The following is a 165,259-nucleotide window of genomic DNA, read 5'->3' as shown; positions in this document are numbered from 1 at the left end:
GACCCCGAGGGCGACCGCTTCATGCTCTGCGGCTCGCCGCAGATGCTGGCCGACCTCAAGACGATCTTCGCCGAGCGCGGCCTTGAGGAAGGCAATCACGGCGAGGCCGGCGACTACGTCATCGAAAAGGCCTTCGTCGAGAAATAAGCCCCAGCCGGGCACCTCGAAGCGCCGCGCCGCGATCCGCGAGCGGGTATCGGCCATGCCGCATCTGCAAAGCGCGCGCCGCGCTTTTGCGCCAGTGTAGCCGCGTTCTGTTTCGATCGCGGTACCCAGTCATGAACATGCGCGTGTCCCAAGCCGCCCACTCCGCCACCCCGGTCGGAATCGGCCAGTCGCTGCCGCGCAACGAGGATGCGGTCCTCGTCCGGGGCGAGGGGCGCTACACCGACGACCTCTCTCTGGAGGGGCAGCTTCACGCCGCCTTCGTTCGCAGCCCGCATGCCCATGGCATCATCCGCGAGATCGACGTCTCGGCGGCGCGGGCCATGAAGGGCGTCGTCGCGGTCTACACGGCCGATGATCTCGAAGGCCAGGGCTACGGCACGCTGAAATGCCAGCTCGACATGACCAGCCGCGACGGAACGCCGTTGAGGAAGCCGGTGCGGAAGGCGCTGGCCATCGACAAGGTCCGCTATGTCGGCGACCCCGTGGCGATGGTCGTGGCCCGCACGCCCGCGCAGGCCCGCGACGCGGCCGAGACGGTGGCACTCGATATCGACATCCTCCCGGCCGTCACCTCGGCGGAGGAGGCGCTTGAGCCCGGCGCGCCGCAGCTCTTCGACGACGTCCCCGGTAACCTCGTCCTCGACTATCATTTCGGCGACGCCGCCAAGGTCGCCGCGGCCTTCGCCGAGGCCGCGCATGTCACGAAGTTGCGGATCGTCAACAACCGCATCGTGGTGAACCCGATCGAGCCCCGTGCCGCGATCGGCGCCTATGACCGCAAGACCGGCCGCTACACGCTCCATGCCCCGAGCCAGGGTGCCTTCGGCATGCGCAACAACCTCGCCGCGGCGATGGGTGTTCCCGCAGGGCGGATGCGGCTGGTCACCGGCCATGTCGGCGGCTCCTTCGGCATGAAGGCCTCGGTATTTCCCGAATATGTCGTGCTGCTGCACGCGGCGCGGCTGCTGAAGAAGCCGGTGAAATGGACCGACCAGCGCGCGGAGAGCTTCGTCTCCGACCATCACGGCCGGGACATGGCCTTCGAGGCCGAGCTCGCGCTCGATGCGCGCGGCCGCTTCCTGGCGACGCGCTTCACCGGCTTCGGCAATATGGGCGGCTATCTCTCCTCGGTCGGGCCGATGATGGCGACGCTCAACATCGGCAAGAACAGCGTCGGCATGTACCGCACGCCGCTGGTCGAGGTCGCGACCCGCTGCGCCGTCACCAATACCGTGCCGATCGCGGCCTATCGCGGCGCCGGGCGCCCCGAGGGCAATTACTTCATGGAGCGGCTGATCGATGCCGCCGCCCGCGAGATGAAGATCGACAAGGCCGTGCTCCGGCAGCGCAACCTGATCCCCACGGACAAGCTGCCCTGGACCACGCCGATCGGGACGCAATATGACAGCGGCGATTTCCCGGCGCTCTTCGCCCGGGCGCTGGAGGCGGCCGACTGGAAGGGCTACCGGGCCCGCGAACGCGCCAGCCGCAAGGCCGGGAAACTGCGCGGCCGCGGCATCGGCTGCTATCTCGAGGTCACCGCACCGCCGACGAACGAGATGGGCGGCATCCATTTCGAGCCGGACGGAACCGTCACCATCGTCACCGGCACGCTCGATTACGGCCAGGGCCACTGGACGCCCTTCGCTCAGGTGCTGACGAGCCAGCTCGGCGTGCCCTTCGACAAGATCCGCCTCGTACAGGGCGACAGCGACAGGCTGATCGCCGGCGGCGGCACCGGCGGCTCGAAATCGATCATGGCGAGCGGCTCGGCGATCATCGAGGCGAGCGAGAAGGTCGTCGAGAAGGGCAAGGTTCTCGCCGCCCATTTCCTGGAGGCCGGCCTCCCCGACATCGAATTCGCCGAGGGCCGCTTCGGCATCGCCGGAACCGACCGCTCGATCGGCATCATGGAGCTGGCCGCAAGGGTGAGGACGTCCGCCTCCCTGCCTGATGATCTCCCCGCGACGCTGGATGTCGACCATGTCTTCAAGGCCGCGCCTTCGGCCTATCCCAATGGCTGCCATATCGCCGAGGTCGAGATCGATCCGGACACCGGGCAGGTCGAGATCGCCGGCTATGTCATGGTCAACGATTTCGGCACGCTGGTGAACCCGATGATCGTCGAGGGGCAGTTGCATGGCGGGGTCGTGCAGGGCATCGGGCAGGCGATCTACGAGATGACCAGCTATGACGAGGCCGGCCAGCTCATGACCGGCTCCTTCATGGACTACGCCATGCCGCGCGCGGCGGATGTGCCGTTCTTCACCTTCATCAGCCAGGGCGTTCCCACCCGCACCAACCGGGTCGGCGCCAAGGGCTGCGGCGAGGCCGGCTGCGCCGGCTCGCTACCCTCGGTGATGAACGCGATCGTCGATGCGCTCTCGCCCTATGGCGTCGATCATGTCGACATGCCGGCGACGCCCCTCGCGATCTGGCGGATCATCCACGAGCGCGGCGGCCACGCTTGACCGGCGGGGCCGAAGGCCCCGTCGCACCGACAGGTCGCGTTGGCATCGACATGGCGACAGGCCGGGACGAACACAGGCGCGATTCGCTGCCGGCTTGCGGATCGCGACGACGGAGTTCGGTTCCGATCGATGGCCGGGTTTGGGGCCGGTGCCCCCCACGCGCACCGCAACAGGAGAATCGGCTTCAAAAGCCCGATCTTCACCACGCCACGCGGGCACGGTCTCGACAGCGGTGACGGGAGTTAGGCCTTGGTGGAGCTGAGGGGATTCGAACCCCTGACCTCTGCAGTGCGATTGCAGCGCTCTCCCATCTGAGCTACAGCCCCAAGGCGCTGGCCTTCTAGGCCGTGCGTCGCGTGAATGTCAATCGTCTCCCTTGCCTCTTTCGGCAGGTGTCGGCGATATTCTGCGGCAACCTCTCCGGACAGGCCTAAAAGGAAGACCGATGCGTGCCGTTCTCGACGTGGTTCTGCTCGCGCTGCAGATCTATGTGTGGATTCTGATCGCCTCGGCCGTTCTGAGCTGGCTGATCGCCTTCAACGTCATCAACACCCGCAACCAGTTCGTCGCCACCGTCTGGGACATGCTCTACCGCATGACCGAGCCTGCGCTGCGGCCGATCCGCCAGCGGCTGCCCAATCTCGGCGGCATCGACATCTCGCCGATCATCCTGCTGCTGATCATCTACTTCATCCAGAGCGTGATCATCCGCTACATCTACCCCAACGTCTTCTGACGCGAAGCGGCTCCACCCGGGAGCGCCCTGCGCAGGACGCGACCCGCGGGCGGGCAGGATGCATTCGACCTCCCGGGCCGGCCCATGCAACATGCGGCCGCCGTCAGCTTCCGGAGGCCGCCCGTGTTCACCCCCACCACCCCCTATCGCAGCCAGAACTGGCACCTGACGAAGCCCGCCGCACGCGGCCGGCACGGCATCGTCGTCTCGCAGAGCCGGGAGGCGGCCGAGGCCGGCACGGCGATCCTCGAACAGGGCGGCAACGCGGCCGATGCCGCCGTCGCGGCCTGTTTCGCGCTCGCCGCCGTCGAACCCTGGAACAGCGGGCTGGGCGGCATCGGCTTCGCCGTCGTGCTCAAGGCGGGCGAGACCCGCGCGCAGGTCGTCGATTTCGGGCCGGTCGCGCCGCGCCGGGCCGACCCCGCCGACTACCCCCTCACCGGCGCGATGAAGAAGGATCTCTTCACCTGGCCCGAGGTCGTCGGCGATCGGAACATCCACGGCCCGCTCTCCTTCGTCATCCCCTCCTCGATCGCGGGCTACGCGAAGCTGAAGGAGGCCTTCGGCTCGGCGCTGCCGCTGGCGGACCTGCTCGCCCCCGCCATCGCGCTCGCGAAGCGCGGCTTGCCGGCCGATTGGTACACGACGCTCAAGGTCGCCTCCTCGGCTTCGGTGCTTCGCCTCTATGAGGAGAGCGCACGGATCTACCTCCCCGGCGGCCTGCCGCCGGTGCCGCCCTATCAGGGCTCGCCGGGCTTCATGGTGCTGGGCGAATTGCCGGCGACGCTGGAGCGGCTGGCGCAAGCCGGGCTCGACGATTTCTACCGGGGCGACATCGCGCGGCGTATCGCGGCCGACATCGCGTCCGCTGGCGGCGTGGTCGACGCGCAGGATCTGGCGGATTGCAAGGCCGAGATTCGCGAGGCGCCGAGCATCGCCTGGCGCGGCAGCCATCTCATCCACACCGCCGGCGGGCTGACCGCCGCGCCGACGCTGGAACGGGTCATCGCCGGCATGGCCGACGCCCCGACCGATGGGAGCGGTCCGTCCGCGGCCTGGTTCGCGCAGCTCTCGCGCGTGATGCGGCAGGCCTATCGCGAGCGGCTGGACGGGCTCGGCGCCGCCACCGCGGCCAAGGAGCCCGGCGATACCTGCACCACCCATCTCACCGTGGTCGACCGCGACGGCAACCTCGTCACTGTCACCACGACGCTGCTCTCCTCGATGGGCAGCCGCGTCGTGCTGCCCTCGACCGGCGTGCTGATGAACAACGGCATGATGTGGTTCGATCCCCGCCCCGGCAGCGCCAACGCCATCGCGCCGGGCGCCCGGCCGCTCTGCAACATGTGCCCGGTCGTCGTCACGCCGAAGGACGGCGGCTGGCCGCGCCTCGCGGCCGGCTCCTCGGGCGGGCGGCGCATCCTCGCCAGCGTCTACCAGACGTTGGCCTGGCAGCTCGATTTCGGGATGGAGGCCGAGGCAAACGCCCATCAGCCGCGCATCGACGTCTCCGGCCCCGATTCGACCAGCGCCGATCCGCGCCTGCCGGCCGAGACCCTCGCCGCGCTGGAGGCAGCCGGACCGACCGCGCTCGCCGAGCACGCCGTGCTGCCGATCAACTTCGCCTGCCCGAACTTCATCCGCGTCGACCGGAACGGCGCCGAGGGGTCGAGCGACGCGGCTTCGCCCTGGTCGGCGGCTGTGGCGGCGCAGCGCTGATCGTCTTGCGGCGTGCCGTGTTTGTTCGAAAACACGCCGTCATCCCGCAAAGATCGAACTCCGGAATAAGAAAAGGCGGCCACCCGGCCGCCTTTTCCTGTTCTCGCAGTGATGACCGCGCTCAGCTGCGCTTCACGCCCCAGGGATAGGGCGCCGAGCCCGCCAGCATCCCGGTGATGTTCTTGCGATAGGCGGTGCGGCTCAAGAACTGGCCAAGCGGGACCGTCGCGACCTCCTCCAGCGCCAGCCGGCCCAGTTCCCCGGCGGTCTTGCGCTGCGCCGCCTCGTCGGCGGCATAGAGCCAGGCCTCGGCGAGTTCCTCGGCCTTGTCGCTCTTCCACCAGCCGAACCAGCCCTTCTCACCCTGGCCACGGACGATCGTGGACTGGGCCGGGTCGCCCCAGCTGATCGCCGAGCCGGTGGTGTGGAAGATGCTCCAGCCGCCCTTCTCGACCGCCTCGCGGCTGCCGCGGCGCTGGACCACGGTGCCCCAGTCGCTCGCCGCCATCTCGACATTCATGCCGAGCTTCTTCAGCAATTCGAAGGTCACCTCGCCCAGCGGCCCGATATCCGGGAAGTCGGTCGGATTGATGATGACGACCTTCTCGCCGTTGTAGCCGGATTCCTTCAGCGCCGCCTTCGCCTTGTCGAGGCTCTGCGGCATCAGGTCTTCCTGCTCGCCGGCATAATAGGGCGTACCGCGCCACCACAGGCTGCGGCAGGTCTGCCAGAGCGTGGTGTCGTCGCCCTGGGTCGCGCGCATATAGTCTTCCTGCTTCACCGCCATGCGCACGGCCGCCCGGATCTTCGGATTGTTGAAGGGCGCCTGAAGATGGTTGAGGCGCATGATCGCGCCGCGGCCGGCCTTGTCGATCACCTCCTGCTTGATGTCGGCATTGCCAGACAGCATCGGCTGCAAATCGGCGAGCGGCCGCTCCCACCAGTCGACCTCGCCTCGGGTCAGTGCCGCCGCCGCCGTCGCGGGGTCCGGCAGGATGTTCCATTCGATGCGCTTGAAATAGGCGACCTTGCCGCCGGCATTGCGGCTCGCGGGCTCGCTGCGCGGCTTGTAGGCCTCGAACTTCTCATAGGCGACGCGGCTGCCCGAGACATAATCCGCTGGGACGAACTTGTAGGGACCGGAGCCGACCATCTCGGTCACCTGCGTGTTCGCATCGGTCTTCGCCAGGCGCTCGGGCATGATCACCGGCGGCTGGTCGGATTTGCCCAGGCATTCCAGCATCCGCGGGAAGGGCCGCTTGAGCTTGATCTCGATCGTGCGCTCGTCAGGCGCGCCCCATTCCTCGACAGCCCGGCCCAGCAGCTGGCCGTAAGGGTCCCGCTGGGTCCAGCGCTTGACGCTGGCGGCGCAGTCGGCGGCCTTGACCGGCGTTCCGTCATGGAAGGTCAGCCCTTCCCGCAGCTTGATGCGCCAGGTTTTGCCGTCGGCGGAAACCTCGTGCCCCTCCGCCATCTGCGGCTGGGGCTTCAGGTTCTCGTCGGCCCCGTAGAGCATGTCGAAGACGTAATAGGCATGGTTGTTGGTCACGGTCGCGGTCGTCCAGATCGGATCGAGCGCCGAGAGGTTGGCCTGCGGCACGAACTTCATCAGTGTCGCCGATGCCTGCGCGCTGGCTTGCTCCGGCAGCAGCGGGCCGGCAAGCCCGAGCGCTGCCGTACCCATCAAAAATTCACGACGTCTCATCTGCGTTCTCCCCTTTTATGGTTGATCTTTGCTGGTGCGTGGGCGGTCATTGCCGGCCGTGGCCGATCTTGGCCCATCCATCAGTCGAAGCCCATGAAATTCGGGCTCTCGCTGATCGGGCGGGCCTTGGCGAGCCTGGCGAGGTCGGGCACGGGCCGGGCCGTCAGCGGATCGCCGGCGAGCTGCGCCTCCAGCGCCGCTGCGACCGCCAGAACCTTGGCGTCGCCGCCGCGCGGGCCGACGATCTGCAGGCCGAAGGGCATGCCGTTGCGGTCGAGCCCGACCGGCAGCGAGATGGCGGGATGGCCGACGACCGTGACCGCATAGGCCATGGCGAGCCAGTGGAAATAGGTCCGCGTCGGCTTGCCGTCGATCTCGGCCGGATAGAGCTCGCTCCAGGGTCGCGGGCTCAGCGTCATCGCCGGCGACAGGATGACGTCGTAATCGGCGAAGAAATGCTGCCAGCGCTGATAGATCGCCGTCTGCTGCTTCATCGCCCGGGTCACGTCGAGCGCGGAATAGCCCAACCCCTCCTCGACATTGGCGCGGACATTCGGCCCGACCAGATCCGGCGTGTCGCGCACCTTGTCGTGATGTCCGGCGAGGAAGGCGACCGCCCGCAGGATCTCGAAGACCTCGTCGGTGCCTTCGCAATCCGGCGTCGCCGCCTCGGCCGCACGGAAGAGGTGGCTGAAGGCGCCGGTCTTTTCGGCGAAGGTTTCGCGAATCAGGCGCTCGGTCGGCGCGAAGCCGAAATCCGGTGTCAGCGCGACCTTGAGCGAGGCGAGGTCGATGGCGTCCGGCCGGGCGAAATCCTCCGGCCGCCGCACCGTCCTGCCATGGATCGTCGTCGCCAGCGGATCGGCCGCGTCATCGGAGACCATGGTCGAGAGCAGCAGGCACAGATCCGGCACGTTGCGGGCCATCGGCCCGAGCACGGAAAGAGGGGTCCAGCCGAGCGCGCGCTTCTCGCTGGGCACCAACCCCGGCGACGGCCGGAAGCCGACGATGCCGTTGAAAGCCGCCGGGTTGCGCAGCGAGCCGCCCGTGTCGGAGCCGGTGGCGAGCGGCACCATATTGGTCGCCAGCACGACGCCCGAGCCGCCCGACGAGCCGGCCGCGCTCTTCGTCGGATCGAAGGGGTTGCCGGTCACGCCATAGACGGCATTGCGGGTATTGGCGCCCGCCCCCCATTCCGGCGTGTTGGTCTTGCCCGCGATGATCGCGCCGGCCTTGCGCACGGAGGCGACGATGAGCTGGTCCTGCTTCGGCACGAAATCGCGATAGAGCGGGCTGCCATAGGTCGTGCGCAGGCCCGCGACATTCTCCAGATCCTTGATGCCGACCGGCAGGCCGTGCAGCGCGCCGAGCGCCTCTCCACGCACCGTCGCCTCGTCGGCCGCCGCCGCGGCCTTGCGGGCGGCCTCGTCGTCGCGCGCCACCATGGCGTTCACGGCCGGGTCGATCGCATCCATGCGGCGGATGCAGCTTTCGAGCAGTTCGCGGGCGGAGAGCTTCTTGGCGCCGATCAGGGCGCGCGCGGTGACGGCGGTGAGGTCGCAGGGTTCAGTCAAGGCATGGTCTCCATTGTGCCTGCCCCTCAGCAAGCGTTATGCCGGGCGCCGAGCGTCCGGTGTGACAGCGTAGGAAAAACGAAAGCGGAATGTCCATGACCGAAGCGCGCATGGCTGACCTTCGGACAAGGGCGAGCCGGTGAGCAAGGCGGCGAGCCCGTTCTGGCGGGAGACGCCCAGCGGCGTGCAAGTCTCGGTGCGGCTCACGCCACGCGGCGGGCGCGACGCGCTCGACGGCGTCGAGACGCTCGCCGATGGCCGCGCCGTGCTGAAGGCGCGCGTCCGCGCCGCCCCGAGCGAGGGCGAGGCCAACGCCGCCCTGGTCGCGCTGGTCGCGAAGGAATTCGGGCTGCCGCGCTCTCAGGTCACGATCGCGGCCGGCGCCACCGCCCGGCTGAAAACCGTCGCCCTGCAAGGCGATCCGGCCGTGCTGGCGGCGCGGTTGCGGGCACGATTCGCCGCCGCCTGATCCTCGCTTCCATTGCCGCAGCGCAGCATCCGCTTGACGGACGCCTCGCTTTCCTGTTCGACAGGGCCATGGACAAGCCCGCGGCCCCCTTTCCCCAGCGGCTCACGGAAGGTTATCGCACCTTCCTCGACGATCGTTTCATCCGCGAGAAGGACCGATACGAGGAACTCGGCGAGAACGGCCAGACGCCGAAGATCATGCTGATCGGCTGCTGCGATTCGCGCGTCTCGCCGGAGGTCATCTTCGATGCGCGGCCGGGCGAGATGTTCGTTGCCCGCAATATCGCCAATCTCGTGCCGCCCTTCGCGCCGGACGACCAGCTTCACGGCACCTCGGCCGCGCTCGAATATGCGATCCAGGCGCTCAAGGTCGAGCATATCGTCGTGCTCGGCCATGGCCGCTGCGGCGGCATCCGCGCCTTCGCCGACGACAGCCAGGAGGCGCTCTCGCCCGGCGACTTCATCGGCAAATGGATCACCCTGATCGGGCCGGCCGCCGAACGCACCGGCGGGCGCGGCCGCAACGAAAGCTTCGACGACTACCTGCACCGGCTGGAACTCGCCTCGATCCAGCAATCGCTCGCCAATCTGCGTACCTTCCCCTGCGTGCAGATCCTCGAAAGCAAGGGCCGGCTGCATCTGCACGGCGCCTATTTCGCAGTGGCGACCGGCGTGCTGATGATCCTCGACCCCGCGACCGGGCAGTTCATCCCCGCCGTCGGCGAGATGCCCAAGCGGGTCCAGCAGATCCGCTGCATCGAGGGTTAGGCCGCCGAGCTGGCGGAGCATCGCGCGTCATGCCCGGGCTTGCCCCCGAGCATCTCACGACACGGAGGCGCAGGCGCCCCTTCTGTAAGAGTTTCTCGGGTCTACGCTTCGCTCCGCCCGAGAATGACGCCTGTACGCCCGTATCAATCCCCATCCGCCAGCGGATGGAGATCGCGCACCAGGCTCTTCAAGCGCTCGTCGAGCACATGGGTGTAGATCTGGGTGGTGGCGATGTCGGCATGGCCGAGCAGTTCCTGCACCACGCGGAGATCGGCGCCGTTCTGCAGCAAGTGACTGGCGAAGGCATGGCGCAGGACATGCGGGCTCAAGGATGCGCCCGGCAGCCCGGCCGCGCCACCCAGCGCCTTGAGCTCGCGCCCGAAGGCCTGGCGGGTCAGATGCCCGCTTTCGCCGTCTGACGGAAAAAGCCAGCGGCCATCCACCTGCCCGGCTTCGCGCAGCGCGTCGAGCCAGGCGCGGGCGGCGGCACGCGCCGCCTCGTTCAGCGGCACCAGCCGCTCCTTGTCGCCCTTGCCGCGCACGATCAGGAAGCGCTCGCGCGTCGTCGCGGCCGAGAGCGGCAGCGCGATCAGCTCCGAGACGCGCAAGCCCGTCGCATAGAGCATCTCGACGAGGCAGCGCATCCTGAGCGCCCTCAGCCGGGCGGCCTGCGTCAGCCCCTCGCGCTCGCAGGCCTCGCGCGCCGCGCCGAGCAAACGGTCGACATCGCCGACGGACACGACCTTGGGCAGCGGCCGGCCCTGACGCGGCCCCGCGATCGCGGCCGTGGGGTCGCTGCCGGAGAGCCCCTCCGTATAGAGGAAGCGGTGGAACTGCCTGACGGCCGAGAGCCTTCGCGCCGCCGAGGACGCCTTCAGCCCCCGCCCCGCCAGATCGGCGAGCCAGCCGCGAATATCGTCCGAGGTCGCGCTCTCCAGTGGCTTGCCGGCGAGGAAGACGAGGTAATCCGAGACATCGCGCTCATAGGCATCGAGCGTGTTGCGCGCCGCCCCGCGCTCGGCCGCCAGCATGTCGAGGAAGGTGTTGAGGCGCTGGCGCGGGATCCGGCTCATTTCGGCTGCAGCCTCGCCGGCGGCACGATCTCGACCATCTCGCGCTGCACCGGCTGGACGAAGGTGACGAGCGCGATCATGCCCGCGAAGACCAGCCCGGCGATGACGGCGACGAAGAACAGGAACCGGAACAGGGTCGGCACGTCTGGCGAACTTTCGCTCTTGCTTTACGGCACCGGCCTTGTCCGAAAACCGCATGCCGCGTCGAGGGCCGATGCGCGCGCAGTTGTCGGCGCACCACTGTTATCCGCGATGCCGCCCGGCCGGCGCAAGGGCAAGCACGCCACAGCGATGCGTAAAACTCTTCGAAATCGGGCCGGACGAGGCGTGACAGAGGCATGACGCAGGCCGTCGCTGCGTGCTACATCCCCGCCCGAGGAAACGAGCCAGCATGACCGTCGAAACCATCCCAGCTCCGGAAACCGTCGATTTACGTGGCGCGCTCGGCCGCCGTGCCGTCGTGCTGATCGGCATGATGGGCTCGGGCAAGAGCTCGATCGGCCGGCGGCTCGCCAGCCGTCTCGGCATGGGCTTCGTCGACGCCGATATCGAGATCGAGACCGCAGCCGGCATGTCGATCCCCGAAATCTTCGCGCAGCGCGGCGAGGCCGAGTTCCGCGACGGCGAGCGGCGCGTGATCAGCCGCATCCTGACGACGCAGGCGCCCCTGGTGCTCGCGACCGGCGGCGGCGCCTTCATGAATGCCGAGACCCGCGTCCGGGTGAAGGAGCTCGGCGTCTCGGTCTGGCTGAAGGCCGAGCCGGACGTGCTGATGCGCCGCGTGCGCAAGCGCTCGAACCGCCCGCTCCTGCAGACGGCCGATCCGGAGGCGACGCTGCGCGCCATGCTGGCCCAGCGCGAGCCGGTCTATGCGCTGGCCGATCTCACCATCCAGTCGCGCGACGAGCCCCATGAGGTCATCGTCGGTGAAATTGTCGCCGCATTGGAACGCTACCTTGGCGTCGCGGCTGGCGGAGTCGCTGAATCATGAACGCCACCATGTCCCGCGAAACCGGGGCCCGCATCGTCGTCCCCGTCGCGCTCGAGGGCCGCGGCTACGACATCCATATCGGGCGCCACCAGCTCTGCGAGGCGGCGGCGCTGATCGCCGCCTTCGCGCCCGGCGCCCGCGCCGCCCTCGTCACCGACGAGAGCGTCGCTGCGCTCCATGGCGCGGCCTTCGAGACCTGCCTGCAGCAGGAAGGCATCGCGGCGACCCGGATCACCATCCCGCCGGGCGAAGCCTCCAAATCCTATGCCCAGTTCGTCGCGCTCTGCGACGCCCTGCTGGCGGCGAAGATCGAGCGCAACGACCTCGTCATCGCGTTCGGCGGCGGCGTCGTCGGCGACCTCACCGGCTTCGCCGCGGCGGTGCTGCGCCGCGGCGTGCGCCTGATCCAGGTTCCGACGACCCTGCTCTCGCAGGTCGATTCCTCCGTCGGCGGCAAGACCGGCATCAACTCGCCGCACGGCAAGAACCTGATCGGCGCCTTTCACCAGCCGGCCCTCGTCATCGCCGACACCGCCTTGCTCGACACGCTGAGCGAGCGCGAGTTCAAGGCCGGCTATGCCGAGGTGGTGAAATACGGGCTGATCGACGACCCCGCCTTCTTCGACTGGTGCGAGGCCAACTGGGGCCGCGTCATCGCCGGCGGCCCGGAACGCGACCACGCCGTCGCCGTCTCCTGCCGCGCCAAGGCGGCGATCGTCGCCCGCGACGAGCGCGAGGAGGGCGACCGCGCCCTCCTCAATCTCGGCCATACCTTCGCCCACGCGCTGGAACGGCTGACGGGCTACGATTCCCGCCGCCTCGTCCATGGCGAGGCTGTCGCCATCGGGCTCGCGCTCGCCTTCCGCTTCTCGCAGCGGCTGGAGCTCTGCTCCGGCCAGGATGCGGGACGCGTCGCCCGCCATCTCGACCATGTCGGCCTGCCGAGCCGGTTGCAGCAGGTTCCGGGCGGGGCCGGCAGCGCCGAGGAAATCCTCGCCGCCATGGCGCAGGACAAGAAGGTCAAGCGCGGCGCGCTGACCTTCATCCTCGCCCGCGGCATCGGCAAGAGCTTCATCGCGCCCGGCGTCGCGGCCGAGGAGGTCAAGGGGTTCCTCGAAGCCGAGCTCGCCGCCAACGGCGCGGCGCACTGATCGCGTTGCCGGATCGGCCTACGGGCTGAACACCAGCACGATGAAGACGAAGAACACCGCCAGATGCACCGCGCCTTCCAGCATGGTCGTGCGCGTGCCGGTGAAGGTCAGCGTCGAGAGCAGCAGGGTCATCGCGGCGATCACCATATTGGTCGCCGACAGGCCGAGCACCACCGGCTGGCCGGTGAAGACGCCGATCAGCAGCACGGCCGGCACGGTCATGCCGAGCGTCGAGGCGGCGGCACCCAGGCACAGATTGATGGCGCGCTGGAGCTGATTGCCGGTGATCGCCTTGAGCGCGGCGATGCATTCCGGCGTGAACACCACCATCGCGATCAGGATGCCGCCCAAAGCCGTCGGCGCGCCGAGCTTGACGATGCCGAAATCCAGCACCGCGGCGAGGCTCTTCGACAGGATCACGATGGGCAGGATATTCGCCAGCAGCAGCCCGATGCGCGGCAGGATTTCCCGCGCCGTGGAGGACGAGGCTTCGCCCCCTTCTGCGACGGCCGCGGCAGCGGACACCTCGCCTTCCGGCGCCGGCTCGTGGAAGAACGCGCTGTGGCGGCCGGTCTGCAGGATGAGGAAGGCGCCGTAGAGCGCCAGGGTGAAGATCGAGAAGGCGACCGCCTGGAAGGAGGTCAGCGTCCCGTCCGTGGTCGAGGTCGTGAAATTCGGCAGGAAGAGCGGGATCACCGTCAGCGGGATGATGACCGCGAGATAGGCGGAGGCGCCTTTCAGGTTGTAGCGCTGCGAGAAATGCCTGAGGCCGCCGATCAGGAGCCCGATGCCGACCACCCCGTTGAGCACGATCATCAGCACCGCGAACATGGTGTCGCGGCCGAGCGTCGGCGCGCCCTTGGCGCCCAGCATCACGGCGCCGACGAGCGCGACCTCGATGATGACGATCGACAGCGTCAGGATCAGCGTGCCGTAAGGCTCGCCCAGCCGCTCCGCCAGCTCCTCCGCCTCATGCACCACCCCGAACGCGGACCAGATGATCACGGCGAGCAGCCAGAGAAAGACCAGCAGCGACGGCAGCGGCGCGCCAAGCTGGCCGAGCAGGCTGTCGCCGAACAGCTGGAAAGCGACAACGGAAGCCCAGGCACAGGCGAGGCGAAACAACATCATGCTGAAATGGCTCTGATTTTCGACGGCAAGGCGGTGATTGTCGCATAATCGCTCGACGCTGTCTCGACGGTCGCCCTGAGCTGCGACGATCCTTCTGCCATCCGTCGCTATTTCCTATCGTATTGATCGAGCAGGGTGGCCCCGTCGGCTCCAGTGCTGCGGCGCCAGCTCTCGATGGCACCACGCCCGGCCTTGGCCAGGGTTTGCGCGACATCCGCCGGCACATCGGCACGAATCGAGACCTTGTTGGCCCGCATGCGAGCATAGTTCTCGTCGAGCCGCGTGCGGATCGCGGCCCATTGCCGCGCTTCCGTATCCTTCGCAGCCGCGTCGACGACCTGCCTGAGATCGGCCGGCAGTGCCTCATAGGCTGCGAGATTGACCGTCGCGAGCGAGATCGGCATCGCGTAGTTCACTTCGGTGAAGTGAGGCAGAAAGTCCCAGAGATTGCGCCCCGCGCCACCATCTCCGGAGGAGAGCACGGCCGTGACCGAGCCGTCCTTCACTTTGGGCATCGCATCGGCGAAGGAGAGATTGGCCGCCTTGGCGCCTGCCGCGTCCATCACCGCGGTCGAGGTCGCGTCATAGGTCCGGATCGACAGGCCTGTGAGGTCAGCCGCCGAATCGAGCGGCGCCTTCGACCAGATGCCCGAGGCCGGCCAGGGCGTGGTGTAGAGGATCTTCTGGCCGAAACCGGCGAGCTTCTTCTCATAGACCGGCCGCGCCAGATCGGTCAGGCGGCGGGCATCGGCGATCGAGGTCGCCAGGAAGGGTAGCGAGGACAGGCCGAACAGCGGATCGACCGCGCCGAGAGCTCCGGCGAAGGCGTCACCCGCGGCGACCTCGCCCTTCTGCACGGCGGCGATCATCTGCGCCGACTTGATGCCGCGCTTGGCATCGTAGCTGGGGCGGATCGTCAGGCGCCCGCCGGATCGTTCATTGACCAGCCTGGCGAAGGTCGCGACGCCTTCGCCAGGGATCGCCGTTTCCGGATATTCCGTCGGCATGTCCCAGGTCGTCTGCGCCAGGGCAGCGCCCGCACCGAGAAGGAGGCCGGAGACGAGAAAACCAGCCGCGAGCCAACGCATGAGAAACCCTCTTTTTGCTGTGCCGGAGCATTCCAGCAAGAGGGGCGTCCCTCCGTCAATCCGCCCGCAATTTCTGCGCCAGCGGGCTCGGAGTCTCCGCCACCAGCTCGGCGGCCGGCTTGTCGGCGACCAGATACTGCGCCCGCGCCAGCGCCGCAAAGCGCCCGCCCTTGGCGACCAGCTCGTCGAAGGTGCCCATCTCCTCGACCTCGCCCTGCTCGAAGACGAGGATGCGGTCGGCGTTGCGGATCGTCGCGAGCCGATGCGCGATGACGAAGGTGGTGCGCCCCTTCATCACCTCCTCCAGCGCCTTCTGCAGCTTGACCTCGGTCGCGGCATCGAGCGCCGAGGTCGCCTCGTCGAGGATCAGGATCGGCGGGTTCTTGAGCAACGCGCGGGCGATTGAGAGGCGCTGGCGCTCGCCGCCGGACAAGGTGCGGCCGCGCTCGCCGACGAGCGTGTCGAGCCCGTCCGGCTGGCGCGCCATCACCTCGGCGGCCTGGGCGCGGTCGAGCGCCTCCATCATCTCGGCATCGGTGGCATCGGGCTTGCCGACCTGCAGATTCTCGCGGATCGAACGGGCGAACAGCATCGGCTCCTGAAAGACGACGCCGATATTGCGCCTGAGCGAGAACAGCGAGATCTCGCGGATGTCCAGGCCGTCGATGGCGATGCGGCCCGATTGCGGGTCGAAGGCACGGTGCAGCAGCCCGAGCGTGGTCGACTTGCCCGAGCCGGTCGAGCCCACCACCGCGATCGTCTCGCCCGGCTTCACCGCGAAGGAGACGTCGCGCACCGCGGTGCGCTTGCCGTCATAGGAGAAGGACACGTCCTCGAAGGCGACCGCGCCCACGAGCCGGCCGGGATCGGGCGCGTTCGGCAGGTCTCGCACCGTCGGCGCCGTGTCGAGCACCTCGAAGAACTCGCGCATCTTCGGCGCCTGCATGAAGATGAAGTTCACGAAGGCGACGATCTGCTCGAGACGCCCGACCAGCATGGTGGCGAAGCCCATGAAGGTGACGATCTCGCCCACCGTCGTCTGGCCGTGCATCAGCAGCCAGGTGCCGACGATGAAGATCGCCAGCACCGTCAGCGTCGCCGAGGCCCGGGTCGCGACATTCGCCACCGCCCACCAGGACAGCACCGGCAATTGCGCGTTGAGCAGGCTCGTGATGGTCGAGCGCAGGCCGCGCACCTCCGCCTCGATGCGGGTGAAGCTCTGGATCACCGGCACGTTGCCGAGCGCATCCGAGGCTTTTTCGGCCAGGCTCGAATGATAGGATTCGACATTGCGCTGGAGCTGGTCGGTCCGGCGCAGCACGAAGCCGGTGAGCGCGCCGAACAGCACGACGAGGCCGATCAGCAGCAGGCCGAGCTGCCAGTTCTTCCAGAGCGTGAAGGGCAGCAGCACGAACAGCGCGACGATCGAGGCGCATTGCTCGCGAAAGAAGGAGAGCCACAGCCCCCACATCGCGCTGGCGCCGTCGAGCATCACCTTGAGGACGCGGCCGGAATGCGTCTGCGTGTGATAGGCGAGCGGCAGGGTCAGCGCATGCTCGAAATACTGCGCCATCACCGCGAGCCGGCGCCGATGCGCGAGCCGGTCGGCATGGAGCGCGACGAAGACCCCGAGCCCGATATTGGCGAGGCCGAAGCCGACCCAGGCCAGGATCAGGATGTCGATGCTGTCCCAGGTCAGCTTGCCGCCGGAGGACTGGATCGTCGTCAGCCGGTCGATCAGCGCGCCGAACAGCATCGGCTCGGCGAAGGCCACGGCCGCCAGCAGGATGTTGGCGAGCGCCAGCACGACGCCCAGCCGCCTTTCCGGGCCGAGTTCGCCGAGGACGCGGGCATAGAGGGCAAGCAGCGACATCGGCCGACTCTTAACGGAGCGTTTCGCCGGGGCAAGCACCCAAACCTTAACGCTTCGTTCAAACCACACCTCTTATGGTCTCGCACTGCGGAAAGCCCCGGCCCGCGACCCCGGAGCAGCGCGTGCATCAGGGTGCTCTTATGGATCTCGCCACCGGCGCAGGTATTCTGGGGGGTATCGCGACGATCGTCGCGCTGATCCTGATCGATGGCGGCAATTTCGCCGCCTATTGGGACAAGCACGCCGCGATCATCATCTTCGGCGGTGCCAGCGCGGCCACCATGCTGCGCTTTCCGTTTTCGGTGATCGCGCACGGCCTGCCGATGGGCGTCCGCTTCGCCTTCACCATGCGTTCCGTCAATCCCCGCGAGCTGATCGACGAGATCACGCGCGTCGCCGAGATCGCCCGCAAGAGCGGCCCGGTCGCGCTCGAGAATGTCGAGGTCTCCGACCCGTTCCTCGCCCAGGGGCTGCGCTACATCGCCGACGGCTACGACAAGGACTTCATCCGCGACACGATGGAGCGGGACCGCGACAACTTCCTGCAGCGGCTCGACGAAGGCTCCAAGGTCTACCGCGCCATCGGCGACTGCGCCCCCGCCTGGGGCATGATCGGCACGATTCTCGGCATGGTGACGATGTTCGCCAACATGTCCGACCCCTCCAGGCTCGGCCCGGCCATGGCGACGGCGCTGCTGGCGACGCTCTACGGCGCCATGGTCGCCAACATGTTCACGCTGCCGATCGCCGACAAGCTGCACATCAAGCTCGAGGAAGAGGAGATCTCGCGCACGCTGATCATCGACGGCGTGCTGCAGATGCGCGACGCCAAGAGCCCGACGCTGGTGCGCGAGATGCTGCTGGCCTACCTGCCCGACCACCATCGCGCAGAGATGGCGGCAGCGGCATGACCGGGCTCTAGGCCATGGCGAAGAAAAAACGGGGCGGTCACGGCGGCCATGGCTGGTTCGTGACCTTTGCCGATCTGATGGCGCTGCTCATGGCGTTCTTCGTCATGGTCGCCGCCTATTCGAGCCAGGACAAGCAGAAGATGCAGATCGTCGCCGGCTCGATGCGCGACGCCTTCGGCACGCAAAGCGACGTGCGGCTCGCCGGCATCGTCGAGCTCGACGGCATCCCGACCAAGACGCATATCAAGAACGCCTATATCCGCCCGCTGCAGGACGCCTCCGACAACACCGCGCCCAACCACAACAACCAGAAGGAAGACGGGCTGATCTCCGCGACCTACGATCGCGGCTTCGCGCTCGCTGCCGCCTCGCTGAGGCAAGCGCTGCGCGACATGCCGGAGATTGCCGAGGTCTCGCGCAACATCCTCGTCGAGGTCTCCGAGGCGGGCATCGACATCCAGCTCGTCGATCAGGAGGGCCGCGCGATGTTCGCGGAAGGCTCGGCCCAGCCCAACGAGCGCATGCGCAAGGTGCTCGCCGCCATCGCCCCGACATTGCGGCGCATGTCCAACAAGATCGCCATTTCCGGCCACAGCGCGACGCCCCGCCCCGGCCAGCCGCCCGAAGGCGATATCTGGGGCCTCTCCGTCGCCCGCGCCAACGCCGTGCGCGCGCTTCTCGCCGGTGCCGGCGTGCCCAATGAGCGCTTCCTCTCCGTCACCGGCAAGGGCGATATCGAGCCCCTGATCAAGGACAACCCCTATCTGCCCTATAACCGGCGGGTCGGGATCGTGCTGAAGGCGGATGCGCCGGTGCTGCCGCAAGGGCTGAAGCCCTGAGAATAGCGATCAAGTACCGCGGTCAAGCCCCAGTATGACGGAGCGCCTCCGCCAGCGCCGCATCCGTCACCTCGGCCATCGCCATCTGCAGCTTGTAGGCCTGCGTCTTCGCGCCGGGCTGCATCACCAGGATCACCGTCTCGGTGCCCGGACAGCTCGGATCGGCGCAGAGGATCTCGTTGACGGCAATCACCGTCGTCTCGGGCAGGCCGAGCAACTCGCGAACCTGCCTCTTCAGGCTTTCGGCCACGGCCTTCGCCTCGGCTTTCGCGCCGTCATCCTTGCGGGCCTCGCCCTTGCCGAAGAGCCCGAAGCGCATCGTGCCTAAGCCGGCAGCGTCAGCACGCCGGCGGCACCGTCCTCGGCACCGAAGGCGAGGCGCTTGCCGGCCTTGTCCCAGGCGAAGGCGCTGATGCCGCTGCCGCGCTCGGCCGGCCGTACCAGCAATTCGGAGCCGTCGGTCAGGCGCACCAGCAGGATGCAGCCATCGTCATAGCCGATAGCCAGAACCAGCGCGCCGGGATGGAAGGCGACGCGGGTGACGCGGGCATGGCGCACGCCGCACTCGCGCGGCGCCTTGCCCTGCGGCCCGTCGCCCTGGAAGGGCCAGACGATCGCGCCGTCCGCTCCGCTGGACGCGAGCCAGAGCCCGTCATGCGACCAGGACAGCGAGCGCGGCTTGGCCGGATAGCCGGTCATCCGCATATGGCCCGGCCTGTCGCCGAGCTTCCAGCCATGCAGCGCGTTTTCCTGCATGGAGGTGACGACGAAGCGCCCGTCCGGCGACCAGGCCGCGTCGAGATGCGAGCCCTTCCAGTCGAGGAATTCCGGCTTCGCCTCGGTGTTCGGATACCAGAGCGAGACGCCGTTCATCTGCGCGACGGCGAGGCGATAACCCTTCGGCGCGAAGACCAGGCCCTGCGGCGTGCTCGCGGCCTCCAGCGTGCGGACGCGGCCCTTCTCGTCGCGAGCATGGACCGTCTTGCCGCTGTTCCAGGCGAGATGGCCCGAAGGCGACAACGTGATCGCGTCGACCCAGCGCCGCTTCGGATCCTTCGCCAGCTCTTCCGGCTCGCCCTCGAACCGCGTTGCGACGACGCGCCCGTCATCGCCGCCCGAGATCAGCCGCTCATTGTCGCCGGTCGCGCAGAGGATGCCGCCGGCATGGGCCTCGACGCTGTCGGTCGCGCCGTCGCGCCAGCGCAGCACGCGCCCGTCGGCCAGCGCGAAGACCAGCCCCTGCTTCAGCCAGCGGGTGGCGACGACATGGTCTCCCGCCGCGATGGGGACGACATGCTCGCGCAGCGAGGTGGGTTGGGTCAAAGTAGCCATGACGCGGCTTTAACTCACGCCGCGCAGGCTTCAAACCCCTTGCGCAACTCGTTCTCGTTGAGTCCGCGCCCGATGAACACCAGCCGGCTCTCGCGCTTCTCGCCGGCCTTCCAGTCGCGCTGCAGGTCGCCGTCGAGGATCATGTGCACGCCCTGGAAGACGAAACGGCGCGGCTCGTCCTTGAAGGCGAGGATGCCCTTGGAACGCAGGATGCTGGGGCCCTGGATCTGGGCGATCTCGTTGATCCAGGGCATGAATTTCTCCGGATCGACGTCGCCGGGGATCGTCAGCGAGATCGAGCGCACATCCTCGGCATGGTGATGGTGATGGCCGGCCTCGAGGAAATCCGGCTCGATGTCGAGGATGCGGTCGAGGTCGAAGGCCTTGCGGTCGAGCAGCGATGCGATCTCGACATTGCAGCGCTCGGCCTTCTCGAGCCGGGCATAGGGGTTGATCGCGCGGATCTGCGCCTCGACCTCGGCCAGCTCATCGGCCGAGACGAGGTCGGTCTTGTTGAGGATGATGACATCGGCGAAGGCGATCTGGTTCTTCGCCTCGGGCGCGTCCTTCAGCCGGTCCTTCAGCCATTTGGCGTCGGTCACGGTGACGACCGCATCGAGGCGGGTGGCGTCGCCGACATCCTGGTCGACGAAGAAGGTCTGCGCGACCGGCGCGGGATCGGCGAGACCGGTGGTCTCGACGATGATCGCGTCGAACTTGCCTTTGCGCTTCATCAGCCCGTCGAGGATGCGGATCAGGTCGCCGCGCACGGTGCAGCAGATGCAACCGTTGTTCATCTCGAAGATTTCCTCATCGGCACCGACGATGAGGTCTCCGTCGATCCCCGCCTCGCCGAACTCGTTGACGATGACGGCGAATTTCTTGCCGTGCTCCTCGGTGAGGATGCGGTTCAGCAGCGTGGTCTTGCCGGCGCCCAGATAGCCGGTGAGCACCGTGACGGGGATCTTTTCGGACATGATTGCAACCTGATGGCTGGTGGCCTCGGGAGCGGCTGGCCGTCAGGCCGGGCCGGCGGCGAGCGCCTTCTCGATCTCGCTTATATTGTGCTTCATCATGTCGATGTAAGTCCCCGCCGGGCCCGAGGCGTCGGAAAGCGCGTCGGAGTAGAGCGTGCCGCCGATCCGGGCGCCGGATTCCCTGGCGATCTGCTCGATCAGGCGGGGATTGGTGACGTTTTCGAGGAAGACGGCCGGCACCTTCTGCGCCTTGATCTGGCGGATGATGCGGGCGACGTCCTTGGCCGAGGCCTCGGATTCCGTCGAGACGCCCTGCGGCGCGATGAATTCGATGCCATAGGCCTTGACGAAATAGCCGAAGGCATCGTGCGTGGTGATCGCCTTGCGCCGGTCGGCCGGGATGCGCGCGACCACCGCCTTCACCTCGCCCTCGACGACATCGAGTTTGGCCAGATAGGCCGTGGCATTGGCATCGTAGACCGCCTTGCCGGCCGGATCGGCCGCGCCGAGCGCATCGCGGATATCGGCGACGTAGATGCGGGCATTGGCGATGTCCTGCCAGGCATGCGGATCGTCATGGCCATGATCGTGGCCGTGCCCGCCCTTCGCGTCATGCTCTTCCTCGGCCGCCTCGATCGGCTTGATGCCCTTGGTCGCGGTGACGACCGTCGCCTTCGTGCCGGAGGATTTGATCAGGCGGGGCAGCCAGCCTTCGAGATGCAGGCCGTTGATGACGACGAGCTTCGCCGCCGCCATCGCCTTGGCGTCGGCCGGCGTCGGCGAATAGACATGGGCGTCGCCATTCGGCCCGACCAGCGAGGTCACGCTGACCCGGTCGCCGCCGACCTGCTTCACGAAATCGGCCAGCACCGAGAAGCTCGCCACCACCGGCAGCTTCTCCTGCGCGAAAGCGACGGACGGCAGTGCCGCGAGGGAGAGCCCCGCGACCAGATAGGCGACAAGGCTACGACGGTTAGGCATGAAACTCTCCGCTCGAAATGAAACGATATAACGTTTCTATCTTTCAAGATGGGGCCGAATCAAGGCGCGCCGCGCAAGCCCGCCCTGCGAGCCGAGCAGAAGCGAGATAATGTAGAGGCAACCGGCCGCGAGAATGATCGCCGGGCCGGCCGGCAGGCTCGAGCCCGCCGCATAGGAAACGACGAGGCCGGCATAGCCGGCGACCATGCCGAAGCCGGTCGCCAGCATCAGCAGCCGCGTGATGTCCGCCGTCCAGAACCGCGCCGCCGCCGCCGGCAGCATCATCATGCCGACGGCGAGCAAGGTGCCGAGCGCGTTGAAACCGGCGACGAGATTGAGCACCACGAGCGCGAGGAACGTCAGGTGGACGAAGCCGCCGGAGCGGCTGACCGAGCGCAGGAAGCCGGGATCGACGCATTCCAGCACCAGCGGCCGGTAGAGCGCCGCCAGCGCCGTGAGCGAAACCGTCGCGACGCCCGCGAGCAGGATCAGCACGTCGTTATCGAGCGCCAGCACATTGCCGAAGAGGACATGCAGCAGATCGATCGCCGAGCCGCGCAGCGAGACGATGGTGACGCCGAGCGCCAGCGAGATCAGGTAGAAGGCGGCGAGCGAGGCGTCTTCCTTCAGCACCGTCGCGCGCGCCACCGCACCGGCGAGCAGAGCCACGGCAAAGCCGGCGGCCAGCCCGCCGATCGTCATCGCCGGCAGCGAGAAGCCGGCGACGAGATAGCCCAAGGCCGCGCCCGGGAGGATGGCATGGGCCATCGCATCGCCGGTCAGGCTCATGCGCCTGAGCATCAGGAAGACGCCGATCGGCGCGCCGGAGACCGACAGCGCCGTCACGCCGACGAGCGCACGGCGCATGAAGTCGAATTCGGCGAAGGGGCCGATGAAGAGATCGTAGAGCATCGGCCTGACCGGAAAAGCGTTACGCCGCGTCGCGCTGGCAGGGAGCGGCGTGGCTGTCGAAGGCTTCGACCATGCGGCGCGCCTTGAGCAGATTCTCGGGGGTCAGCACATCGGCGGTCGCCCCCCAGGCGACGGCCTCGCGCGCCAGCAGCAGCGTCTGCGGAAAGGCCCGGCGCACCGTCTCGATGTCGTGCAGGACCGCGACGACGGTGCGGCTCTCGCCATGCCAGCGCTGGACCAGCGCCAGCAGATCGGCGGTGGTGCGCGCGTCGATGGCAGTGAAAGGCTCGTCGAGCAGGATGATTTCGGCGTCCTGCAGCAGGAGCCGCGCGAACAGCGCACGCTGCATCTGCCCGCCGGAGAGCGTGCCGATCGGCCGACGCTCGAAGCCGGTCAGCCCCACCGCCGCGATGGCGTGCTCGACCTTGTGGGCGACGCCCGCCCCGATCCGCCCGAAGATGCCGGCGCGGCTCCACAAGCCCATCGCGACAAGATCATAGACATGGATCGGGAAGGAGCGGTCGAGCTCGGCCGATTGCGGCAGATAGGCGAGCCGCTTGCCCTTGGCGAGCGAGATGCCGCCGGCGAGCGGAAGCAAGGTGCCGGTGATGCCCTTGAGCAGCGTCGACTTGCCGGCACCGTTGGGCCCGACGATCGCGGTCAGGCTCCCCGTGGCGACCTCGCCGGAGAGATGGTGGATCGCCGGGTGACGGTCATAGCCCAAGGTCAGGTCGGTGAGGCGGATGGCGGACAACGCGAACTTCCTTCAGGCGATCACGGCCAGCGTCGCGGCCCAGAGCAGGACGACGACGACAGCGGCCAGCCCGACGCGATTCCAGGCCGACAGGCGCAACAGCGACCAGCCCGGATCATCCGAGACGGCCTGCGAGGCGGCGTGACTGTGGCCATGGTCGTGCGCGTGAGCCATGTGAGACGATATAATATTACATCGACGACGGCACAAGCGATCTTCGCGGCTTGTGCACGCCTCGCGAAGCTCCAGCCTGCCGGGATGAGATACGCGGGTCGAGCCCTGGCCGGATGCGAGCTTCGGCAAGAATCACCCTCGGTAATTGGGCTAAAGGCGCAAGCGAAAGCCATGTCTTGCGCTTTTCCTCGGCCGGCATCCTGCTTACAACTCAAGGCAAGCCCACCGTTCGAGCCGGGCAGATTCAGGGAGCTTCCATGAAAACGCTGTTCCGCGGCCGGCGCCTCGCCGGCCTTGCCGCTGCCGTTCTGCTGGCCGCCGCGCCGGCGGGTGCCCGTGCCCAGGAATTCATCAACATCCTCACCGGCGGCACCTCCGGCGTCTATTATCCGATGGGCGTCGCGCTCTCGAAGATCTATGGCGAGAAGATCCCGAACGTCCGCCCGACCGTGCAGGCGACCAAGGCCTCGGTCGAGAACCTCGTGCTGCTGCAGCAGGGCCGCGGCGAGATCGCCTTCACGCTCGGCGACTCGCTCGACGCCGCCTGGAAGGGCGACGAGGAGGCCGGCTTCAAGACGCCGCTGAAGAAGCTGCGCGGCATCACCGCGATCTATCCGAACTATGTCCAGATCGTCGCCTCGAAGGAGAGCGGCATCAAGACGCTGGCCGATCTCAAGGGCAAGCGCCTCTCGGTCGGCGCGCCGAAATCCGGCACGGAGCTCAATGCGCGCGCCATCCTCGCCGCGGCCGGCCTCGGCTACAAGGATCTCGGCAAGGTCGAATACCTGCCCTTCGCCGAGTCCGTGGAACTGATGAAGAACCGCCAGCTCGATGCTACCTTGCAATCGGCCGGCCTCGGCGTCGCCTCGCTGCGCGACCTCGCCACCTCGATCGAGATCAACGTCGTCGAGGTTCCGAAGGCGGTCATCGACAAGGCGGGCCCGCCCTTCATCAGCACCCCGATCCCGGCCAATACCTATACCGGCCAGACCGCGGCGGTGAACACGGCGGCCGTGGTGAACTACCTCGTCACCCATGAGGGCGTGAAGGACGAGCTGGTCTACCAAATGACCAAGAACATCTTCGAGAACCTGGGCGATCTCGCCGCCTCGCACGCCGCCGGCAAGGACATCAAGCTCGAGCGCGCGCTCGACGGCATGCCGATCCCGCTGCATCCGGGCGCGGCGCGCTACCTCAAGGAAAAGGGGCTGAAGGTCGGTTCGTAAGCGGTCTTTCGCCTTTCCGACGCCTTCGCGGTCATCCCGCCGATCCGGGATCCATGCCTGAACCGTTCCGGCATGGATCCCGGGTTTCTCTCCGGTCGCCCGGGATGACGGCACATTCTTTGACGGCCTGACGCGGAGCCGAGCAGGACCATGACCCACGAGACCGACCAGTTGGAAGCCCTCTCCGGCGCAAGACCGGGCGAGGTCGAGCATGCCGATCTCGACAATTTCGAGCATGGCTTCCCGCCCGGTTTCGGTCCCGGCCGCTGGGGGCTTTTGGCCTATGGGCTGGCGCTCGCCTTCGCCGCCTTCCAGATCGCGATCTCCGCCTGGAATTTCCTGCCGAGCCAGGCGGCGCGCGGCGTTCATGTCGGCTTCCTGCTGCTGCTGAGCTTCGGGCTCATCGCCAATTTCCGGGCGAAGGACACACCCGGGCGGCTGCTCGGCTGGGCGCTGGGCCTGCTCGGCTTCGCGGTCGGCCTCTATCAATGGATCTTCTACGCCGACCTGATCCTGCGCGACGGCGATCCCTCGACGCTGGACCTCGTCGTCGGCACGCTGTTGATCGTGCTGATCTTCGAGGCCGCGCGCCGATTGATGGGCAATGCCCTGCCGATCATGTGCGGCGTCTGCCTGCTCTACTGGTTCTTCGGCCAGTATCTGCCCGCGCCCTTCAACCATCGCGGCTATGGCTACGACCAGATCATCGGCCATCTCTCCTTCGGCACCGAGGGCTTCTACGGCACGCCGATCTACGTCTCCGCGACCTATATCTTCCTGTTCATCGTCTTCGGCTCCTTCCTCGAGAAGGCCGGGATGATCCATCTCTTCAACGACGTCTCGCTCGGCATCTTCGGCGGCACGCGCGGCGGCCCGGCCAAGGTCGCGGTGTTCTCGTCTGGCCTGATGGGGATGATCTCCGGCTCCGGCGTCGCCAATGTCGTCACCGTCGGCCAGTTCACCATTCCGCTGATGATCAAATTCGGCTACCGGCGCGCCTTCGCCGCCGGCGTCGAGGCGACCGCCTCGATGGGCGGCCAGATCATGCCGCCGGTGATGGGCGCGGTCGCCTTCATCATGGCCGAGACCCTGGGCGTGCCCTATGCCGAGATCGTCAAGGCGGCCGCCATCCCTGCGATCCTCTACTTCGCCTCGGCCTTCTGGATGGTGCATCTGGAAGCCGGGAAATACGGGCTGAAGGGCGTCGAGCGCGCCTTGCTGCCGAGTCCGCTCAAGGCGCTGCGCGAGCGCTGGTATCTCGCCTTGCCGCTCGCCGTGCTCGTCTTCATGCTGTTCCACGGCTTCACCCCGCTCTTCGCCGGCACGATGGGCCTGGCGCTGACCGTCGGGCTGCTGCTCGGCGCGGGCTTTGCCGCCGGCCTGAGCAGGCAGAGCCTGCGCGTCATCTTCTGGATCGGGCTCGGGCTCATCGCCGCCGCGCTCTTTCAGGAGGGGCTCGATGTCCGCTATGTCGCCGGCCTGATCGCGCTTCTCGTGCTCGCCAACGCCTTCACCCTGGGCGGCCGCACCACGCTGGCGATCAGCCGCGACGCGCTCGCCGACAGCGCCAAGACGGCGCTGCCGGTCGGCATCGCCTGCGCCATCGTCGGCACGATCATCGGCCTGATGACGCAGACCGGCATCGGCACCACCTTCGGCGCCTGGATCATCGGGCTCGGCCAGTCCAGCCTGTTCCTGGCGCTGGTCCTGACGATGATCCTCTCGATCCTGCTCGGCACCGGCATCCCAACGATCCCGACCTACATCATCGTCGCGGCCCTGGCGGCACCGGCGCTGGAAAAGCTCGGCGTGCCGCTGATCGTCAGCCACATGTTCGCCTTCTACTACGGCATCATGGCCGACCTCTCGCCGCCGGTGGCGCTCGCGGCGCTGGCCGCTGCGCCGATCGCCAAGGAGAACCCCGACAAGATCGGCTGGGAGGCGATGCGCGTCGCGCTTGCCGGCTACGTCATCCCCTTCATCGCGGTCTATTCGCCGGCGCTGATGCTCCAGGCCGGAGATCCGATGGCCAACGTCATCGGCTTCTGGCCGGCGGTGATCTACGCCACCTTCAAGGCCTCGGTCGCGATCGGCCTCTTCGGGATGGTGGCGATCGGCTGGCTCTTCGGCCGGCTGACCGTCGTGGAGCGGGTGCTCTGCTTCGTCGCGGCGGTGCTGCTCTTCGGCGAGTTCGCCTATAGCGACCCGCTCGGCTATGTGCTGACGGCGGCGATCATCGCGCGACACTGGTTTGCCGCGCGCCATGCGGAACCGGCGGCGGCATGAGCCTGTGCCTTGCGGCCGGCGCGCTCCTCGTCTCGCTTGGCCATGGCGAGATCACGCTGGGCTGGCGGCATTCGGTGCAGAAGACGCTGTGGGAGGAAGTCTGGCGCGAGACCCCGGCGGGGCTTGTCCTCGTCGAGGCCCGCATCGAGGGCTCCGGCGCCGGCATGGACCCGCCGGACGGCGCCAGGCTGATCGACGGCTTCTGGCGCTGGCGCCCCGATTTGCCGGCACTGCCCGAGGTGGTGCTGCGCCGTTCCGGCGCCACCGCCGACTGGCGCCTCTGCATGGACGGCGCCTGCAAGCCGATGAGCGATTATCTACCGGCCGAGGCCGACCCGGTCACGCTGAAGGTTTGTGGGTAAAATCCGCGAGGTTCGCCGTCATTCTCGGGCGGAGCGAAGCGCAGACCGAGCTCAGGCCGAAGGAGCCTCCGGCGCCCGCTTGTCACGAGATCCTCGGGTCAAGCCCGAGCATGACGCCCTACCTCAATCGACCGTGGTGAGATGCTCGACCTTCAGCACGCGCCGCATCAGATTGACGAAGCCATAGGCCGCGAAGACCGAGAACACGGCCATCATGATGTACTCGAACATCGTGCCGAGATCGAACATGCCGGCGATGGCCCAGCCGGCCGCGAGCGCGACGCCGAAGAGCTCGACCGCGATCAAGATTCCCAGCGAAACCACGATGGTCAGGCTGCGCCAGTTGGTGTGCCGTCCGGCCATGCTGTCCTTCCTTCGAATGCCCGCCTTCGCGGACACATTGTCGAGCACTGGCGCCTTCACGCCGCCATGCGCCCAACGCACCTAGCGGACACAGCCGCGCCATGCAACAAAATCGCGCCCCGAAGGCGCCCTTGCGCCAGATGGGGACGCATGGGGAGATTGAAAAGTCCTGATGGTCGATACGCCTGTCTTCGGTTCGGCCGCAGTCGCCGCGCCCCATCATCTTGCCTCGGAAGCCGGCCGCGCCGTCCTCGCGGAAGGCGGCAATGCGATCGAGGCCATGGTCGCGATGGCGGCCACCATCGCCGTGGTCTATCCGCATATGAACGGCATCGGCGGCGACGGCTTCTGGCTGATCCACGAGCCCGGCGGCAAGATGCATGGCATCGAGGCCTGCGGCCCGGCCGGGACGCTCGCGACGATCGAGCGCTATCGCGCCAAGGATTACGACAGCATCCCGGCGCGCGGCCCGGAAGCGGCGCTGACCGTCGCCGGAGCCGTCGAGGGCTGGCGTCTCGCGCTCGACCTCTCCAGATCCCGCGGCGGCCGCCTGCCGTTGCGCGAATTGCTCGCCGATGCGCTCCGCCACGCCCGCGAGGGCTATGCGGTGTCCCCTTCCGAATGCGGCAACCGGCCCAACGAGCTGGAAGCGCTGAAGGCCGCGCCAGGCTTCCTCAAGACCTTCTGGCCCGACGACGCGCCACCCAAGCCCGGCAGCCATCGCAAGATGGAGGCGCTGGCCGAGACGCTGCAGCAGCTCGCCGGTGCCGGGCTCGACGATTTCTACCGCGGCGATGTCGGCCGCGAGATCGCCGCCGATCTCGAACGCATCGGCGCGCCGGTGACGCGCGCCGATCTCGAACGCTACCACGCCCGCACCGTCGCCCCGCTTACGCTCGCCTTGCCCGGCCTCACGGTCTGGAACATGCCGCCGCCGACGCAAGGCCTGGCCGCACTCGTCATCCTCGGCCTGTTCGAGCGGCTCGGCCGGGTCGAGCTCGACTCTTTCGCGCATCATCACGGGCTGATCGAGGCGACGAAGCGCGCGCTCGCCATCCGCGACCGCCATGTCACCGACCCCGCTTATGCGACCGGCGATCCCGCCCGTTTTCTGGGTGAGGCGATGCTGGCCCGCGAGGCCGCCGAGATCGATGCCAGGCGCGCCGCGCCCTGGCCGGTGAAGCCTGGCCATGGCGACACGATCTGGATGGGCGCCATCGACGGCAAGGGCCTCGCCGTCTCCTACATCCAGTCGATCTATTGGGAATACGGCTCCGGCTGCGTGCTGCCCGCGACCGGCATCCACTGGCAGAACCGTGGCATCTCCTTCTCGCTCGACAAGGCCGCCGCGAATCCGCTCATGCCCGGCCGAAAGCCCTTCCACACGCTGAACCCGGCCTTCGCCCGCTTCGACGACGGCCGCATCCTCGCCTATGGCGCGATGGGCGGCGACGGCCAGCCGCAATTCCAGGCGCAGATCCTGACGCGCTACCGCCTCGGCCAGAATCTCGCGACCGCGATCGATGCGCCGCGTTGGCTCTTCGGCCGCACCTGGGGCTCGGCCTCCACCGGGCTGAAGGTCGAAAGCCGCTTCGATTCCGCCCTGCTGGAGCGGCTCGACGCCGCCGGCCATCCGGTCGAGGAGAGCGGACTGGCCTATTCCGAGGGCTTCGGCCATGCCGGCATGCTGGTGAAGCATGCGAATGGCCGCGTCGAGGCCGCGCACGATCCGCGTTCCGATGGCGATGCGAAGGGGATCTGATTCACATGACCTATGACGACCCGTTCCGCTGCTTCGTGCCCTATCCCGACGCGACGGTGAAACACAGCCCGACCGGTCCGCTCGCCGGGCTGACGCTGGCGGTGAAGGACCTCTTCGACGTCAAGGGCTACCCGACGGGCGCGGGATCCCCGATCGTGCTGGCGCAATCCGGCATCAAGACCAAGACCGCGCCGATCGTGAAGGATCTGCTGCAGGCCGGCGCGCGCTTCGTCGGCAAGACGCATACCGACGAGCTCGCCTTCTCGCTCAACGGCAAGAACGCGCATTTCGGCTCGCCCATCAACCCGGCCGCGCCGGACCGGATCACCGGCGGCTCCTCCTGCGGCTCCATGGCAGCTGTTGCGGGGCGTCTCGCCGACATCGCACTTGGATCCGATACCGGCGGCTCGGTCCGGGCGCCGGCGAGCTATGGCGGGCTCTTCGGCATTCGTCCCACCCATGGCCGGCTCTCGCTGAAGCGGGTCTGGCCGCTGGCGGAAAGCCTCGACACGCCCGGCTGGTTCACCCGCGACGGCGAGGTTTTTGCCCGCGTCGGCAACGCCCTGCTCGGCAAGGACCGCACTGAACTGCCGGAGGTGCCGCGCCTGCTGCTGGCCGACGACATGTTCGCCCAGGCCGTGCCGGAGGCCGAAACGATCCTGCGCAATGTCGTGCAGCGGGCGCTGCCCAGCGTCGGCCAGCCGGAGAGCGTCAAGCTCGTGCGCGACGTCGACGCGCTCTACTGGGCCTTCCGCTGGATCCAGGGCCGCGAGGCCTGGGCCTCCGACGGGGCCATGATCGAGCGCTTCGCCCCGCCGCTGGGGCCGGGCGTGAAGGAGCGCTTCGCCTTCTCGAAAACCGTGACGGATGCCGAATACGCCAAGGGCGAGGCGACGCGAAAGACCTTCCGGGCGCGGCTCGCCCGCCTGCTCGGCCAGGACGGCGTGCTGATCCTGCCGACCGTGCCGGACATCGCGCCGCTGGTCAGCGCCGAGGAGCCCGAGCTGGAGGATTTCCGCAACCGGGCGCTGAGGCTGCTTTGCCTGTCCGGCCTGTCGGGCTTCCCGCAAGTGACGATTCCGGTGGCGCAGCGCGAAGGCGCGCCGCTCGGCCTGTCGCTGATCGGGCCGAAGGGCTCGGACAAGTCGCTCATCGCCTTCGCCGTCGCCTATGAGCGCGCCACGCGCGTCAGGATCGCCTGAGAGGAGGCCCGGATGAGCGGACACCATCACGACCACGACCACGATCACGACAACCACTTCACCGCCATCGAGGCGCGGGTGAAGGCGCTGGAGACACTGATGGTCGAGAAGGGCTATGTCGATCCGGCCGCACTCGACGCCATCGTCGATACCTACGAAACCAGGGTCGGCCCGCGCAACGGCGCCCAAGTCGTCGCCAAGGCCTGGACCGACCCGGCCTATGCCGAGCGGCTCAAGGTCGACGGCACCGCAGCGGTGGCCGAGCTCGGCTATGGCGGGCGCGGCGGCGAGCATATCGTCGCCTGTTTCAACACGCCGGAGGAGCACAACCTCGTCGTCTGCACGCTCTGCTCCTGCTACCCCTGGCCGGTGCTGGGCCTGCCGCCAGTCTGGTACAAATCCCCGCCCTACCGCGCCAAGGCGGTGATCGATCCGCGCGGCACCCTCGCCGATTTCGGCGTGACGCTGCCGGAGGGCCAGCGCATCCGCGTCTGGGATTCCACCGCCGAAACCCGCTTCATCGTCATCCCGATGCGTCCGGCCGGCACCGAAGGCTGGAGCGAGGAGAAGCTGGCGAGCATCGTCAGCCGCGATTCGATGATCGGCACCGGCCTGCCAGATGTGGAGGACGCGGCATGAACAGCGCCCACGACCTCGGCGGCCAGATGGGTTTCGGCCCGGTCGTGCCGGAGCCGGACGAGCCGGTCTTCCACGGCGATTGGGAAAAGCGCGTGCTCGCGATCAATGTCGCGGCCGGTGCGATGGGCGCCTGGAGCATCGACGAGATCCGTCATCATCGCGAGAGCCTGCCGCCGGCTCAATATCTCTCGGCGAGCTATTACGAGATCTGGCTCGCCGCGCTCGACAAGGCGCTGGTCAAGCACGGCTTCCTGACCTCGGCCGAGCTCCTCTCCGGCAAACCCGCGCCCGGGCGCCGTGAGCCGAAGCGCGTGCTCAAGGGCGAGGAGGTGCCGGCGGTGCTCAGGCGCGGCTTCCCCTATGAGCGCGAAGCCAAGGCCCCTGCCCGCTTTGCCGTTGGCGACACCGTGCGCACCATCGTCATGCATCCGCAGCACCATACGCGGCTGCCGCGCTATGCCCGCGGCAAGCAGGGCGTGATCGAGCGCGTCACCGGCTGCCATGTCTTCCCGGATACCGGCTCGCAGGGCCTGCCGGAGACGGCCCAATGGCTTTACACCGTCGTCTTCGCCGGCCCCGAGCTCTGGGGCCGCGACGGCGATCCGAACTCCACCGTCAGCATCGAGGCCTGGGAGAGCTATCTTGAGCCGGCCTGAGACCGATCTAGCGGCGGCGCTGGCCGCGGACACGCCGATCCCGCGCGATGCCGAGGGGCCGGTCTTCGCCGAGCCCTGGCAGGCGCAGGCCTTCGCGCTGGTCGTCGCCCTCCAGAACCGGGGCGTCTTCACGGCGGATGAATGGGCGCAGGCGCTTGGTGCCGAGATCCGCGAGGCCTTGGCTGCGGGCGGGTGCCGCGACGGCTCGGATTATTACGAGCGCTGGTGCGAGGCGCTGGAACATCTGCTGATCGAAAAGGGCCTCGCCTCGCATGCTGGCGTCGACGCGCTCGCTGCCTCCTGGGCGCGGGCCGCCGAGGCGACGCCGCATGGCAAGCCGATCCTGCTGGAGAACGATCCGTTGCGGAGCTGAGCCTCAGCTCCCCATCCCGCCGATCCACAGGCCGAGCGAGAGCGCGGCGCCGAGCACGACGATGAAGGCGGCCGCCACCAATTCGAGCCCGGCGAGCAGTCGCACCGCCCGCAAGCTGCCCCCGCTGGCGAATTTCAGCGCCGCGAATTTGAAGAAGACGGCGAGCGCCGCCAGCGCCCCTGTCGTGATCGCGGTACCCAGCGCCATGGCGAAGGCGGCGGCAATGCCCGCCCAGTAGAGCCCCTGCGAGGCGGCGAAGACGAGGATGATCAGCGCCCCCGCGCAGGGCCTCAGGCCCGCGGCGAGGACGACGCCGGCCATGTCGCGCCAGTCCCGGAGCCCGGCGACCTGCTGCGCATCCGGCATATGCACGTGGTCGCAGGACGCATCATGCGCGGCGGCCCCCTGCCCGAGCGCCAGGAAACTGCCCGCCTTGCGCCAGAGCACGAGCAGGCCGACCAGCGCGACGAGCAGGAAGCTGCCCTGCTCGATGGCACTGGTCGCCATGTTCATTTTGACGGCGGTGGTGCGGAAGATCAGCGTCGCGACCGAGACGATGGCGATGGCGACGAGCGCCTGCAGGATCGCCGCGGCGAAGCTGAGCGAGAGCCCGCGCTTCAGGCTGCGGTTGTCGGCGACGATATAGCCGGAGATCACCGCCTTGCCGTGGCCGGGCCCGGCCGCATGGAAGACGCCGTAGCCGAAGGACAGGCCGAGCAACCCCCAGACCGCTGTCGGCGTCTGGGCGATCGCCTTCAGCGTCGCGGTCAGCTCGCGATAAAAGCTCGACTGCCAGGCGATCAGCACGGCGCCGAAGCCCGTCGTCGAAGGCAGCGCCTCGCGCGGCAGCGCGGTCCCGAACGGATTGCGCGGCGGCGGCGGGGCCGGCAGGCTCCAGAGCGAGATGCCCCAGGCCAACAGGCCGAGTGCGGCGGCGACCAATGCCAATGCCAGCGCGGCGACGACGATGCGCGACAACAGCGACGTCGCCCTTTGCGAGCCCTCGGCCTGAGGAGCGCCGGAAGCGCGCGGCTCTTCGGGGTGAGGACTGAGGGGGGTCGTCAGGGACATGCCACCAGCGCCCGCGTCGTGACCTCGTAGCCGCTCATGTCCGGCGTCGCGGTGATGTCCTCCTGCGCCAGCTTCTGCGCGACGTCGTCGGCAAGCTTGGGCGGGCGATTGACCCTGACGATGCAGCCGGCCGGGGCATCGCGCGTCACCACGGCGTCCGGCTCATCGACGATCTCGAAGGCGACGAAATAGGTGGGGTCGCCGACCTCGATGCCGAAGGAGCGGCTCTTCGGCGGCGGATGCTTGAGCGGCAGCGTGTAGTTCAATGTCAGGATCTTGTTCTCGAAGACGAGCCCGGCATCGGTCGGCGTGCCGAATTCCTGCTTGCGGCCATTGACCTTGGCGATGGTGAAGAACTCGACCTCGGGCAGCGAATCCATGTTCACCTTGGCGAGGTCCGCCAGCTCGTCCGGCGTCAGCTTGCCGTCGCCGTTCTTGTCGAGGCCCTGGGTGATATAGGCCGAATAGGCCTCGTCGAAGCTCCAGTGCTGCCGGATCGCCTTCACCGTCCCATCCGGCGCGAACAGGATCTCGGCCTTGGCCTTCACCCAGACATGCGGATGCGCCTGCGCCGGCCCCGCCAGGCAGGCGGCGAGCAGGGTGACGGCCGGCAAGGCCGTAAGAAGCGCACGTCCCGTCAAGAACGGTATCCTCCACAGATCCGGAGCCGAGGGCGATAAGGCCGGCCCGCAACGATTTTGCGACCGGGCCGTCGCAGCCTTCGCCGCGAATCGGGGCCAAATCGCGGCGCAGGCATTTCGCGCAAGGCTGCCCGTGCCGGCAAGACTGGAACGCATCTCTGGACCTCCTCGCAAAAACTGGAACAATGCCAATGTGATTGACCGCCTTCGGGCGATATGTCAGCGTTGCTGACATATCTTGCATCGAGACAGGTCGAGAGGCCGGATCAACCGGCCCGCGGGAACGACGATCGGGAGGCCGGCATGACTGAGCCAATGCGCGATTCCAGCGTCGATGCGGGCACGCTTCGCTCCGTCACGCTCGACGACAAATACGACCTCGGCAAGCGGGACATCTTCCTGACCGGCACGCAGGCCGTCGCCCGCATGCTCTTGATGCAGCGCGAGCGCGACCGGCGGGCAGGGCTGAACACTGCCGGCTTCGTCTCGGGCTATCGCGGCTCGCCACTCGGCGGGCTCGACCAGCAGCTCATGCGCGCCGGCAAGGCCCTGACCGCGGCCAACATCGTCTTCCAGCCCGGGCTGAATGAAGACCTCGCCGCGACCGCCGTTTGGGGCACCCAGCAGGCCGAACTGCAGGGCGAGGGCAAGTATGACGGCGTCTTCGCGCTCTGGTACGGCAAGGGCCCGGGCGTCGACCGCTCGGGCGACGTCTTCCGCCACGGCAACATGGCCGGCACCTCGCCCCATGGCGGCGTGATCTGCCTGATGGGCGACGACCACACCGCGGAATCCTCGACCAACGCCCACCAGACCGAATTCGTCCTGGTCGACCGGATGATGCCGATCCTGAACCCCGCCGGGGTGCAGGAGATCATCGATTACGGCCTGCACGGCATTGCGCTCTCGCGCTTCGCTTCGGTCTGGGTCGGCATCAAATGCGTCAAGGACAACATCGAATCGACCGCCTCGATCGACGGCGCGCTGGACCGCGTCTCGATCGTGACGCCGAGCGACTATGTCCCGCCGCCCGGCGGGCTTGCCATCCGCCGCGAACTGGATTTCGTCGAGCAGGAGCGACGCCTGCATCTCTACAAGCGCGACGCGATGCTGGCCTATCTGCGCGCCAACCGCCTCAATCGCATCGTCACCCATGGCGGCCGGGAGCCGCGTATCGGCATCGCCACCGTCGGCAAATCCTATCTCGACGTGCGCCAGGCGCTGGAGGACCTCGGCATCGACGAGGTCCGCGCCAATGATCTCGGCATCCGCCTGTTCAAGCTCGCCTGTCCCTGGCCGATCGACCCGGCCGAGCTGAAATCCTTCGCGGAGGGCCTCGACCTGATCATGGTCGTCGAGGAGAAGCGCTCCCTGATCGAGGTCCAGGTCCGCGAGGAGCTTTACGGCGCGGCGCATCAGCCGATGGTGATCGGCAAGAAGGACGAGAACGGCGATTGGCTCTTCCCCGTCCATGGCGCGCTCGACCCCAACGACATTGCAATCGCGCTGGGTGGCCGCCTGCTGCAATACCGCGACGATCCCGCCCTACGTGCCCGGCTGGAAGAGATCGCCAAGGCGCAAGGCAGGCTCGCCGAGGCGCAGGAGATCGCGAAGCGCACGCCCTATTTCTGCTCGGGCTGCCCGCACAACTCCTCGACCGTCGTGCCCGAGGGCTCGCGCGCCTATGCCGGCATCGGCTGCCACTACATGGTGCAGTGGATGGACCGCGACACCGCCGGCTTTACCCAGATGGGCGGCGAAGGCGCGAACTGGATCGGCGAGGCGCCGTTCTCGACGCGCGGCCATGTCTTCCAGAATCTCGGCGACGGCACCTATACCCATTCCGGTTCGCTCGCGATCCGCTGGGCGGTCGCGAGCGGCGTCACCATCACCTACAAGCTGCTCTACAACGACGCCGTCGCCATGACCGGCGGCCAGCAGGCGGAAGGCCATCTCTCGCCCGACCAGATGGCAAGGCAGGTCGCGGCCGAAGGCGTGAAGCGCATCGCCGTGGTCAGCGACGACCCCGGCAAATATCCGCCCGGCACGCAATGGCCGGCCGGCACGACGCTGCACCATCGCGAGGAGCTCGACGCCGTCCAGCGCGAGCTCGCCGGAACCTCCGGTGTCTCGCTGCTGCTCTACGACCAGACCTGCGCCACCGAGAAGCGCCGCCGCCGCAAGCGCGGAGCCTATCCTGACCCCGACAAGCGCGTCGTCATCAACGAGCTGGTCTGCGAGGGCTGCGGCGATTGCGGCGTGCAGTCGAACTGCGTCTCGGTGCAGCCGCTCGAGACCGAGTTCGGCCGCAAGCGCCAGATCGACCAGTCGAACTGCAACAAGGATTTCTCCTGCGTGAAGGGCTTCTGCCCGTCCTTCGTCACGGTCCACGGCGCCCGCCCGAAGAAGGCGGAGCCGATGCGTCTCGATGCGCAGGCGCTGGGCGAGGCCGATATCCCCGAGCCCGCTGTGCCGGCGCTCGACCGCAGCTTCGCCGTGATCGTCACCGGCGTCGGCGGCACCGGCGTCGTCACCATCGGCGCGATCCTCGGCATGGCCGCCCATCTCGAGGATAAGGGCTGCGGCATGATCGACATGGCCGGCCTCGCCCAGAAGGGCGGCGCCGTTTTCAGCCACGTCAAGCTCGCGCCGAGACCCGAGGACATCCACGCCATCCGCGTCACGGCCGGACAAGCCGATCTCGTGCTGGGCTGCGACCTGACCGTCACCGGCTCGAAGAAGGTGCTCGGCGCGATCCGGCGCGAAGGCGGCATGGTCATCGTCAACACCGCCGAGAGCCTGCCGGGCGACTTCACCCGCAATGCCGACTTCTCGCTCCCGACCGAACGGCTGAAGCGCGCGATCCTCTCGGCGGCGGGCCGCGACAACACCCGCTTCCTCGACGCGACCGCGACGGCCGTCGCCTTTCTCGGCAATGCCATCGCGGCCAATATGCTGATGCTCGGCCATGCCTGGCAGCTCGGCGCCGTGCCCTTGTCCCGCGCGGCGCTGCGCCGGGCGATCACGCTCAATGGCGAGGCCGTGGCGATGAATCTCGAAGCCTTCGAGCTCGGCCGCCGCGCCGCGCATGATCCGGCCGCGCTCGACGCCCTGCTGACCCAGGCCAAGGCGCCGACAGCCGCCCGCCATCTCTCAGAGACGCTCGACGAGATCATCGCCCGCCGCGTCGCCTATCTCACCGCCTATCAGAACACCGCCTATGGCGCCCGCTACCGCCATCTCGTCGCGCGCGTGCAGACGAAGGAAGCGGCCGTCTCGCCCGGCCAGAGCGCGCTCAGCGAGGCCGTCGCGCGCAATCTCTTCAAGCTGATGGCCTATAAGGACGAATACGAGGTCGCGCGCCTCTACAGCGACGGCGCCTTCCGCCAGCAGCTCGCCGCGACCTTCGAGGCCGACGGCAAGGATGGCAAAGCGCTGCGCTACGAATTCCACCTCGCCCCGCCGCTGTTGGCCAGGCGCGATCCGAACACCGGCCTGCCGCGCAAGATGAGCTTCGGGCCGTGGATGATGGGGGCCTTCTCGCTGCTGGCGAAATTCAAGGGCCTGCGCGGCACCGCCTTCGACCTCTTCGGCTACACGCAGGAACGCCGCACCGAGCGCCGGCTGATCGCCGATTACGAGGCGCTGCTGAACGAACTGCTGACCAAGCTCACGCCGGAGAACCATGCGCTCTGCGCGGCGCTGGCCGCGATCCCGGAGAAGATCCGCGGCTTCGGCCATGTGAAAGAGCGGCACCTGAAGGCGGCGAAGGCCGAGGAGGCGATGTTGCTGGGGCAGTTGCACGATGGACCGCCTTCGGCCGCTCTGCCGCAGGCGGCGGAATAGGGTACAGCTTTGCGCCACGTCATGCTCGGGCTTGACCCGAGCATCTCCTGCAAGAGATTCTCGGGTCAAGCCCGAGAATGACGCCACGCTGCCCGAAGTCTGCCCCCGCCAACCCGGATAACCGCCACCTTGATCGCCCCCGAAGAGCTGCGCGCCATCGCCTCCTGGTCTCGTGATCTGTCGGAAGCGGAATTCGAGGAGGCGCGGCGCGGCATCAGTTTCAGGAGCTACGGCAAGAATGCCTCGATCTGCCATGTCGGCGACCGGCTGGAATCCTGGACCGGCGTGGCCGAGGGTCTGGTCAAGATGGCGACCACCTCCAAATCCGGCAAGACCGCGACGCTCGCGGGCCTGCGCGCCGGCGCCTGGTTCGGCGAGGGCACGGTGATCAAGGCCGAGCCGCGACGCTATGAGCTGGTGGCGCTGCGCGATTCCAGGATCGCCCTGATGCGCCGCTCGACCTTCCTCTGGCTGTTCGAGCATTCGGCCGCGTTCAACCGTTTCCTCGTTCACCAGTTCAACGAGCGCCTCGCCCAGTTCATCTCGCTGGCCGAGACCGAACGCACGCTCGATTCCACCGGGCGGCTGGCTCGCAACCTCGCCTGGCTGTTCAACCCGATCCTCTATCCCGACCTCGACCGCACGCTCACAGTCTCACAGGAGGAGCTCGGCATGCTCGCCGGCATCTCGCGGCAGATGGCCAATCAGGGGCTGGCGAAGCTGGCCGCGCTCGGCCTGATCGAGCTCGGCCATGGCAGCGTCACCATCATCGATCTCGAGCGGCTGGCGCGCTACGAGGCGTAGCCGGATCATCGGCCAGCGCCGCGCCTGCCAAGCTGGCGGCACAAAATCTCGCTTCGCGCGTTGCTCTTCCCGAGGCGCCCTCCGGCGCGACGGGATTGAGACAATGTTCTGGTTCTTCGAAGCCTTCGCAAAACGCATCAACGAGCAGGCCGCGGAATACGCCGCGGCGCAGACACAGGTTCTGAAACGCGGCTTCGGCCTGTGGCCGGATTTGACCGCCCAGCCCGTCAGAATCGAAAGCTCTTCGGCAAGGGACAGGCGGCTTCACCGCCTCGCAATGGCGAAAAGCGCCTCCCGCCCTCGCTGAACGCCAGCAGAACACACCGTTCAGGCGGGGTTCCAACCCGGGCTGTTCAAATCCTCTCAGTCGATGCAAAAGAAGGACATATTCGATGCGCAAGCTTCTGATTGCCGCCAGCCTGGCCCTGGCTGCCTTCGCCGCGGCCCCTGCCGGCGCCGCCGCACCGCAGAGCCTCCCGCAGGCTGAACAGCTCGACAAGCTGCCGGCCGAGTTCACCCGCCACAACCGCGAGCACCGCCACTGGGAAATCCAGCGGAACATGGAGCGGCGGCACTTCCGCCATGGCCGTGGCTATGACCGCGGCTACGGCTATCGCCGCCATGGCGGCCCGCCGCCCTGGGCGCCCGCGCATGGCTATCGCCGCCACCACGGCTATCGCTACTGAGCATCCAGCCTGAGAGGCCCGTCCCCTGACCGGGGGGCGGGCCTTTTTCTTGCGCGGGGCATGGCGAAGACGGTTTCGGCGGCGTGCCGATCAGGCCGGCGCATTGAAGACGGCTTCGATGGCGTAGCCGTCCGGATCCACCACAAAGGCCGCGTAATAATGTGGCCCGTAATGCGGGCGCAGGCCAGGCGCGCCATTGTCGCGCCCGCCGAGCCGAAGCGCGGCCTCGTGAAAGCGAGCGACGGCCGCGCGATCGGGCGCCGCGAAAGCGAGATGGAACCCCGGCCCCGGCGGCCTTTGCCCGTCCGGACGCAGCTTCAGGGCCAGCCTGTCGCCGCCGCCGGGAGCGCCGTAGCCGACCGCCTGCCCTGTCTCGCCCGGGCGCAGATCCTGCCAGACCCTGACATAGCCGAGCGGCGCCAGCACAGCATCGTAGAAGGCGCAGGCACGCTCGATATCGGCAACGCCGAAAGACAGATGATGAAGCATGAGTCGGTCCGCCACCGTCGCAGGCACGGTTCCGCCCGCCGATTCAATCTGCCGAATTCGTGAGGAAAATCAGGGCCGAAGCAGAGAATCTACGAAACACATCTGCGTGAAAAGCAAACTTCGGCGGGACAATAGTCACCAAAAGGCGAATTGTCTGTCAAGCGGGTCCTTGCAAGGATGATGGCCGCCTGCAAGTCTGGCATGAGAACGAGGCCGGAAACCGGCCCGCGGAAGTCGCCACGACGCATGGCGGCTCGACAGGGAGAACGCAATCGTGGCGAGCGGCACCGCTGTTGAGGCGGACACCTTTCCGAAATTGCTGTTGCGCAATGCCAGGGAGCGCGCCGCGCGCGTCGCCTTCCGGCACAAGGACCTCGGCATCTGGCAGTCCTGGAACTGGGCCGAGGTGGCGGAGCATGTCCGCAGCTTCGCCAAGGGCTTGCAGGATCTCGGCCTGAAGCGCGGCGAGAAGGTCGCCATCATCGGCTACAACCGGCCCAGGCTCTATTGGTCGATGTGCGCGGCGCAATGGCTCGGCGCCGTCCCCGTGCCTGTTTATGCCGACAGCGTCGCCGAGGAGATGGCCTATGTCCTCGACCATGCCGAGGCGGTCTTCGCCGTGGTGCAGGACCAGGAGCAGGTCGACAAGATCCTCTCGATCGCCGAACGCCTGCCCCATCTCCGGCACATGCTCTATGACGAGCCGCGCGGCTTGCGCGACTACGACCACAGCAAGCTCCACGCCATCGAGGCGGTGATGCAGGCGGGCGCCAAGGCGCTGAAGGACCCGCAGCAAGCCGCCGCCCTGCAAAGCGAGATGGAAGCCGGCAAGGGCTCCGATCTCGGCATCATCCTCTACACCTCCGGCACGACCGGACGGCCCAAGGGCGTGATGCTCTCGCATTACAACATCCTGATCGCGGCCGAGATCGGCTGCAGCTTCGACGGGCTGAACGAGAGCGACGAGGTCATCGCCTATTTGCCGATCGCCTGGGTCGGCGACCACGTCTTCTCCTATGCGCAGGCGATGCTGGCCGGCTTCTGCGTCAACTGCCCGGAAAGCCCCGAGACCGTCATCGACGACCGCCGCGAGGTCGGCACGACCTACGCTTTTGCGCCGCCGCGCGTCTTCGAGACCATGCTGACCATCACCATGGTGCGCATGGAGGATGCCGGCGCCCTCAAGCGGAGGATGTTCCACTACTTCCTCGGCGTCGCGAAACGCTATGGCGAGCAGATCCTCAATGGCGAGAGCGTGCCGCTGAAGGGCCGGCTGCTCTACAGGCTCGGCGACATCCTGGTCTACGGCCCCCTGCGCAACCGCTTCGGCCTGACCAACATCAAGGTCGGCTACACCGCCGGCGAGGCGATCGGCCCCGAGCTCTTCCGCTTCTACCGCTCGATCGGCGTCAATCTGAAGCAGCTCTACGGCCAGACCGAGGCCGGGGTCTACATCACCATGCAGCCCAATGGCGAGATCAAGGCCGACACCGTCGGCAAGCCCGCGCCGATGGTCGAGATCCGCATCGACGACAATGGCGAGGTGCTCTACCGCTCGCCCTCGATCTTCGGCGGCTACTACAAGGACCCGGACAAGACCGCCGAGACGATGACCGCGGACGGCTATGTCCGCTCGGGCGATGCCGGCTTCTTCGACGAGGGCGGCCATCTCAAGATCATCGACCGCGCCAAGGATGTCGGCAAGCTCAACAACGGCGATCTCTTCCCGCCGAAATACATCGAGAACAAGCTGAAGTTCTATCCGAACATCAAGGAGGTCGTCGCCTTCGGCCAGGGCCGCGACTACGCCACGGTCGCGCTCAACATCGATCTCACCGCCGTCGGCAACTGGGCCGAGCGCCACAACGTCGTCTACGCTTCCTATCAGGAGCTCGCCGGCCACGATCTCGTCTACGACATGATCGCCAAGCACGTCGACGAGGTGAACCGCTCGCTCGCCTCCGAGCCGATGATGGGCGGTGCGCAGATCAAGCGCTTCCTCATCCTGCACAAGGAACTCGACGCCGACGACGGCGAACTGACCCGCACCCAGAAGGTCCGGCGCGGCTTCATCGCCGAGCGCTACGCCCCGCTGGTGACGGCGCTCTATGACGGCTCGGAGGCGGCGGACATCTCGACCGAAGTGACCTTCGAGGACGGGCGCAAGGGCGTGATCTCGGCCCGCGTCAAGGTCAAGGACGCCAAGACCTACCCCGTGACAGCCGAGGGAGCGCCGGCGACGGCGAAGGCGGCATGAACGCGGAACCGATGAACGTGACCGGCACCCCCCTCCGCGACAAGGGCGAAGTCCTGCTCTCGGTCGAGAACATCTCGCTGCGCTTCGGCGGCGTGAAGGCGATCACCGATGTCTCCTTCGACATCCGCAAGGGCGAGATTCGCGCCATCATCGGCCCCAACGGCGCCGGCAAGACCTCGATGCTGAACTGCATCAACGGCTTCTATCAGCCGCAGGAAGGCCGCGTCGTCTTCAAGGGCGAGCGCCGCGCCAAGATGCGCCCGCACCGCGCCGCCGCCGGCGGCATCGCCCGCACCTTCCAGAACGTCGCACTGTTCAAGGGCATGTCGACGCTCGACAACATCATGACCGGCCGCACCCTCAAGATGAAGCGGGGCTTCTTCTGGCAGGCGCTGCGCCACGGCCCGGCGCTGCGCGAGGAGATCGAGCATCGCCGCGTCGTCGAGGACATCATCGACTTCCTCCAGATCGAGCACATCCGCAAATTGCCGGTCGGCAAATTGCCCTACGGCCTGCAGAAGCGTGTTGAACTGGGCCGCGCGCTCGCCATGGAGCCCGAGTTGCTGCTGCTCGACGAGCCGATGGCCGGCATGAACCTCGAGGAGAAGGAGGACATGTGCCGCTTCATCCTCGACGTGAACAACCAGTTCGGCACGACCATCGCCCTGATCGAGCACGATATGGGGGTGGTCATGGACCTCTCCGACCGCGTCGTGGTGCTCGAATACGGCCGCAAGATCGCCGACGGCACGCCCGACGAGGTGAAGCGCGACCAGAAGGTCATCGACGCGTATCTCGGCGTGGCGCATTGAGGAGCGAGGAGACATGAGCGACATCGCCACCCGCCCCGCTCCGAACCTGCTCGCCAGCCCGCTGGTCAAGTTCGGCCTGCTCCTGGCCGCCATCGTGGTGGCGCTCGCCGCCGGCATTTGGCTCGATTCCTCCAACACGCTCTACGCGATCTTCGTCGACCCATTCCGGCAGATGGCCCAGGCGCCCGACCTGTTGGTGCAGACGATCTGGGAAGGGCTCGTCTCCGGCGTGCTCTATGCGCTGATCGCGCTCGGCTTCGTGCTGATCTTCAAGGCTTCGGGCGTGTTCAACTTCGCCCAGGGCATCATGGTGGTGTTCGCGGCGCTGACGCTGGTCGGCCTCTACGAGAAGGGCGTGCCGGCCTTCCTCGCCGTCATCATCACGCTCGGCGTGATGTTCGCGCTGGCCGTGGCCATCGAACGCGTGGTGCTCAGGCCCCTGGTCAACCAGCCCGACATCATCCTGTTCATGGCGACCTTCGGCATCACCTATTTCCTGATCGGCTTCGGCGAGGCGCTTTTCGGCGGCAATCCCAAGCAGATGATCGCCGACCAGCTCTATCTGCCCAAGGGCGCGATCGACCTGCAAATCCTCGGCGGGCTGGTCTCGCTGCAGAAGATCGACATCGCGGCCGCCGTCATCGCCTCGCTGATGATCGCCGCGCTCGCCGCCTTCTTCCAGTACACCCGCATCGGCCGGGCGCTCAGGGCCGTCGCCGACAGCCACAAGGCTGCCCTCTCGGTCGGCATCTCGCTCAACCAGATCTGGGTGATCGTCTGGTTCACCGCCGGCATCGTCGCGCTGATCACCGGCATCATGTGGGGGGCGCGCTCGGACGTGTCCTTCGCGCTCGAGATCGTGGCGCTGAAGGCGCTGCCGGTGCTGATCCTCGGCGGCTTCACCTCGATCCCCGGCGCCATCGTCGGCGGCCTGATCATCGGCATCGGCGAGAAGCTCGGCGAGTTCTACTGGGGCCCGCTGGTCGGCGGCGGCATCGAGAGCTGGCTCGCCTATTTCATCGCCCTGGGTTTCCTGCTGTTCCGGCCGCAGGGCCTGTTCGGCGACAAGATCATCGAACGCATCTGAGGAGCCGGAACCATGCTCTACCGTGAGGCCGGCCAGTACAAATCCACCTACGCCGCCGATATGGGTGTCTTCCCGCTCCGGGAGGACCGGATCGGCATCGCCGTCATTCTGGCGATCGCCCTCGTCGTCATTCCCTTCTTCGGCAGCGACTTCTTCATCGCCTCGGTGATGATCCCCTTCCTCGTCTTCTCGCTGGCGGCGATCGGGCTCAACATCCTCACCGGCTATACCGGGCTGATCTCGCTTGGCACTGCCGCCTTCATGGGGGTCGGCGCCTATAGCTGCTACAAGCTGACGACGCTGTTCCCGGGCGTGAACATCATCGTCCTGATCCTGCTCTCGGGGCTGTTCTCGGCCGGCATCGGCGTGCTCTTCGGCCTGCCCTCGCTGCGCATCAAGGGCTTCTACCTCGCGGTCGCGACGCTCGCCGCGCAGTTCTTCCTGCAATGGGCCTTCGTGCGCGTGCCCTGGCTGTTCAACTACAACGCCTCGGGCGCGATCGAGGTGCCGCAGCGCACCCTCTTCGATATCCCGCTCACGGGCGCATCCGCCACCCCGGAGACGCGCTATTTCGTCTGCCTCGGCCTGGTCGTGGTGCTGACCTGGTTCGCCTCGAACCTGGTCCATGGCAAGCTCGGCCGCTCCTGGATGGCGGTGCGCGACATGGACATCGCCGCGGAGCTCATGGGCATCAAGCTGCTCAACGCCAAGCTGATGGCCTTCGCCGTCTCCTCCTATTTCGCCGGGGTCGCCGGCGCGATGATGATCTTCCTCTGGTACGGCGGCGGCGAGGCGGCGGACGTGTTTTCGATCCGGCTGTCCTTCAGCATCCTGTTCATGGTCATCATCGGCGGATTGGGCTCGCTGATCGGCTCCTTCTTCGGGGCGGCCTTCCTCTCGGTGCTGCCGACGGCGCTGAAATTCGGCCTGCCGGCGCTGGGCGTCCCGATCGGCGGCGCCGCGGCCGAGCACGTCACCTTCATGCTGGTCGGCGCGCTGATCATCACCTTCCTGATCGTCGAGCCGCACGGCCTCGCAAGGCTCTGGCAGATCGGCAAGCAGAAATTGCGGACATGGCCCTTCCCGTACTGAGGCGGGAGAGAGTCCAACAAACGACCGGCACGCCAGAAGCGCCGGCGAAAAGCAAGACGGGACCGGCTGGAACCGGCCCCGGAGGAAACGAACGGAGGAAGTCCATGAAGACGAGCAAGTTGATGAAAGCTGCCGGACTCGGGGCCCTTTTGGCCGCCACCGCCATCGTCGCGCCGGGTTATGCGCAGGACAGCGTCTATTTCGCCAACAACGCCTATCGGACCGGCCCGTTCTCGGGCTCGGGGATTCCGATCGGCGACGGCATGCGCGACTACATCACGATGATCAACGAGCGCGACGGCGGCGTGAACGGCGTCAAGGTCATCTACGAGGAATGCGAGACCGGCTACGACACCAAGAAGTCGATCGAGTGCTACGAGCAGGCCAAGGCGAAGAACACCATCGTCTACTCGCCCTGGTCGACCGGCGCGACGCTCGCCGCGATCCCGCGCGCCCATGTCGACAAGATTCCGATCCTGTCGATGGCCTATGGCCTCTCCGCTTCGGCCGACGGCACGAACTTCCCTTGGGTCTTCATCCCGCCCTTCACCTATTGGGACGGCGCCTCCGTCATGGTGAAGCACATGGCGGCCGAGCTCGGCGGCCTCGACAAGCTCAAGGGCAAGAAGCTCGGCCTGATCCATCTCGACGCACCCTTCGGCAAGGAGCCGATCCCGGTTCTGGAGAACCTCGCCAAGAAATACGGCTTCGAGCTGAAGCTCTATCCGGTGGCGGCGGCCGACATGCAGAACCAGGGCTCGCTCTGGCTCTCGATCCGGCGTGACCGGCCCGACTTCCTCTACAACCAGGGCTGGGGGGCGATGAACCCGACCGCGGTCAAGGAAGCCGCCAAGAACAACTTCCCGATGAACAAGTTCGTCGGCGTCTGGTGGGCCGGCGGCGATGACGATGCCCGTGCCGGCGGCGAGCAGGCCAAGGGCTACTCTTCGCTGAGCTGGACGCTGAGCGGCACTGAGGCGCCCGCGATGCAGGACATCCTGAAATTCGTGGTCGACAAGGGCAAGAGCACGACGCCGAAGGAGAAGGTCGGCGAGGCGCTCTACAACCGCGGCGTCTACAACGCGATGCTCGTCGTCGAGGGCGTCCGCAACGCGCAGAAGCTCACCGGCAAGAAGGTGATCGACGCGCAGGACATGCGTCGGGGCCTGGAATCGCTCAACCTGACCGAGGCGCGCCTGAAGGAGATCGGGCTCGGCGGCTTCGTCACGCCGACGACGATCTCCTGCACCGACCATTCCGGCCACAGCAAGATGTTCGTCTCCGAGTGGGACGGCACCAAATGGACCAAGAAGGCCGACTGGGTCGAGCCGATGAAGGACGAGGTCCGTCCGCTCATCGAATCCAACGCCAAGGACTATGTCGAGAAGGCCGGCAACTGGCCGAAGCGCTCGGAGTCCTGCGAGAAGTCGTCCTGACGACAAAGGGGGCGGTTCGCGCCGCCCCCGCCTTCCTTCTCCCCTCGGGGAGAAGGTGTCTGCGAAGCAGACGGATGAGGGCAGACTTGCTCCGTTCTCATCCGTCATGTCCCTCATCCGACCCGGCTCCGCCGGGCCACCTTCTCCCCCGAGGGGAGAAGGAAGGAGTGTGAGATGTCGACCGCCACCCTCGAAAAACCGGCCGCAGCGACCGCGCGCGACACCATCCTGTCGCTCAACAATATCGAGGTCATCTACGACCATGTCGTGCTGGTGCTGAAGGGCGTCTCGCTCACCGTGCCGCGCCAGGGCATCGTCGCGATCCTCGGCGCCAACGGCGCCGGCAAGACCACGACGCTGAAGGCGATCTCCAACCTGCTCAAGGCCGAGCGCGGCGAGGTCACCAAGGGCTCGATCGTCTTCGACGGCGAGCGCGTCGACAAGCTCTCGCCGAACGAGCTCGTCCGGCGCGGCTGCATCCAGGTCATGGAAGGCCGCCACTGCTTCGGCCATCTCTCGATCGAGGAGAACCTGCTGACCGGCGCCTTCACCCGCCGCGACGGCAATGCCGCAATCAAACGCGACCTCGAGAAGATCTACACGCTGTTCCCGCGGCTGAAGCAGCGGCGGACCTCGCAGGCCGGCTACACCTCCGGCGGCGAACAGCAGATGTGCGCCATCGGCCGGGCGATGATGTCGAACCCCAAGATGATCCTGCTCGACGAGCCCTCGATGGGGCTCGCCCCGCAGATCGTCGAGGAGATCTTCGAGATCGTGCGCCAGCTCAACGCCGATGAAGGGGTATCCTTCCTCGTTGCCGAGCAGAACACCAATATGGCGCTGCGCTATGCCACCTATGGCTATATCATGGAGACCGGCCGCGTCGTCATGGATGGCGACGCGAAGATGCTGCGCGAGAACGAGGACGTGAAGGAATTCTATCTCGGCGTGGCGGAAGGCGACAAGAAGTCCTTCCGCGAGGTGAAGAGCTACAAGCGCCGCAAGCGCTGGCTCTCCTGAGACGGGACGGGTTCGACGGTCGATCACCATGCTCTACGCCGTGGCAGCCCTGCTGGTTCTCCTGCTGATCTTCGGGCCACAGGCCTGGGTCCGCAGCCAGATGAGCCGCCATGCCGTGGCCCGGCCGGACCTGCCGGGGACCGGCGGCGAGCTGGCGCGGCATCTGCTCGACCGCTTCCAGCTCGGCGCCGTCGCGGTGGAGACCACCGAGGGCGGCGATCACTACGATCCGGAGGCGCGCGTCGTGCGCCTCTCGCGCGACAACCATGACGGCCGTTCGATCACGGCCGTCGCTGTCGCCGCCCATGAGGTCGGCCACGCCATCCAGCACGCGGAAGGCAGCACGCTGCTCGCGGCGCGCAGCTTGCTCGCCCGCACGATGGGGATCGTCGACAAGGTCGCCATGGCGATCCTGATCACCGCCCCGCTGGTCGCGGCGGTGACGCATCTGCCGGCCTTGGGTCTGATGCAGTTCGGCCTTGCCGTGGCGCTGCTCGGCATCGGGCTCATCGTGCATCTGGTGACGCTGCCGCTCGAATTCGACGCCAGCTTCGGCAAGGCGCTGCCGATCCTCGCCGGGGACGGCTATCTCGACCGGCGCGACTTGCCTGCCGCCCGCGGCGTGCTGCGGGCTGCGGCGCTCACCTATGTCGCAGGCGCGCTGATCGGCCTGCTCAATTTCCTGCGCCTGCTGCGCGTCATCCGCTGACGCCGCCGCCCCGAACGAGATCACGACCTGGGACCCGACAGATGAACGCGCATCACGACGATCTGGAGACCCGTCCCCCCGAGATTCGCGAGGCCGATCTCTTCGCGCGCCTGCCGGGGCTGCTCACCGCCGCGATGCGCGCCCCGGCCTATGCCGAGCGTCTCGGCGGCATCGATCCGGCCGGGATCACCGACCGCAAGGCGCTGGCCCGCCTGCCGGTCCTGCGCAAGGCCGATCTTCCGGCCCTGCAGAAGGCCGCCCTGCCCTTTGGCGGCCTAGTCCCCTCCGCTCCCGGCTCATTCGGCCGGCTGTTCACCTCGCCCGGCCCGATCTTCGAGCCGGAAGGCACGGCGAGCGACGCCTGGGGCGCCGCGCGCGGCCTTGTCGCCGCCGGCTTCCGGCCGGGCGACATCGTGTTGAACACGCTGAGCTATCATCTGACGCCGGGCGGCTTCATCATGGACTCGGCCGCGCGTGCCGCCGGCTGCGCCGTCATTCCGGCAGGTCCCGGCAATACCGAGCAGCAGATGGAGGTGATCGCGGCCTACCGCCCGAGCGCTTATGCCGGCACGCCCGACTTCCTCAAGATCCTGATCGAGGCCGCCGATGCCCGCGGCGTCGACATCGCCTCGATCAAGCGCGCCGTCGTCTCTGGCGCGGCCTTCCCGCCCTCGCTCCAGGCCTGGGTCAGGGAGCGCGGCATCGACGCCTACCAGCTCTATGCCACCGCCGATATCGGCGTCATCGCCTATGAGACCTCGGCCCGCGAGGGCATGGTTCTCAACGAGAACCTGATCGTCGAGATCGTCCGCCCCGGCACCGGCGACCCGGTCCCCGAGGGCGAGGTCGGCGAGGTCGTCGTCACCAATCTCGACCCGCATCACCCGCAGATCCGGCTGGCCGTCGGTGACCTCACCGCCGTCCTGCCCGGCATCAGCGCTTGCGGACGCACCAACACCCGCATCAGGGGCTGGATGGGCCGCGCCGACCAGACGGCGAAGATCAAGGGCATGTTCGTGCGCCCCGAGCAGGTCGCCGAGATCGCCAGGCGCCATGCCGAGATCGCCAAGCTCCGCCTCGTTGTCGGCCGCGCCGACGAGGTCGACACCATGACCCTCAAGGCCGAGATTTATGCCGAGCCGGCCGGGCTGGTCGACGCGATGTCCTCGACGCTGCAGCAGGTGACCAAGCTCAAGGGCGCAGTCGAGATCCTGCCGCTGGGCGCCCTGCCGAACGACGGCAAGGTCATCGCGGACGAGCGACCGGTGGGGTAAGTCCGCGCCGTCATTCTCGGGTCGAAGCGGTGCTTCGCCCGAGAATCTCTTCCAGGATAAGGCGCTTTTCCGTCACGAGATGCTCGGGTCAAGCCCGAGCATGACGGCGGTACGCTTCACCAGTCGATCGCCTTTTCCCCCTGCTCCTCCAGCCAGGCATTCGCCCGGCTGAACGGCTTCGACCCGAAAAACCCCCGCCTTGCCGACAACGGCGACGGATGGGCGCTGGCGATGACCAGATGCCGGCTTTCGTCGATCAGCGGCCGCTTCGTCTGCGCTGGCGCGCCCCAGAGCAGGAAGACGACATGCGGCCGCATCCGCGCGACGGCGGCGATGATCTCGTCGGTGACCTTGCCCCAGCCCAATTGAAGATGCGAACCCGCCTTGCTCGCTCCCTCGCGCACGGTCAGCGCCGTGTTGAGCAGCAGCACGCCCTGCTGCGCCCAGCGCGTCAGGTCACCATCGCCCGGCGCCGGTAGCCCGAGATCCTCCGCGCGCTCCTTGTAGATATTGACGAGCGAGCGCGGCAGCGGCGGCGGCCCCACATAGGAGAAGGCGAGCCCGTTGGCATGGCCGGGCGTCGGATAGGGGTCCTGTCCGAGGATGACGGCGCGAACCGCATCGAGCGGTGTCAGGCTGAGCGCCGCGAACACCCGTTCCGGCGCCGGCGCCACGACATGCCCCGCAACCCGCTCGGCATCCACGGCGGCGCAGGCGCGTGCAGCCTCCGCACCGGGAGCAAAGACCGGCAGGTCGCGCCAGCCCCGGGAATTCCCGCTCGCCAGGAAAGCCGCGAGCGCCTTGCTGCAGCTCACTTCAGGACCGCCCGCCCCTCGACCTTGGCGTCGATCGTCCCGAGCCGGCGCAGATAGACCATCACCTCATTGGCCATCAGCTTGCCGTCAGTCAGGCCGATCAGCGTCTTGCCGCGGCCGAGCGCGGTATAGCCGTCGCCGCCTTCGAGCATGAAGTTGTTGGAGGCGACGGTGTATTTGCCGGCCGGGTCGATCGGCGTGCCGTCGGTCAGGGTGAGCGCAGTGACGCGCGAGCCGACCGGCTGCTTGATATCCGCCTCGAACTTCAGCCCCGCCACGACCGGAAACTTGCCCGAGCCCTGCGGCGCGGGCGAAAGCCCGTTCTCGATCGCGTCCTTCACGTCCTTGCCGGTGATCTCGACCATGACGGTGGCATTGCCGAAGGGCAGTTCGCTCAGCACGTCGCGCCGCGTCAGCGTCGTGCCGGCCGCATATTGCTTGTTGGCGCGGATGCCGCCGGCATTGGTGATGGCGAGCTGCGCGCCGGTGGCGGCCCGGATCGCATCGGCGATCAGGTTACCGATCGCCGCCTCCTGCGTGCGGATGACGCCCGTGCGCGAGTCGAGCGGCACGTTGAGCTTGGCGACATCGACGTCGAGCTCCTTCGAGAGTTCCCCTTCGTAGCCCTTGACGATGGCCGCGACCTCCGGGTCCGGCGTCGCCGAGCGGGAATCGTTGACCCGGAAGGTCGGGCTCCACGTCACCTGCCGCGCCGCGCCCTCGCCCTTGATGCTGACCGCGATGTCGATGGCCGTGACGTAATTGCCCTCCTCGTTCGACTCCACCATCACCACCTTGCCGTCATAGGCGATGGCGAGGTCGTGGTCGTGGCCGGTGAGCAGGACGTCGACGACGCGCGAGCGCACGATCTCGTTGTCCATCGCCCGGTCGGCATGGACGACGGCGACGAGGATATCAGCGCCCTGCCCCTTCAGCGCCTTGGCCTCGCGCTTGAGCGCCTCCATGGTCGAGGAGAATTTCAGGTCGCCGGGATTGGAGATCTGCGGCGTCGGGTCATAGGCCGTGCCGATGACGCCGACCTTGATGCCGCCGAGCTCGAAGATCTGGCTGTCCTTGTGGCCGGGCAGCGGGTTGCCGGCGGCATCGCGCAGATTGGCGGCGAAGGTCGGATAGGTCTGCGCGGCGACGAGCTTGAGATAGTTCTCCTTGCCGAAATCGAACTCGTGATTGCCCGGCACGAAGACGTCGAGGCCCATCTTGTTCTGCATCGCGACGATATGGGCGCCCTGGTCGAAGCCTGACATCAGCGAGGGCGAGTAGCAGTCGCCGGCATGGCAGAACAGCACCGGCACGCCCTTGGCACGCTCCGCCTTGGCGATGCCGGCGGCGCGCGCGAAGCCGCCGCGGCCCTTGTCGTCGCTCATCTTGTAGATGTCGTTGACCAGCAGCAGCGTGAAGCTCGGCGCCGGCTGCTGCGCCATCGCGGCGGGCGCCGTCGCGGCAAGGGCCGCAGGGGCGGCGAGAACGCCAAGGGCTTTGCGACGTGTCAGCTTTGTCATGGCGGGCGCCCTCTTGAGAAGGTGTCCAGACTAGCAAGAGACGCGCCGCGCTGACCAGATGCCTTTCGGCGCCCAGGGCCGCCTGTCGGCGATGTCGCACCCGGCCCGTCCCCTCTCTTCAAGGCTGGACGAAAGCGCGAACTCGTCTAAATCACGAGCGCAAGGAGAGCCTGCGCTCATGACTGCTGACATCGCCACGGCCCCGGCCCGCGAAGCCGTTCCGCTCCCGCCGGATCACCCGCAAGCCCGATACGGCCGCATCGGCGTGCTGCTGATGAATCTCGGCACGCCGGAAGGCACCGGCTACTGGCCGATGCGCGCCTATCTCAAGGAGTTTCTCTCGGACCGCCGCGTCATCGAGGAACCCCGCTGGAAATGGTGGCCGATCCTCAACCTGATCATCCTGTCGACGCGGCCGGGCCGCAAAGGCAAGGACTACGCCTCGATCTGGAACAACGAGCGCAATGAGGGGCCGCTCAAGACCATCACGCGCTCGCAGACCGAGCAGCTCGCCGAGCGCCTCAAGCCGCTGGCCGGCGAGCGCGTCGTCTTCGACTGGGCGATGCGCTACGGCCTGCCCGATGTGAAGAGCCGTTTGAAGGCCCTGCTCGACCAGGGCTGCGACCGCATCCTGCTGGTGCCGCTTTATCCGCAATATGCCGCGCCGACCTCGGCTACCGCCTGCGACCAGGCCTTCCGCGCGCTGATGCAGATGCGCTGGCAGCCGGCGGTGCGCGTCTCGCCGCCCTATCACGACGACCCCGCCTATATCGGCGCGCTCGCCCGCTCGATGCGCGCCTCTCTGGCCAAGCTCGATTTCGAGCCGGCGGTCATCCTCTGCTCCTTCCACGGCATGCCGAAGGATTACCTGCTCAAAGGCGACCCCTATTACTGCCAATGCGTGAAGACCTGGCGGCTGCTGCGCGCCGAGCTCGGCCTCTCCGAGGAGCGTTTCCCGCTGACCTTCCAGTCGCGCTTCGGGCCGGATGAATGGTTGCAGCCCTATACCGACGAGACGGTGAAGGCGCTGGCGCTGGCCGGGAAGAAGTCGATGGCGATCGTGGCGCCGGGCTTCTCGGCCGATTGCCTGGAGACGCTTGAGGAGCTCGACGGCGAGAACCGCGAGATCTTCCTGCACAATGGCGGCGAAAAATTCGCCTATCTGCCCTGCCTCAACGATTCCGCCGAGGGTATCGACGTCATCGCCGAAGTCGTGCAGCGCGAATTGATGGGCTGGCTCTGAGGCAAGCTAGAGCATTTTCGAGCGAAGTGGACACCGGCTCGCGTGAAGAAAATGCGTTAAAACAAAGAGATAGGGCATTTCTGCGATTCGGAGAAACGCGGAAATACTCTAACGCTCTTCGCTACCGACGAAGCGCGTGACGCTCTCGATCACCGGCTTCGCCTGCAGGATGCGGCGATGGCCGAAGCCGCTCGTCTCCTCCAGGTCGACGAAGGAGCCTGCCGCCGCCAGCGCCTCGGCATGGCGGAAATCGAGCTCGCGATCCTGCCGGTCATGGACGACCAGGGTCGGCACGCCGATCGCGGCGAGCTGCGCCGGCCCCTCGAAAGCCTCGACCGGATTGCCGGCGACGACATGGATGCGCCGTTCGAGCGCCGCCTGGCCGCGCCGGCCGAGCCCGATGCCGGCGCCGAACCGCCGCGTGATCTGCTTGATCGAGGAGGGCGCGGCGATCATCGCGAGGCGCCCGGCACTCACCGGCGGCTGGCTGGGAACCGAGCCCGCCAGCGCCGCGAGCGCGATCGCCCCGCCGAAGGAATGGGTCACGATCGCATGCAGCGGCCCGAAGGCCCGCGCCACCGCCGCCAGGCTGGCCACCCCGAGCGGCAGGTTCAGCACCCGCCCCGTCGAGGCGCCATGCGCCGGCAGGTCGAAGGCGACCACGCGGAAGCCGGCTTCGCGCAGCGGCGCTGCAAAGGCGGCCATGAAAGCCGCTTCGCTGTTCCAGCCATGCACCAGCAGCACGGTGCCGCGCTGGCTGGCCCCCTCCGGCGCGAAGACATAGGCCGTGACGCTCCCGCAGGGGAACGGAACCGCCATCGCCTCCGCTTCCGCCAGGCGGCCCGCGGCGCTCCGCGCACCGGAGGACGCGTTTTCGTTTCGCGCCAGGCGGCGCGGCGGGGTACAGAACAGACGGAAGGCGAGTCTGCCGGTTGCCGCGGGCGCCACGAAGCTGGCGACCCGGGTCAGAGGACGCAGGAGACGGAGAGCGGTGTCGGCCATGGCATGGAGCCCAATCTGTTCAACGCTGAACTATTATGTTCAGCCATGAACAAAAAGCAAGCCTCTTCCCAGACCTCTTCGACGGCGGGTTCCGGGCCGGAGCCGGCGCGCCAGCTCCTGCCCTGGGATCTGCCGCGTTTCCGCAACTGGATTTCGGTCGCCCGCGTCCACACGCTCTGGGAAAAGGCCTTCGGCGAGGCGCTGGCGCCGCTCGACATCCAGGTCGCCCATTATGACGTGCTCGCCAACATCTTCCACGTGCCCGGCCTGACGCAGCAGGCCTTGGCCGGGAAGCTGCTGGTCGGGCGCAGCGCCATGAGCATGCTGCTGCCGGTGCTGGAGCGGCGCGGGCTGATCGAGCGGCGCGGCGACGAGGCGGACCGGCGCGTGCGCAGGCTCTGGCTCACGCCGGAGGGCGAGGCTCTGACCCGCAAGGCGATGGCGATCCATGTCGCGGAGATCGAGGCGATGATGACGGTGCTGAGCGAGGACGAATGCAACGCGATCGGCGAGATGATGCGCCGCGTCGCCAAGGCGCTGGAAAGCTGACGCAAAAGGGCCGCCCGAACGGGCGGCCCTTCGCGATGGACAAGGAGAGCCCGGCTTACTGCTGTGCGAAGATGCCGAGGCTGCTGGCTGTGATGTCGAAGGAGAGCGTGCCGACCACGGCGGCGCCGCACCATTTCGAGCGGCCGCTGCCCGAATAGATCCCGCTCTGATCGGCGGTCAGCGCGAAGCACTCGGTCTTCGACAACGTCGTGTCGTGGTAGCGCAGATCCGCCGTGACGTTCTTCCAGGTGTAGGAGACGCCGGCGTTCCAGTAGGTGTAGTCGGGCAGGTTGGTCGGCGGATTGGTCGACCAGATCGCCAGATTGGTCCTGCCGAGCCAGTAATGGCCGAGCTCGCCCGAGACCGACAGGCCTTCGAGGAAGGGCAGGGCGTATTTCGCCGTGACCGAGGCATAGGTGCCGTCGGCGCCGGTGCCGAGCCAATCCCAAGCGTAGAAGACGTTCGCGCCGAGTGTGAGGCTCTCGGCGAAGGTGTAGGACACCTTGCCATAAACCTCGGTGTAATCGGTGTTCTTCGGCGTCCAGTAGGTGCCGGCGAAGTCGATCAGCTGCTTTTCGCGCGGATAGTAGTACTGCATCACGCCGAAATCGAAGGCGAGATCGCCGAACTTCGGACGGATGCCGCCGTAGAAGTCGACTTCCGCGCTCGGCTTGGTCGCCAGATCGACGCTGGACCCGTAGATGCCGGCATAGAACAGATTGTTGTAGACCTGCAGCTCGGCGCCGGCGCCGAAGCCCGGCCTGCGGTCGGTCTGCGAGATACCGCGGAAATTATAGTCGGTCTGGCCCTTCACATTGACCGCGATGTCGAACCAGGTGATCGCCGGCACGACCGGAGCGGGCGGCGCCCCTTTCTTGCTGGGCAGGTCCGAAGCGAGCGCACCGGCCGCCAAGACGGTCGAAATGCCAAACCCCAACACCGAAGACCGAAAAAGATCCAGAACCATCGCCCAGCACCCCTCACCGCGCCTTGGTCGCGCTTTCGCCACAATCAAGCAGGGCACGGGGGATTTTCGGCAAGACGAGCTTTTCGGCAGCCTGCCCGCCAAATAAGCAAAAGCCCCCGAAACGGGGGCCTTCGCGCCTGCAAAACAGGCTCAAATCATTTGATCGGGAACTGTTGCAGTTCCGTCACATACCCAAAACGCCGGAAACGACCGCGATCAGCGCGTGACCGGCTGGCTGGCATAGGCAGCCGGCGACTGGTCCAGGCTGCTGGTACGCAGATTCGTCGCCCGGCGCGGCGGCAGCGGGGCGCGGATATTGGTCGGATTTGCCGGCACGGTGACCTCAACCGGCACCTCGACGGCAGCCGTGCTCTGCCCGCTCGTGCTGGAGGAGCCGCCGAATGTCGGCATGAAGCTCAGCGCGCGCTGCAGGAAGGGCTTGCTCTCCTCGGCCGGCGCAGCCACCGGCACCGAGGTGGTGCTGGCCAGCACCGGCGCCTGCTCGGCCTTGCCGGGCTGGATCCGCGCGAGCTGGGTCGTCGCCGGGGCGGTGAACGGCTTGGTCTCGGCCTTTGCCGGTTCGGGCTTGCTGGGCTCGGGCTTGGCAACCTCGGCCGGTGCGGCGGCGGCGACCGCAGCCATCACCGCGCCGTCATCCGCCGAAGCGGCCCGCGCCGTGCCTTTCGCCCTGCCCTTGTCGTCGAGCACGACCACGCTCGGCCCCGAGGCCAGCGCATCCTCGCGGCTGATGCCGACATCCCGCGACGCCCAGGACGCCCTGCGGTTGAGCGCATCGGCGCCGCCGGCCATCAGCGCCTGCTTGAACGAATTATGCTGGTCGCCGTCGTCATAGACGAGCCGGATCGCCGGCGTGCCCTTGGCGACGAGGGCAGCGACCTCGACCGCGTCCTGGCGTTCCTTCGCGGCGACCTCGGCCGGCTCCGAGCCGCCATTGAAGACATAGCGGCCGCCGGCGACGGACACCGCCGGCTCGTCCTTCACGACCTCGAAATAGTCCGAGCCTTCCTTCAGGTTCTTCCAGAAGGCGATGTTCGGATCGAGCCGGTGCTGGGCGAGGTTCTTCGCCGTCATGCGGAAGGGGAAGGCCTGCATCTGCACGGCCTTCTGGCCGGCGTTCTGCGCCTCGCGCACCAGCGCGTAGATCTCGCCGATCTGATCGTCCGTCATCGAGTAGCAGCCGGCCGAGGAGCAGGCGCCATGCACCATCAGATGCGCGCCGGTGCGGCCATGGGCCCGGTCATAGGCGTTGGGATAGCCCATGTTGAACGACACGTAATAGGACGAGTTCGGGTTCATCTGCTGCGGCGCGATGGCGTAGAAGCCCTCCGGCGCCATGCGGTCGCCCTCGCGCACCTTCGGGCCGAGCTGGCCCGACCAGCGGCACATGGGAAAAGTCTTGAGCAGGGCGTAGCGGCCGTCGGCCTTGCGCTTCCAGACCTCGAGCTCCGACTCCTTCTTGTAGGAGCGGATCAGGATCGGCTGGTCCTTGCTCATGCCCTTCTCGGACATCAGCGCATAGGTCGCCGACGGAATCGGGATGTTGTGGCGACCGGCGCCGCGATAACGCTCTTCCTCGCAAGCCGCCAGGGTCAATGCAACAAAAGCCACGAGCGCGAGTTGCTTCAGTGCCACGTCGTCAATCCCATCGAACGGCAGGCCGGGGCGCGACCTGTGACTTCGCAAGACGGCTAAATTGTGCCGTCGTCCTGTTTTAGAAGCGTTAGCCTTGAGGGTTCCTTACCATAGGCTCCCTGAGTCTGGCCACATGGTCAATGCCCGGTAAAGACACCGCCGTTTCGCAGGCGCGAAATCAACGCTTTCAGAGATGGCGCCCGATACCGAGGAATTTTTCCGCCCGCTTGTCGACGATCGCGGCCCCGTCGAGGCCGGCGAAATCGGCGAGCGCCGCCGCGATGGCGTCCCCCGCCCGCGTCATCGCCGCCTGCTTGTCGCGGTGGGCGCCGCCGGTCGGCTCGGAGACGATTCCGTCGATGACGCCGAACCTGAGCAGATCCTGCGCCGTGATCTTCATGCCGGTGGCGGCGTCCTGCGCGCGCGCCGTGTCGCGCCAGAGGATCGAGGCCGCGCCTTCCGGCGAAATCACCGAATAGATCGCATGCTCGAGCATCAGCACGCGGCTCGCCGCAGCGATCGCGATCGCCCCGCCCGAACCGCCCTCGCCGATCACCAGCGCGACGCTGGCGGTGGGCAGGCCGAGCCAGGCCTCCGTCGAGCGGGCGATGGCCTCGGCCTGGCCGCGCTCCTCGGCATCGATGCCCGGATAGGCGCCGGCGGTGTCGACGAAGCTCAGCACCGGCAGGCCGAAGCGGCCGGCCATCTCGACGAGCCGCACCGCCTTGCGATAGCCCTCGGGCTTCGGCATGCCGAAATTGTGCCGGATGCGGGTCTCGGTCGAATCGCCCTTCTCCTGGCCGATGACGCAGACCGCCTCGCCGCGGAAGCGGCCGAAGCCGCCAACGATCGCCTCGTCTTCCCCAAAGGCGCGATCACCTGCGAGCGGCGTGAACTCCTCGATCAGCGCGGCGCAGTAATCCTTGAAATGCGGCCGCTGCGGATGGCGCGCCACCAGCGTCTTCTGCCAGGGCGTCAGCGCCGCATAGATTTCCTTGAGCGCCTGGTTCGCCTTGGCGTCGAGCTTGCCGATCTCTTCCGACAACGAGATGCCGTCGCCACGCGCCTCGAGAGCCCGCAACTCGTCCGACTTCGCCTCGAGCTCGGCGACCGGTTTCTCGAAATCCAGATAGCTACGCATCGTGATCCAGTTCAGCTTCCGCGCCGGGTTCGGCACGGATCGGCGGTTTCGCATGAAACCGGGGCTCGAAAGGCGGCGGACCATGTCCGCGACCCGGCGAAATTGTCAACCCGCATGGGGTTTTCGAGGTGACGGGAATTCCAGTCCCGCGCTGCCGGAAGGCTTCGCGGCGCGCGGCGTCGGCGCGGGCTGCGGCAGCAGGATGGGCCTGAGCGCGAAGCTGCGCCGCGTCGCGCGCAACGGCGCGCGCCGGTAGAACTGCTTGGTCGCGTCGATGACATGGACCCCGGCGAAGGGCAGTGACAGCCCGAGCCCGATCTGCTCCCAGGCATAGGCCGAACGCATCAGGATCCGCCGCTGCAGCGGCGGGACATAGAGCACCTCGGCCCAGTGCTCGGGCGAGAATTCGGCGGCGCGCATCAGCGCCGAGAGCTGGCGGCGGCTGAACGGACGGCCCTGCCCGAAGGGCGTGCCGTCCATGCGCGCCCAGAGGCCGCGCCGGTTGGGCACCACCAGGATCATCCGCCCGCCGGGATTGAGCACGCGCGAGACCTCTTCCAGCAGGTCGTCGGGGCTTTCGGTCTCCTCCAGCGCATGGACGAGCACGACGCGGTCGATCGAGGCGGTCGGCAGCGGCAGCAGGGTCGGCTCGACCAGCGCCGAGGCGGAAAGCCCCGGCGAGGGCCAGTTCACCACGCCTTGCGCCGCCGGCATGAATGCGATGGTGCGTTCGGCCTCGATGCCGAGCACGGAGAGATAGGGCGTGGAGAAACCCAGCCCCAGCAGCCGCTGGCGGTCGCAATCCGGCCAGAAGCGCAGCATGGCCCGGCCGATGAAGCGTCGCGCCACATGCCCGAGCGGGCTGGCGTAGAAGGCGCGCAGGTCGACGACGTCGAGAGGCATGGCGCCTGAGATGGAACGCCCCGCGCGCGAACGCAAGGGCGGCTTCCGCAGCAACTGCACGACGACACTGCGCGCCCGGTGGCTTGATCGGCAAGCGGCCTTGGCCCATGCAGGGCGTCCGTTCGCACTCGCAGGAGTCCGCCATGCCGCTCGACCTCCATGTCTTCCGCACGCTCAGCGACAATGCGGGCGCCCTGCTCCACGACCCCGCGACGGGCGCCTGCGCGGCGGTGGACGTGCCCGATGCCGGCGAGACGCTCGCCGCCGCCAGGGCCAAGGGCTGGACGATCAGCGACATCTTCATCACCCATGCCCATCACGACCACACGCAAGGCGTCGCCGAGGTGAAGCAGGCGACGGGCGCGACCGTCGTCGGCCCGGCCGATGCCCGCACATCCGCCCCGCTCGACCGCGTGATCGGCGAAGGCGACAGCGTGGCGCTGGCGGGCGAGCGCTTCGAGATCTGGCATACGCCCGGCCATTCCGACGGCCATCTCAGCTATATCGGCCTGGGCAGCAAGATCGCGCTGGTCGGCGACGTCGTCTTCGTCATGGGCTGCGGCCGGGTCCAGCCCGGCCAGATGGAGCGGATGTGGACCTCGCTCTCGCGCATCATGGCGCTGCCCGGCGACATCCGGCTCATCACCGGCCATGACTACACGCTCGCCAATGCCCGCTTCGCCCGCTCGGTCGATCCGACGAACGCGGCGCTCGCCGCGCGTTTCGCCGAGGCCGGGACAGCCAAGGCCGAAGGCCGCTTCTGGGCGCTGACCACCATCGCCGAGGAACAGGCGACGAACCCCTTCTTCCGCGCCGGCGAGCCCGCGCTGGCGGCCGCCGTCCATCTCGCCGGAAAGCCGGCCCCCCAGGTCTTCGCGGCGCTCCGCGAAGCCAAGAACAAGTTCTGACCATGCCGCATCGCCTCGAAGGGCTGACGGCGGCGGAGGTGATCCGCCTGCTCGACCTCAAGCCCCATCCCGAAGGCGGGCATTACCGCGAGACCTTCCGCGATGCGGAAGGCCCGGAAGGGCGCGGCCATTCGACCGCGATCTACTATCTGCTCGACACCGGCGAAACCTCGGAATGGCACCGCGTCGATGCCGCCGAGATCTGGCACCATTATGCCGGCGCGCCGCTGGTCATCACCGTCTCGCCCAATGGCCACGACGCCTCGGCCCATCATCTCGGCACCGATCTCGCCGCCGGCCAGCGCCCGCAATTCGTGGTGCCGGCCGGCTGGTGGCAGAGCGCGACCTCGCTCGGCGCCTGGACGCTGGTGGGCTGCACGGTCGCGCCGGGCTTCGCGTTTTCGGGATTCGAGATGGCGCCGCCGGGCTGGCGGCCAACGCCCCGCAAGCCGGCTGGAGGAGCATGATGCTGACGACGAACGAGGACAGCCAGCTCGCGCTGGAATGCGAGCGGCGGATCATCAATGCCTGGCCGGCCTTGTCGACGCTCGTCCTCGGCGACTGGGTGCTGCGCTTCGCCAATGGCTATTCCGGCCGCGCCAACTCGGCGACGCCGCTCGCCTATGGCGCCGAGCTCGACGATGCCATGCTCGACATGCTCGAGGAGCTCTACCGCGCCGACGGTCTGCCACCCACGATCCGGCTGACCCCGCTCGTCGCCGAGGCGACCCGCGCGGCCGTGCTGGCACGCGGCTACAGGGTCAAGGACGCCTCTTTCGGCATGATCGCGCCGCTCGCCGGGCTCCCGGTCTCCGAAGAGGCGGAGCTCCAGATCGAGGCCCGGCCCGAGCTGGAATGGATCGCCGGCGTCGCCGCGCGCCAGAGCGGCGTGAAGACGCATGCGGGCAATCTGGCGGCCATCGTCGAGAAGGTCCGCCTACCCGCCGCCTTCGCCTCCTGGCTGGTCGAGGGCGAGCCTGTCGCCTTCGGCATGGCGGTGGCGGAGCGCGGCATGGCCGAGATCGGGCTGATCTGCGTCGATCCCGCCCATCGCGGCAAGGGGCTGGGCCGCCGGATCGTCGCCGGGTTGATGGGCTGGGCCGGCGCCATGGATTGCCACAGCGCCTATCTGCAGGTCGAGCAGAGCAACGCCATCGCAATCAGCCTCTATCGCAGCCTCGGCTACCGCCAGCTCTATGCCTACGAGACGCGAATCCTGGACTAGCGTCCGTCATTCTCGGGCTTGACCCGAGAATGACGGCGCAATGCCTCAACGGATCAGCAGCGCCGTGCCGTAGAGGCCGATGGCGAAGACCGTATGCCCGACGATGTTGAGCAGGCGGATCTGGTTGGCGTTCGGGCGCTTCGAGGCGGCGATGCCCATGCCCATGCCCGGCTGCAGGATGAACCAGCCGCAGCCCACCGTCGCGAGCCCGACGATCAGCGCCGGCAGAAAGGTCGGGTTGCGCGCCCAGCCCATGCCCCAGACCACCAGCACGATGCCGGCGAAGAGGATGCCGACGAGGTAGTGGAAGAGCCAGCCCAGCGCGACCTCGTTGGCGACCGGCTCGGCCTTGCCGATATCCTCATGCACGACGCGCCCGCGCAGCAGATGCGCGAACCACCGCCCCGGCGGACCCCAGTTCGGCTTCGGCATGCCGAAGAGCCGCAGGAGCTGCGCCCAGAGATCGAACAGGATGGTCGCGCCGATGCCGATGACGACCGCGCGATAGATCAGATCCGCCAAATCTCGTCCCCCCAAAACTCTCGCCCCCAAAAACCGGCGATCTTCGCTGCCCTCCTCGTTGGAGCGGCGATCGCCGCCGCGGTCAACCGGCCGGAGGCGCCCCCGACGCAGCCGCGGCCTGCGGAAGACGCATCCGGCCCGCACCGGAACCTCGCGGCGGGCGCGGTGTTGCCTCCGGAGAGATCGCAAGAGGAGAACACATGGCTGGGGCAACGGCAGAGAAGACGCGCAGTGCCGGCGCGACGGGTCCGCACGGGGCGGCGGAGCTGCCTTCCGTCATCGTCACCAGCTACAATCTCGAAATCCGCGACGAGGACGGCTTCGTCGGCGACAAGGCGAGCCGCAGCGCCTTCGTCGAGCATCTCGATGCGCTGCGGCAGCATCTGAAGAAGAACGGCGACGACCCGCTCAAGGGCAAGACCGCCGAGATCAGCAAGAAGGAGCTCGATGCGCTGCTGAAGGAGGGCGACGCCACCGAGGCCGCCCTCGTCCTCGGCGCGGTCGAGGGTTTCGCCCAGTCGCTCGCCTTCGTCATCCGCCGCTTCACCCGGCTGAAGAACTGGGCCGAGGTCGAGCGCATCGTCGTGGGCGGCGGCTTTCGCGAGAGCCGCATCGGCGAACTCGCCATCGCGCGCGCCGCCATCATCCTGCGCACGGAGGGCCGCGACATCGACCTCGTCCCGATCCGTCACCACCCGGACGAGGCCGGGCTCGTCGGCAGCGCGCATCTCGCGCCGAAATGGATCTTCGAGGCTTTCGACAGCCTCGTCGCCGTCGATATCGGCGGCTCCAACATCCGCGCCGGCATCGTCGAGCTCCGGCAGAAGAAGGCGCCCGATCTGGGCAAGGCCCGCGTCTGGAAATCCGAGCTCTGGCGCCATGCCGACGAAGAGACGAGCCGCGACGAGGCGATCAAACGTCTGGGCCGGATGCTCAAGGAACAGATCGAGCAGGCCGAGAAGGAAGGCTTGCGGGTCGCGCCCTTCATCGGCATCGGCTGCCCCGGCCTGATCGAGCCCGACGGGAGCATCGACCGCGGCGCCCAGAACCTGCCGGGCAACTGGGAGAGCAGCCGCTTCAACCTCGTCGCCAGCGTGCGCGAGCTGGTGCCCCGGATCGGCGAGCACGACACCGAGATCGTCATGCACAACGACGCCGTCATCCAGGGGCTGAGCGAGATGCCGGCGATGCAGGACGTGGAGAATTGGGCCGTGCTCACGATCGGCACAGGGCTGGGCAATGCGAGCTATCGCAACCGCGACAAGGTGAAGAAGAAGGGCTGACGATCCGGTTCGGCAAGACGGGCCCTCGTCCTGAGAGCCGCGCAGCGGAGAAAAAGCGCAGCCCTGCCATCTTCAGGTCGCCTTTGCCGGTGAAGACGCGGCATGGCGTCCGGTTCGGGCGCGATCCAGCAAAGGAATTGCGGGAGTCTTGCCTTGCCGGCAGTCGAAAAGCGGCCTTCGTCTTGCCTTGAGCCCGTGGCTGTGCCGAGGCTCGGGAGCGATACGAATCACCCTCAGGAGCGGGGCCGCCCGACCATGACCACTGAGCTGGCGCCGCGCTTTCGGCACGCTATGCGTGCTCTGCTCGCCCTCTGCGTGCTGACGCTGGCGCTCGCCGCCGGGCAGCCGGGCGCGCAGGCCCAGCAACCCGCGCCGGCGCCGACCGGCGCTCCGGTCGATCCCAACAGCCCGCGCGGGCGCCTCGATGCGGTCCGGCTCGAACTCTCGCAGATCGAGACGACCCTGACGCGCCCGGACCTCAGCGATGCCGAATTGCAGCGGCAGCGCGTCCGTTTGCAGCCCTCGCTCGACCAGCTTCGCCTCGTCATCGAGCAGCAGGGCCCGCTGGTCGACCAGGCCAAGCTCAAGCTCGACCAGCTCGGCCCGAAGCCGGACGACAAGGCCCCGCCCGAATCCGCCGAGATCGCCCGCGAGCGCGAGGCCCGGACCAAGGCCTATGCCGATGCCGACGAGACGCTGAAGATCGCCCGCGCCGCGCTGCTCCAGGCGGAGCAGTTGCAGAGCACCATCGGCGACAAGCGCCGCGAGATCTTCGCCACGACCCTCTTCGCCGCCGGCCCCTCCGTGCTCAGCCCCGATGTCTGGGGCAACGCGGTGGCAACGGCGCCCGAGGACCTGCGCGCCTCGGGCTATGTCTTCGGCGGCTGGCTCTCCGGCGTCTCGGATGCGCTTTCGGGCACGCGCGGCGGCATTCTCGCGCTCGCGCTGATCGGCGCCATCCTGCTCTACTGGGCCCGCGCCCGCTATCTGCCGCGCTTCAAAGCCCGCTACGCCAACACCCAGGACACCGGCAGCCTGCATTGCCTCTACGTGGCGCTGGCGCATATCGTCGCCGGCGCCGCGCCGCCGGCTCTGGCGAGCTGGCTGCTCTACAAGGCGCTCAGCACCACCGGCCTGCTGCCGGAGCGCATCCAGCCGGTGATCTGGGCGGTGGTGATGGGGCTGGCCTTCGTCGCCTTCGTGCAGGCCCTCGCCGATGCGGTGTTCGCACCCTCGAGCCCGCAGCGGCGCCTGATCCGCGTGCTCGACGACACCGCCCGCAGCGTCGTCTGGATCGCGAGCGCGCTGGCGCTGGTGACGGCGGTCGGAAAGGTCTTCGAGGCCTGGCTGCAGGCCATCGCCGCCGGCCTCGCCATCTCGATCATCGTCAAGGCGCTCTTCGCGATCCTCTTCGCGCTGGCGCTGATCGCGGGGCTCTACCGGATCCGGGACGACGAGGATGTCGAGCAGGAAGCCTGCCTCGGCCCCTATGTCCCGGTCGATGGCGCGAGCCTCGGCCCGCTTCGCATCCTCGGCTGGATCATCGGCCTCGCCATCATCGCGGCCGCGCTCAGCGGCTATATCGTCTTCGCCTCCTTCCTGGCCCAGCAGGCGCTCTGGCTCGGCATCGTCGCCTGCCTCTATCTGCTGACGCATCAATTCGTCGATCTCGGCATCCCGCGTCTCTTGACCGGCAACGGGCGGCTGGCGCTGACGCTGCGCGCCGGCGTCGGCCTGCGCGCGGCCACGCTCGACAAGATCGCGGTGCTCGGCGCCGGGGTGCTGAAGCTGCTTCTGCTCTTCGTGACGCTGCTGCTGGTGCTGGCGCCCTGGGGGCTGGAATCCTCGGATTTCCTGGGTTCGCTGCGCGCCGCCTTCTTCGGCTTCCAGGTCGGCGGCGTCACCGTCTCGGTCTCGACCATCGTCGTCGGCGCCGTCGTCTTCGCCTTGGGCATCGCCGCGACCCGGACCTTGCAGCGCTGGCTCGACAACAAATTCCTGCCGACGACGCATCTCGACCCCGGCCTGCGCAACTCGATCACCACCGCCGCCGGCTATTTCGGCTACATCGCCGCCGTCGCCATCGCCGTCTCGGCGGTGGGCCTGAGCCTGGAACGGCTGACGCTGGTCGCCTCGGCGCTCTCGGTCGGTATCGGTTTCGGCCTGCAGTCGGTGGTGTCGAACTTCGTCTCGGGCCTGATCCTGCTCTGGGAGCGGCCGATCCGGGTCGGCGACCAGGTCGTGGTCGGCGACGTCGAGGGCATCGTCAAACGCATCAATGTGCGCTCGACCGAGATCGCGACCTTCGACCGCTCCTCGGTCATCGTCCCGAACTCGAACCTCATCTCCGGCGTGGTGCGCAACCGCGTTCGCAGCGACCGCACCGGCCGGGTGCTGATCGCGCTCACCGTGCCGCGCACGCTCGATGCCGGCCAGGTCCGCGCCATGCTCTCGGAGGTCGCGAGCAATCATGGCGACGTGCTACAGAAGCCGCCGCCGGCCGTGATGTTCAAGAAAATCGGCACCACGACCATGGATTTCGAGCTGATCTGCGTCGTCGCCGACGTCGAGATCACCGGCCGGGTCAACAGCGACCTCAACTTCGCCATCCAGAAGCGCCTCACCGAGCTCGAGCCGCCGGCCGATACGCCGCAATTGCTGGTGAAGGGGCTCGACGGCGTCGAGCACTCGCTGGGCGAGATCGCCGCTGCCGTCGGCCGCGGTCGTGAGGCGCAGCGCAAGGCCGCCGCGGGCGCCGGCAAGCCGGCGGCAAACGGCAAGACCGCCGTGGTGCAACCGCGACGGGCCCGGGCCGCCACGCCCGACGCGGACGAAACGCAGGACGAGGACAAGCCGGATACGAAGCCGCTTCCCCTCCCCGATCTCGCCAATGCCAAGGACAGCGACAAGGAATGACCGGATGCCCAAAGCATTTGCGAGCGAAGTGGACACTGGTTTGCGTCGAGACCATGCGCCGGAACAAGGAACTGAGGCCATTCCGCACTTCGGGGGATCGCGGAATGGCCGCAGCCTCCTGCGCCGCCTCGCGGGCCAGCGCGCCATGACCTGCCCCGCCGCCATCGCCGGCGCGCTCGCCCTGCTCGGCGTCGCCGGCTGCACGGAGCCGCAGCGCCAGGCCCAGCCCGCCTTCTATCGCGACCTCGGCTCGACCTCGGCCAAGGTCGATGCCGAGCAGGCCCGCGCCATGATCTCGGCCTACCGCATGAACGCCGGCCTCGGCACGCTGGCGCTCGACCCCTCCCTCGACGAGGCGGCCCAGCGCGAGGCCGAGGCGATGGCCCGCTCCGACAAGCCGGCGCAGGCCGATGCGGTGAAGGCACGGCTCGCCAAGGAGGGCGTGCCCGGCGCCGAGGCCAATCTCTCGGCCGGCTACCGGCGTCTGGCGGAGGCCTTCTCCGGCTGGCGCGACTCGCCCCAGCACGACCGCGTCATGAAGGACGCGAAGGCGAAGCGCATGGGCATCGCCACGGCCTATGCGCCGGGCTCCAAGTACCAGGTCTACTGGGCCCTGATCGTCGCGCCCTGAGGCCCGGCGTCGCGGCTGCTCGAGGATCCGCCATGCGGCTCCCGCCAGCCGCTGTCAGCGGAGAAGCCCGCGCCCTCTTACGAAGCGCCGGCGCGGTGGCTAGCTTGCATCCATGCCGCCTCGCCCCCGCAAGCCGCTCGCCCTCTCCGCCGAACAGGCCCGCCGTATCTGGCTCGCGGCCCAGCGGCTCGACCGGCGCGCACCCTTCGGCTCGGGCCCCGAAGCGACGCGGGCCGCCGTCGAGCATCTCGGCTATGTCCAGATCGACACGATCAACGTGATCGAGCGCTGCCACCATCATATCCTCTACGCCCGCATCCCCGCTTATCGCCGCAGCGACCTCGCCCAGGCGCAATCGGTCGAGAAGAGCGTCTTCGAATACTGGACGCATGCGCTCTCCTATGTCCCCACCCGCGACATCCGCTATGTCCTGCCGGAGATGAAGGCGCATCGCGAGGAGCCGAAGCGCTGGTCGGCCGTCGGCTCCCGCGAGGAAACCCGCAAGCTGCTGCGCCGCATCCGCCGGGACGGCGCCCTCTCCATCCGCGACATCGAGGAGGAGCTGATCGAGAAGGCCCATCTCTGGGCCAGCAAGAAGCCCTCGAAGGGCCTGCTGGAGCGCGCCTTCTACGATGGCGAGCTGGTGATCTCCGCCCGCACCGGCATGGTGAAGACCTATGAATTGTTCGACCGGCATTTCCAGTGGGAGAAGCGGCCGACGCCGGCGAGCGAGCGGCAGGTTGCCGCCTACAAGCTCGACCGGGCGCTGAGGGCGCAGGGGCTCGTCAGCCTCGATTCCGCCTGCCATCTCGACGCGCCCAGCAAGAAGGCGGTGGCCGCGCAGATCGCCGGCCGGGTCAGGCGCAAGGAGCTCGTGCCCGTCGCGATCGAGGGCGCCGGCAAGCAGGTCCACTGGGCGGCGCCGGAAGCGCTGGAGACGGTGCCGGAGCCGCCGGAGCCCGACCTGATCCATATTCTCTCGCCCTTCGACCCCCTGGTGATCCAGCGCAAGCGCGCGAAGCTGTTCTTCGACTACGCCCATGTCTTCGAGGCCTATCTGCGCCCCGAGAACCGCGTCTACGGCTATTTCGGCCTGCCGGTGCTGGCAGGGGACCGGATCGTCGCCGTGCTCGACCTCAAGACCGATCGCGCCGCCGGCAAGCTCCTGATACAACGCTGGACCTGGCTCGATGGCTTCGAGGCGCCCGCCCTCAAGACCGCCATCGAGGAGGAGTTGCAGCGTTTTGAGCGCTTTCAGCTCGGCCGCGACGAGGCGGAACCCGTTCCGGCCGAGGTCGACACAAAAATGCCGGCTTGATCGCGGCTGTTCCCCGGCGAAGGGCGAGGCGCGAAACCGGATGATGGCGATATTCCGACCGGGCGATTCTGTTCGCGGCACATCTGCCCGCGGCAAGGCCCTGCCCTGAACCATGCCATCGGCGCCTCGGTCACGAGCTGCGACGCTGGCGCCGGGACTGCCGGCTGCCGCGATCCTGCATGCCGCGCTGATCGCCTGGCTCGCTTCAGTCGCGATCCAGCAATTCGACATCGCCCCCATCGCCGAGCAGAGCGTCGAGGTCGAGTTGCAGACATCCGAGCAATTCGAGGCGCTGACCCGGCCGCAACCGCCGGCACCGCCCGCCCCGACCGCGCCTGTCCCGGACATCGCGCCGCCGCTCGCCGCCCCGCCTGCTCCCGCAACCCCTGCCGCGCCGGCACCGAGCCCTCCCGCCCCGGTCGCGGCGGACGGGATGGTCCACCCGCCGCGCATGCTCTCGCAGCGTGTGCTGGCCGATCCGCGCAGCCGCGACGCCCTCGCCATGCTGCCGCGCCTCGCCCCCGACGAGCGGGTCGAGCAGCTCTGCGGTTTGGAAGCGATGGGGCAGATCCATGACTGGCAGCGCAGTTTCGAGCCCGACCGCGTCACTGCCTATGCCCTGGCGGGCACCAAGCTTTCAGGCCAGGTCCTGACCGCCGAGGGGGCCGCCTTCCGCAGCGGGCAGCGCTGGTATGGGCTGCGCTTCGCCTGCACGCTCTCTCCCGATCTGAAGCGCGTCACCGCCTTCGCCTTCCATGTCGGCGATCCCATCCCGCGAGATCGCTGGGAGGCGCTCGGCCTGCCGGCCGTGCATTGAGCGGGGCTTACGCTCCGAGCAGGTCGACCAGCGGCGGAATCAGCGGTTCGTCGGCCGGCGGCATGGCGAGATCGCGCAGCTTGCCGGGGCGAACCCATTTCAGCGCCTGCGCCTCCCGCGAGGCGGGCGAGCCCTCCCAGCGTCGGCAGACATAGAGCGGCATCAGCAGATGGAATTCGGGATAGGCATAGCTGGCGAAGGTCAGCGGCGCGAGGCACTCCTCCTTCACGGTGATGCCGAGCTCCTCGTGCAGCTCGCGGATCAGCGCCGGCTCCGGCCGCTCGCCCGGCTCCAACTTGCCGCCGGGGAACTCCCAGAGCCCGGCGAGCGCCTTGCCCTCCGGTCGCTGGGTGACGAGGATGCGGTTGTCGGCATCGATCAGCGCGCAGGCGACGACGAGAAGCAGTTTCACGGGGACAGGACTCAGTTGCCGGAGAGGATGACCTGGACGGGCTCGGTTTCCTTGCCCGTCAGCGTGACGCTGTCATAGACCGAGCCGCCCTCGCGCGAGAAGGCGTCCTCGTCGCCCCAGATCACCTGAGTGCTGACGAAATAGCTGCCGGGCGCCACCTTGTCGAAGCTGAAGCGGCCATTGGCCTCCGCCTTGGTGGTGCGGGTGTATTCGCTATAGGCGGGATCGACCGCGTCATCGGCCGGGTAGGCGCGGTGCGGAACATATTTGCCCTTGCCGTAGAAATTGGCGAAGCGCTCGCGGGCGAAGGCCGTCGCCGGGATCAGGCGCACCACCTGCCCGGCAGCGTTGACCACCGTGCCGCTCGGCCTGGTGCGGAAGGCGTGGCCGACGATGACCCCGTTGCCGCTCTGCTTGATGAAGGCGGCCTCCTCGGTCGAGAAGGCCGCCGTCGCCGGCTTGCGTTCGACGCAACCGGCCATGATGGCTGCGGCCAGCGCCGCCGCCGCGAATAGCCCGATCCTCATGCAGCCCCCAGCTTGCGCGGCGCCGTCGTGACCAGGAAGACGCCGGCCAGGATGATGCAGCCACCGAGAACCTGCCGCAACTCCAAAGCCTCGCGCAGGACGACGACGCCGAGGATCACCGCCACCGTCGGCACAAGATAGCCGGTCATCGCCGCCCGGGTCGGCCCCGCCGCCCGGATCAACCGCATGAACACCGTGACCGGGATCGCCGTGGCGAAGATGCCGAGCGCCAGCATCACCGGCAGATGCGAGCCGAGCGGCAGGAAGGCCGAGGGGCCCAGGATGGCGAGCGTCAGCCCCGTCGCGATCACGCCGGAGAACATCTGCTGACCGAGCGCCAGCCGGGCCGGATCCCCGATCGCGGCCGGGACCGTCCGGACATAGAGGTTCGCGACGGCGTAGCTCAATGTCGCGCCGATCATCGCGACGACGCTGAGCGCCGTGCCGCCGCCCTCGAACAGGCGCGGGCCGATCAGCAGCGCGACCCCGGCCATGCCGAGCAGGATGCCGCCGAGCCTGCGCCGGCTCAGCCTCTCCTCGGCGAAGACGAGATGCGCGACGAGCGCGGTGACGAGCGGGCCCGCCGCCTGGATCATCGCCGCCGGGCCGCTGGCGAGCTGGATCAGCGCATAGCCGACGAGCACGTTCGGCAGCCAGCCATTGGTGGTGCCGAGCATGATCCAGGGCAGAATCTCGGCCCGGCGCGGCAGCGGGCTGCGCCCGCGGCCCAGGCTCCACAACGACAGCACGGCGGCGCCGAGCAAGCCCCGGCTGGCGGCGATCGCCAGCGCCGAAACCTCCCCGCTCATCAACTTGATGAACAGGTAGCTCGATCCCCAGAGCAGGGAGCAGATCAGCAGGTTGACGGCGATGAAGCTGCGGCTTGGATCGGCCGGAAGCGGCCGCTCAGGAGCGGTAATCGCCATTGATCTCGACATAGGCCTTGGTCAGGTCGCAGGTCCAGACCGTGGCCTTGCCGCGCCCGATGCCGAGATCGGCGGTGATGACGATCGTATCGCCCTTCATGTAGTTCGACACGGCCTGCTCGTCATAGGACGGGGCGCGGGCGCCCTGCTTCGCCACGACGATGTCGCCGAAGCCGATGTCGAGCCTGTCGCGATCGGCCGGCTCGCCGGCCTTGCCGACCGCCATGACGACGCGGCCCCAATTGGCGTCCTCGCCGGCGATCGCGGTCTTGACCAGCGGGGAGTTGGCGATCGAGAGCGCGACGCGCTTGGCCGAGCGGGCCGAGGCCGCGCCGCTGACGCGCACCTCGACGAATTTCCGCGCGCCCTCGCCGTCCTTGCAGACGAGATGGGCGAGCTCGAGCAGGATGGAGTTCAGCGCCCGCTTGAAGCCCGAGAGCCGGGCATCATTGACCTCGGTGATCTCCGGCACGCCGCGCGCCGCCGCCTTGCCGGTGGCGAAGAGCATCAGCGTGTCCGAGGTCGAGGTGTCGCTGTCGACGGTGACGGCGTTGAACGAGCCCTTCACGCCCTTCGACAGCAGCGCCTGCAGCACGGGGGCGGCGATCGGCGCATCGGTGAAGACGAAGGAGAGCATCGTCGCCATGTCCGGCGCGATCATGCCGGCGCCCTTGGCGATGCCGGCGATCACGACCTCCTTGCCGTCGATCTTGGCCTTGCGGGTCAGAGCCTTCGGGAAGGTGTCGGTGGTCATGATCGCCTTGGCGGCGTCGATCCAGGGGCCGTCCGCGGCGCGCTTGGCGCAATCGTCGAGCACGCCCTTGAACTTGGTCGCGTCGAGCGGCTCGCCGATCACGCCGGTCGAGGCGATGAAGACCTCCTGCGGCTGGCAGCCGGCGGCCTTGGCGGCGATCTCGGCCGTCAGCTTGACCGAGTCACGCCCCTTCAGGCCGGTGAAGGCGTTGGCGTTGCCGGAATTGACGACGATGGCGCGGGCGGAGCCCTGCTTCAGGTTCTCGCGACACCAGTCGACCGGGGCGGACGGGCATTTCGAGCGGGTGAAGACGCCGGCGACCTGCGTGCCCTGATCGAGCAGCGCGAACCAGACATCCTGGCGGCCCTTGTAGCGGATGCCGGCCTCGGCGGTCGCGAAGCGCACGCCCGGAACCGGCGGAACCTTGGGCTGGCGCTTCGGCGCGAGCGGGGAAACGGGGACATCCTTGCCGGCCATCGGGCTTCCTCCTGCGGGACACTGCTCGAAGACCGGCGAATCGTCCGCTCGCCGGGCAGTGCGTCTCGTTCGAGAGTCCCTCTGCCGCAGGCCGATGACGAAAACAAGAAGGGCGGCCGCAAGGGCCGCCCTCCAAAATCGCGTAGTCGGGCGCGAAACGCTCAGTTCTTCTTCGGCTCGGCCGGCTTGGCAGCGTCCGGAGCCGGGGCAGCCGGCGGAGCCGGCTTGTCGAGGCGCTCGACCTTGGCCTTCTCGCGCAGCGCCAGCACGGTGTCCTGCTGGGCCTTGCGCTCGAGATACTGGTCGATCTGCGGCTTCACCGCGGCGAAGTCCGGCAGCGGCTTCGAGCGCTTGTCCTCGAGCTTGATGACGTGCCAGCCGAACTGGCTCTTCACCGGCACTGAGACCTCGCCCTTGTTGAGCTTGAAGGCGGCCTCGGCGAATTCCGGCACCATGCGGTCCTTGGTGAACCAGCCGAGATCGCCGCCCTCCTTGCCCGAGCCCGGATCCTTCGAGACGTCGGCGGCGACCTTGGCGAAATCCTCGCCCTTCTTCAGCCGCTCCTCGACCGCCTTGGCCTGGTCCTCGGTCTCGACGAGGATGTGGCGGGCATGCGCCTCCTCCTCGGGGGCCATCGCCTTGGTGGTGTCGTCATAGAGCTTCTTGGCGGCTTCCGGGGTCACGGCCTTCTTGCCGACGCCGGAGAGATACTGATCGAGCATCACCTTCTCGCGGTAATAGCCGAGGCGCGCGGCGAATTCCGGCGTATCGGCGACCTTGGCCTCGGCCGCGGCCTTGGCGCCGAGCTTGAGGTCGACGAGATAGTTGATGACCTCGTCGCGCTTGCGGTCTTCGGGGAGCTGGGCGAGGCGCTCGCCGAGATCCTCCGTCGCGAGCTGGACCTCCTGCTCCGTGATCGGGATGCCGTCGACCTTGGCGACGACCTTGTCGGCCTGGGCAAAAGCCGGTCCCGCCAGCAGCGCGAAGCCGAGAGCGGCGATGAGACGGGTGGATTTCATGAAAACGGCCTTTCCCATAGAGAGCCGAAGACGCGACCTGGCGCTGCACTGCCAGTTGAACGCGGCAAAGGCAAGGCGGTTCAGGGGGTTCCCGGCGCGGATCGCGCATCATCCGGAGGCAAGCGGCGCCGCGCCGCTCGCGGCCATGCCTTCCGCGCGGCCGACGCCCTTGGAAGCGGCCGGGCAAAACCCCACATGGTCGGGAAATCTCTTGCCGTTTTGCCCGCTCTTGGACGAAACGCATGCTGGACCATGCCCGCGCACGCGTCTAAACACGCGGTCGCAATTCGAGAATACCGCGGCCTGCCGGCCCGGGCGCGAAACCCGAGGGGCCGCGCCGGCCGGTGGACCGAGACATCACCTGAAAGGCCCAACATGCTTGGCGCGCTCGCAAAGAAGATCTTCGGCTCGTCGAATGACCGCCGCGTCAAGGGCTACCAGCCCCGCGTCGCGGCGATCAACGCCCTGGAGAACGACATCGCCGCGCTGAGCGACGAGGCGCTCAAGGCCCGTACCGACGAATTCCGGCAGCAGCTCGCCAATGGCGCCAAGCTCGACGACCTGCTGGTGCCGGCCTTCGCCACGGTGCGCGAGGCGGCCAAGCGCGTGCTCGGCCAGCGCCCCTACGACGTCCAGCTCGTCGGCGGCATGGTGCTGCACGAGGGCGCCATCGCCGAGATGAAGACCGGCGAGGGCAAGACGCTGGTCGCGACGCTCCCGACCTATCTCAACGCCCTCGAAGGCAAGGGCGTCCATGTCGTCACCGTCAACGACTACCTCGCCCGGCGCGACGCCGAGTGGATGGCGAAGCTCTACAACTTCCTCGGCCTGACCGTCGGCACCATCGTCCACGGCCTCGACGACGAGGAGCGCCAGCGCGCCTATGCCTGCGACATCACCTACGGCACCAACAACGAATTCGGCTTCGACTACCTCCGCGACAACATGAAGTACGATGTCGCGCAGATGAGCCAGCGCGGCCACCACTTCGCCATCGTCGACGAGGTCGACTCGATCCTGGTCGACGAAGCCCGTACGCCGCTGATCATCTCCGGCCCGCTCGACGACAAGTCGGACCTTTATGTTTCGATCGACAAGGTGCTGCCCGGCCTCGTCCCGACCGATTACGAGGTCGACGAGAAGCAGCGCACGGTAGCGCTGACCGAAGCCGGCAACGAGCATATCGAGGAGTTGCTGCGGCAGGCCGGCATCCTGACCGAGGGCGACCTCTACGACGCCCACAACATCACCATCGTCCACCACGTCAACCAGGCGCTGAGGGCCCACGCCCTCTTCACCCGCGACAAGGACTACATCGTCCGCAACGACGAGGTCGTGATCATCGACGAGTTCACCGGCCGCATGATGCCGGGCCGGCGCTATTCGGAAGGGCTCCATCAGGCGCTCGAGGCCAAGGAGCACGTCACCGTCCAGCCCGAGAACGCGACGCTCGCCTCGATCACCTTCCAGAACTATTTCCGCCTCTACAGGAAGCTCGCCGGCATGACCGGCACGGCCGCGACCGAAGCGGACGAGTTCTTCCAGATCTACAAGCTCGAGGTCGTCGAGATCCCGACCAACCTCCCGATCTCCCGCAAGGACGAGGACGACGAGGTCTATCGCACCTTCGAGGAGAAGGTCCGCGGCGTCATCCGCGAGATCAAGCAGGCGCAGGAGAACGGCCAGCCGGTGCTCGTCGGCACCACCTCGATCGAGCGCTCGGAACTTATCGCCGAGATGCTGGAGAAGGCGGGCTACAAGCTCATCGACTTCACCGATCCCACCGCGCTGGAGCCGGTCTACGCCGCCGCCCGCAAGGGCGAGACCGTCAAGGCCTTCGCCGTGCTGAACGCCCGCTTCCACGAGCAGGAAGCCTATATCGTCGCCCAGGCCGGCGTGCCCGGCGCCATCACCATCGCCACCAACATGGCCGGCCGCGGCACCGACATCCAGCTCGGCGGCAATGCCGAGATGCGCATCGCCCACGACCTCGCCGGTATCGAGCCGGGTCCGGAGCGTGACGCGAAGGCCGCCGCCATCCGCGCCGAGGTCGCCGATTTCAAGCAGCGCGTGCTGAAATCGGGCGGGCTCTACATCGTCGGCACCGAGCGCCACGAGAGCCGCCGCATCGACAACCAGCTGCGCGGCCGCGCCGGCCGCCAGGGCGATCCCGGCCGCTCGAAATTCTTCCTGTCGCTGCAGGACGACCTGATGCGCATCTTCGGCTCCGACCGGATGGACGGCATGCTGCAGAAGCTCGGCCTCAAGGAGGACGAGGCGATCGTCCACCCCTGGATCAACAAGGCGGTCGAGAAGGCGCAGGGCAAGGTCGAGGCGCGCAACTTCGACATCCGCAAGAACATCCTGAAATACGACGACGTCATGAACGACCAGCGCAAGGTCGTCTTCGAGCAGCGCCGCGACTTCATGAAGCAGCCGAGCGTGCGCGAAACCATCGACGACATGCGCCAGGGCGTCGCCGAGGACCTCGTCGCCCGCCACATCCCCGAGGAGGCCTATCCCGAGCAGTGGGACACCGCCGGCCTCAAGCAGGAGGTGGTGCAGTACCTCAACCTCGATCTGCCGATCGAGGACTGGGCCAAGGAGGAGGGCATCGCCGACACCGAATTGCGCGAGCGCATCCGCAAGCTCTCCGACGAGGACTATGCCGCCCGCATCGCGCGCAACACCGAAGAGGTCATGACCTATGTCGAGAAGCAGGTGCTCCTGCAGACGCTCGACCATCTCTGGCGCGAGCATCTCGTCACCCTCGACCATCTCAGGCAGGTCATCGGCTGGCGCGGCTATGCCCAGCGCGACCCGCTGCAGGAATACAAGCAGGAGGCCTTCGAGCTCTTCGACGGGCTGATCGGGCAGCTCCGCCAGCAGGTCACCGGCCATCTCTCGCGCGTCGAGGTCCGCTTCGATCAGCCCGAGGAGCAGGCCCCGCTGCAGGTGCAGGATGCGGGCTCGGTGGGCGGTTTCGGCGGCGACTATGGCGGCAGCGGCGGCGTGCAGTTCGCGGCGCTCGGTGCCGACGACACGGCGGTGCTCGACCGCAACCCCGACGATCCCTCGACCTGGGGCAAGGTCGGCCGCAACGAGGCCTGCCCCTGCGGCTCGGGCAAGAAATACAAGCACTGCCACGGCCAGTACGTCTGAAGCAGAATGCTTCCGGTTTCACTTTCGTCATGCCCGGCTCCGGCCGGGCATTGTCGTTTTGGTTCAGCGAACGGGCGGCTCGCGCCGGGGCCTGCGCCTGATGGACGCACGGATTCGTGAGGTCATGTTTACGCCTCGGTAAGGCTCTTCTTTCCAAGTTGCGCGCTGCGAAAGGAGATGAACGGATGATCAAGACAACGCTTTCGGCAATCTGCCTGGCTTTGCTGACGAGCACGGGTGCTGAAGCGGCTTCCGCCAAATCGCTCGGACAGTTCAACGCCTGGAGTGCGGCAGCCTACGACAAGGACAATTCGACCCGTTGCTTCATCATGAGCAGCCCCACGGCCGAGAATCCGTCGGGCTTGCGTCACGGCGAGGTCTTCTTCTTCGTCCAGACGGGAAATAACGGCACCAATACGGAATCGAGTTTCCAGACGGGCTACAGCTTCGCCACGAACTCGACCGTCACCGTCACCATCGGCGACGAGGAGTTCCGCATGCTGACCGAGGGCAACAACGCCTGGCTCGAGAAGGTCGAGCGTGAGCCCGCCCTTCTCGCGGCGATGCGCGCGGGCAGCGACATGGTGCTCGAAGCCCGCTCGGCCCGCGGCAACGCCACGAGCTACACCTTCTCGCTCGCCGGCGTCACCGCCGCCTCACGCCTGCTCCAGCGCTGCGACACGGCAGCGGCACAGAGCTAGGACATCGGTGGCGTTCGCGGCTCCGATGCAAGGCGCGGGGAACCCCTCTCCCGGATGGGAGAGGGGCAGGGGTGAGGGACCGCCGCTTCTCGCCAAGGCACGACGCGGCCGCCGCGCCTTCTGCGGAAAGCACACACCCTCATCCGGCGCTCCGCGCCACCTTCTCCCACCCGGGAGAAGGAAGGGGCCGTCGCACTTTCCCTGCAAACTTATCCCCGCCCTTGCAAGCCGCGCCTATCCTCGGACCACCTCATCCCCGAGGGGCAGCCATCCGGAGGTGTGCCGTTGGTGGGGATGAGGTCGGCGCCTGCGGGTGGAGTCACGATCCACTCCCGGGAGGCTTCGGGGCACCGCCCTGGGGACATTACGATCCCTGTGCGAGGAGCTCGCTGGGAACGGCCGATGGCATCACGCCTTCGTCCCATGCCCGAGTAGGCGCGACAAGGCGCTGAGCCGAACTGGCGTCGAAAGGGCTCGCGGCGAAGGATGGCCGCAGGCCCGATAAGCGCGGCCCGGAGACTGAAGAACGCCGATAAGCGGAGCGCCACGGGGCGTGCGGAAGGTGGCTCAATCCTTCCGCGCCGCATCCTGGCTCAACGGAAGCGGCCTGATACCCAACCGCGCCTCGCGGCGCTCCGCTGCCCCTCACCACCACCGAACGCGGCGACGCGGGCGGGCGAAGACGTTTGCGCCCGCGCTTGCATCCGCCCGCCACAACCGCCAGTTTGGGCCGCTGCCGGCAAAGACGGGCAGGCCTAACGCGGCGGGGGAAACGGAATGGATCTGTCGGGCTTCAATATTGCGGTCATCGTCGTGGTGGCGCTGGTGATCCTGACGATCGCGCGCGGCGTCCGCACCGTCCCGCAGGGCTTCAACTACACCGTCGAGCGCTTCGGCCGCTATTCGCGCACGCTGAGCGCCGGCCTCGGGCTGATCGTCCCCTATATCGATCGCATCGGCCACAAGGTGAATGTCATGGAGCAGGTGCTCGACATTCCCTCGCAGGAGGCGATCACCAAGGACAATGCCGGCGTGCGCATCGACGCCGCCGCCTTCTACCAGGTGCTCGACGCGGCCAAGGCCTGCTACGAGGTGTCCTCGCTCAACGATGCGCTGATGGTCCTGACCATGACCAATATCCGCACCGTCGTCGGCTCGATGGACCTCGACCAGCTCCTCTCCCATCGCGACGAGATCAACGAGCGGCTGCTGCGCGTGATGGACGCCGCCGCCTCGCCCTGGGGCGTCAAGGTCACGCGCATCGAGATCCGCGACATTCTGCCGCCGGCCGACATCGCCGGCGCGATGAACCGGCAGATGAAGGCCGAGCGCGAGAAGCGCGCGGCGATCCTGGAAGCGGAAGGCCTGCGCCAGGCCGAGATCCTCAAGGCCGAGGGCCAGAAGCAGTCGCAGATCCTCGCCGCCGAGGGCCGCAAGGAATCGGCGCTGCGCGACGCCGAGGCGCGCGAGCGGCTGGCGCAGGCGGAAGCAGCGGCGACCGCCATGGTTTCGGAGGCGATCGGCAAGGGCGACATCCAGGCCGCCAACTTCCTGATCGCCGAGCGCTATACCGATGCGCTGAAGGCCATCGCGACCGGCCCCAACAGCAAGGTGGTGATCGTGCCGATCGAGGCGGCCTCGCTCGCCGGCACGGTCGGCGGCATCGCCCAGCTCACCAAGGCCGTCTTCGGCGAGGACGCCGTCGCGGCGCGGCGCAATTCGGGCTCGGTTCCGCCGGCCGGGCGCGCGAATAGCTGAGGTCGCCATGCCTGACTGGCTCCTCACCCATAATGGCTGGCTCTGGGCCATTCTCGGCCTCGTCCTCATCGGCGGCGAGATCCTGGCGCCGGGCGTCTTCCTAATCTGGCTCGGCCTCGCCGCGCTCGTCACTGGCGCGGTCGTCGGCATCTTCGGCCTCGGCTGGCAGGCGGCCTCGATCGTCTTCGCGATCCTCGCCATCGCCAGCGTCGCCGCCGGGCGGCTATTGACCCGCCGCCGCGGCGAGGAGCCCGATGCGGCGACCGGGCTCAACGACCGCGGCCGCCAGCTCATCGGCAAGGTCTTCCGGCTGGAAGCAACGATGACCGGCGGCGAAGGGCGCGTCCGCGTCGGCGATTCCTCCTGGCGGATCATCGGCCCCGAGCTGCTGGCGGGCACGGAGGTCAAGGTCGTACGCGTCGAAGGCTCGACGCTGGTGATCGAGAAGGCATGAGGTTTTTGCATCGCTTGTGGCGTTTCGCGCGTCAGCGTTGCATCCAGAGGCTGTTATGAGCCATGGGGTCGATTTGATGAGGTCAAAACGGCAGAGATGGGAGGAGCATCGCGCCGCCGATACGTCGGTATCGGCAAGCGGTGCGACGCTGCAGCTCCGCCGTTTTCACCTCACCCGCAGGGCGCGGCGATTTTGCGCGACTGCCGTGTCGTTCTTCGTAGCAAGCCGGAAGGCTTGCGTCCTCGAACTTCGTGCATTCGCGCAAAATCGCCTGCGTCAAATCAATCCCATGGCTCATAACAGCCTCTAAGGCGTTGGCCTCGCGCCCGGCGAGGACTATAGCAACCGCTCCTTCACGAGCGCGAATTCCATGACCCCTGCCAGCGAACGCCTCTCCCTTCCCAAGGACCGCATCAAGGTCCTGCTGCTGGAAGGCATCAACGATTCCGCCGTCGCGCTGCTGACGCAGGCCGGCTACTCCAATCTGGAGCGGCTGCCCAAGGCGCTCGACAAGGCGGCGCTGATCGAGAAGATCCGGGGCGTGCATGTCCTCGGCATCCGCTCGCGCACCCAGCTCACGCCGGAGATCTTCGCCGCCGCCGACCGGCTCTTCGCCGTCGGCTGCTTCTCGGTCGGCACCAACCAGGTCGATCTGGAAGCCGCGCGCCAGCAGGGCGTGCCGGTCTTCAACGCGCCCTTCTCCAACACCCGCAGCGTCGCCGAATTGACCATCGGCGAGATCGTCATGCTGCTGCGCCGGATTCCCGATCGTTCGCGCTCGGCCCATGAAGGCGGCTGGGACAAGTCGGCCGAGGGTTCCTTCGAGGTGCGCGGCAAGACGCTCGGCATCGTCGGCTACGGCAATATCGGCAGCCAGCTCTCGACGCTGGCCGAGGCGATGGGCATGCGCGTGATCTATTACGATCACACCGACCGCCTGCGCCACGGCAACACCGAGCCGGTCGGCAGCCTGGCGGAACTGCTCGGCTCGGCCGACATCGTCTCGCTGCACGTTCCCGAGACGCCGCAGACCCACGGCATGATCGGCGCCGAGCAGCTCGCCCAGATGAATCGCGGCAGCTACCTGATCAACAATTCACGCGGCACGGTCGTCGATCTCGACGCGCTGGCGGCCGCGCTGAAGAGCGGCCATCTCGCCGGCGCGGCGGTCGACGTCTTCCCGGTCGAGCCCGCCTCCAACGCCGAACGCTTCGTCTCGCCGCTGCAAGGCTGCGCCAACGTCATCCTGACGCCCCATATCGGCGGCTCGACCGAGGAGGCGCAGGAGCGCATCGGCGCCGAGGTGGCGCGCAAGCTCGTCGATTATTCCGATGTCGGCGCGACGGTGGGCGCGGTCAACTTCCCGCAGGTGCAGATCCCGGCCCGGGCCGTCGGCACGCGCTTCATCCATGTCCAGCGCAATGTTCCGGGCATGCTCAGGCGCCTCAACGACGTCTTCGCCAATCGCCAGGTCAACATCGCCGCGCAGAACTATCACACCGACGGCGAGGTCGGTTACGCGGTCATCGAGGCCGACGGCGTCACCAGCAGCGAAGCGAGCGACATCCTGCGCGAGATCCGCGCGCTCGACGGCACGATCCGCGCCCGCCTGCTCTACCAGCGCGGTTGATCCGCCGCGTCAGCGCTTTCCCCGGCCGCCGGGCTTGGTCGGCGTCTGGGTCGCGACGGGATCGCTGGCCGGGAAGGTATCCTTCAGCGCCCGGTTGAGTTCGGCGTCCTTGCCGTGCTCGCGCTCGGCCTTGCGCTGTTCCTTCTGCTCCTTGCGCAAGCTCTCCTTGGCCGGATTGGCAGTCGTGGTCATGGGTTGCCCCCCTTTCGATGGCGCCGCGCGGAAACGCGGCCGTCATCTGGGCAACGCGTCAGCTTTGCGCCCGTTCCGCCAGAACGCCAGCGCAGGCGCGCCATGACGAAGCGCGGGCGCCTCTGGACCGCGGCGCCTATCCTTCCCATCTGGTGAAGCCACGCCATCGTCGCCGGCTCGCTCCGGCACCAGCCAGCAGGGCCCGCCATGGTCGCGATCTCCGTCCTCGATCTCGTTCCCGTCGTCGAAGGGGAAGGCCCGCGCGAGGCGCTGCTGAAGTCGATCGACCTCGCCCGCCATGCCGAGGCGCTGGGCTTCACCCGCTACTGGGTGGCCGAGCACCACAACATGGTCGGCATCGCCAGCGCCGCGACCTCGGTGGTGATCGGCCAGCTCGCCGCCGCCACGAAGACGATGCGGATCGGTGCCGGCGGCATCATGCTGCCGAATCATGCTCCCCTCGTCATCGCCGAGCAGTTCGGCACGCTGGAGGCGCTCTTTCCCGGCCGCATCGATCTCGGCCTCGGCCGCGCCCCCGGCACCGATCAGCTCACGCTCAGGGCGCTGCGCCGCAGCCCGATGTCCTCCGACAGCTTCCCGCAGGATGTGCTGGAATTGCAGGCGCTCTTCGCCCCGGCCGGCCCCAACCAGGCGATCCGCGCGGTGCCCGGTGAAGGGCTGAACGTGCCGCTCTGGATTCTCGGCTCCAGCCTGTTCGGCGCGCAGCTCGCCGCCGAGCTCGGCCTGCCTTATTCCTTCGCCTCGCATTTCGCCCCGGACGCGCTGATGCAGGCGCTCGCCGTCTATCGCGAGCGCTTCAAGCCGTCGGAGCAGTTGCAATCCTCCTACGCCATGCCCGGCATCAACGTCGTCGCGGCCGAGACCGACGAGGAGGCGCGCCATCTCGCGACCTCCCTGCAGCAGCGTTTCGTCGGCATGGTCCGCGGTGCGCGCGGCAAGCTCCAGCCGCCGATCGACGACATCGAGCAGTATTGGAGCCCGGCCGAGAAGGCGCATGTCTCGCAGATGCTGCGCTATGCCTTCATCGGCTCGCCCGAGACGTTGCGGCGCGAGCTCGGCGCCTTCGTCGCCAATACCGGCGCCGACGAGATCATGGTCACGGCCCCGATCTTCGACCACGAGAAGCGCAAGCGCTCCTTCGAGATCGTCGCCGAACTGGCCCCCGAGCTCGCGAAGGCGCGCGGCGCCGCGTGACGCGCAGGGCCGGATTTGCGGCCGGACAACGCGCTCATGATCCAGATAGGAATGACACGCATTCGCGATTTTAATGCGAATGCTTATGACTTCCAAAAAGGCAGCTTTTGCAAATAGCCGCACTCATTGCTATGGGCTGAGCATGAGTGAAACCGACCGGCGCGTTGCCGTTTTCGAAAGCCAGTTGAAGGGGGCGGGCCTGCGCATGACGCAGCAGCGCCGCCTGATCCTGCGCGTGCTGGCCGAGGCTGACGATCATCCCGACGCGAAGGGCATCTTCACGCGCGCCTTCGCGCAGGATCCGACGCTCTCGCTCTCGACCGTCTACCGCACCATGAAGGTGCTGGAATCGCAGGGCGCGATCGAGCGGCACGCCTTCGAGGACGGCATCTCGCGCTATGAGCACGCCGACCAGCAGCACCACGACCATCTCATCGACGTTGATACCGGCGACGTGATCGAGTTCTCCTCGGATGCGATCGAAGAGCTGCAGCGGCGCATCGCGGCCGAACTCGGCTACGAGCTCGTCCGCCACCGGCTCGAACTCTACGGCCGCAAGAAGCAACCCGCGCGCAAGGGCCGCAAGGAGCCGGGCCCCAGGGAACGCTGAGCCCGCTCAGCCGTCGACGATGTCGTCGTATTCCGGATGCTTCGCGACCCAGGCCTTGAGGAACGGGCAGCGCACCACCGCCTTGCGCCCGCTCGCCCGGATCAGCTCGAACACGCCCTTGGCCAGCCGCGAGCCGACGCCCTGGCCGGCGAACTGCTCGGGCACCTCGGTATGGATCAGGACGAGCCGGTTGCCGTCCATCCGATAGGCGACAACCGCAGTGCCGCCCTCGAGAGCGAGCTCGAAGCGGTTCTCTTCCGGTTTCTCGACGACGTCCATCGCGTCTCTCCTTGGCGGCCCGTGCTATTGGCCCGGCTTCTGCTGGGCCGGCGCTGACGGCGGGGCCGGCTGCGGTTGCGCCGGGGGCGGCTGGTCGGACTGCGCTTGCGGCGAAGGCTGGGCCGGCTGCTGCGGGGCCGGCTTCTCGCTGGCCTCCGCGCGCCACGGATAGCTCCAGGTTTCCGTCAGCGTCTTGGGGCCGCTCTTCAGGAAGGCGCGCATCTCGGCGAGCTGCCCCGGCTCGCCGGTGATGTCGACGAAGGCGCGGAAACCGTTGATCTTCGGGTTCGGCACCAGGAAGGCGCGATCGATCTTGCCGCGGGTGATCGACGGCACGATCTCCACCTTGTCCGGCTGCTTGAGATGGTAGTCGAGATCGCCGCCGGCGAAATCGACGATGAAGCGGCGCGCGCCGTCCGCCACCGGCTCGACCGAGCCGAGCGCCTTCGGCGCAGCCTGGAAGGTGTTGACCACGCGCCCGCCCGGATGGAGATCACTGGAATCCAGCATCGCCGTCAGCCGGTAGCCGAAGGCGAATTCCTTGCCCGGCTCCAGCGGTGTCTTCGGCGTCCACTGCACGACGACATTGTCGTTGCTTTCATCCGTCGTCGGCATCTCGATCAGCTCGATCACGCCCTCGCCCCAGTCGCCCTGCGGCTCGACCCAGTAGGACGGCCGGCGCTCATAGGCGAGGTCGAGATCCTGATAGTGCTCGAAATTGCGGTCGCGCTGCATCAGGCCGAAGCCGCGTGGACTGCGCTCGACGAAGGCGGAGACCGCCTGCTGCTTCGGGTTGCGCAGCGGCCGCCACAGCCACTCGCCCGAGCCCGAATGGATCATCAGCCCGTCGGAATCGTGCAGCTCCGGGCGGTAATCCTCGAAGAAGCGGCGGTCGTTCTCGCCGGTGAAGAACATCGAGGTCAGCGGCGCGAGCCCGAGCCTCTCGATCGGCTTGCGCGGGATGAGCGTCGCCGCGACCTCGACCAGCGTGTCGACATCCGGATAGACCGTGAAGCGATAGGCGCCGGTCAGCGAAGGCGAATCGAGCAGCGCGTTGACGATGATCCGCTCCGCATTCGCGGCCGGCTGCTCGACCCAGAACTCGCGGAAGACCGGGAATTCCTCGCTGTTCGTGCCCGCTCCGATGGCGAGCCCGCGCGCCGACAGCCCGTAGCGCTGTTCGCGGCCGAGCACGCGGAAATAGCTCGCCCCGATGAAGGCGATCAATTCGTCGAGGACGCGCGGATCGTTGAGCGGGTAGTGCAGCCGGAAGCCGGCGAAGCCGAGATTGACCGGCAGCGGCTTGTCGAACTTGACCTTGCCGTAGTCGAACAGATTGGCCGAATAGGGCACTGGCGTCGGCACGCCGTCGCGCACCACATTGACCGTGACCGGCCGGGTGAACAGGAAGCCCGGATGGAACATCTGCATCCGGAAGGGCGAGCCGTTCTGCGCGAGCAGGGCCCGGTCCGGGCGGAAGCGGATGTCGCGCCAGGAATCGTAGTCGAGCCGCGCAAGCGGCTCGGGCAGGGCCGCCGGCGGCTCATAGGCGACGGCGGCGACCTCGCGCGCCCGGCGCTGCACGTCCTCGAAGCCGAAGCGCGGCTGTGGCGGCGTCTGCGGCGGCGGCACCGGGTTCGGATTCTGCGGTTGCTGCGCGAGCAGGGCGGACGGAGCCGCCGAAAGGCACAGCATGGCGGAAATCCCGCCAAGGACGCGGCGGCGGTCAAACTTCGTCATCTCTCGTCCGTCTACTGGGTACCGGTTGTCGCGGAGGCGCCTGCGCCAGCGACTTAACGCCATGAAATGGGGCCGGTCTAGGGCAGCGCGATTGACAAGACATGAAGAGATGGCAACCTTTGCCCCGGCCGGATGCGGCCAGCCGCTCGCGCCCCTTGGGCATGGTGAACGCATCCCTTGAGACGACGCTGTCCTGATCCCGCTCTCCTCGCGGACGGATATCGGCAAGGCGAGCCCCGATCGTTTCCGTCCCGAACGAGAAGGATCACGACGATGCGCGATTTCCGCGACGCGAAGCTGATGGCGAAAAGCCTGCGCGAGGCCATGGCCGCCAGGCAGGTTCAGCTGACCCATTCCGAGACCCTCGAGATCGTGGCGCGCCAGTTCGGCCATGACGACTGGAACGTGCTGGCGGCCAGGATCGGCGAGGCCGGGCCGGCCATGCCGGCCGAAAAGCCCGCCGAAGCCGTGCGCCTGCGGATGGGCATCCCGATCCTGCGCATCTTCGACGAAGCCAAGGCAAAGGAGTTCTATCTCGACTTCCTCGGCTTCCGCATGGACTGGGACCATCGCTTCGGGCCGGACACGCCGCTCTATATGCAGGTCTCGCGCTCCGGGCTCGAGCTCCATCTCTCCGAGCATCACGGCGACGCCAGCCCCGGCTCGACCGTCTTCGTCTGGATGGACGGCATCGACGCCCTCCATGCGGAGCTGATCGCAAAGCGCTATACCTATTCGCGGCCGGGCATCGAGGAGGATGCGCCGGGCGGGCGCACCCTGCAGGTGCCGGACCCGTTCGGCAATCGAATCCGCTTCTGCGAGAAGCGCGGCTAACCCATAGCCGGCACAGCGCTTTCCGCCGTTAACCCGTTCCCGGAAGCGCGCAGATCGGCTCTGCAAAAAAATGCGGCTTCGGGTTCACAAAACACTTGTGGTCCGGGGTCGCTATCCGTATATCGCGTTCACCCAATTCGCACGTGCCTGTGGCCGCGTGCTGGTCGGTGGGCATCCGGACAAGAGGCCGGACAGCCGCCAGGGGTTGGAGGACGGATGGAGGGGATGGACATCCCTCAAATCACGCCTCCCAGTCTCCGCAAGGAGATTGTTCCCCGACACAGACCAGCAGCCGGAGGCAAAACCGGCGAACCCCGAATCTCCACGGGGGACGCAGCTTAAAGCAACGACGGAGCGGGCTTTTTTGGTCTCGTTGGTCCTCCAAAGGCCAACACCGAAGAGGCTTGTCCTTCATTGCCGGCCGTGCGGGGTCTTCCCCAATCGAACGGTGTTTCGGGTCCGGACGTTTCGTCCGCTGTCGCCGGCGTCTCCACAGCGCCTCGCGACGGCAGCGATTCATTCGGCGATACATCGCATCGGCGCCGCTTGCGCCGGGGGAGTCGCGCGTCATGACCGACCGCATCCGTGAGTTTCTTCGTACCCGCCGCGAGGACGGGCCCTGCGTCGTCATCGATACCGATGTCGTGCGCGAGAACTATCACGCCTTCGCCCGTGCGCTGCCCGACACCCGCGTCTTCTACGCGGTGAAGGCCAACCCGGCGCCGGAGGTGCTTGCCCTGCTCGCCAAGCTCGGCTCCTGCTTCGACTGCGCCTCGGTCGTCGAGATCGAGCTCGCGCTCGCCGCCGGCGCCACCGCCGACCGCATCTCCTTCGGCAACACCATCAAGAAGGAGCGCGACGTCGTGCGCGCCATGGAGCTCGGCGTGCGCCTCTTCGCCGTCGACTGCACGGCCGAGGTCGAGAAGGTCGCCCGTTCGGCGGACAAGACCGGCACGAAGGACGCGCGCATCTTCTGCCGCATCCTCTGCGACGGTGCCGGCGCCGACTGGCCGCTCTCGCGCAAGTTCGGCTGCGTGCCCGAGATGGCGGCGGATGTGCTCGAGCACGGCCATCGCCTGGGCCTGACCGCCTATGGCATCTCGTTCCATGTCGGTTCGCAGCAGGCCAATGTGAACGCCTGGGATTCCGCCCTGGCCTCGGCCTCGGCGGTCTTCAAGGAGTGCGCCACCCGTGGCATCTCGCTGTCGATGGTCAACCTCGGCGGCGGCTTCCCGGCGCGCTACCTGAAGCCGATTCCGGGCGTGCCCTCCTATGGCGACGCGATCTTCCGGGCGCTGTCGAAGCATTTCGGCAACCAGCTGCCCGAGACGATCATCGAGCCGGGCCGCGGCATGGTCGGCGAAGCCGGCCTGATCGAGGCCGAGGTCGTGCTGATCTCGAAGAAGGCCGAGGACGACAAGGTCCGCTGGGTCTATCTCGACATCGGCAAGTTCAACGGCCTGGCCGAGACGATGGACGAGGCGATCCGCTATCCCATCCGCACGGAGCGCGATGGCGATGCGACGGTTCCCTGCGTGCTCGCCGGCCCGACCTGCGACTCGGTCGACGTCATGTACGAGAAGACTCCGTACATGCTGCCCTTCTCGCTGGAGATCGGCGACAAGGTGCTGATCGAGGGCACGGGCGCCTATACGACGACCTATTCGGCCGTCGCCTTCAACGGCTTCCCGCCGCTGAGGCAGTACGTCATCTGACGTGGGAGGGCTGACCGGCCCTCCCTCACCAATCGGGTCCGGCGAAGCGCCCTGTCCGAAACGGCAGGCTGCCCGGCGAAATCCGGGCGGAGCGACCGCGTCTCCAGAATGGAGCGCGGGCGTGGCTCCCGCCGGACCCCTCTTCCCACATCCTGTTCTGCTTGTGGCCGCGTTCGCGCGGCGCCGGGAAGGTCCGCCAGGAAGCGGGCGCTCCGGCCGGAGGTGCGTCATGATCCGGATCCGCGACGAAATCGCTGCCGATGTTCCCGCCCGCGAGACGCTGCTCGACCGTTGCCTCGGCGAGCGCCGCACCGCCAAGTCGAGCGAGCGCCTGCGCGAAGGCCGCTTGCCGGCGGAAGGGCTCGCCCTGACCGCCGAGCTGGACGGCGAGATCGTCGGCACGGTCCGCCTCTGGCATGTCGAAGCCAACGGCGTGCCGGCGCTCATGCTCGGTCCGCTCGCGGTGAAGCCCGAGCTTCAGGGCGAGGGCCTCGGCAAGATGCTGATGCGCGAGGCGCTCTGGCGCGCGGCCTGCCGTGGCCATGGCGCGGTCATCCTCGTCGGCGACGCATCCTATTACGCCCGCTTCGGCTTCGATCCGGCGCTGACCCGCGACCTCGCCATGCCCGGCCCGGTCGAGCGCGAACGCTTCCTCGCCATCGAATTGCGCGACGGCGCACTCGATGGCGCGCATGGCGTGCTCATCGCGGCCGGCGAAACGGCCGAAGGTGTTGTGCCGCTGCGCAAGGCAGCCTGAAATATAGACAGCGCACTCCGCGACATGCGGGGTTCGTCACCGAGTTGTCATCCCACCGTGACGGCTCCGTCACCGACCCCGGCCATGACCGCGCCCCAAGACGGGACGCATCATGGCCGACACCATCATCGCAAGCCGGCCGGCACCAGCATGGCGCCTGGCGATCAGGCATCCACGCCGGAAGACGCTCGTCGCCTTCGGCCTGCTCGCGCCTTCGCTCGTGCTGCTGGCGCTGTTCACCTACTGGCCGATCATCCAGTTGACCTGGCAGTCGCTGCACGGCCAGCAACGTGTCGGCGGGCCGCAGGTCTATACCGGCCTGAAGAACTTCGCCGATCTCCTCACCGACCCCGCCTTCCGCAAGGCCCTCGTCAACAACCTGATCTATGCCTTCGGCACGGTGCTGCCGAGCCTCGTGCTGGCGCTGGGCTTCGCGCTGGCGCTGGCGCGCTCGAACCGCATCAACACCGTGCTGCGCTCGCTGTTCTTCCTGCCGGTGCTGCTGCCGCTCGTCGCCGCCGCCTCGATCTTCCTGTTCCTGTTCCTGCCCAATGTCGGGCTTCTCGACTACTACCTCGCCAAGCTCGCCCTCTCCGGCCCGAACTGGCTCGGCGACCCCGATGTCGCGCTCTGGTCGATCATGGCGCTGACGATCTGGAAGAACGCCGGCTACTACATGCTGTTCTTCCTTGCCGGGCTGCAGGCGATTCCCGCCGACGCCAACGAGGCGGCGATCCTCGAAGGCGCCAATCCCTGGCAGCGCCTGCGCTATGTCACCCTGCCCTATCTCAAGCCCACCATCGGCTTCGTCCTCGTCATCGGCCTGACCAATGTCGTGACGCAGGTCGACCACGTCTTCGTGCTGACCAAGGGCGGCCCGGCCGACGCCACCAACCTGCTGCTGTTCTACGTCTACCAGCAGGCGGTCGAGAATTATGAGCCCGGCCGGGCGGCCGCCGGCTCGCTGGCGATGCTCGGGCTCCTGCTGGCGCTGACGGCGGCTTCGCTGCGCACTCTCGAGCGCTCCTTCGGAGAGCCGGAATCATGAGCGTCGCCAATCGCGAGATCTCGCCGAAGCTCGGCTATGGCGCGACATTGCTGGTCGCCGCGCTCTGGGCCGTGCCGTTTCTCTGGATGCTGGTCGCGGCCTTCAACCCGGAGAGCACCGGCGCCGGCATGGCCGCGCTGATCCCGGACTATGTGCCGAGCCTCGCCAATTTCGCCGAGGCCTGGGGGCTCGCCGATTTCCCGCGCTACGGCCTCAACACCGCGATCATCAGCTTCGGCATCCTGGCGGTGCAGTTCGTCACGATCACGCTGGCGGGCTATGCCTTCGCGCGGATAGACTTCCCCGGCCGCAGCGTCTGCTTCTATCTGTTCCTGACGCAGCTCATGCTGGCGCCGGTCGCGCTGATCGTGCCCAATCTGGTGACGATCGCCTCGCTCGGCCTCTATGACAGCCTGCTCGGCGTGATGGCGCCCTATTTCGCCTCCGCCTTCGGCACCTTCCTGATGCGGCAGGCCTTCCGCGCGATCCCGCGCGAGCTGGAGGAAGCCGCGCTGATCGACGGCGCTTCCATCGGGCAGCGCATCCGCCTGATCTACCTTCCGCTGGCCAAGCCCTCGCTGATCGCCTTCGCGATCGTCTCGGTCACCAGCCACTGGAACGAGTTCCTCTGGCCGCTGATGGTGATCAATTCGCCCGATCTGCGCCCGCTCACCGTCGGGCTCGCCACCTTCACCCGTGGCGCCGAGGGCGCGCAGGCCTGGGGCGTCATCGCGGCAGGCACGCTCATCGTCAGCGCGCCGCTGATCCTCGCCTTCGTCCTGTTCCAGCGCGCCTTCGTCAACTCCTTCGTCTCCTCCGGCATCAAATAGAGGATTGCCTCATGACGACCACCCGCCGTTCCCTTCTCGCCGGCGCCGCGCTTGCCGCCACCTTCGCAATGACGCCGGCCTTCGGACAGTCCCCGACCGAGATCGAGCTGTTCTTCCCGGTTCCCGTCGACGGGCAGCTCGCCCGCGACATGGCCACCCTGATCAAGGAGTTCAACGAGGGCCATCCGGCGATCAAGGTGACGCCGGTCTATACCGGCTCCTATGACGAGACCCTGATCAAGACCCGCGCCGCGATGAAGGCCGGCAAGCCGCCGGCGGTCTCGATCATGTCCGCGAACTTCCTGCGCGACCTCCAGATCGAGGGCGAGATTCAGCCGCTCGACACGCTGATCAAGGCCGACGGCAAGAGCAACGACCAGTTCATGGGCCAGTTCTTCCCGGCGCTCTCCGGCAATGCCGTGCTCGACCGCTCGGTCTATGGCGTGCCCTTCCACAACTCGACGCCGATCCTCTACATCAACGCCGAGCACTTCAAGGAAGCCGGGCTCGACCCCGAGAACCCGCCGAAGAACTGGGCCGAGCTCGCCGCCGCCGCCGCGAAGCTGACCAAGCGCGAGGGCGACCGCGTCACGCGCTGGGGTATCGCGATCCCCTCGCAATACGACACCGGCGGCTGGCTGCTGCAGGCGCTGACCTATTCGAATGGCGGGCGCTGGTTCAACGTCGATTATGCCGGCGAGGTCTATTACGACGAGCCCTCGACGCTGGGCGCGCTGACCTTCTGGAGCGACCTCGTCAAGAACAAGGTCCTGCAGCCCGGCGTGCAGCAGAACGGTGCGGTCTCGACCGCCTTCCTCTCCGGCCAGGCCTCGATGATGCTGCATTCGACCGGCTCGCTCACCTTCGTGCGCAGCAATGCCAAGTTCCCGCTCAAGGTCGCCTTCGTGCCGAAGAACCTGCAGAATCAGGTTCCGATCGGCGGCGCCTCGCTGGTGGTTCCGACAGGCGTCGAGGGCGAGCGCCGCAAGGCCGCCTGGACGCTGATCAACTGGATGACCAGCCCTGAGAAATCGGGCTGGTGGAGCCGCGCCACCGGCTATTTCGCGCCGAACATGCAGGCCTATGAACTGCCCGAGATGAAGGCCTTCCTCGACAAGAACCCCGATGCCAAGGTTGCCGTCGACCAGCTCGCCTATGCCAGGCCGTGGTTCGCCACCTACAAGACCGTGCCGGTCCGCAAGGCGGTCGAGGACGAGCTCGCCAATGTCCTCTCCGGCAAGAAGTCGCCGAAGGAGGCGCTTGTCGCCGCCCAGAAGGCCGCCGACGAGATCATGAAGCCTTATGTCGAGCAGACCGCGCTGAAGCTGCCCGGCAGCAACTGATCGCGCATAGCGCCATGCCCGGGCCTGTCCCGGGCATCCTTCTTTTGACCTTCCGCCTGAAATGGCCGGGCCCGGGCCCGGCCATGACGGCATTCCGGACACCGCCCATGCTCATCGCCCATCTCACCGACCTGCATATCCGCCCGCGCGGCAAGCCGGCCTATCGCGTCTCCGAGACCAATGCGCTGACCGAGCGCGCCATCGACGCGATCGCGGCGCTGCGTCCGCGCCCCGATCTCGTGGTGATCACCGGCGACCTGACCGATTGCGGCCTGCCGGAGGAATATGCGCTGCTGGAAGCCATGCTGCGCCGATTGCCGATGCCGGTGCTGCTGGTGCCCGGCAATCACGACCGCCGCGAGACGCTGCTCGCCGGCCTGAGCTTCGACCCGCGCAGCCTGCGCGAGGACGGCTTCGTCCAGTTCTGCGCCGATCTCGGCCCGATGCGCTTGATCGGCCTCGACACGCTGCTGCCGGGCCAGAGCGCCGGCGCGCTCTGCGGGACGCGGCTCGCCTTCCTCGACAAGGCGCTGACCGAGGCGCAGGGGCGTCCGGTCGCGATCTTCATGCACCACCCGCCCTTTGACTGTGGCATCCGCCACATGGACGCCATCCGCCTGCTCGAGGGCGCCGAGGAATTCGCGGCCATCGTCGCGCGCCATCCCAATGTCGAGCGCATCCTGTGCGGCCATCACCACCGCCCGATCGTGACGCGTTTCGCCGGCACCATTGCCCAGATCGCCCCCTCGGTCACTCATCAGGTCACGCTCGACCTGACCGAGGAGGGCGCCGCGACCTTCCATATGGAGCCGCCGGCCTATCTCCTGCACAGCTACGACCCGGTCGCCGGCTTCGTCAGCCACACGGCCTATGTCGAACGCTATCCCGGCCCCTACCCCTTCGTGCTCGACGCCGATTATCCGGGCGCGCATGCCTGAATCCGGCGCGGGCGGACCTGGCGCATCGGTCCGATGCTGCCGCGGCTGTTGACGCCGGGGCCGCCCGCCCATACCAGCCTTCGCTTCGATGTTTCCCGAACCCAGGAGTTCAAAAGAATGACGGATTGGCCCGTATACGGCGAGATCACCGGCCCGATCGTGATGATCGGCTTCGGCTCGATCGGCCGCGGGACGCTGCCGATGATCGAACGGCATTTCAAATACGACAAGAGCCGCTTCGTGGTGATCGCGCCGGACGACGAGAACCGGGCGCTCCTCGATGAGCGTGGCATCCGCTTCATCCAGGAAGCGCTGACGCCCGAGAACTACAAGGCGCTGCTCGAACCGCTGCTGACGGCCGGCGGCGGACAGGGTTTCTGCGTGAACCTGTCCTGCGACACCGGCTCGCGCGACCTCATGGAATTCTGCTCCAGCTTAGGGGCGCTTTATATCGACACCGTCAACGAGCCCTGGCTCGGCTTCTATTTCGACGAGAGCAAGGGGCCGGGCGAGCGTTCGAACTATGCCCTGCGCGAGATGACGCTGGCCGCCAAGCGCGCCCGTCAGCCTGGTTCGACGACGGCCATTTCCTGCTGTGGCGCCAATCCCGGCATGGCCTCCTGGCTCGCCAAGAAGGCCCTGCTGAACATCGCCGCCGACATGCGCCTCAACGTGCCGCAGCCGAAGACCCGCGAGGAATGGGCTGCGCTGATGAAGCAGGTCGGCGTCAAGGGCATCCATATCGCCGAGCGCGACACGCAGCGTTCGAAGAACCCCAAGCCGCCGGGCGTCTTCGTCAACACCTGGTCGGTCGAGGGCTTCATCTCCGAGGGCGTGCAGCCGGCCGAGCTCGGCTGGGGCACCCATGAGAAATGGATGCCGGAGAATGCCCGCACCCACGAGACCGGCTCCCAGGCCGCGATCTACCTGATGCAGCCCGGCGCCGAGACCAAGGTGCGCAGCTGGTGCCCGACGCCGGGCCCGCAATACGGCTTCCTGGTGACGCATAACGAGTCGATCTCGATCGCCGACTATTTCACCGTGCGCGACGAGAGCGGCAAGGCGATCTACCGGCCGACCTGCCACTACGCCTATCACCCTGCGAACGATGCGGTGCTCTCGCTCCACGAGATGTTCGGCAATGCCGGCCGTCCGCAGGAGAAGCACCACATCCTCGAGGAGAACGAGGTCGTCGACGGCATCGACGAGCTCGGCGTGCTGCTCTACGGCCACGACAAGGGCGCCTATTGGTTCGGCTCGCAGCTCTCCACCGAGGAAGCCCGCAAGCTCGCTCCGTACCAGACCGCGACCGGCCTGCAGGTCACCTCGGCCGTGCTCGCCGGCATGGTCTGGGCGCTCGAGAATCCCAATGCCGGCATCGTCGAGGTCGAGGAGATGGATCTCGACCGCTGCCTGGGAATCCAGATGCCCTATCTCGGTCCGGTGAAGGGCTATTACACCGACTGGACCCCGCTCGACGGCCGCCCGGGCCTGTTCCCGGAGGACATCGATACCAGCGATCCCTGGCAGTTCAGGAACATCCTGGTTCGGTAAGGCTGGATGTCATTCTCGGGCGCCGCTGAGCGGCGACCCGAGACTCTCATGACGAGAGACAGCTGGTTTCAAAGATGCTCGGGTCAGGCCCGAGCATGACGGCAGTGACAGACGGGCGCTACGGCGCCCGTTTCACTGTGACGCCCGCCAAAAGCGCCCCGCCCGCCAGGAAGAACACGATCAGCACCGCCAGGCCCGCGCGCTGGCTGGCGAAGACGCTCGTCGCCAGCGCGACCAGCGTCGGGCCCATGAAGGACGTCACCTTCCCCGACAGGGCGAAGAGCCCGAAGAACTCGCCGATCCGCCCCTCCGGCGCGAGCCGCGCCAGCAGGCTGCGCGAAGCCGCCTGCATGGGACCGGCGACGAGGCCGATCAGCAGGCCCAGGCCGAGATAGACCCGTTCCGGCACCGAGGCGTAAAGCCCATCCCCCGGCACCGCCGGGGCGGCCGGGATCACAAACAGGATATGGTCGGCGCTCAGCGAGAGAATGCCGAGGCAGGCGAAGAGCAGGCAGGCGATCGAGCCCAGGATCACCGGCTTGCCGCCGATGGCGTCGTCGAGCTTGCCCCCGAGCCAGGCGCCGAGCGTGCCGGTGACGGTGAGCAGGATGCCGAAGACGCCGAGCTCGATGGTCTGCCAGCCGAAGACGCCGGCCGCATAGATGCCGCCGAAGGCGAAGAGCGCGACCAGCGCATCCTGGTAGATCATGTTCGCGAGCAGGAAGCGCCCGAGCGCAGGCAGCTTGGGCAATTCCGCGATCGTCGCCTTGAGCCGTCCGACGCCGCCTTGCGCCGCTTCCTTGAGCCGCATCCCGGTTCGCGGCGAATCGGGAGTGAGCAGGAACATCGGCGCGACGAAAACGATGAACCACAGCGCCGTCAGCGGCCCTGAGAAGCGGTCGCCCTCGCGGCTGGCGGCATCGAGCCCGAAGATCGGCGACAGCCCGGCCAGCGTCTTGCCGGTATGCGGATCGGCCGCCAGCAGGCCAAGCGTCACCGCCAGCGAGAGAAGGCCGCCGAGATAGCCGACCGCCCAGCCCGTGCCGGAGAGCCAGCCCAGCCGCTCCGCCGGCACCAGCCGCGTCATCATCGCATTGTTGAAGGTCGTCGCGAATTCGGCGCCGACCGTCGCGATCACGAAACCGGCGAGCGCGATCGTCACCGCCCATGGCGAGCCGGGCACCGCGAACCAGAGCATGGCCGAACCGATCACCAGCAGCGCCCCGAAGGCCGCGATCCAGGGCTTGCGCGGCCCCGTCCGGTCGGCGACGCCGCCGAGCAGCGGCGAGAGCAGCGCGATGCAGAAGCCGGCGAAGCCCGTGGCATAGCCCCACAGCGCCTGCCCCTCCGCCGCATCGCTTGCCAGGGCCGAGGCGAAGAACGGTGCGAAGACGAAGGTGGTGATCAGCGTGAAGAAAGGCTGCGCCGACCAGTCGAAGAAGATCCACGCCACGACCGCGCGCCGCGGCGGCCAGGTCGACGGCGGCGCGACGGCAACCGGCTCGGACGAGGAAATGGCGGAGCTCACTGCAGCGTCGTGTCCGGATCGCCGCCGCCGCGCGCCAGCTCGATCTCGGTGATCGCCACCAGCACTTCGGCGCGCTCCTTGAGGCTCCGCGCCTCCAGCAGCGCCTGCTTCTCGCGCGGGCCGAAGGGGCACATCATCGCCAACGCGTTGACCAGCGCCTCGTTGGGCGCCTCGTGGACGCCCTTCCAGTCGATCTTGAGGTCGTTCGCCTTGGCGAAGTCGCGCAACGCCTTGAGCAGCCCGTCGCGATCGACCGCCTCCTCGCCCGAGCGGGCGATGAAATCGACCGCGAAGGGCTCGTAGTCCACCCGCCCCTGCCGGTAGGGCGTCACCACGGACAATTCCTCCACGACGCGGAAACGGCTGATGCCGGTCAGGCTGATGATGTAGCGATCGTCGCCGGTCTCGGCGAACTGGGTGATGCGGCCGAGACAGCCGACCCTGACCAGCGGCGGAATCTCGACGCGGCGACCGTCATCCGGCTCGGGCTGGATCATCCCGATGACGCGGTCGCCCCGGATCGCGTCATCGATCATCGCCAGATAGCGCGGCTCGAAGATATTGAGCGGCATCTGTCCGCGCGGGAGCAAGAGCGCGCCGGTCAAAGGGAAGAGCGGGATCACCTGCGGGCAATCCCCGGCCCCCTTGTAGACGGCGTTCATGCCCATCCGCGCATCCTCGCTTCAGGAAAACAGCAGGGTCGACAGCTTCCGGCGTCCGCCCACGCTCGCCTCGTCCATCGGCCCCCAGGCCTCGAAGAACTGGAGGAGCTGCTTGCGCGCGCCATCGTCGTTCCACTTCCTGTCGGCCTTGATGATGGCGATCAGATGGTCAACGGCCTCCTCGCGCTTGTCGCGCGCGTTGAGCGCCAGCGCGAGATCGAAGCGCGCCTGATAGTCCTTCGGATCAGCGGCGACCTTCGCCTCGAGCTCGGCCGTGTCGCCGAGCGAGGCGGCCTGCTCGGCAAGCTCGATCGCGGCCCGCACGGCGGCGATCGCCTGGTCGTTCGCCTTCTCCTGCGGCGCCATGGCGAGGATGCCCTTGGCGCCCTCGATGTCGCCGGTGTCGAGATGCAGCCGCGAGAGCCCGGCGATGGCGCCGAGGTTCTCCGGCTCCAGCTGCAGGGCATGCCCGTAGAGCTCGCTCGCCCCGGCGGCATCGCCGGCCGCGAGCGCTTCCTGAGCGGCCGCGAGCAGTTCCTCCGCCTCGCCCGGCCCGACCGGCCCGACCAGGCGCTCGATGAAGGCTTTCACCTGGCTTTCCGGCTGCGCGCCCATGAAACCGTCGATCGGCTGGCCCTGCTTGAAGGCGATGACGGCGGGAATCGACTGGATGCCGAGCTGGCCGGAGATCTGCGGGTGCTCGTCGATGTTCATCTTGACGAGCTTGACCTTGCCGCCGGCGGCCTTGACCGCCTTCTCGATGACGGGCGTCAGCTGCTTGCACGGCCCGCACCACGGCGCCCAGAAATCGACCAGCACCGGCTGCTGCATCGATTCGGCGATGACATCCTGGCGGAAGCCCTGGGTGGTGGTGTCCTTGATCAGGCCGGGTTGCTCGGCCGCCTCGCCATTGACCAGCATGGGTCGCCCTTCGTGATACCGTTGTTCCGACGTTCGGATTCGCGTGTTTTCAGCAATTGGCGGCCGCGTCGCGGCCGCCTCTTAAATGGGGAGCTTTAGCCGTTCTGTCCATCGGGCGGCACCGGCAAATCGACGATCAGCGGCTCATGGCCGGTCTCGCGCAGGAAGGCGACGAGATCGTCCCGGCCGATGCGCAGGGTCGCGGTGTTGACCAGGGGATGGAAGTTGACCTCCTCGCCGGTCGTCAGATTGGCGTCGAGCACCATGGTCACCGCCCCTTCGCGATCGTTGACGACGGCAAAGGCCGTGACCGAGCCCGGCGTGACGCCTAGCTTCTCCAGCAGCAATTCGGCCGAACCGAAGGACAGCCGGCCGCTGGCGCCCAGCGTCTCGTGCAAGCGCTTCAGGTCGATGCGTGCGTCGGATTTGGCCGAGACCAGGAAGAGCCGGCCCTTCTTGTCCTTCAGGAACAGGTTCTTGGTCTGCAATCCGATCATCATGTCGCGATGCGGCGCGGTCTCCGCCACCGTGAACACGGCCGGATGGTCGGTGCGGTGGAACGCGATGCCGCTCGCCGCGAGGCGCGCGCACAGCTCCGCATCGGTCAGAGGGATGATCTGGGACGTGGGAATCATGGCGGGGCGGGAAACCGTTTCAATCCGATCCGATCCGGCTCTAGACCATTTGAGGCGGCAGCGGAATCCGCATTTCCGGCAAGGACGGGCCGCGCCGCGCGCCGAGCCGTCTCCGGCCCGGAATCGACGGACCCCGCCCTCCGGCATTCCGAGGCGCGAAGCCGGTCCGCTGCGGGATTTATCGACAGGCGGCAAAAAAACTTTGCCGAAACGCTTGCACTCCGCAGCGCTTTGGGGCAATAACCCGGCCGCGCCGCCACGGCGTGACTGTCTCGGATGCGGGTGTAGCTCAGGGGTAGAGCACAACCTTGCCAAGGTTGGGGTCGAGGGTTCGAATCCCTTCGCCCGCTCCAGACAATCTCAAGGCTTGAGAAGCATGCAAGCGTCGGATTTTCCGGCGCTTTTTGCTTTTTCAGGCGCCCGAAGGCCGATGGCGTCGAGACCTTCGGCCTCGCCACGGCGTTCCACCCCGCAATCGGCCCGAACAGCACCCACGCGGGCAGCCGGGATCGGGGAAAGGCGCATGCGTCGGCGGCTCAGGCGATCCGCTCGCGCCGCTCGACCTCGACCGCATCGCCGGCGATACGCGCCACCGCCTCGCCGAAGCTGCGCGCGATGAAATCGGCCTCGGGGACATGGCCGACCGCCTCAGGGGGTGCGGGCTCGTCAGGGTCCTGCCAGATCACGAGACCGATGCGGACACCCGGCCATTGGCGCTTCAGCCGCCGGACCAGGAAACGCCCGCTGCGGAGCGAGCCGGCATTCAACAGGCATACGGCAACCGTATCGATATCGGAAACACCGTCCGGCCGCGCCGTCCCCAGCGCGGCGCGGGCGACCGCCAGCGCGCGATCCCCTTCCACGGTGAGAACCTGGGCGAGCATCGTCGCGCTGACATCGTCCAGCACGCTTCGCCCGCCGACGCAGAGCACGGATCGCGTCGGCGCGCGTGCGGTGGCGGCGCCGGCTTCCGCATCCTCCAGTTTCTCGGGCTCGCTGTCGGCCGGAGCCGCCGCCTCGGCCAGATTGGCAATGACGGCCTGGGCGGCGGATGACACCGTCTTGAGCTGGCCATCGGCCATGACGCCGCGCTGGCGGTCGCGATCGGCCAGGATCAGGGCGGGAATGGCGACCTCGCCGTAGATCTCCGACAACGGCCTCTCCTCCAGCAGTTCCTCGAGCTGGTCGGTGGCCTCGTTCGGGTCGTTGGCGAGCAGCCTCTGGTAAAGCCGCATCTCGGGGTCGAGAACCGGCTCGTTGCCGAGGAGCACCTCGAAGAACTGGAACTGGGGCACATGCTTGCCGAGCACGACGAGGCACACGGTGAGCGGCGTCGACATCACCAGCCCGACCGGCCCCCACAGCCAGGTCCAGAAGATCGCCGAAACGATGATGGCGAGCGGCGACAGCCCCGTCCGGGATCCGTAGAGCCAGGGCTCCACGACGTTGTTGATGACGAGCTCGATGACGATGAAAAGCGCCCCGACCCATAACAGCAGCGTCCAGCCGGGCGAGACCGCGACGGCGAGGAACAGTGGCAGGACCATCGAGACGGCCGGGCCGATATAGGGCACGAAACGCATGACGATGCCCAGCGCCCCCCACAGCGCCGCATTGGGGATGCCGATCCACCACAGGCCAAGGGCGACCGGCACGCCATAGAACAGGTTGACCATGAGCTGCGTGAGCAAATAACGGCCGACGCGGCTGCCCGCCTCCTGCAGGGCTTCGGTCGTCCGGTGCAAATCGCCGTAGCCGGCGAGCCGGATGAAGCGGTCGCGCAGATCCTCGCGCTCCAGCAGCATGAAGATGACCACCACGACGACCAGACCCGCCGTCGCCAGCGGGCCGATCAGCGGGGCGATCACGCTCGTCAGGATCTGGATCGGCTGCTCGGGCGAATAGATCTGCACGAGCATCGGGCCGCTGCTGTCGCCATCCGGCCGCCCGGCGGGAGTGTCGCCACGGCTGATTTCGCGCCCGACCCGTTCCACCGCCTCGGTGATCTGGGAGATGATGCCGTTCTCGGCGCCCGCATGCTTCAGGTTGCGGATCTTCTCCAGGATGTTGGACTGGTAGGTCGGCAACTGGCCGGAGAGCTCGGAAACCTGGCTCGCCACCAGGAAGCTGAAAGCCGCGATGCCGATGAAGGCCGCCGTGACCACGATGATGACGGCCGGCGTGCGCCAGATGCCGGCGCGGCGGATGGCGGAAACCACCGGGGCCAATGCGAAGGTGAGCAGGACCGCGATCGCCAGCGGAACGAAGACATCCCGCGCGACATAAAGCACGGCGACAACGCCGAGCAGCGCAACGGCCTGCATCCAGCTCGCCGGCAGGCCGGGGCGGCTGGTTGCTCCCTCCGGTTCCGGTGTGACCGGACGCATTGCATCATCTGGATTCAAGGGTCACCCGCCTTTGCGCGATGCATAACGCGCTTCCGGCCGGTTTGATCCGCCCCACGGGCCGCGCGGATCAGTTTGGGCCCGGGAACCTGGAAAGCGTCAGCGGATCGGCCTCTCCGTCGAAGAAGCGGCGCAACACCGCTCGGCAGAGATTATCGGCACGGCCATCGGCCCGGTCGAACAGCGTCATCGACGAGCGCAGCTTCATCTCATCGGGCGAGCCGAGGATCGCATGCACCGTCAGCCCCTCATGCGCGAGCAGGGCGCGCATGCAGGCCTCCAGCCGGGGGCCAAGAACGGGATGCGCCAGATAGGCCCGCGCCTCGTCGAGCGATTCCAGCCCGTAGAACAGGGAGGTCGGCGACAGGCCGAGCCCGCGCAGTTGCGGAAAGACGAACCACATCCAATGCGTCCGCTTCCGTCCGGCCTTCAGCTCGGCCAGCGCGGTCTCATAGACGGGCTCCTGGGCCACGAGGAAGCGCGCGAGATCGAAACCTGCGGGTTCCATGCTCCGTTTCCCTCCTGTCCAATCCGATGCTGGGGATCCTTGTTCTTGCGCCGGCTTTCCCCGAAAACCCTATCCCGCTTTTCGGGCCGATGCGCTAAGCCCGCCTGACTGTCGTCCGGATCGGAAATCATGACCCAGCGCGCCCGCGATTTCGGCCTCATCTGCGGCATCATGGAGCCGGGACCGCTCAACGCGATCACCGATGTCCCGGGCGTGAAGCTCGGCCATCATACCTTGCGGGATGGCGACATCCTGACGGGCTTCACCGCGCTGCTGCCGCATGACGGCAATCTGTTTCGGCGGAAGATGCGGGCGGCGGTCGACATCATCAACGGCTTCGGCAAGAGCGCCGGGCTGATGCAACTCGCCGAGCTCGGCCAGATCGAGACGCCGCTGCTGCTGACCAACACGCTGGCCGTCGGCACCGGCTTCGACGCGCTGGTGACGCGCGCGCTTGCCGCCAATCCCGACATCGGGCGTGGCACCGGCACGGTCAATCCCGCCGTGCTCGAATGCAATGACGGCTATCTTTCCGATATTCGCGCCCGCGCGCTGACGCAGGACCATGCCTTCGCCGCGCTCGACGTCGCCGCCACCGGACCGGTGGCGGAGGGGGCGGTCGGTGCGGGAGCGGGCATGAGCGCCTTCGGCTTCAAGGGCGGCATCGGCACCGCGTCGCGGCGCTTCGCGCTCGATGGCAGCGATTTCAGGCTCGGCGTGCTGGCGCTGGCCAATTTCGGCAATGCCGGCGATCTCGTCCTGCCGGACGGACGACGCCCCGTCCCGCCCGAAACCCGACCACAAGCCGAACGCGGCTCCGTCATCCTCGTCATCGCGACCGACGCCCCGCTGGAGTCACGCCAGCTTCACCGCGTCGCGCGGCGTGGCGGCGCCGGGCTCGCCCGGCTCGGCGCCTTCTGGGGCAATGGCAGCGGCGACATCGCGCTCGCCTTCACCACGGCCGGTTCCGTCGACCATGACGAGCCGAAGGACATCGTGTCGCTGCGCGCGCTCAACGAAAACCGCATCGACACACTCTTCCGCGCCGCCACCGAGGCGACGCAGGAAGCCGTGCTCAACGCGATGATCGCAGCCCCCGCCACGACCGGGCGGGACGGGCATCATCGCCCCTCCCTCGGGGATTGGCTCAGGGCGAACGCGGGCTGATCAGAAACAAGACCCCCGTCATTCTCGGGCGAAGCGAAGCGCAGACCCGAGAATCTCCTGCCAGAAGGGGCACCTTCTGGTCCTGAGATGCTCGGGTCAAGCCCGAGCATGACGCCCCTGCCGGCTCAGGCCCACTCGCCCTTGCGGAACACCGGCACGCGCCGCCCGTCGGCGTGGACGCCGTCGATATCGACCTCGCCCGAGCCGATCATCCAGTCGATATGGATCAGGCTCTTGTTGCCGCCCTGCGCCGCGATCTGCTCGGGCGTGAGCGTGGCGCCGTCGACGAAGCACTTCGAATAGCACTGGCCGAGCGCGATGTGGCAGGAGGCGTTCTCGTCGAAGAGCGTGTTGTAGAACAGGACGCCGCTCTTCGAGATCGGCGAGGAATGCGGCACCAGCGCGACTTCGCCGAGCCGGCGCGCGCCCTCATCGGTGTCGAGCACCTTGTTCAGCACCGCCTCGCCGCGCGAAGCCTTGGCCTCGACGATCCGCCCGCCCTCGAAGCGAACCTGGATGCCGTCGATCAGCGAGCCCTGATAGGAGAGCGGCTTGGTGCTCGACACATGCCCCTCCACCCGGCGCGCATGCGGGGTGGTGAAGACCTCCTCGGTCGGGATGTTCGGGTTGCAGACGATGCCGTTGCGAGCCGGCGAGGCGCCGCCCTGCCAGTCATGGCCATCGGCGAGCCCGACAGTGAGATCGGTACCCGGTCCGGTGAAATGCAGCGCGGCGAAGCGCTGGCCGTTCAGCCAGTCGCGGCGGCTGCGCAACGCCGCGTTATGCGCCTTCCAGGCTGCCACCGGATCGGTCTCGTTGATGCGCGACGCCGCGAAGATCGCCTCCGCCAGCCTGCCGACCGCGACCTCCTCGGCATCCTCCGGGAAAACCTGCTTCGCCCAGGCCACGCTCGGAAAGGCGATGATGTTCCAGTTGATGTCGAAGCCGGCGATCTTCTCCAATGCCGGCTGGTAGGCCAGCGCATTCGCCTTGCTGGCACGGCCGACCTTGGCAGGGTCCTCGTTGGCGAGCAGCATCGGGTTGTCGCCGACGATGGCCAGCCGGGCCGTATTCTGCGTGAAGGCCTTGGCGACGCCCTCATAAAGCCAGCCCGGCGCCTTGTCGAAGCTCGCATCCGGCGCGGAGCGATAGCGCGCCAGGGTGACCTCCTCGTCGGAGAGCAGCGGCGTCACGATGCCGGCGCCGGCCTTGTAGGCATGCTCGGCGATCCGCCTGACAAGCGGCAGCGCGGCGACAGGCGCCGTCAGGAACAGATCCTGACCGGGTTGCAGGTTCAAGCCCACGCGGATGGCGACCTCGGCCAGCTTGTCGAGCTTGGCGGGGTCGATGGCGGCGGGGCGTTGATGAACGGTCATGGCAGTCAACCTGTCGGAGTTCGCAAACCGCCATTGCTCGCGCAAATCGCCGCCGGGTCAAGACTGTCCCTGCGTCGGGGCGGTCATTCGGAGATCGGAGGAAGGGCCGTCAATCGGCCGATCTCGGGCCAAGCCGGAGCTTGCTCGCCCGCAGCAGATGGCTGCGCATCAGGGCCGAGGCGACCTCGTTCTCACCGGCCTCCAGATGGTCGAGCATGGCGAGATGCTCGGTGCAATTCACCTGCACGCGCTCGAAGCCAAGGCCCCAATCGTAGTTCGAGAGGCGTCTGAGCTGGTTCTGGCGCCGCACGGCCGAATGGAAATAGCGATTGCCCGTCGCCGCGGCCAAGTCTTCATGGAAAGCGGCATTCATTTCGTAGAAGGCGATGCTGGACGATTCGCGCCACGGGCTTCGCAGGTATTCGAGATGGCGCGCCCGCATCTCCGCGATCCAGCCTGCTTCGAGCCGGAAGTCCGGTTCGAGCATGCACATCGGCTCGATCACCATCCGGAAGCGATAGCTCTCGTCGCGCAGGCGCCGATCGCGCGGCTCATGCAGGAAGCGCCAGCCATAGCCCGGCTTGCGCTCGACCATGTCGAGATCGGCGAGGCGGGCGAGCAGCTTCTGCGCCTCCGGCCGGCCGAGCTCGTAGCGCCGCATCACCTCCAGTTCCGAAACCTCGTCCGGCAGGAGCCCGTTCTCGCGCTCATGCGCCAGCCGGACCATGGCGAGGTCGATCAGCTCAGGCGGCAGAACGCTCGCCGTCGCATCCGGCAGCGCGACGACCTCGATCCCCTTGTTGGCGAGCCGCCGCACCACGCCCTGACGCGCGAGATGGTCGAGCGCGGCCCGGACCGGGGTGCGCGAGACGCCGAGCCGCTGCGCCGTGCCGTTCTCGTTCAGCCGGGCGCCGGCGCCGAGGCCGTCATCCCGCATCATCTGCAGGATGCGCTCGGCGATCTCCTGCTGCAGCCGCGTCGGCGTCGTCATCGAAGGCCTTGATTGTTTTAGTTCGTGATGAAATACAATACAGCATAACCCCAGGCCAGCATATCCGAAAGGCCCCACGCCATGGTCCAGCCCTGCCCCTTCGTCGATGTCTCCGGCTCGCCCTATGAGCGCGGCCGCCAGCATGGCGCGGCCGTGCCGAGCCGCGTGAAGCGCTCGATCGAGCTCTATGGCGGCCAGCTCGGCGATCTCGGCTACGACGCCAAGGCCAAATCGGCCCTGATCGGCGAGTTCGCCCGCGAGATCGAGGCTTTCGGCGCGCATTACATCGAGGAGATGCGCGGCATCGCCGACGGCGCCGGCGTCGCGCTGGAAGACATCATCATGGTCAATGCCCGCACCGAGGTGATCGCCAAGGCGCGGATGGTCAAGAACAAGCCAGTCGAGGCCACGGAAGAGCTCGACGATGGCTGCACCGGCGCGATCATCCTGCCCGAGCGCAGCGCCAACGGCGAAGTCATCCACGGCCAGAACTGGGACTGGCGCGCCGAATGCGCGGAGACCGCGATCGTGCTGCGCGTGCGCCGCGACGACGGCCCGGACTTCCTCACCTTCGTCGAGGCCGGCGGCCTCGCCCGCTGCGGCATGAACGCGGCCGGCGTCTCGATCACCGCCAACTATCTCGAATGCGACCGCGACTTCAGCCAGACCGGCGTGCCGCTCGCCCTGATCCGCCGCAAGGTGCTGGAGCAGGAGCATCTCGCCTTCGCGATCAAGGCCGTGGCGGCGACGCCGAAGGCCTGCTCCAACAACATGATGCTCTCGACCGTCAAGGGCTTCGGCATCGATTTCGAATGCGCCCCGGACGAAGCCTTCCCGATCTACCCGGAAGACGGCATGATCGTGCATGCCAATCACTGGGTCGGCCAGATCGCGCTGACCAAGGTCAAGAACACCAGCATCCCGCGCGTGCCGGAGAGCTTCTACCGCGACTGGCGGGTCAAGAAGCTGCTGAATGAGGCCGGCCGCAAGCTGACGGTCGACGATCTCAAGCAGGCCCTCTTCGACGATTTCCTGACGCCCTATTCGGTCTGCCGTCCGGCCCGCCCGAACGAGCAGGGCAACCTCTCGGCCACCGTCGCGATGGTGATCATGCAGCCGGCCAAGGGGATCATGGAGGTCGCGCCGCTGCCCGCCCAGAACCGCGTCTTCACCCGCTACAGCCTGACCGAGGATCCGGTCCTGCTCGCCGAAGCGGCCGAATAGCCCGGCCACGCAGCGTTTTCGAGCGAAGCGGACGCCGCTTCACGTGCCGACAATGCGTCAGGAAAGACGGAGCGCTCCCCGCTCGGGAGAGGCGAGGGAGCGCTCCGATACCGCGTCACAACCGCATAAAAACAGGGGAACATGATGCGCCGAACCGCCACCGCCACTGCCCTTGCTGCCGCGCTCCTGTGCGGCGGCGTGCAGATCGCCGAGGCCAGCACGCTCAGGATCCAGCTTCGCGCCGACATCCGCTCGATCAATCCCGGCGTCAACCGCGATGCCAACACCGACGGCGTCGTGCTGCAGATGGTCGAGGGCCTCGTCGCCTATGGCGAGGATGCGCTGCCCAAGCCGCTGCTGGCCGAGAAGGTCGAGATCTCGCCGGACGGCAGGAGCTACACCTTCACGCTGCGCCAGGGCGTGAAGTTCCATAACGGCGCGCCGCTCACCGCAGCCGACGTGCTGTGGAGCTGGAACCGCTACATGGATCCGAAGACCGACTGGCGCTGCCTCTCGGAATTCGACGGCCGCGGCCTGGTCAAGGTCGAGACGGTCACGGCGCCCGACGACAAGACCGTGGTGTTCCAGCTCGACAAGCCGAGCGCGCTTTTCCTCTCCTCGCTCGCCCGCACCGACTGCGCCATGACCGGCATCCTCCACAAGGATTCGCTCAAGGCCGATGGCTCCTTCGACAAGCCGATCGGCACCGGCCCGTTCAAATTCGCGGAGTGGAAGCGCGGCGAATACATCAAGCTCGATCGCTTCGCCGATTACGCCTCGCTGCCCGGCACGATCGACGGGATGACCGGCGCCAAGAAGCCGCTGGTCGACGAGGTCCGCTTCGTCGTCATCCCCGACAACGCCACCGCCAAGGCTGCCCTGCTGCGCGGCGACATCGACGTTGTCCCCGACATCGCCAACTCCGACATCGCGGAGTTGAAGAAGAACGACAAGGTCAAGACCTCCGTCATCACCAGCATGAGCCTCGTCGGGCTGATCATCCAGACGCGCGACCCGCTGTTGCAGAACGTCAAGCTGCGCCAGGCCATTGCCGCCGCGATCGACGTCAAGGAACTGGTCGCGACCATCACCGACGGCCTCGGCACGCCGAACAATTCGATCATCCCGATGCTCTCCGCCTATTACGGCGCCGCGCAGAAGGAGGGCTGGGCATACGATCCGGCCGCCGCCAGGAAGCTTCTCGCCGAGGCCGGCTACAAGGGCGAGAAGATCGTGATGCTCGCCAACAAGCGCTACCCCGAAAGCTTCGACGCCGCCGTGGTCGCGCAGCAGATGCTGAAGGCGGTCGGCCTCAATGTCGAGATCGAGGTGCTGGAATGGGCGACGCAGCTCGACCGCTACACCAAGGGCAACTACCAGATGCAGGCCTTCCCCTATTCGGGCCGCATGGACCCGGCGCTGAGCTATGAATCGATGACCGGGCCGAAGGACAAGCAGCCGCGCAAGCTCTGGGACAATCCCGAGGTGCAGGCCCTGCTCGACAAGTCGATGGTCGTGAACGACCGCGCCGGGCGCCAGGCGATCTTCGACACGCTGCACCGGCGCTTCCTCGCGGAGGTGCCGATGGTGATGCTCTATAACGGCATCGTCGGCGGCGCGATGAGCGCCAAGACCCAGGGCTATGTCTCGACGGTGAGCTCGCTGCCCCGCGCCTGGGAAGTCACGGTCGGCGAATAACGGACCCTCCGCCTCCGGGCTTTCGCGCAAAGGCATGCCCGTTCAGGGCCTGCCGGACGACACGACAACAAGGGGAACGGGAATGATCCGCATTTCGGCTTCGGCATTGGCGCTCGCGCTGATTGGCGGCGCGGCACAGGCGCAGACCGTCAATGTCGCGCTCAATGCCGACATCCGCTCGACCAATCCGGGCGTCAACCGCGACGACAACACCGACGCCGTCGTGCTGCATATGGTCGAGGGCCTCGTCGGCTATCGCGAGAACGGCGCGGTTGCGCCGCTGCTGGCCGAGACCATCGACGTCTCCCAGGACGGCCTGACCTACACCTTCCACCTCCGCAAGGGCGTGAAGTTCCACAACGGCGCGGAGATGACCTCCGCCGACGTGCTGTGGAGCTGGAACCGCTACATGGACCCGAAGACCGACTGGCGCTGCAAGCCGGAATTCGACGGCAGGATCGGGCTCAAGGTCACGGAAGCGACCGCTCCTGATGCCGCGACCTTCGTGATGAAGCTGGAAAAGCCGAGCGCGCTCTTCCTCGACACCATGGCCCGCACCGATTGCGCGATGGTCGCGATCCTGCACAAGGATTCCGTGAAGCCCGACGGAAGCTGGGACAAGCCGATCGGCACCGGCCCGTTCCAGCTTGCCGACTGGCGCCGCGGCGAGTTCGTCCTGCTGAAGCGCTTCGACGATTATGTCTCGCCACCCGGCGACAAGCGCGACGGCTATGTCGGCTCCAAGCGGCCGCTCGTGCCGGAGGTGAAGTTCCTCGCCATCGCCGATGGCGCGACCGTCAAGGCCGGCATGATCTCGGGCGCGCTCGATGTCGCCGACGTTCCGGACCAGGATGTGCCGGAGATGCAGAAGACCGGCCTGCAGGTCCTGACCGCGCCGAGCGCCACCAAGCACACGATCCTGCTCCAGACCCGCGACCCGCTGCTGTCGAATGTGAAGATGCGCCAGGCGATCGCCTCCGCGCTCGATCTCGACGAGATCGTCGGCGCCGTCTCGAACGGGCTGGGCAAGACCAACAACTCGGCCGTCTACATCACCTCGCCCTATTACGACGAGGTCCAGAAGAAGCGTTACGCGCACGACCCCGCCCGGACGAAGAAGCTGCTCACGGAAGCCAGCTACAAGGGCGAGACGATCAAGCTGATCGCCAACAAGCGCGCGACCGTGCCGAGCTACCCCGTCGCGATCATGACGCAGGCGATGCTGGAAGCGGCCGGCATCAAGGCCGAAATCGAGATCCTGGAATGGGCGACGCAGCTCGACCGCTTCTCGAAGGGCAACTACCAGATGATGTCCTTCAGCTACTCGGCCCGGATCGATCCCGCCCAGAGCTACAACCAGTTCTCCGGCCCCAAGGACAACCTGCCCTCGAAGGTCTGGGACAGCCGCGAGGCCGATGCGCTGATCGAGAAGGCGACGCTGATCAATGACCAGGCCGAGCGGAAGAAGATCTTCGACCAGCTCCACACAATGATGCTGGCCGATGCGCCGCTGATCTTTCTCTACAATCAGGTCGACACCGCCGTGGTCTCGAAGCGCCTGCAGGGTTTCGCACCCTGGGTCGCCTCCAAGCCCCGGCTCTGGGAGGTCAGCCTCGCCAGGTGAGGTGGGGGCTTCCCGGCGCGGAAACGCTGCGGCTCACACCGGCACAGCCAGTGGCGGCACCAGCGTAGCCCCCTTGGCGACATGCGTCGCGACCAGGGCGGCAAGGCGGCCGGCGTCGCGCGCCTTCAGGGCCTCCATCATCGCATAGTGCTCGCGGTCGCTGCGCAGCAGAGATTCATGCGAGCTCCACACCGTGATCCGTGAGCCGCGCCCGCGATCGCGCAAGGCCCAGATCGTCTCCTGCAACACGGCATTTCCGCAGAAGGAGTACATCAGTTGATGGAAGGCGTGGTTGATCTCGCTCTGCTCGGTGCGGCTGCCGGTCAATACGGCCGCCGAGAACTGCGCCGCCAGTTCGTCGAGCCGCGCGATCCCGGCTTCGTCGATGCGCGCGACCGCTCTTTCCGCCGCCGCCGTCTCGAGCATGACCCGGATCGCGACGATCTCCTGATAGGTCTTCATGTCGATCTCGGCGACGCGGTAGCCCCGGTTCGGGACATGCTCGATCGTCTTGCGCACGGCGAGCTCGTCGAGGGCGCCGCGCACGTCGAAGCGCGTCGCCTCGAAACGTTCCTCCAAATCGATCTGGCGCAGCCATTCGCCCGGTCGATACATCCGCAGGCGGATGGCCTCCGCGATCGCATTGGCGAGGTCGGCCCGTCGGGTGCCGGTGTTTTTGCGTTTCCGCTCGGACGTCATGGCAGGCTCTCTAAAGCATTCTCGAGCGAAATCGACACCGGTTGGCGTAAACAAAATGGGGCAAATCAATGCTCTAGCAGGAATTGTCCGGCGCGGCAGAAGTTGGTTGCGGAACGGACCATAACATGCAACATAATTGGCGCCAATAATTTCACCAGAGGAGCAGGCCCGTGAGCGCCGTGGCAGAACAGACCGGCAAGCCGGAAGACGAGGCAGCCGCGCGCGGCAAGGCGCTCTACGAATACGGGCCGACCTCGATCTATTCGGCGAAGCACGATCCGCGCTTCCCCTACTGCCTCTATGTGCCGCCGAATCTCGGAAAGACCGGCGAGAAGCCGGAGCTGATCGTCGCGATGCACGGCACCGGCCGCGGCTTCACCGGCTATCGCGACGCCTTCTCGGCCTTCGCCCGCTGGAACAACTGCATCATCCTGGCACCGCTCTTCCCGATCGGCGTGATGGGCGACGGCTATCGCGACGGCTTCAAATACATGCGCGAAGGCAATCTCCGTTACGACCACGTCCTGCTCGCCATCGTCGACGAGGTCTGCGAGCGCTATCGTCTCGCCTTCGAGCGCTTCGGCCTGTTCGGCTATTCCGGCGGCGGCCATTTCGCCCATCGCTTCCTGATGCTCCAGCCGCACAGGCTCTGGGGCGTCTCGATCGGCGCGCCCGGCTCGGTGACCCTGCTCGATCCCAGCCGCGACTGGTGGGTCGGCACGCGCAACTTCGCCGAACTCTTCGGCCAGGAGCTCGACATCCCCGCCATGCGGAAGGTCGCGGTTCAGATGATCGTCGGCGCCGCCGATCTCGAGACCTGGGAGATCACCCACAAGCCCGGCGGCCGCAACTGGATGCCGGACGCCAACCATGCCGGCGCGACGCGGCCCGAGCGGCTGGCAAGCTTGCGCGACAACTTCGCGGAAAACGGCATCGCTGCCCGCTTCGACCTCGTGCCGAACACGCCGCATGACGGCCAGAAGGTCGTGCCGACCGTCGAGGATTTCTTCGCCGGCGAGCTCAAGAAGCTCCGCAGCGCCCGCAAGGCCGCCTGACGGCTAAACCGATAAGCATGTCGATCACGACAGCAACGACAACAGGGGAATGACCATGAACCGTCTGTTCGCTTCCGCCTTTGCGCTCGCCCTGTCGGCGGGCGCGCTCAACGCGCAAACGCTCACCGCCGTGCTCAATGCCGACATCCGCTCGACCAATCCCGGCGTGAACCGGGACGGCAACACCGACGCCGTCGAGATGCACATGGTCGAGGGCCTCGTCGGCTATGCCGAGGACGGCTCGGTCGGCCCGCTGCTGGCGGAAAAGGTCGAGATCTCGCCCGACGGCAAGACCTATACCTTCCGCCTGCGCAAGGGCGTGAAGTTCCATAACGGCGCGACCATGACCTCGGCCGACGTGCTGTGGAGCTGGAACCGCTACATGGACCCGAAGACCGACTGGCGCTGCCTCTCCGATCTCGACGGGCGCAGCGGCCTCAAGGTCGTCTCGGCCACGGCCCCGGATGCCGACACCTTCGTCATGGAGATCGACAAGCCGAACGGGCTCTTCCTCGACACGCTCGCCCGCCAGGATTGCGGCGGCACGGCCGTGATCCACAAGGATTCCGTCAAGGCCGACGGGAGCTGGGACAAGCCGGTCGGCACCGGCCCCTTCATGCTCGGCGAATGGAAGCGCGGTCAGTCGGTCCAGCTCCTCGCCTTCGACCAGTACGTCTCGCCGAAGGGCGACAAGCGCGATGGCTATATCGGCTCCAAGCGCCCGCTGGTGAAGGAAGCGCGCTTCCTGGTCATCCCTGATGCGGCGACGGTGAAAGCCGGCCTGCTCGCAGGCTCGCTCGACATGGCGCTGATGCCGGAATCGGACGTGCCCGACCTGAAGAACGCCCCCAATGTTACGCTGGCGATCGCCCCCAACCCGGTCCGCCACAGCCTGATCATCCAGACGCGCGACCCGCTGATGAAGAACCAGGCCCTGCGCCAGGCGATCGCCGCCGCGATCGACTTCCCCGAGCTCGTCGCCAATGTCAGCAACGGCCTCGGCAAGCCCAACAACTCGCCGGTCTACATGACCTCGAAATACTATGGCGAGGCCGAGAAGCAGGGCTTCAAATACGATCCCGCCGCGGCCAAGGCCCTGCTCCAGAAGGCCGGCTACAAGGGCGAGAAGATCACCATCCTCGCCAACAAGCGCTCCTCGGTGCCGAGCTTCAACACCGCGGTCATCGCCCAGGCGATGATGCAGGCGGTCGGCATCAACGCCGAGATCGAGGTCCTTGAGTGGGCGACGCAGCTCGACCGCTACAACAAGGGCAACTACCAGATGCAGGCCTTCTCCTATTCGAGCCGCTTCGACCCCGCGCTCGGCTTCGAGCAGATCTCCGGCCCGAAGGACAAGCAGCCGCGCAAAGTCTGGGAGGATCCCGAAGCGCTCGCCCTGATCGACAAGTCGATGGTGGTGACCGATCCGGCCGAGCGCCAGAAGCTCTTCGACGAATTGCACAAGCGCTTCATCGAGCAGGTGCCGACGATCTTCACCCATAACGATCTCGACATCATCGCCCATTCCAAGCGCGTGACCGGCGTGACGCCCTGGGCGTCGCAGCTGCGGCTCTGGGAAGTCAGCGTCGCCAAGTAGGCGGCTTCCGGGATCGTCGAGCTTGGGAGGCTTGCATGTTTCGCTTTGCGCTGACGCGGATAGGGATGGCGTTGCCGACGCTGCTGATCGTGGCGGTGTCGGTCTTCGTCCTGATCCGGCTGATTCCGGGTGATCCGGCCCAGTTGATGCTGGGCGATCTGGCGACGCCGGCGAGCCTCGCCGATCTGCGCGGCCGGCTCGGCCTCGACCAGAGCCTGCCGGTGCAGTTCGGCATCTGGTTCGGCCATGTCCTGCACGGCGATTTCGGCCAGTCGATCTCGTCGCAGCAGGCGGTGCTGCCGCTGATCCTGCAGCGTTTCGCGGTCAGCGCGCAGATCGTGCTCGTTGCCGTGCTGCTGGCGAGCCTGTTTGCCGTTCCGGCCGGCGTGATCGCCGCCTGGAAGCAGGATTCGTCCCTCGATATCGGCCTCGTCAGCGCCGCCACGCTGCTGCTCTCGATCCCGACCTTCTGGCTCGGCCTGCTGCTCCTGCTCTTCTTCGGCCTCAAGCTCGGCTGGCTGCCGGTCGTCGGCTATGTCTCGATCGCCGAGAACGCCAAGGCCGGCCTGCTCTACCTGATCATGCCGATCCTGACGCTGTTCCTGCACGAGATGGGCGTCATCCTGCGCATGGCGCGCGCCTCGACGCTGGAGGTGCTCCGGCTCGACTACATCACCCATGCCCGCGCCAAGGGCCTGAGCGAGAGCGCCGTGCTCTGGCGCCACGCCTTCAAGAACGCCTTCGGCCCGACCTGGACGCTGATCGGCCTCGTGCTCGGCAACCTGCTCGGCGGCATCGCGGTCGTCGAGACCGTCTTCACCATCCCCGGATTGGGCCGCCTGCTCGTCGATGCGATCTTCGCGCGCGACTACCCGGTCATCCAGGGCTGCATGCTCTTCGTCGCCTTCACCTATGTGCTGGTGAACCTCGTCATCGACCTCTGCTACCCGGTCTTCGATCCAAGGGTGACTGCGCAATGAGCGGCGACGGCACAATGACCCGCAGCAGCACGATGAGCGGCGAGCGCCGCCTGAAGCTCCCCGCCCCCAATGCGCTCGTCGGCGGCACGCTGATCGCGATCCTGCTCGCCGCCGCCGGCACCGGCGCGCTCTGGACGCCCTACGACCCGCTCAAGCTCTCCTTCCGCGAGAAGCTCGTGGCGCCCAATGCGCTGCACTGGCTCGGCACCGACGAGTTCGGCCGCGACGTGCTCTCGCGCCTGATGGCGGGTGCTGCGACGAGCGTGTGGATCAGCATCCTGACCGTGACGCTCGCCGTCGTGATGGGCACCACGATCGGCCTGTTCTCCGGCTATATGCGCGGCTGGACCGACCGCGTCATCATGGCCTTCAACGACGCACTGCTCGCCTTCCCCGGCATCCTGCTGGCGCTCGGCTTGCTTGCCGTGCTCGGCGCCAACAAATACGGCATCATCGTCGCGCTGGGCATCGCCTATACGCCCTCGGTGGCGCGCGTCGTACGCGGCACGGTGCTCTCGCTGCGCGAGCGCGAATTCATCGCAGCCTCCCGCGTCATGGGCAATGGCGAGGGCTTCACCATGCTCCGCCACATCCTGCCGAACTGCATCGCGCCGCTGACCGTGCTGGCGACCTCGATGTTCGGCTATGTGCTGCTGGCTGAGAGCGCGCTCTCCTTCCTCGGTCTCGGCGTGCCGCCGCCGGCCCCGACCTGGGGCAACATGCTCGCCGGTTCCCGGCCCTATATCGACCAGGCCGCCTGGCTCGGCATCTTCCCGGGCCTGTGCATCTCGCTGACCCTGCTCGGCATCAACCTGCTCGGCGACGCGCTGCGCGACAAGCTCGACCCACGGATGAGGGGCTCGCGATGACCACCAAAGCGTTTTCAAGCGAAGTGGGCGCCGGTTCGCGTGAAGAAAACGCGTCGAACAAGGCCGCTGCACCTCTTCTCGACGTAGCTGGCCTGACGCTGAAGATCGGCGCCAGCGGCCGCAGCGTCGTCAACGACGTCTCCTTCCAGGTCTTCCCGGGCGAGATCGTCGGCATCGTCGGCGAATCCGGCTCGGGCAAGACGCTCGCGGCCCGCGCCGTGATGGGCTTCATCCCGCCGGCCGTGCGCCTGACCGGCGGCGCCATCCGCTTCGAGGGCCAGGATGTGATGGCGATGTCGGGCAAGGATCTGCGCGCCATGCGCGGCTCCCGCGTCGGCATGGTCTTTCAGGAGCCGATGACCTCGCTCAACCCCTCCATGCTGATCGGCCGCCAGCTCGACGAGGGGCTTGAGCTGCATCGCAAGCTCGATGCCGCCGGGCGCAAGGCGCTGATCCTCGACATGCTCCGGCGCGTCGGCCTGCGCGATCCGGAAGGGGCGCTCGACTCCTACCCGCATCAGTTCTCGGGCGGCATGCGCCAGCGCATCATGCTGGCCTCCGTGATGCTGCTCAAGCCGGCTCTGCTCCTCGCCGATGAGCCGACCACCGCGCTCGACGCCGTGGTCCAGCGCGACGTGATGGAGCTGATGGTCGACCTGACCCAGGCCAACGACACCGCCGTGCTGCTGATCTCGCATGATCTCGGCATGGTCGCGCGCTATTGCAGCCGCATCGTCGTGATGTGCCAGGGCGACGTCGTCGAGCAGGGCTCGGCCGAGGACATCCTCGCCCGGCCGCAGCACCCCTACACCCGCAAGCTGCTGGCGGCGATGCCGCAGCGCCTGCCGGCCCGCTTCCTGCCGCAGGATCAGACCCCGATCGTCGCCGTGCGCGACCTCATCGTCGACTATCCCGGCCGGCAGGGCTTCTTCCGCAAGAGCGCGCCCAAGCGCGCCCTGCACGGCATCAGCATCGACGTGCAGCCGGGCGAGGTCGTCGCGGTGGTTGGCGGCTCCGGCTCGGGCAAGACGACGCTCGGCCAGTCGATCGCCGGGTTGGTCAAGCCCTCGGGCGGCGAGATCCTGTTCAACGGCAAGCCGATCGCGAAGAGCGACACCGCCTATTGGGACTACCGGCTCAACTGTCAGATGGTCTTCCAGGACCCCTATTCGTCGCTCGACCCGCGCATGACCATCGGCCAGCTCGTCGGCGAACCGCTACGGCTGGTCGAGGCGATGAGCGGCACGCAGAAGAAGGCCCGCGTCGCCGAGGTGCTGGCCGAGGTCGGGTTGAAGGACGGCTTCGCCGATCGCTATCCGCACGAGCTTTCCGGCGGCCAACGCCAGCGCGTCGCCATCGCCCGTGCCATCGTGCGGCGGCCGAGCTTCGTCATCGCCGACGAGCCGGTCTCGGCGCTCGACGTGACCGTGCGCGCGCAGGTGCTGGAACTCTTCGACGACCTGCAGAAGAAGCACGGCTTCTCCTGCCTGTTCATCAGCCACGATCTCGGCGTGGTCGAGCAGGTCGCCGACCGTGTCATCGTCATGCATGAGGGCCGCATCGTCGAGGAAGGTCCCCGCGACGACATCTTCGACAACCCGCAGCACGACTATACCAAGAAGCTGCTCTCGGCCGTGCCCGGCCTCGAAGGCACCGGCGACGGCGGCGTCAGGCTGTTCTGGCGATTGGGCGAGGGCGAGGCTCCCGCCTCGGCTTGAAAGCAGGCCGTCATGCTCGGGCTTGCCCCGAGCGTCTCGTGCCGGAGGAGGCTCCCCCACCTTCTTGTCCGGAGATTCTCGGGTCGGCGCTGACGCGACGCCCGAGAATGACGTGCAGGGAAGAACTCAGCCCTTGCGCTGCTTGGCGCCGACGAGTTCGTCCCATTTGCGGAAGGCGACGACCATCTTGTCGGGCTTCAGCGGCAGCTCGATCGGATTGTTGGCGATGAGCTCGGCATATTCCGGCCGGCCGAATTCCGCGATGACCTCCTGGCTGCGCTTCGGCGCCAGCGAGAGCGGCACGTTCTTCACCGCCGGGCCCGGATAGAGATAGCCCTCGTCATAGGAATAGGCCTGCATCTTCGGCTGCAGCACATGCGCCATGATGTCGAGCACGACGGCGAGGCGATCGTTCGGCACCCCCTTCGGCACGCACATGAAGAAGGCGTCCGAGACCCAATGGAAGCCCTTCAGCGTCTGGATCTTGGCTTCCTTCGGCACGATGCCGAGCGCGCGCGGGTTGATGTCCCAGCCCGTCGTCGAGATGATGATGTCACGCGAGCCGTCGCCGAACTCCTTCATCGTCGCGCCGGTGCCGGCCGGGTAATACTCGATGTGCTGGCCGAGTTCCTGCAGATAGGCCCAGGTCTTGTCCCAGCCGCCGACCGGATCCTGCGGGTCCTTGTCCCCCAGCAGATAGGGCAGGCCCATCATGAAGGTGCGGCCGGGTCCCGAATTGGTCGGGCGCGCATACATGAACTTGTTGGGATGGGCCTTGGCCCAGGCCAGCAGCTCCTCCGCCGTGGTCGGCACCTGTTTGACGCGGTCGGGCATGTATTCGAGCAGCGGGCCGGACGGGTAATAGTTCATCACCACGCCGAAGCCCGCACCTTGCGCCTTGTGCAGGTTGAGCGCCGCCGGCTCGTAGTTCTCCTCGAGACCGGGGAACTTGTCGGCGAAATCCGGGAAGATCTTGAGCCAGAGATTCTGCTCGAGCCCGGCCGCGAGGCCGTCCGAACCGGTCAGCACGAGGTCGAGATCGGAGCGGCCGGCATCCTGCTGCGCCTTGATCTTGCTCGCAAGCTCCGGCGCCGGCGCCTTCACATAGGTGATGCGCGAGACCAGCTTGGGGTTGGCGCTGCGATAATCGTCGAAAGCCTGCTGCATCAGCGCCAGCGCCCCGCCGACATCGATGATGTTGATCGCGACCGGCGCGGAAGGCAGCGGCGGCGAAGCGGCGAAGGCGCCGCTCGCTCCGGTCGCCAGCGCCCCGAGCCCTCCGAGGACGGCGCGGCGATCGATACCCTTCGAGAATTCCGTCATGGTTCTCCCCTTTTGTTTGATGGTGACGTCTTCAGGCCGCTGCGGGTGCAGCAAATTCGCGCGTGATGTCGCCGACCCGGACGCTGCGCACCCGCAATTCCGGCGACCATGCGATCTCGCTCTCCGGCAAGGCGATGCCGGCCTTCTCCAAGGCTCCCGCGATCGCGGCGAGCGCATGGGTCGAGGCCATCGCCACCGCCTCCTCCGGCGTCGCGATGCCCCAGGCGACGACGTTGCGCACGGCGTCGTCGAGCTTGAGCGCCGAACCTGCGAGCGAAACGCCGCCGGGCTGGCGCACCGAGCCGTCAGCCGCCAGATCGACCGGCATGCCGGCGAAGCTGTAGCGCCCCGGCTCGGCGCCGGCCGCCACGACCGCGTCGGTGACCAGGATCGAGCGTTCGAGCCCCTTGGCCCGGATCAGGCTCTTCAGCGCCTTCGGATGGATATGGATGCCGTCGGCGATGAAGCCCGCCATCAGCCGGTCCTCCGCGAGCTGCGCGAAGAGCGGGTTGACCAGCTTGTGCATCTGCTGCGGCAGGCCGTTGCCGAGATGGGTCGAGAGCGTCGCGCCGGCATCGGCCGCCGCCGCCACGATCTCGAAATCCACCGCCGCATGGCCGATGGCGACGACCTTGCCCATGCCAGCCAACGCAGCCACGAGCGCGATTCCGCCCGCGACCTCGGGAGCCAGCGTCACCATCAGGATCGGCCGCGCGAGGCCTTGCTCCAGCTTCGCGATCAGGCCGGCATCCGCCGCCGTCATCGCCTCAGGCGGATGGCAGCCGGCATAGCCGCCGGTCGGATTGAGGAACGGCCCCTCCAGATGATAGCCGGGGCACATCAGCGGCCCGAGGCGGCTCTCAGCGACCGCCTTGTCGAGCGCCGCGAAGCGCGCTTCCAGCTCGTGGGGATGCGCGGTGATGATCGTTGGCAGGCAAGTGGTGACGCCGGTCGCCAGCATCGCCTCCAGCGCCCGGTCGAGCTCGGCGGCCGTGATCGTCCCGGAATTGAAGTCGACCCCGGCGAAGCCGTTGACCTGGAGATCGACAAGGCCGGGCGTGCGCATCCCTCAGCCCTTCCGGGTCAGCAGCGCGGCGGCGGCCGGATCGATGAAGAGCACGGTGCGCGGATGCGTCTGCAGGATCGAGGCGGGGCTGAGATTGCTGACCGGCCCTTCCAGCGCCGCCTTCGTGGCCTCGGCCTTGCGGGTGTCGGAAACCGAGAGCACGATCAATTCGCTCTTCAGGATCTGGCGGATGCTCATCGAGATCGCCTGCTGCGGCACCGCCTCGAAGCTCGGGAACCAGCCCTCGCCGAATTGCTGGCGCCGGCAGGCCTCGTCCAGCTCCACAACGATATAGGGCTCTTCCGTCTCGAAATCGGCCGGCGGATCGTTGAAGGCGAGGTGGCAGTTCTCGCCAATGCCGGCGAAGCAGACGCAGATGCGCCGGCCGGCGATCAGGCCGCTCAGCGCCTTCGCATTCGCCTGCGGATCCCCCTCGCCATCGACGGGAACGAAGCGCGGCGCATCGTTCAGCGGCGCCATGAAGCGCAGGCGCAGATAGCGCCGGAAGCTCGCCGGATGCGTCTCGGGCAGGCCGACATATTCGTCGAGATGGAAGGCGGTGACCTTCGACCAGTCGATGCCCTCGGCCTTGACCAGATGCGACAGCATCTCGAACTGGCTCGCGCCGGTCGCGACGACGATCGAGGCTTCCCCGTCACGTGCGATCGTCTCGCGGATCGCTTGTGCGCCCAGCGCCGCCGCCTGCCGGCCGAGAAGATCCTTGTCGGAGGCGACATGCATCTCGATCATCGATTTTTGAACCTTTTGCGAGCTAAAATTTCCGATATTCTGGCACTGAGCTTCACCAAGGCCGCTCCGGAACGCAATGATTAATTTTGAACGCAACCGTTCTGAAATACGGCGCTCGTTCCCGAAGCTGCCATGAGTCTGATCGCGCTCGACGAAACACGCTTCGGACTGGCGCATCAGCGCGACTGCGCTCGTGCCTATGGCTTGATCCTCGCCGGCCAGGCCCATTCGCGCGGCGACCTCAGCCGCCTGCTCGACCTGCGCTCGACCAGCACCTCGCGCGTGGTCGGGGATCTGGTGGCGCGCCGCCTCGTCATCGAAACGACCGGCGAAGCCACGGGCCGCGGCCGCCCCTCCGCCATCCTGCTGGCCCATAATCGACGGATCGGCGCCTCCGTCATCCATGTCTCCAGCCAATCCCTGTTCGGCGCGCTGGTCGATCTCAGCGGGCATCTGGTCACCGAGCGCCCCATGCCGATCGAGGCGGAGGCCAGCAACGAGACCATCGCCGAAGCCATGGCCGCGCTGGCGCGGACCCTGCTGGAGGCGATGCCGCCCGGCATGAGCCATGCCGGCACGGCGGTCTCACTCTCCGGCCTGATCGACCTGCGCCGCGGCCAATGGCTTTTGGCCTCGCGCTGGCCGCGGATGCGCGGGCTCGATGTCGAAGCGGTCCTTGCGCCCATCGCCGGGCCGGTCGAGATCTGCCGCAATCTCGATGCCGAGCTGCGCGCCCGTGCCGCCCGCGATCCCGAGCAGTTCGCCGGCGGCACGCTCCTGCTGCATTGGGGCTGGGGCATCGGCCTCGCCTATGCCGAAGACGGCAGGCCCTTCGCCCCGGCCGGCTCCTTCGGCGAGCTCGGCCATTGGCGGCTGGCCGCGCTGGGGGACCGGCCCTGCGGCTGCGGCAATACCGGCTGCCTCGAGACCGGCGCCGCGCTCTGGGCACTGCTCCCGGCCTTGCGCCGGCATTGGCCGGCGCTCGACGAGGACGAGAAGCGCCTGTCCCGCCAGTTCGCCCGGCTCGACCTCCTCGCCTTGCCGGAGATCGACACGGCCTGCCGGACCTTGGCGCGGGCGCTGGCCAATGCCTGCCGATTATTGTTTCCGGCCCGCATCGCGGTCAGCGGTCCCTTCGCCAGCAATCCGCAACTTTGGGCGCATTTCAATGCGCTGTTCCGGGCCGAGGGGACCATGGACGGCTTCGCCGTGCCGGACCTCGTCAGCGTCGATGCCAGCCAGCTCTATGAGATCCACGGCGCTGCTGCCCCGCTTCTGAGCCGGGCCGCCGAAGCGCTGCTGCTGAATTCGTCCTGAAGCACGCTCCGGTTTCGACAAATGGATGCCGGCCATGCGCAGGAATGCGCTTGTTGGCACCGAAAGTAGTGCACTAGTATCCCAGCGTAAGGGCTCCGCGGCGTCGCTCATGACGTCAGAAGAGAGCCGCGAAGCCAGGGAGAGAACATGACACATCCGACACGACGCACCGTCATGGCCGGCGCGGCCGGCCTCGCCGCGCTCAAGGCTGGAGGCGCCTTCGCGCAAGCCGCATCCGGCCCCGTCGCGCTCAACATCATCGATGTCGCCGGCAATCTCCAGCTGACCCAGGCGGCCATCGAACGCTTCGGCAAGGAAAATCCGAAGCTGATCTCGCGGCTGAACTTCTCGCGCGCGCCCTCGCCGGAGCTGCCGGGTAAGCTCAAGGCGCAGCAGGCGGCCAACCGCGTCGATATCGACCTCGTGCTGACCGGCCCCGGCGCCATGTCGGACGGCATCCAGCAGGGGCTCTGGGTCGATGTCTGGAAATCGCATGCCGCGAGCCTGCCCAAGGCCGAGGAGATCTATCACGAGCAGGCGCTGATGATGCAGCGCAACTTCGGCCAGAACGAGGGCGTCGCCGTGGTCTACTCGCCCTCCGGCCCGCTCTTCGAATATGCGCCGGACCGGCTCAAGACCGTGCCGAAGACGGCCGAGGACCTCCTCGCCTATGTGAAGCAGAACCCGAAGCGCTTCACCTATGCCCGCCCCGTCAATTCCGGCCCCGGCTGGACCTGGCTGCAGGGCCTGCCCTACATCCTCGGCGATTCCGACCCGAGCGACCCGATGAAGGGCTGGGACAAGAGCTGGGCCTATCTCAAGGAGCTCGGCACCGGCATCGACTATTACCCCGGCGGCACCGCCGCGACGATGAAGGAGCTCGGCGAAGGCACCCGCGACGTCATCGTCTCGACGCTGGGCTGGGACATCAACCCGCGCGCGCTCGGCATCGTGCCGAAGGAGGCCAAGGTCTTCGTTCTCGACAAGACCCATTGGATTCCCGACACGCAGTTCATGTGCATCCCGAAGGGCACTGCGGCCGAGAAGATGCCGGCCCTGCTCGCGCTGATGTCCTACATGCTGAAGCCGGAGGCGCAGGCCTTCACCTTCGACAAGGGCTATTTCTATCCCGGCCCGGCGGTGAAGGGCGTCACCCTGGCGCAGGCGCCGCAGGAGAGCCGCGACGTGCTCGCCGAATTCGGCCGCCCCGAATACGACAAGCTGATCGAGACCCTGCCGACCCGGCCGCCGCTGACGCCGGAGCGCCTCGTCGCCGCCTTCCGCCGCTGGGACCAGGAGGTCGGCGTCGGCCACGGGGCGCCGCAATAGGAGCTATCCGGCATGCGCTTCGCCGCCATCGGCCTCGACCACCGCCATATCTACCATATGGTCGGTGGTCTCCTCGCAGCCGGCGCGACCTGCGTCGGCTTCGATCCCGCGACCAGTGACGAGCGGGTGCTCGACGGTTTCCGCGAGCGCTTCCCGACCCTGCCAGAGGTGAGCGCGGACCGGCTGATCGACGATCCCGCGATCGATCTCATCCTCTGCGCCGCCATCCCTGCTGAGCGCGCCGCCATCGCCATCCGCGCGATGCGGGCGGGCAAGGACGTCATGGTCGACAAGCCCGGCGTCACCGATTTCGACCAGCTCGCCGCGGTCGAGCAGGCGGCAGCGGAGACCGGGCGCATCTTCTCGGTCTGCTTCTCCGAGCGCTTCATCGTTCCCGCAACGATTATAGCCGGCAAACTGATTGCCGACGGCGCGATCGGCCGCGTCGTCCAGACGCTCGGCCTCGGGCCGCATCGCTTCAACCGGGCGATCCGGCCGGGCTGGTTCTTCGACAAGCGCCATTATGGCGGCATCCTGACCGATATCGCCTCGCATCAGATCGACCAGTTCCTGCACTTCACCGGCTCGGACGATGCGGCAATCGTCGCCTCCGGCATCGGCCATTTCGGTGGGCCGGACGTCCCCGATTTCGAGGATTTCGGCGAGATCCTGCTGCGCAGCGACAAGGCCGGCGGCTATATCCGCGTCGACTGGTTCACCGCTGACGGCCTGCCCACTTGGGGCGACGGGCGCCTCACCATCCTCGGCACCGAGGGCACCATCGAATTGCGCAAATATGTCGACATCGCCGGCCGGCCGGGCACCGACCATGTCTTCCTCGTCGACAAGGCCGGCACCCGCCATATCGATGCCTCGCGCGAGCCGCTGACCTATTTTCGCGACCTGATCGTGGATATCGGCGCCCGCAGCGAGACGGCCGTGAGCCAGCGCCACACCTTCACCGTCTGCCGCCTCGCCCTGGAGGCGCAGGCGAAGGCGGCCCGGCTGCCGGTGCGGCCTGAAGCGCGATCCTGAGGAAACGCCATGACACGCAAGCTCGGCATCGCCGTGATCGGGCTCGGGCCCGCCTCCCTGCCGCACTCGAAGAGCCTCGTCGATCTGGCCGGCCGTGCCGAAGTGCGCTGGGCGGTCAGCCGCACGCCGGACCGTGCCAAGGCCTATGCGCAACAATTTCCGTTTCCGACCACGACCGATCTCGATGCCGTGCTGGCGGACCCCACCGTCGACGCCGCCATCGTGCTCACGCCGCCCTCGAGCCATCTCGACGTCTCCGCCCTCTGCCTTGAAGCCGGCAAACATGTTCTGGTCGAAAAGCCTCTGGAGCTGACCAGCGAGCGCGGCCAGCGCCTCGTCGACACCGCCCGCCGCACCGGGAAAACCTTCGGCGTCACGCTGCAGCATCGCTTCCGGCCGGCGAGCCTGCGCCTCAAGGCTGCGCTCGATTCCGGCGAACTCGGCAGCATCGAGGCCGCGTTCCTGACCGTGCCCTGGTGGCGTCCGCAGAGCTATTACGACGAGCCGGGCCGCGGCACGCTGGCCCGCGACGGCGGCGGCGTGCTGCTGACCCAGGCGATCCATTCGCTCGATCTGTTCCGCTCCCTCGTCGGCGTCTCCAAGGTCGTGGCGGCGCAGGCGCGCACCACCGCCATCCATCGCATGGAAACGGAAGACTACGTCTCCGCTCTGCTCGAAACCGGCAACGGCGCCCCCGCGACCCTCGTCACCACCACCGCCGCCTATCCAGGCTATCCTGAGCGCATCGAGATCACCGGCACGAAGGGCTTCGCCTCTCTGATCGGCGGACGGCTTCGCCTCGCCTTCCTCGACGGGCGCGAGGAGGTGGTCGAGGCCGAGGGCTCGACCGGCAGCGGCGCCAACATCATGGATTTCCCGCACGACGCCCACCGCGCCGTCATCGCCGACTTCCTCGACGCGATCGAACAAGGCCGCGATCCCGCCGTCTCCGGCGAGGAGGCCTTGGCCTCGCAGCGGCTCGTCGACGAAATCTTGCAGGCGGCGCGCCGCACCGCTTGACTTGTATCTGATTTGTATCTTCCTATACGGCATCCCGCCGGGAATGCCGCATGATCCGTTATCAGGAGATCGCCCATAGTCTCGAACTCGGCCTTGCGGCCGGGGGCGACGTTTCTCGGGCAATCCCCTCCGAGCACGAGCTTTGCGAACGCTACGGCGCGAGCCGCACCACGATCCGTGCCGCACTGAAGCAGTTGCAGGACCAGGGGCTGATCGAACGCCGGCAGGGCAAGGGCACCTTCTACCGGCCGCGCCACATCACAAAACATCTCGGCAGCATCGTCGACTTCCATAGCGAGGCCCGGATGGCCGGCCGCGTGCCGAAGACGCGGGTGCTCGCTCTCGCCACCCGCGCGGCGACGCCGGCCGAGTTCACCTTGTTCGGCGCCGACATCGCCCGCGACGGTATCGTCGACCTGCTGCGCCTGCGTAGCCTCGACGACCAGCCGGCCGTGCTGCAACGCTCGCGCCTCGGCGCCGGCGTGCTCGGCTCGGTGAGACCGGATGAGTTGATGGATGCCTCGCTCTACCGCTACCTCGCCGAATGCCGCGGCATCCATGTCGCGACCGTCGAGGAGACGCTGGAACCGCTCGCGGCCGAGTCCGAAGACGCCGGCCATCTCGGCATCCCCTCGGGCACCGCGATCTTCCGCTCGCAGCGCATCGCCCGCGACGCGGTCGGCGGCGTGATCGAGGTCAGCGACAACCTGATCCGCGGCGACATCTACCGCTTCACCATCCGCCGGCAGGTCGGGAGCGTCACTCCATGAGCGTGGTCCTCGCCTGCGATCTCGGCGGCACCAGCTTCCGCGCCGCGCTTGTCGACGCGCAAGGGCGCACACGCGCCGAAAGCGTCATCATCGGCCCGACGCTGATCGACCGCATGGGCTGGTCTGAAGTCGATGCCGAAGCCTGGTGGACGATTCTTTGTGAAGCGGCCGCCAAGCTCGCGGAGGCCGAGCCCGAACTGTTCGGCGCGATCGAAGGCATCGCCATCTGCGGCGTCACCCGCACGCAGGTCTTTCTCGGCCGCGACGGGCGCCAGCTCAGGCCGGCGATCACCTGGAAGGACACCCGTTCGGAAGCGGCCGCCGCCCGCCTGCGCGACCGGCTTGGCGCCCATCCCGAAGCCGAACGCATCAATGCCTTCCATCCGCTGGCGCGCCTCGCCTGGCTGGCCGAGGAGGAGGAAGCGAGCTTCCGGGCGCTGGCCAGCGTGCTGGAGCCGAAGGACTGGCTGAATTTCCGCCTCACCGGCCGGCAGGCGGGCGACCCCGTCTCGATGGCGCGGCTGATGGCCTGCACCGAGGTGGCGGGAGATGGCGACGCGCTCTCGGCCCTCGGCCTGAAGCCTTCGATCATTCCACCGGCACTGGAACCTTGCGAGGTGCTTGGGCCGGTCCAGCCGGGTCTGCCCGGCGCGCTCGGGCGATTGGCGGGTGTGCCGGTCTTCTGCTCGTCCAGCGATACCTGGGTCGCCGTGACCGGGCTGGGCGCGATGCGGCCCGGCTTCGCCTACAACATCTCCGGCACCACCGAAGTCCTCGGCGTCGTCGGCGAGCAGGCCGCTGCCACTGAGGGCCTGCTGACGGTCGACTGGCGCGGACTCTGGCAGCTCGGCGGTCCCAGCCAGAACGGCGCCGACACCGCCGCCTGGCTAGTGTCCCTGCTCGGCGGCACGGAGCGCGGCTTCGCGGATGTCGGCGACGGCATCGGCAAGCTGCTCGCCGGGCGGCGCCATCCGCAGCCATTGGTCTTCCTGCCCTATCTCCAGGGCGAGCGCGTGCCTTATTGGAACCCGGCCTTGCGCGGCGCCTTCCTCGGACTTGGCCGCCAGCATGGCGCGACAGATCTCGCTTTTGCCGTTCTGGAAGGTGTCGCCTGCCTCAACCGCATCGTGCTGGAACGGGCCGAGGCCGCGCTCGGCGCCCCGGTCGGCGAGATCCGATTCGGCGGCGGTGCCGCTTCCAACCCGGTCTGGGCGCAGATCAAGGCCGATCTCTGCAATCGCCCGGTCGTGGTCGGTGCCGCGAAGGAACCCGGCCTGCTCGGCGCCGCCATCATCGCCTGGACGGGGCTCGGCCGCTTCCCCTCGCTCGCGGCGGCGCAGGAGGCGCTCGTCACCCCCGCCCGGCGCTACGAACCTGATCCGGCTCGTCGCGAAGCCTATGACGCCCTGTTTGCCGTCTTCCGCCGGGCCGAGGTCGCGCTCGCGCCGATCTCGGCCGATCTCGCCGGGCTCTCGCGCAGCGCCGGCAGCCTGCCCGGCATCCATGCCACGCCATCGTCTCCGTAAGGACCCGACGCCATGAAGACCCTCGTCCAGACCGAATATGGCCGCGACCATCTGCTGGTCGGCTGCGTCCATACGCTCGCCCTGCCCGGCACGCCGCTCTACGACCGCAGCGGCGGCATGCGGAAGATCGTCAAGCAGGCGAAGGAAGAGGCCCGGATCCTGGAGGAGGCCGGCTTCCACGCTTTGCTCTACACCAATGAATCCGACATGCCCTATGAGGCCAACATGCCGGTCGAGGTCGTCGCGGCGATGACCGAGGTGATCGCCGAATGCCAGGCGCAGACGAAGCTGCCGCACGGCGTCAACATGCTGATCGACCCGCCCGCCTCCATCGCCGTCGCCCATGCCACGGGCGGGCGCTTCGTGCGCGCCTTCCTGACCGGGCTGCTCGCCGGCGATATCGGCATGATGACGCCGGACGGCGCCCGCGCCTTGCGCCTGCGCGCCAATCTCGGCGCGGAGAACATCCGCATCATCTGCAACGTCACGCCCGGCTTCTCGATCAATCTCGACACGCGCCCCGTCGAGCAGCATGCCTCGGGCGCGGTCTTCATCGGGCTCGCGGATGTCGTCTGCGTCGGCGGCCCGGCCGCCGGCAAGGAGGCGGACATCTCGGTGATCGAGCGGGTTGCGAAGCAGGTCCCGGATACCCCCGTCGCGGTCGGTACCGGCGTCGCCGAGGAGAATATCGCCCGGCTCTCGGAGGTCGCCGACATCTTCATCATCGGCACCTCGATCAAGAAAGACCGCCAGACCCTGAATCCGGTCGACCCGAAGCGCGCCCACGCCCTGGTGCGCGCCTATGAAGCCCGCAAGGCGGCCTGAGATGACCAGGCCCACCACGACCAAGCCCGTCACGCTCATCACCGGCGCCTCCGGCGGCATCGGCTCGGTCCTCGCCACGACGCTCGCGGCTGCCGGCCACCGCCTCCTGCTCTGCGGGCTCGATCAGGCCGGGCTCGATGTGCTCTCCGCCGACATCACGGCCGCAGGCGGCGAAGCGCAAACGCTGGCCGGCGATGTCCGCGAGCGCGACTTCGCGCAGGCGGCGATCGATCTCGCCGCCACGCGCTTCGGCCGGCTCGACCATCTCGTGACCGGCGCCGGCGCCTCGCGCCCCGTGCCGCTGGTCGAGATGGAGGATGACGAGTGGGACAGGCTCGTCGACATCAACCTTTCGGCCGTCTTCCGCATCTCGAAAGCCGCCGCCCGCCAGATGATCGATCAGGGCGAGGGCGGTTCGATCGTCCACATCTCCTCGATCGCCCACAGCAATGGCGGCGCCAATCTCGCCTATGGCTCGGCCAAGGGCGGCGTCGCGACCCTCACCTACGGCATGGCCCAGCAGCTCGGGCCGCATGGAATCCGCGTGAATGCGGTTGCGCCGGGCATCATCGATACGCCAATGGTGCGCAACGGATTCGCTCAGCAGTTCAACGCGCTGGTCGAGGGCGCGGCGCAGCGGACGCCGCTGGGAAGACTGGGACGGCCCGAGGATGTCGCCAACGTGATCGCTTTCCTGCTTTCGGACGGCGCCGCCTTCGTCACCGGCGCGCTCATCCCGATCACCGGCGGCATCGAGATCCTGTCGCCGATCTCGACCATCGCGAAGGGAGCCTGAACCGGATGGGCGGCGTCCACCTGCGCGAATTGATCGGCCGCTACGGCACGGCGCTCGCCGGGCTGGCGCTGATCCTGTTCTTCCTGATCTTCGCGCCGAATTTCGCTACGGCGACCAATATCATCAACGTGCTGAAGGATACGAGCTTCCTCGCCATCCTGGCGCTGGGTTTCACGCTTGCCTTCATCGTGGCTGAGCTCGATCTCTCCGTCGCCGAGGTCGCGAGCCTTGCCGCGGTGGTCTGCGGCTGGCTGATCAAGCTCCAGTATCCTCCGGCCGCAGCGGTGGCGACGGCGCTGGCAGTCGGCGTGGTCTTCGGCACGCTCAATGGCTTCGGGGTGACGCGGCTGCGCATCCCCTCCCTGATCATGACGCTGAGCACCGGCGCCATCGCGCGGGGCTGCGCCTTCATGATCACGCAGGGCGTCGCCTTCACCGGCCGCTGGCCGATCCAGTTCACTGGGCTGGCGCGCGGCACCAGCTTCGGCATTCCCAATCTCGTGCTCTGGCTGGCGGGCGCCACGCTCTTCGCCTGGGGGCTGGTCAAATGGACCCGCACCGGCGCCCATATGGTCGCGACCGGCGAGGCGGACGAGGCAGCGCGGCTCGCCGGCATCGCGACCGCGCGGATGAAGCGCATCGGCCTCCTGCTCGCCGGCGTCTTCGCCGGCATCATGGCGGTGCTGCTCGCCGCCAACCTGTCCTCGGCCGCGCCGAACATGGCGGGCGACTACCTGCTCTATGCCATCGCCGCCGTGCTGCTCGGCATGACCATGTTCGAGCCCGGCAAGCCCAACGTGCCGGGCACGGTCTTCGCGGCGCTCGTGCTCAAGGTGCTCGGCAATGGCTTGGTGCTGCTCGGCGCCGCCTATTACGTTCAGGACATCATGCTCGGCGCGATCATGATCGGCTCCGTCGCCTTCTCGGCCAGCGCGATCCGGAAGGTGGCGTTCAAGGTCTGACATTCAGAATCTGCGCTCAAAGAAACAGAAAGAGGGGAGTTCACATGTTCGGTTTGCGCAAAATGCTGGTCGCGGCGGCCGCGCTCCTGGCGCTCGGCCAATCCGCTGGCGCCTTCGAGCTCGGCGTCATCGGCTTCCAGTTCTCGTCGGAGACGCATGCCCGCGTCGCCAACGCGGCGGCTGCAGCCGCCAAGGCCAAGGGCTGGAACGTCACGCTGCTGAATTCGGAGGGCGCGCTGCCCAAGCACGCCGAGCAGTTCGACGCGCTGATCGCCAAGAAGGTCGACGCCATCATCATCGCCATGGGCAAGCCGGTCGAGGCCGACGCCCAGTTCAAGGCGGCCAAGGATGCCGGCATCCCGGTCATCACCGTGCAATCGGGGTCGAGCCCGCATGCGCTCTTCGACATCCAGTCGAACGAGTACAAGATCGGCGCCGATGCCGCGCTCTACCTGCTCGGCCAGCTCGGTTATCAGGGCAACATCCTGACCTCGCGCTTCGACCTCAACGTTGCCTCGCGCATCCGCGGCAAGATCCTCGACGCCGTGCTCTCCGAGAACCAGGCGGTGAAGGAGCTCGGCAAATTCTCGATGGGCCGCACCCAGAGCTGGCGCGACGATGTCCGCTCCGGCATGCAGGCGCTGCTCCTGCAGAACCAGGGCAAGGTCAACGGCATCTGGGCCTCCTTCGACGGGCAGGCCTACATCATCGACGACCTGCTGCAGGCCCAGGGGATCAAGAAGGGCCAGATCCCGCTCGTCTCGGTCGATGGCGGCCAGGAGAGCTATGAGCGCATCGCCGACCCCAGCTCGACCTTCATGGCGACCGTCGCCGTGCCTTTCGAGGAGATGGGCAAGAAGGCGGTCGACGCAATCCAGACCATCGTCGTCGAGAAGAGGCCGAAGGAGACCGTCGCCAGCGGCCCCTATCTCTTCATGGACGCCGTGCTCGTCGACAAGAACAACGTCCAGCAGTTCCTGAAGAAGTGATGCTCTATTCCTTCTCCCCCTGCGGGAGAAAGTGGCTCGGCGAAGCCGAGACGGATGAGGGGGCGCACCGCATTAAGTCGCTAGCGAGCAGCGTCGCGCGACCCCTCACCCCAACCCTCTCCCGCAAGGGGAGAGGGGGCAGGCCGCACCCGGCCGCTGGTGCATAGCAAGCTGGTTAAACGCCATGACCGAACCCACCCCCCTCCTCTCCCTGCGCGGCATCGGCAAGAGCTACGGCGCCGTCGTTGCCGTGCGCGAGGTCGATCTCGACATCTTCCCCGGCGAGGTCGTGGCGCTCTGCGGCGACAACGGCGCCGGCAAGTCGAGCCTGATCAAGGTGATCTCCGGCGCCGAGGAGGCGAGCAGCGGCACCATCAGCATGCGTGGAAAGCCTGTCGTCTTCGGCTCGCCGCACGACGCGCTTAGCCATGGCGTCGCAACGATCTACCAGGATCTCGCGCTGGCCCCGCGCCTCTCCATCGCCCAGAACGTCTTCATGGGCTCGGAGCTGACGAAGCCCGTGCTGCTGCCCTTCCTGCGCGTGCTCGACAAGAAGAGGATGATCGCGGAATCGCGCCGCTATCTGTCGCAGCTCTCGGCCGCCGTCACCGACATGACGAGGCCCGTGGAGCGTCTCTCCGGCGGCCAGCGCCAGGCGGTGGCGATCTCGCGCGCGCTGCGCTGGAACGCCGAGATCATCATCATGGACGAGCCGACGGCGGCGCTCGGCGTCAAGGAAAGCGCCCTCGTCCTCGACCTCATCCGCAAGCTCAAGGCCGACGGGCGCACCGTCATCCTGATCAGCCACAACATGCGCGACGTGGTGGCGCTGGCCGACCGCGTCGTCATCATGGGCGCAGGCCGCAAATATGTGGACCGGCCGCTCGGCGACCTCACCGCCGACGATATCGCCCATATGATCATGTCCGGCAACGCCAAGGCGGCCTGACAAAATGCCCGAAGCGATCATCATCGACACCGATCCGGGGCAGGACGACGCCGTTGCCCTGCTGCTCGCTTTCGCCAGCCCGGGCGAAATCGACCTCAAGGCGATCACCACCGTCGCCGGCAATGTCCCGGTGGCGCAGACCACCACGAACGCGCTGCGCATCCGCGACCTCGGCCAGCGCGGCGACATCCCGGTCTATCGCGGCGCCGAGGGACCGCTCGTCTTCCCGCTCGAAACCGCCGAATTCGTCTGCGGCCCGGACGGCTTGGCGGGAGCAGACCTTCCCGCCCCTGCCAGCGAGGCCGCGCCGGGCCATGCCGTCCAGGCGATCATCGATCTCTGCCGCGCGGCTCCCGAAGATGGCGTCACGCTTTGCCCGCTCGGGCCGCTGACCAATCTGGCGCTGGCCTTTCGGCTCGCGCCGGACATCCTGCCCAAGGTCAGGCGCATCGTGCTGATGGGCGGCGCGATCGGCCTCGGCAACATCACGCCTGCCGCCGAATTCAACGTTCATGTCGATCCGCATGCGGCGGCAATCGTCTTCGGTTGCGGCCGGCCGATCGTGATGTTCGGCCTCGGCGTCACCTTGCAGGCCATCGCCAGCCACGACCAGATCGCCCGCATCGGCGCGTGCGGCAACGCCGCCGGCAAAGCCGTCTCGGGCATGCTGACCCGCCCGCGCCCCGGCGGACTCGGCAGCGACGGCCACCCGATGCACGACCCCTGCGTCATCGCCTTCCTGCTCTGGTCGGAACTCTTCGAAGGTCGCGACTGTTTCGTCGCGGTCGAGACCGGCGACGGCCCCTTGCGCGGCCGCACCACCATCGACTGGAACGGCCGGCTCAAGCGCGCGCCCAACGCCCATGTCGTCTCGGCCGTGAAGGCCCATGAGCTGTTCGAGCGGATGATCGAACGCCTCGCCACCCTGCCCTGAAGGATCGCTCCATGCCGCATTTCGTCGAAGCGTTGCAGCAGGAGGCGGCGGACGCCATCGCGCGGATGCAGGAAACCGCGCTCCGGGCGCGCCATGCCCATGCCCGCGCCGAACTGATGCGCCACATGCTGACCACCGCCCGCAAGGTGAAGCACAAACCGAAAGCGGAAGCCGTCGAAACCGTGGTGCGCGAGTGGATGGACGCCTGGAACCTCGCTCGCAGCGACTGGCCGCACATCGCCCGAGAGATGGAAGCCTTCACCGAGGCCTTCCACGATTACGCCAACGACCCGAGCGACGCCCATGACGAGCGGCTGCGCGAGACCTGCGCCGCGCTCGACATCGTGCTGGAGAAGGAGGGTACCTCGATCTCCGACCAGATGGCCTTCCGCTCGCAATGCGCCCATGGCTGGTGGGAGCTGGTGAAGCCTCTCCCCGACGACCTGCCCGGCCGCAAGCCGCGGCCCTCGATCCCGCCGCTTGAATCCGGCAAAGCATTCTGGGAAGCCGGCTGCGCCGATTTCTGCCGGTAGGGCAGCATTGTCACGGACAAACGCCGTCATCCCGGGCTTGACCCACGATGACCCCGTGGTTCCGCGTATCATCAGCAGGTTTTAGCCTTAGCCCTCGACGAACTGCATCCGGTGCAGCCGGGCATAGGCGCCGTCGCGCGCCAGCAAAGCGTCATGGCTGCCGGTCTCGACGATCCTGCCCTCGTCCATCACCACGATCAGGTCGGCCTCGCGGATGGTCGAGAGCCGATGCGCGATGACCAGGGTCGTGCGCCCCTTCATCAGCCGCGCCAGCGCCTGCTGGACGAGGCGCTCCGATTCGGTGTCGAGCGCGCTCGTCGCCTCGTCGAGCAGGAGGATCGGCGCGTCCTTCAGGATCGCGCGGGCAATCGCGATGCGCTGGCGCTCGCCACCGGAAAGCTTGTGGCCGCGCTCGCCGACGGAGGCGTCGTAGCCGCCCGGCATCGCCGTGATGAAGTCATGCGCCGCCGCAGCCTGCGCCGCCGCGACGATCTCGGCCTCGCTCGCGCCCGGCCGTCCGAAGGCGATATTGGCCCGCACCGTATCGTCGAAGAGCACGACATCCTGGCTGACGACGCCGATCTGGTGGCGCAGGCTCTTCAAGCTCACATCGCGCAGATCCTGCCCGTCGATCTCGATACGCCCCCCGGTCGGATCGTAGAGGCGCGGCACCAGCGCGAGCAGCGTCGACTTGCCGGAGCCCGAACGCCCGACCAGCGCCGTGGTCTTGCCGCCCTGCGCCACGAGGTCGATTCCTTCCAGCGCGCGCTGATCCTCGCGATAGCGAAAGCGCAGATGCCGGAAGGCGATGCCGCCGGAGGAGACCGCCAGCGGCTTCGCGCCCGGCCGGTCGAGGATCTGGGGTTTCTCGTCGAGCAGCGCGTAATAGCGCTTCAGCGAGGCGCCGGCCTCCTGCACGATGGCGTTGAGATTGCCGAGCGAGCGCATCGGCTGGGCCGCAAGCAGCAGCGCCGAGACATAACCGGTGAAATCGCCCACGGTGGACGAGCCCGAGGTGATGCGCACGCCGATCGCGGCGAGCACGCCCGCGACCGCCATGCCGCCCCCGACCTCCAGCAGCGGATCGAGCCGGCCGCGCGCATTGGCGGCCTTCATCTTGAGCGCCCGGATCGTCTCGAAGGCGCTGGCCGCCCGCTGCTTCAGATAGGGCTCGAGCGAATCGGTCTTGGCGACGCGCGCGCCCTGCAGGCTTTCGGTGACGAGGCTCGCCATGATGCCCGTCTGCTCCTGCTGGGAATTGGCCATGCGCCGGAGCTTCTTGCCGATCCGGCCGATCGGATGGGCGATCACGGGCGCGATCAGCAGCACGACCAGCGTCATCTGCCAGTCGATCCAGAACAGCGCGCCGATCAGCGCGATCGCCGTCACCACATCGCGGATGGCGATGTTGACGATGCGCGTCAGCGCTTCCTTGACGAAGGTGAAATCGGTGGTGAAGCGCTGCGTCAGCGAGGCCGGGTTCTCCTTCTGAAGCTGCGCGAGATCGGCATCGATCAGATGGCCGTAAAGCTCCGTCTGCATGTCGGCCTCGATCCGGCTGACCACGGTATTCGTCATCACCGTCTGAGCGAGCAGCGAGAAGCCCTTGATGGCGGTCACGATGACCACCACGGTCGCGACGGCGTTGATCACGCCGATATCGTAGTTGATCGACTTGGAGACCAGTCGCTCCATGCGCCGCACGAACCCGGTCGATTCGGCGGCCAGCGGATCGGCGAAGGCATCGAAGGCCGCCTTGATCAGCAGCGGATAGAAGCTCGTCGTCGCCGCGATGACCACGACCAGCGCCAGGATCATCGCCATCTGCGGCAGGTAGCGGCTGATCTGCTCGCGCCAGACGCGGGCGAAGAGCGCGAGGGTGTCGTCGGTGACGCGGCCGATCTTCATGGGCCGCGCCCTACCATGCCGGGCCGGCAAGCGCCACTGGCGTGGATGGGACGGGCAATGTGGCAATCGGGTCTTGCTCCGGACACGAAGCTGTCATCCCATGGCCCGAACGATTCAGGAGACTCCATGCCTTCGACCCCGCCGGCGCAGCCGGGCCAGAGCTTTGCCGAGATCGATACGCCTGCGCTGCTGCTCGACCTCGATGCCTTCGAGCGCAATCTCGTCGCCATGGCCGCCTTCAGCGAGGCTCACGGCATTCGTCTGCGGCCTCACGCCAAGACCCATAAGAGCCCGGAGATCGCGCTGCGCCAGATCGCCCATGGCGCCGTGGGGCAATGCTGCCAGAAGGTTTCGGAGGCGGAAATCCTCGTCGCCGGCGGCGTCGGTGACGTGCTGGTGACCAACGAGATCGCGAGCCCCGCCAAGCTGGACCGCCTCGCCATCCTCGCGCGCAGCGCCAAGATCGGCCTTTGCGTCGATCACGCCGACGGTGTGCGCGAGGCGGCTGCGGCTGCCGCGCGCCATGACGTAGTGCTCGACGTCATGGTCGAGATCGATGTCGGCGGGCGCCGCTGCGGCGTCGCGCCGGGAGAAGGCGCCGTCCGGCTGGCCGAGGCCATCGCGCGCTCGAACACGCTGCGCTTCGCCGGCTTGCAGGCCTATCACGGCGCCGCCCAGCACATGCGCTCCATCGACGAGCGCAGCGAGGCCATCGAGCGCGCCGGGCTCGCGGCGCGCAACACCGCCGAGCGTCTCGCCCAGGCCGGTTTGGAGTGCCCGGTCATCAGCGGCGCCGGCACCGGCACCTATGAGCTCGAGGCGCAGTCGGGCATCTGGAACGAATTGCAATGCGGCTCCTACATCTTCATGGACGCCGATTATGCCCGCAACCGCCAGGCCGACGGCTCGCCCTTCCGTAGCTTCGAGCACGCGCTCTTCATCCTCGCCGGCGTGATGAGCAAGCCGGTGCCGGACCGCGCCATCGTCGATGCCGGGCACAAGACCGCCTCGGTCGATTCCGGCATGCCGGTGCCGTTCCAGCGCGAGGGCGCGATCTACACCAAGCCTTCCGACGAGCATGGCGTCCTGACCGGCGATCCCGTCGCGTTGCCGCATCGCGGCGACCGCGTCCTGCTGATTCCCGGCCATTGCGACCCGACCGTGAACCTGCACGACTGGTATGTCTGCGTGCGCGGCCTGCACGGGCCCGATGCCCATGTCGAGGCGGTCTGGCCGGTTGCGGCGCGCGGCGCCCTGACCTGATCTTCCGGGACTGCTGGCTGAGCGCGGCCGCCCGGGTCACATCCTCAGCCGGTTCGAGCTGATGCGAGGCTGTGCCGCCGCCCGATGAAAGCTGGGCTGGGCCGGTCGGGCCCTTCGGCGAGGCCGCGCGCGACCATCAAGCGTTCGGGAGACGGCCTCGGAAACGCACCGTCGTCCCAGGCTTGCCCCGGGATCCATCATCAAGCGCAGCGCCTTTCGATGGATCCCGTATCGGCGTCGCTGGCGCGGCTTGTCCGGGATGACGGAGAGGTTCCGAACGGAACCTGGCAGCGTCAGGGCCGCCAGCCGGTCTCTTCCACCGGAGCGCTCTCGCGCTCTTCCTCGCGGCGCGCCTCCTCGATCACCGCGAAAAGCGCCCGCAGGGCCGCGTCGACACCTTCGCCCGAGGCCGAGGACAGGATGATCGGCATGCGCTTGGCCGCCCGCTTCAAGCGCGCCACCTGTTCCTTCAGCAGCTCCGGCGACAGCGCGTCGACCTTGGAGAGGGCGACGATCTCGGGCTTGTCCGCCAGCCCCTCGCCATAGGCCTCCAGCTCCTCGCGCACGACCTTGTAGGCCTTGCCGGCGTGCTCGCTCGTGCCCTCGACCAGATGCAGCAGCACGCGGCAGCGCTCGATATGGCCGAGGAAGCGGTCGCCGAGACCATGGCCCTCATGCGCGCCCTCGATCAGGCCGGGAATATCGGCCAGCACCATCTCCTGGTCATGGACGCGCACGACGCCGAGGCCGGGATGCAGCGTGGTGAAGGGATAATCCGCGATCTTGGGCTTGGCCGCCGTCACCGCGGCGAGGAAGGTCGATTTGCCGGCATTCGGCAGGCCGACCAGGCCCGCATCGGCGATCAGCTTCAGCCTCAACCAGATCCAGCGCTCCTCGCCCGGCAGGCCAGGATTGGCATGGCGTGGCGCCTGGTTGCTCGAGGTCTTGAAATAGGCGTTGCCGAAGCCGCCATTGCCGCCCTTGCACAGCACGAAGCGCTGGCCCGGCTCGGTCAGATCGGCGATCGGCGTCTCGCCATCCTCCTCGAGGATTTCCGTACCCGGCGGCACCTTCAGCACGATCGCCGGCGAATTGGCGCCGTGGCGGTCCTTACCCATGCCGTGCTCGCCGGTCCTGGCCTTGAAATGCTGCCGGTAGCGGTAGTCGATCAGCGTGTTCAGCCCCTGCACGCATTCGACGACGATATCGCCGCCGCGCCCGCCATCGCCGCCATTGGGCCCGCCGAACTCGATGAATTTTTCGCGACGGAAGGAGACGCAGCCGGCGCCGCCGTCACCCGCCTTCACATAGATCTTGGCCTGGTCGAGGAATTTCATGGCTTCTCAGTAGTGATCCGGGGGCGCTAGGGCAATGCGTCGCATCACGCCGCGAGCCTGAAAGCGCTCATTTCCTCGCGCAGCGCATCGGCGAAGCGCTGGGCCGCCAGCCCGGGATGCGGCGCCATGATCAGCCCGACAGTGAGCTCGAACAGCGGCGGCAGGTCCTCGGCAGGCCCCAGACGGCGCAGCGAGGGCGGCACCGCGCTTTCCGTCATCGCCGTGACGCAGAAACCGCCTTCGACCGCCGACAGCACGCCCGAGGTATGCGAGCAGGAGAAGACCAGCCGATACGCCCGCCCCGCGCTGTTCAGGGCCGCGAGGATGCGCGGTCGCGCCCGGCAGCCTTCCGAGAACAGGGCGAGCGGCAGCGTCTCCTGCAATTCGGGCCGATGGCCGCGCGCCGCGACCCAGATCAGCGGCTCGCGCCTGAGCATCTCGCCGAGCGGCCGCTGCGGATCCTGCGTCACCACGGCGAGATCGAGTTCACCGGCCTTGAGCGCCGGCTCGATCCGCTTCGAGATATCGCAGCGGACCTCGAGCTCGACCTTGGGATGCTCCACCGCGAAGCGCGCGATCAGCGGCCTCAGATAGGCGTCCATGTAGTCGTCGGGAACGCCGATGCGCAGCCGCCCTGTCGGCGTCTCCCCGCCCAGATCGGCCAGCGCCTCGCGCTCGACCGCCAGCAGGCGCCTTGCATGGGCGATCAGCCGCTCGCCCGCATCGGTCGGCGTGACGCCGCGGCGCGAGCGCTCCAGCAGCTTGTGGCCGAGCTGGCTCTCCAGATCCTGGATGCGCACCGAGATCGCCGATTGCGTGCGCCCGAGCCGCGCGCTGGCAGCGGTGAAGCCGCCGGTTTCCGCGACGGCGACCAGCATGCCGAGCGCGGCGAGGTCGAAATGGCCGTTCATCATGTGCCTCCGTGAGACGCCGATCATCCATCGATTTTAAGAATGGTTAAATCAGTATAATCCGTTTTTCCGATGCGAAAAAGCATCCTATAGCAGCGCAGAACCGGTGGACCGGCCGATGCGGGAAGGCGAAGGAAGCCTTCCGGGCCAGGCCGCCGGCACAGAAGCAGTTTCGATGTCCGCCCCCGCGATTTCCGTCCGCCCCGCCTCCCCCGCGCTCGCCATGTTCGCCGCCCTGCTCGCGGGCGCGACCTTCATCGGCTTTTCCGGCATTTTCGTCCGCCTCAGCGATGTCGGCCCGGCCGCTGCCGGCTTCTGGCGGATGATCTTCGCCATGCCCGTGCTGATGGCCTGGACCGCCTTCGAGCGGCGCCGGCCTGCGGGCGGATCCTCGCTCGGTCGCGGCGCTTTCGTGCCGATCGCGCTGGCCGGCCTGACCTTCGGCGTCGATGTCGTGCTCTACAATGCCTCGCTCGGCTTCACGACTATCGCCAACGCCTCGCTGCTCGGCAATCTCGCGCCGGTTGGCGTCGTGCTCGGCGGCTGGCTGATCCTCGGCGACAAGCCGTCGCGCCGCATCCTCGGCGCGCTGATGCTGGCGATCGCCGGCGCGCTGCTGCTCGTGCTGCCGAAATTCACCGGCAACCCCGCCGCCACCGGCAATCTCCTCGGCGATTCGCTGGCCGTCGGTGCGGCGATGTCCTACGCCGCCTATATCCTCGCCATCGGCCGTGCGCGCGGCCGCGCCGATGCCGGGCTGGTCAGCCTGATCTCCAGCCTCGTCTGCGCCGGCTTCTGCTTCGTGGCGGCGCTGGTCTTGCACGAGCAGATCATCCCGATGAGCCTGCAGGGCTGGCTCGCGGTGATCGGGCTCGGCCTCGTCTCGCATGCGCTCGGCCAGGGGCTGATCACGCTCTCGCTCGGCAGCTATGGCGCCAGCGCGGCCTCGCTCGTCATGGTCTGGCCGGCGCTGGTCGCGGTGCTCGCCGCCTGGGCGATCTTCGGCGAGCAGCCGACCCCGGTGCAGGCCTTCGGCGGCGTCGCCATTCTCGCCGCCGTGCTGATGGTGCGGCGCGGTTGAACTCCGCGCTCAGACCGCCGGCTTGACGCCATAGTGCAGGATCACGGTGCCGTTCTTGAGCGGACGGGCCGCGATCAGCGCATAATGGCGCTTTTCCGCGTTCGGCTTGAACAAGGGCGTGCCCTGCCCGATCGTGACCGGCGCGACCGCGATCATGATCTCGTCGACGAGCCCTGCCGCCAGCAGCGCCTCCGTCAGTACGGCGCTGCCGAAGACATAGACATCCTTGCCGGCTTCCGCTTTTCGGCGCGTGATCTCCCCGACGATATCGGCCGTGACCGTGGTGTTGTTCCAGTCGGAGCCGGTCAGGCTGCGTGAGGCGACGAGCTTCGGCAGGGCGTTCATGAAACCCTTGGTCTCGCCCTCCTCCTCGGCCGAAGTCCAATAGGCCTTCATGCCCTCATAGGTGACGCGGCCGAAGACGAGCAGCCCCGCCTTGCGCCCGAATTCGCTGCTGAGCGCGGAGAGCTCCTCGCCCCAGGCGTCACCATGGAAGCCGAGATCCCACTTCTCCTTGCCTTCGAAGAACCCCTCCAGCGTCACCAGATTCCAGACGATCACCTTGGCCATGGCATCCTCCCGATAGGTTCGGTCAAAACCAGTTTCAATTTGCAATCAGTTGCTGTGTAGCGAAACCGCTCCTATATTGCAACTGGTTTTGGAGACGAGCATGCGCGAGACCGGCCGTTCGGGCTGTCCGATCAATCTGACGCTGGAAATCCTGGGCGATCGCTGGAGCCTGATCGTCCTGCGCGACATCATGTTCGGCAACCGCCGGCATTTTCGCGAGATGCTGGCGAAATCGGACGAAGGCATCGCCTCGAACATCCTCGCCGACCGGCTGAAGCGGCTGGTCGAGCGCGGGCTGCTCTCGCGCCGCGACGACGCCACGCACAAGCAGAAGGCGATCTACAGCCTGACCGAGATGGGCATCGCGCTCGTCCCGGTCTTCGCCGCGATGGGCGAATGGGGCCGGCGCTTCCTGCCGGTCACCGAGGAATTGTCGATCCGTGCGGAGCTGCTCAGCGAAGGCGGCCCGGCGCTGTGGGAGCGCTTCATGCAGGAGCTCCGGCACCTGCATCTCGACGCTCCCAAGCCCGAGCAATCCGTGCTCGCCGAGCTGACGCAGGCCTATCGGGACGCGCTGGCGCGGCGGCAAGCTCTGACAGGGTGATGCCCGCTAATTCTTCAGCGCTGTTGACAACAGCGCTGAAACACACTCGACCCTCGACACCCTCCCTCCCTCCTGTTGCAGGGAGGATCGAATCGTGCTGTAGAGAAGAACAGATAGGGGGCGCCGATTCTATGGATGCTTGGAAAGCGGCTCTGGATGATCAGTTAACGGGATGGAGGCTGCGAGCGCGTACGCTGACAGCAGAAATTGCGCGGCTTCAGTCTGAGCGCGATGATCTCGAGCAGAAACTAAAGGCTGCGGAGATCCTCCTCGGTCGCCCACACATCCCGGAGATGCATGAAGAAGACCGTGCCTTAACTGTTCGCGAGGCCATCGCGTCGCTCATGCAGGACGGCAAGTCGCGAAATCCAAACGAGATTCGTGCGGCGCTGATCGCAGCGGGGTATGATGCGAGCAAAGTCGGAACCACTAGCGGAGCGTTTTACAACGCTCTAACGCGCCTCATAGAGAAAAGCGTTTTGGTAAAGTCTGAGCGCGGTGTCTACCGCCTCACATCCTCTCCAGAGGAGGACAAAGGAATAGTTGGGTAAGAAAAGGGCCCAGCCAAATTCGGCTGAGCCCTTTCAAGATCGCCGCTGACGGGTGTCCTGCCAGACCTTTGCCCGTCGGCTCATGAAAGCCTACCGCAACAGCGGCCGCAGCCGTGTTAGGAGTACCCCATGTGGCAAGCCGTCAGGAGAGAGTGATGAGGGCTGAAGCTCTGATCACATCAACTTTGGCTCGATCGGCCGAGGCGGCGTGAGCTGCCTCGGCGATTTCGTTTACTTAGCAGAATCGGCTGAATCCGTCTACCGACCATCGCAGTTCGCGCCTGTGACAGTCCCGGATCCCAGGTCACTTAGCGAATAATCTACGCACTTATTCAAGCCAGCCGCAGCCCTGACGCCTCACTCCGCCGCCATGCGTGGCGGGGCCGGCTTCGACATCGCTTCCGCCGTCGCCTCGCCCGGCGTCGCATGCTCGTCGTGGATCGGCTCCCAGGCGCTTTCGTCCTCCGCCTTGCTGAAGAAGCGGCCGAACAGGCGCCCGGTCAGATGCGAGAGATCGTCCATCACCGCGTAGAAGGACGGCACGAAGATCAGCGAGAGCACCGTCGAGACGATCAGGCCGCCGATCACCGCGATCGCCATCGGCGCGCGGAACTCGCCGCCATCGCCGACGCCATAGGCCGAGGGCAGCATGCCCGCCGCCATGGCGATGGTGGTCATCAGGATCGGGCGGGCCCGCTTGCGGCCGGCTTCGAGCAGCGCCGTCATCCGGTCCTTGCCCCGGCCAACCTCCTCCACCGCGAAATCGACCAGCATGATCGCGTTCTTGGTGACGATGCCCATCAGCATGAGCAGGCCGATATAGACCGGCATCGAGACGGCATTGCCCGTCGCCAGCAGCGCGATCACCACGCCACCGAAGGAGAGCGGCAGCGAGAGCAGGATCGTGATCGGCTGGAAGACCGAGCCGAAGAGCAGAATCAGCACCGCCAGAACCAGCATCAGGCCGGTCGTCATCGCGGTGATGAAGCCCTGCACGACCTCACCCTGGATCTCGGCATCGCCGGTCGCGGCGATCCAGACGCCGGGCGGCAGGCCGACCTCCTCGACGATGTCGTGGAACCGGTCCTGCGCGGTGCCGAGCTCGAAGCCGCGCTTGAGGTCGGCGCCGATCTGTGCCCGGCGCACGCGGTCATAGCGGTCGATCGAGCTCGGCCCCTCGCCGAAGCCGACATCGGCGACGGCCGTGAGCGGGATCGAGACGCCGTTGGTATTGGTCACGCGCAAGGCCGCGATGTTGCGGATGTCGGTGCGTGCGGCTTCGTCGAGCTGGACGCGGATCGGGATCTGCCGGTCGCCGGCGTTGAACTTGGCGAGATTGGCGCCGACATCGCCGATGGTCGCGACGCGCACGGCCTCCGAGATCGCTTCCGCCGTGACACCGAGATTGGCGGCCTCCTCCAGCTTCGGCGTGACGCGCAGCTCCGGCCGGCTCAGCGAGCCCGCGGTCGCGACGTTGAGATAGCCCGGCACCTGGCGCATCCGCGCCTCGATCTTGGCCACCGCCGCGTCGAGCGCGTCGCCATCCTTCGACAGGATCGAGAAGGCCATCTCGCGCTCGCCGCGCTCGTTGACATACCAGGCGCGCACATCCGGCACGCTGGCGAGCTTCTCGGCGATGGTGACCTTGAGCTCCTTCTGCTTGATGTCGCGCTCGGCCTTCGGCTTGAGCAGGACGAAGACGGCGGCACGGCGCACCTCGCGCTGGCCGGTCGGCGACGCCCCGCCGAGCACGAAGACGTCACGCACCTCGGGAATGGTCTTCAGCGCATCGACGAGCTTGTCGGTGGTGACGCGGGTGTCCTCCAGCGTCGCGCCGGGCGGCAATTCGACGCTAGCCACGACGCGCGAGGTGTCCTCGTCCGGGATGAAGCCGGTCGGCAGGAGCTGCGTCGCCTGGATCGAGCCGAACAGGAAGAGGAAGCCGACCAGCAGCGTCGCATAGGCGGTGTTGAACGGCAGGGTCCGCCACCTGCCCGAGCCGTCGAGGCGCGGGAAGAACGGGATGCGCCGCTTCTTCAGCGTGGTTTTCAGCAGCCCGACATAGCCGCCCATGATCCAGCCATCCTTCGGATCGGCATGTTTCACCGGCCGCATCAGATAGGCGGCCATCATCGGCGTGATCAGGCGCGCGACCAGAAGCGAGAACAGCACCGCGACGGCGACGGTGAGGCCGAACTGGCGGAAATACTGCCCGGCGACGCCCCCCATGAAGGAGACCGGCGCGAAGATCGCGACGATGGTCAGCGTGATCGCGATGACGGCGAGCCCGATCTCGTCGGCCGCCTCCATCGCGGCGCGATAGGGCGATTTGCCCATCTTCATGTGCCGGACGATGTTCTCGATCTCGACGATGGCGTCGTCGACGAGGATGCCGGTGACCAGCGTGATGCCGAGCAGGCTGACGAGGTTGAGCGAGAAGCCCATCATCTCCATCGCCCAGAAGGTCGGGATGGCCGAAAGCGGCAGGGCGATGGCCGTGATCAGCGTCGCCCGCCAGTTGCGCAGGAACAGGAAGACGACGATGACGGCGAGCGCCGCGCCCTCCAGCAGCGTCTCCATCGCCGCCTTGTAGTTGCCGTGGGTATAGGCGACGGCATCGTCGATCGGCGAGATCTGGATGTTCGGATAGCGCTTGTTGAGGGCCTCGATGCGCTGCTGCACGACGTCCTTCACCGACAATTCGCTCGAGCCTTTCGAGCGGAACACCGCGAAGGTGACGACGGGGTTCTTGTTGAGCCGGCCGAAGGCGCGCGGCTCCGAATTCGAATCCTCGACGCGGCCGAGATCCTTCAGCCGGACCTCGCGGCCCCCGGTCAGCATGATCTTGGTCTCGGCCAGATCGGAGACGGTCCTAGCGCCGGCGAGTGTACGGATCGCCTGCTCCTGACCGCCGACCTCGCCGCGCCCGCCGGCCAGGTCGACATTGGTCGCCCGCACCTGACGGTTGACCTCGCCGGCGGTGATGCCGAGCGCCAGCAAACGGTCGGGATCGAGCGAGATCCGGATCTCGCGATCGACGCCGCCATAGCGCTCGACCCGGCCGACGCCTTTCAGCCCTTGCAGTTCGCGCGCGACGACATCGTCGACATGCCAGGAGAGCTGCTCCAGCGTCATGCCGGCGGAGGCCGCGCCATAGGTCAGGATAGACTGGCCCTCGACATCGATGCGCTGGATGATCGGCTCGTCGATGGTGCGCGGCAGGTCGGCCCGGATCTTGGCGATGGCGTCCTTGACGTCGTTGACGGCGCGGTCGGTGTTGGTCTCGAGCCGGAACTCGATCAGCGTCAGCGACTGGCCGTCGGTCAGCGTCGAGGTGACGTGCTTGACCCCGGTGATGTTGGCGACGGAATCCTCGACGCGCTTGCTGACCTGGCTTTCGAGCTCGGCCGGCGCGGCGCCCGACTGCGTCACGGTCACCGAGACGAGCGGCACGTCGATGTTCGGGAAGCGCGTCACCGGCAGCTTCGAGAAGGAGAGCAGCCCGAGCACGCAGAGCACGACGAAGAGCAGGATCGCCGGGACGGGCTTCCGGATCGACCAGGCGGAGAAATTGACGTTCATCGCCCGCCCCGTCAGTTGGTCGCGACGGGCGTGATGAGATCGCCGTCCCGCACGAAGGTGCCGGCGCGCGCCACCACGGTCTCGCCCGCGGCGAGCCCGGTCGCGATCTCGGCGCGCCCGTCCCCGGAGAGGCCGAGCGTCACCTTCCTGGTCACGATCTTGCCCTCCTTCACCGTCTGCACCGTCGGGCCGCTGCGCGTATAGGTGATCGCCGAAAGCGGCAGCGTGACCGCCTGCTTGCGGCCGGTCTCGATGACCCCACGCGCAAAGGAGCCGATCGCGACCGGCGGGTTGCCGTCGAGCGCGACGCGCACACGGCCGAGCCGCGAGGTCTTGTCGACCTCCGGAGAGATCAGGCGGATCGTGCCCTTGAGCGCTTCCTTGGCGCCGGCCGGCGTGACCGCGACCGGCTGGCCCAGCGTCAGCGCCGGGATATCGACCTCGGCGACCTGCGCCTCCAGCTCGACGGCGCCGTTCGCGATGATCCGGAACAGCGGTTCCGAACTCGGCAGCATGCTCGCCGTCGCGCCGAGCTTGGCGGTGCGGCGGCTGATCATGCCGGCCTGCGGCGCCTTGATCTCGGTCCGCGCCAGACGGACGGCGATGTCGTTGCCCTGCGCCCGCGCCAAAGCGCGATCGGCGGTGGCGATGGCGAGCGCCTCGCGAGCGGAACTGGCCCGAGCCTGAGCCGAGCGCGCCGCGGCGGAGCGCTGGTCGAAGGTCTCGGCGCTGGCATTGCCGCTGTCGCGCAGCGCCTTGGTGCGATCGAAGGCGTTGTTGGCCTGCACCAGATTGGCGTCGGCCTCGGCGATCTGGGCGTTGGCCTGGGCGATCGCAGCTTCGGCGCGGGCGATCTGCGCGTCGTTCTGCGTCTTCTGCACATCGAGCATCGTGCGGTCCAGCCGCGCCAGCACCTGCCCCTTGACGACCTTGTCGCCTTCCTCGGCGAGAATGGCGATGATCGACAGCCCGTCGACCTCAGGCGAGACCAGAACCTCGTCGCGCGCGATCATCGACCCCGAGACGAGGACGCTCTGGACGATCTCGGTGGTCTTGGCATGGGTGACGGTGACGGATGGACCGGTTGCCGGCGCCTGAGGATGGGCCGCCGACGCCTGGGAGCTGGCCGCGGGCGCCTGTGCGCGTGCCGGCACGGCGGCAGTCGCCGCAAGCAGCATCGCCGGAAGCATCAGGCGCAGTGCGGGGGAGAGAAGGCTCATCGGGAACGACCCTGTTGCGGCGGCGCGGCGGAGGCGCGGCAAGTGCGGATGGGAGAGCGCGCGTCGCATCACGGCTGCGTCTCGATTTCGGGGAGGAGCATGGTGCGGGCGAGCGTGCGCATGCTTCTGAACAGAACGTCGGCGCCGGCCTCGGCATCGAAATGGGGCTCGATACCGCGGCGACAGAAAAAGCCGTCTGCCATCATCGAGATCGCCAGCAGGAAGCTCTGCTCGTCGAGGGTCGCCGGCAATTCGCCGTTGCGCTTCGCCTCGGAGATCGCGGCGATGAGCCCCTCCATCAGGGATCCCTCGATGTCAGCGCACATGCTGGCCATCTGCTCGTTACGCGCGGCCTCGGCCCAGATCTGAAGCGCGATCACCGCCTTTTCGCGCGGCTGGCGGACGAGATGCTTGCGCCCGATCTCCTCGAGCTGGTCGAGCAGCGACCCCTTGCTCGGGCAAAGCCCGGCGAAATCCGCGGCGATCGTGCTGCGGTCGCGCTCGGCCATGCCGGCGATGATCGCGTCCTTGGAATTGAAGTAGCGGTAGAGATTGCCCGGGCTCATGCCGGCTTCCGCCGCCACGTCCTGCATCGTGGCCACATGGAATCCGCTGCGCGCGAAGACCCCTTCGGCGGCGTCGAGGATGCGGATATGGCGCTCCGAAAGCGGGCTTTCGGGCAAGGCTGTGGCGAGATGCTGCGACATGGACCGCGCGATAATGAGAATGAACGTTCATTCCCATCGCAGCCAATTGTGGCCGCGTCAAGGAGAGCCTCCCCGCCACAGGCGAGCCGGCTTTCCCTGCAAAGCGTGGCGTGCGTCCGGAATCGGCACGCAACATGCGGCTCAAAATTTGCTTGCTTCGTTCCGTCTGGAACTTCATCCTGCGGTGATCCGTCATGGTTTCACGCGTCCCTCTCAATCCCGGCCGCGCGCCAGCGAGCCTGAAGTCGGTGATGAACGACCACGCCTTTCCTCCTCGTCTGGCCGGACGCACCCGCCCGCCTGCCGCGACCCGGCGCCCGCCCTCGGCTCCCAGGCCGGTGCTGATCGTGCTGCATCAGGAGCATTCCACGCCCGGCCGCGTCGGCCGGCTGCTGCAGGCGCGTGGCCATGCGCTCGACATCCGCAAGCCGCGCTTCGGCGATTCGCTGCCCGCGACCATGCGCGACCATGCCGGGGCAGTGATCTTCGGCGGCCCGATGGGGGCCAATGATCCCGAGGATTTCGTCAAGGCGGAGATCGACTGGATCGGCACCTGCCTGAAGGAGGACGCACCTTTCCTCGGCATCTGCCTCGGCGCGCAGATGCTGGCCAAGCAGATGGGTGCTGAGGTCTACACCCATGGTGAAGGTCGCGCCGAGGTCGGCTATTACCCGCTCTCCATCACCGAGGCTGGAAAGGCCCATGCCGAGACGGCCGGCTTCGTCTGGCCCGGCACCGTCTATCAATGGCACCGCGACGGCTTCGACTGCCCGCGCGGCGCCGAATGCCTCGCCACCGGCGGCGATTTCCCGACCCAGGCGATCCGCGCCGCCTCGCGCGTCTACGGCATCCAGTTCCACCCCGAGGTCACGCCCGCGATGATGTATCGCTGGTCGGTGCGCGGCTATGAGCGCACCCTGATGCCGGGCGCGCAGCTCGGCCACACCCATGTGCCTGGCTGGTTCCAGCACGACCCGGCGATCCGCCTCTGGCTCGACGCCTTCCTCGACCATTGGCTGAAGGAGCCGGCGGAAGCCGGAACGGCAACCGCGTGACTCGTACAGCTCTCGTCCTCGGCGCCGGCATGGTCGGCGTCTCCTGCGCGCTCGCCTTGCAGAAGCGCGGCTTCACCGTGACACTCATCGATCGCAAGGAGCCGGGACGCGAAACCTCCTATGGCAACGCCGGGGTGCTCGCCCGCTCCTCGATCGCACCACTCAACAACCCCTCGCTCTACGGCAAGCTGGCCAGCTATCTCGGTAACGGCCACCCGGCGCTCAATCTGAGCTGGCGCCGCGCCCTGACGCGGCCGGGCTGGCTGCTGCGCTTCCTCTGGGAAGGCCGCCCCTCCCAGGCGGCCGCCCGCATCGCCGCGCTCGATTCCATCACCGCCAGCACGGTCGAGCGCCACCGCGCCCTGATGACCGAGGCCGGCGTGGCGCATCGCCTGCGCGAGAACGGCACGCTCAAGCTCTGGCGCAGCGAAGCCGGCCATGCCGCCGCGCAGGCCGAGCATCATTTCCTCAAGCGCCACGGCATCGCCTCGCGGCTCCTCGACCGGCAGGGCATCTCCGCCGTCGAGCCGCATCTGAACCCGATCTTTCGAGCCGGCCTGCTCATCCCCTCCAACGCCTCGGTCGATTCCCCCGGCGCCGTCACCGCCGCCTATGCCGCGCTCTTCGCCGGCCGCGGCGGGCAGATCGTGCAGGCCGAGGTGAAGGCGCTCACCCGTCAAGACGCCGGCTGGCGCGCCGCAACCGACAAGGGCACCTTCGAGGCCGGGATCGCCGTAGTGGCGCTCGGCCCCTGGAGCGGCGATCTGCTGAAACCGCTCGGCCTCGACCCCAGGCTCGATGTCGAGCGCGGCTATCACCGCCACCTGAAGCCCGAAGCCCGCGCGACCTTGTCGCGGCCGATCTACGATGTCGACGCCGCTTATTTCATGGCGCCGATGGAGCAGGGCTATCGCGTGACCAGCGGCGTCGACCTGTCCTTCCGCGACGCGCCCGACGCGCATCGCCAGATCGACAGCGTGACGGAGGCTGCGCGCGAGGCCTTTCCGCTCGGCGCCGTTGCCGGCGAAACCTGGCGCGGGGCGCGGCCGACCTTGCCGGATTCACTGCCGATGATTGGCGAGGCGCCTGGTAATCCCGGCCTCTGGCTCGCCTTCGGCAACCAGCATATCGGCTTCTCGACTGGCCCGATTACCGGCGAGATGATCGCGGCGATGGTCTGCGGCGAGGCGCCGCCGGCCGATCCTAAGCCGTTCCGGCCGGGACGGTATATCGGCTGAGGTCGGCTTTAGAGACCCATCGAAATGGGCGCTGGGAACCCCTCTCCCGGATGAGAGAAGGGTACCCCGCGCTTTCCACTAGCGACACGCGGACAACACCAACGAAAAACGCCAGCCCAGAGGCTGGCGTTGATCGAAGCACCGGAAGCGCAGCCGATCGCGCCGGCTCAGACCTGGCGCGCCACCATCATCTTCTTGACCTCGGCGATCGCCTTGGCCGGGTTCAGGCCCTTCGGGCAGGCATTCGCGCAGTTCATGATGGTGTGGCAGCGATAGAGCCGGAAGGGATCTTCCAGATTGTCGAGCCGTTCGCCGGTCGCCTCGTCGCGCGAGTCGATCAGCCAGCGATAGGCCTGCAGCAGCGCGGCCGGGCCGAGATAGCGGTCGCCGTTCCACCAATAGCTCGGGCACGAGGTCGAGCAGCAGGCGCACAGGATGCACTCGTAGAGCCCGTCGAGCTTCTCGCGGTCGTCCTTGGCCTGGCGCCACTCCTTCTCGGGAGCCGGCGTCGTCGTCTTCAGCCAGGGCTCGATCGAGGCGTGCTGAGCGTAGAAGCGCGTCAGGTCGGGCACGAGGTCCTTGACCACCGGCATATGCGGCAGCGGGTAGATCGCGACCCGGCCCGCATTCTTGCCGGTGCCACCGCACTCGTCGATGCCGGTGGTGCAGGCGAGCCCGTTCTTGCCGTCCATGTTCATGGCGCAGGAACCGCAGATGCCCTCGCGGCAGGAGCGGCGGAAGGTCAGGGTCGGGTCGACCTTGTTCTTGATCCAGATCAGCGCGTCCAGAACCATCGGCCCGCAATCGTCGCGGTCGACATAATAGGTGTCGGTGCGCGGATTGGCGGTGTCGTCCGGGTTCCAGCGATAGATCTTGAACTCGGTGACGTTCTTGGCGCCGGCCGGCTTCGGCCAGGCCTTGCCTTCAGTCAGGCGGGAGTTCTTCGGAAGATTGAATTCAGCCATCAGATCGTCCTCAGTACACCCGTGCCTTGGGCTTGATGTACTCGATGTCGTTGGACATCGTGTAGGTGTGCACCGGGCGGTCGTCGAGCGTGACGGTCCGCTTCTCGTCGTCGATCCAGGACAGGGTGTGCTTCATCCAGTCCTTGTCGTCGCGGTTCGGATAGTCCTCGCGGGCATGGGCGCCGCGGCTTTCCGGCCGGTTCAGCGCCGAGTCCATGGTCACGACCGCCTGGGTGATCAGGTTGTCGAATTCCAGCGTCTCGATCAGGTCCGAGTTCCAGATCAGCGAGCGGTCCTTCGTGCCAACATCGGCGATGCCGCCCCAGACCTCGTGGATGAGCTTGTGGCCCTCTTCCAGCGTCTCGCCGGTGCGGTAGACGGCGCAGTTGTCCTGCATCGTCCGCTGCATCTTGTCGCGCAGCACCGCGGTCGGCGTGCCGCCGGCAGCATTGCGGTACTTGTCGAGGCGGGTGAGCGCGAGGTCGGAGGAGCCCTTCGGCAATTCCGGCTGCTTCTCGCCGGCCGTGACCGTCTCGGCGCAGCGCAGACCGGCCGCGCGGCCGAAGACAACGAGGTCGATCAGCGAGTTCGAGCCGAGGCGGTTGGCGCCATGCACCGAGACGCAGGCCGCCTCGCCGAGCGCCATCAGGCCGGGAACGACGGTATCCGGATCGCCCCCGACCTTGGTCAGCACCTCGCCGTGGAAGTTCGTCGGGATGCCGCCCATGTTGTAGTGCACCGTCGGCAGAACCGGGATCGGCTCGCGCGTCACGTCGACGCCGGCGAAGATCTTGGCGCTCTCGGAGATGCCGGGCAGGCGCTCATGCAGGATCTTCGGGTCGAGATGGTCGAGATGCAGGTAGATGTGGTCCTTGGTCTTGCCCACGCCGCGCCCGGCCCGGATCTCCATCGTCATCGAGCGTGAGACGACGTCGCGCGAGGCGAGGTCCTTGGCCGAGGGGGCATAGCGCTCCATGAAGCGCTCGCCCTCCGAGTTGGTGAGATAACCGCCTTCGCCACGCGCGCCCTCGGTGATCAGGCAGCCCGAGCCGTAGATGCCGGTCGGGTGGAACTGCACGAACTCCATGTCCTGCAGCGGCAGGCCGGCGCGCAGCACCATGCCGCCACCGTCGCCGGTGCAGGTATGGGCCGAGGTCGCGGAGAAATAGGCGCGGCCATAGCCGCCGGTCGCCAGGATGGTCTGCTGGGCGCGGAAGCGGTGCAGCGTGCCGTCATCGAGCTTGAGCGCGATCACGCCACGGCAATGGCCGTCCTCGTCCATGATCAGGTCGATGGCGAAATATTCGATGAAGAACTCGGTGTTGTAGCGCAGCGCCTGGCCATAGAGCGTGTGCAGCATGGCGTGGCCGGTGCGGTCGGCCGCGGCGCAGGTGCGCTGGGCCGGCGGGCCCTCGCCGAATTCGGTGGTCATGCCGCCGAAGGGGCGCTGGTAGATGCGGCCATCCTCGGTGCGCGAGAAGGGCACGCCCCAATGTTCGAGCTCGTAGACGGCGGCCGGCGCGTTGCGCACGAGATATTCAATCGCGTCCTGGTCGCCGAGCCAGTCCGACCCCTTCACGGTGTCGTACATATGCCACTGCCAGGTGTCCTTGCCCATATTGCCGAGCGAGGCGGCGACGCCGCCCTGGGCCGCGACGGTGTGCGAGCGGGTCGGGAAGACCTTGGTGATGCAGGCGGTGCGCAGGCCGGCCTGCGAGCAGCCGACCGTGGCGCGAAGGCCGGCGCCGCCGGCGCCGACGACGACGACGTCGAAGGTGTGGTCCGTGATCGGATAGGCGGTGCCGGTATAGGCCGGGACCGGGCGGGATTTTGTGATCGCCATCGGATCAGCCTCCAAAAGACAGCTTCAGCACCGCGTAGACGCTTGCCGCGCCGATCGCGATGGCGAAGAAGGTGTTGGCCATGACGGCGAGGATCTTGGTCCCCTCGTTATGGACGTAATCCTCGATGATGACCTGCATGCCGAGCCGCATATGGATGCAGGCCGAGAGGGTGAAGAGCAGCATCAGGATCGCGACGAGAGGGTTCGACAGCAGCGCGATCGCCGCCGGATAGGGCCGGCCGACCAGCGCGATGACGATGCCGATGAAGATGATCGTCAGGATCAGGTTCGAGACGGCGGTGACACGCTGCAGCCAGAAATGGCCGGTGCCGGACTTGGCGGAGCCGAGGCCGCGAACACGGCCGAGCGGGGTGCGCATCGAGGAATTGGACAGCATGAGCGGGCTCCTCAGCGCAGGACCAGGGCGACGATCCAGACCAGGACCGTCAAGCTCACCGAGGCGACGAGCGAGAACTTCGCCATGTTCATCCGGGTTTCGGGCTCATAGCCCTTGCCCATGTCCCAGACGAAATGCCTCAAGCCCCCGACCATGTGGTGGATCAGCGAGAAGCTGTAGAGGAAGAGGACGAGCCGGCCGAGGAAGGAGCCGGCTATCGCCTGGGCCGTATCGAAGGCGGCGGGCCCCGACGCAGCGGCGACCAGCCAGGCGGCGATCAGCACCGTGCCGAGATAGAGCCCCGTGCCGGTGACGCGATGGGCGACGGACATCGCCATCGTCCAGGACCAGCGATAGATCTGCAGGTGGGGCGAAAGCGGACGAGCCGCGGGCTTGACCTCGGCCAATATCATTCTCCGATCAAGCGGCCCGTCGGAAGGAACGGACCCATTTGGGATCATTCTAGAGTGACCCGCTCTGTAACGAAACCGGCACGACGCTGCAATGCGGCAGGCGCGAAGCAAAGTTACAGATTCTGAAATTCGTCATTTTCTTATCGAAAGCTTACCGCGGCAGCAGCGCCCAATAGTCGAAATCGAGGATCACGCCGGGCGCATATTGCTCGCCTTCCTTGAGCGGATGGGCCGCGCACGGCAGATTCTTGGTGGCGACGAGCCGGAGCCTGAGCGCGCCGACATCGCTGCGCCCCGGCAGCTCCGCGCATGCCAGAACCTCGCTCCAGGCATAGACGGTATCCCCCGCGAACAGCGGCGCGACATGGCGCCCACCATTGATCGCGGCGATGTGAAAGGCGTTGCCGAGCCCGTTGAACGAGAGGGCGCGGGCGAGGCTGATGACATGGCCGCCATAGATCAGCCTCTTGCCGAAGCGGCTGCCCTGCGCGGCATGGGCGTCGAAATGCACCCGCGCCGTGTTCTGGTAGAGCCGAGTGGCGAGCTGATGCTCGGCCTCCTCGACGGTCATGCCGTCGACATGGTCGATCTTCTCGCCCACCGCATAATCGCCCCAGCGGAAGCGCGAACCGGCCAGCGCATCGTCATGGCCGGCGAGATCGAGCGGCGGACAGCCCTCGCCCAACACGTCCGGCAGGACGGCCTTGGCCAGCTCCGGCACCTGCTCGGCATGGGCGGGCGTGCCCGGCTGGCGCTTGCGCACCAGCACCCAGCGCGCATAGCTCAGCACGATGTCGCCATGCTGGTTGCGGCCGATGGAGCGGACATAGACGATGCCGGCATCGCCGGCCGAGGCCTGCTTCAGCCCGATGACCTCGGAGGTCGTCGAAAGCGTGTCGCCGACGAAGACGGGCTTGAGGAAGCGCCCGTCGGCATAGCCGAGATTGGCGACGGCATTCAGCGAGATATCCGGCACCGTCTTGCCGAAGACGATGTGGAAGACGAGCAGATCGTCGACCGGCGCCGCCGGATAGCCGATGGCGCGGGCGAAGGCCTCGGAGGATTGCACGGCGAAGCGCGGGCCGTAGAGCGCCGTGTAAAGCGCGACGTCGCCCGCCGTGACCGTGCGCGGCGTCGCATGGACGATGACGTCCCCGAGGTGGAAATCCTCGAAAAAGCGGCCGGAACTGGTCTTGATCGTCGCGCCGGTCATGCGTTGCCTCCTGATGGGAGGCGAGTTTGCGTTGCAACGAAGCTCTGCGTCCAGCCCTGAAGACAGGTCGAGCGTCATGCTCGGGCTTGACCCGGGCATCTCGTGAAGGAGAAGCCCCCACGCGTCGCGAGATTCTCGGGTCGCCGCTGCGCGGCACCCGAGAATGACGCCCTTCGATCACCCCGCGATCGTCGCGAGCTTCGCCAGATCGACATTCGCGCCGCAGACGAGCACGCCGAGCCGCTCGCCCTTGGCGGGCTTGTAGGCGCCGCTGATCAGCGCGCCGAAGGCCGCCGCGCCGCCGGGCTCCACCGCGAGACGAAAATCCCGCCACAGCGCCGCCTGCGCCGCCGTGATCGCTGCGTCAGCCACCAGCGCGACATGGTCGACCGTGTCCTTGCAGACATCGTAGACGAGCTGGCCGACATTGCGCGCGCCGAGCGAATCGGCGGCGACGGAGGCGACCTTGACCTCGGCCGGCCCCTTCGCCTCCAGCGCCGCCTGCAAGGCGCGCGAGCCTTCCGGTTCGACGCCGACGACCCTGACCTTGCTGCCGGCAAACCAGCTCGCAATGCCCGAGATCAGTCCGCCACCGCCGACCGCGACGAGAACGGTGTCGAGATCGGGTTCCTGCAGATCCCATTCACGGCCGAGCGTGCCCTGGCCGGTGACGGTCTCCTTCGCCGCGAAGGGATGGATCTTCAGCGCGCCGGTTTCCGCGACGAAGCGGTCGCAGGCCGCCTGGGCATCGTCATATTGCGCGCCGCCGACCACAACCTCGGCACCGAAGCGCTTGATCGCCTCGATCTTGGCCGCGGGCGAGATCTCGGGCACGAAGATCGTCGCCTTCACCCCGCGCTTCATCGCGGCATAGGCCACCGCCGCGCCGTGATTGCCGCCCGAGGCCGCCGAGACGCCCGCAGCCGGCACCGCCAGCGAGAGCAGGTTGTTGAAGGCGCCGCGCGTCTTGAACGAGCCGGCATGCTGCAGGCATTCGAGCTTGAGCGAGAGATCCGCGGCCGAGCCGAGAGCGCCACTGCCCAGCCGCATGACAGGCGTGATCCGGGCATGGTCGGCGATGCGTGCCGCCGCTTCCTCGATCATCGGACGGGTGACGGGGCGTTCGCTCATGGCTCGATCCTGTGATGACGGCGCCCGGGACGAGAATGTCCAGATCGCGATGGGAAGCCCGTGGCTATCGCGCCCCGGCGGATCGGGAAAGGGCTTTCCGCGCCCGGCGGCAATGTGCCGGGCGACGACCAGCGCCGCCAGCGCATCGAGGAGATCGTCCGCCGCCGCGCCGCGCGGAGGCCGCGCCGAGAGCGCCTCGGGCGCGATGCCGGCGTCCCGGAGCAGTCCCCGTCGCTCGGCCATGCCGGGGGGATTGATGACCCCCTTGACCTTCTTCGGATGGGCGAGCGGCACGCCCTTCATCATTCGGAAGGCGAGCTCGGGATGGACCTCGAAGACGCGCTCGCGCCATTCCACCTCCGCGCGCAGCAAGGCATCGATCTCGCGGATCTTCGGGAAGAGGTGAAAGCCCTGCTTCGAGACCTTGCGGGGCGGATCGGACGCCGCGAGCGCCAACGCGCAAGCCTCTCGATAATCGGACGCTTCGACAGCCCGGCGCGCCGGAATCGAAAAAACCGAGGACTGCCTGTCGCCCAGCAGCGCCCGCACCGCCTGCTCCGGTCCGCGCCCGGAACCCGTCACCTGATCCGGCAGACCGATCGGCATGTCGACCGCAACGATATCGGGCCCGATCTCGCCGGCGAACAGATCGGCGAAGCGCGGCACCACACGGATGATCGGGGCCTCCGGCCCTTCGGCGGAAGCGATGGCCGCGATCCAACCCGCCTTGCAGCCATCCACACCGGCCAGCCATGCCATGCCCGTTCCCTCCGCCTTTCGCAGCGCTGGCATCGCATCCGCGTTCGTCTACTGTGCGGCGCAGCACAAGCCGGCCGTGTCAGGAGAGACGATGACCGCGATCCGCCCCCGCCGCAGCGCCCTTTATATGCCGGGCTCGAACGCCCGCGCGCTGGAAAAGGCGCGTGAGATCGCGGCCGACGTCCTGATCCTCGACCTGGAGGATGCTGTCGCCCCCGATGCCAAGGCAACGGCGCGCGAGCAAGTCTGCGCCGCCGTGAAGGCGGGCGGCTATGGCCGGCGCGAGCTGGTGATCCGCGTCAACGGCGCCGGCACGCCCTGGTTCGCGGACGACCTGGCTGCCGCAGCGGAGGCCGGGCCGCAGGCGATCCTGGTCCCGAAGGTCTCGGCGCCGGATGAACTGCACGAGATCGCCAGCCGGCTCGGTGGTCTTCGGGCCGATTCCGCCATCGCGGTCTGGGCGATGATCGAGACCCCGCTCGCGATCCTCGACGTCGAGCGCATCGCACGGGCCGCGCGCGACCCTGCCACGCGGCTCGCCTGCTTCGTCATGGGCACGAACGATCTCGCCAAGGAGACCCGCGCCCGCTTCGTGCCGGGCCGGGCGACGATGCTGCCCTGGCTGACGAGCGCGCTGCTGGCCGCCCGCGCCCATGGCATCGACATCCTCGACGGCGTCTACAACGACATCAAGGACGAGGCCGGCTTCCGCGCCGAATGCGAGCAGGCGCGCGATCTCGGCTTCGACGGCAAGACCCTGATCCACCCCTCGCAGGTCGGGCCGGCGAATACGGTCTTCGCGCCGGACGAGGCGGAGCTCGCCCGGGCACGGGCCATCATCGCCGCCTTCGACCTGCCGGAGAACGCCGGCAAGGGCGCGATCCAGCTCGACGGCCGCATGGTCGAATTGCTGCATGCCGAGATGGCCCGCCGCACCGTGGCGCTGGCGGAGGCGATCGCGGCGTAAGTCCCCTCTCCCCTTGCGGGAGAGGGTTAGGGTGAGGGGTCGCGCGACGTGAACGCGAGCCGGACACTGACTTCCAAAGACCTGCGGGCCACCTTCTCCCGCAAGGGGAGAAGGAAGGTCGCGCTCGGATGGTCGGGCGGCCCGCTCAGCCCTTCGCGGCCTTGGCCCGCTCGATCGCCTCGACGATCAGCTTCTTGGCCATGGCGGCGTCGCCCCAGCCCTTGAGCTTCACCCATTTCCCGGGCTCCAGATCCTTGTAGTGCTCGAAGAAGTGCTGGATCTGGTCGAGGGTGATCTTCGGCAAATCGGTGTAGTCGTGGACGTTCTCGTAGCGCTTGGTCAGCTTCGGTACGGGAACGGCGATGATCTTCTCGTCGCCGCCGCCCTCGTCTTCCATCAGCATCACGCCGATCGGCCTGACCGCGATGTAGGAGCCCGGCACCAGCGGGCGGGTATTGGCGACCAGCACGTCGCAAGGGTCGCCATCCTCCGACAGCGTGTGCGGGATGAAGCCGTAATTGCCGGGATAGCGCATCGGCGTATAGAGGAAGCGGTCGACGAAGAGCGTGCCGGCCTCCTTGTCCATCTCGTACTTGATCGGCTCGCCCCCGATCGCCACCTCGATCAGGACATTCACTTCGTCAGGCGGGTTCTTGCCGATGGAGATGGCGTCGATGCGCATGAGGGAACCTGTCGCTTGGATATTTCGCCGGGCCTTATGCAAGTTCGCGGCAAAAAGTCCAACCCCTTCCGGCAGGACAAGCCATCAGACGATTTGCGCATGGTTGCCGTCACTGCTATCCGGCCCGTCATGAACAGCCCCGAGACCAGGCCGTGCTGAGCCGCCTGCGCCCCGACGAAGAGCGCTATGCCCGCCGCATGGCCCGCATCGCCCGCTGGGACCGGCCGATCGAAGGCCGGGCCGCGCGCCTGCGCGCCTGGGCCAACATGCTGCTGGTCGACCACGGCGTCTTCCGCCTCGCCTATCTCAACGCCCATCGCGTGACGCCGCGTCTCTGGCGTTCGGCCCAGCCTGCGCCCGGCCAGATCGCGGCCTTCGCCCGCAAGGGCGTGAAGACCATCGTCAACCTGCGCGGCGGGCGCGAGCACGGCTCCTGGCCGCTCCAGAAGGAAGCCTGCGAGCGTCACGGCATCGCGCTCGTCGATTTCGTGCTGCGCTCACGCGGCGCGCCCGACCGGGAGACGATCCTCGGCGCCGAGGCCTTCTTCGCGAGCCTCGAAGAGCCGGCGCTGGTCCACTGCAAATCCGGCGCCGACCGGGCGGGGTTCTTCTCGGCGCTCTATCTGCTGATCCATGAAGGCCGCCCGCTCGACGAGGCGATGCGCCAGCTCTCGCTGCGCTACGGCCATTTCCGCTTTGCGAAGACCGGCATCCTCGACGCCTTCTTCGAGGCCTATCGCCGCGAGGGCGAGGCCAAGGGCATCGCCTTCCTCGACTGGGCCGCGACGATCTACGACCCCGAGCGCCTCGAACGGGACTTCAAGCCCGGTCTTCTGTCTTCGCTGATCGCGGACCGGCTGATCCGCCGGGAATAGGTCATCGACCCGAAAAGTGGAGTGCGGTCTTCGGGTCGATGCCAAAAAGCCTAGGTCATCGGCCGAAACGCCGCTGCGAGGATCACATCCTCACGACTTCGCGCCCGAAACTGCGAAATCCCAGCGCGCACTGTCCTCGGCTTCGCCAAGATGCCGCCAGATGAAGACGACATAGGCCAGCGTCCGAGCGATCGAGACCGCGCCGACGGCATAGAGCAGTGCCGGCGTCAGAGCGCCGTACCAGCGCATCACGCCGATCAGGGCCAGGAGCGAGACGGCGTTGATCAGGACTTGCCAGGCGAGTTGGCGTGACAGGGTCGCGACCTCCTGCAAAGGCCCGACCAGTGTGATCCCGCCGTAGAACAGGCTCATGATGGCGATCACCGCACCGACACCGGCCCATTTCGTTCCCTCGATGAAGCTGTCGGCGACATGGGCGCCAAGGCCGACGGCGGCGAACAGTGCGCCCGCCGCAGCGATCAGGCCGAGCGTCATCAGCCTGATCCAGAAGCGCCTGCGCTTGCCGACATAGCTGCGCAGCCCGTTGAGCACGAGCGGGGTGGAGACGGTGCCGAACATCTGGCTCGGCATCTCGAGCAGCCGCATCGCGAGCGCGACATGGGCCGCCAGCAGCGCATTGGAGGCGTAGGGCAGCGCCAGGATCGGCGCGATGCTGAAGCCATAGGCCAGCAGGGCGGAGGGCAGCAGCGCCCGCGGCGCATCGCGCCAGCGCCAGGCCGCCGCGATCAGGCTGCCGCTGTTCCACAATCGTGGCTGGACCAGCGGCCGCAGCGCCGCATGGCGGCGGCGCAGCAGATAGAGGGTCGCCAGGACATGACCGCCGGCATCCGCCATGAAAAGCGCCAGCGCCTTCGGCCCGAAGAGGCCGATCAGCACCAGCATGATCACCGGCTGGACAACCGCCTGCACCACATTGCTGTTGCCGATGGCACGGAAATCCCCTTCCGCGGTCGCCTCCGCCCAGATCAGGCGCAGGACAGAGCGCGCGGCCAGCGAGACGAAGAAGAAAAAGGCGACGGCCGGCGCCACCCAGCCCGTCAGCGCGAGACCGATCAGCACGAGCGCCGTCAGACCGAGGAATGCGGTGCCGACCGCAGCGGCAAGGCGAAAGGCCAGGCCCAGCCGGGCCGTATCGTTGCTCCGGAAGAACACGGCCTCGAGCCGCAGCAGCGAGGCGGTCGAGACGAAATTCGCGGCAGCGGAAAAGACGGCGAAAGCCGCGAAGACGCTCGGCGGGCACAGCGCCGCCGCGACGATCAGCCCCCAGACCGAGATCAGTCGGGCCTGGACGAAGCGCAGGCCGAGCAGGATGGCCGAACCGAAGCTGGAGCGCAGGATCGGCGCGCGCTCCGCCACGAAGCGGCGTCCGGCGGCCAGCGAAGGCCGGCTCGGGGGAAAGGTCGCCCGTTCCATGACGACATGCGCGGCCATATCGACATCCAGGGTTGGAACATCGGGCAAGCCGTCCTCGCTGTCGTCGGTGCGCCCGTCCTGATGGACCCGGTCCGCCGGCATTAGGAGATCACGGCTTTCAGGTGGCAACGCTGCGCCAGTATGGTTAACAACTTGTAAACAGCTTTCATCGCTGAGCGTCGGTGCAGGCCGCTCGCCCGCGCGGGGCATGATGCAGGAAACGCATCCTGCCCCTGCCGCAGCTCAGACGAAGCTCGCCTTCAGGGCCTCGAACCGGTTTAGCTGATCCGGCAGCAAAGCGCGACTGGCATCTCGTCGCACGAAGATCTTGAACATCACCTCGCCCGCCGCATTGAAGAACTGGACCGAGCAGGCCCGCCGGCCCTGCGCGGTCGCGCGGTCGACGAGATAGATCGCGCGGCAATTCTCGGCCTTGATATGTCCGCCGATCGGGCTGTCGCCATGGATATTGTAGTAGCCATGGCCGAAGCTGCCGACCGGCAGCGCGCCCTCGACCTCCAGCACGATGTCGGGCGTGTGCATCAGGAACAGCACCGTTCCCCAGCTCGCCAGCTCCTGCCACAGCGCCTCGAAGCGCTCGGGCGCCACGAACAGCCGCTGCCCGGCCGGCAGCAGCTCCAGCGCCGTGCGGGTCGAGACACCCGCCTCGCGCGCGATCGCCTCGATCAGCCCGTCGGGCTTTGCCGCGAGCAAAGCCCGGGCATGTTCGATCGGGTCGCGGCTCGCGACCTCCGCCGTCGTCATCGCGCGAACCTCACTCGGCCGCCTGGCGGGGCTGATGCGGATTGATCTCGCTCAGCACGGTCTCGAACCCTTCGAACTCGGGATGGCCGAGGAAGACCGGCTTCTCGCGGGGCTGACCGGCGTTGCGATGCGACTCGCGGAATTGCTCCGACTTCGTCCAGGCGACGAAATCCTCCTTCGCGGCCCATGTCGTGTGCGAGGAATAGAGGGTGTGGTCCTCTTTCTCCGGCCCCTTCAGCAGATGGAAGGCGAGGAAGCCCGGCATTTCGTCGAGCCGGCTCTTGCGCGAGGACCAGACCGTCTCGAAGGCGGCCTCCTCGCCCTTGACGACCTTGAAGCGATTCATGGCGATGAACATCGGATGATCCTGCACTGAAAGGGCCGTGACCGGCCGAACACGGGGCGCCGGCGCGAATGTCCTCGCGATGTCGTGATCCAGCCGCGCAGCACGATGCCGCGGGCGAAACCGACACCGCTTGGCGCGTTGCCCTTGACCGCTTCTAGTAAAGCCGAATATCTGCGTCAATAACAGTCGAGGCCAATGCTTGTTTTGAATTACTAAAAACTAGCACTTACTTGACTGGAACGATTTTAAACTGCGGCATCGACAGTTGATCGACGGCGGCAGCGAAGAGCCTGGGCATTCCAGGAGGAGTCGCATCCATGTCCGGCACACAGGCCCCAACGGTTTCCGCACGCTCCCGGCAGCCGAGCCGCCGCCTCGCGGCCGCCATCGGCCTCGCGCTCCTGGCGAGCGGCCTCTGGCCGGCGGGCTGGACGATGCCGGCCCTGGCGCAAAACCCCGACAAGATCGTCGTCGCCGGCGGCGTGATCACCGAGGTGCTCTATGCGCTCGGCCTGCAGGAGCGCATCGTCGGCGTCGATTCGACCAGCCAGTTCCCGCCGGAGGCGCTGAAGGACAAGCCGAACATCGGCTATGTCCGTGCCCTCTCGGCCGAGGGCGTGCTCTCGCTGAAGCCGTCGCTGGTCATGCTGATCGATGGAGCGGGCCCGCCCGACGCCGTCTCGCTGCTGACCGAGTCCGGCGTGAGGATCGCCCGCATCGCCGACGGCCTGACGCCGGAAGGCGTCGCCACCAAGATCGACGCGATCGGCGCGGCGGTCGGCGCCGGCGAGCCGGCCCGGCGCCTCGCCGCGCAAACGACGGCGCGCTTCGAGGAGCTGGCCGGGCTGCGCGCCAAGCTGGCGACGAAGAAGCGTATTCTCTTCGTGCTTTCGCTGCAGAACGGGCGCGCCCTCGTCGGCGGCCGCAATAGCTCGGCCGACGCGATCATCGCGCTGGCCGGCGGCCTCAACGTCGCGAGCGCCATCGAAGGCTACAAGCCGATGACCGAGGAGGCCATCGCCGCCGCGGCGCCCGACATGGTCCTGATGATGCGCAACAGCAGCGCCCACAACACCACCCCCGAAGAGCTCTTCGCCATGCCGGCCTTCGCGCAGACGCCGGCCGCCGCGACGAAGCGCCTGGTCCATATGGACGGCCTCTATCTGCTCGGCTTCGGACCGCGCACGCCGATGGCGGCGCGCGATCTCATGGCGGCGATCTATCCGGAAGCCGCCATCCCGCCGCTGAAGACGGCCGCCGCCCCGTGACCCTCGCCGCGCCCGTCCCGGCCATGGCCGCCAATGCTTTGGCAACGCTCGCCGCCGGCCGGCGGCGCGTCGGGCTCATCGCCGTCATCGGGCTTGCGCTGGCCTGCCTGCTGCTCGCCATCGTCGCGATCGGCCAGGGCGCCATCGCGATCCCGCCGGGCCGGGTCGCCGAGATCCTCATGGCGAAACTGACCGGCGATACCTCGCTTCTGGACGGGCGCGACGTCCTCGTGGTCCTCAACATCCGCCTGCCGCGCGTGCTGCTCGGCCTGCTCGTCGGCGCGGGCCTCGCGGTTTCCGGTGCCTTGATGCAGGGGCTGTTCCGCAATCCCCTGGCCGATCCCGGCCTCGTCGGCGTCTCGAGCGGCGCGGCGCTCGCCGCGGCGGCGACCATCGTCCTCGGCGACCGTTTCATGGCCGGCACGATGATGAAGCTGCCCTTCGCGGCCCTGCCTTTGGGCGCCTTCTGCGGCGGGCTTGGCGCGACGCTCGCGCTCTACCTCATCGCCACGCGCGGTGGGCGCACCTCGGTCGCCACCATGCTGCTCGCCGGCGTCGCGCTCGGCGCCCTCTCCGGCGCGCTGACCGGCCTTCTCGCCTTCATCTCGGACGACCGGCAATTGCGCGACCTGACCTTCTGGTCGCTCGGCAGCCTCGGCGGCGCGAGCTGGACGAAGCTCTCGGCGGTGGCACCGATCGTGCTGCCGCTGCTGTTGCTGATGCCGCTGCTGGCGCGCGGGCTGAACGGCCTGATGCTCGGCGAAGCCGAGGCCTATCACCTCGGCATACCCGTCCAGCGCATCAAGGCACTGGCGATCCTGCTCGTCGCGCTCGCGGTGGGCGCCAGCGTCGCCTCGGCCGGGCTGATCGGCTTCGTCGGCATCGTGGTGCCGCATCTGATCCGGCTCTCGGTCGGCCCGGATCATCGCCTGCTTCTGCCGCTTTCGGCGCTGGGCGGCGCGATGCTGCTGGTCGGCGCCGACATCGTCGCGCGCCTGATCGTGGCGCCGGCCGAATTGCCGATCGGCATCGTCACTGCCACGATCGGCGCGCCCTTCTTCCTCTGGCTGCTGCTGCGCCGCACGAGCCTCATCGATGTCTGAGTCGGGACCGATCCTCTCCGGTCGTGAGATCAGCTTCCTCGCGGGCGGCCGTCGGCTCGTCGCCGAGGCCTCCCTGGAGCTCGCCGGCGGCACGACCACGATCCTGATCGGCCCGAACGGCGCCGGAAAATCGACCCTGCTCAAGCTCCTGACCGGCGAGATCAAGCCGGCCGGTGGACGGATCGAGATCGCCGGCGAGCCGCTCGAGACGGTTCCGGCCTGGCGCCTGGCCTGCCAGCGCTCGGTCATGGCGCAGCATGCCCGCCTCGCCTTCCCCTTCAGCGTCTACGAGGTCGCGCAGCTCGGCGTCGACGGCATCGGCCGGGCGCTGACGCGCCAGCGGCGCGAGGCGGTCGTCGCGGAAGCCCTCGCCGCCGCCGGCGTGCTCGACCTCGCGGGCCGGCGCTACCAGACCCTCTCCGGCGGCGAGCAGCAGCGCGTGCAGTTCGCCCGCGTGCTCTGCCAGCTCGAAGCCGGGCGCAGCGTCGCCGAGCGGCAGGTGCTCTTCCTCGACGAGCCGATCGCGAGCCTCGACCTCTGCCACCAGCTCGCACTGCTCGACATGGCCCGCAGCATCGCCGCACGCGGCGTCGCCGTGCTGATCGTGCTGCACGACCTCAACCTCGCCGTGACCTATGCCGATCATCTCGTCGTGATGGATCGCGGCCGGATCATCGCGCAGGGCCCCCCGGCCCAGACCCTCGACGACGCCCTGCTGCATCAGGTCTTCCGCGTCGATCTTTCGCTGAGCCGCGCCCCCGCGCCGGGCCTGCCCTTCCTGCTGCCGCAGCAGCATCGCGGCCGGCCGACGGCCTGAGCTGGCATTTCCGCCGATTCACCCCGGATTCATGGTGAATCGCACGGGGACCCGCCTTCACCATATTGCTCAACCGCCGGTTCACGGCTGCGGCGCGATGGCTTCCGATCTGTTCAACCGGAGATCGGACCATGTCGAGACAGGTTGCGGCCGCGGGCTTCGCCGTCGCGGGGCTCGCCCTTTCGGCCTTGTGGCTGCCATCGCCCGCCGCGGCCCGCGAGGTCGTCGAGATGCGCGAAACCCGCTATCAGCCCGGCACCATCGTGATCCGCACCGGCGAGCGCCGGCTCTACTACGTCGTCGCCCCGGGCGAGGCCATCCGCTACACCATCGCGGTCGGCAAGGCCGGCAAGCAATGGCGCGGCGTCAAATATGTCGAGGAGCTGCAGGTCGATCCGGCCTGGAGCCCGCCCGCCGAGGTGAAGCGCGACAACCCCCGCCTGCCGGACGTCATTCCCGGCGGCTCGCCGCGCAACCCGATGGGCGCGCGCGTCATCGGCCTCGGCCCCGGCGGCCAATATGCCATCCACGGCACCAACATGCCGACGACGATCGGCAGCGCCGCCTCCTATGGCTGCTTCCGCATGCATAATGGCGATGTGGTCGACCTCTATGCCCGCGTGCAGATGGGCACGCCGGTCGTCGTCTTGCCCTGAGGGGTCACGCCGAGGGTGCCGGGCCTCTCAGGCCCGGTTTCTGGATCAGAGCGCGACGGGCGAAACCAGCGGCTTGCCGGCGAAGAAGGCCCGCAGATTGCCGAGCATGGTTTCCTGCTGCGCCGCCTGCGCCGATTCCGAGGCGGCCGCGATATGCGGCGTCAGCACGACATTGTCGAGCGCCTTCAGCCTGTCGGAGACATGCGGCTCGTTCTCGAAGACATCGAGCCCCGCGCCTGCGATCACGCCCGTCTCCAGCGCCGCGCACAAGGCGTCCTCGTCGACCGCGATGCCGCGCGAGATGTTGACCAGATGTCCGCGCGGCCCCAGCGCCTTCAGCACCGCCGCGTTCACGGCATGCCGGTTCTCGGCGCCGGCGCGGGCCGAGACGACGAGGACATCCGCCCAATCGGCGAGGCCGAGCAGGCTGTCATGGTAGCGATAGGGCATGTCGGCGCGCCGGCTGCGGTTGTGATAGCCGATCTCCATCTCGAAGCCCTCGGCGCGGCGCGCGATGCGGCTGCCGATCGCGCCCAGCCCGTAGATGCCGAGCTTGCGCCCGGCCAGCCCCGGCACCGGAGCCATGCGCTCGACCGCATTGCCCTGCCAGCGCCCGGCCCGGACGTAACGGTCGCTCTGCGGAATCTGCCGTGCCGTGGCGAGCAGCAGCCCCATGGCGAATTCCGCCACGCCGGTGGCATTGGCGTCTCCGGCATTGCCGAGCGCAATCCCGCGCGCCTTGGCATGCGCGCGGTCGACACCCTCGATGCCGGTGCCGTAGCAACAGACCAGCCTGAGCTTCGGCAGGGCGGCCATGAGAGCGGCGTCGGTGCGCAGGGTCCCGATGGTGAGCAGCGCCTCGACCTGCTCCGCCCCCTCCGGGAGCGCCTCCGGCGTCGAATGCTCCATCGGACCCAGCAGCGTATAGCTTTCACGGAGTCGGTCGATGAACGCCGCCGGCAGTCGCGGCACCATGAGGAGAGTGGGTTTCATCGATCGACTCCAGACAATACCGCATCGCAACATTTCCGCGGCATCCGCTCAAGCCCGCCACCGGCAGGACTGCCATATGCCGGATGCACGCCTTTGCCGCAGTGAACTGGCCGAAAGGCGAAAGATCGGCCGACGCCATTTCCCTCGCCTGCGGCAAAAAAGCACGTTAGCTTCGTCCTGCGACACGAAGCTCGCTCGAGCAAGAGCCGGGCCAGATAAGGGGCTACCCGTATGGATCACCTCGCTGACGTGAAGAAGTTTGCCAAGAAGCCGCTGAACGAGGCCGCCTTCGCCGGGATGGCCAAATCCTATGCGCTGGTCATGGGCAAGCCCGACACGCGCTATGTCGCCTGCTCCGACCCGGCCGAACTCGACCGCGTTCGCGAGAACTTCCTGAAGAAGAAGCTCGGGCTGAAATCCGGCGATCTCGACGGCTCGATCAAGGCCGTCTGCGAGCAGATGAAGGAAGACCGGACCAAATCCCGCCTGACCTTCTACTACCTGCTGGCCGAGCACCACGGAAAGCTCGACCTCTTCATCAAGAAATAGGCCGGCGCCGTCCCCGGCATCGCCGGGGATCTTCCTCCAGGGCAAGCGATGCGGCCGGCGGGATGTGCCGGCCTTGCGCAGGCTTGCCCGTTCTCCGT

153 protein-coding genes, 2 tRNA genes and 1 pseudogene are annotated in these 165,259 nt (G+C 67.6%); 91 read left to right on the top strand and 65 right to left on the bottom strand.

Features of this window, described 5'->3' with window-relative positions; translation table 11 throughout:
- Positions 1-147: pseudogene (locus tag GGC47_RS21750) on the top strand (ferredoxin--NADP reductase); the annotation flags it as partial.
- 143 nt (positions 148-290) lie between these two features.
- Positions 291-2,639, top strand: coding sequence for a xanthine dehydrogenase family protein molybdopterin-binding subunit (locus GGC47_RS21745; RefSeq protein ID WP_370955651.1), 2,349 nt, complete (start codon positions 291-293; stop codon positions 2,637-2,639).
- A 250-nt stretch (positions 2,640-2,889) separates the two neighbouring features.
- Here GGC47_RS21745 and GGC47_RS21740 read toward each other — a convergent pair.
- Positions 2,890-2,965: transfer RNA gene (locus GGC47_RS21740), tRNA-Ala, on the bottom strand.
- 119 nt (positions 2,966-3,084) lie between these two features.
- Here GGC47_RS21740 and GGC47_RS21735 point away from each other — a divergent pair.
- Together GGC47_RS21735 and GGC47_RS21730 are read left to right on the top strand one after the other, a co-directional pair.
- Positions 3,085-3,375, top strand: a complete 291-nt coding sequence (locus GGC47_RS21735) for a YggT family protein (protein WP_038362916.1) — start codon at positions 3,085-3,087, stop codon at positions 3,373-3,375.
- Positions 3,376-3,498: 123 nt separating this feature from the next.
- Positions 3,499-5,094, top strand: a complete 1,596-nt coding sequence (locus GGC47_RS21730; protein WP_210245689.1) for a gamma-glutamyltransferase — start codon at positions 3,499-3,501, stop codon at positions 5,092-5,094.
- 121 nt (positions 5,095-5,215) lie between these two features.
- Here GGC47_RS21730 and GGC47_RS21725 read toward each other — a convergent pair whose 3' ends face one another.
- Together GGC47_RS21725 and GGC47_RS21720 are read right to left on the bottom strand one after the other, a co-directional pair.
- Positions 5,216-6,799 (bottom strand): ABC transporter substrate-binding protein, encoded by a 1,584-nt coding sequence (locus GGC47_RS21725; RefSeq protein WP_038362913.1) that lies wholly within the window; start codon positions 6,797-6,799, stop codon positions 5,216-5,218.
- Positions 6,800-6,879: 80 nt separating this feature from the next.
- The gene (locus tag GGC47_RS21720) at positions 6,880-8,373 is read right to left on the bottom strand and encodes an amidase (protein ID WP_142022859.1); all 1,494 of its coding nucleotides are present in this window, start codon (positions 8,371-8,373) and stop codon (positions 6,880-6,882) included.
- Positions 8,374-8,512: 139 nt separating this feature from the next.
- On the opposite strand from GGC47_RS21720, the gene GGC47_RS21715 reads away from it, so the two are divergent.
- Together GGC47_RS21715 and GGC47_RS21710 are read left to right on the top strand one after the other, a co-directional pair.
- Positions 8,513-8,842 (top strand): DUF167 family protein, encoded by a 330-nt coding sequence (locus GGC47_RS21715; RefSeq protein WP_142022858.1) that lies wholly within the window; start codon positions 8,513-8,515, stop codon positions 8,840-8,842.
- 68 nt (positions 8,843-8,910) lie between these two features.
- Positions 8,911-9,609, top strand: coding sequence for a carbonic anhydrase (locus GGC47_RS21710; RefSeq protein WP_038362906.1), 699 nt, complete (start codon positions 8,911-8,913; stop codon positions 9,607-9,609).
- Between the two features lie 143 nt (positions 9,610-9,752).
- Here the strand turns inward: GGC47_RS21710 and GGC47_RS21705 are convergent, their stop codons facing one another.
- Both GGC47_RS21705 and GGC47_RS21700 read right to left on the bottom strand, forming a co-directional pair.
- On the bottom strand, positions 9,753-10,682 hold the full coding sequence (locus tag GGC47_RS21705) for a site-specific tyrosine recombinase XerD (RefSeq protein ID WP_038362904.1): 930 nt from the start codon (positions 10,680-10,682) through the stop codon (positions 9,753-9,755).
- Positions 10,679-10,825, bottom strand: a complete 147-nt coding sequence (locus GGC47_RS21700) for a histidine kinase (RefSeq protein WP_112761739.1) — start codon at positions 10,823-10,825, stop codon at positions 10,679-10,681. Before GGC47_RS21700 ends, GGC47_RS21705 begins: the two co-directional genes overlap by 4 nt.
- 248 nt (positions 10,826-11,073) lie before the next feature.
- Between GGC47_RS21700 and GGC47_RS21695 the strand changes: the two genes are divergently transcribed.
- Positions 11,074-11,673 (top strand): shikimate kinase, encoded by a 600-nt coding sequence (locus GGC47_RS21695; RefSeq protein ID WP_038362902.1) that lies wholly within the window; start codon positions 11,074-11,076, stop codon positions 11,671-11,673.
- Positions 11,670-12,824, top strand: coding sequence for a 3-dehydroquinate synthase (gene aroB / locus GGC47_RS21690; RefSeq protein ID WP_370955650.1), 1,155 nt, complete (start codon positions 11,670-11,672; stop codon positions 12,822-12,824). The genes GGC47_RS21695 and aroB overlap by 4 nt, the downstream gene beginning before the upstream one ends.
- Positions 12,825-12,842: 18 nt before the next feature.
- On the opposite strand, the gene GGC47_RS21685 is transcribed toward aroB, so the two are convergent.
- The 3 genes from GGC47_RS21685 to GGC47_RS21675 form a co-directional block, all read right to left on the bottom strand.
- Entirely contained in the window at positions 12,843-13,955 is a 1,113-nt protein-coding gene (locus GGC47_RS21685; protein WP_112761738.1) for a calcium:cation antiporter, read from the bottom strand.
- A 107-nt stretch (positions 13,956-14,062) separates the two neighbouring features.
- Positions 14,063-15,043 carry a TRAP transporter substrate-binding protein gene (locus GGC47_RS21680; RefSeq protein WP_038362896.1) on the bottom strand — a complete coding sequence of 327 codons (981 nt, stop codon included), beginning with the start codon at positions 15,041-15,043 and terminating at the stop codon, positions 14,063-14,065.
- A 55-nt stretch (positions 15,044-15,098) separates the two neighbouring features.
- The gene (locus GGC47_RS21675; RefSeq protein ID WP_142022856.1) at positions 15,099-16,916 is read right to left on the bottom strand and encodes a glucan ABC transporter ATP-binding protein/ permease; all 1,818 of its coding nucleotides are present in this window, start codon (positions 16,914-16,916) and stop codon (positions 15,099-15,101) included.
- Between the two features lie 140 nt (positions 16,917-17,056).
- Here GGC47_RS21675 and GGC47_RS21670 point away from each other — a divergent pair, with 140 nt between their 5' ends.
- Both GGC47_RS21670 and GGC47_RS21665 read left to right on the top strand, forming a co-directional pair.
- Positions 17,057-17,827, top strand: coding sequence for a motility protein A (locus tag GGC47_RS21670; protein ID WP_038362894.1), 771 nt, complete (start codon positions 17,057-17,059; stop codon positions 17,825-17,827).
- Between the two features lie 14 nt (positions 17,828-17,841).
- The gene (locus GGC47_RS21665; RefSeq protein WP_142022855.1) at positions 17,842-18,666 is read left to right on the top strand and encodes an OmpA/MotB family protein; all 825 of its coding nucleotides are present in this window, start codon (positions 17,842-17,844) and stop codon (positions 18,664-18,666) included.
- A gap of 22 nt (positions 18,667-18,688) precedes the next feature.
- Here the strand turns inward: GGC47_RS21665 and GGC47_RS21660 are convergent, their stop codons facing one another.
- Genes GGC47_RS21660 through GGC47_RS21630 form a run of 7 tightly spaced genes read right to left on the bottom strand, consistent with a single transcriptional unit; the run spans position 18,689 to position 23,796 of the window.
- On the bottom strand, positions 18,689-18,985 hold the full coding sequence (locus tag GGC47_RS21660; protein ID WP_051987943.1) for a hypothetical protein: 297 nt from the start codon (positions 18,983-18,985) through the stop codon (positions 18,689-18,691).
- Positions 18,986-18,990: 5 nt separating this feature from the next.
- A complete protein-coding gene (locus GGC47_RS21655; protein ID WP_142022854.1) occupies positions 18,991-19,998 on the bottom strand; it encodes a WD40 repeat domain-containing protein in 1,008 nt (335 codons plus the stop codon).
- 14 nt (positions 19,999-20,012) lie between these two features.
- A complete protein-coding gene (locus GGC47_RS21650; protein WP_113253480.1) occupies positions 20,013-20,975 on the bottom strand; it encodes a CobW family GTP-binding protein in 963 nt (320 codons plus the stop codon).
- Positions 20,976-21,017: 42 nt separating this feature from the next.
- Positions 21,018-21,956 (bottom strand): metal ABC transporter substrate-binding protein, encoded by a 939-nt coding sequence (locus GGC47_RS21645; RefSeq protein ID WP_142022853.1) that lies wholly within the window; start codon positions 21,954-21,956, stop codon positions 21,018-21,020.
- A 36-nt stretch (positions 21,957-21,992) separates the two neighbouring features.
- Positions 21,993-22,868, bottom strand: a complete 876-nt coding sequence (locus GGC47_RS21640; RefSeq protein WP_142022852.1) for a metal ABC transporter permease — start codon at positions 22,866-22,868, stop codon at positions 21,993-21,995.
- Positions 22,869-22,887: 19 nt separating this feature from the next.
- Entirely contained in the window at positions 22,888-23,622 is a 735-nt protein-coding gene (gene aztA / locus GGC47_RS21635) for a zinc ABC transporter ATP-binding protein AztA (RefSeq protein ID WP_038362883.1), read from the bottom strand.
- Positions 23,623-23,634: 12 nt separating this feature from the next.
- Positions 23,635-23,796 carry a hypothetical protein gene (locus GGC47_RS21630; protein WP_156115940.1) on the bottom strand — a complete coding sequence of 54 codons (162 nt, stop codon included), beginning with the start codon at positions 23,794-23,796 and terminating at the stop codon, positions 23,635-23,637.
- A gap of 257 nt (positions 23,797-24,053) precedes the next feature.
- Here GGC47_RS21630 and GGC47_RS21625 point away from each other — a divergent pair, with 257 nt between their 5' ends.
- The 3 genes from GGC47_RS21625 to GGC47_RS21615 all read left to right on the top strand — a co-directional run bounded on the left by GGC47_RS21625 (position 24,054) and on the right by GGC47_RS21615 (position 27,670).
- Positions 24,054-25,022 carry a TAXI family TRAP transporter solute-binding subunit gene (locus GGC47_RS21625; protein WP_038362881.1) on the top strand — a complete coding sequence of 323 codons (969 nt, stop codon included), beginning with the start codon at positions 24,054-24,056 and terminating at the stop codon, positions 25,020-25,022.
- A gap of 150 nt (positions 25,023-25,172) precedes the next feature.
- Positions 25,173-27,308 (top strand): TRAP transporter permease, encoded by a 2,136-nt coding sequence (locus GGC47_RS21620; protein ID WP_051987941.1) that lies wholly within the window; start codon positions 25,173-25,175, stop codon positions 27,306-27,308.
- Complete coding sequence (locus GGC47_RS21615; RefSeq protein ID WP_142022851.1) at positions 27,305-27,670, top strand: DUF1850 domain-containing protein; 366 nt, start codon at positions 27,305-27,307, stop codon at positions 27,668-27,670. Before GGC47_RS21620 ends, GGC47_RS21615 begins: the two co-directional genes overlap by 4 nt.
- Positions 27,671-27,793: 123 nt before the next feature.
- Here the strand turns inward: GGC47_RS21615 and GGC47_RS21610 are convergent, their stop codons facing one another.
- On the bottom strand, positions 27,794-28,033 hold the full coding sequence (locus GGC47_RS21610; protein ID WP_038362877.1) for a hypothetical protein: 240 nt from the start codon (positions 28,031-28,033) through the stop codon (positions 27,794-27,796).
- 172 nt (positions 28,034-28,205) lie between these two features.
- On the opposite strand from GGC47_RS21610, the gene GGC47_RS21605 reads away from it, so the two are divergent.
- Genes GGC47_RS21605 through GGC47_RS21585 form a run of 5 tightly spaced genes read left to right on the top strand, consistent with a single transcriptional unit; the run spans position 28,206 to position 32,665 of the window.
- On the top strand, positions 28,206-29,795 hold the full coding sequence (locus GGC47_RS21605; protein ID WP_142022850.1) for a gamma-glutamyltransferase family protein: 1,590 nt from the start codon (positions 28,206-28,208) through the stop codon (positions 29,793-29,795).
- A 5-nt stretch (positions 29,796-29,800) separates the two neighbouring features.
- Positions 29,801-30,997, top strand: coding sequence for an amidase (locus tag GGC47_RS21600; protein ID WP_429068676.1), 1,197 nt, complete (start codon positions 29,801-29,803; stop codon positions 30,995-30,997).
- Positions 30,998-31,009: 12 nt separating this feature from the next.
- Positions 31,010-31,636 (top strand): nitrile hydratase subunit alpha, encoded by a 627-nt coding sequence (nthA, locus tag GGC47_RS21595; RefSeq protein ID WP_429068675.1) that lies wholly within the window; start codon positions 31,010-31,012, stop codon positions 31,634-31,636.
- Positions 31,633-32,292, top strand: a complete 660-nt coding sequence (gene nthB / locus GGC47_RS21590) for a nitrile hydratase subunit beta (protein WP_429068674.1) — start codon at positions 31,633-31,635, stop codon at positions 32,290-32,292. The genes nthA and nthB overlap by 4 nt, the downstream gene beginning before the upstream one ends.
- Positions 32,279-32,665 (top strand): nitrile hydratase accessory protein, encoded by a 387-nt coding sequence (locus tag GGC47_RS21585; protein ID WP_370955642.1) that lies wholly within the window; start codon positions 32,279-32,281, stop codon positions 32,663-32,665. The genes nthB and GGC47_RS21585 overlap by 14 nt, the downstream gene beginning before the upstream one ends.
- Before the next feature lie 3 nt (positions 32,666-32,668).
- Here GGC47_RS21585 and GGC47_RS21580 read toward each other — a convergent pair whose 3' ends face one another.
- Complete coding sequence (locus tag GGC47_RS21580) at positions 32,669-33,736, bottom strand: nickel/cobalt transporter (protein ID WP_429068673.1); 1,068 nt, start codon at positions 33,734-33,736, stop codon at positions 32,669-32,671.
- Positions 33,727-34,377 (bottom strand): DUF1007 family protein, encoded by a 651-nt coding sequence (locus GGC47_RS21575; protein WP_370955640.1) that lies wholly within the window; start codon positions 34,375-34,377, stop codon positions 33,727-33,729. Before GGC47_RS21575 ends, GGC47_RS21580 begins: the two co-directional genes overlap by 10 nt.
- 303 nt (positions 34,378-34,680) lie before the next feature.
- On the opposite strand from GGC47_RS21575, the gene GGC47_RS21570 reads away from it, so the two are divergent.
- The 4 genes from GGC47_RS21570 to GGC47_RS21555 all read left to right on the top strand — a co-directional run bounded on the left by GGC47_RS21570 (position 34,681) and on the right by GGC47_RS21555 (position 39,713).
- Positions 34,681-38,223, top strand: a complete 3,543-nt coding sequence (locus GGC47_RS21570; RefSeq protein ID WP_370955639.1) for an indolepyruvate ferredoxin oxidoreductase family protein — start codon at positions 34,681-34,683, stop codon at positions 38,221-38,223.
- A 129-nt stretch (positions 38,224-38,352) separates the two neighbouring features.
- Positions 38,353-39,027 carry a Crp/Fnr family transcriptional regulator gene (locus tag GGC47_RS21565; RefSeq protein ID WP_112761723.1) on the top strand — a complete coding sequence of 225 codons (675 nt, stop codon included), beginning with the start codon at positions 38,353-38,355 and terminating at the stop codon, positions 39,025-39,027.
- Between the two features lie 103 nt (positions 39,028-39,130).
- Complete coding sequence (locus tag GGC47_RS21560) at positions 39,131-39,334, top strand: hypothetical protein (protein ID WP_112761722.1); 204 nt, start codon at positions 39,131-39,133, stop codon at positions 39,332-39,334.
- A gap of 85 nt (positions 39,335-39,419) precedes the next feature.
- Positions 39,420-39,713, top strand: a complete 294-nt coding sequence (locus GGC47_RS21555; protein WP_038362860.1) for a hypothetical protein — start codon at positions 39,420-39,422, stop codon at positions 39,711-39,713.
- A gap of 90 nt (positions 39,714-39,803) precedes the next feature.
- On the opposite strand, the gene GGC47_RS21550 is transcribed toward GGC47_RS21555, so the two are convergent.
- Entirely contained in the window at positions 39,804-40,202 is a 399-nt protein-coding gene (locus tag GGC47_RS21550; protein ID WP_142022844.1) for a VOC family protein, read from the bottom strand.
- 274 nt (positions 40,203-40,476) lie between these two features.
- On the opposite strand from GGC47_RS21550, the gene GGC47_RS21545 reads away from it, so the two are divergent.
- The 8 genes from GGC47_RS21545 (at position 40,477) to GGC47_RS21510 (ending at position 49,889) form a co-directional block, all read left to right on the top strand.
- A complete protein-coding gene (locus tag GGC47_RS21545) occupies positions 40,477-42,459 on the top strand; it encodes an AMP-dependent synthetase/ligase (RefSeq protein WP_113253465.1) in 1,983 nt (660 codons plus the stop codon).
- Entirely contained in the window at positions 42,456-43,271 is an 816-nt protein-coding gene (locus tag GGC47_RS21540; RefSeq protein ID WP_112761720.1) for an ABC transporter ATP-binding protein, read from the top strand. Before GGC47_RS21545 ends, GGC47_RS21540 begins: the two co-directional genes overlap by 4 nt.
- Positions 43,272-43,443: 172 nt before the next feature.
- A complete protein-coding gene (locus tag GGC47_RS21535) occupies positions 43,444-44,358 on the top strand; it encodes a branched-chain amino acid ABC transporter permease (protein WP_051988150.1) in 915 nt (304 codons plus the stop codon).
- A 12-nt stretch (positions 44,359-44,370) separates the two neighbouring features.
- Complete coding sequence (locus tag GGC47_RS21530) at positions 44,371-45,450, top strand: branched-chain amino acid ABC transporter permease (RefSeq protein WP_142022843.1); 1,080 nt, start codon at positions 44,371-44,373, stop codon at positions 45,448-45,450.
- A 104-nt stretch (positions 45,451-45,554) separates the two neighbouring features.
- Positions 45,555-46,886 (top strand): ABC transporter substrate-binding protein, encoded by a 1,332-nt coding sequence (locus tag GGC47_RS21525; RefSeq protein WP_112761718.1) that lies wholly within the window; start codon positions 45,555-45,557, stop codon positions 46,884-46,886.
- 174 nt (positions 46,887-47,060) lie between these two features.
- Entirely contained in the window at positions 47,061-47,906 is an 846-nt protein-coding gene (locus tag GGC47_RS21520; RefSeq protein WP_038362855.1) for an ABC transporter ATP-binding protein, read from the top strand.
- A 28-nt stretch (positions 47,907-47,934) separates the two neighbouring features.
- Positions 47,935-48,615 carry a zinc metallopeptidase gene (locus GGC47_RS21515; protein WP_429068672.1) on the top strand — a complete coding sequence of 227 codons (681 nt, stop codon included), beginning with the start codon at positions 47,935-47,937 and terminating at the stop codon, positions 48,613-48,615.
- Positions 48,616-48,656: 41 nt separating this feature from the next.
- Positions 48,657-49,889: a phenylacetate--CoA ligase family protein gene (locus GGC47_RS21510; protein WP_142022841.1), complete on the top strand. Its 1,233-nt coding sequence runs from the start codon at positions 48,657-48,659 to the stop codon at positions 49,887-49,889.
- A gap of 116 nt (positions 49,890-50,005) precedes the next feature.
- Here GGC47_RS21510 and ung read toward each other — a convergent pair whose 3' ends face one another.
- Positions 50,006-50,704 carry a uracil-DNA glycosylase gene (ung, locus tag GGC47_RS21505; RefSeq protein ID WP_142022840.1) on the bottom strand — a complete coding sequence of 233 codons (699 nt, stop codon included), beginning with the start codon at positions 50,702-50,704 and terminating at the stop codon, positions 50,006-50,008.
- Entirely contained in the window at positions 50,701-52,224 is a 1,524-nt protein-coding gene (locus tag GGC47_RS21500; protein ID WP_142022839.1) for a bifunctional metallophosphatase/5'-nucleotidase, read from the bottom strand. Before GGC47_RS21500 ends, ung begins: the two co-directional genes overlap by 4 nt.
- Before the next feature lie 178 nt (positions 52,225-52,402).
- On the opposite strand from GGC47_RS21500, the gene hemH reads away from it, so the two are divergent.
- Complete coding sequence (hemH, locus tag GGC47_RS21495) at positions 52,403-53,467, top strand: ferrochelatase (RefSeq protein WP_142022838.1); 1,065 nt, start codon at positions 52,403-52,405, stop codon at positions 53,465-53,467.
- A 108-nt stretch (positions 53,468-53,575) separates the two neighbouring features.
- Here hemH and GGC47_RS21490 read toward each other — a convergent pair whose 3' ends face one another.
- Positions 53,576-54,286: an alpha/beta hydrolase gene (locus GGC47_RS21490; RefSeq protein WP_185748016.1), complete on the bottom strand. Its 711-nt coding sequence runs from the start codon at positions 54,284-54,286 to the stop codon at positions 53,576-53,578.
- Positions 54,287-54,514: 228 nt separating this feature from the next.
- Here GGC47_RS21490 and GGC47_RS21485 point away from each other — a divergent pair, with 228 nt between their 5' ends.
- A complete protein-coding gene (locus tag GGC47_RS21485; protein ID WP_142022836.1) occupies positions 54,515-55,018 on the top strand; it encodes a MarR family winged helix-turn-helix transcriptional regulator in 504 nt (167 codons plus the stop codon).
- A 55-nt stretch (positions 55,019-55,073) separates the two neighbouring features.
- Here the strand turns inward: GGC47_RS21485 and GGC47_RS21480 are convergent, their stop codons facing one another.
- The 4 genes from GGC47_RS21480 to GGC47_RS21465 form a co-directional block, all read right to left on the bottom strand.
- Positions 55,074-55,958, bottom strand: coding sequence for a TorF family putative porin (locus tag GGC47_RS21480; RefSeq protein WP_429068671.1), 885 nt, complete (start codon positions 55,956-55,958; stop codon positions 55,074-55,076).
- A gap of 243 nt (positions 55,959-56,201) precedes the next feature.
- Complete coding sequence (locus GGC47_RS21475) at positions 56,202-57,638, bottom strand: murein L,D-transpeptidase family protein (protein WP_185748015.1); 1,437 nt, start codon at positions 57,636-57,638, stop codon at positions 56,202-56,204.
- A 187-nt stretch (positions 57,639-57,825) separates the two neighbouring features.
- Positions 57,826-58,779, bottom strand: a complete 954-nt coding sequence (locus GGC47_RS21470; RefSeq protein WP_038364053.1) for an acetyl-CoA carboxylase carboxyltransferase subunit alpha — start codon at positions 58,777-58,779, stop codon at positions 57,826-57,828.
- A 105-nt stretch (positions 58,780-58,884) separates the two neighbouring features.
- Entirely contained in the window at positions 58,885-59,682 is a 798-nt protein-coding gene (locus tag GGC47_RS21465) for a class I SAM-dependent methyltransferase (protein WP_112761760.1), read from the bottom strand.
- A 143-nt stretch (positions 59,683-59,825) separates the two neighbouring features.
- On the opposite strand from GGC47_RS21465, the gene gloB reads away from it, so the two are divergent.
- From gloB to GGC47_RS21450, 3 genes are read left to right on the top strand one after another with little or no spacing between them, the layout of a single operon-like run.
- Positions 59,826-60,590 carry a hydroxyacylglutathione hydrolase gene (gloB, locus tag GGC47_RS21460; protein WP_185748014.1) on the top strand — a complete coding sequence of 255 codons (765 nt, stop codon included), beginning with the start codon at positions 59,826-59,828 and terminating at the stop codon, positions 60,588-60,590.
- A gap of 2 nt (positions 60,591-60,592) precedes the next feature.
- Positions 60,593-61,057 carry a cupin domain-containing protein gene (locus GGC47_RS21455; RefSeq protein ID WP_038362849.1) on the top strand — a complete coding sequence of 155 codons (465 nt, stop codon included), beginning with the start codon at positions 60,593-60,595 and terminating at the stop codon, positions 61,055-61,057.
- Complete coding sequence (locus GGC47_RS21450) at positions 61,057-61,815, top strand: GNAT family N-acetyltransferase (RefSeq protein ID WP_112761708.1); 759 nt, start codon at positions 61,057-61,059, stop codon at positions 61,813-61,815. Before GGC47_RS21455 ends, GGC47_RS21450 begins: the two co-directional genes overlap by 1 nt.
- A 45-nt stretch (positions 61,816-61,860) precedes the next feature.
- Here GGC47_RS21450 and GGC47_RS21445 read toward each other — a convergent pair whose 3' ends face one another.
- Positions 61,861-62,337 (bottom strand): DUF2938 domain-containing protein, encoded by a 477-nt coding sequence (locus tag GGC47_RS21445; RefSeq protein ID WP_142022834.1) that lies wholly within the window; start codon positions 62,335-62,337, stop codon positions 61,861-61,863.
- Between the two features lie 200 nt (positions 62,338-62,537).
- Here GGC47_RS21445 and GGC47_RS21440 point away from each other — a divergent pair, with 200 nt between their 5' ends.
- From GGC47_RS21440 to GGC47_RS21420, 5 genes are all read left to right on the top strand, one after another.
- Positions 62,538-63,620 carry an ROK family protein gene (locus tag GGC47_RS21440; RefSeq protein WP_142022833.1) on the top strand — a complete coding sequence of 361 codons (1,083 nt, stop codon included), beginning with the start codon at positions 62,538-62,540 and terminating at the stop codon, positions 63,618-63,620.
- A gap of 255 nt (positions 63,621-63,875) precedes the next feature.
- Positions 63,876-66,536, top strand: a complete 2,661-nt coding sequence (locus GGC47_RS21435) for a DUF3772 domain-containing protein (protein ID WP_429068670.1) — start codon at positions 63,876-63,878, stop codon at positions 66,534-66,536.
- 145 nt (positions 66,537-66,681) lie between these two features.
- Complete coding sequence (locus GGC47_RS21430) at positions 66,682-67,167, top strand: CAP domain-containing protein (protein WP_038362846.1); 486 nt, start codon at positions 66,682-66,684, stop codon at positions 67,165-67,167.
- 112 nt (positions 67,168-67,279) lie between these two features.
- A complete protein-coding gene (locus GGC47_RS21425; protein WP_142022830.1) occupies positions 67,280-68,485 on the top strand; it encodes a winged helix-turn-helix domain-containing protein in 1,206 nt (401 codons plus the stop codon).
- Between the two features lie 112 nt (positions 68,486-68,597).
- On the top strand, positions 68,598-69,302 hold the full coding sequence (locus GGC47_RS21420; RefSeq protein WP_370955624.1) for a DUF930 domain-containing protein: 705 nt from the start codon (positions 68,598-68,600) through the stop codon (positions 69,300-69,302).
- A gap of 7 nt (positions 69,303-69,309) precedes the next feature.
- On the opposite strand, the gene mutT is transcribed toward GGC47_RS21420, so the two are convergent.
- The 5 genes from mutT to GGC47_RS21395 all read right to left on the bottom strand — a co-directional run bounded on the left by mutT (position 69,310) and on the right by GGC47_RS21395 (position 73,417).
- Entirely contained in the window at positions 69,310-69,714 is a 405-nt protein-coding gene (gene mutT / locus GGC47_RS21415) for an 8-oxo-dGTP diphosphatase MutT (RefSeq protein WP_185748012.1), read from the bottom strand.
- Positions 69,715-69,725: 11 nt separating this feature from the next.
- Positions 69,726-70,241, bottom strand: a complete 516-nt coding sequence (locus GGC47_RS21410) for a carboxypeptidase regulatory-like domain-containing protein (protein WP_429068669.1) — start codon at positions 70,239-70,241, stop codon at positions 69,726-69,728.
- Positions 70,238-71,167 carry a DMT family transporter gene (locus GGC47_RS21405; RefSeq protein WP_185748011.1) on the bottom strand — a complete coding sequence of 310 codons (930 nt, stop codon included), beginning with the start codon at positions 71,165-71,167 and terminating at the stop codon, positions 70,238-70,240. Before GGC47_RS21405 ends, GGC47_RS21410 begins: the two co-directional genes overlap by 4 nt.
- Positions 71,148-72,398 (bottom strand): bifunctional glutamate N-acetyltransferase/amino-acid acetyltransferase ArgJ, encoded by a 1,251-nt coding sequence (argJ, locus tag GGC47_RS21400; RefSeq protein WP_038362842.1) that lies wholly within the window; start codon positions 72,396-72,398, stop codon positions 71,148-71,150. The genes GGC47_RS21405 and argJ overlap by 20 nt, the downstream gene beginning before the upstream one ends.
- Before the next feature lie 161 nt (positions 72,399-72,559).
- Positions 72,560-73,417, bottom strand: a complete 858-nt coding sequence (locus GGC47_RS21395) for a peptidylprolyl isomerase (RefSeq protein ID WP_429068668.1) — start codon at positions 73,415-73,417, stop codon at positions 72,560-72,562.
- A gap of 375 nt (positions 73,418-73,792) precedes the next feature.
- On the opposite strand from GGC47_RS21395, the gene secA reads away from it, so the two are divergent.
- From secA to serA, 5 genes are all read left to right on the top strand, one after another.
- Positions 73,793-76,579, top strand: a complete 2,787-nt coding sequence (secA, locus tag GGC47_RS21390) for a preprotein translocase subunit SecA (protein ID WP_142022827.1) — start codon at positions 73,793-73,795, stop codon at positions 76,577-76,579.
- A 185-nt stretch (positions 76,580-76,764) separates the two neighbouring features.
- Entirely contained in the window at positions 76,765-77,280 is a 516-nt protein-coding gene (locus GGC47_RS21385) for an invasion associated locus B family protein (protein WP_038362839.1), read from the top strand.
- A 777-nt stretch (positions 77,281-78,057) separates the two neighbouring features.
- Positions 78,058-79,038 carry an SPFH domain-containing protein gene (locus GGC47_RS21380; protein WP_038362837.1) on the top strand — a complete coding sequence of 327 codons (981 nt, stop codon included), beginning with the start codon at positions 78,058-78,060 and terminating at the stop codon, positions 79,036-79,038.
- A gap of 7 nt (positions 79,039-79,045) precedes the next feature.
- Entirely contained in the window at positions 79,046-79,492 is a 447-nt protein-coding gene (locus GGC47_RS21375) for an NfeD family protein (RefSeq protein ID WP_038362835.1), read from the top strand.
- Between the two features lie 370 nt (positions 79,493-79,862).
- A complete protein-coding gene (gene serA, locus GGC47_RS21370) occupies positions 79,863-81,122 on the top strand; it encodes a phosphoglycerate dehydrogenase (RefSeq protein WP_142022826.1) in 1,260 nt (419 codons plus the stop codon).
- A 9-nt stretch (positions 81,123-81,131) separates the two neighbouring features.
- On the opposite strand, the gene GGC47_RS21365 is transcribed toward serA, so the two are convergent.
- Positions 81,132-81,314, bottom strand: a complete 183-nt coding sequence (locus GGC47_RS21365; RefSeq protein WP_038362832.1) for a hypothetical protein — start codon at positions 81,312-81,314, stop codon at positions 81,132-81,134.
- Positions 81,315-81,521: 207 nt separating this feature from the next.
- Between GGC47_RS21365 and GGC47_RS21360 the strand changes: the two genes are divergently transcribed.
- Positions 81,522-82,529, top strand: coding sequence for an LLM class flavin-dependent oxidoreductase (locus GGC47_RS21360; RefSeq protein ID WP_113254375.1), 1,008 nt, complete (start codon positions 81,522-81,524; stop codon positions 82,527-82,529).
- A 142-nt stretch (positions 82,530-82,671) separates the two neighbouring features.
- The gene (locus tag GGC47_RS21355; protein ID WP_051987919.1) at positions 82,672-83,139 is read left to right on the top strand and encodes a Fur family transcriptional regulator; all 468 of its coding nucleotides are present in this window, start codon (positions 82,672-82,674) and stop codon (positions 83,137-83,139) included.
- A 6-nt stretch (positions 83,140-83,145) separates the two neighbouring features.
- Here GGC47_RS21355 and GGC47_RS21350 read toward each other — a convergent pair whose 3' ends face one another.
- The gene (locus tag GGC47_RS21350; RefSeq protein WP_112761695.1) at positions 83,146-83,418 is read right to left on the bottom strand and encodes a GNAT family N-acetyltransferase; all 273 of its coding nucleotides are present in this window, start codon (positions 83,416-83,418) and stop codon (positions 83,146-83,148) included.
- Positions 83,419-83,442: 24 nt separating this feature from the next.
- A complete protein-coding gene (locus tag GGC47_RS21345; RefSeq protein ID WP_142022825.1) occupies positions 83,443-85,158 on the bottom strand; it encodes an OpgD/OpgG family glucan biosynthesis protein in 1,716 nt (571 codons plus the stop codon).
- 273 nt (positions 85,159-85,431) lie between these two features.
- Between GGC47_RS21345 and GGC47_RS21340 the strand changes: the two genes are divergently transcribed.
- The 8 genes from GGC47_RS21340 to GGC47_RS21305 all read left to right on the top strand — a co-directional run bounded on the left by GGC47_RS21340 (position 85,432) and on the right by GGC47_RS21305 (position 94,177).
- A complete protein-coding gene (locus tag GGC47_RS21340) occupies positions 85,432-85,992 on the top strand; it encodes a glyoxalase superfamily protein (protein ID WP_142022824.1) in 561 nt (186 codons plus the stop codon).
- A 569-nt stretch (positions 85,993-86,561) separates the two neighbouring features.
- Positions 86,562-87,707 carry a type III PLP-dependent enzyme gene (locus GGC47_RS21335; RefSeq protein WP_112761692.1) on the top strand — a complete coding sequence of 382 codons (1,146 nt, stop codon included), beginning with the start codon at positions 86,562-86,564 and terminating at the stop codon, positions 87,705-87,707.
- A gap of 229 nt (positions 87,708-87,936) precedes the next feature.
- Positions 87,937-88,464, top strand: a complete 528-nt coding sequence (locus GGC47_RS21330) for a GNAT family N-acetyltransferase (protein WP_142022823.1) — start codon at positions 87,937-87,939, stop codon at positions 88,462-88,464.
- Positions 88,465-88,576: 112 nt separating this feature from the next.
- Positions 88,577-89,512, top strand: coding sequence for a carbohydrate ABC transporter permease (locus GGC47_RS21325; protein WP_142022822.1), 936 nt, complete (start codon positions 88,577-88,579; stop codon positions 89,510-89,512).
- Complete coding sequence (locus tag GGC47_RS21320) at positions 89,509-90,342, top strand: carbohydrate ABC transporter permease (RefSeq protein WP_142022821.1); 834 nt, start codon at positions 89,509-89,511, stop codon at positions 90,340-90,342. The genes GGC47_RS21325 and GGC47_RS21320 overlap by 4 nt, the downstream gene beginning before the upstream one ends.
- 11 nt (positions 90,343-90,353) lie before the next feature.
- Complete coding sequence (locus GGC47_RS21315; protein ID WP_429068667.1) at positions 90,354-91,685, top strand: ABC transporter substrate-binding protein; 1,332 nt, start codon at positions 90,354-90,356, stop codon at positions 91,683-91,685.
- 107 nt (positions 91,686-91,792) lie between these two features.
- Positions 91,793-92,623 carry a phosphodiesterase gene (locus tag GGC47_RS21310; protein WP_142022819.1) on the top strand — a complete coding sequence of 277 codons (831 nt, stop codon included), beginning with the start codon at positions 91,793-91,795 and terminating at the stop codon, positions 92,621-92,623.
- 117 nt (positions 92,624-92,740) lie between these two features.
- Positions 92,741-94,177, top strand: coding sequence for a homospermidine synthase (locus GGC47_RS21305; protein ID WP_142022818.1), 1,437 nt, complete (start codon positions 92,741-92,743; stop codon positions 94,175-94,177).
- A 118-nt stretch (positions 94,178-94,295) separates the two neighbouring features.
- Here the strand turns inward: GGC47_RS21305 and GGC47_RS21300 are convergent, their stop codons facing one another.
- The 4 genes from GGC47_RS21300 to GGC47_RS21285 form a co-directional block, all read right to left on the bottom strand.
- The gene (locus GGC47_RS21300; RefSeq protein WP_133560938.1) at positions 94,296-95,705 is read right to left on the bottom strand and encodes an MFS transporter; all 1,410 of its coding nucleotides are present in this window, start codon (positions 95,703-95,705) and stop codon (positions 94,296-94,298) included.
- The gene (locus GGC47_RS21295; protein ID WP_142022817.1) at positions 95,702-96,373 is read right to left on the bottom strand and encodes an LON peptidase substrate-binding domain-containing protein; all 672 of its coding nucleotides are present in this window, start codon (positions 96,371-96,373) and stop codon (positions 95,702-95,704) included. Before GGC47_RS21295 ends, GGC47_RS21300 begins: the two co-directional genes overlap by 4 nt.
- A gap of 15 nt (positions 96,374-96,388) precedes the next feature.
- A complete protein-coding gene (trxA, locus tag GGC47_RS21290) occupies positions 96,389-97,288 on the bottom strand; it encodes a thioredoxin (RefSeq protein WP_112761685.1) in 900 nt (299 codons plus the stop codon).
- Positions 97,289-97,383: 95 nt separating this feature from the next.
- Positions 97,384-97,923, bottom strand: coding sequence for a prolyl-tRNA synthetase associated domain-containing protein (locus tag GGC47_RS21285; protein ID WP_185748010.1), 540 nt, complete (start codon positions 97,921-97,923; stop codon positions 97,384-97,386).
- 278 nt (positions 97,924-98,201) lie between these two features.
- Here GGC47_RS21285 and GGC47_RS21280 point away from each other — a divergent pair.
- Positions 98,202-98,276 (top strand) — tRNA-Gly (locus GGC47_RS21280).
- 183 nt (positions 98,277-98,459) lie between these two features.
- Here the strand turns inward: GGC47_RS21280 and GGC47_RS21275 are convergent.
- Complete coding sequence (locus GGC47_RS21275; protein ID WP_142022797.1) at positions 98,460-100,310, bottom strand: AI-2E family transporter; 1,851 nt, start codon at positions 100,308-100,310, stop codon at positions 98,460-98,462.
- Positions 100,311-100,398: 88 nt separating this feature from the next.
- Complete coding sequence (locus tag GGC47_RS21270) at positions 100,399-100,836, bottom strand: DUF1810 domain-containing protein (protein WP_142022796.1); 438 nt, start codon at positions 100,834-100,836, stop codon at positions 100,399-100,401.
- Between the two features lie 129 nt (positions 100,837-100,965).
- Here GGC47_RS21270 and GGC47_RS21265 point away from each other — a divergent pair, with 129 nt between their 5' ends.
- Positions 100,966-102,003: a DmpA family aminopeptidase gene (locus tag GGC47_RS21265; RefSeq protein ID WP_142022795.1), complete on the top strand. Its 1,038-nt coding sequence runs from the start codon at positions 100,966-100,968 to the stop codon at positions 102,001-102,003.
- A 125-nt stretch (positions 102,004-102,128) separates the two neighbouring features.
- Here GGC47_RS21265 and GGC47_RS21260 read toward each other — a convergent pair whose 3' ends face one another.
- Positions 102,129-103,379, bottom strand: coding sequence for an aminopeptidase (locus tag GGC47_RS21260; RefSeq protein ID WP_142022794.1), 1,251 nt, complete (start codon positions 103,377-103,379; stop codon positions 102,129-102,131).
- Positions 103,380-103,488: 109 nt separating this feature from the next.
- Entirely contained in the window at positions 103,489-104,370 is an 882-nt protein-coding gene (locus GGC47_RS21255; protein ID WP_113254364.1) for a GntR family transcriptional regulator, read from the bottom strand.
- An 81-nt stretch (positions 104,371-104,451) separates the two neighbouring features.
- On the opposite strand from GGC47_RS21255, the gene GGC47_RS21250 reads away from it, so the two are divergent.
- From GGC47_RS21250 to GGC47_RS21240, 3 genes are all read left to right on the top strand, one after another.
- The gene (locus GGC47_RS21250; RefSeq protein WP_113254363.1) at positions 104,452-105,594 is read left to right on the top strand and encodes a C45 family autoproteolytic acyltransferase/hydolase; all 1,143 of its coding nucleotides are present in this window, start codon (positions 104,452-104,454) and stop codon (positions 105,592-105,594) included.
- Between the two features lie 141 nt (positions 105,595-105,735).
- Complete coding sequence (locus GGC47_RS21245) at positions 105,736-107,292, top strand: ABC transporter substrate-binding protein (RefSeq protein ID WP_142022793.1); 1,557 nt, start codon at positions 105,736-105,738, stop codon at positions 107,290-107,292.
- 82 nt (positions 107,293-107,374) lie between these two features.
- Positions 107,375-108,916, top strand: coding sequence for an ABC transporter substrate-binding protein (locus tag GGC47_RS21240; RefSeq protein WP_142022792.1), 1,542 nt, complete (start codon positions 107,375-107,377; stop codon positions 108,914-108,916).
- A 33-nt stretch (positions 108,917-108,949) separates the two neighbouring features.
- Here GGC47_RS21240 and GGC47_RS21235 read toward each other — a convergent pair whose 3' ends face one another.
- The gene (locus GGC47_RS21235) at positions 108,950-109,615 is read right to left on the bottom strand and encodes a GntR family transcriptional regulator (RefSeq protein ID WP_142022791.1); all 666 of its coding nucleotides are present in this window, start codon (positions 109,613-109,615) and stop codon (positions 108,950-108,952) included.
- Between the two features lie 170 nt (positions 109,616-109,785).
- Between GGC47_RS21235 and GGC47_RS21230 the strand changes: the two genes are divergently transcribed.
- The 5 genes from GGC47_RS21230 to GGC47_RS21210 are packed head-to-tail and all read left to right on the top strand — an operon-like array spanning position 109,786 to position 115,834.
- Positions 109,786-110,670 (top strand): alpha/beta hydrolase family protein, encoded by an 885-nt coding sequence (locus tag GGC47_RS21230; RefSeq protein ID WP_370955612.1) that lies wholly within the window; start codon positions 109,786-109,788, stop codon positions 110,668-110,670.
- Positions 110,671-110,725: 55 nt separating this feature from the next.
- Positions 110,726-112,267: an ABC transporter substrate-binding protein gene (locus tag GGC47_RS21225; RefSeq protein WP_370955611.1), complete on the top strand. Its 1,542-nt coding sequence runs from the start codon at positions 110,726-110,728 to the stop codon at positions 112,265-112,267.
- A 35-nt stretch (positions 112,268-112,302) separates the two neighbouring features.
- Complete coding sequence (locus GGC47_RS21220; protein WP_038362793.1) at positions 112,303-113,247, top strand: ABC transporter permease; 945 nt, start codon at positions 112,303-112,305, stop codon at positions 113,245-113,247.
- A 50-nt stretch (positions 113,248-113,297) separates the two neighbouring features.
- Complete coding sequence (locus GGC47_RS21215; protein ID WP_038364018.1) at positions 113,298-114,116, top strand: ABC transporter permease; 819 nt, start codon at positions 113,298-113,300, stop codon at positions 114,114-114,116.
- The gene (locus GGC47_RS21210) at positions 114,113-115,834 is read left to right on the top strand and encodes an ABC transporter ATP-binding protein (RefSeq protein WP_142022789.1); all 1,722 of its coding nucleotides are present in this window, start codon (positions 114,113-114,115) and stop codon (positions 115,832-115,834) included. Before GGC47_RS21215 ends, GGC47_RS21210 begins: the two co-directional genes overlap by 4 nt.
- Before the next feature lie 126 nt (positions 115,835-115,960).
- On the opposite strand, the gene GGC47_RS21205 is transcribed toward GGC47_RS21210, so the two are convergent.
- From GGC47_RS21205 to GGC47_RS21195, 3 genes are read right to left on the bottom strand one after another with little or no spacing between them, the layout of a single operon-like run.
- Positions 115,961-117,157, bottom strand: a complete 1,197-nt coding sequence (locus GGC47_RS21205) for an extracellular solute-binding protein (RefSeq protein ID WP_142022788.1) — start codon at positions 117,155-117,157, stop codon at positions 115,961-115,963.
- Positions 117,158-117,188: 31 nt separating this feature from the next.
- On the bottom strand, positions 117,189-118,223 hold the full coding sequence (locus GGC47_RS21200; protein WP_142022787.1) for an N-acetylglucosamine-6-phosphate deacetylase: 1,035 nt from the start codon (positions 118,221-118,223) through the stop codon (positions 117,189-117,191).
- Positions 118,224-118,226: 3 nt separating this feature from the next.
- The gene (locus tag GGC47_RS21195) at positions 118,227-118,973 is read right to left on the bottom strand and encodes a glucosamine-6-phosphate deaminase (RefSeq protein WP_142022786.1); all 747 of its coding nucleotides are present in this window, start codon (positions 118,971-118,973) and stop codon (positions 118,227-118,229) included.
- Between the two features lie 132 nt (positions 118,974-119,105).
- Here GGC47_RS21195 and GGC47_RS21190 point away from each other — a divergent pair, with 132 nt between their 5' ends.
- From GGC47_RS21190 to GGC47_RS21130, 13 genes are all read left to right on the top strand, one after another.
- Entirely contained in the window at positions 119,106-120,290 is a 1,185-nt protein-coding gene (locus GGC47_RS21190; protein ID WP_142022785.1) for an ROK family protein, read from the top strand.
- Between the two features lie 147 nt (positions 120,291-120,437).
- A complete protein-coding gene (locus GGC47_RS21185) occupies positions 120,438-121,619 on the top strand; it encodes an extracellular solute-binding protein (RefSeq protein WP_142022784.1) in 1,182 nt (393 codons plus the stop codon).
- 12 nt (positions 121,620-121,631) lie between these two features.
- Positions 121,632-122,654: a Gfo/Idh/MocA family protein gene (locus GGC47_RS21180; protein WP_142022783.1), complete on the top strand. Its 1,023-nt coding sequence runs from the start codon at positions 121,632-121,634 to the stop codon at positions 122,652-122,654.
- 9 nt (positions 122,655-122,663) lie between these two features.
- A complete protein-coding gene (locus GGC47_RS21175; RefSeq protein WP_370955609.1) occupies positions 122,664-123,674 on the top strand; it encodes a Gfo/Idh/MocA family protein in 1,011 nt (336 codons plus the stop codon).
- A 50-nt stretch (positions 123,675-123,724) separates the two neighbouring features.
- Entirely contained in the window at positions 123,725-124,444 is a 720-nt protein-coding gene (locus tag GGC47_RS21170; protein WP_142022781.1) for a GntR family transcriptional regulator, read from the top strand.
- Positions 124,441-125,970, top strand: coding sequence for a xylulokinase (locus GGC47_RS21165; protein ID WP_142022780.1), 1,530 nt, complete (start codon positions 124,441-124,443; stop codon positions 125,968-125,970). The genes GGC47_RS21170 and GGC47_RS21165 overlap by 4 nt, the downstream gene beginning before the upstream one ends.
- A 12-nt stretch (positions 125,971-125,982) precedes the next feature.
- The gene (locus GGC47_RS21160; protein WP_038362777.1) at positions 125,983-126,795 is read left to right on the top strand and encodes a BtpA/SgcQ family protein; all 813 of its coding nucleotides are present in this window, start codon (positions 125,983-125,985) and stop codon (positions 126,793-126,795) included.
- A 1-nt stretch (position 126,796) separates the two neighbouring features.
- Entirely contained in the window at positions 126,797-127,591 is a 795-nt protein-coding gene (locus tag GGC47_RS21155) for an SDR family NAD(P)-dependent oxidoreductase (protein ID WP_185748009.1), read from the top strand.
- A 5-nt stretch (positions 127,592-127,596) separates the two neighbouring features.
- A complete protein-coding gene (locus GGC47_RS21150) occupies positions 127,597-128,553 on the top strand; it encodes an ABC transporter permease (RefSeq protein WP_210245687.1) in 957 nt (318 codons plus the stop codon).
- A gap of 44 nt (positions 128,554-128,597) precedes the next feature.
- Positions 128,598-129,542, top strand: a complete 945-nt coding sequence (locus tag GGC47_RS21145) for a sugar ABC transporter substrate-binding protein (RefSeq protein WP_142022778.1) — start codon at positions 128,598-128,600, stop codon at positions 129,540-129,542.
- 184 nt (positions 129,543-129,726) lie between these two features.
- Positions 129,727-130,491 (top strand): ATP-binding cassette domain-containing protein, encoded by a 765-nt coding sequence (locus GGC47_RS21140; protein WP_142022777.1) that lies wholly within the window; start codon positions 129,727-129,729, stop codon positions 130,489-130,491.
- A gap of 4 nt (positions 130,492-130,495) precedes the next feature.
- Positions 130,496-131,425 (top strand): nucleoside hydrolase, encoded by a 930-nt coding sequence (locus GGC47_RS21135; RefSeq protein WP_142022776.1) that lies wholly within the window; start codon positions 130,496-130,498, stop codon positions 131,423-131,425.
- A gap of 11 nt (positions 131,426-131,436) precedes the next feature.
- Positions 131,437-131,958 (top strand): hypothetical protein, encoded by a 522-nt coding sequence (locus tag GGC47_RS21130; RefSeq protein ID WP_142022775.1) that lies wholly within the window; start codon positions 131,437-131,439, stop codon positions 131,956-131,958.
- 87 nt (positions 131,959-132,045) lie between these two features.
- Here the strand turns inward: GGC47_RS21130 and GGC47_RS21125 are convergent, their stop codons facing one another.
- Positions 132,046-133,866 carry an ABC transporter ATP-binding protein gene (locus tag GGC47_RS21125; RefSeq protein ID WP_038362772.1) on the bottom strand — a complete coding sequence of 607 codons (1,821 nt, stop codon included), beginning with the start codon at positions 133,864-133,866 and terminating at the stop codon, positions 132,046-132,048.
- Positions 133,867-133,992: 126 nt separating this feature from the next.
- On the opposite strand from GGC47_RS21125, the gene GGC47_RS21120 reads away from it, so the two are divergent.
- Complete coding sequence (locus GGC47_RS21120; protein WP_113254344.1) at positions 133,993-135,129, top strand: DSD1 family PLP-dependent enzyme; 1,137 nt, start codon at positions 133,993-133,995, stop codon at positions 135,127-135,129.
- Positions 135,130-135,422: 293 nt separating this feature from the next.
- Here the strand turns inward: GGC47_RS21120 and obgE are convergent, their stop codons facing one another.
- Both obgE and GGC47_RS21110 read right to left on the bottom strand, forming a co-directional pair.
- Positions 135,423-136,466, bottom strand: coding sequence for a GTPase ObgE (gene obgE / locus GGC47_RS21115; protein WP_142022774.1), 1,044 nt, complete (start codon positions 136,464-136,466; stop codon positions 135,423-135,425).
- Positions 136,467-136,510: 44 nt separating this feature from the next.
- On the bottom strand, positions 136,511-137,377 hold the full coding sequence (locus GGC47_RS21110) for a LysR family transcriptional regulator (RefSeq protein ID WP_051988146.1): 867 nt from the start codon (positions 137,375-137,377) through the stop codon (positions 136,511-136,513).
- 175 nt (positions 137,378-137,552) lie between these two features.
- Here GGC47_RS21110 and GGC47_RS21105 point away from each other — a divergent pair, with 175 nt between their 5' ends.
- Positions 137,553-138,458 carry a DMT family transporter gene (locus GGC47_RS21105; RefSeq protein ID WP_429068666.1) on the top strand — a complete coding sequence of 302 codons (906 nt, stop codon included), beginning with the start codon at positions 137,553-137,555 and terminating at the stop codon, positions 138,456-138,458.
- 9 nt (positions 138,459-138,467) lie between these two features.
- Here the strand turns inward: GGC47_RS21105 and GGC47_RS21100 are convergent, their stop codons facing one another.
- Positions 138,468-139,028 (bottom strand): dihydrofolate reductase family protein, encoded by a 561-nt coding sequence (locus GGC47_RS21100; RefSeq protein WP_429068665.1) that lies wholly within the window; start codon positions 139,026-139,028, stop codon positions 138,468-138,470.
- Positions 139,029-139,128: 100 nt separating this feature from the next.
- Here GGC47_RS21100 and GGC47_RS21095 point away from each other — a divergent pair, with 100 nt between their 5' ends.
- Together GGC47_RS21095 and GGC47_RS21090 are read left to right on the top strand one after the other, a co-directional pair.
- Positions 139,129-139,632, top strand: a complete 504-nt coding sequence (locus tag GGC47_RS21095; RefSeq protein WP_133560993.1) for a winged helix-turn-helix transcriptional regulator — start codon at positions 139,129-139,131, stop codon at positions 139,630-139,632.
- Positions 139,633-139,763: 131 nt separating this feature from the next.
- Positions 139,764-140,183: a hypothetical protein gene (locus GGC47_RS21090; RefSeq protein WP_133560994.1), complete on the top strand. Its 420-nt coding sequence runs from the start codon at positions 139,764-139,766 to the stop codon at positions 140,181-140,183.
- Positions 140,184-140,540: 357 nt separating this feature from the next.
- Here the strand turns inward: GGC47_RS21090 and GGC47_RS21085 are convergent, their stop codons facing one another.
- The 3 genes from GGC47_RS21085 to GGC47_RS21075 all read right to left on the bottom strand — a co-directional run bounded on the left by GGC47_RS21085 (position 140,541) and on the right by GGC47_RS21075 (position 145,692).
- Positions 140,541-143,765 (bottom strand): efflux RND transporter permease subunit, encoded by a 3,225-nt coding sequence (locus GGC47_RS21085; RefSeq protein WP_429068664.1) that lies wholly within the window; start codon positions 143,763-143,765, stop codon positions 140,541-140,543.
- An 11-nt stretch (positions 143,766-143,776) separates the two neighbouring features.
- Complete coding sequence (locus GGC47_RS21080) at positions 143,777-144,985, bottom strand: efflux RND transporter periplasmic adaptor subunit (RefSeq protein ID WP_185748007.1); 1,209 nt, start codon at positions 144,983-144,985, stop codon at positions 143,777-143,779.
- A 68-nt stretch (positions 144,986-145,053) separates the two neighbouring features.
- Positions 145,054-145,692, bottom strand: a complete 639-nt coding sequence (locus tag GGC47_RS21075; RefSeq protein ID WP_133560999.1) for a TetR/AcrR family transcriptional regulator — start codon at positions 145,690-145,692, stop codon at positions 145,054-145,056.
- Positions 145,693-145,943: 251 nt separating this feature from the next.
- On the opposite strand from GGC47_RS21075, the gene GGC47_RS21070 reads away from it, so the two are divergent.
- Together GGC47_RS21070 and GGC47_RS21065 are read left to right on the top strand one after the other, a co-directional pair.
- Positions 145,944-146,747 (top strand): glutamine amidotransferase, encoded by an 804-nt coding sequence (locus GGC47_RS21070; protein WP_112761653.1) that lies wholly within the window; start codon positions 145,944-145,946, stop codon positions 146,745-146,747.
- Positions 146,744-147,985, top strand: a complete 1,242-nt coding sequence (locus GGC47_RS21065) for an NAD(P)/FAD-dependent oxidoreductase (protein ID WP_370955599.1) — start codon at positions 146,744-146,746, stop codon at positions 147,983-147,985. The genes GGC47_RS21070 and GGC47_RS21065 overlap by 4 nt, the downstream gene beginning before the upstream one ends.
- Positions 147,986-148,152: 167 nt before the next feature.
- On the opposite strand, the gene GGC47_RS21060 is transcribed toward GGC47_RS21065, so the two are convergent.
- From GGC47_RS21060 to GGC47_RS21035, 6 genes are all read right to left on the bottom strand, one after another.
- On the bottom strand, positions 148,153-148,950 hold the full coding sequence (locus GGC47_RS21060) for a succinate dehydrogenase iron-sulfur subunit (protein ID WP_038362753.1): 798 nt from the start codon (positions 148,948-148,950) through the stop codon (positions 148,153-148,155).
- A 10-nt stretch (positions 148,951-148,960) separates the two neighbouring features.
- Complete coding sequence (sdhA, locus tag GGC47_RS21055) at positions 148,961-150,793, bottom strand: succinate dehydrogenase flavoprotein subunit (protein ID WP_038362751.1); 1,833 nt, start codon at positions 150,791-150,793, stop codon at positions 148,961-148,963.
- 4 nt (positions 150,794-150,797) lie between these two features.
- Positions 150,798-151,190, bottom strand: coding sequence for a succinate dehydrogenase, hydrophobic membrane anchor protein (gene sdhD / locus GGC47_RS21050; protein ID WP_429068663.1), 393 nt, complete (start codon positions 151,188-151,190; stop codon positions 150,798-150,800).
- Positions 151,191-151,201: 11 nt separating this feature from the next.
- A complete protein-coding gene (sdhC, locus tag GGC47_RS21045) occupies positions 151,202-151,603 on the bottom strand; it encodes a succinate dehydrogenase, cytochrome b556 subunit (RefSeq protein WP_038362747.1) in 402 nt (133 codons plus the stop codon).
- 151 nt (positions 151,604-151,754) lie between these two features.
- Positions 151,755-152,801, bottom strand: coding sequence for a MaoC family dehydratase (locus GGC47_RS21040; protein WP_038364000.1), 1,047 nt, complete (start codon positions 152,799-152,801; stop codon positions 151,755-151,757).
- A gap of 192 nt (positions 152,802-152,993) precedes the next feature.
- Positions 152,994-154,706 carry a serine/threonine dehydratase gene (locus GGC47_RS21035; RefSeq protein ID WP_429068662.1) on the bottom strand — a complete coding sequence of 571 codons (1,713 nt, stop codon included), beginning with the start codon at positions 154,704-154,706 and terminating at the stop codon, positions 152,994-152,996.
- 91 nt (positions 154,707-154,797) lie between these two features.
- Between GGC47_RS21035 and GGC47_RS21030 the strand changes: the two genes are divergently transcribed.
- The gene (locus tag GGC47_RS21030; RefSeq protein ID WP_142022764.1) at positions 154,798-155,673 is read left to right on the top strand and encodes an HpcH/HpaI aldolase/citrate lyase family protein; all 876 of its coding nucleotides are present in this window, start codon (positions 154,798-154,800) and stop codon (positions 155,671-155,673) included.
- Positions 155,674-155,818: 145 nt separating this feature from the next.
- Here the strand turns inward: GGC47_RS21030 and ppa are convergent, their stop codons facing one another.
- Entirely contained in the window at positions 155,819-156,355 is a 537-nt protein-coding gene (gene ppa / locus GGC47_RS21025) for an inorganic diphosphatase (RefSeq protein ID WP_038362742.1), read from the bottom strand.
- 152 nt (positions 156,356-156,507) lie between these two features.
- Between ppa and GGC47_RS21020 the strand changes: the two genes are divergently transcribed.
- Complete coding sequence (locus tag GGC47_RS21020; protein ID WP_260368415.1) at positions 156,508-157,230, top strand: fused DSP-PTPase phosphatase/NAD kinase-like protein; 723 nt, start codon at positions 156,508-156,510, stop codon at positions 157,228-157,230.
- Between the two features lie 90 nt (positions 157,231-157,320).
- Here the strand turns inward: GGC47_RS21020 and GGC47_RS21015 are convergent, their stop codons facing one another.
- From GGC47_RS21015 to hmuQ, 3 genes are all read right to left on the bottom strand, one after another.
- Positions 157,321-158,766 (bottom strand): hypothetical protein, encoded by a 1,446-nt coding sequence (locus GGC47_RS21015; RefSeq protein WP_142022763.1) that lies wholly within the window; start codon positions 158,764-158,766, stop codon positions 157,321-157,323.
- A 141-nt stretch (positions 158,767-158,907) separates the two neighbouring features.
- Positions 158,908-159,429, bottom strand: coding sequence for a heme utilization cystosolic carrier protein HutX (gene hutX / locus GGC47_RS21010; protein ID WP_142022762.1), 522 nt, complete (start codon positions 159,427-159,429; stop codon positions 158,908-158,910).
- Between the two features lie 10 nt (positions 159,430-159,439).
- Complete coding sequence (gene hmuQ / locus GGC47_RS21005; RefSeq protein WP_038362734.1) at positions 159,440-159,787, bottom strand: heme-degrading protein HmuQ; 348 nt, start codon at positions 159,785-159,787, stop codon at positions 159,440-159,442.
- 305 nt (positions 159,788-160,092) lie between these two features.
- Here hmuQ and GGC47_RS21000 point away from each other — a divergent pair, with 305 nt between their 5' ends.
- The 4 genes from GGC47_RS21000 to GGC47_RS20985 all read left to right on the top strand — a co-directional run bounded on the left by GGC47_RS21000 (position 160,093) and on the right by GGC47_RS20985 (position 163,619).
- Positions 160,093-161,043: a heme/hemin ABC transporter substrate-binding protein gene (locus GGC47_RS21000; protein WP_248312539.1), complete on the top strand. Its 951-nt coding sequence runs from the start codon at positions 160,093-160,095 to the stop codon at positions 161,041-161,043.
- A 23-nt stretch (positions 161,044-161,066) separates the two neighbouring features.
- Entirely contained in the window at positions 161,067-162,146 is a 1,080-nt protein-coding gene (locus tag GGC47_RS20995; RefSeq protein WP_142022982.1) for a FecCD family ABC transporter permease, read from the top strand.
- Complete coding sequence (locus GGC47_RS20990; protein ID WP_112761645.1) at positions 162,139-162,963, top strand: heme ABC transporter ATP-binding protein; 825 nt, start codon at positions 162,139-162,141, stop codon at positions 162,961-162,963. Before GGC47_RS20995 ends, GGC47_RS20990 begins: the two co-directional genes overlap by 8 nt.
- Before the next feature lie 131 nt (positions 162,964-163,094).
- Positions 163,095-163,619, top strand: a complete 525-nt coding sequence (locus tag GGC47_RS20985) for a L,D-transpeptidase (protein WP_142022761.1) — start codon at positions 163,095-163,097, stop codon at positions 163,617-163,619.
- 45 nt (positions 163,620-163,664) lie between these two features.
- Here the strand turns inward: GGC47_RS20985 and GGC47_RS20980 are convergent, their stop codons facing one another.
- Positions 163,665-164,612 (bottom strand): 2-hydroxyacid dehydrogenase, encoded by a 948-nt coding sequence (locus GGC47_RS20980; RefSeq protein WP_142022760.1) that lies wholly within the window; start codon positions 164,610-164,612, stop codon positions 163,665-163,667.
- A gap of 231 nt (positions 164,613-164,843) precedes the next feature.
- Between GGC47_RS20980 and GGC47_RS20975 the strand changes: the two genes are divergently transcribed.
- Entirely contained in the window at positions 164,844-165,161 is a 318-nt protein-coding gene (locus tag GGC47_RS20975) for a DUF2853 family protein (protein WP_038362726.1), read from the top strand.
- The last annotated feature ends 98 nt before the right edge of the window (positions 165,162-165,259 follow it).

It is taken from the genome of Allobosea sp. OAE752, from assembly GCF_050433265.1.
GTDB classification, from domain to species: Bacteria; Pseudomonadota; Alphaproteobacteria; order Rhizobiales; family Beijerinckiaceae; genus Allobosea; species Allobosea spartocytisi.
Note: the sequence above shows the minus strand (reverse complement) of the source record. Positions and strands in the feature narration are given on the sequence as shown.

What these genes read in the sequence shown, in the direction of transcription:
- GGC47_RS21735 (WP_038362916.1), top strand. Translation starts at nt 3,085, where the DNA reads ATGCGTGCCGTTCTCGACGTGGTTCTGCTCGCGCTGCAGATCTATGTG.
- GGC47_RS21725 (WP_038362913.1), bottom strand. Translation starts at nt 6,799, where the DNA reads ATGAGACGTCGTGAATTTTTGATGGGTACGGCAGCGCTCGGGCTTGCC.
- GGC47_RS21710 (WP_038362906.1), top strand. Translation starts at nt 8,911, where the DNA reads ATGGACAAGCCCGCGGCCCCCTTTCCCCAGCGGCTCACGGAAGGTTAT.
- GGC47_RS21705 (WP_038362904.1), bottom strand. Translation starts at nt 10,682, where the DNA reads ATGAGCCGGATCCCGCGCCAGCGCCTCAACACCTTCCTCGACATGCTG.
- GGC47_RS21695 (WP_038362902.1), top strand. Translation starts at nt 11,074, where the DNA reads ATGACCGTCGAAACCATCCCAGCTCCGGAAACCGTCGATTTACGTGGC.
- aroB (WP_370955650.1), top strand. Translation starts at nt 11,670, where the DNA reads ATGAACGCCACCATGTCCCGCGAAACCGGGGCCCGCATCGTCGTCCCC.
- GGC47_RS21685 (WP_112761738.1), bottom strand. Translation starts at nt 13,955, where the DNA reads ATGATGTTGTTTCGCCTCGCCTGTGCCTGGGCTTCCGTTGTCGCTTTC.
- GGC47_RS21680 (WP_038362896.1), bottom strand. Translation starts at nt 15,043, where the DNA reads ATGCGTTGGCTCGCGGCTGGTTTTCTCGTCTCCGGCCTCCTTCTCGGT.
- GGC47_RS21675 (WP_142022856.1), bottom strand. Translation starts at nt 16,916, where the DNA reads ATGTCGCTGCTTGCCCTCTATGCCCGCGTCCTCGGCGAACTCGGCCCG.
- GGC47_RS21670 (WP_038362894.1), top strand. Translation starts at nt 17,057, where the DNA reads ATGGATCTCGCCACCGGCGCAGGTATTCTGGGGGGTATCGCGACGATC.
- GGC47_RS21665 (WP_142022855.1), top strand. Translation starts at nt 17,842, where the DNA reads ATGGCGAAGAAAAAACGGGGCGGTCACGGCGGCCATGGCTGGTTCGTG.
- GGC47_RS21660 (WP_051987943.1), bottom strand. Translation starts at nt 18,985, where the DNA reads ATGCGCTTCGGGCTCTTCGGCAAGGGCGAGGCCCGCAAGGATGACGGC.
- GGC47_RS21655 (WP_142022854.1), bottom strand. Translation starts at nt 19,998, where the DNA reads ATGGCTACTTTGACCCAACCCACCTCGCTGCGCGAGCATGTCGTCCCC.
- GGC47_RS21650 (WP_113253480.1), bottom strand. Translation starts at nt 20,975, where the DNA reads ATGTCCGAAAAGATCCCCGTCACGGTGCTCACCGGCTATCTGGGCGCC.
- GGC47_RS21645 (WP_142022853.1), bottom strand. Translation starts at nt 21,956, where the DNA reads ATGCCTAACCGTCGTAGCCTTGTCGCCTATCTGGTCGCGGGGCTCTCC.
- GGC47_RS21640 (WP_142022852.1), bottom strand. Translation starts at nt 22,868, where the DNA reads ATGCTCTACGATCTCTTCATCGGCCCCTTCGCCGAATTCGACTTCATG.
- GGC47_RS21630 (WP_156115940.1), bottom strand. Translation starts at nt 23,796, where the DNA reads ATGGCTCACGCGCACGACCATGGCCACAGTCACGCCGCCTCGCAGGCC.
- GGC47_RS21625 (WP_038362881.1), top strand. Translation starts at nt 24,054, where the DNA reads ATGAAAACGCTGTTCCGCGGCCGGCGCCTCGCCGGCCTTGCCGCTGCC.
- GGC47_RS21620 (WP_051987941.1), top strand. Translation starts at nt 25,173, where the DNA reads ATGACCCACGAGACCGACCAGTTGGAAGCCCTCTCCGGCGCAAGACCG.
- GGC47_RS21615 (WP_142022851.1), top strand. Translation starts at nt 27,305, where the DNA reads ATGAGCCTGTGCCTTGCGGCCGGCGCGCTCCTCGTCTCGCTTGGCCAT.
- GGC47_RS21610 (WP_038362877.1), bottom strand. Translation starts at nt 28,033, where the DNA reads ATGGCCGGACGGCACACCAACTGGCGCAGCCTGACCATCGTGGTTTCG.
- GGC47_RS21605 (WP_142022850.1), top strand. Translation starts at nt 28,206, where the DNA reads ATGGTCGATACGCCTGTCTTCGGTTCGGCCGCAGTCGCCGCGCCCCAT.
- GGC47_RS21600 (WP_429068676.1), top strand. Translation starts at nt 29,801, where the DNA reads ATGACCTATGACGACCCGTTCCGCTGCTTCGTGCCCTATCCCGACGCG.
- nthA (WP_429068675.1), top strand. Translation starts at nt 31,010, where the DNA reads ATGAGCGGACACCATCACGACCACGACCACGATCACGACAACCACTTC.
- nthB (WP_429068674.1), top strand. Translation starts at nt 31,633, where the DNA reads ATGAACAGCGCCCACGACCTCGGCGGCCAGATGGGTTTCGGCCCGGTC.
- GGC47_RS21580 (WP_429068673.1), bottom strand. Translation starts at nt 33,736, where the DNA reads ATGTCCCTGACGACCCCCCTCAGTCCTCACCCCGAAGAGCCGCGCGCT.
- GGC47_RS21570 (WP_370955639.1), top strand. Translation starts at nt 34,681, where the DNA reads ATGACTGAGCCAATGCGCGATTCCAGCGTCGATGCGGGCACGCTTCGC.
- GGC47_RS21560 (WP_112761722.1), top strand. Translation starts at nt 39,131, where the DNA reads ATGTTCTGGTTCTTCGAAGCCTTCGCAAAACGCATCAACGAGCAGGCC.
- GGC47_RS21555 (WP_038362860.1), top strand. Translation starts at nt 39,420, where the DNA reads ATGCGCAAGCTTCTGATTGCCGCCAGCCTGGCCCTGGCTGCCTTCGCC.
- GGC47_RS21550 (WP_142022844.1), bottom strand. Translation starts at nt 40,202, where the DNA reads ATGCTTCATCATCTGTCTTTCGGCGTTGCCGATATCGAGCGTGCCTGC.
- GGC47_RS21540 (WP_112761720.1), top strand. Translation starts at nt 42,456, where the DNA reads ATGAACGCGGAACCGATGAACGTGACCGGCACCCCCCTCCGCGACAAG.
- GGC47_RS21535 (WP_051988150.1), top strand. Translation starts at nt 43,444, where the DNA reads ATGGCCCAGGCGCCCGACCTGTTGGTGCAGACGATCTGGGAAGGGCTC.
- GGC47_RS21530 (WP_142022843.1), top strand. Translation starts at nt 44,371, where the DNA reads ATGCTCTACCGTGAGGCCGGCCAGTACAAATCCACCTACGCCGCCGAT.
- GGC47_RS21525 (WP_112761718.1), top strand. Translation starts at nt 45,555, where the DNA reads ATGAAGACGAGCAAGTTGATGAAAGCTGCCGGACTCGGGGCCCTTTTG.
- GGC47_RS21520 (WP_038362855.1), top strand. Translation starts at nt 47,061, where the DNA reads ATGTCGACCGCCACCCTCGAAAAACCGGCCGCAGCGACCGCGCGCGAC.
- GGC47_RS21515 (WP_429068672.1), top strand. Translation starts at nt 47,935, where the DNA reads ATGCTCTACGCCGTGGCAGCCCTGCTGGTTCTCCTGCTGATCTTCGGG.
- GGC47_RS21510 (WP_142022841.1), top strand. Translation starts at nt 48,657, where the DNA reads ATGAACGCGCATCACGACGATCTGGAGACCCGTCCCCCCGAGATTCGC.
- GGC47_RS21500 (WP_142022839.1), bottom strand. Translation starts at nt 52,224, where the DNA reads ATGACAAAGCTGACACGTCGCAAAGCCCTTGGCGTTCTCGCCGCCCCT.
- hemH (WP_142022838.1), top strand. Translation starts at nt 52,403, where the DNA reads ATGACTGCTGACATCGCCACGGCCCCGGCCCGCGAAGCCGTTCCGCTC.
- GGC47_RS21490 (WP_185748016.1), bottom strand. Translation starts at nt 54,286, where the DNA reads ATGGCGGTTCCGTTCCCCTGCGGGAGCGTCACGGCCTATGTCTTCGCG.
- GGC47_RS21485 (WP_142022836.1), top strand. Translation starts at nt 54,515, where the DNA reads ATGAACAAAAAGCAAGCCTCTTCCCAGACCTCTTCGACGGCGGGTTCC.
- GGC47_RS21470 (WP_038364053.1), bottom strand. Translation starts at nt 58,779, where the DNA reads ATGCGTAGCTATCTGGATTTCGAGAAACCGGTCGCCGAGCTCGAGGCG.
- GGC47_RS21465 (WP_112761760.1), bottom strand. Translation starts at nt 59,682, where the DNA reads ATGCCTCTCGACGTCGTCGACCTGCGCGCCTTCTACGCCAGCCCGCTC.
- gloB (WP_185748014.1), top strand. Translation starts at nt 59,826, where the DNA reads ATGCCGCTCGACCTCCATGTCTTCCGCACGCTCAGCGACAATGCGGGC.
- GGC47_RS21455 (WP_038362849.1), top strand. Translation starts at nt 60,593, where the DNA reads ATGCCGCATCGCCTCGAAGGGCTGACGGCGGCGGAGGTGATCCGCCTG.
- GGC47_RS21450 (WP_112761708.1), top strand. Translation starts at nt 61,057, where the DNA reads ATGCTGACGACGAACGAGGACAGCCAGCTCGCGCTGGAATGCGAGCGG.
- GGC47_RS21440 (WP_142022833.1), top strand. Translation starts at nt 62,538, where the DNA reads ATGGCTGGGGCAACGGCAGAGAAGACGCGCAGTGCCGGCGCGACGGGT.
- GGC47_RS21435 (WP_429068670.1), top strand. Translation starts at nt 63,876, where the DNA reads ATGACCACTGAGCTGGCGCCGCGCTTTCGGCACGCTATGCGTGCTCTG.
- GGC47_RS21430 (WP_038362846.1), top strand. Translation starts at nt 66,682, where the DNA reads ATGACCTGCCCCGCCGCCATCGCCGGCGCGCTCGCCCTGCTCGGCGTC.
- GGC47_RS21425 (WP_142022830.1), top strand. Translation starts at nt 67,280, where the DNA reads ATGCCGCCTCGCCCCCGCAAGCCGCTCGCCCTCTCCGCCGAACAGGCC.
- GGC47_RS21420 (WP_370955624.1), top strand. Translation starts at nt 68,598, where the DNA reads ATGCCATCGGCGCCTCGGTCACGAGCTGCGACGCTGGCGCCGGGACTG.
- GGC47_RS21410 (WP_429068669.1), bottom strand. Translation starts at nt 70,241, where the DNA reads ATGAGGATCGGGCTATTCGCGGCGGCGGCGCTGGCCGCAGCCATCATG.
- GGC47_RS21405 (WP_185748011.1), bottom strand. Translation starts at nt 71,167, where the DNA reads ATGGCGATTACCGCTCCTGAGCGGCCGCTTCCGGCCGATCCAAGCCGC.
- argJ (WP_038362842.1), bottom strand. Translation starts at nt 72,398, where the DNA reads ATGGCCGGCAAGGATGTCCCCGTTTCCCCGCTCGCGCCGAAGCGCCAG.
- GGC47_RS21395 (WP_429068668.1), bottom strand. Translation starts at nt 73,417, where the DNA reads ATGAAATCCACCCGTCTCATCGCCGCTCTCGGCTTCGCGCTGCTGGCG.
- secA (WP_142022827.1), top strand. Translation starts at nt 73,793, where the DNA reads ATGCTTGGCGCGCTCGCAAAGAAGATCTTCGGCTCGTCGAATGACCGC.
- GGC47_RS21385 (WP_038362839.1), top strand. Translation starts at nt 76,765, where the DNA reads ATGATCAAGACAACGCTTTCGGCAATCTGCCTGGCTTTGCTGACGAGC.
- GGC47_RS21380 (WP_038362837.1), top strand. Translation starts at nt 78,058, where the DNA reads ATGGATCTGTCGGGCTTCAATATTGCGGTCATCGTCGTGGTGGCGCTG.
- GGC47_RS21375 (WP_038362835.1), top strand. Translation starts at nt 79,046, where the DNA reads ATGCCTGACTGGCTCCTCACCCATAATGGCTGGCTCTGGGCCATTCTC.
- serA (WP_142022826.1), top strand. Translation starts at nt 79,863, where the DNA reads ATGACCCCTGCCAGCGAACGCCTCTCCCTTCCCAAGGACCGCATCAAG.
- GGC47_RS21365 (WP_038362832.1), bottom strand. Translation starts at nt 81,314, where the DNA reads ATGACCACGACTGCCAATCCGGCCAAGGAGAGCTTGCGCAAGGAGCAG.
- GGC47_RS21360 (WP_113254375.1), top strand. Translation starts at nt 81,522, where the DNA reads ATGGTCGCGATCTCCGTCCTCGATCTCGTTCCCGTCGTCGAAGGGGAA.
- GGC47_RS21355 (WP_051987919.1), top strand. Translation starts at nt 82,672, where the DNA reads ATGAGTGAAACCGACCGGCGCGTTGCCGTTTTCGAAAGCCAGTTGAAG.
- GGC47_RS21350 (WP_112761695.1), bottom strand. Translation starts at nt 83,418, where the DNA reads ATGGACGTCGTCGAGAAACCGGAAGAGAACCGCTTCGAGCTCGCTCTC.
- GGC47_RS21345 (WP_142022825.1), bottom strand. Translation starts at nt 85,158, where the DNA reads ATGACGAAGTTTGACCGCCGCCGCGTCCTTGGCGGGATTTCCGCCATG.
- GGC47_RS21340 (WP_142022824.1), top strand. Translation starts at nt 85,432, where the DNA reads ATGCGCGATTTCCGCGACGCGAAGCTGATGGCGAAAAGCCTGCGCGAG.
- GGC47_RS21335 (WP_112761692.1), top strand. Translation starts at nt 86,562, where the DNA reads ATGACCGACCGCATCCGTGAGTTTCTTCGTACCCGCCGCGAGGACGGG.
- GGC47_RS21330 (WP_142022823.1), top strand. Translation starts at nt 87,937, where the DNA reads ATGATCCGGATCCGCGACGAAATCGCTGCCGATGTTCCCGCCCGCGAG.
- GGC47_RS21325 (WP_142022822.1), top strand. Translation starts at nt 88,577, where the DNA reads ATGGCCGACACCATCATCGCAAGCCGGCCGGCACCAGCATGGCGCCTG.
- GGC47_RS21320 (WP_142022821.1), top strand. Translation starts at nt 89,509, where the DNA reads ATGAGCGTCGCCAATCGCGAGATCTCGCCGAAGCTCGGCTATGGCGCG.
- GGC47_RS21315 (WP_429068667.1), top strand. Translation starts at nt 90,354, where the DNA reads ATGACGACCACCCGCCGTTCCCTTCTCGCCGGCGCCGCGCTTGCCGCC.
- GGC47_RS21310 (WP_142022819.1), top strand. Translation starts at nt 91,793, where the DNA reads ATGCTCATCGCCCATCTCACCGACCTGCATATCCGCCCGCGCGGCAAG.
- GGC47_RS21305 (WP_142022818.1), top strand. Translation starts at nt 92,741, where the DNA reads ATGACGGATTGGCCCGTATACGGCGAGATCACCGGCCCGATCGTGATG.
- GGC47_RS21295 (WP_142022817.1), bottom strand. Translation starts at nt 96,373, where the DNA reads ATGGGCATGAACGCCGTCTACAAGGGGGCCGGGGATTGCCCGCAGGTG.
- trxA (WP_112761685.1), bottom strand. Translation starts at nt 97,288, where the DNA reads ATGCTGGTCAATGGCGAGGCGGCCGAGCAACCCGGCCTGATCAAGGAC.
- GGC47_RS21285 (WP_185748010.1), bottom strand. Translation starts at nt 97,923, where the DNA reads ATGATTCCCACGTCCCAGATCATCCCTCTGACCGATGCGGAGCTGTGC.
- GGC47_RS21275 (WP_142022797.1), bottom strand. Translation starts at nt 100,310, where the DNA reads ATGCGTCCGGTCACACCGGAACCGGAGGGAGCAACCAGCCGCCCCGGC.
- GGC47_RS21270 (WP_142022796.1), bottom strand. Translation starts at nt 100,836, where the DNA reads ATGGAACCCGCAGGTTTCGATCTCGCGCGCTTCCTCGTGGCCCAGGAG.
- GGC47_RS21265 (WP_142022795.1), top strand. Translation starts at nt 100,966, where the DNA reads ATGACCCAGCGCGCCCGCGATTTCGGCCTCATCTGCGGCATCATGGAG.
- GGC47_RS21260 (WP_142022794.1), bottom strand. Translation starts at nt 103,379, where the DNA reads ATGACCGTTCATCAACGCCCCGCCGCCATCGACCCCGCCAAGCTCGAC.
- GGC47_RS21255 (WP_113254364.1), bottom strand. Translation starts at nt 104,370, where the DNA reads ATGACGACGCCGACGCGGCTGCAGCAGGAGATCGCCGAGCGCATCCTG.
- GGC47_RS21250 (WP_113254363.1), top strand. Translation starts at nt 104,452, where the DNA reads ATGGTCCAGCCCTGCCCCTTCGTCGATGTCTCCGGCTCGCCCTATGAG.
- GGC47_RS21245 (WP_142022793.1), top strand. Translation starts at nt 105,736, where the DNA reads ATGATGCGCCGAACCGCCACCGCCACTGCCCTTGCTGCCGCGCTCCTG.
- GGC47_RS21240 (WP_142022792.1), top strand. Translation starts at nt 107,375, where the DNA reads ATGATCCGCATTTCGGCTTCGGCATTGGCGCTCGCGCTGATTGGCGGC.
- GGC47_RS21235 (WP_142022791.1), bottom strand. Translation starts at nt 109,615, where the DNA reads ATGACGTCCGAGCGGAAACGCAAAAACACCGGCACCCGACGGGCCGAC.
- GGC47_RS21225 (WP_370955611.1), top strand. Translation starts at nt 110,726, where the DNA reads ATGAACCGTCTGTTCGCTTCCGCCTTTGCGCTCGCCCTGTCGGCGGGC.
- GGC47_RS21220 (WP_038362793.1), top strand. Translation starts at nt 112,303, where the DNA reads ATGTTTCGCTTTGCGCTGACGCGGATAGGGATGGCGTTGCCGACGCTG.
- GGC47_RS21210 (WP_142022789.1), top strand. Translation starts at nt 114,113, where the DNA reads ATGACCACCAAAGCGTTTTCAAGCGAAGTGGGCGCCGGTTCGCGTGAA.
- GGC47_RS21205 (WP_142022788.1), bottom strand. Translation starts at nt 117,157, where the DNA reads ATGACGGAATTCTCGAAGGGTATCGATCGCCGCGCCGTCCTCGGAGGG.
- GGC47_RS21200 (WP_142022787.1), bottom strand. Translation starts at nt 118,223, where the DNA reads ATGCGCACGCCCGGCCTTGTCGATCTCCAGGTCAACGGCTTCGCCGGG.
- GGC47_RS21195 (WP_142022786.1), bottom strand. Translation starts at nt 118,973, where the DNA reads ATGATCGAGATGCATGTCGCCTCCGACAAGGATCTTCTCGGCCGGCAG.
- GGC47_RS21190 (WP_142022785.1), top strand. Translation starts at nt 119,106, where the DNA reads ATGAGTCTGATCGCGCTCGACGAAACACGCTTCGGACTGGCGCATCAG.
- GGC47_RS21185 (WP_142022784.1), top strand. Translation starts at nt 120,438, where the DNA reads ATGACACATCCGACACGACGCACCGTCATGGCCGGCGCGGCCGGCCTC.
- GGC47_RS21180 (WP_142022783.1), top strand. Translation starts at nt 121,632, where the DNA reads ATGCGCTTCGCCGCCATCGGCCTCGACCACCGCCATATCTACCATATG.
- GGC47_RS21175 (WP_370955609.1), top strand. Translation starts at nt 122,664, where the DNA reads ATGACACGCAAGCTCGGCATCGCCGTGATCGGGCTCGGGCCCGCCTCC.
- GGC47_RS21170 (WP_142022781.1), top strand. Translation starts at nt 123,725, where the DNA reads ATGATCCGTTATCAGGAGATCGCCCATAGTCTCGAACTCGGCCTTGCG.
- GGC47_RS21165 (WP_142022780.1), top strand. Translation starts at nt 124,441, where the DNA reads ATGAGCGTGGTCCTCGCCTGCGATCTCGGCGGCACCAGCTTCCGCGCC.
- GGC47_RS21160 (WP_038362777.1), top strand. Translation starts at nt 125,983, where the DNA reads ATGAAGACCCTCGTCCAGACCGAATATGGCCGCGACCATCTGCTGGTC.
- GGC47_RS21155 (WP_185748009.1), top strand. Translation starts at nt 126,797, where the DNA reads ATGACCAGGCCCACCACGACCAAGCCCGTCACGCTCATCACCGGCGCC.
- GGC47_RS21150 (WP_210245687.1), top strand. Translation starts at nt 127,597, where the DNA reads ATGGGCGGCGTCCACCTGCGCGAATTGATCGGCCGCTACGGCACGGCG.
- GGC47_RS21145 (WP_142022778.1), top strand. Translation starts at nt 128,598, where the DNA reads ATGTTCGGTTTGCGCAAAATGCTGGTCGCGGCGGCCGCGCTCCTGGCG.
- GGC47_RS21140 (WP_142022777.1), top strand. Translation starts at nt 129,727, where the DNA reads ATGACCGAACCCACCCCCCTCCTCTCCCTGCGCGGCATCGGCAAGAGC.
- GGC47_RS21135 (WP_142022776.1), top strand. Translation starts at nt 130,496, where the DNA reads ATGCCCGAAGCGATCATCATCGACACCGATCCGGGGCAGGACGACGCC.
- GGC47_RS21130 (WP_142022775.1), top strand. Translation starts at nt 131,437, where the DNA reads ATGCCGCATTTCGTCGAAGCGTTGCAGCAGGAGGCGGCGGACGCCATC.
- GGC47_RS21125 (WP_038362772.1), bottom strand. Translation starts at nt 133,866, where the DNA reads ATGAAGATCGGCCGCGTCACCGACGACACCCTCGCGCTCTTCGCCCGC.
- GGC47_RS21120 (WP_113254344.1), top strand. Translation starts at nt 133,993, where the DNA reads ATGCCTTCGACCCCGCCGGCGCAGCCGGGCCAGAGCTTTGCCGAGATC.
- obgE (WP_142022774.1), bottom strand. Translation starts at nt 136,466, where the DNA reads ATGAAATTCCTCGACCAGGCCAAGATCTATGTGAAGGCGGGTGACGGC.
- GGC47_RS21110 (WP_051988146.1), bottom strand. Translation starts at nt 137,377, where the DNA reads ATGAACGGCCATTTCGACCTCGCCGCGCTCGGCATGCTGGTCGCCGTC.
- GGC47_RS21105 (WP_429068666.1), top strand. Translation starts at nt 137,553, where the DNA reads ATGTCCGCCCCCGCGATTTCCGTCCGCCCCGCCTCCCCCGCGCTCGCC.
- GGC47_RS21100 (WP_429068665.1), bottom strand. Translation starts at nt 139,028, where the DNA reads ATGGCCAAGGTGATCGTCTGGAATCTGGTGACGCTGGAGGGGTTCTTC.
- GGC47_RS21095 (WP_133560993.1), top strand. Translation starts at nt 139,129, where the DNA reads ATGCGCGAGACCGGCCGTTCGGGCTGTCCGATCAATCTGACGCTGGAA.
- GGC47_RS21090 (WP_133560994.1), top strand. Translation starts at nt 139,764, where the DNA reads ATGGATGCTTGGAAAGCGGCTCTGGATGATCAGTTAACGGGATGGAGG.
- GGC47_RS21085 (WP_429068664.1), bottom strand. Translation starts at nt 143,765, where the DNA reads ATGAACGTCAATTTCTCCGCCTGGTCGATCCGGAAGCCCGTCCCGGCG.
- GGC47_RS21080 (WP_185748007.1), bottom strand. Translation starts at nt 144,985, where the DNA reads ATGAGCCTTCTCTCCCCCGCACTGCGCCTGATGCTTCCGGCGATGCTG.
- GGC47_RS21075 (WP_133560999.1), bottom strand. Translation starts at nt 145,692, where the DNA reads ATGTCGCAGCATCTCGCCACAGCCTTGCCCGAAAGCCCGCTTTCGGAG.
- GGC47_RS21070 (WP_112761653.1), top strand. Translation starts at nt 145,944, where the DNA reads ATGAACGACCACGCCTTTCCTCCTCGTCTGGCCGGACGCACCCGCCCG.
- GGC47_RS21060 (WP_038362753.1), bottom strand. Translation starts at nt 148,950, where the DNA reads ATGGCTGAATTCAATCTTCCGAAGAACTCCCGCCTGACTGAAGGCAAG.
- sdhA (WP_038362751.1), bottom strand. Translation starts at nt 150,793, where the DNA reads ATGGCGATCACAAAATCCCGCCCGGTCCCGGCCTATACCGGCACCGCC.
- sdhD (WP_429068663.1), bottom strand. Translation starts at nt 151,190, where the DNA reads ATGCTGTCCAATTCCTCGATGCGCACCCCGCTCGGCCGTGTTCGCGGC.
- sdhC (WP_038362747.1), bottom strand. Translation starts at nt 151,603, where the DNA reads ATGATATTGGCCGAGGTCAAGCCCGCGGCTCGTCCGCTTTCGCCCCAC.
- GGC47_RS21035 (WP_429068662.1), bottom strand. Translation starts at nt 154,706, where the DNA reads ATGGCATGGCTGGCCGGTGTGGATGGCTGCAAGGCGGGTTGGATCGCG.
- GGC47_RS21030 (WP_142022764.1), top strand. Translation starts at nt 154,798, where the DNA reads ATGACCGCGATCCGCCCCCGCCGCAGCGCCCTTTATATGCCGGGCTCG.
- ppa (WP_038362742.1), bottom strand. Translation starts at nt 156,355, where the DNA reads ATGCGCATCGACGCCATCTCCATCGGCAAGAACCCGCCTGACGAAGTG.
- GGC47_RS21015 (WP_142022763.1), bottom strand. Translation starts at nt 158,766, where the DNA reads ATGCCGGCGGACCGGGTCCATCAGGACGGGCGCACCGACGACAGCGAG.
- hutX (WP_142022762.1), bottom strand. Translation starts at nt 159,429, where the DNA reads ATGACGACGGCGGAGGTCGCGAGCCGCGACCCGATCGAACATGCCCGG.
- hmuQ (WP_038362734.1), bottom strand. Translation starts at nt 159,787, where the DNA reads ATGTTCATCGCCATGAATCGCTTCAAGGTCGTCAAGGGCGAGGAGGCC.
- GGC47_RS21000 (WP_248312539.1), top strand. Translation starts at nt 160,093, where the DNA reads ATGTCCGGCACACAGGCCCCAACGGTTTCCGCACGCTCCCGGCAGCCG.
- GGC47_RS20995 (WP_142022982.1), top strand. Translation starts at nt 161,067, where the DNA reads ATGGCCGCCAATGCTTTGGCAACGCTCGCCGCCGGCCGGCGGCGCGTC.
- GGC47_RS20990 (WP_112761645.1), top strand. Translation starts at nt 162,139, where the DNA reads ATGTCTGAGTCGGGACCGATCCTCTCCGGTCGTGAGATCAGCTTCCTC.
- GGC47_RS20985 (WP_142022761.1), top strand. Translation starts at nt 163,095, where the DNA reads ATGTCGAGACAGGTTGCGGCCGCGGGCTTCGCCGTCGCGGGGCTCGCC.
- GGC47_RS20980 (WP_142022760.1), bottom strand. Translation starts at nt 164,612, where the DNA reads ATGAAACCCACTCTCCTCATGGTGCCGCGACTGCCGGCGGCGTTCATC.
- GGC47_RS20975 (WP_038362726.1), top strand. Translation starts at nt 164,844, where the DNA reads ATGGATCACCTCGCTGACGTGAAGAAGTTTGCCAAGAAGCCGCTGAAC.